This is a genomic window from Variovorax gossypii (assembly GCF_003965815.1).
Classification (GTDB): domain Bacteria; phylum Pseudomonadota; class Gammaproteobacteria; order Burkholderiales; family Burkholderiaceae_C; genus Variovorax; species Variovorax gossypii.
The window spans coordinates 563,243-790,869 of record NZ_RXOE01000002.1; the positions used below are offsets into that span (position 1 = coordinate 563,243).

Annotated in this window: 201 protein-coding genes, 1 tRNA gene and 2 pseudogenes (2 of these 204 running past the window's edge); 145 read left to right on the forward strand and 59 right to left on the reverse strand. The window is 67.1% G+C overall.

The window, feature by feature from the left end; genetic code table 11:
* Both EJP69_RS10285 and EJP69_RS10290 read right to left on the reverse strand, forming a co-directional pair.
* Positions 1-766 carry the 5' portion of a 4-hydroxythreonine-4-phosphate dehydrogenase PdxA gene (locus EJP69_RS10285; RefSeq protein WP_126469871.1) on the reverse strand. It extends 308 nt beyond the left edge of the window, so 766 of the gene's 1,074 nt are visible here — the first part of the coding sequence; its start codon is at positions 764-766; its stop codon lies beyond the left edge, outside the window.
* A 52-nt stretch (positions 767-818) separates the two neighbouring features.
* Positions 819-1,799: a Bug family tripartite tricarboxylate transporter substrate binding protein gene (locus tag EJP69_RS10290; protein WP_126469873.1), complete on the reverse strand. Its 981-nt coding sequence runs from the start codon at positions 1,797-1,799 to the stop codon at positions 819-821.
* A 94-nt stretch (positions 1,800-1,893) separates the two neighbouring features.
* On the opposite strand from EJP69_RS10290, the gene EJP69_RS10295 reads away from it, so the two are divergent.
* The 11 genes from EJP69_RS10295 (at position 1,894) to xylB (ending at position 13,787) form a co-directional block, all read left to right on the forward strand.
* Positions 1,894-2,823 (forward strand): LysR family transcriptional regulator, encoded by a 930-nt coding sequence (locus tag EJP69_RS10295; RefSeq protein ID WP_176947384.1) that lies wholly within the window; start codon positions 1,894-1,896, stop codon positions 2,821-2,823.
* 180 nt (positions 2,824-3,003) lie between these two features.
* On the forward strand, positions 3,004-4,314 hold the full coding sequence (locus tag EJP69_RS10300) for an ABC transporter substrate-binding protein (protein ID WP_093196568.1): 1,311 nt from the start codon (positions 3,004-3,006) through the stop codon (positions 4,312-4,314).
* Between the two features lie 138 nt (positions 4,315-4,452).
* The gene (locus EJP69_RS10305) at positions 4,453-5,310 is read left to right on the forward strand and encodes a carbohydrate ABC transporter permease (RefSeq protein ID WP_093196566.1); all 858 of its coding nucleotides are present in this window, start codon (positions 4,453-4,455) and stop codon (positions 5,308-5,310) included.
* 13 nt (positions 5,311-5,323) lie between these two features.
* The gene (locus EJP69_RS10310; RefSeq protein ID WP_093196564.1) at positions 5,324-6,160 is read left to right on the forward strand and encodes a carbohydrate ABC transporter permease; all 837 of its coding nucleotides are present in this window, start codon (positions 5,324-5,326) and stop codon (positions 6,158-6,160) included.
* A 170-nt stretch (positions 6,161-6,330) separates the two neighbouring features.
* Entirely contained in the window at positions 6,331-7,371 is a 1,041-nt protein-coding gene (locus tag EJP69_RS10315) for an ABC transporter ATP-binding protein (protein WP_093196562.1), read from the forward strand.
* Between the two features lie 79 nt (positions 7,372-7,450).
* A complete protein-coding gene (dalD, locus tag EJP69_RS10320) occupies positions 7,451-8,848 on the forward strand; it encodes a D-arabinitol 4-dehydrogenase (RefSeq protein WP_126471059.1) in 1,398 nt (465 codons plus the stop codon).
* Entirely contained in the window at positions 8,845-9,633 is a 789-nt protein-coding gene (locus tag EJP69_RS10325) for an L-iditol 2-dehydrogenase (protein ID WP_126469875.1), read from the forward strand. Before dalD ends, EJP69_RS10325 begins: the two co-directional genes overlap by 4 nt.
* A 20-nt stretch (positions 9,634-9,653) precedes the next feature.
* Positions 9,654-10,325, forward strand: coding sequence for a transaldolase family protein (locus tag EJP69_RS10330; protein WP_126469877.1), 672 nt, complete (start codon positions 9,654-9,656; stop codon positions 10,323-10,325).
* Between the two features lie 21 nt (positions 10,326-10,346).
* Positions 10,347-11,321, forward strand: coding sequence for a carbohydrate kinase family protein (locus EJP69_RS10335; protein WP_126469879.1), 975 nt, complete (start codon positions 10,347-10,349; stop codon positions 11,319-11,321).
* A gap of 14 nt (positions 11,322-11,335) precedes the next feature.
* Positions 11,336-12,292 carry an AraC family transcriptional regulator gene (locus tag EJP69_RS10340; protein WP_093196552.1) on the forward strand — a complete coding sequence of 319 codons (957 nt, stop codon included), beginning with the start codon at positions 11,336-11,338 and terminating at the stop codon, positions 12,290-12,292.
* Positions 12,293-12,320: 28 nt separating this feature from the next.
* Positions 12,321-13,787 (forward strand): xylulokinase, encoded by a 1,467-nt coding sequence (gene xylB / locus EJP69_RS10345; RefSeq protein ID WP_126469881.1) that lies wholly within the window; start codon positions 12,321-12,323, stop codon positions 13,785-13,787.
* Between the two features lie 161 nt (positions 13,788-13,948).
* On the opposite strand, the gene groL is transcribed toward xylB, so the two are convergent.
* The 7 genes from groL to EJP69_RS10380 form a co-directional block, all read right to left on the reverse strand.
* Positions 13,949-15,601: a chaperonin GroEL gene (groL, locus tag EJP69_RS10350; RefSeq protein ID WP_093196550.1), complete on the reverse strand. Its 1,653-nt coding sequence runs from the start codon at positions 15,599-15,601 to the stop codon at positions 13,949-13,951.
* A 31-nt stretch (positions 15,602-15,632) separates the two neighbouring features.
* Positions 15,633-15,923: a co-chaperone GroES gene (locus EJP69_RS10355; protein WP_007835162.1), complete on the reverse strand. Its 291-nt coding sequence runs from the start codon at positions 15,921-15,923 to the stop codon at positions 15,633-15,635.
* A gap of 560 nt (positions 15,924-16,483) precedes the next feature.
* Positions 16,484-18,091, reverse strand: a complete 1,608-nt coding sequence (locus tag EJP69_RS10360; RefSeq protein ID WP_126469883.1) for a type I restriction-modification system subunit M — start codon at positions 18,089-18,091, stop codon at positions 16,484-16,486.
* Positions 18,088-19,200: an AAA family ATPase gene (locus EJP69_RS10365; RefSeq protein ID WP_126469885.1), complete on the reverse strand. Its 1,113-nt coding sequence runs from the start codon at positions 19,198-19,200 to the stop codon at positions 18,088-18,090. Before EJP69_RS10365 ends, EJP69_RS10360 begins: the two co-directional genes overlap by 4 nt.
* Positions 19,197-20,453, reverse strand: a complete 1,257-nt coding sequence (locus EJP69_RS10370; protein ID WP_170217085.1) for a restriction endonuclease subunit S — start codon at positions 20,451-20,453, stop codon at positions 19,197-19,199. Before EJP69_RS10370 ends, EJP69_RS10365 begins: the two co-directional genes overlap by 4 nt.
* A 16-nt stretch (positions 20,454-20,469) precedes the next feature.
* Positions 20,470-23,463 (reverse strand): type I restriction endonuclease subunit R, encoded by a 2,994-nt coding sequence (locus EJP69_RS10375; protein WP_126469889.1) that lies wholly within the window; start codon positions 23,461-23,463, stop codon positions 20,470-20,472.
* A 68-nt stretch (positions 23,464-23,531) separates the two neighbouring features.
* Complete coding sequence (locus EJP69_RS10380) at positions 23,532-23,723, reverse strand: hypothetical protein (RefSeq protein WP_126469891.1); 192 nt, start codon at positions 23,721-23,723, stop codon at positions 23,532-23,534.
* Between the two features lie 427 nt (positions 23,724-24,150).
* On the opposite strand from EJP69_RS10380, the gene EJP69_RS10385 reads away from it, so the two are divergent.
* Positions 24,151-25,224: a hypothetical protein gene (locus EJP69_RS10385; RefSeq protein WP_126469893.1), complete on the forward strand. Its 1,074-nt coding sequence runs from the start codon at positions 24,151-24,153 to the stop codon at positions 25,222-25,224.
* A gap of 231 nt (positions 25,225-25,455) precedes the next feature.
* Here the strand turns inward: EJP69_RS10385 and EJP69_RS10390 are convergent, their stop codons facing one another.
* Together EJP69_RS10390 and EJP69_RS10395 are read right to left on the reverse strand one after the other, a co-directional pair.
* The gene (locus tag EJP69_RS10390) at positions 25,456-25,689 is read right to left on the reverse strand and encodes a hypothetical protein (RefSeq protein WP_126469895.1); all 234 of its coding nucleotides are present in this window, start codon (positions 25,687-25,689) and stop codon (positions 25,456-25,458) included.
* A gap of 179 nt (positions 25,690-25,868) precedes the next feature.
* Positions 25,869-26,888 (reverse strand): hypothetical protein, encoded by a 1,020-nt coding sequence (locus EJP69_RS10395; protein ID WP_126469897.1) that lies wholly within the window; start codon positions 26,886-26,888, stop codon positions 25,869-25,871.
* A gap of 246 nt (positions 26,889-27,134) precedes the next feature.
* Between EJP69_RS10395 and EJP69_RS10400 the strand changes: the two genes are divergently transcribed.
* The 6 genes from EJP69_RS10400 (at position 27,135) to EJP69_RS10425 (ending at position 33,386) form a co-directional block, all read left to right on the forward strand.
* Positions 27,135-27,476, forward strand: a complete 342-nt coding sequence (locus EJP69_RS10400; RefSeq protein ID WP_206169311.1) for a hypothetical protein — start codon at positions 27,135-27,137, stop codon at positions 27,474-27,476.
* Positions 27,477-27,802: 326 nt separating this feature from the next.
* Positions 27,803-28,483 carry a TnsA endonuclease N-terminal domain-containing protein gene (locus EJP69_RS10405; RefSeq protein WP_126469899.1) on the forward strand — a complete coding sequence of 227 codons (681 nt, stop codon included), beginning with the start codon at positions 27,803-27,805 and terminating at the stop codon, positions 28,481-28,483.
* Entirely contained in the window at positions 28,443-30,425 is a 1,983-nt protein-coding gene (locus EJP69_RS10410) for a DDE-type integrase/transposase/recombinase (protein WP_170217086.1), read from the forward strand. The genes EJP69_RS10405 and EJP69_RS10410 overlap by 41 nt, the downstream gene beginning before the upstream one ends.
* 2 nt (positions 30,426-30,427) lie before the next feature.
* Entirely contained in the window at positions 30,428-31,327 is a 900-nt protein-coding gene (locus EJP69_RS10415; RefSeq protein WP_240652157.1) for an ATP-binding protein, read from the forward strand.
* Positions 31,324-32,373, forward strand: coding sequence for a TniQ family protein (locus EJP69_RS10420; protein WP_126469905.1), 1,050 nt, complete (start codon positions 31,324-31,326; stop codon positions 32,371-32,373). The genes EJP69_RS10415 and EJP69_RS10420 overlap by 4 nt, the downstream gene beginning before the upstream one ends.
* Positions 32,370-33,386 carry a TniQ family protein gene (locus tag EJP69_RS10425; protein ID WP_126469907.1) on the forward strand — a complete coding sequence of 339 codons (1,017 nt, stop codon included), beginning with the start codon at positions 32,370-32,372 and terminating at the stop codon, positions 33,384-33,386. The genes EJP69_RS10420 and EJP69_RS10425 overlap by 4 nt, the downstream gene beginning before the upstream one ends.
* Before the next feature lie 95 nt (positions 33,387-33,481).
* On the opposite strand, the pseudogene EJP69_RS29815 reads toward EJP69_RS10425, so the two are convergent.
* A pseudogene (locus EJP69_RS29815) lies at positions 33,482-33,632 on the reverse strand (integrase); the annotation flags it as partial.
* Between the two features lie 126 nt (positions 33,633-33,758).
* Here EJP69_RS29815 and EJP69_RS10435 point away from each other — a divergent pair.
* Both EJP69_RS10435 and EJP69_RS10440 read left to right on the forward strand, forming a co-directional pair.
* Positions 33,759-36,992, forward strand: a complete 3,234-nt coding sequence (locus tag EJP69_RS10435) for a hypothetical protein (protein ID WP_126469909.1) — start codon at positions 33,759-33,761, stop codon at positions 36,990-36,992.
* Between the two features lie 12 nt (positions 36,993-37,004).
* Entirely contained in the window at positions 37,005-37,736 is a 732-nt protein-coding gene (locus tag EJP69_RS10440; protein WP_126469911.1) for a hypothetical protein, read from the forward strand.
* 594 nt (positions 37,737-38,330) lie between these two features.
* On the opposite strand, the gene EJP69_RS10445 is transcribed toward EJP69_RS10440, so the two are convergent.
* Positions 38,331-38,774, reverse strand: a complete 444-nt coding sequence (locus EJP69_RS10445) for a universal stress protein (protein WP_126469914.1) — start codon at positions 38,772-38,774, stop codon at positions 38,331-38,333.
* Positions 38,775-38,876: 102 nt separating this feature from the next.
* Here EJP69_RS10445 and EJP69_RS10450 point away from each other — a divergent pair, with 102 nt between their 5' ends.
* The 11 genes from EJP69_RS10450 to EJP69_RS10500 all read left to right on the forward strand — a co-directional run bounded on the left by EJP69_RS10450 (position 38,877) and on the right by EJP69_RS10500 (position 48,748).
* Positions 38,877-41,198: a heavy metal translocating P-type ATPase gene (locus EJP69_RS10450; protein WP_126469916.1), complete on the forward strand. Its 2,322-nt coding sequence runs from the start codon at positions 38,877-38,879 to the stop codon at positions 41,196-41,198.
* Positions 41,198-41,335 (forward strand): cbb3-type cytochrome oxidase assembly protein CcoS, encoded by a 138-nt coding sequence (ccoS, locus tag EJP69_RS10455; RefSeq protein ID WP_093196545.1) that lies wholly within the window; start codon positions 41,198-41,200, stop codon positions 41,333-41,335. Before EJP69_RS10450 ends, ccoS begins: the two co-directional genes overlap by 1 nt.
* Positions 41,336-41,400: 65 nt before the next feature.
* The gene (gene ccoN, locus EJP69_RS10460) at positions 41,401-42,840 is read left to right on the forward strand and encodes a cytochrome-c oxidase, cbb3-type subunit I (protein ID WP_093196543.1); all 1,440 of its coding nucleotides are present in this window, start codon (positions 41,401-41,403) and stop codon (positions 42,838-42,840) included.
* A gap of 9 nt (positions 42,841-42,849) precedes the next feature.
* Complete coding sequence (ccoO, locus tag EJP69_RS10465; protein ID WP_093196541.1) at positions 42,850-43,491, forward strand: cytochrome-c oxidase, cbb3-type subunit II; 642 nt, start codon at positions 42,850-42,852, stop codon at positions 43,489-43,491.
* A 24-nt stretch (positions 43,492-43,515) separates the two neighbouring features.
* Positions 43,516-43,656: a cbb3-type cytochrome oxidase subunit 3 gene (locus tag EJP69_RS10470; RefSeq protein WP_240652107.1), complete on the forward strand. Its 141-nt coding sequence runs from the start codon at positions 43,516-43,518 to the stop codon at positions 43,654-43,656.
* Positions 43,657-43,669: 13 nt separating this feature from the next.
* Positions 43,670-44,590, forward strand: coding sequence for a cytochrome-c oxidase, cbb3-type subunit III (ccoP, locus tag EJP69_RS10475; RefSeq protein WP_126469918.1), 921 nt, complete (start codon positions 43,670-43,672; stop codon positions 44,588-44,590).
* Positions 44,591-44,605: 15 nt separating this feature from the next.
* Positions 44,606-46,033 carry a cytochrome c oxidase accessory protein CcoG gene (gene ccoG / locus EJP69_RS10480; protein ID WP_126469920.1) on the forward strand — a complete coding sequence of 476 codons (1,428 nt, stop codon included), beginning with the start codon at positions 44,606-44,608 and terminating at the stop codon, positions 46,031-46,033.
* A 30-nt stretch (positions 46,034-46,063) separates the two neighbouring features.
* A complete protein-coding gene (locus tag EJP69_RS10485) occupies positions 46,064-46,360 on the forward strand; it encodes a FixH family protein (protein WP_126469922.1) in 297 nt (98 codons plus the stop codon).
* On the forward strand, positions 46,357-46,623 hold the full coding sequence (locus EJP69_RS10490) for a hypothetical protein (RefSeq protein WP_093196533.1): 267 nt from the start codon (positions 46,357-46,359) through the stop codon (positions 46,621-46,623). The genes EJP69_RS10485 and EJP69_RS10490 overlap by 4 nt, the downstream gene beginning before the upstream one ends.
* Positions 46,620-48,044 carry an oxygen-independent coproporphyrinogen III oxidase gene (gene hemN / locus EJP69_RS10495; protein WP_126469924.1) on the forward strand — a complete coding sequence of 475 codons (1,425 nt, stop codon included), beginning with the start codon at positions 46,620-46,622 and terminating at the stop codon, positions 48,042-48,044. Before EJP69_RS10490 ends, hemN begins: the two co-directional genes overlap by 4 nt.
* 2 nt (positions 48,045-48,046) lie before the next feature.
* Positions 48,047-48,748, forward strand: a complete 702-nt coding sequence (locus EJP69_RS10500; RefSeq protein WP_126469926.1) for a sulfite exporter TauE/SafE family protein — start codon at positions 48,047-48,049, stop codon at positions 48,746-48,748.
* A 162-nt stretch (positions 48,749-48,910) separates the two neighbouring features.
* Here EJP69_RS10500 and EJP69_RS10505 read toward each other — a convergent pair whose 3' ends face one another.
* Positions 48,911-49,126, reverse strand: a complete 216-nt coding sequence (locus EJP69_RS10505) for a YgaP family membrane protein (protein ID WP_176947385.1) — start codon at positions 49,124-49,126, stop codon at positions 48,911-48,913.
* Between the two features lie 190 nt (positions 49,127-49,316).
* Here EJP69_RS10505 and EJP69_RS10510 point away from each other — a divergent pair, with 190 nt between their 5' ends.
* Together EJP69_RS10510 and EJP69_RS10515 are read left to right on the forward strand one after the other, a co-directional pair.
* A complete protein-coding gene (locus EJP69_RS10510; RefSeq protein WP_126469928.1) occupies positions 49,317-50,141 on the forward strand; it encodes a universal stress protein in 825 nt (274 codons plus the stop codon).
* 7 nt (positions 50,142-50,148) lie between these two features.
* Entirely contained in the window at positions 50,149-51,501 is a 1,353-nt protein-coding gene (locus EJP69_RS10515) for an MBL fold metallo-hydrolase RNA specificity domain-containing protein (protein ID WP_126469930.1), read from the forward strand.
* Between the two features lie 22 nt (positions 51,502-51,523).
* On the opposite strand, the gene EJP69_RS10520 is transcribed toward EJP69_RS10515, so the two are convergent.
* The 3 genes from EJP69_RS10520 to EJP69_RS10530 form a co-directional block, all read right to left on the reverse strand.
* On the reverse strand, positions 51,524-52,513 hold the full coding sequence (locus EJP69_RS10520; protein WP_126471061.1) for a zinc-dependent alcohol dehydrogenase family protein: 990 nt from the start codon (positions 52,511-52,513) through the stop codon (positions 51,524-51,526).
* Between the two features lie 76 nt (positions 52,514-52,589).
* Entirely contained in the window at positions 52,590-53,243 is a 654-nt protein-coding gene (locus EJP69_RS10525) for a BON domain-containing protein (protein WP_126469932.1), read from the reverse strand.
* Positions 53,244-53,397: 154 nt separating this feature from the next.
* Positions 53,398-53,901, reverse strand: a complete 504-nt coding sequence (locus EJP69_RS10530) for a Rossmann-fold NAD(P)-binding domain-containing protein (protein ID WP_093196499.1) — start codon at positions 53,899-53,901, stop codon at positions 53,398-53,400.
* Positions 53,902-54,136: 235 nt separating this feature from the next.
* On the opposite strand from EJP69_RS10530, the gene EJP69_RS10535 reads away from it, so the two are divergent.
* The gene (locus EJP69_RS10535) at positions 54,137-54,907 is read left to right on the forward strand and encodes a Crp/Fnr family transcriptional regulator (RefSeq protein WP_093196497.1); all 771 of its coding nucleotides are present in this window, start codon (positions 54,137-54,139) and stop codon (positions 54,905-54,907) included.
* A gap of 18 nt (positions 54,908-54,925) precedes the next feature.
* Here the strand turns inward: EJP69_RS10535 and EJP69_RS10540 are convergent, their stop codons facing one another.
* Together EJP69_RS10540 and EJP69_RS10545 are read right to left on the reverse strand one after the other, a co-directional pair.
* The gene (locus tag EJP69_RS10540) at positions 54,926-57,049 is read right to left on the reverse strand and encodes a PAS domain S-box protein (protein ID WP_126469934.1); all 2,124 of its coding nucleotides are present in this window, start codon (positions 57,047-57,049) and stop codon (positions 54,926-54,928) included.
* A complete protein-coding gene (locus tag EJP69_RS10545) occupies positions 57,042-57,773 on the reverse strand; it encodes a winged helix-turn-helix domain-containing protein (protein WP_093196493.1) in 732 nt (243 codons plus the stop codon). Before EJP69_RS10545 ends, EJP69_RS10540 begins: the two co-directional genes overlap by 8 nt.
* Positions 57,774-58,087: 314 nt before the next feature.
* On the opposite strand from EJP69_RS10545, the gene EJP69_RS10550 reads away from it, so the two are divergent.
* Genes EJP69_RS10550 through EJP69_RS10560 form a run of 3 tightly spaced genes read left to right on the forward strand, consistent with a single transcriptional unit; the run spans position 58,088 to position 60,671 of the window.
* On the forward strand, positions 58,088-59,272 hold the full coding sequence (locus tag EJP69_RS10550; protein WP_093196491.1) for a DesA family fatty acid desaturase: 1,185 nt from the start codon (positions 58,088-58,090) through the stop codon (positions 59,270-59,272).
* A 25-nt stretch (positions 59,273-59,297) separates the two neighbouring features.
* On the forward strand, positions 59,298-59,690 hold the full coding sequence (locus EJP69_RS10555; RefSeq protein ID WP_093196489.1) for an RT0821/Lpp0805 family surface protein: 393 nt from the start codon (positions 59,298-59,300) through the stop codon (positions 59,688-59,690).
* A 24-nt stretch (positions 59,691-59,714) separates the two neighbouring features.
* Positions 59,715-60,671: a hypothetical protein gene (locus EJP69_RS10560; protein WP_126469936.1), complete on the forward strand. Its 957-nt coding sequence runs from the start codon at positions 59,715-59,717 to the stop codon at positions 60,669-60,671.
* A 14-nt stretch (positions 60,672-60,685) separates the two neighbouring features.
* Here EJP69_RS10560 and EJP69_RS10565 read toward each other — a convergent pair whose 3' ends face one another.
* Complete coding sequence (locus EJP69_RS10565; RefSeq protein WP_126469938.1) at positions 60,686-61,948, reverse strand: DUF4010 domain-containing protein; 1,263 nt, start codon at positions 61,946-61,948, stop codon at positions 60,686-60,688.
* 102 nt (positions 61,949-62,050) lie between these two features.
* Between EJP69_RS10565 and EJP69_RS10570 the strand changes: the two genes are divergently transcribed.
* The 4 genes from EJP69_RS10570 (at position 62,051) to EJP69_RS10585 (ending at position 65,937) form a co-directional block, all read left to right on the forward strand.
* Positions 62,051-63,088: a zinc-dependent alcohol dehydrogenase family protein gene (locus tag EJP69_RS10570; protein ID WP_126469941.1), complete on the forward strand. Its 1,038-nt coding sequence runs from the start codon at positions 62,051-62,053 to the stop codon at positions 63,086-63,088.
* A gap of 64 nt (positions 63,089-63,152) precedes the next feature.
* A complete protein-coding gene (locus EJP69_RS10575) occupies positions 63,153-63,383 on the forward strand; it encodes a hypothetical protein (protein WP_093196483.1) in 231 nt (76 codons plus the stop codon).
* 90 nt (positions 63,384-63,473) lie between these two features.
* A complete protein-coding gene (locus tag EJP69_RS10580; RefSeq protein WP_126469943.1) occupies positions 63,474-64,313 on the forward strand; it encodes a universal stress protein in 840 nt (279 codons plus the stop codon).
* A 64-nt stretch (positions 64,314-64,377) separates the two neighbouring features.
* A complete protein-coding gene (locus EJP69_RS10585) occupies positions 64,378-65,937 on the forward strand; it encodes a bifunctional aminoglycoside phosphotransferase/ATP-binding protein (protein ID WP_126469945.1) in 1,560 nt (519 codons plus the stop codon).
* Positions 65,938-65,944: 7 nt separating this feature from the next.
* On the opposite strand, the gene EJP69_RS10590 is transcribed toward EJP69_RS10585, so the two are convergent.
* Positions 65,945-66,451 carry a universal stress protein gene (locus EJP69_RS10590; protein WP_126469947.1) on the reverse strand — a complete coding sequence of 169 codons (507 nt, stop codon included), beginning with the start codon at positions 66,449-66,451 and terminating at the stop codon, positions 65,945-65,947.
* Positions 66,452-66,576: 125 nt separating this feature from the next.
* Here EJP69_RS10590 and EJP69_RS10595 point away from each other — a divergent pair, with 125 nt between their 5' ends.
* Complete coding sequence (locus EJP69_RS10595) at positions 66,577-67,161, forward strand: hemerythrin domain-containing protein (RefSeq protein WP_093196475.1); 585 nt, start codon at positions 66,577-66,579, stop codon at positions 67,159-67,161.
* A 40-nt stretch (positions 67,162-67,201) separates the two neighbouring features.
* Here EJP69_RS10595 and EJP69_RS10600 read toward each other — a convergent pair whose 3' ends face one another.
* From EJP69_RS10600 to EJP69_RS10610, 3 genes are read right to left on the reverse strand one after another with little or no spacing between them, the layout of a single operon-like run.
* Positions 67,202-67,576 (reverse strand): TraR/DksA family transcriptional regulator, encoded by a 375-nt coding sequence (locus EJP69_RS10600; protein ID WP_093196473.1) that lies wholly within the window; start codon positions 67,574-67,576, stop codon positions 67,202-67,204.
* A 56-nt stretch (positions 67,577-67,632) separates the two neighbouring features.
* Positions 67,633-69,096 carry a trypsin-like peptidase domain-containing protein gene (locus tag EJP69_RS10605; protein ID WP_126469949.1) on the reverse strand — a complete coding sequence of 488 codons (1,464 nt, stop codon included), beginning with the start codon at positions 69,094-69,096 and terminating at the stop codon, positions 67,633-67,635.
* Positions 69,097-69,148: 52 nt separating this feature from the next.
* The gene (locus EJP69_RS10610) at positions 69,149-69,676 is read right to left on the reverse strand and encodes a flavodoxin family protein (protein ID WP_126469951.1); all 528 of its coding nucleotides are present in this window, start codon (positions 69,674-69,676) and stop codon (positions 69,149-69,151) included.
* Between the two features lie 190 nt (positions 69,677-69,866).
* Between EJP69_RS10610 and EJP69_RS10615 the strand changes: the two genes are divergently transcribed.
* The 4 genes from EJP69_RS10615 (at position 69,867) to EJP69_RS10630 (ending at position 72,781) form a co-directional block, all read left to right on the forward strand.
* Positions 69,867-70,289, forward strand: coding sequence for a universal stress protein (locus EJP69_RS10615; RefSeq protein WP_126469953.1), 423 nt, complete (start codon positions 69,867-69,869; stop codon positions 70,287-70,289).
* Positions 70,290-71,738 carry a trypsin-like peptidase domain-containing protein gene (locus EJP69_RS10620; RefSeq protein WP_126469955.1) on the forward strand — a complete coding sequence of 483 codons (1,449 nt, stop codon included), beginning with the start codon at positions 70,290-70,292 and terminating at the stop codon, positions 71,736-71,738.
* A gap of 10 nt (positions 71,739-71,748) precedes the next feature.
* Positions 71,749-72,285: an NUDIX hydrolase gene (locus EJP69_RS10625; RefSeq protein ID WP_126469957.1), complete on the forward strand. Its 537-nt coding sequence runs from the start codon at positions 71,749-71,751 to the stop codon at positions 72,283-72,285.
* Between the two features lie 190 nt (positions 72,286-72,475).
* The gene (locus EJP69_RS10630) at positions 72,476-72,781 is read left to right on the forward strand and encodes a high-potential iron-sulfur protein (protein WP_176947386.1); all 306 of its coding nucleotides are present in this window, start codon (positions 72,476-72,478) and stop codon (positions 72,779-72,781) included.
* A gap of 245 nt (positions 72,782-73,026) precedes the next feature.
* Here the strand turns inward: EJP69_RS10630 and EJP69_RS10635 are convergent, their stop codons facing one another.
* The 5 genes from EJP69_RS10635 to EJP69_RS10655 form a co-directional block, all read right to left on the reverse strand.
* Positions 73,027-74,031, reverse strand: coding sequence for an alpha/beta hydrolase (locus EJP69_RS10635; protein WP_420824216.1), 1,005 nt, complete (start codon positions 74,029-74,031; stop codon positions 73,027-73,029).
* Positions 74,032-74,182: 151 nt separating this feature from the next.
* The gene (locus tag EJP69_RS10640) at positions 74,183-75,259 is read right to left on the reverse strand and encodes an alpha/beta hydrolase (protein ID WP_206169312.1); all 1,077 of its coding nucleotides are present in this window, start codon (positions 75,257-75,259) and stop codon (positions 74,183-74,185) included.
* Positions 75,256-76,458, reverse strand: a complete 1,203-nt coding sequence (locus EJP69_RS10645; protein WP_206169313.1) for a (R)-mandelonitrile lyase — start codon at positions 76,456-76,458, stop codon at positions 75,256-75,258. Before EJP69_RS10645 ends, EJP69_RS10640 begins: the two co-directional genes overlap by 4 nt.
* Positions 76,455-77,900 (reverse strand): MFS transporter, encoded by a 1,446-nt coding sequence (locus EJP69_RS10650; protein WP_126469961.1) that lies wholly within the window; start codon positions 77,898-77,900, stop codon positions 76,455-76,457. Before EJP69_RS10650 ends, EJP69_RS10645 begins: the two co-directional genes overlap by 4 nt.
* Before the next feature lie 9 nt (positions 77,901-77,909).
* A complete protein-coding gene (locus EJP69_RS10655; protein ID WP_126469963.1) occupies positions 77,910-78,761 on the reverse strand; it encodes an aldo/keto reductase in 852 nt (283 codons plus the stop codon).
* A 125-nt stretch (positions 78,762-78,886) separates the two neighbouring features.
* Here EJP69_RS10655 and EJP69_RS10660 point away from each other — a divergent pair, with 125 nt between their 5' ends.
* Positions 78,887-79,849, forward strand: coding sequence for a LysR family transcriptional regulator (locus tag EJP69_RS10660; protein WP_126469965.1), 963 nt, complete (start codon positions 78,887-78,889; stop codon positions 79,847-79,849).
* Between the two features lie 18 nt (positions 79,850-79,867).
* Here EJP69_RS10660 and EJP69_RS10665 read toward each other — a convergent pair whose 3' ends face one another.
* A complete protein-coding gene (locus EJP69_RS10665) occupies positions 79,868-80,767 on the reverse strand; it encodes a LysR family transcriptional regulator (RefSeq protein ID WP_126469967.1) in 900 nt (299 codons plus the stop codon).
* Positions 80,768-80,893: 126 nt separating this feature from the next.
* Between EJP69_RS10665 and EJP69_RS10670 the strand changes: the two genes are divergently transcribed.
* Positions 80,894-81,763, forward strand: coding sequence for an NmrA/HSCARG family protein (locus EJP69_RS10670; RefSeq protein WP_126469969.1), 870 nt, complete (start codon positions 80,894-80,896; stop codon positions 81,761-81,763).
* The gene (locus EJP69_RS10675) at positions 81,760-82,011 is read left to right on the forward strand and encodes a DUF2798 domain-containing protein (RefSeq protein ID WP_126469971.1); all 252 of its coding nucleotides are present in this window, start codon (positions 81,760-81,762) and stop codon (positions 82,009-82,011) included. Before EJP69_RS10670 ends, EJP69_RS10675 begins: the two co-directional genes overlap by 4 nt.
* Before the next feature lie 57 nt (positions 82,012-82,068).
* On the opposite strand, the gene EJP69_RS10680 is transcribed toward EJP69_RS10675, so the two are convergent.
* The 4 genes from EJP69_RS10680 to EJP69_RS10695 are packed head-to-tail and all read right to left on the reverse strand — an operon-like array spanning position 82,069 to position 85,393.
* Positions 82,069-83,295: an NAD(P)/FAD-dependent oxidoreductase gene (locus EJP69_RS10680; protein ID WP_126469973.1), complete on the reverse strand. Its 1,227-nt coding sequence runs from the start codon at positions 83,293-83,295 to the stop codon at positions 82,069-82,071.
* Between the two features lie 17 nt (positions 83,296-83,312).
* The gene (locus tag EJP69_RS10685; protein WP_126469975.1) at positions 83,313-83,639 is read right to left on the reverse strand and encodes a non-heme iron oxygenase ferredoxin subunit; all 327 of its coding nucleotides are present in this window, start codon (positions 83,637-83,639) and stop codon (positions 83,313-83,315) included.
* Between the two features lie 16 nt (positions 83,640-83,655).
* On the reverse strand, positions 83,656-84,126 hold the full coding sequence (locus EJP69_RS10690) for an aromatic-ring-hydroxylating dioxygenase subunit beta (protein ID WP_126469977.1): 471 nt from the start codon (positions 84,124-84,126) through the stop codon (positions 83,656-83,658).
* 1 nt (position 84,127) lies between these two features.
* Complete coding sequence (locus EJP69_RS10695; RefSeq protein WP_126469979.1) at positions 84,128-85,393, reverse strand: aromatic ring-hydroxylating dioxygenase subunit alpha; 1,266 nt, start codon at positions 85,391-85,393, stop codon at positions 84,128-84,130.
* A 131-nt stretch (positions 85,394-85,524) separates the two neighbouring features.
* Between EJP69_RS10695 and EJP69_RS10700 the strand changes: the two genes are divergently transcribed.
* Complete coding sequence (locus EJP69_RS10700) at positions 85,525-86,442, forward strand: LysR family transcriptional regulator (RefSeq protein WP_126469981.1); 918 nt, start codon at positions 85,525-85,527, stop codon at positions 86,440-86,442.
* Between the two features lie 12 nt (positions 86,443-86,454).
* On the opposite strand, the gene EJP69_RS10705 is transcribed toward EJP69_RS10700, so the two are convergent.
* Positions 86,455-86,823, reverse strand: coding sequence for a hypothetical protein (locus EJP69_RS10705; protein WP_126469983.1), 369 nt, complete (start codon positions 86,821-86,823; stop codon positions 86,455-86,457).
* 301 nt (positions 86,824-87,124) lie between these two features.
* Between EJP69_RS10705 and EJP69_RS10710 the strand changes: the two genes are divergently transcribed.
* The 25 genes from EJP69_RS10710 (at position 87,125) to EJP69_RS10820 (ending at position 125,019) form a co-directional block, all read left to right on the forward strand.
* Entirely contained in the window at positions 87,125-88,783 is a 1,659-nt protein-coding gene (locus EJP69_RS10710) for a ShlB/FhaC/HecB family hemolysin secretion/activation protein (RefSeq protein WP_126469985.1), read from the forward strand.
* Between the two features lie 47 nt (positions 88,784-88,830).
* Positions 88,831-90,633, forward strand: a complete 1,803-nt coding sequence (locus tag EJP69_RS10715; RefSeq protein ID WP_126469987.1) for a DUF2341 domain-containing protein — start codon at positions 88,831-88,833, stop codon at positions 90,631-90,633.
* 15 nt (positions 90,634-90,648) lie between these two features.
* On the forward strand, positions 90,649-91,062 hold the full coding sequence (locus tag EJP69_RS10720) for an ExbD/TolR family protein (protein ID WP_125947447.1): 414 nt from the start codon (positions 90,649-90,651) through the stop codon (positions 91,060-91,062).
* Positions 91,063-91,072: 10 nt separating this feature from the next.
* On the forward strand, positions 91,073-91,807 hold the full coding sequence (locus EJP69_RS10725) for an energy transducer TonB (RefSeq protein ID WP_126469989.1): 735 nt from the start codon (positions 91,073-91,075) through the stop codon (positions 91,805-91,807).
* Positions 91,808-91,860: 53 nt separating this feature from the next.
* Positions 91,861-93,639, forward strand: coding sequence for a putative porin (locus EJP69_RS10730; protein WP_240652109.1), 1,779 nt, complete (start codon positions 91,861-91,863; stop codon positions 93,637-93,639).
* Positions 93,640-93,680: 41 nt separating this feature from the next.
* Positions 93,681-94,418, forward strand: coding sequence for a hypothetical protein (locus tag EJP69_RS10735; protein WP_126469993.1), 738 nt, complete (start codon positions 93,681-93,683; stop codon positions 94,416-94,418).
* The gene (locus EJP69_RS10740) at positions 94,415-95,329 is read left to right on the forward strand and encodes a peptidylprolyl isomerase (RefSeq protein ID WP_126469995.1); all 915 of its coding nucleotides are present in this window, start codon (positions 94,415-94,417) and stop codon (positions 95,327-95,329) included. The genes EJP69_RS10735 and EJP69_RS10740 overlap by 4 nt, the downstream gene beginning before the upstream one ends.
* A 56-nt stretch (positions 95,330-95,385) precedes the next feature.
* Positions 95,386-95,922, forward strand: coding sequence for a YbjN domain-containing protein (locus tag EJP69_RS10745; RefSeq protein ID WP_126469997.1), 537 nt, complete (start codon positions 95,386-95,388; stop codon positions 95,920-95,922).
* A 2-nt stretch (positions 95,923-95,924) separates the two neighbouring features.
* Positions 95,925-96,218 carry a hypothetical protein gene (locus EJP69_RS10750; protein ID WP_126469999.1) on the forward strand — a complete coding sequence of 98 codons (294 nt, stop codon included), beginning with the start codon at positions 95,925-95,927 and terminating at the stop codon, positions 96,216-96,218.
* A gap of 116 nt (positions 96,219-96,334) precedes the next feature.
* Positions 96,335-96,784, forward strand: coding sequence for a type II secretion system major pseudopilin GspG (gene gspG, locus EJP69_RS10755; protein ID WP_126470001.1), 450 nt, complete (start codon positions 96,335-96,337; stop codon positions 96,782-96,784).
* A 21-nt stretch (positions 96,785-96,805) separates the two neighbouring features.
* Entirely contained in the window at positions 96,806-97,810 is a 1,005-nt protein-coding gene (gene gspK / locus EJP69_RS10760; RefSeq protein ID WP_126470003.1) for a type II secretion system minor pseudopilin GspK, read from the forward strand.
* Positions 97,807-98,991 carry a type II secretion system protein GspL gene (gene gspL, locus EJP69_RS10765; RefSeq protein ID WP_126470005.1) on the forward strand — a complete coding sequence of 395 codons (1,185 nt, stop codon included), beginning with the start codon at positions 97,807-97,809 and terminating at the stop codon, positions 98,989-98,991. The genes gspK and gspL overlap by 4 nt, the downstream gene beginning before the upstream one ends.
* The gene (gspM, locus tag EJP69_RS10770; RefSeq protein ID WP_126470007.1) at positions 98,988-99,596 is read left to right on the forward strand and encodes a type II secretion system protein GspM; all 609 of its coding nucleotides are present in this window, start codon (positions 98,988-98,990) and stop codon (positions 99,594-99,596) included. The genes gspL and gspM overlap by 4 nt, the downstream gene beginning before the upstream one ends.
* Complete coding sequence (gspD, locus tag EJP69_RS29820; RefSeq protein ID WP_240652110.1) at positions 99,593-102,229, forward strand: type II secretion system secretin GspD; 2,637 nt, start codon at positions 99,593-99,595, stop codon at positions 102,227-102,229. The genes gspM and gspD overlap by 4 nt, the downstream gene beginning before the upstream one ends.
* Positions 102,226-103,677: a type II secretion system ATPase GspE gene (gspE, locus tag EJP69_RS29825; protein ID WP_240652111.1), complete on the forward strand. Its 1,452-nt coding sequence runs from the start codon at positions 102,226-102,228 to the stop codon at positions 103,675-103,677. Before gspD ends, gspE begins: the two co-directional genes overlap by 4 nt.
* Before the next feature lie 20 nt (positions 103,678-103,697).
* Entirely contained in the window at positions 103,698-104,903 is a 1,206-nt protein-coding gene (gene gspF, locus EJP69_RS10780) for a type II secretion system inner membrane protein GspF (protein ID WP_126470009.1), read from the forward strand.
* Between the two features lie 194 nt (positions 104,904-105,097).
* Positions 105,098-106,333, forward strand: coding sequence for a substrate-binding domain-containing protein (locus EJP69_RS10785; RefSeq protein ID WP_126470011.1), 1,236 nt, complete (start codon positions 105,098-105,100; stop codon positions 106,331-106,333).
* Between the two features lie 139 nt (positions 106,334-106,472).
* On the forward strand, positions 106,473-107,711 hold the full coding sequence (locus EJP69_RS10790; protein WP_126470013.1) for a substrate-binding domain-containing protein: 1,239 nt from the start codon (positions 106,473-106,475) through the stop codon (positions 107,709-107,711).
* 113 nt (positions 107,712-107,824) lie between these two features.
* Positions 107,825-108,580: an STN domain-containing protein gene (locus tag EJP69_RS29450; RefSeq protein ID WP_170217087.1), complete on the forward strand. Its 756-nt coding sequence runs from the start codon at positions 107,825-107,827 to the stop codon at positions 108,578-108,580.
* Positions 108,577-109,125 (forward strand): RNA polymerase sigma factor, encoded by a 549-nt coding sequence (locus tag EJP69_RS29455; RefSeq protein WP_170217088.1) that lies wholly within the window; start codon positions 108,577-108,579, stop codon positions 109,123-109,125. The genes EJP69_RS29450 and EJP69_RS29455 overlap by 4 nt, the downstream gene beginning before the upstream one ends.
* Before the next feature lie 11 nt (positions 109,126-109,136).
* Positions 109,137-110,126 (forward strand): FecR family protein, encoded by a 990-nt coding sequence (locus EJP69_RS10800; RefSeq protein WP_170217089.1) that lies wholly within the window; start codon positions 109,137-109,139, stop codon positions 110,124-110,126.
* 55 nt (positions 110,127-110,181) lie between these two features.
* On the forward strand, positions 110,182-110,553 hold the full coding sequence (locus tag EJP69_RS10805) for a FecR/PupR family sigma factor regulator (RefSeq protein WP_126470019.1): 372 nt from the start codon (positions 110,182-110,184) through the stop codon (positions 110,551-110,553).
* Positions 110,544-123,521 carry a filamentous haemagglutinin family protein gene (locus EJP69_RS10810; RefSeq protein WP_126470021.1) on the forward strand — a complete coding sequence of 4,326 codons (12,978 nt, stop codon included), beginning with the start codon at positions 110,544-110,546 and terminating at the stop codon, positions 123,519-123,521. Before EJP69_RS10805 ends, EJP69_RS10810 begins: the two co-directional genes overlap by 10 nt.
* 103 nt (positions 123,522-123,624) lie before the next feature.
* Positions 123,625-124,278: an RNA polymerase sigma factor gene (locus tag EJP69_RS10815; RefSeq protein WP_126470023.1), complete on the forward strand. Its 654-nt coding sequence runs from the start codon at positions 123,625-123,627 to the stop codon at positions 124,276-124,278.
* Between the two features lie 114 nt (positions 124,279-124,392).
* Positions 124,393-125,019, forward strand: a complete 627-nt coding sequence (locus EJP69_RS10820; protein WP_126470025.1) for a transposase — start codon at positions 124,393-124,395, stop codon at positions 125,017-125,019.
* Between the two features lie 39 nt (positions 125,020-125,058).
* Here the strand turns inward: EJP69_RS10820 and EJP69_RS10825 are convergent, their stop codons facing one another.
* Positions 125,059-125,511: a type II secretion system protein N gene (locus tag EJP69_RS10825; RefSeq protein ID WP_126470027.1), complete on the reverse strand. Its 453-nt coding sequence runs from the start codon at positions 125,509-125,511 to the stop codon at positions 125,059-125,061.
* A gap of 164 nt (positions 125,512-125,675) precedes the next feature.
* On the opposite strand from EJP69_RS10825, the gene EJP69_RS10830 reads away from it, so the two are divergent.
* The 4 genes from EJP69_RS10830 to EJP69_RS10845 all read left to right on the forward strand — a co-directional run bounded on the left by EJP69_RS10830 (position 125,676) and on the right by EJP69_RS10845 (position 128,257).
* Entirely contained in the window at positions 125,676-126,170 is a 495-nt protein-coding gene (locus tag EJP69_RS10830) for a prepilin-type N-terminal cleavage/methylation domain-containing protein (RefSeq protein ID WP_170217091.1), read from the forward strand.
* A gap of 6 nt (positions 126,171-126,176) precedes the next feature.
* Entirely contained in the window at positions 126,177-126,563 is a 387-nt protein-coding gene (gene gspI / locus EJP69_RS10835) for a type II secretion system minor pseudopilin GspI (RefSeq protein ID WP_126470031.1), read from the forward strand.
* Complete coding sequence (locus tag EJP69_RS10840) at positions 126,560-127,192, forward strand: PulJ/GspJ family protein (protein WP_126470033.1); 633 nt, start codon at positions 126,560-126,562, stop codon at positions 127,190-127,192. Before gspI ends, EJP69_RS10840 begins: the two co-directional genes overlap by 4 nt.
* A gap of 243 nt (positions 127,193-127,435) precedes the next feature.
* Positions 127,436-128,257 carry a MipA/OmpV family protein gene (locus EJP69_RS10845; RefSeq protein ID WP_126470034.1) on the forward strand — a complete coding sequence of 274 codons (822 nt, stop codon included), beginning with the start codon at positions 127,436-127,438 and terminating at the stop codon, positions 128,255-128,257.
* Here EJP69_RS10845 and EJP69_RS10850 read toward each other — a convergent pair.
* Both EJP69_RS10850 and EJP69_RS10855 read right to left on the reverse strand, forming a co-directional pair.
* Entirely contained in the window at positions 128,245-129,651 is a 1,407-nt protein-coding gene (locus EJP69_RS10850; protein ID WP_240652112.1) for an ATP-binding protein, read from the reverse strand. The genes EJP69_RS10845 and EJP69_RS10850 overlap by 13 nt on opposite strands.
* On the reverse strand, positions 129,648-130,316 hold the full coding sequence (locus EJP69_RS10855; protein WP_126470036.1) for a response regulator transcription factor: 669 nt from the start codon (positions 130,314-130,316) through the stop codon (positions 129,648-129,650). Before EJP69_RS10855 ends, EJP69_RS10850 begins: the two co-directional genes overlap by 4 nt.
* A gap of 119 nt (positions 130,317-130,435) precedes the next feature.
* On the opposite strand from EJP69_RS10855, the gene EJP69_RS10860 reads away from it, so the two are divergent.
* Together EJP69_RS10860 and EJP69_RS10865 are read left to right on the forward strand one after the other, a co-directional pair.
* Complete coding sequence (locus tag EJP69_RS10860; protein ID WP_206169315.1) at positions 130,436-131,428, forward strand: zinc-binding alcohol dehydrogenase family protein; 993 nt, start codon at positions 130,436-130,438, stop codon at positions 131,426-131,428.
* 142 nt (positions 131,429-131,570) lie between these two features.
* Positions 131,571-132,101: an RBBP9/YdeN family alpha/beta hydrolase gene (locus EJP69_RS10865; protein ID WP_126470038.1), complete on the forward strand. Its 531-nt coding sequence runs from the start codon at positions 131,571-131,573 to the stop codon at positions 132,099-132,101.
* Between the two features lie 13 nt (positions 132,102-132,114).
* Here the strand turns inward: EJP69_RS10865 and EJP69_RS10870 are convergent, their stop codons facing one another.
* Entirely contained in the window at positions 132,115-133,716 is a 1,602-nt protein-coding gene (locus EJP69_RS10870) for a phospholipase D family protein (protein ID WP_126470040.1), read from the reverse strand.
* A gap of 176 nt (positions 133,717-133,892) precedes the next feature.
* Between EJP69_RS10870 and EJP69_RS10875 the strand changes: the two genes are divergently transcribed.
* From EJP69_RS10875 to EJP69_RS10890, 4 genes are all read left to right on the forward strand, one after another.
* Positions 133,893-135,992 carry a TonB-dependent siderophore receptor gene (locus tag EJP69_RS10875; protein ID WP_126470042.1) on the forward strand — a complete coding sequence of 700 codons (2,100 nt, stop codon included), beginning with the start codon at positions 133,893-133,895 and terminating at the stop codon, positions 135,990-135,992.
* A 30-nt stretch (positions 135,993-136,022) separates the two neighbouring features.
* On the forward strand, positions 136,023-137,225 hold the full coding sequence (locus tag EJP69_RS10880) for a PepSY-associated TM helix domain-containing protein (protein ID WP_093196440.1): 1,203 nt from the start codon (positions 136,023-136,025) through the stop codon (positions 137,223-137,225).
* The gene (locus EJP69_RS10885; protein ID WP_093196438.1) at positions 137,222-137,431 is read left to right on the forward strand and encodes a hypothetical protein; all 210 of its coding nucleotides are present in this window, start codon (positions 137,222-137,224) and stop codon (positions 137,429-137,431) included. Before EJP69_RS10880 ends, EJP69_RS10885 begins: the two co-directional genes overlap by 4 nt.
* A gap of 83 nt (positions 137,432-137,514) precedes the next feature.
* Positions 137,515-139,644, forward strand: a complete 2,130-nt coding sequence (locus tag EJP69_RS10890; protein WP_126470044.1) for a TonB-dependent receptor — start codon at positions 137,515-137,517, stop codon at positions 139,642-139,644.
* Positions 139,645-139,669: 25 nt separating this feature from the next.
* Here the strand turns inward: EJP69_RS10890 and metK are convergent, their stop codons facing one another.
* A complete protein-coding gene (metK, locus tag EJP69_RS10895; protein ID WP_126470046.1) occupies positions 139,670-140,854 on the reverse strand; it encodes a methionine adenosyltransferase in 1,185 nt (394 codons plus the stop codon).
* A 220-nt stretch (positions 140,855-141,074) separates the two neighbouring features.
* Here metK and EJP69_RS10900 point away from each other — a divergent pair, with 220 nt between their 5' ends.
* Together EJP69_RS10900 and EJP69_RS10905 are read left to right on the forward strand one after the other, a co-directional pair.
* Positions 141,075-141,965, forward strand: coding sequence for a lysophospholipid acyltransferase family protein (locus tag EJP69_RS10900; protein WP_093196432.1), 891 nt, complete (start codon positions 141,075-141,077; stop codon positions 141,963-141,965).
* The gene (locus EJP69_RS10905) at positions 141,962-142,846 is read left to right on the forward strand and encodes an LpxL/LpxP family acyltransferase (protein WP_126470048.1); all 885 of its coding nucleotides are present in this window, start codon (positions 141,962-141,964) and stop codon (positions 142,844-142,846) included. Before EJP69_RS10900 ends, EJP69_RS10905 begins: the two co-directional genes overlap by 4 nt.
* 21 nt (positions 142,847-142,867) lie before the next feature.
* On the opposite strand, the gene EJP69_RS10910 is transcribed toward EJP69_RS10905, so the two are convergent.
* Positions 142,868-143,782, reverse strand: a complete 915-nt coding sequence (locus EJP69_RS10910) for an alpha/beta fold hydrolase (RefSeq protein ID WP_126470050.1) — start codon at positions 143,780-143,782, stop codon at positions 142,868-142,870.
* Positions 143,783-143,870: 88 nt separating this feature from the next.
* Positions 143,871-144,617 carry a ribosome biogenesis GTP-binding protein YihA/YsxC gene (gene yihA, locus EJP69_RS10915; protein WP_093196426.1) on the reverse strand — a complete coding sequence of 249 codons (747 nt, stop codon included), beginning with the start codon at positions 144,615-144,617 and terminating at the stop codon, positions 143,871-143,873.
* A 72-nt stretch (positions 144,618-144,689) separates the two neighbouring features.
* Between yihA and EJP69_RS10920 the strand changes: the two genes are divergently transcribed.
* The 5 genes from EJP69_RS10920 to EJP69_RS10940 all read left to right on the forward strand — a co-directional run bounded on the left by EJP69_RS10920 (position 144,690) and on the right by EJP69_RS10940 (position 150,819).
* Complete coding sequence (locus tag EJP69_RS10920) at positions 144,690-145,370, forward strand: c-type cytochrome (RefSeq protein WP_126470052.1); 681 nt, start codon at positions 144,690-144,692, stop codon at positions 145,368-145,370.
* Positions 145,371-145,493: 123 nt separating this feature from the next.
* Positions 145,494-147,674, forward strand: a complete 2,181-nt coding sequence (locus EJP69_RS10925) for a cytochrome c biogenesis protein ResB (protein ID WP_126470054.1) — start codon at positions 145,494-145,496, stop codon at positions 147,672-147,674.
* A complete protein-coding gene (gene ccsB, locus EJP69_RS10930; protein WP_126470056.1) occupies positions 147,671-148,987 on the forward strand; it encodes a c-type cytochrome biogenesis protein CcsB in 1,317 nt (438 codons plus the stop codon). The genes EJP69_RS10925 and ccsB overlap by 4 nt, the downstream gene beginning before the upstream one ends.
* A 118-nt stretch (positions 148,988-149,105) precedes the next feature.
* A complete protein-coding gene (gene msrP, locus EJP69_RS10935) occupies positions 149,106-150,131 on the forward strand; it encodes a protein-methionine-sulfoxide reductase catalytic subunit MsrP (RefSeq protein ID WP_126470058.1) in 1,026 nt (341 codons plus the stop codon).
* A 28-nt stretch (positions 150,132-150,159) separates the two neighbouring features.
* Complete coding sequence (locus EJP69_RS10940) at positions 150,160-150,819, forward strand: protein-methionine-sulfoxide reductase heme-binding subunit MsrQ (protein ID WP_126470060.1); 660 nt, start codon at positions 150,160-150,162, stop codon at positions 150,817-150,819.
* Positions 150,820-150,829: 10 nt separating this feature from the next.
* On the opposite strand, the gene lysA is transcribed toward EJP69_RS10940, so the two are convergent.
* On the reverse strand, positions 150,830-152,110 hold the full coding sequence (gene lysA, locus EJP69_RS10945) for a diaminopimelate decarboxylase (protein ID WP_126470062.1): 1,281 nt from the start codon (positions 152,108-152,110) through the stop codon (positions 150,830-150,832).
* Positions 152,107-152,409, reverse strand: a complete 303-nt coding sequence (gene lptM, locus EJP69_RS10950) for an LPS translocon maturation chaperone LptM (RefSeq protein WP_126470064.1) — start codon at positions 152,407-152,409, stop codon at positions 152,107-152,109. The genes lysA and lptM overlap by 4 nt, the downstream gene beginning before the upstream one ends.
* Before the next feature lie 12 nt (positions 152,410-152,421).
* Between lptM and cyaY the strand changes: the two genes are divergently transcribed.
* On the forward strand, positions 152,422-152,754 hold the full coding sequence (gene cyaY, locus EJP69_RS10955) for an iron donor protein CyaY (RefSeq protein WP_093196411.1): 333 nt from the start codon (positions 152,422-152,424) through the stop codon (positions 152,752-152,754).
* Between the two features lie 30 nt (positions 152,755-152,784).
* Here the strand turns inward: cyaY and EJP69_RS10960 are convergent, their stop codons facing one another.
* A complete protein-coding gene (locus tag EJP69_RS10960) occupies positions 152,785-155,193 on the reverse strand; it encodes a penicillin-binding protein 1A (protein WP_093196409.1) in 2,409 nt (802 codons plus the stop codon).
* A 241-nt stretch (positions 155,194-155,434) separates the two neighbouring features.
* Between EJP69_RS10960 and EJP69_RS10965 the strand changes: the two genes are divergently transcribed.
* From EJP69_RS10965 to EJP69_RS11125, 33 genes and pseudogenes are all read left to right on the forward strand, one after another.
* Positions 155,435-156,514: a pilus assembly protein PilM gene (locus tag EJP69_RS10965; protein ID WP_093196407.1), complete on the forward strand. Its 1,080-nt coding sequence runs from the start codon at positions 155,435-155,437 to the stop codon at positions 156,512-156,514.
* Positions 156,511-157,138: pseudogene (locus EJP69_RS10970) on the forward strand (PilN domain-containing protein). The gene EJP69_RS10965 and the pseudogene EJP69_RS10970 overlap by 4 nt, the downstream one beginning before the upstream one ends.
* 6 nt (positions 157,139-157,144) lie before the next feature.
* The gene (locus tag EJP69_RS10975) at positions 157,145-157,822 is read left to right on the forward strand and encodes a type IV pilus inner membrane component PilO (protein ID WP_093196404.1); all 678 of its coding nucleotides are present in this window, start codon (positions 157,145-157,147) and stop codon (positions 157,820-157,822) included.
* The gene (locus EJP69_RS10980; protein ID WP_093196402.1) at positions 157,819-158,358 is read left to right on the forward strand and encodes a pilus assembly protein PilP; all 540 of its coding nucleotides are present in this window, start codon (positions 157,819-157,821) and stop codon (positions 158,356-158,358) included. The genes EJP69_RS10975 and EJP69_RS10980 overlap by 4 nt, the downstream gene beginning before the upstream one ends.
* Positions 158,355-160,505, forward strand: a complete 2,151-nt coding sequence (locus tag EJP69_RS10985; protein WP_126470066.1) for a type IV pilus secretin PilQ — start codon at positions 158,355-158,357, stop codon at positions 160,503-160,505. The genes EJP69_RS10980 and EJP69_RS10985 overlap by 4 nt, the downstream gene beginning before the upstream one ends.
* Positions 160,506-160,528: 23 nt before the next feature.
* Positions 160,529-161,077, forward strand: coding sequence for a shikimate kinase (locus EJP69_RS10990; RefSeq protein ID WP_093196399.1), 549 nt, complete (start codon positions 160,529-160,531; stop codon positions 161,075-161,077).
* A 35-nt stretch (positions 161,078-161,112) separates the two neighbouring features.
* Complete coding sequence (aroB, locus tag EJP69_RS10995; protein WP_206169316.1) at positions 161,113-162,225, forward strand: 3-dehydroquinate synthase; 1,113 nt, start codon at positions 161,113-161,115, stop codon at positions 162,223-162,225.
* Positions 162,225-163,355 carry a deoxyguanosinetriphosphate triphosphohydrolase gene (locus EJP69_RS11000; RefSeq protein WP_126470070.1) on the forward strand — a complete coding sequence of 377 codons (1,131 nt, stop codon included), beginning with the start codon at positions 162,225-162,227 and terminating at the stop codon, positions 163,353-163,355. Before aroB ends, EJP69_RS11000 begins: the two co-directional genes overlap by 1 nt.
* On the forward strand, positions 163,352-164,608 hold the full coding sequence (locus tag EJP69_RS11005) for an MFS transporter (RefSeq protein ID WP_126470072.1): 1,257 nt from the start codon (positions 163,352-163,354) through the stop codon (positions 164,606-164,608). Before EJP69_RS11000 ends, EJP69_RS11005 begins: the two co-directional genes overlap by 4 nt.
* Positions 164,605-165,180: a DUF1415 domain-containing protein gene (locus tag EJP69_RS11010; protein WP_126470074.1), complete on the forward strand. Its 576-nt coding sequence runs from the start codon at positions 164,605-164,607 to the stop codon at positions 165,178-165,180. Before EJP69_RS11005 ends, EJP69_RS11010 begins: the two co-directional genes overlap by 4 nt.
* Positions 165,177-166,055 (forward strand): class I SAM-dependent methyltransferase, encoded by an 879-nt coding sequence (locus EJP69_RS11015; RefSeq protein WP_126470076.1) that lies wholly within the window; start codon positions 165,177-165,179, stop codon positions 166,053-166,055. Before EJP69_RS11010 ends, EJP69_RS11015 begins: the two co-directional genes overlap by 4 nt.
* A gap of 41 nt (positions 166,056-166,096) precedes the next feature.
* Positions 166,097-166,792: a transposase gene (locus tag EJP69_RS11020; protein WP_126470078.1), complete on the forward strand. Its 696-nt coding sequence runs from the start codon at positions 166,097-166,099 to the stop codon at positions 166,790-166,792.
* A 186-nt stretch (positions 166,793-166,978) separates the two neighbouring features.
* A complete protein-coding gene (locus EJP69_RS11025) occupies positions 166,979-171,745 on the forward strand; it encodes a glutamate synthase-related protein (RefSeq protein WP_126470080.1) in 4,767 nt (1,588 codons plus the stop codon).
* Positions 171,746-171,783: 38 nt separating this feature from the next.
* Positions 171,784-173,262, forward strand: a complete 1,479-nt coding sequence (locus EJP69_RS11030) for a glutamate synthase subunit beta (RefSeq protein ID WP_126470082.1) — start codon at positions 171,784-171,786, stop codon at positions 173,260-173,262.
* Positions 173,263-173,421: 159 nt separating this feature from the next.
* Positions 173,422-174,252, forward strand: coding sequence for an ABC transporter ATP-binding protein (locus EJP69_RS11035; RefSeq protein ID WP_093196382.1), 831 nt, complete (start codon positions 173,422-173,424; stop codon positions 174,250-174,252).
* Positions 174,249-175,031 (forward strand): lipid asymmetry maintenance ABC transporter permease subunit MlaE, encoded by a 783-nt coding sequence (gene mlaE, locus EJP69_RS11040; RefSeq protein ID WP_126470084.1) that lies wholly within the window; start codon positions 174,249-174,251, stop codon positions 175,029-175,031. Before EJP69_RS11035 ends, mlaE begins: the two co-directional genes overlap by 4 nt.
* Before the next feature lie 44 nt (positions 175,032-175,075).
* A complete protein-coding gene (gene mlaD, locus EJP69_RS11045; protein WP_093196378.1) occupies positions 175,076-175,564 on the forward strand; it encodes an outer membrane lipid asymmetry maintenance protein MlaD in 489 nt (162 codons plus the stop codon).
* 26 nt (positions 175,565-175,590) lie between these two features.
* Entirely contained in the window at positions 175,591-176,325 is a 735-nt protein-coding gene (locus tag EJP69_RS11050; protein WP_176947390.1) for an MlaA family lipoprotein, read from the forward strand.
* A 166-nt stretch (positions 176,326-176,491) separates the two neighbouring features.
* On the forward strand, positions 176,492-177,148 hold the full coding sequence (locus EJP69_RS11055; RefSeq protein WP_126470087.1) for an MlaC/ttg2D family ABC transporter substrate-binding protein: 657 nt from the start codon (positions 176,492-176,494) through the stop codon (positions 177,146-177,148).
* Between the two features lie 16 nt (positions 177,149-177,164).
* Positions 177,165-177,440, forward strand: coding sequence for an STAS domain-containing protein (locus EJP69_RS11060; protein ID WP_093196373.1), 276 nt, complete (start codon positions 177,165-177,167; stop codon positions 177,438-177,440).
* Positions 177,441-177,473: 33 nt separating this feature from the next.
* Positions 177,474-178,421: an ABC transporter ATP-binding protein gene (locus tag EJP69_RS11065; RefSeq protein ID WP_093196372.1), complete on the forward strand. Its 948-nt coding sequence runs from the start codon at positions 177,474-177,476 to the stop codon at positions 178,419-178,421.
* Positions 178,418-179,182 (forward strand): ABC transporter permease, encoded by a 765-nt coding sequence (locus EJP69_RS11070; RefSeq protein WP_093196370.1) that lies wholly within the window; start codon positions 178,418-178,420, stop codon positions 179,180-179,182. The genes EJP69_RS11065 and EJP69_RS11070 overlap by 4 nt, the downstream gene beginning before the upstream one ends.
* Before the next feature lie 121 nt (positions 179,183-179,303).
* Entirely contained in the window at positions 179,304-179,546 is a 243-nt protein-coding gene (locus EJP69_RS11075; RefSeq protein ID WP_126182676.1) for a BolA family protein, read from the forward strand.
* Positions 179,547-179,588: 42 nt separating this feature from the next.
* Positions 179,589-180,881: a UDP-N-acetylglucosamine 1-carboxyvinyltransferase gene (gene murA / locus EJP69_RS11080; protein ID WP_126470089.1), complete on the forward strand. Its 1,293-nt coding sequence runs from the start codon at positions 179,589-179,591 to the stop codon at positions 180,879-180,881.
* Between the two features lie 28 nt (positions 180,882-180,909).
* Positions 180,910-181,551, forward strand: coding sequence for an ATP phosphoribosyltransferase (gene hisG, locus EJP69_RS11085; RefSeq protein WP_093196366.1), 642 nt, complete (start codon positions 180,910-180,912; stop codon positions 181,549-181,551).
* A gap of 18 nt (positions 181,552-181,569) precedes the next feature.
* Complete coding sequence (gene hisD, locus EJP69_RS11090; RefSeq protein WP_126470091.1) at positions 181,570-182,892, forward strand: histidinol dehydrogenase; 1,323 nt, start codon at positions 181,570-181,572, stop codon at positions 182,890-182,892.
* Between the two features lie 38 nt (positions 182,893-182,930).
* Positions 182,931-183,776: a hypothetical protein gene (locus EJP69_RS11095; RefSeq protein WP_126470093.1), complete on the forward strand. Its 846-nt coding sequence runs from the start codon at positions 182,931-182,933 to the stop codon at positions 183,774-183,776.
* Between the two features lie 5 nt (positions 183,777-183,781).
* Positions 183,782-184,132: a hypothetical protein gene (locus EJP69_RS11100; RefSeq protein ID WP_240652113.1), complete on the forward strand. Its 351-nt coding sequence runs from the start codon at positions 183,782-183,784 to the stop codon at positions 184,130-184,132.
* Positions 184,129-185,226 (forward strand): histidinol-phosphate transaminase, encoded by a 1,098-nt coding sequence (hisC, locus tag EJP69_RS11105; protein WP_093196359.1) that lies wholly within the window; start codon positions 184,129-184,131, stop codon positions 185,224-185,226. Before EJP69_RS11100 ends, hisC begins: the two co-directional genes overlap by 4 nt.
* On the forward strand, positions 185,223-185,840 hold the full coding sequence (gene hisB / locus EJP69_RS11110; RefSeq protein ID WP_126470095.1) for an imidazoleglycerol-phosphate dehydratase HisB: 618 nt from the start codon (positions 185,223-185,225) through the stop codon (positions 185,838-185,840). The genes hisC and hisB overlap by 4 nt, the downstream gene beginning before the upstream one ends.
* Before the next feature lie 19 nt (positions 185,841-185,859).
* Entirely contained in the window at positions 185,860-186,519 is a 660-nt protein-coding gene (gene hisH, locus EJP69_RS11115; RefSeq protein WP_093196355.1) for an imidazole glycerol phosphate synthase subunit HisH, read from the forward strand.
* 64 nt (positions 186,520-186,583) lie between these two features.
* Entirely contained in the window at positions 186,584-187,324 is a 741-nt protein-coding gene (gene hisA, locus EJP69_RS11120; RefSeq protein WP_093299818.1) for a 1-(5-phosphoribosyl)-5-[(5-phosphoribosylamino)methylideneamino]imidazole-4-carboxamide isomerase, read from the forward strand.
* 19 nt (positions 187,325-187,343) lie between these two features.
* Complete coding sequence (locus EJP69_RS11125; RefSeq protein ID WP_126470097.1) at positions 187,344-188,516, forward strand: AAA family ATPase; 1,173 nt, start codon at positions 187,344-187,346, stop codon at positions 188,514-188,516.
* A 22-nt stretch (positions 188,517-188,538) separates the two neighbouring features.
* Here the strand turns inward: EJP69_RS11125 and EJP69_RS11130 are convergent, their stop codons facing one another.
* Positions 188,539-189,456, reverse strand: coding sequence for an amino acid ABC transporter substrate-binding protein (locus tag EJP69_RS11130; protein WP_093196351.1), 918 nt, complete (start codon positions 189,454-189,456; stop codon positions 188,539-188,541).
* 17 nt (positions 189,457-189,473) lie between these two features.
* A complete protein-coding gene (locus EJP69_RS11135; RefSeq protein WP_093196350.1) occupies positions 189,474-190,778 on the reverse strand; it encodes a dicarboxylate/amino acid:cation symporter in 1,305 nt (434 codons plus the stop codon).
* Between the two features lie 169 nt (positions 190,779-190,947).
* Here EJP69_RS11135 and EJP69_RS11140 point away from each other — a divergent pair, with 169 nt between their 5' ends.
* From EJP69_RS11140 to tatC, 9 genes are all read left to right on the forward strand, one after another.
* Positions 190,948-191,781: a D-hexose-6-phosphate mutarotase gene (locus EJP69_RS11140; protein ID WP_126470099.1), complete on the forward strand. Its 834-nt coding sequence runs from the start codon at positions 190,948-190,950 to the stop codon at positions 191,779-191,781.
* A 24-nt stretch (positions 191,782-191,805) separates the two neighbouring features.
* Positions 191,806-192,591 (forward strand): imidazole glycerol phosphate synthase subunit HisF, encoded by a 786-nt coding sequence (gene hisF, locus EJP69_RS11145; RefSeq protein ID WP_093196346.1) that lies wholly within the window; start codon positions 191,806-191,808, stop codon positions 192,589-192,591.
* 57 nt (positions 192,592-192,648) lie between these two features.
* Complete coding sequence (gene hisI, locus EJP69_RS11150) at positions 192,649-193,047, forward strand: phosphoribosyl-AMP cyclohydrolase (protein WP_177213594.1); 399 nt, start codon at positions 192,649-192,651, stop codon at positions 193,045-193,047.
* Positions 193,044-193,442: a phosphoribosyl-ATP diphosphatase gene (locus EJP69_RS11155; protein WP_093196345.1), complete on the forward strand. Its 399-nt coding sequence runs from the start codon at positions 193,044-193,046 to the stop codon at positions 193,440-193,442. Before hisI ends, EJP69_RS11155 begins: the two co-directional genes overlap by 4 nt.
* Before the next feature lie 13 nt (positions 193,443-193,455).
* Positions 193,456-193,845, forward strand: coding sequence for a DUF4870 family protein (locus EJP69_RS11160; RefSeq protein WP_093196343.1), 390 nt, complete (start codon positions 193,456-193,458; stop codon positions 193,843-193,845).
* A complete protein-coding gene (locus tag EJP69_RS11165; protein WP_093196341.1) occupies positions 193,835-194,194 on the forward strand; it encodes a histidine triad nucleotide-binding protein in 360 nt (119 codons plus the stop codon). The genes EJP69_RS11160 and EJP69_RS11165 overlap by 11 nt, the downstream gene beginning before the upstream one ends.
* A gap of 65 nt (positions 194,195-194,259) precedes the next feature.
* Complete coding sequence (tatA, locus tag EJP69_RS11170; protein ID WP_093196339.1) at positions 194,260-194,508, forward strand: Sec-independent protein translocase subunit TatA; 249 nt, start codon at positions 194,260-194,262, stop codon at positions 194,506-194,508.
* Positions 194,509-194,524: 16 nt separating this feature from the next.
* Positions 194,525-194,995 carry a Sec-independent protein translocase protein TatB gene (gene tatB, locus EJP69_RS11175; RefSeq protein WP_093196337.1) on the forward strand — a complete coding sequence of 157 codons (471 nt, stop codon included), beginning with the start codon at positions 194,525-194,527 and terminating at the stop codon, positions 194,993-194,995.
* A gap of 66 nt (positions 194,996-195,061) precedes the next feature.
* Positions 195,062-195,871: a twin-arginine translocase subunit TatC gene (tatC, locus tag EJP69_RS11180; RefSeq protein WP_093299833.1), complete on the forward strand. Its 810-nt coding sequence runs from the start codon at positions 195,062-195,064 to the stop codon at positions 195,869-195,871.
* Between the two features lie 186 nt (positions 195,872-196,057).
* Here tatC and EJP69_RS11185 read toward each other — a convergent pair whose 3' ends face one another.
* A complete protein-coding gene (locus EJP69_RS11185) occupies positions 196,058-197,221 on the reverse strand; it encodes a trypsin-like peptidase domain-containing protein (RefSeq protein WP_093196332.1) in 1,164 nt (387 codons plus the stop codon).
* 297 nt (positions 197,222-197,518) lie between these two features.
* Here EJP69_RS11185 and EJP69_RS11190 point away from each other — a divergent pair, with 297 nt between their 5' ends.
* From EJP69_RS11190 to pdxA, 3 genes are read left to right on the forward strand one after another with little or no spacing between them, the layout of a single operon-like run.
* On the forward strand, positions 197,519-198,871 hold the full coding sequence (locus EJP69_RS11190; RefSeq protein ID WP_093299834.1) for an MFS transporter: 1,353 nt from the start codon (positions 197,519-197,521) through the stop codon (positions 198,869-198,871).
* The gene (locus EJP69_RS11195; protein WP_126470101.1) at positions 198,868-199,641 is read left to right on the forward strand and encodes a Nif3-like dinuclear metal center hexameric protein; all 774 of its coding nucleotides are present in this window, start codon (positions 198,868-198,870) and stop codon (positions 199,639-199,641) included. Before EJP69_RS11190 ends, EJP69_RS11195 begins: the two co-directional genes overlap by 4 nt.
* Positions 199,638-200,672 carry a 4-hydroxythreonine-4-phosphate dehydrogenase PdxA gene (pdxA, locus tag EJP69_RS11200; RefSeq protein ID WP_126470103.1) on the forward strand — a complete coding sequence of 345 codons (1,035 nt, stop codon included), beginning with the start codon at positions 199,638-199,640 and terminating at the stop codon, positions 200,670-200,672. Before EJP69_RS11195 ends, pdxA begins: the two co-directional genes overlap by 4 nt.
* Positions 200,673-200,787: 115 nt before the next feature.
* Here pdxA and mscL read toward each other — a convergent pair whose 3' ends face one another.
* The 3 genes from mscL to EJP69_RS11215 all read right to left on the reverse strand — a co-directional run bounded on the left by mscL (position 200,788) and on the right by EJP69_RS11215 (position 206,436).
* Positions 200,788-201,219 (reverse strand): large conductance mechanosensitive channel protein MscL, encoded by a 432-nt coding sequence (gene mscL, locus EJP69_RS11205; RefSeq protein WP_093196323.1) that lies wholly within the window; start codon positions 201,217-201,219, stop codon positions 200,788-200,790.
* 59 nt (positions 201,220-201,278) lie between these two features.
* Entirely contained in the window at positions 201,279-203,768 is a 2,490-nt protein-coding gene (locus EJP69_RS11210; RefSeq protein WP_126470105.1) for a tetratricopeptide repeat protein, read from the reverse strand.
* Positions 203,769-203,943: 175 nt separating this feature from the next.
* Positions 203,944-206,436 (reverse strand): beta strand repeat-containing protein, encoded by a 2,493-nt coding sequence (locus EJP69_RS11215; RefSeq protein WP_240652114.1) that lies wholly within the window; start codon positions 206,434-206,436, stop codon positions 203,944-203,946.
* Between the two features lie 673 nt (positions 206,437-207,109).
* Here EJP69_RS11215 and EJP69_RS11220 point away from each other — a divergent pair.
* The 7 genes from EJP69_RS11220 to EJP69_RS11250 all read left to right on the forward strand — a co-directional run bounded on the left by EJP69_RS11220 (position 207,110) and on the right by EJP69_RS11250 (position 212,541).
* Positions 207,110-207,916, forward strand: a complete 807-nt coding sequence (locus tag EJP69_RS11220) for a response regulator transcription factor (protein ID WP_126470109.1) — start codon at positions 207,110-207,112, stop codon at positions 207,914-207,916.
* Between the two features lie 170 nt (positions 207,917-208,086).
* Complete coding sequence (gene petA, locus EJP69_RS11225; RefSeq protein ID WP_093196315.1) at positions 208,087-208,704, forward strand: ubiquinol-cytochrome c reductase iron-sulfur subunit; 618 nt, start codon at positions 208,087-208,089, stop codon at positions 208,702-208,704.
* Positions 208,705-208,718: 14 nt separating this feature from the next.
* On the forward strand, positions 208,719-210,155 hold the full coding sequence (locus EJP69_RS11230) for a cytochrome b (protein ID WP_093299839.1): 1,437 nt from the start codon (positions 208,719-208,721) through the stop codon (positions 210,153-210,155).
* Positions 210,156-210,191: 36 nt separating this feature from the next.
* Complete coding sequence (locus EJP69_RS11235; RefSeq protein WP_093196311.1) at positions 210,192-210,968, forward strand: cytochrome c1; 777 nt, start codon at positions 210,192-210,194, stop codon at positions 210,966-210,968.
* A gap of 96 nt (positions 210,969-211,064) precedes the next feature.
* Positions 211,065-211,676, forward strand: coding sequence for a glutathione S-transferase N-terminal domain-containing protein (locus EJP69_RS11240; protein ID WP_007835362.1), 612 nt, complete (start codon positions 211,065-211,067; stop codon positions 211,674-211,676).
* Between the two features lie 157 nt (positions 211,677-211,833).
* The gene (locus EJP69_RS11245) at positions 211,834-212,409 is read left to right on the forward strand and encodes a ClpXP protease specificity-enhancing factor (RefSeq protein WP_093196309.1); all 576 of its coding nucleotides are present in this window, start codon (positions 211,834-211,836) and stop codon (positions 212,407-212,409) included.
* Positions 212,410-212,465: 56 nt separating this feature from the next.
* Positions 212,466-212,541 (forward strand) — tRNA-Thr (locus tag EJP69_RS11250).
* Positions 212,542-212,608: 67 nt separating this feature from the next.
* Here the strand turns inward: EJP69_RS11250 and EJP69_RS11255 are convergent.
* The 8 genes from EJP69_RS11255 to EJP69_RS11295 all read right to left on the reverse strand — a co-directional run.
* Positions 212,609-214,768, reverse strand: coding sequence for an SWIM zinc finger family protein (locus EJP69_RS11255; protein ID WP_126470111.1), 2,160 nt, complete (start codon positions 214,766-214,768; stop codon positions 212,609-212,611).
* Positions 214,765-215,889 (reverse strand): VWA domain-containing protein, encoded by a 1,125-nt coding sequence (locus tag EJP69_RS11260; protein ID WP_093196305.1) that lies wholly within the window; start codon positions 215,887-215,889, stop codon positions 214,765-214,767. Before EJP69_RS11260 ends, EJP69_RS11255 begins: the two co-directional genes overlap by 4 nt.
* On the reverse strand, positions 215,886-218,348 hold the full coding sequence (locus EJP69_RS11265) for a DUF5682 family protein (RefSeq protein WP_126470113.1): 2,463 nt from the start codon (positions 218,346-218,348) through the stop codon (positions 215,886-215,888). The genes EJP69_RS11260 and EJP69_RS11265 overlap by 4 nt, the downstream gene beginning before the upstream one ends.
* A gap of 144 nt (positions 218,349-218,492) precedes the next feature.
* Positions 218,493-219,635 carry an ATP-binding protein gene (locus EJP69_RS11275; protein ID WP_126470115.1) on the reverse strand — a complete coding sequence of 381 codons (1,143 nt, stop codon included), beginning with the start codon at positions 219,633-219,635 and terminating at the stop codon, positions 218,493-218,495.
* Between the two features lie 70 nt (positions 219,636-219,705).
* Positions 219,706-223,884 carry a WGR and DUF4132 domain-containing protein gene (locus EJP69_RS11280; RefSeq protein ID WP_126470117.1) on the reverse strand — a complete coding sequence of 1,393 codons (4,179 nt, stop codon included), beginning with the start codon at positions 223,882-223,884 and terminating at the stop codon, positions 219,706-219,708.
* 208 nt (positions 223,885-224,092) lie between these two features.
* Positions 224,093-225,301: a GGDEF domain-containing protein gene (locus EJP69_RS11285; protein ID WP_126470119.1), complete on the reverse strand. Its 1,209-nt coding sequence runs from the start codon at positions 225,299-225,301 to the stop codon at positions 224,093-224,095.
* Positions 225,302-225,460: 159 nt separating this feature from the next.
* Positions 225,461-227,182, reverse strand: a complete 1,722-nt coding sequence (recJ, locus tag EJP69_RS11290) for a single-stranded-DNA-specific exonuclease RecJ (RefSeq protein ID WP_126470121.1) — start codon at positions 227,180-227,182, stop codon at positions 225,461-225,463.
* Positions 227,179-227,627, reverse strand: partial view of a hypothetical protein gene (locus EJP69_RS11295; RefSeq protein ID WP_126470123.1) — the 3' portion only. It continues 520 nt past the right edge of the window; 449 of the gene's 969 nt are visible here — the last part of the coding sequence; the start codon falls outside the window, past its right edge; the stop codon is at positions 227,179-227,181. Before EJP69_RS11295 ends, recJ begins: the two co-directional genes overlap by 4 nt.

Below are 227,627 nucleotides of genomic sequence, written 5' to 3' on the forward strand. Positions count from 1 at the left end.
GCGCATCGAAGCCCTCGGCGCGCAGCTGCTCGATGGCGGGCGCGATGATCTCGATCTCTTCCATGCCGATGGAGCCGCCGTCGCCCGCGTGCGGGTTGAGCCCCGTCACCGCAATGCGCGGTTGCGCGACGCCCGCGCGGCGCAAGGCACTGGCGATGATCTTCACCGCGTCGCCCACACCCTGCACCGTGATGTGGCTCGCCACGTCCTTCAGCGGAATGTGCGAGGTCACGCGCGAGGTCCACAGCGAGCCGGTGAGATTGAACTCGCAGACGAAGCCCTTCACCGCGAAGCGCTCCTGCATGTAGCGCAGCTCGTCCTCGTGCACCAGTCCGCCCAGGCGCAGCGAGTGCTTGTTGAGCGGCGCGAACAGGATTCCGTCGGCCTGCCCCTGCAGCACAGCTTGCGTGGCCAGCTCCAGGGCCTCGAACGAAGCCCGGCCCGACTGCTCGTTCGATTCGCCCGGCACGGGCTCCTGCCCCGTCATCCAGTCGCATGCGAGCAAGGTGGGGCGGCCGTCCTCGAAGCGCAGCGCGTCGAGGCTGTCGATGCGTAGTGGATCGAGCTTCGCGTCCGCCGCGCGTTCGCCGGCCGCGAGCACCACCGGGTCGGCGATCAGCAGCACGTGCGCGGCGTCGAGGTTGCGCTGGCGCGCCAGCAGCTTCACGGCCATCTCGGGGCCGACGCCGCTCGGGTCGCCGAGCAGCACGGCGATGCGGGGCTTGGCGGAGGTCACGCTCTGGGTCTTGGGGGAAGGGGTGGACATGGTGCCGGTTGGATGCGGTTGGTGAGGAGAAGAGAAGGGACGTCCGGCCGTTTCATTCGGCCTTGATGTTGGCGTCGCGCACGAGCTGGCCGTAGTGGTCGAACTCCTGCTTGTTCATGGCCGCGAAGGGTTCGCCGGTCAGCCCGCCGGGCTCTCCGCCCAGCGCCTTGATGCGCGTCTGCACGTCGGCCAGCTTCAGCGTGCGCGAGAGCTCGGCGCTCAGCCGCTCGACCGCGGGGCGCGGCGTGCCGGCCGTGACATAGAGGCCGTACCAGGTGGAGACGTCGGCGCCCTTGATGCCCTGCTCGGCGAGCGTGGGCACGTCGGGCAGTTCGGGCGAGCGCTGCGGCGCGCTCACCGCCAGCGCGCGGAACTTGCCGGCCTTGATCTGGCCCATGGCCGAGGAGGTGCTGTCGAACATCATGTCGACCTCGCCCGCGATGATGTCGACGTGCGCCTGCGAGCTGCCCTTGTAGGGCACATGGATCGACTTCATGCCTGTGGCCAGGTTGAAGGCCTCGCCGCCCACGTGCTGGGTGCTGCCGATGCCGGAAGAGGCGTACTTGAAGCTGCCCGGCTTCGCGGCCATGGCCGCCACCAGGTCCTTCACCGACCTGTAGGGCGAGCTGGCCGACACCACCAGCACGTTGGGCATCACGGCCACCAGGCCCACGGGCTGCAGGTCCTTCAGCGGGTCGTACTTGAGCTTGAGGATGTGCGGCGCCACCGCCTGCGCGGTGTTGGTGGCCAGCAGCAGCGTGGCGCCGTCGGCCGGCGCGCGGGCCGTGAGCTCGCCCGCGATGGTGTTGGAGGCGCCGGGCCGGTTCTCGACCACCACGGGCTGCTTGAGCGAGGGCGAGAACTTGTCGGCCAGCACGCGCGCCAGGATGTCGGTGCCGCCGCCGGGCGAGGCGCCGACCATGATGCGCATCGGCTTGTCGGGATAGGCCTGCTGCTGTGCGCCGGCCGGCGTCGCCGCCAGCACGGCGACGGCCGCCAGCCCTGCCGCGCGGGCGAGAAAGGAAGTCTTCATCGGGTTTGTCTCCTGCTTGTAGTGGTGCCCAGCGTACGGAGCTTTGCCCGTGCGATCCAATCGAAAAAGCCTGGAGCTCCATATACTTTTGTACATGACTCAAGGCCCTTCCGATGCCTCGCTGATGCTCCTCGTGCGGCCGCGCCAGCTGCTTCTGCTCGCCCGGCTCGACACGCACCGCCACCTCGGCCGGGCGGCCGAGGCCATGAACATCAGCCAGCCGGCGGCCACCAAGCTGCTGCAGCAGCTGGAGGATTCGCTGGGCGAGAAGCTCTTCGAGCGCCTGGCGCGCGGCATGGAGCCCACGCCCTACGGCGAGATCCTGATCCGCTATGCCCGCCGCGTGCTCAGCGACTTCGGCACCGCCCGCGAGGAGATGCTCGCTTTGCGCTCGGGCCTCAGCGGCGCCTTGCGCGTGGGCAGCGTGCCCGGTGCGGTGCCGGGGCTGCTGGCACCGGCACTCGTGGAGTACCACCGCCGCCATCCGCAGGTGGCGGTGTCGGTGGTGGTCGAGACCAGCGACGTGATCCAGGCGCAGCTGGAGCAGGGCGACGTCGATTTCGTGCTGGGCCGCCTCACCGACGGCCATGACGAGGCGAGGTACGCGAGCGTGCCGCTGCTGGGCGAGCTGCAGGTGGTCGTGGTGCGCGCCGCCCACCCGGTGTTCGAGCGAGCCACCGTCACGCTGGCCGAGATGGCGGGCTGGTCGTGGGTGCTGCAGCCGCCGGGCTCGCCGCAGCGCGGGCGCTTCGAGGCGGCGATGCGCGAGGCGGGCATCTCCGAGCGGCTGGACATCATCGAAACGGCATCGCCCATCGCCATCACCGCCTTGCTGGAGAGCTCCGACATGGCGGCCGTGATGCCCGCCTCGCAGGCCGACCACTACGCCCGCCTGGGCGTGCTGCGTGCCGTTCCGATCGAGCTGCCGGTGCGCGTGCCGCCCATCTGCCTCATCACCCGCACCGACCGGGCGCTGTCGCCCGCGGCCGCACAGCTGCGGCGCCAGCTGCTGGGCGGCGCCTGAAGCCTTTGTGCTGCTGTTTTCCATGCTGTATTGCGTTAACTAGGGAATTCACTAGCCAACTGGTGCATGAAAGTACTGGTGGTGGCTGTGGCAGTACCAAAATCGCAGGCACGCTTCTCCAGAATTCGCGGCACGGCGACCCGACAGGACCTGGGCGTCGCTCACCTCTAGGAGACAAACATGAAGCGTTTTCTGAAAGCGGGCCTCGTCCTCGCACTCATCGGTACGGGCGTCGTCTCGCAGGCCGCCACCGAACTCGTGATCGCGACCGTGAACAACGGCCACATGATCGAGATGCAGAAGCTCACCCCCTTCTTCGAGAAGGCCAACCCCGACATCAAGCTCAAGTGGGTCACCCTTGAAGAAGGCACACTGCGCCAGCGCGTGACCACCGACATCGCCACCAAGGGCGGCCAGTTCGACGTGATGACCATCGGCCTGTACGAGACGCCGATCTGGTCGAAGAAGGGCTGGCTCAAGCCCATCGCCACCGACGCCGCCTACGACGTGGACGACCTGCTGCCCGCCATCCGCGACGGCCTGTCGAACGAAGGCAAGCTCTACGCCGCGCCCTTCTACGGCGAGAGCTCCATGCTCATGTACCGCAAGGACCTGGCCGACAAGGTGGGCGTGAAGTTCTCCGAACAGCCCACCTGGGCGCAGGTGAAGGAGTTCGCCGACAAGGCCAACGACCCGAAGGCGGGCGTGTACGGCATGTGCCTGCGCGGCAAGCCGGGCTGGGGCGACAACATGGCCTTCCTGACCACGCTGGTCAACACCAACGGCGGCCAGTGGTTCGACATGCAGTGGAAGCCGCAGATCGACACCAAGGCCTGGAAGGACGCGATCGGCTTCTACGTCGACCTGATGAAGAAGGACGGCCCTCCGGGCGCGTCGGCCAACAGCTTCAACGAGAACCTCGCGCTCTTCAACGAAGGCAAGTGCGCGGCCTGGGTGGACGCGACCATCGCGGCCTCGTTCATCAGCGACCCGAAGCAGTCGAAGGTGGCCGACAAGGTGGCCTTCGCGCAGGCGCCCACCGCCGTCACGCCGAAGGGCGCCAACTGGCTGTGGTCGTGGAACCTCGCCATTCCGGCCAGCTCGACCAAGGACGAGGCGGCGCAGAAGTTCATCAAGTGGGCCACCTCCAAGGACTACATCGCCCTCGTGGCCAAGGAAACCGGCTGGGCCTCGGTGCCGACCGGCACGCGCAAGTCGACCTACGCGAACCCCGAGTTCCAGAAGGTCGCCAAGTTCGCCGCGGCCGAGAAGAAGGCGATCGACAGCGCCAACCTCACCGACAGCACGCTGCCCAAGTCGCCGTACGCCGGCGTGCAGTACGCGGCCATTCCCGAGTTCCAGGCCATCGGCGTGGCGGTGGGCCAGCAGATGAGCGCGGCGCTGTCGGGCAAGGTCACGGTCGACCAGGCGCTGAAGACTTCGCAGACCGCTGCAGAGCGCGAGATGAAGAAGGCCGGCTACTACAAGTAAGCCGCTTCCTTCCCCTCTCCCCTCGGGGAGAGGGCCAGGGTGAGGGGGCAGCGCGTCCACAGCCGGCGACGATTGCCCTCACCCCAACCCTCTCCCGCAAGCGGGAGAGGGGGCAACAGCCTCAGAGAGGAACACACAATGAAAAGACTCCTGCCACGCGCCCTCATGGCGCCCGCCGTGCTCACGCTCTTCGCCTGGATGATCGTGCCGCTGGTGATGACGTTGTACTTCTCGTTCGTGAACTACAACCTCATGCAGCCCGGCGAGCGCACATTCGCGGGCATCGAGAACTTTCACTACTTCATCACCGACCCCGACTTCTGGCCGGCCACCTGGAACACGCTGCTGCTGATCGGCAGCGTGATCGTCATCACCGTGGTGCTCGGCGTGCTGCTCGCGCTGCTGGTGAACGAGCCATTCCCGGGACGCGGCATCGTGCGCGTGCTGCTGATCTCGCCCTTCTTCGTCATGCCCGCGGTCAACGCGCTGCTGTGGAAGCACATGATGATGAACCCCATCTACGGCATCCTGGCCGACGTGTGGCGCGCCTTCGGCGCGGAGCCGGTCGACTGGCTCACCGACGTGCCGCTGCTGTCGGTGATCATCATGGTGGCCTGGCAGTGGCTGCCCTTCGCCTGCCTGATCTTCATCACCTCGCTGCAGTCGCTCGACCGCGAGCAGATGGAGGCGGCGCGCATGGACGGCGCGAGCGCGTTCCAGCGCTTCTTCTATCTCACCGTGCCGCACCTCGCGCGCCCCATGGCGGTGGTGATCATGATCGAGATGATCTTTCTGCTCAGCGTGTTCGCCGAGATCGCCATCACCACCAACGGCGGCCCGGGCAACGAGAGCACCAACATGACCTACATGATCTTCAAGCAGTCGCTCATGAACTTCGACGTGGGCGTGGCGTCGGCGGGTGCCCTCTTCGCGGTGGTGCTGGCCAACATCGTGGCCGTGTTCCTCATCCGCATCATCGGCAAGAACCTGGACTGAGGAGCCGCACGCCATGCAACAGACACAAGCTCCCAGCAACTTCCTGCCGCAACTGCTGCGCACCATTGGCGCGTGGGCCGTCGCGCTGCTGCTGTTCTTTCCGCTCGGCTGGCTGTTCCTCACGGCCTTCAAGACGGAGCTGCAGGCCATCCACGTGCCGCCGCTCTTCATCTTCGAGCCCACGCTCGACAACTTCGGCGAGGTGCAGCGTCGCAGCGACTACCTGCTGTACGCGCGCAACTCGCTCATCACCAGCCTGGGCTCGACCATCCTGGGCCTGCTGATCGCGGCGCCGGCCGCGTACTCGATGGCCTTCTTCCGCACGAAGAAGACGCGCGACATCCTGATGTGGATGCTCTCCACCAAGATGATGCCGGCCGTGGGCGCGCTGGTGCCGATCTACGTGATCGCGCAGACCGCGGGCATGCTGGACTCGCTCACCGCGCTGACCATCGTGTTCACGCTGTCGAACCTGCCGATCATGGTGTGGATGCTCTACAGCGCCTACAAGGACATCCCGCCCGAGATCCTGGAGGCCGCGCGCATGGACGGCGCCAACCTCTGGACCGAGTTCCGCCACGTCGTGATGCCGCTGTCGGTGGGCGGCCTCGCATCCACCGGCCTGCTGTGCCTGGTGCTGAGCTGGAACGAAGCCTTCTGGGCGCTGAACCTCACCTCCGCCAAGGCCGGCACGCTGGCCACGCTCATCGCCTCGTACTCCAGCCCCGAGGGCCTGTTCTGGGCAAAGCTGTCCGCGGCTTCGCTGATGGCCATCGCGCCCATCGTGGTGTTCGGCTGGTTCAGCCAGAAGCAGCTCGTCCAAGGCCTCACCTTCGGCGCCGTGAAATGAACACCACCCCCAGTCTTCGCGCACTGCGTGTCGCTTCGCCAACCCCCTCGAGGGGGCGCTGCCAGCGGCCCGGCAAAGCCGGTTCCGCGGCAGCTCCCGGATTGCGCCGCGCGCTTTCGAACAACGTCGGCGCATCGGTCGCCTGCCGGCAAAACATCAAGGAGTCGTGAATGGCCTACCTCGAACTCAAGAACATCAAGAAGAGCTTTGGTGAAGTCAACATCATCAAGGGCGTCGACCTGCAGATCCAGAAGGGCGAGTTCATCGTCTTCGTCGGGCCTTCGGGCTGCGGCAAGTCGACGCTGCTGCGGCTGATCGCCGGGCTGGAGCCCATCACCAGCGGCAACCTGCTGCTCGACGGCAAGGACATCACCTGGGCGCCCTCGGGCAAGCGCGATCTCGCGATGGTGTTCCAGAGCTACGCGCTCTATCCGCACATGAGCGTGTACGACAACATGTCCTTCGCGCTCAAGCTGGCGGGCGTGTCGAAGAGCGAGATCAAGACCAAGGTCGAGTACGCGGCGAAGACGCTCAACCTCACGCAGTACCTGGACCGCACGCCGAAGGATCTCTCGGGCGGCCAGCGCCAGCGCGTGGCCATCGGGCGCGCCATCGTGCGAGCGCCGAAGGTGTTCCTGTTCGACGAGCCGCTGTCGAACCTCGACGCGGCGCTGCGCGGCAACACGCGCGTGGAGATCCACAAGCTGCACCGCGCGCTGGGCGCAACCACCATCTACGTGACGCACGACCAGGTCGAGGCCATGACGCTGGCCGACCGCGTGGTGGTGCTGAAGGACGGGCTCATCGAGCAGGTCGGCACGCCGCTGGAGCTGTACGACCGCCCGGCCAACCAGTTCGTCGCGCAGTTCATCGGCATGCCGTCGATGAACATGGTGGCGGCGAACGCCATTCCTTCCTTCTCCGCCGCCACCGGTGGCCGGCTACCGTCCGACGGATTCCTGGGCGTGCGACCCGAGGGCCTGCGCGTGCACCCGAAGCAGGGCGCGCCGGTGTCGGACGTGCTGGGGCGCGTGGAGCTGATCGAGGCGCTGGGCGCCGACACGCTCATCCACGTCGACGTGGCCGGCGTGCCGCTGATCGCGCGGCAGAACGAACGCACGCCGCTGCAGGCCGGCGACGACGTGGCCGTGGAGCTCGATCCGTCGGTGCTGCATCTGTTCAACCGCGAGGGCCGTTCGGTCCTGGCGTGATCCCCAACCATCCACCGTCTTTTCAACGGACATCTTCGTGACCATTGCGCAAACTCCACCGGCTCTTTCCGAGTTCACGGTGCTTCACCTCGGCCTCGGCTCGTTCCACCGAGCCCACCAGGCCGTGTACCTGCAGCGGCTGATCGATGCGGGCGACACCCGCTGGTCGCTGTCGGGCGCCAACATCCGGCCGGACATGGCCGACGTCGTCGCGGCGCTCGAGGCACAGGGCGGGCGCTACACACTGGAGACCGTCTCGCCCGCGGGCGAGTACCGCTACGAGGAGATCGGCGCCATCCGCGAGGTGCTGCCCTGGGAGCGCTCGCTGGCCAACGTGATCGCGCGCGGCGCGGCGCCTTCGACGCGCATCGTGTCCTTCACGGTGACCGAGGCGGGCTACTACCTCGACGACAAGGGCCGGCTGGACCTGTCGTTCGCCGACCTGGCAGCCGACGTGGAACGCGCGCGGCGCGGCGAGACCGGCGGCGACGGTGTGACCATCTACGGCGCCGTCTGCGCCATCCTGCGCGCGCGCAAGGCCGCGGACGCGGGCCCGGTCACGCTGCTGAACTGCGACAACCTGCGCCACAACGGCGACCGCTTCCGCGCCGGCCTGCTGGAGTTCATCGAACTGGCGGGCGATGCCGATCTGCTGGCCTGGGTCAACGCGAACACGCGCTGCCCGAACGCGATGGTCGACCGCATCACGCCGCGCCCGCCGCCCGAGCTGCGCGCGCGCGTGAAGGCGGCCACCGGGCGCGACGACGCGGCCGCCATCACCGGCGAGAGCTTCATCCAGTGGGTGATCGAGGACGACTTCATCGCCGGCCGGCCCGACTGGGGCCGCGTGGGAGTGGAGCTGGTCGAGTCGGTGCAGCCCTATGAAGAGGCGAAGATCCGCATCCTCAACGCCACGCACAGCTGCATCGCCTGGGCGGGCACGCTGGTGGGGCTCGGCTTCATCCACGAAGGCACGCACGACGCGGCCATCCGCAAGATGGCCTTCGACTACGTTACCGACGATGTCATTCCCTGCCTGAGCCCCAGTCCCATCGACCTCGCGGCGTATCGCGACGTGGTGCTCGACCGCTTCGGCAACCCCGCCATCCGCGACACCAACCAGCGCGTGGCGGCGGACGGCTTCTCGAAGATTCCGGGCTTCATCGCGCCGACGGTGCGCGAGCGCCTCGCCGCCGGCCAGCCCATCGAGAGCGTGGCGATGCTGCCGGCGCTGTTCCTGGCCTTCCTGCAGCGCTGGCACAAGGGCGCGCTGCCCTATGCCTACCAGGACCAGGGCATGGACGAAGCGGTGGCGCACGCCATCTGCGATGCGGCCGACCCGGTCGTCGCGCTGTGTTCCGACGCGGGGCTGTGGGGCAATCTCGCGGGCGATGCCACCCTGATCGACACCGTGCGCCGGGCCGGCGGACGCGTCGCGCGCTTCGTGCAGAAGGCGACGGGGGAGCGCAAGCCATGAGCGACCGCCTGCAGGACCGGCACGTGCTGCTGACCGGCGCGGGCGGCGGCATCGGCCTGGCCGTGGCCGCGGCCTGCATCGCCGAAGGCGCGCGCTGCACGGTGATCGACCGCGCGGCGGCTGCGCCCGAAGCCGTGCGCGCGCTGCAGCAGCGTCATCCCGACAGGCTGGCCTACATCGCGGCCGACGTGACCGACACCAAGGCCATCGCCCACATGCTGGCCGAGGCGCAGGTCGCCTTCGGGCCGATCCACACGCTGTTCAACAACGCGGCGGTGTTCGACCTCGCGCCGCTGCTAGACAGCGACGAGGCTTCGTTCGATCGCCTCTTCGCGGTCAACGTGAAGGGCATGTTCTTCGTGATGCAGGCTGTGCTGCGCCACATGGTGGAGGCCGGCACGCAGGGCGCGTCGGTCATCAACATGGCCTCGCAGGCGGGGCGGCGCGGCGAGGCGCTGGTGTCGCACTACTGCGCGACCAAGGCGGCCGTCATCAGCTACACGCAGAGCGCGGCGCTGGCCATGGCGCCGCACGGCATCCGCGTCAACGGCATCGCTCCCGGTGTGGTCGACACGCCGATGTGGGACCATGTCGACAGCCTGTTCGCCAGGGCCGAGGGGCTGCCGCCCGGAGAGAAGAAGCGGCAGGTCGGCCTGGCGGTGCCGCTCGGACGCATGGGCGTGCCGGACGACATCGCGGGGGCGGCGGTGTTCCTCGCCAGCGACGAGGCGCGCTACATCACGGCGCAGACCCTCAATGTCGATGGCGGCAATGTCATGAGCTGAAGATTCCTTTCCTGCGTGCGATGAACGAAGACTTCCACCTGTACCTCGACAGCGCGGACCTGTCCGAGCTGAAGACCTGCCTGCCGCACCCCGTGGTGCACGGCGTGACGACCAACCCCACGCTGCTCAAGCGCGCCGGCATCGGCCGCGGCGAACTGCCCCGCCTGCTTCAGCGCTGCATCGAGCTGGGTGCGCGGCAGGTGCAGGCGCAGGTTTATTCGGAGGACGCCGACGGCATGCTGGAGGACGCGCGGGAGCTGTTGTCGCACTTCGAGCCCGGCCAGCTGGTCGTGAAGATTCCCGCCACGCGCCAGGGGCTCGCCGCCGGCGCTCAGCTCATCGCGCAGGGCGTGCAGGTCACCTGGACGGCCGTGTACGCGCCGGAGCAGGCGCACTTCGCGGCGCAGCTTGGCGCGGCCTATGCGGCGCCGTACCTCGGCCGGCTGGAGGATTCCGGCATCGACGGCCTGGCGCTGATCGCGCAGATGCAGGCGCTGGTCGCGCAGCGGCCTTCTTCCGGCACGCGGCTGCTGGTGGCCAGCATCCGCTCGCGCGAGGCCTACCTTTCGCTGCTGAAGCTGGGCGTGGGCGCGATCACCATCCCGCCGCGGCTGTTTTCCGAACTGCTCGATCATCCCGCCACGCTGGCCGCCGAGCGCGGCTTCCTGGCCGACGCGCGCGACCTGCCCTGATCCAGACAGAATCCAGACACCATGCGCATTGCACTCACGGGCGAAGCCCTCATCGATTTCACCGCCAGCGAGGCTGGCACCCTGGCGTTCCTGGGGCACGAGGGCGGCTCGCCGCTCAACACGGCCGTGGCCTGCGCGCGGCTGGGGCAGCCGACCGGTTTTCTCACGCAGCTCTCGACCGACCTGTTCGGCGAGCGGCTGATGGGCTTTTTGCAGCGCAACGGCGTGGACACCAGCTTCATCCTGCGCAGCAACGCACCATCGACGCTGGCCTTCGTCGAGCGCACGCCGCAGACCAACCGCTACGCCTTCTATACAAGCGGCAGTGCCGATGCCACCTGGGCGCCCGAGCCGCTGCCGCAGCTGCCGCCGGAGTGCCGCTTCCTGCACTTCGGCTCGATCTCGCTGCTGCAGGACCCGGCCGCTACGTGCATTGCCGACCTCGTCGCCGCGAACAGGGGCCAGCGCGTGATCGTGTTCGATCCCAACGTGCGGCCCAGCCTGATCTCCGACATGGCCGCCTATCGCGAGCGCGTGAACGGCTGGTTCGGCATGGCCGACCTGGTCAAGCTCAGCGACGAAGACGCGGCGCTGCTCGCGCCCGGCCAGCCGGTCGATGCGCTGGCCGCCGAGTGCCTGAAGGCCGGCGCGCGCGCAGTGATCGTCACGCGCGGCGGCGACGGCGCGACGCTCTGGCGCGCGGGTCATGCGCCGCTGAGCGTGGCCGCGCCGCGCGTCACCGTGGTCGACACCATCGGCGCGGGCGACACCTTCACGGCCGGCCTATCGGTATCGCTGCTTTCGCACGGCGTCGAGCGGCCGGAGCAGCTCGACGGGCTGCGCGACGAAGACTGGAAGGCCGTGATGGGCTTCGCCGCCACTGCCGCCGCCCTCAACTGCACCCGCGAGGGTGCCGATCCACCGACGCTGGAGGCGGTTCACGCCGCGCTGGCGAAGGCACAAAATACCGCTGTTGCTGCTGCTTCCCGGCCTTGAGCCGGGCTGTCATCATGACGACGTCCACCCGCAAGCGTTCGATTCCCCGCCAGCGCCAGCCCGAGCTGGAACGCGACTTCACGCGCTCTCCCTCGCTGGGCTACGAGACCCCCGAAGAGACCGGCCTGGTGCGATGTCTTGCGCACGGCTTTCCGAGCCCGCTGGTGCGCTGGCACTTCCATGAGGACTACGAGCTGCACCTGATCACCGAGACCTCGGGCAAGGCCTTCATCGGCGACTGGATCGGGCCGTTCCAGCCCGGGCACCTGGTGCTGTGCGGGCCACGGCTGCCGCACAACTGGATCTCGCTCGATGTGCCCGAAGGCGGCGCGGCGGGGCGCGACAGGGTGATCCAGTTCCGCCACGAGCCCATCGAGCACGCGGCGGCGCAGATTCCCGAGTTGCGCGAAGTGATGCAGCTGCTGGAGCGCGCGCGCCACGGCATCGAGTTCTTCGGCATGTCGCAGCAGGCGCAGGCGCACTGGGACAGCATCAAGGCCGCGCGCGGCGTGCGCCGCCTGGGCCTGTTCCTCGACTTCATGGCCGACCTGGCGCAATGCACCGACTACCGGCTGCTGTCGAGCGTGCAGATGCAGGGCGCGCAAGGCGCGGACGGCGACGCGCAGGTCGACCAGATCAACGGCATCGTCAACCGCATCACCAACAACATGGCCGACCCGATCTCGATGTCGGACGTGGCGGCCGAGCTGGGCATGAGCGAGAGCCGCTTCAGCCGCTTCTTCAGGCGCTCCACCGGAAACAGCTTCACCGATTTCGTCAACCGCGTGCGCATCAACAGCGCCTGCCACCTGCTGATGCAGACCGACCACTACGTGACCGACATCTGCTACCAGGTGGGCTTCAACAACGTGGCGAACTTCAACCGCCGCTTTCTAGAGATCAAGGGCATGACGCCCAGCGAGTTCCGCAAGCAGGCCGACACGCGATTCGGCAGCGGCATTCCTTCCTAAGCACCGACACAAAACCAGGGGGCTCATCTTGTATCTGGGACTCGACCTCGGCACGTCCGAGCTCAAGGCGCTCTTGCTCGCCGACGATCACCGCATCGTGGGCGTGGCCCGCGCGCCGCTCACCGTCGATAGGCCGCAGCCGTTGTGGTCGGAGCAGGCACCGCAGCAGTGGTGGCAGGCGCTCGAAGAAGTGATGGCGCAGCTGAAGGCATCGCATGGCGAGGCGTTGAAGGCGGTGCGCGCGATCGGCCTGTCGGGCCAGATGCACGGCGCCACGCTGCTCGACGAAGCAGGCGAGGTGCTGCGCCCCGCGATCCTCTGGAACGACGGCCGCAGCGGGCCGCAGTGCGAGGCGCTCGCGCGTGCCGTACCCAGGCTGGGCGAGATCGCGGGCAACCTCGCGATGCCCGGCTTCACCGCGCCCAAGCTGCTGTGGGTACGCGAGCATGAGCCTGAAGTCTTCAGTCGCGTCGCGCGCGTGCTGCTGCCGAAGGACTGGCTGCGCTTCATGCTCAGCGGCGAGGCCGTCAGCGAGATGTCGGACGCGGCGGGCACGCTGTGGCTCGACGTGGGGGCACGCGACTGGTCCGACGAGCTGCTCGCGGCCACGGGGCTCACGCGCGCGCACATGCCGCGGCTGGTCGAGGGCAGCGAGGTTTCGGCGCGGCTCAAGCTCGAACTTGCGGTGCGCTGGGGCCTGCGCGACGACGTGAAGATCGCGGGCGGCGCCGGCGACAACGCAGCGAGTGCGGTCGGCATGGGGCTGGTCGAGCCGGGGCAGGGCTTCGTGTCGCTCGGCACTTCGGGCGTGGTGTTCGTGTCGACCGACCGCTTCCTGCCGAACCCCGCGCAGGCGATGCACGCCTTCTGCCATGCGCTGCCGAAGCGCTGGCACCAGATGTCGGTGATGCTCTCGGCCGCGAGCGCGGTGAGCTGGGCCGCGAAGACATTCAAGTTCGCCGACGAAGCGGCGCTGCTCGAAGCGGCGGCGAGCGTTTCTCCGGCGCAGCGAGAACGCTGCCCGCTGTTCCTGCCGTACCTCTCGGGCGAACGCTCGCCGCACAACAACCCCAACGCACAGGGCGTGCTTTTCGGCCTCACGCACGCGCATGGCCCGGCGGAGATCGCCTACGCCGTGGTCGAGGGCGTGAGCTTCGGCCTGCGCGACGGCTTCGACACCCTGCGGCTGCCTGCCGACATGCCGCTGCGCGAGATGGCGCTTGTAGGCGGCGGTGCGCGCAGCGTGTGGTGGGGGCAGCTGCTGGCCGACATCTTCGGCGTGACGCTCACTCTCTACGCGGGCAGCGAGACGGGCGGGGCGCTGGGGGCGGCGCGGCTGGCATGGCTGGCCGATGGCGGCGAGGTCGCAAAGGTGTGCACGCTGCCGCCGGTGAAGCAGCAGTTGATGCCGTCGACCGAGGGTGCCGATGTCCGCAGGACAAGGCACGCGCGCTTCCAGGCGCTGTACAAGTCACTGCGAGACCAGTTTCAGTAAACGGCACGATTGCCACGACCATGAAAAAAGCCCGTCGGAGACGGGCTTTTTTCATTTCGCGGGACACCGCGGATCCGGCTTCGCCGGTCCGCAGGTGTCGCCCCCGGTAGGGGGTAGGCGTAGCGGACACGAAGTGTCCGCGCAGCCTGGGGGCGAGCCAATTACATGCCCATGCCGCCCATGCCGCCCATGCCACCCATGTCGGGCATGCCGCCGCCGGCAGGAGCGTCGTCCTTCGGAGCGTCAGCCACCATGGCTTCGGTCGTCAGCAGCAGCGAGGACACCGAAGCGGCGTTCTGCAGTGCGGTGCGGGTGACCTTCGTCGGGTCCAGGATGCCCAGCTCGAGCATGTCGCCGTACGTGTCGTTGGCGGCATTGAAGCCGTAGTTGCCCTTGCCGGCCAGAACCGCGTTCACCACCACCGAGGCTTCGCCGCCGGCGTTGTTCACGATTTCGCGCAGGGGAGCTTCGATGGCCTTCAGCACCAGCTTGATGCCGGCGTCCTGGTCGGCGTTGTCGCCCTTGACCTTGTCGCCCACGGCTTGCTTGGCGCGCAGCAGAGCCACGCCGCCGCCGGCAACCACGCCTTCTTCCACTGCAGCGCGGGTGGCGTGCAGGGCGTCTTCGACGCGAGCCTTCTTTTCCTTCATTTCGACTTCGGTGGCAGCGCCGACCTTGATCACCGCAACACCGCCGGCCAGCTTGGCCACGCGCTCTTGCAGCTTTTCACGGTCGTAGTCGCTCGTGGCTTCCTCGATCTGCACGCGCACTTGCTTCACGCGGGCTTCGATGTCGGCAGCAGCGCCGGCGCCGTCGATGATGATGGTGTTTTCCTTGCCCACTTCGATGCGCTTGGCTTGACCCAGGTCGGCCAGCGTCACCTTCTCGAGCGTCAGGCCCACTTCTTCAGCGATGACCTTGCCGCCCGTCAGGATGGCGATGTCTTCCAGCATGGCCTTGCGGCGGTCGCCGAAGCCAGGAGCCTTGACGGCCACGACCTTCAGGATGCCGCGGATCGTGTTCACGACCAGCGTAGCCAGGGCTTCGCCTTCGACTTCTTCGGCAATGATCAGCAGGGGACGGCCAGCCTTGGCGACTTGTTCCAGCGTGGGGAGCAGGTCACGGATGTTGCTGATCTTCTTGTCGAACAGCAGCACGAAGGGGTTGTCGAGCAGCGCCGATTGCTTCTCGGGGTTGTTGATGAAGTAGGGCGACAGGTAGCCGCGGTCGAATTGCATGCCTTCGACGACGTCCAGTTCGCTTTCGAGCGACTTGCCGTCTTCGACAGTGATCACGCCTTCCTTGCCGACCTTGTCCATCGCGTCGGCGATGAGCTTGCCGATGGTTTCGTCGCTGTTGGCCGAGATCGAGCCGACTTGAGCGATTTCCTTCGACGTGGTGGTGGGCTTCGAAGCCTTCTTCAGCTCTTCGACCAGGGCCGACACGGCCTTGTCGATGCCGCGCTTCAGGTCCATCGGGTTGATGCCGGCGGCCACGTACTTGAAGCCTTCGCGAACGATGGCTTGTGCCAGCACGGTCGCGGTGGTGGTGCCGTCACCGGCGTTGTCGCTGGTCTTGGAGGCCACTTCCTTCACGAGCTGGGCGCCCATGTTCTGCAGCTTGTCCTTCAGTTCGATTTCCTTGGCGACCGACACGCCGTCCTTCGTGACGGTGGGGGCGCCGAACGAGCGCTCGAGCACCACGTTGCGGCCCTTGGGGCCCAGGGTCACCTTGACTGCGTTGGCCAGGATGTTCACACCCTCGACCATGCGTGCGCGGGCTTCGCCGCCGAAGACTACGTCTTTTGCTGCCATGTTCTATTACTCCGAATGGGGATCTGTTGAATTACTTCTCGACGACCGCGAACAGGTCGTCTTCCTTCATGACGAGCAGCTCGTCGCCGCCGACCTTGACGGTCTGGCCGCTGTACTTGCCGAACAGGACGCGGTCGCCGACCTTCACGGTCAGTGCGGCCAGTTCGCCCTTGTCGTTGCGCTTGCCCGGGCCCACGGCCAGGACTTCACCCTGATCGGGCTTCTCGGCGGCTGCGTCGGGGATCACGATGCCCGATGCGGTCTTGGTTTCGCTGTCAACACGCTTGACGATCACGCGATCGGCCAAAGGACGAAGTTTCATTGCATCTCCTGGATGTATGGATAAGAAACGGGTTTGTGGTCGGGTGCCGGACCGGAGCCCGGCAGCCCATCGGCTGGAAGCGAGGGCTGTTAGCACTCATCAGCAGCGAGTGCTAATCATAAGGGCAATCGATGACGTTTCAAGGATGCGGGGTGGTTGCGGGCGCCATTGCGGAATGCTGGTGGAGATTAGTGGACACGTCATTTAACTTTCGCTTTATTTTATCCGGGTAAAATAAAAGGAGCTAAAAGTAAGGCGAAGTTACCGTCCACTAGGATGCCGACCGACGGGGCAGACTGTCAGCAGCCAATCTAGGTTTGTCCAAGACGACAGGTCTTGCCACGAGCAGGCGCTCTTGCTGCACCCTTCCCCTGCCGGGTAAGCGCGTGCGACGTGGCTCGATCTAGGCGCGGGGTACTGACTCTTGCCGCCATCCCGACTCAATCAATCAATCATCGTAACGCGCTGGTTGCCAGAGCCTGATAGGTGTGCATCAGTGGCCCGAGGACCGAGGGGCGCCTATGGGGGCAGCTCTTGCTAGGTGTTTGGGGCCTAAAGTATCAGGGCAGCAATGGCAGCCTCAACTGCTTGAGGAACTCGTTGTGCCGCTGTGTGGCGGCCCTGATTTTCTGGTCAAGTGCCATTAGGTCGGCATGCACCGCTCTCAGGTCGATCTCTTCCTCGGCCTCCGCCGTACTCACATAGCGTGATATGTTCAGATTGAAATCGTGCTTCTCGATCTCTTCCATGCTCACGCGGCGCGAGTAGCGCTGCTCTTCTTTGCGAAACTGGTAGGTGTCGATAATCTTGTCGATGTGCTCGGGCAGGAGCTGGTTCTGCAGCTTGCCTTTTTGGAAGTGCTCAGCCGCATTTATAAACAGCACGTCGTCCGGCTTCTTGCACTTCTTTAGCACCAGGATGCACACGGGAATGCCGGTGGAGAAGAACAGGTTGGCAGGCAAGCCAATCACCGTGTCGATGTGCCCATCCTTAAGCAGCTTGGTGCGGATGCGGGCCTCGGCGCCGCCACGGAACAGTACCCCGTGCGGCAGGATAATGGCCATCACCCCGTCCTGTTTCAGAAAATGGAAGCCATGCAATAGGAATGCAAAATCCGCCGCCGACTTTGGTGCCAAGCCGTAGTTTTTAAAGCGCATGTCCTCACTGAGCGATTCGGCTGGCTCCCAGCGATAGCTGAATGGCGGGTTGGCCACCACCGCATCGAACTTCGGTAGCTTGGCCGGATTGGTCTCACGCAGAGCGTCCCAATCGTTGAGCAAGGTGTCCCCGTGGAAGATCTCGAACTCCGAATCCTTTACCCCATGCAGCAGCATGTTCATGCGCGCTAGGTTGTAGGTGGTGATGTTCTTTTCCTGCCCGTAAATTTTGCTAATGCCATGCGGCCCCATCCGATGGCGCACATTAAGCAAAAGCGAGCCCGAGCCGCATGCAAAGTCCAACACGCTCTCCAAATGCGAGCGTTGACCTGTAGCCGGCTCCTGCCCGTCCAGGGTGACGAGGGTGGATAGGATCGTGGAAACCGGCTGAGGTGTATAGAACTCTCCTGCCTTCTTGCCTGAACCTGCTGCGAATTGGCCAATCAGGTACTCGTAGGCATCGCCCAAGGTGTCACTGTCAGTGGAAAACTGACCTAGGCCATCTGCGATTTCCTTAATGATCTTGCATAGACGCGCATTACGTTCGGTATAGCTCTTGCCCAGCTTGTCAGAGGCCAAGTTGATCTCAGAGAACAGACCCCGGAAGGTACTGGCAAAAGACTCTGTCTCGATGTAGCTCAGGCCATCCTGAAGCGTATTTAAGAGCATGGCATCTTGAATGCGCGCCATCTCGACAATGTTGCCCCACAGGAACCGAGGCTCAATTACATAGTGCACCTTGCGGCGCATCTGTTTTTCAAATTCCTTAACGTCACCCGCGTTGGCTTCATACCAAAGTTGCAGCGGCGTGGACGATGAGCTATCAGTCTGTTGCGGATAGTCCTGACCCAACTCCTTCTTGGCTACTGCTTCGTAGTTGTCCGATAGATATCGGAGAAAAAGAAAAGCGAGCATGTAATCGCGAAAGTCATCCGCATTCATTGCCCCGCGAAGTTGGTCAGCAATCGCCCAGAGGATTCTGCCAAGCTGTTGTTTTTCGAAATCGGTCACGGTTTGCCTTCTACTGCCTCAATAACTTGCGGGAACAAATCAGGATTAAACGGATAACGACTCAGAAAATCGTTCAAAATCTTGCGGAAATAGTTTTTATTCTCGTCAAGCATTTGCTGTGGCTCGTAGAGTGAGTAGTTGCCATGGCTCAGAATATTAATCAAGCGGGTATGCAAAATTCCGTCTGGATCGTCATCCTCGAGCTTGATACAAGCCGAGAAATTCTTGTGCCCGTGGAAGCTCGCAGTTTTCTCCAGAATCGTGCGAAGCATGTTGAAATGATGGGTGAAAAGTCGATCTTCTTGGGCAGCCTGATAAAGCTCGGCCAAGGCGGCAACGTGGTGAAAGAACGGCGTGTCCCCATCTTCTGGCCGGAGCAAGTAGCCGCCATTGCTCGCATTTTTATTTAGCACGTATCTGCGGGCATTCTTCATTTCATTGCATAACACATTAAAGAAGAGAGTGTGATGCGTTGAAATCACCGCCTTTAGCTCATTTTCCTGTCGCTTTAGTAATTGGGCGAGGTGATTGGCTACGGCAATCGCATTATGCTCATCCAATGAGGAGATCGGGTCGTCGATATATAGATACCTTACCCACTGGTAGGCTTCGATTTCTTGATCCATTGCTAGCTCAACTACAGCAAGGAAGAAGCACCAGATGAATATGTTTTCCTCGCCGCGAGAAACCTTGATGTTGTCGACGCTTTTCCCATTCACCAATCGGAAAAATCGTACGCCCCACTCATTATCCTGCGTGTCGATTCGGAAGTCGAAATCTGCATAGCGGCGCAATAGTGGGCGGATACGATTATCCATTTCCAGTTCGAATAGGCCCTGGAAAAAGCGAGAATCCTTGTTGAGGAGTAAGCGTCGATTCGTGTCACCTTCCAGATCATTATTCCAATGGAATAGGTCTTCAGTGAAAGCATTGAAATACAGCGTATCGCGGGCTTCGTCCTGCCTTCCAATGTCCTTGAATGCCATGGAAAGCCGCGTCTTGCCCGTGCCGTTGTATGCGTAGAGTAAGATGGTTTTCTTGATTTCCAATTCACTGCGCAAGAAAGTCGCAAGTGTGGAAATTTTTTCGAAAGCTTCCCCTTGCTTCACGTTGGCTTCTCATTTGAGGTCGGAAATAGCTGTTGCACCAAGCCTGCTTTATTTTTCTTGAGAAAATCTATTTTCTGGCCCTGAAGTGCGATCAGGTCGTCGATGGATGAAAGGATTTTTACAATTGCGGTTTGCTCGCTGACATCTTCTGGGATTGCGAGTTCCAGTTTTTCGAATTCCTTTTGCCCCAGTGTTTTGTTTCTGCCCGCCCCGCCAGGAGAGGCTACTCCTAAAAGTTCTTTTCCTTTGGATGTCAGAAAAAGGTACTTGAGAAATCTAACATCAATGCCCTGTTTGGGTATATACATTGGGAATCGGTGAGATGCAATCATTCCTTTGTCTGCCTCCGAAGTGACTGCGATTGCCTGCTCCCAAGCAAAAACAATATTAATTACAAGAGCGTTTTGTTCGACCCAGAAAACTCGCTTTTCTCCAAGATTTATACCGAGAATTGGGTCCTTGTGGAAAATGCCTTTCCCATGAGATCTAATTCCAATCTCTCGATATGTTGTGCTTGTATCGACATCAACAGGCTTAGTCACTTTTTCGAGTAGATTGGAAATAAATTCTCTCCTCCATGGCTTTGAATTTGAAAATTCAGGGAGACGCAAGCGAGGATGGCTTTCTCCCGTGCTAGGGAAGAGTATCTGCAGCAAACTCTTTCTTTTGAGGGAAAGAGTGCGTAATTTCTGACTCTCCGCCACAATCAATTCATCCAGTGACCATAGGCAATCGCCGATAATCATTTGCTCTTCTTGGCGAGGCATGTGCGCCGAAAAAGTGCGAAGAACACCCAGATAGAGTCTTGTCCTAGTGCCGCCTTTTTTCTGCGCCAGTGCAAACCGCTTGAAAGCAATACCTTCGTTTAGAAGGTACTGCAGAAATGTTGGGTCAATTCCTTCGACGGAAAAGACGGGGTACTCTTTGCTAACGGCAATTTTTCCCCCGAGGCGATTGACGTTGAATTTGAATGTTCCGTCATCGCTCATGTGGCGGTAAACAAAGTAACCATCTGGCACGACGCCATAATCGCCGTCGTTTGCAAGCTCTCTATCGTCGTAGTAATCTTTTTGAGGTTGCAGGCCTACTCTTGTTGAGCTATAAACTGGAAGCTCCGTGCTGGATGGAACCTTCTCCGTATATTCGCGCAAAAATGGGCCTAGATCGGTAAGTTTCCAATTGCCAGATTTTGAATAAATTGGGAAGCGCAAATTTGGTGCCAACCCCTGGTTGTTGTTATATCTTTCGCGCATTGCGTTCTCTTCCTTATTATTCATACGCGCTCAGGCCAGAAATTTCTCGCCCTTGTGCCATTTTGTGCAGCAACGGCGTGAGCTCTTCCATCAACGCCAGTTCCTTTTGAGTGCGCGCCTTCCAGCCTAGGCCCAGCGGCGCCATCAGGTCGCTCAGCGCTTCGCCGTCAAATATGCGCCGACGTAGTACGCCATCGACGAAGCCCTGCATCGCATCGACTTCTAGTCCGTGGCGCTGCGCGATCTCGGCCAGTGCACGGCCTTTCTTCGCGGCTCTGAAGTGGTCAAAGCCCGCGCGAATGGCCGCCTCGTCTAGCGCCCGGCCTACGGGCAGGCCGCGGATGTACTCGGCGATGTCTTCGCGGTCGTCGATGAACTTGGCATCGGCCTGGATCAGGCCGATGAGTTGCTCGCGGTTTAAAGTCAGCTTGCCGGGCTTTTGCTGAGTCATGCGCGCAATCAGACCCATGATGTAGTCGTAGTCGATTACGGCCGAGGCGAAGAGCACGAATTCGAAATCGAGTTGCTGCACTTCAGGCGGGGTCTGATCGCGGTCTTGCAGAGCCTTCAAGCGCTTGGCCGTCTCCATGTACATCCCCTTGAAGCCCTGTATCTGGTCTGGCGGAGCAATCTGGTTGATCTGCATTTTCTGTTCGTCTGACAGATCGGTGTACTGGTCCAACTGTGTCTTGAGCCGCTGCACTTCCTTGAACAGGTTGATGAACTGGCTGCGAGCCGCATCGCCCTTCAGGTTGGCAACTTCTTCTGGGGCGTTCGTCAGCTCTTGCGACTGCATGAAATCCGCCAGCTTTTGCGTGGCGGCTTGCAAGGTGCCAATGACCTTGGGCGCAGGGTCCACCAGCCAGATTTCACGCGGGTTGTCGGTCTTCTCGCCCGAGAAGAGCGCGATGGCTTCTTCCACCGGCCTCTGCTGCTGGCGGAAGTCGAGCACGTTGCCGTAAGGCTTGCTGTCGTTCAGCACGCGGTTGGTGCGCGAGAATGCCTGGATCAGACCGTGGTACTTGAGGTTCTTGTCCACGTACAGGGTGTTCAGGTACTTGGAGTCGAACCCGGTGAGCAGCATGTCCACCACGATGGTGATGTCGATCTTCTGGCCGTGCGGCAGATCGGCATTGGCGTACTGTTGGTCCTTGATGCGCTTCTGCACGTCTTGGTAGTACAGGTCGAACTCGCTGGTGCGGTGGTTGGTACCGAAGCGCGCGTTGTAGTCAGTCATGATGCGCGTGAGCGCGGCCTTCTTACCTTCCGGATCTTGCTGGTTGTCTGCCTTCTCCTGCGGCAGGTCTTCCTGAATCTGCTGCACGTCTTTGTTGCCTTCGGCGGGCGGAGAGAAGACGCAGGCGATGTTCAGCGGAAAGAAGCCGTCGTCCTCGGCCCGCTTCCGGTCTTGCAAGTCCTTGAAGGCCTCGAAATACTGGATGGCGTCGTTAATACTGGCGGTCGCCAGCACGGCATTGAACTTGCGGCCATTGGTCGCGGCATCGTGCTTGTCCAAAATGGTCTCGATGACCTTGGCCTTCGGCAGACCCTCGCCAGGCTTGGGCGGCTTCTTGCCTTCCGGCTTGAAGAAGTCGATGTGAAACTTCAGGACGTTCTGATCTTCGATGGCGTGCGTGATCGTGTATTCGTGCAGGCAGCGCTGGAATAGGTCGTCTGTCGTGCGATAGCTTGCCTGCTGGCCCTCGATCTGCACAGAGGTAGCGTTATCCTTAAAGATAGGGGTGCCGGTGAAGCCGAACAACTGGGCCTTCGGGAAGAACTCCTTGATGGCCTTATGGTTCTCGCCGAATTGCGAGCGATGGCACTCGTCGAAGATGAACACCACGCGCTGCTCGCGTAGAGGCTCCAGACGCTGCTTGTAGGTTTCCTTGCCCTGCTTTTCCTTCTGCTTGTTGCGCTTGCTGTTCTCGTCCAGCGCCAGACCCAGCTTTTGAATGGTGGTGACGATGACCTTGTCAGCGTAATCGTCGGACAGCAGGCGGCGCACCAGCGCTTCGGTGTTAGTGTTCTCTTCAACGCAGCCGTCCTGGAAGCGGTTGAACTCCTCGCGCGTCTGGCGATCCAGGTCTTTTCGATCCACTACGAACAAGCACTTATCAATGTCCGGGTTGTCCTTGAGCAGGGTTGAGGCTTTGAACGAAGTCAGCGTCTTGCCCGAGCCGGTCGTATGCCAGATGTAGCCGTTGCCGCAGTTCTGGTGGATGCACTCCACGATGGCTTTGACGGCATAGATTTGGTACGGCCGCATCATCAGCAGCTTCTGCTCGCTGACGACCAGCACCATATAGCGGCTAATAATCTGGCCCAAGGTGCATTTGGCCAAGAACTTGTCAGCGAAGCTGTCGAGCTGGGTTACCTTCTTGTTGTCTTCACTGGCGAACTGGTAGACCGGCAGAAAGCGCTCATCCGCGTTGAAGCTGAAGTGCCGGGCGTTGTTGTTGGCGAAGTACCAAGTGTCGGTGCGGTTGCTGACGATGAAAAGCTGTAGAAAACACAGTAGCGTCTTGCCGTAGCCATTGCCCGGGTGGGTCTTGTAATCGACGATCTGCTGCATGGCGCGACGCGGGCTCACAGCCAGCGTCTTCAGCTCGATCTGTACCACGGGCACACCATTGATGAGCAGCATCACGTCGTAGCGGTGATGGCTGTTATCGGTGTTCATGCGCAGCTGGTTGATGATCTCAAAGTCGTTCTTGCACCAGTCGCGGATGTTTACCAGGGTGTAGTTCAGCGGCGTGCCGTCGTCTCGCTCGAAGGCGTTGATGTTGCGCAGCGTTTGGGATGCGTTGTAGACATCGGGGGTGACGATGCTGTCCAACAGGCGTTGGAATTCGCTGTCCGTCAGGCGCACCCGATTGAGCGCCTCGAACTTGGCGCGGAAGTTAGCTTCCAGTGCCGCGCGGTCGCGGATGTCCGGGCGGTAGGTGTACTTGAGTTCGCCGAGCTTGGCGATCAGGTCCAGCTCGATTTGGTGTTCTGTGGTCGTCATGAATCTATCCCGGCCGTCATGGATGTGTTGGTGTGGCGGGCGCCTTCCTATGGCTGTGCACAGCCATGTCAAGCGCTCGCCTTGGCAGGTCTTCCATTCGGGCGATCCGGTCTCAAGTCATGACTGCGCGCGTATTCCAGGACCAGAATTTCGATCATTGATGCTACCGAGCGGCGCTCGCGATCAGCCGCCAATCGAAGAAGCTGCTTAATCTCGGCGGAGGTGCGGATGGAAAGGGTCTCGTCCTTCAGGCGTGACATGGCGGTATCTCGTCAATTGCGTCACACAAATGTACTGCCTTTGGGCATGCTTTTGCATTGCAAAGTTTTGCCACGCTCGCTGTTCCGTCGGGAGCTGGAAGCAAAGGACGGCAACCGCTGCGCGGCCGCCATCACTGGGCCGCTATCCTCCGCGCTTGGCCTCTGAAACGAAGGCGCTGTGTTCGCCGACACGCCGCCCACCCCGGCTTTGACTTCGTGGCCGTTAAGCTTCGTAAGCTGCGTTGTGTCTTGCGAGAATTCAACGCCATGACCTAGAATTCCGGTCGCGCTTGTCGGCGCATGCTGCCCATCATGGCTCACCTGGTTCGCCGGGACGACAATGATTTCTCGTGAGCATCAGCTTCCACGTTCAGCGGAGCTTGGCAATGGGCACCAAGGTATACCGCTTCAACGTTTGGAGCTTGTCTTGAACCTCATCTTCACTACGTCGACTGCTGCGGAGAAGCTACACCGGCTCGCCAAGCAACGGCGCAAAACCCATCCGACTTCGCTGGCCGTCGCGCTCGACACGATAGCAAGGGAGCACGGCTATCACCACTGGAAGCATGTCAAGGATTGCGTCGAGCAGACAAGATCGCTGCCTGCCGCTTCAAAACCCTTGCCCTCGATCCTCGCCGACTTTCTGGCCGCGGAGAAACACTCCGATCCGATGGTACCTGCATCGCTCGGGGCGCTCGAGTCGGGCTTGGTGATTGCCCTGGACACAAAGCATGCGCAGGATGTCGCATGGCCTGACGACTTTGTCGAATGCGAAGAGGTCAAGTCGATCGCCGCGCAACAAATCTGGGCTTCACTGATTCATCAGACGGACGACCGTGGCGAGTCAATGGCCCAGCGGTTGCAGGGCGAGTTGCTGCTCGATCAAGCGCTCGATCACCTTTCTGATCTGCGCCTCTTCCGATACTCGGGAGACATGACCCTTTTGCCGGTCTCGCTGGCTGAGGTGTTTTCGTTGGTATTGAGCAAAACCTTCTTTCCGCCAACACACGTTTGGTTGCGAGGCCAATTTCACGACATGGCATACCCGCACGACTTGCAAATCGACGGGCGACAGGTTTATGTCTCCAACGGCGCCGGCAGCTCTGCGCTACGCATGTCTGCGGCGGCTGGCAGAGAAGGAGGCCCCTTTGAAGTATTGACGCCCGTGCAAGGGGAGGCTGGCACCAATGCAGTTTCGGCCGTATCTTGGCCCGGCTCCAGTTTCATCCCACGACTCGACGTTTCTAAACTCGAGCCTGGCTTCTATGAGTTCCAAGTGACCTATGACGGAGAGGAGCTCATGATGGATGGCGGCTTCGATTCCATACGAAGTGCCCTCGAATCTGCGGCCGACGTCACCGGTGACATCAAGGGCTTCGAATTCGGGTACCGAGGGATCACGATCGGCACGTATTCGCTTGCTATGTTGCGTCAGCAAGCAGACAAGATTGCAAGGGACGCAGTCGCAACAGTTGCCTCTTTGAGCGAAGATTCGTGGTGATACCCTGCAAGGTAGTAGTCCGGCGGTGACCGTTCTTGATCTACTCACAATGGCGCGTCTGAGAGAACATTGAATGGATGATCACCAGGCTGGCCGCCCAGCGGCATGGCAGCAAATCGGCCCATTGTCGATGCAGACTGCGTGCGCAGTCGTTCGAGCACGACGACAACGGCATGTGCCGGCGGATCGCCAAGCGCGCTTGGAGCGCAGGCGACTCTTCTCTCTTTCTTTCTATCGTCGCGTGATCGGCGACAGTCCCGCACGAACCCGAAGTTCATTGAACTCCGCTAAGACTGTGGCCTCGACCGTGTCCCGCGATGCTGAGCTTGTGTCATAGAAGATCGTGTGCATGATGGCTGGGCGCGCATCAAAAGTAGTCACAGCGTAAACCAGCCAACTCTCATAGCCTTCGGGTGGGCTCAGGTCGAGTTCATCGGGGGTGGGTTCATTGTCGATCTGGTTCATCACGACCTCCTGCAATGAGAATGCACCTCTTGCCATTGTGCAGCGTTCAGTGGGGGCAAGGATGGTTGCTGACAAGGGATGCTTAAGGGGCAGTCACGGTTGGGGCATGGACTCTTGCTCCGGTTTTGAGGCAGCGAGTGCATCAAAGACCGCCAACCGTCAGATGGGACAAGCGAAGGCTACTCGAAGCCGGTAACGGAGCCAGTTCGTTGACTCCGGCTTGCAGTGAGCATCGCAACAGCTTCCTGAGAGAGCATCAGTTCCTCAAGTTCGCTTTGCGACCGGTCACACTGCCTTTGCTCCTGCTCTGTCAAAACATATCCCGGCACCGGAATGCTCTGAGCGGCGTAGACGTTAAATAGATTCGCCCCGAGTGGCCAGTTCAGGATGCGGCGCAATTCAATACTCTCCGCAGCTTTTTCTCCGGCTCCCCTTCTCGATGCCATGCGAGCTTTGAGTACGAAGCGAAGAAGTTCAGCTCTTAGCACGATGTTGCCGCCCAAGCTGAATCGAATACCGCCCAGTTGAGTCGCCGGAAGAACCCATTTCTCGAAGATACTCATGAAAGGAAGTAGCAGTCCTCGGTCGTCCAGATGAAGACTGAGCTGCCATAGCATCTGAACAATTCCGTGCCCGGCCTGATGCGCCAAGTTGTCGTAGCCGAAGCGGTGGGCTTCCTGTACAACGAAGGTCAATAGTGCGAGGGCATCGAGGCCTGGCCGATGGTACAGAAGCCCGAATTCGAGTGAGCGCAGCGCTGGAATCCAGTGGCTCGATTTTTGGCCGGCAAGATGTACCGGCGCCCTCTGGGCCACGGCCTGAATTTCAACGCTCAGGCTCTGTAGCCAACGTCGGCAAGTCTGGGGAGTGGCATCCTGGCCTCGAAGAATCTCCCAAAGCACATGTTCGAACTCGGCCTTTGAGCCCTCCCCGCTGCTATCGGGGTGGCGTATGGCATCGATCTTCTTGACCAGCGATGACCTTGGGGAGCGCTCGCCCTTGTCATACGCGCGATATTTGTTTGAGCGGTATGGCTCGGTCGCAAATTTTCCATGCCACCTCAAGTTCGGTTCCAGCTGGCGAGCAAGTGCATCCAGGCTGGCAGGTCGAAATCGTGCGCGAAGACCAGACATCCAGTATTGCCCGCATAGAGCGGCCGCTTCTTGCAAGCGCTGTTTTCCACTCTCGTTCACCGCCATTACCTATGCGCTCCGAGAACGGCAAAGGGCTTGCTCTGGAGGGCAACTGAGCATGGTGGCTACGGATGCGAAATCGAATGCGAAATTTTTCTGGGCCGCCTATCGTGCCGAAAAACTTGTTCTAAATCAATCAGATACCGGACAGGGTGGCTTCTGCATTCCTATCGAATGATCTCTCAAGTGACCACATTGCCCAGCAGTTTGGCTTGCCATAGCATGCTTCACGTAGAACTACAGAGCGCGACGATGGCTGAAATGCAAATCGACGAGGATTTGGTGAAGGCGTTTGAAGAGCGTCTGACCCAGCGTCATGGCCTGATGCTTCCTTCGGCCGCACTGGCCGCCGCGCTCGGTTATCCGACGATGCGCGCCTATCACCAGGCGGTCTCTCGCCAAACAATCCCTGTTCCACTGTTTCAAATCGAGCATCGTCGGGGGCGATTCGCACTCACGCGGGACGTGGCGCGGTGGCTTGCGCAGCAGTACCAAAGTGCGAAAGGACCATGGCATCTGGCCAGCGGCACTTCTCGGGATGCAGAGCCAGCGTCTTTCCCTTCCACCGTTTTGGTGGAGGAGCGCGGTGTATAGATCCCCTTGCAACGTTCGGCGGTGCGGCAGCCGGCGGCGACCATAGCAAACAGAGCCAAGGGCAGCAGCCGACTGCGCATATCACCGAACGATCGACAGATCGAACGGCTAAGCAATCCAGAAAAAGGAGAAACGAAGCCCCAGAACGAACAAAACGCCAACCACCCTTTCAGATGACTGGCGCTTGCCGACGGTAGTAAAGACCGCCTAGGTTTCGGACCCTTGGCGTTTACTCTACTCCTGTAAATGCGGCTGCGTCAAGCCGCGCCTGCCCGATTTTCACGGGCCGCGGATGTGTTTTTCCATTCGCACCAGGAGTAACTCGCATGAGTCGAAAAGTCGTCACGCGCGCGCCGCACCGAGAGGTCGGCGTGGTCAACGCCGGGTGGTTGCTGAACCACCCCGTCGAGCATGAGTCGCATCTTGAACGCCGATTCGTGATGGTGGCCCTCAGCTGCCCGGTGGTTCGAGACATCGTCCATCAGCCCTTCACGTTCGATGTCGAGGCAGATGATGCAGGCGAGAAGGGAAGTCGAAGTCGCTACACGCCCGATTTCAAGATCATCTTTCGCGATGACACATCTCTCATCGTCGAAGTTAAACCAGAGGTTTTTGCCCTCAAGCACGCAAACCGCCTGCGCTTGATCGAACGTCGCCTGCGTGATGATGGCATGCGCTTTTTCCTCGCTACCGATGAGCTCATTGACGGCAACGGGCTTAGTGCAAGGGCCATGCTCCTGATGCGCTACGGCCGTCTGAGGTTTTCAGACGAAGAGGCGTTGAGCTGCCTGACGGCTTTGCGTGGTGTCTGCGGCGGCAGCGCATCGATCACGAAGCTGATCGAACAGGGCTTGTCTGAACCGCTGGTCTGGAACTTGGTGGCCCGGCACCAATGCCGAGTGCCCGCCGATTTCGATGTTGAGGTCGACCAGGTCGTCACCACCCAAGCCGTACAAGGAGACTGCCATGATTACTTTCTGTCGTGGTTTGGTGCTGCGGGTCGGTGAGCGGCAGCTCGAGTTCGAGCGCGACATAGGTGATGGCCGGGTCCAGTTCAAGTATCTGGACAACTTCGAGGTCAAGACATATCGGCTCTCCAAGCTCTACGGTGAGATCGTTTCGGGCAAATATGTGCCGGTGACGGTGCCTCCCTCGGACGCCAGCGGGGTGCGCGGCTCGGTGGCCTTGCCAGCGCACTGGACGCCCAGACAGGAACAGCTCGTTGACTTTCGCATGCGGTTCGTCAAGGCGGTACTGTGCTCGCCTGCACGAACGCGATCGCGCGATCACTGCGACGCAATAGGGCGGGAAATTTGGGCGCAGCTGAAAGCGGCCGATGGTGCCGGCGTCGATTATTCGGCTTTCTCGTGTCCCTCCGGTGCGACGATCGAATTGTGGATCCGGAAGTATCTTCAGTCGGACCGCAACGCCTATGCGTTGCTTGACCGTCGAGCAATGTCCAGGCGGCCCAAACGATTGGAGCCTCTGATCGATGTGATCGTCGACGGGCAGCTTGCCAAACACTACCTTCGTTTGCGTGGTGTCTCGGTCAAGGAGGCGTACCGGTTGATTTGCCGCGAGATCGCTCGCCACAACGCGCAGCACGGCACCGAGCTGTCACCGCCTTCGGAGCGGACGATCAATCGTCGGGCCAACAGTATTCCGCCGTTCATTCGAGACACGAGACGTCTAGGGCCCGCGTATGCGCGCAACAAATGGCGCTACAGCCTCAAAGGTGACCAGAGCACCCGCATCATGGAACGGGTGGAGATCGACCACACGCCGCTGGACATTTGGGTGCTGGATCCCCGCAGTGGCGTCCCGCTCGGTCGCCCCTGGATCACCGTACTGATCGATCGCAAGTCAGGCTATCTGCTGGGTTTCTACATCAGCTTCTACGGGCCATCCGCTGCCACCGTTGCGCGTGCAGTCAAGGTTTCGATCCTACCCAAAGACGAGTGGCTCGAGGTATTACCCGACGCCGCCCTTCGGTGGAGCGCCCAGGGCACGGCCGAGTTGTATGTGATCGATAACGGTCTGGAATTTCACTCGAGCGCGTTCATGCGTATGGCCATGGAGTTGCGCAGCGACGTGATCTTCAATCCGGTGCATCAGCCCTGGTTGAAGCCCGGGATTGAGCGCGCGATCATGGAATTCAACCGCGCGCTTCCGACAAACGGCAAGGTGTATGCGCCCATCGCCAACGCACGACTACCCGATCCTGAAAAGGGTGCTGCGATCGTCTTTGACGACCTGTGCACATGTCTTCTCGAATGGGCTTCGCAGAAGCACCCCTTGAACATTCATTCCAAGACGCTCTGTCGGCCCTTGGATCTTTGGGAGGAGGGCCTTGAGAGCTGCCCTCCGACCATGCTCCCCACGCAACTCGATGGACTAGACCTCCTGTGTGGGTTAGGGGCTCATCGGCGAGTCGACGGTGACGGCGTATTTTTCCACTACTTGCGGTTCAACTCGGTTGAGCTGCAGGACTATCGCCGCAGCCACGGCGCGGTCTTCAGGACAGAGGTGCGATTCAATCCTGACGACCTGCGGCAGCTGCACGTGTTCCTGCCCAAGAGCAAGTCGTGGCTCAGTGTGCCCCTTCAGCGGCCGCAGCCGTTGGCGGGCCAGTGTTTGTCGTTGGTGCAGTTGCAGATCGCACGCCAAGAGGCAGGAAAGAAGCTCACGCGCGCCAATGCCCATGAGGAACTTGAGCGCGCGATGGTGCGTCTGCGAGACCGCTGGGAGCTGGCCATCCGCCGGGGGCTGCGTCTGCGAAAGGACACGGCGCTGATCCGCATGCAGGGGTTGACCTCCGTGCCCCTCGGATCGGATGCCCCGGTGATCACCCCATCGACGTACGTCGCGCCGCTAGAACTCAGTCCAACCATGCGACAGGTTCTGCCTCAAATCGTGCCGTTCGATACCTTCACACTGGAAGACGAGTGACCATGTCCACTAGTGAATACACAGGACCACTAACACCTGAAGTGCTCCGGGTAGGAGAGCAGGTGCTCAATGTAGTAGTCGACCACGCGGTGTTTCGCCGCATCCGGGAGGCCTCCATGGAGATGGTGCACATCATGCGTTCGCTCAAGCTGCCGCACGGAATCTTGGTGCAGGCCGATTCTGGAATGGGCAAATCTCTGCTGATCGAATTGATTCGGCGTGAATTGGCGCCCCAAGCTTTGCCGAATGGGGCCAACGCCTGCTTGCACATGGCGTTGGATAGTACGGTGGATGCCAACGGTATAGCCGCTGCGATGACGCGGGCCTTGGGATACCCGGCGCTGCCCGCCCGCCGTCAACTGGAATCGATGAACCACATGACGCAAGCGGCGCTCGAGCGCACGCGACCTTTGGCACTTCTTATCGACGAGATGCAACACGTCTGTGAGGGCAACAAGGACATCACGGCGCGATCGGTTACCGACTGGCTGAAGGTGCGCATGGACCGGCACAACTTTCCGGTTATCTGTTTAGGCACACATGCGCTGGAGCGGCTCGCCGTGATCAATCCGCAGTTCACTGGCCGCGCCTCGGCGAGCTTTGTCATTCAGCCTTTTAAATTCGATGAGTCTTGGCGTCAGGTGGTCGCGGGGTTTTCCAGCGCCGTGAACAGCGTTGATCTCAGCATTGCCAACGGTGCAGCGTGTCGACCGCTGCACCAGGCCAGTGTCGGGAACATGCGAATGCTCAAGAGAATCTTGACGTACGCCTGTATGTACGCCTCCACGCAACCCAATCGTGTGGTCGATATGGCCTCGCTCAGCAGTGCGTTCATCGACGCCAAAGGACAGGTCGCCGAGCAGATGAATCCCTTCAGATCCGGGCGGCGGGAGGCTACATGACGAAATCCACCAAGTCGGCATCGCGGGCGCCCACGCCTGAGGCGTTGCTGCTTGCGACGATGCCGCCTTTGTCCGATGAAAGCTGCGGTTCATGGATACAACGCATGGGAGGCGACCATCAGTACAGCATGCACAAGTTGATGCAGATCCTCGGTATTCGTGCGCCGCGCCGCGATTGGGATCTGCCGATTCCGCTCGCAGGCTGGCTCCGAATGTTGGCGATCGCGGGCATCTTCCACCCAGAGTACGAATATTCGTTGCGAGTGCTTTCCGTGCTGGCTACCCGTGTCGAGCCGTCGAAATTCTTGCTGCACAGTGGTGGCCGGCCACGCTATCGCTGGTGCGCCCGATGCCTTGCATCGGATCCGGTTCCCTATCTGCGTTGGCACTGGCGCCTACGTGTCGTCGAGATGTGCCACGTTCATCGGGTCGCGCTGTTGCAGGTCTGTCATTGGTGTTTAACGCCCCTTTGGACGGATTCTTGCCGGCTGGTCGCTTTGGGAACGCATGGACTGGCCTTGGATCTGGCTCATTGCGACCGCTGCGGGATGCCGCTGCATGACGAACGGGAGCAACCGCGTGTGCGAGGTGGGCGGGTGGAAAGGCTCATCTGGGACTCCCTGAAGCTTTTTCGATATCCATGGGCCGAACCTGATGCCGACAGCATCTCCCGCGAGGTTATGCACTTTGTCGACGCCGCTGGCTTGCAAGGCGCGATTCGGCACCGTGCACCGGCCTATCTTGGATTTGGCTCGGATGTAGTGGTGAGTCGATGGTTGACTGGAACGCCCTTTGGCATCGCCGCCGCCTATGCGAGAGCTGCGACGAACGCCGCGCGGCTGCGCAACGCTCGGGATCGAGCCAACAGGTGGACGTTGAATGCGCAGAGCTTCCACGGTGCCGAAGCCCAGGCTGGAGGCTCGAGTTCGCCCGTGATTCGTTGGAGCTGGCGCCTTGACGGTGAAGCGAGATTGGCAGTTGCGCGTGCACTGCATGTGATTCGGGCGGAGAAGAGAAAAAGCGCTGAACAGGAGCGTATCGAATGAGCTCTCAGGAAACATGGATCGAGTCGGCCGAGTTTTCTTTTCCGTTCCAGGATGAAATCCGCATCGGCGAGTCCGGCCAAGGCTATGCAATGCGCATGGCACTCGCCAATGGACTGATCGGATTGCCATGGGTCAAACAGGCGCTGAGCAAAACGCATTCGGCCGTGCTCGATACTGGTGACGCGCCTTTCTTGGCCCGATGGTTCGGTGCAAGTGTGCAACTGGTCGAATTCGCGCTCGAGGGACTGACAAGAGGGCATCGTGAGCAGGGGTTTCGCTATGCGGGGCAGTTGCTCGGTCGGCAATACTTCCTGACCCGATCCTTCCCTCGGGTGTGCCCGAACTGCTTGCGTGAACTAGGCCATTGTCGAATCGCCTGGGATATAGGATTGACGGTTGCATGCGTGCGGCATCGCCGTGTCCTATTGGATCGGTGCCCTTCGTGTTTGCGCGCTCTCTCTTGGAATCGCCCGGGACTTGATGTCTGCTCCTGTGGCTTCGCTTTCGAGATGGAAGATGCGCCTGCGCGGCCTACGTCGAGTGAGTTATTTCTTGCGCGGATGATTGACCAGAGGATGGATGACTTCGAGCCGGAATGCAGTCTCCACTCGGCATGCATCGCCGACGACGAGGCGGTACAGGCGCTTTCCGCGCTCCTAAATAACTTGAGCCTTGATGGGGTCATGCGTATCGTCTATGCGCTGGCGACGGCAGCAATGTACGACTCAGCGGCGGGAATCAAGCGAGAGCGCAGCTCGCTCAGCAAAGCGCGTCAGACGGTTGCGATCGCCTCGGCGTTCAGCGTCAAAGCCGCCCACTTAGACTCCACCGTGCTCCGAACCCGCCGGCCGACGGTTCTCGTCGATCTACTAACCGATGTTGATGGATCGCCCCTCGCGTCAGCGGAGGATCTGAGCTTTGCTCGCTCGATGCTTGTCTGGTTAATGACCAGTGCTTCTAGGTCAAGCTGGAGATCCAAGCACGCTTCGTTCGCTCAGCGAGAGCTCTTCTGAATTGGTAGAAGGTGCTGCCGCTGTGGCATGGTGCTGATTCAGGGAATGTCGACTCCGGGGGGCTTGTATTGATTACCCGTCCAGCTACATTCGACGGGAAAGAGGAAATCATCTGACTTCAAATCAGCTTGCTTGATCCTAGCCTGCAACGCATCTCGGGCCGACTGCCGTGATTTCGAACTGAACCGGGCGCTGGGTCTTGTGCTGCATCGCGGTGGCGCGTGCTGCCAGTTGGTCACCGTGGCAGCAGATCGGAGGGTTTGTTACATTTGATTGTAGATCGGGTGTGGGCGCTTCGGCTACGTCGGAATGTGATTGCATTTCGCGCTGCTTGTTTTGCTCCAATGTAGTCAATTCTGCGAGGCTGGTTTCATGCACATGATTCGCGACAGTGGTGTATCTGATGAGTTGATAAGCGACATCCTTGCCAGGGACTGCGTCCTCTGGCTAACTGCTGATACTTTTCCGAGCGCCGCCGAGCTTGAGCAACTCGTTGAACTGACTTTTGCGCCATGGCGAGGCGTGTTTATAGAAAGCACGGCAGCTGAGCTTGGTGCGATGCTCGGTGCGAGAAGTAGCGCCATTGATTCCGTTGACTCGGCCGGAGCGTTCACCCATTTGATTGCCGCCGATCCAATGGCACTTCAACTGCAGCGGCGCGCGAAGCCAGTTTTCTTCCTCAACGGCCGCGCTGATCGCGAGGGCACAGAGGCGGCCAACATTCCCAGGCGAAGTGCAGATCGGCGCAGGCTAAACATGACTGCCAAGCTCCGAGAGTTGGAGCCAAGGCGTGTTGTAGTCGTCGGGGAGCGGCCCGACGCCGCCGTTGACGAACTTGTCGCCCTCTGGGACGTCGACTTCAGGTCACTGCTAACCGTAGTTACCGACGATGAGTCCTTTGAGCAACGATTGGATTCGCAACTACAAGGCATCGGCGGATTGAACGTCGTTCACTGGGTTGCGGCGCCGCCAAGCCAGTTTGCTGAAGCGCTGGCAGCGCGACTAAAGACGCTAGCGACCCCGTCCAGCATCCTAGCCGCCGTGCAGTTGCCTGGCGGTTCCATTGTCAACGTCGATCTCGCAAGGGCGGAACTTGTCGAGCAGCCAATTGCAGATCTGTGCGAGTTCGTGCGCTTGCAAGACGCGTTGCCGGTCAGCCCTGAAGATCTTCGAGAAGCGGAGTTTAGAGGCTTCTTCACCCGAGGCAAGCACTCCTGGAGGCCGTTTGCAGCCGGTCTCCCGTGGATGCCTGACAAGGCACCGGAGAGGGATCTGCTCAAGGCCTTACGTAGCCAGTTGGCGGACCCGCCTGGCAGCGTGCAGGTACTGTCTGTACTGTCGGAGGCGGGAGCGGGAGGGACCACGCAAGCACGGGCACTCGCACTCGCGGCAGCTCGGGAAGGCTTTCCTGTCCTGCTTGTGAAGCAAGAGGCGGAGATGCCTTCAGCGCTGGAATTGACCGGATTCCTGTTTCGTGCGGTGCAAGAAGCGTCGAGACAAGCTACCGATGTGGGGTTGGTTGACGCGGGTGAGCCCGTCTGGCTGATCGTCTTGGACGTGCAGCACTGTGGTACAGGGGAGGAACTTCAGCGTCTGTGTGTGGAGTTGACTCGGAGCGGTCGCAAGGTGGCAGTCCTCAAGGTCGCACTGGCCACCTCGCCGATCGAACTACCGGATTCCGTTCCGCACCAAGAACTCATCTTCGTCCAGCACGAACTGGACTCGACCGATGTCGAGGACCTAGGCACCCATCTTAATGTGTACCTTCGGCCTCATGGAAAAGCTAAGAGTCGGCAAGAGTGGCAGGGGTTCTGGAGATCGCACCAACCAGATCTCGATGTCGGCATCGCGAGCTTTTGGATTGCATTGGAATTCTGGCTGTCCGGATTCTTGCCCCTTGGCGAGTCTATTCAAGGATGGGTGGTTCAGCAGTTCAAAAACTTGAACGGACAGCCGGAGGTTCAGCGTGGGCTCTTGGAGATTGGCGCGTTGTCCATTGAGCGTAGAGCGACGCCGGAGAGGCTTTTAGCGCTGCTCTCGTCCCCGAGAGTACCGTGGGTCTTAGCCCTTGACTCTAGCCGCGCCAAGTCTCCGGGCCTCGGCCTCGTGTACGGAGAAGCCTTCCCCTATGGGCGCGTTTGGGCAATCGCACACGACATGCTTGCTCGGTACCTTATCAATGGAGTTTGGAACGATCGACTGCTCTGTGGAGAGCTCGGAATCCCACTATTTGAGGACACCGTAGCTTTGCGGCTTTCGTTGATTGCGGAGCTATCGAAGCGCGCAGCATTGGGTGAACCTTTCGCAAAGTCGTTTGCTGTGAGTCTTGCAACTTCGGTCCTAAAGCTGGACGAAAAGTACGGCAACGCTGAGTTCTTCAAGCACTGGCGAAAAGTTCTCGAGATATTGGAGTCCGTGCCGCAGATTGTTCGTCTGACAAGCCGAACGTTCAATCATCACCTAGCCATCTCACGCCGTCGGGTTACTCAGGATGACCTATTTCACCTAGAAAGAGGCGAAAAGCGGTCGATGCTGCTCAAAGCCGTAAAAGAGGTTGAGTTCGCGCTTGACCAGATTGAGCCGAGTCAAGAAGACGAATCCACACTGAACCTCCTGAACACTCTCGCCCTAATCTACCAAGACCTAGCGGACTTGGAACGATTTGGCGGCAGTGCAGCAGACTTAACGATCTTTCTAGCCAAGTCGGACGAGACAACAAATCGAGCATTCAAAGAAAACCCCAACAACTCGTTCGTTCTTGAAACAGCGGCAAAGAATCAGCTTCGGCAGGGGCTGGCCTCTTCGGAGTCATCCGAGCGCATTGAGTCGGCCGCGAAAGCGCTTTCCTTCGTGTTTCAGGCGTCTCAACTCGATACGGCGGCGTCTCGAAAGATGAAGCTTGGCCAACTTGCGGCACAGGCCCTGCGGGTACTTCAAGATGACAAGGCAGTAGCGGTCATCAACCGTCTTTGCGCATCTGGCAGCCCATATGGGTTCATTGCCAAGGCTTGGTTGGAGCTTCCATTGCCAGAAGGCGAGGAGACGACGCTCGCGCTTGAATCCGTGACCCCGACTGCCGCAGGAAGTGCCCTTCGAATTCTGATGGCAGCACCGGAGCGCAACTGGCTCCTTGTCCGACTGTTGTACGACCTCGTCGTCATTGCAGAGCCCGCTGATTTTCAAGGCCAACTCAGACTGCTTGATGAACTCGAGTCAACCAAGGGCTATCAGCTGTCGTTGCAACAGGTTCTAGAGCGCGCAGTGTTGTTGTTCATTGGGGGGCAACACAAATCGGCAGTGGAAGAGTTCAAATGGCTGCGACCGAGAGTTAAAGAGTCGCAAACAGTGGTCTTTGTCCCCGGGCGCCTACGCTGGTTGCCGACCCCCGACCGAACTATGCGCGCTATATGTACCGCACAGGTTGTAGACAGCTCGTCCGAAGGACGGGGCATGGCAAAAGTGAAAGAACTAGGCGGCGCCTGGGCACCTTTTAATCCGCAGGAATTCGGTAAATCGCGCATGGCGCCTAACGAGCAGTTCAAGTGTCAGGTGACATTCGCAGCGATGGGGCCTTTTCTCAAGCCTGTCGATCAGTCCCATCGATAGGGAGGGCGAACCGTGTCAAATCCTGCCGCTCCCAAGGCCGGTTGCGAATGGTACGCGACCATGTGCGGATGGTCGCTGTCCGTTGGTAACGTCATGGTCGAAGGTACATCGGACGTCGCGTACTTCACGTTGGCGGCCCGGCTTCATCTAGCTGACTCCGGCGCCTCGCTACTGGGAACTGATTTGTCGATCTTTGCGGCCGGACTAGAGGAGGAAGGGGGCACATTCGGTATCTCCGAGCGGTTTCCGACACTCTTCAATTTGGCATCCCATGACCTATCCGCTGATGGGCGTCGAAAATTCCAGGTGATCGCGCTTCTCGACGACGATACGATGGGGCGGTCGGCGGTGGGGATTATCGCGGGTGGCCATCGCCAGTTACGTGAGTACGAGTCAATGTTTCGCCTACGTCGCGTGATGCCAAGACGCCTGGAGTCGGCAAAAGCGCTTGGGGCGCAGACCGAATCAGCGAATGCCGCGTTCGGTAGGATCGAGTGCACTATCGAGGACATGCTCTCAGACGATCTATGCGAACGATTCATCGTGGCTAGGCCAGAGGCGGTCAGCCGTCCGGCAGTGACGGCTGCAACAGGAACTCATCGCTACTGGACAATAGCTGGGAAGAAAATGCTCAGAGAGTTCGCAGAGCAGATGGCAACGGTCAACGATGTTCGATGTCTGATAGATGCGTTGAGCGCGCTCCGCAGCTATATCGGGCTCCCACCTGACGGCGTGCGCTTATGACTTGCGTTGTGTGCCGAGGGATGAAACCTGCATCAGAGGTGCCATATTTCATCACCTTTTTGTTTCCCCGTTTTGGCCTAAATATGATCCGCAAGGATTGCGGTGATGATACTAAGCTGCCTACAAGCGGCCAGCCATGAACGACGGCGTGTGCCAGCATTCTGTCCTCTGGGCGCAGAGCCGAAGATCGCGGCTGCTCCAAAGCAGCAGTTCCAGCAATGCTCTGGAAGCATCACACCATTTTGGTCACTTCTCAAGTGACTGCATCCTCGCGAGAGAGACGCGTGCGATCTACTCTCGCCAGATCAAAGGTTTGACCAAAGCACTGCCATCAAGACTCGTACAACATGGACGAATGCCATGTGACGTGGAATTGATGAGGCCGAATGTTTAATGGCGCGCGACTCGAAAGTGATCTGACGCACTCAAGATGCATGTTTTTGAAAAACAGTGAGTTATGTCATGAACGCTGCGAATGTTGAGTGTCGTTCCGCAGCCATTGGGCCGTCCAATCTTGGCTTTAATTTGCCCGGGTAAAATTGGGGCCAGAGGAAAGCCGCCGGCGCTGCGCAGGCCTGCTCCCTTCAGCCAGCCCTACCGCAATACCAGAACCGGCAGCGATGATCGAACGAGAACCTGCTGCGTCTCGCTTCCCAGCAGGAGGCGCTTTAGACCCTTGCGTCCATGGGAGGCCATCACGATCAGGTCGCTCCTGTGCTTCTTCGCCGCGGCGACGATCGATTCGGCGACCAGGTCGGAGCTGGCCTGAGCCGTCCTGATCCGCACGCCGCGTTCCCGCGCGCGGTCCCGAATCTTGTCGAGCATCGCCTGCGCCTTGTCCGCCCACTGCTTCTCGATGCGGCCGATGTCCTCGGCGGAGAAGCTCATCGAACCTTCGAAATAGCTCTTGGGGTAACGGGGAACGACGGTCAATGCGACCAGGTCCGAGTCGTTCTGCACCGCCAGCGCGATGGCGCTGTCGACGGCCTTCTTGGAAAGGGCCGTGCCGTCGGTGGCGACGAGGATGCGTTTGAACATGAGGGGCTCCACGTTGTGTGCGGCCGAGCTTAGGCAGGCACCGCGCCATGCGGCTTGATTCAGATCAAGCGCCTCGCGTGGTGCGCCTCTTAGGCTCGGCCGATGAATGCCACGCTCGCCCCCGACCGCGCCGCGATCCCCGTACTTCCTGCCCCAGCCGGCGACCCGGCCTGGCAGGTGCTGGATGACCCGGCCGAATGGCCCGCGTTCGGCCGCGAGCTGGATGCCGCCGACGGCGGCCGCTGGGAGTCGCAGGTCGTGGTCGAGGGCATGCACTGCGCGGCCTGCGCGTTCACCATCGAGGCCGCGCTGCGCCAGGTGCCGGGTGTGATCGATGCGCAAGTCAACGCGGCGAGTCGGCGCGCCCGCGTTGTCTGGTCGCCTGCGCAGACCCGTCCTTCGCGGTGGTTCGAGGCCTGCGCGAAGGCCGGCCATCCGCTGCTGCCGGGCGGCGACCGTTCCGCCAGGGAGCTGCGCCGGCGCGAATCGCGGCTGGCGCTGTGGCGCTGGCTGGTCTCGGGCTTCTGCATGATGCAGGTGATGATGTACGCCTATCCGGCCTACGTCGCACGGCCCGGCGACATGAACGCCGATTCGGCGCAGCTGCTGCGCTGGGCTTCGTGGGTGCTGACCCTGCCCGTCGTGCTCTTCTCCTGCGGCCCCTTCTTCCGCAGCGCCTGGCGCGACCTGCGCATGGGCCGGGTCGGCATGGATCTTCCGGTGGCCTTCGGCGTGCTCGCGGCTTTCGCGGTCAGCACTGCCGCCACCTTCGATGCCACGGGACCGCTCGGCCACGAGGTCTACTTCGACTCGCTGACGATGTTCGTCTTCTTCCTGCTCACGGGCTGCTGGCTCGAGGCGCGCCTGCGCGAGCGCACCGCCGGCTCCCTCGACGCCTTGATGAACCGACTGCCCGACAGCATCGACCGCCTCGCTCCCGACGGCAGCTGGAGCCGGGTGGCCGTGCGACGGCTGGTGGCGGGCGACGTGGTGCGCGTGCGCCCCGGAGAAGCCTTTCCCGCGGACGGCGTAGTGATCGAGGGCGACACCAGCGCCGACGAGGCGCTGCTGACCGGCGAGTCCCGGCCCGTGCCGCGTCCTCGCGGCGACCGCGTGCTGGCCGGCAGCCACAACCTCTCGGCGCCGGTCCGGATGCGGATCGAGTCGGTGGGCGAGGGCACGCGCTTTGCGCAGATCGTCCGCCTGATGGAGAGCGCCGCCTCGCGCAAGCCTCGGCTCGCGCTGCTTGCCGACCGGGTGGCGCGTCCCTTCCTCGTCGCGGTGCTCGCATCGGCGGCAATGGCGGCGGCGTTCTGGTGGCCGACGGATCCGGGCAAGGCGCTGATGGTCGCCGTGGCGGTGCTCATCGTGACCTGCCCATGCGCGCTCTCGCTCGCGACGCCGGCCGCCATGCTCGCCAGTGCCGGTGCGCTGGCGCGCGGCGGAGTGATGACTTCCAACCTGCAGGCGCTGGAGGCGCTCGCGTCGGTCGACACCGTCGTGTTCGACAAGACGGGAACCCTGACCGGCGACATGCCGCGGCTGGAGCGCATCTACTGCCGTCAGGGCATGCGGCCCGGCGATGCGCTGGAGATGGCTGCCGCGCTCGGCGCGCAGTCGCTGCATCCTGTCGCGCAGGCGCTGGTGAACGCGTGGAACGCGCAATTCCGTTCTGCGCCCGGCTGGACAGCGGACAAGGTCGCCGAGACGGCGGGCCAGGGCATCGAAGGCCGGATGCTGCGCGTGCGCGCGGCTGTCGAAACGAGCCGCCGAGTGCGCCTCGGCTCGCCGGCTTTTTGCGGCGTGGCGCCGCTGGATGTCGATGCCGCGCAGGTCCATCTCGCGGACGAGCAGGGGTGGCTCGCCAGCTTCGTGCTAGTCGAGGAATTGCGCGCCGATGCCGCGGCTGCCGTGGCGTCGCTGCGCGAGCAGGGCCTCACGGTGCGCCTGCTGTCGGGCGACAGGGAGTCGGCCGCGCGGGAGATCGGTGCGCGTTGCGGCATCGACTTCTCGCAGGGCGGCTGCACGCCCGAGGACAAGCTCGACGTGCTGTGGCGGCTGCAGGCCGAGGGGCGCCAGATCGCGATGGTGGGCGACGGCCTCAACGACGGCCCTTCGCTGGCGCGCGCGAACGCCTCGTTCGCCTTCGGCCGCAGCGTGCCGCTGTCGCGCGCACATGCCGACTTCGTCGTGCTGGGCGACAGGCTCGCAACCATCCCGCAGGCCATCGCGCAGGCGCGCAGGACGCTGCGCGTGGTGCGCCAGAACCTCCTGTGGGCGGCGGGCTACAACGCGCTGTGCGTGCCGCTCGCGATCGCCGGCTGGCTGCCGGCATGGCTTGCCGGCCTCGGCATGGCCGCGAGTTCACTCGTGGTGGTCCTCAATGCGACGCGGCTCGCATCCGGTACGGGGGAGGCGCACTGATGGACATCCTCTTCCTTCTCGTTCCGCTGTCCGTGGCGCTGGTCCTCGCGATCCTCGGCGGTCTGTGGTGGGCCATCGAGCGTGGCCAGTTCGACGACGTCGACGCCGAGGGCGAGCGCATCCTGCACGGCGATTGATCTGCATCAACCCACAGGGCAGGGTGCCCACGGAAACTGCCCGCAACTCAATCAAGGGCACCACGATGCAACCACCGAACCCACCCGCCGCGGAATACGACGACGCCGTCGTGCGGCAATTCGCGCTCATGTCCGTGGTCTGGGGCGTGGTCGGCATGCTGGTCGGCGTGGTCATCGCTTCCCAGCTGACGTGGCCCGAGCTCAACCTCGGCATCCCATGGCTCAGCTACGGAAGGCTGCGGCCGCTGCACACCAACGCGGTGATCTTCGCGTTCGGCGGCTGCGCGCTGATGGCGACGAGTTTCCACGTGGTCCAGCGTACCTGCCAGGTGCGCCTTTTCGCGCCGAGGCTCGCGTCCTTCGTCTTCTGGGGCTGGCAGGCGGTGATCGTGGCTGCCGCCATCAGCCTGCCCATGGGCTACACCAGCGGCAAGGAATACGCCGAGCTGGAGTGGCCCATCGACCTGCTGATCGCGGTGGTCTGGGTGGCCTACGCCGTCGTGTTCTTCGGCACCATCGGCATGCGCAAGGTGCGCCACATCTACGTGGCGAACTGGTTCTTCGGCTCCTTCATCATCGCGGTGGCCCTGCTGCACATCGTCAACAGCGCCGAGATCCCGGCGGGCTGGATGAAGAGCTACTCGGCCTACGCCGGCGTGCAGGACGCGATGGTGCAGTGGTGGTACGGCCACAACGCCGTCGGCTTCTTCCTCACGGCGGGTTTCCTCGGGATGATGTACTACTACATCCCCAAGCAGGCGGGCCGGCCGGTGTATTCGTACCGGCTGTCCATCGTTCACTTCTGGGCGCTGATCTTCACCTACATGTGGGCGGGCCCGCACCACCTGCACTACACGGCGCTGCCCGACTGGACGCAGTCGCTGGGCATGGTGTTCTCGCTGATCCTGCTGGCCCCGAGCTGGGGCGGCATGATCAACGGCGTGATGACGCTCTCGGGCGCGTGGCACAAGCTGCGCACCGACCCGATCCTGCGCTTCCTGATCGTGGCGCTGTCGTTCTACGGCATGTCGACCTTCGAGGGGCCGATGATGTCCATCAAGACCGTCAACGCCCTGAGCCACTACACCGACTGGACCGTCGGCCACGTGCACTCCGGCGCGCTCGGCTGGGTGGGCTTCATCACCATGGGCTCGCTCTACTACCTGATCCCGCGCATGTACGGCCGTACCGCCATGTACAGCACGAGGGCCATCGAGGCGCATTTCTGGATCGCCACCATCGGCATCGTGCTGTACATCGCGGCGATGTGGATCGCCGGCGTGATGCAGGGCCTGATGTGGCGCTCCATCAATCCCGACGGCACGCTCACCTACACCTTCGTGGAGAGCGTGAAGGCCACCTTCCCGTTCTACCTGGTGCGCGTGATCGGCGGCCTGCTCTATCTCAGCGGAATGCTGCTGATGGCCTGGAACGTCTGGATGACCGTCATCTCCGGCCGCGCGGTGCGCGCCGAGATTCCGCCCCCCGCCATGGCCCATGCCTGAGGACGCACGATGAACCAGAACACCTCCAGCTCGAGCTCCAGTTCCGGCGGCTTCACGCACGAGAAGATCGAGACAAACAACCTGCTGATGATCGTGCTGATCCTCGTCGTGGTGGCCGTGGGCGGCCTCGTCGAGATCGTGCCGCTGTTCTTCCAGAAGTCGACCACCGAGGCGGTGCAGGGCGTCAAGCCGCTCACGCCGCTGCAGCTCGCCGGGCGCGATGTCTACCTGCGCGAGGGTTGCTACAACTGCCACTCGCAGATGATCCGCCCCTTCCGCTCGGAGACGCTGCGCTACGGCCACTACTCGGTGGCGGGCGAGTTCGTCTACGACCACCCGTTCCAGTGGGGCAGCAAGCGCACCGGTCCGGACCTGCACCGCGTGGGCGGCAAGTACAGCGACGAGTGGCACCGCATCCACCTGAACAACCCGCGCGACGTCGTGCCCGAGTCGAACATGCCGGCCTACACCTGGCTGGAGAAGACCCCGGTCGACGCCGAGGCGCTGCCGGCCCACATGCGCGCGCTGCGCCGAGTCGGCGTGCCATACACCGACGAGCAGATCGCCGCAGCCACGGAAGAAGTCCGGGGCAAGACGGAGATGGAAGCCACGGTCGCCTACCTGCAGTCGCTGGGCCTGGCCCTCAAGTAAGCAAGGCGGCAAAGGAACCAAACCATGATCGACCTCACAACACTGCGCATCGCCGCCACAGTCGTCTGCTTCGCGCTCTTCATCGGCATCGTGATCTGGGCGTACTCGCGCCGCAACGCGTCGCGCTTCCAGGAAGCGGCCCGGCTGCCCTTCGAGCAGGACTGAAGGGAGAAGCACGATGAGCGATTTCATCAACCGTTTCTGGTCGGACTACGTGGCGGTGGTCTCGCTGCTGAGCATCCTCGGCTGCGTGATCCTGCTGTGGCTCACGGCCCGCAAGCGCGTCGCGGCCAGCGCCGACAACACCACCGGCCACGTGTGGGACGAAGACCTGCGCGAGGCCAACAATCCGCTGCCCATGTGGTGGGTCGGCCTGTTCGTGCTGACCATCGTCTTCGGGCTGGGCTACCTCGCGGTCTTTCCGGGCCTGGGGAGCTTTCGCGGGCAGTCCGACTGGACTTCGCGCGGCGAGTACGAGGCGGAAGTCGCCCGGGCCACGCAGGAACTCGCGCCGGTCTACGCGAAGTACGCCGCCATGCCGGTCGAGGAGGTCGCCAGGGACCCGCAGGCCCGGGCCATCGGCGAGCGCCTCTTCATGGGCAACTGCGCCCAGTGCCACGGCTCCGATGCGCGCGGCAGCAAGGGCTTTCCCAACCTGACCGACAAGGACTGGCTGCACGGCGGCACGCCCGAGAAGATCATCGAGACGATCACCAAGGGGCGCGTGGGCGTGATGCCGCCCATGGCAGCCGCCGTCGGCTCGCCCGACGACGTGAAGAACGTCGCCAACTACGTTCTGAGCCTGTCCGGCGAGCCGCACGACTCAGTGCGCGCAGGCCTCGGGAAGTCGAAGTTCACGGCCTGCGCCGCCTGCCACGGCATCGGCGGCGTCGGCAACCAGGCGCTCGGTGCGCCAAACCTCAGCGACAGGATCTGGCTCCACGGCTACGGCGAGGCCGCCATCATCCAGATGATCAACTCGGGCAAGCACAACGAGATGCCCGCGCAGGAAGGCCGCCTCACAGAAGCGCAGATCCGCATGGTCGCGTCGTATGTCTGGGGGCTCTCCAACAACAGCGCGGTCGCGTCCACGCCCTGAAGCCGGCGGCCAGCCATGACCCGGAAGATCATTCCCATTGCAAGCACGAGCGTGAGCGCGGGCGGCGGCGAGGAGGTCGGCCTCTACGAGGCCACGAAGAAGATCTACCCCCGCACCGTGCGCGGCATGTTCGCGCGCTGGCGATGGGCCATGGTCTTTCTCACGCAACTGGTGTTCTACGGCATGCCGTGGATGGAGTGGGGCGGACGCCAGATGGTGCTGTTCGACCTCGCGGCGCGGCGCTTCTACATCTTCGGGCTGGTGCTCTATCCGCAGGACCTGATCTATCTCTCGGGCCTGCTGGTCATCAGCGCGCTGTCGCTCTTCCTGTTCACCGCGGTGGCGGGACGGCTGTGGTGCGGCTATGCCTGCCCGCAGACCGTCTACACCGAAATCTTCATGTGGGTGGAGCACCGGATCGAGGGCAACCGCGTCGCGCGCATGCGGCTGGACGCCGAGCCGATGTCGCTCGAGAAGCTGGTGAAGAAGTGGTTCAAGCACATCGTCTGGATCGGCATCGCGATGTGGACCGGCTTCACCTTCGTGGGCTACTTCACGCCCATCCGCGAGCTGGGCATGGCCTTCCTGCAGACGCAGATGGGTTCGTGGGAAGTCTTCTGGGTCTTCTTCTACGGCTTCGCGACGTACGGCAACGCGGGCTTCATGCGCGAGCAGGTCTGCAAGTACATGTGCCCCTACGCGCGCTTCCAGAGCGCGATGTTCGACCGCGACACGCTGATCGTCAGCTACGACCCGAAGCGCGGGGAGCCTCGCGCTCCGCGCCGCAAGGGCCCGGATCCGCGCACGCTGGCGCTGGGCGACTGCATCGACTGCGGCCTGTGCGTGCAGGTGTGCCCGACCGGCATCGACATCCGCAAGGGTCTTCAATACGAATGCATCGGCTGCGGCCTCTGCGTGGATGCGTGCGACACCGTGATGCAGAAGATGGCCTATCCGCGCCGGCTGATCCGCTACGACACGCAGAACGGCATGGAAGCCGGCTGGTCGCGCCGGCAACTGTTGCGGCGCGTGCTGCGGCCGCGCGTGCTGGTCTACGCGGCGATCCTGGCGGTGCTGGTGGCCGGGCTGCTGGCGAGCCTCGTCGTGCGCACGCCGTTCAAGGTCGACGTGGTGCGCGACCGCGCCTCGCTGGCGCGCATCGCCGAGGGCGGGCGGCTGGAGAACGTCTACCGCCTGCAGATCATGAACGCCACCGAGCAGCCGCAGCGCTACCGCATCGCGGCCACGGGCCTGGAGGGGCTGAGCGTGTCGCCGGACGAGCCGGTGACCGTCGATGCGGCCCAGTCGCGGTGGGTTGCCGTGCGGCTCCAGGTGCCGTATGGCGCGGTTCCTGCCGGTTCTCACGCGGTGCACTTCAGCATCCGCGAAGAGGGCGGCGGAGCGCAGGTTTCCGAAAAGGCGGCCTTCCTTGTGCCGCGCTGAGAGGTCGACATGAATGCAGCAGCAACCACGATGAACGCAAAGGCAAAGGACAGCACGCAAGGGCCGGCAGCCCGGCCCTGGTGGCGCTATCCGCTGTTGTGGATGGTGATCGGCGGCCCGCTGGCCGTGATGGTCGCGAGCTTCGTGACCTTCTGGCTCGCATGGCGCAGCCCGGACGCGCTGGTGTCCGAGGACTACTACCGCGAGGGCGTCGAGATCAACAGGACGCTGGCCGCGAAGAAGCTTCTGCCCGCGCTGGCCGGCCGCAACCACGCGACCACGCCGGCGGACGACGTGCCGCTGCCGGCCCGGAAGGCGGCGCCATGAACGGTTTTCGCCAGTTCGCGGCCGTGTTGTGGCCTTCCTTCCTGGTGGCCTGCGGCATGGAGGTGCTGGTGTTCGCGCTCGTCGATCCCATCAACACGTTCTGCGGCGCCGACGCGCTGCGCATGTCGCGCCAGGGCATCTACACCGGTGCCTTCTTCGTCTTCTGGCTGATGGCGGCGGCGTCGAGCGCATGCACCGCGCTGCTCGCAGGCCCTCTTGCGCCTGAAGGCTCCGAAGCTTCCCTTGGGACGCCCCTGCAATGACTTCCGCCGCTTTCGCTCCTGTTCCCGCCGCCACCGCCGATGCCGGACCGGTTGCGCTGCCCGTCGACCTGCTGCGGCAGTTCGACGTTCCCGGACCGCGCTACACCTCGTACCCCACGGCGGACCGGTTCGTCGAGGCCTTCGGGGCCGACGAATACGCGCAGGCGCTGCGCCGACGGCGCGAGGCGGGCGCGCTGGCGCCGCCGCTGTCGCTGTATGTCCATATCCCGTTCTGCGAGTCGCTGTGCTACTACTGCGCGTGCAACAAGATCGTCACCCGGCACCATGAGCGCGGCCGCCAGTACCTGGCCGACCTGGCGCGCGAGGCGGAACTCCAGGCCGCGCAGTTGGGCCGGGGCGCCACCGTCGGCCATCTGCACCTGGGGGGAGGCTCGCCCACATTCCTGGACGATTCGGAGCTCGGCGAACTCATGGCGCTGCTGCACCGGTCCTTCGCCTTCGTGCCCGGCGGCGAGCGCTCCATCGAGATCGATCCGCGCACGGTGGACGCGAGCCGGCTCTCGAACCTCGCCGCGCTGGGCTTCAACCGCCTGAGCTTCGGCGTGCAGGACTTCGATCCGGCGGTCCAGCAGGCCGTGCATCGCATCCAGCCGGCGCACCAGGTCTTCGCACTGATGGCCGCCGCGCGCGAGCTGGGCTTCGAGTCGATCAACGTCGACCTGATCTACGGCCTGCCGCGCCAGGACGACGCTTCGTTCGAGCGCACGCTGGCGCAGGTCCGCGAGCTGAGGCCCGATCGCATCGCGCTCTACGCCTATGCGCACCTGCCCGAGCGCTTCAAGCCGCAGCGGCGCATTTGCGTCGCGGAGCTGCCGGACGCCGCCGCACGGGTGCGCATGCTCGCAAGCGCGATCGCGCGGCTCACCGAGGCAGGCTATGTCTACATCGGCATGGATCACTTCGCGCTGCCCGACGATCCCCTGGCCGTCGCCAGGAAGGAAGGCCGGCTGCATCGCGACTTCCAGGGTTACGGCACCCGGCCCGACGGCGACCTGATCGCCCTGGGCATCTCGGGCATCGGCCGAGTCGGCGCCACCTACAGCCAGAATGCCAAGAGCCTCGACGAGTACCGCGATCTTCTGGACCAGGGCCGCCTGCCGGTGGTGCGGGGCCTCGCGCTCTCGCGCGACGACCTGCTGCGGCGCGAGGTGATCATGGCGCTGATGTGCCGCGGCCGGATCGACTTCGACGCCATGGGCGAGTCGTTCGCCATCGACTTCCGGCGCTACTTCGCAGTCGAGTTCGCGGCGCTCGGGCCGCTGGTCGCCAATGGCCTGGTGCGGCTGAGCGACCACGACCTCGTCGTCACGCCGCAGGGCTGGTTCCTCGTGCGCGCGGTCGCCATGGTGTTCGACCGGTACTGCCGCGCGAACCGCTCGCGCTTTTCCCGCGTGGTCTGAGCATGCAGCTCGCGCTCGCCGGTGCCGCGCTTCTCATGGGCCTTGCAGGAGGACCGCACTGCGTCGCGATGTGCGGCGCGGCTTCGTCGGCGGTGATCCGGATCGTGCCGCTCGCGCCGGCGGGGCAGGGCGCGGCGACGGCATTCGCGGCGCCCGGGGCGTTCCATCTGGGGCGCATCGCGAGCTACGCGATCGCAGGCGCCATCGCCGCGGCGAGCGTCGACAGCCTGGCGCTGGCCAGCACCCGGGTCGCCGCGCTGCGGCCGCTCTGGGTGCTGCTGCATGTCTTCGTGTTCGCCTGGGGTGCGATGCTGGCCGCCACCGGACGGCAGCCGCTGTGGGCGCAGCGCATCGGCCGTTCGCTCGAATCGCGCCTTCGCCCGCACGCGGGCGGCACCTGGCTGGGCGTGCTCGCGACCGGACTTCTGTGGGTGGCGCTGCCGTGCGGGCTGCTCTATTCGGCGCTGATGCTGGCGGGGCTGGGCAACGGGCCGCTGCAGGGCGCTGCGCTGATGGCGTTGTTCGCGACCGGCAGCGGCATCTCGCTGCTCGCCGGGCCATGGCTCTGGCAGCGCCTGCGCCTGGCCGGCAACGGCACGCGCCAGGGCTGGGGTACCCGGGTGGCCGGCATGCTGCTGGCCGGCGTGGCGGTGCATGCCCTGTGGTCGGATCTCGTCCGGCAGATCGACGCCTGGTGCCGCTGAAGGAGCCTTGCGGTGATTCCTGCCGACGTCAGTCCAGCGTGATCCACCGGATGAACAGCTGCAGCACGAACCACAGGAAGGCCGCGCCCAGCGCGGCGCAGACGGCGGCGAGAAGCACGAGGTAGATGGACATCCGGTTTCCCTCGGTGCGTCGGTGCGGGTTCATTCCCGCCCTCGGCGCCCGTCGCGCGGCCCGGTGCTGAAGCCGAAGAGGGAGTAGACCGGGCAATTGCCGACCACGCCCGTCAGCAACGCCACCACGCCGAAGTAGCCCCAGAACCCGATGATTCCCTTGGCCGCCAGCGCGATCAGCAGCACGCCCGCACCGATGCGCAGCGCGCGGTCGAGGAGTCCGACATTGTTCGACAGGAAGGGCATGGACTTTCTCCTTGGACGGTGTGGAGAACATCTTGCGCGCGCGGGCATCGGGTGATGTTGAGATGGATCAAGCACCGGCATCCGCGCCATCGCCTCGCGGCGTGCGGCGGTTGATGCAGCGCAAGCCCGCGCGGGACACGCGGGCCTAAGGTCGCTCCCATCGCATTCCGCGCATCCAAGGAGAGCCTTCATGCAGACCCCGAAATCCATCCTGCTTCACCTCGACGGCTCGGCCCGCACGGCAGAGCGCATCAGGCTGGCCCGGCAGCTCGCCGAGACTTTCGACGCCGAAGTGACCGCTCAGCCTTGCACCCTGTCGGCGCTCATGCGCTACCCGTACGCCATCGAGGCGGCAGCCGAAGCGGTCGCGATCATGCAGGAGATCGACAAGGAAGCACGCGACAGGATGCATGCCGCATTCATGACGCACGGCGCGGGCTCGCCGCGCCTGCACTGGGCCGAACCTGAGAGCGACGGCCCCTGGGCATTCGCGCGGCGTGCCCTCTATGCCGACCTGCTGGTCCTCGGCCAGCGCGACCGCAACGACCCGATGGACGGCGAGCTGCCCGGCGACTTCCTGCCCAGCGTGCTGGTGGACAGCGGCCGGCCGGCGCTGGTGCTGCCCTATGCGGGTCCGGTCGGTCCCATCGGCCGCACCGTGCTTGTCGCATGGAAGGAAACCCGCGAGTCCGCGCGCGCGGTGACGGCCGCGTTGCCATGGCTGCGCAAGGCGGCCCGCGTGCATGCCGTGGCCTACGGCGAGGGCGCGCAGGCATCGCTCGGGCGCCTGCAGGACTATCTCCGGATGCAGGGCGTTCACGACCTCTCCCTGCATCCCGGCGGCGACAAGGAAGACGATGTCGGCAACAGGCTGCTGTCCTTCGCCTCCGACGTGTCGGCCGACATGCTGGTGATGGGCTGCTACGGCCACAGCCGGGCGCGCGAATGGGTGCTGGGCGGAGCCACGCTGTCCATGCTCCAGTGGATGACGCTGCCCGTGCTGATGTCGCATTGAGGCCGCCGTGCGCATCGACTTTCTCGGCGGCACGGGCACCGTCACCGGCTCGAAGTACCTGCTGACGCACGAGGGCCGGCGGCTGCTGGTCGACTGCGGGTTGTTCCAGGGCCTGAAGCAGCTGCGCCTGCGCAACTGGGACGAGCTGCCGGTCGACCCCGCCGGCATCGACGCCGTGCTGCTTACGCATGCGCACATGGATCACAGCGGCTTCGTGCCGCGGCTGGTCCGGCTCGGCTTCAAGGGCAGGGTGTACTGCAGCGCGGCCACCCGTGAACTCTGCGAACTGCTGCTGCCCGACTCGGGCCGCCTGCAGGAAGAAGACGCCGATTTCGCCAACCGCCACGGCCGCTCGAAGCACAAGCCCGCGCTGCCTCTCTACACGGAAGAGGACGCCCGTGCCGCCCTGAAGCGCTTCGAGCCCGTCGGGTTCGCACAGGAGTGCTCCCCGTGGCCAGGCTGGTCCTGGCAGCTGCGCAGGGCCGGCCACATCCTCGGCGCGGCCAGCCTGCGCATCGGCTGGGAAGGCTCCAGCATCCTGTTCTCGGGCGACCTGGGGCGCAACGACGACCTGCTGATGCGTCCGCCCGAGGCGGCAGCCGCCGCGGACTACGTGGTGGTGGAGTCGACCTACGGCGACCGCAGGCATCCCGCCGCGGACACGCTCTCCGAGCTGGCCGGAGTGATCAACCGCACGGCCGCGCGCGGCGGCATCGTGGTGATACCGGCCTTTGCCGTGGGGCGCGCGCAGACGCTGCTGCATTGCATCCAGCTGCTCAAGCAGGCGCGGCGCATTCCCGACATGCCGGTCTACCTGAACAGCCCGATGGCGGCGGACGCCACACGCATCTACCGCAGGCATCTGGATGAACACCGCCTGAGCGCCGAACAGTGCGCCGCGATGCAGGGAAAGACCATCATCGTCAACACGATCGAGGAGTCCCGCCGGCTGAACAGCCTGGGCTTTCCGTCGATCATCGTCTCGGCCAGCGGCATGGCCACCGGCGGACGGGTGCTGCATCACCTGAAGGCCTATGCGCCCGATGCCCGCAACACGATCCTGTTCGCGGGCTTCCAGGCCGCGGGCACGCGAGGCGCGGCAATGGTGGGCGGCGTCGACGCGATCAAGATCCACGGCGCCTATGTGCCGGTGCGCGCGGAGGTCGCGAACCTCGAGACGCTGTCGGCCCATGCCGACCGCGACGAGCTGCTCGCCTGGCTCGGCACCCAGCGCTCGCCCCGCCGGGTGTTCGTGACCCATGGGGAGCCGGTGGCCTCCGATGCCTTGCGGCTGGCCATCGAGGAACGCCACGGCTGGCCGTGTACCGTGCCCGACTATCGCGAGTCGCGCGAACTCTGAAGCATGCCGCGGCTTTTCCCGGTCAGGGCACCAGGACTGCGGCTCCTTCGATGCGGCCGGCGCGCAGGTCGGCCAGCGCTTCATTGGCCTGCGAGAGCGGATAGGTCCTGACGTGCACCTGCAGCGGATGAGTCTGCGCGAAGTCGAGGAACTCCCTTGCATCGGCGCGCGTGAGGTTCGCCACCGACACCACGCTGCGCTCCTCCCACAGCAGCCGGTAGGGAAAGGCCGGAATGTCGCTCATGTGGATTCCTCCGCACACGACCCGGCCGCCCTTGCGCACCGCGCGCAATGCGGCCGGCACCAGCTCGCCGGCGGGTGCGAAGACGATGGCTGCGTCAAGCGGCTCCGGCGGGCGCTCGTTCGAGCCGCCGGCCCATGCGGCGCCGACGCGGCGCGCGAAGTCCTGGGTCCTCGGGTCTCCCGGGCGGGTGAAAGCGCAGACCGTGCGCCCCTGCGCCACTGCGGCCTGCGTCACCAGGTGCGCCGCAGCGCCGAAACCGAAGATGCCCAGCCGATGCGCGTCTTCGCCCGCCGCCTTCAGGCTGCGCCAGCCGATCAGGCCCGCGCAGAGCAGCGGGGCGATGCGGGCGGCATCGGTTTCATGCATGTCCAGCGGCAGGCAGAACGCGGCCTCGGCGATCACGTGGCTCGCGAAGCCGCCGTCGCGGTGGTAGCCGGTGAATCGCGGCGCGTCGCAGAGGTTCTCGTGGCCGTCCTCGCAGAACGCGCAGCAGCCGCAGCTGTGGCCCAGCCAGGGCACGCCCACGCGGTCGCCCAGCCTGAAGCCCGTTGCGCCGGAACCGATGGCCTCCACCACGCCCACGATCTCGTGGCCCGGAACGATCGGCAGCACCGGCAGCGGCAGTTCGCCGTCGACGATGTGCAGGTCGGTGCGGCAGACCGCGCAGGCCAGCACGCGCAGGCGCAACTCGCCCGGGCCGGGTTCGGGGATATTGCGTCTCTCCATCTCCAGCGGGAGCAGTGCGGCGCTCAGCGTCATGGCGCGCATGGTCGGCACGCTTCGCAAGCCGTGGGCCGGGGCGGCCTGCACGGAGGAGATCGCACGCATGTCGGCTCGCCCGGATTCAGGCGTCCACGAGCAGGTCGTTCACCACCACGGTGACACCCGGGGTGGCCCACGCGGCACCCTGCACCGCGTCGCGTTCGGTCCAGGAGTGCACAGTGCCGCGCAGCGTGACATGCGAGCCGTCGACCAGGATGGAGAGCTTGCGGGCCTCGCGGTCGGCCTGGCGCGAGAGCGCCTCGTGGATCTTCTGCTCGACGTCGGCGGGCGTCACCTTGGGCTTGACCTTCACGAGGTTCGACACGCCGGTCACGCCCATCAGGTTGCGCACTGCGATCTCGGCGGCGCTGCGCTGGTACTCCCACTCGACCTCACCGCTGAGCGTGAGCCAGCCTTTCTCCACCATGGGGCGGATCTTGCCGTCGGGCACGAGCACGTTCCATTCGAGCGCGCGCTCGGCCGCAAGGGCGATGTCGGCGTCGGTGCGCTGGTTGTCGAAGGGCAGCTTCACCGTCAGCTCGACGGCCAGTGCCTTCACGCCGTGCACGCGCTGCGCGGCGCGTTCGACGGCATATTTCTCGGCGTAGCTGGCGAGGTGGCCGGTGAGGGTGGCCACGCCGTCCTTGACGATCACGCCGATGTCGGAGGACTTGACGTCGGGTGCCCAGGTGAGTTCGGCCTGGATGTCGTCGCGCAGTTGGGTATCGGTCTTCATGAAGGTTCCTTGCAATGGATGGATGAAGGGCGGTCGTCGCGCAAGCCGTGGCAACCGTGGAATCCACTGTAGGAAGGGCGCGCCCGGTCCGTCTTGCGCTGGATCAAGGGGCATGGGGGCGGCGAGCGCACGGCGCGGGACGTGCCCGCCGGGCTCAGGCGATGGCGTCCAGCAGCAGCGCCTGCAGCACGAAGCGCCGGTTGTCGGCCAGCGGCATCGCGTCCCCGAGCAGTTCCGCGAGCCGGTCGGCCGGATGGTCCTTCGTGGCGGCTCCGTCGAACACCGGGATTCCCGCATGCAGCCCGATGTGCCGCACGAGCACGGGGTCCAGGCCCTGGCATTCCACCGCCTCGTAGAGGCGGCCGAGCATGCGTGCCGTGTGCTGCACTTCCTGCGGCGTGCTCGCGCGGGACAGGCTCGAGCGCATCACGGCGACGTGGGCGCCCAGTTCCTCGGCGGCCCGGCGGAACAGTGCCTGCGCCTCGTCGGGCTGCGTCTCGCACAACAACCCCAGGTTCTTGCCGCGCAGCAACTGGCGCGTGGTCCCGTCCAGCGCTGCGCGCTGGAGGATGCGCGCGTGGCTGAGCAGGCTCGCCACGTTCAGCGGGGAGAGCTGGAGTTCGGCCTCGGGACTGCAGGCGTTGTTGGATGGGGGCATGTCAATGGTCAATGTGTGACTCGCCGAGGCTAAGCCGGCCGGAGGTCCCGGGCTTGATGCAGGTCAAGGCACGAGACGCGACTGCGTGACTTGCTGCATGTCGCACTCCGTTGATACACACCGGACACATTGCATTCACCGAGCGTTACGCGCCGATTCCGGCCGTTGTCATTGCATTGCCGATGGGTTCCTAGCATTCCTGCATCGAAACGCGAAGACCACCAAGGAGTCCCAGATGCTCAACGCCGCCATCCCCTCGACGAACGCCGCGGTCCCGACCGTGCAGGCCCAGGTCGGCATCGGCCGGGATTGCACGGGACAGCAAAGCACCGCCGACACGCTGAAGCTGCTCTGCGAACAGCTCAGGCCGCAGCGCCGCGTCGTCCACGCGGGCGATACGATCTACCAGGCGGGCGAGCGCTTCGGCAACCTCTACATCCTGAACTCCGGCTTCTTCAAGATCGTGAATCTCTCGGCCGACGGGCGCGAGCAGGTGGTGGGCCTCAAGTTCCGCGGCGACTGGCTCGGCTTCGACGGCATCGCAAGCGGGCGGTACTCGTGCGACGCCGTCGCCATGGACACCGGTGAGATCTGGGTCGTCTCGTACGAGGCCCTGCTGGCGGCCTGCGCCGCGCATCCCGCCTTGCTGCAGGTGCTGCATGCCGCCATGAGCCGCGAGATCGCGCACGACCGGGATTCGCTGATGTCGGTCTGTACGCTGCCGGCGGACGCTCGCGTGGCCGACTTCCTGCGCTACTGGGCGGAGACGCTGGCCGAGCGCGGCATGCGCACCGACGAGATCACGCTGCGCATGACGCGCGCCGAGATCGGCAACTACCTGGGCATGACGCTCGAGAGCGTCAGCCGCGCGCTGTCGCGGCTGGCCCGCGACAACGTCATCGGATTCGCAACGAAGGGGCGGCGCGACGTGCAGATTCCCGACGTGGGCGCCCTGTCGGCCTTCGTGCAGCGCTGCCTGGCGCCCGCGCCGGCCATGCTCCAGTAGAGCCTGTCTCCAGCGCGTTCAGACGCGGCTGGCCAGCACCCTGGCCATGGCCCGCGCTAGTTCGGAGCGCGTATAGGGCTTGCGCAACAGTTCCCAGCTCTGCGGCACTTCGCGGTCGGCGTCCAGCAGTTCCGACGAGAAGCCCGACATCAGCAGCACCGCCAGTTGCGGGAGCCGCTGCTGGACTTCGTAGGCCAGCCGGGTGCCGCGCATGCCGGCGCCCAGCGCGATGTCGCTCAGCAGCAGGTCGAACGGCCCGGTGCCCGCGTCGAGCGCGGACAGCGCCTGCTCGGCCGTGGCGGCAGTGAAGACCTCGCAGCCCAGCGTGGACAGAAACGTGTGCACCACCTTGCGGACTTCCGCGTCGTCCTCGACCAGCATCACGCGCAGTCCGGCCGGCACGGTCTCGTCGGTCGGTTCTTCCGGCGCGGCCGTTGGCCGTGCTTCCTCCTGCTGCGGCAGGTAGAGCGTCACCGTGGTGCCCTGGCCAGCCTTGCTGTCGATCGCGACCGCGCCGCGCGACTGGTTGACGAAGCCGTACACCGTGCTCAGGCCCAGGCCTGTGCCGCGGCCGGCCTCCTTGGTGGTGAAGAAGGGCTCGAACGCGCGCTCCTTCACTGCCTCGGACATGCCCGTGCCGCTGTCGGCAATGGAGATGGCGACGAAGCGCGTGGAGGCATCGCCCTGCGGCTCGTTGCGCTGGCCGCGCAGCGCCGTCGGCAAGGCCCCGCACGGCTCGGTGCGGAAGCGCAGCGTGCCGCCCTCGGGCATGGCGTCGCGCGCATTGATCGCGATGTTGAGCAGCGCCGACTCCAGCTGCCCCGGGTCGGCCACCACGGGTGGACAGCCGGGGGCGGTGTCGATCTCGATGCGGATGCGCTGGTCGAGCGTGCGGCGCAGCATGTCGGCCAGCGAGTGCAGCAGCGCGCGGGTGTCGACTGCGCTCGGCTGCAGCATCTGGCGGCGCGAGAAGGCCAGCAGCTTGCCGGTGAGCTCCGCGCCCCTTCGCGTGGCGCGGGCCGCGGCCGCCAGCAGCTGCTGCGCATAGCCGTCCTGTGCGAGCACGGGCAGCTCTTCCAGCACCTGGAGGTTGCCCTGGATCACGGTCAGGAGGTTGTTGAAGTCATGCGCGATGCCGCCCGTGAGTTGGCCGACGCTTTCGAGCCGCTGCGAATGATTGAGCGCTTCCTCGGTCTGCATGCGCTGCAGGCTGGTGGCGATCAGGCTGGAGAGCGAATCGAGAAAGCGCACCTCTTCGTCTCCGAAGCGCCTGGATTCCTTCGAGCGCACCGACAGCATGCCGATCACGCGCCCCCGGTCGGACAGCGGCACGGCGAGCGCGCTGACCAGCCCGGCCTCGAGATAGGCAGGGGGCACGCTGAAGCGGCTTTCTTGGGCGTAGTCCTGCACCACGACCGGCCGGCCCTGCGAGAACACGAAACCTGGTGGAGTGTCGGGCCGGTTGGCGATGCGCGCGCCGATCTCCTCGCCAGCGACCAGGCCGACGCCGCTGGCCACGCGAAACTCGGGGCGGGTGCTGTCGAGCAGCCACACCATCGCGACCTCGACCTGCAGCGCGGTGGTGATGATGGCCGGCACATGCTCCAGCACCACCTGCAGGTCGCGCGTGTCGACCGCCAGGCGTCCCAGCTGGGCCAGGTGCTCGCTGTAGCGCGCGCGCTGCAGCGCCTGCTTCACGCGCGGGTAGGCGCCGATGTCCCGGATGGCGGCCACCACGAACGGCAGGCCGTGGCTCTGCAGCGGGCTGAGCGCGATCTCGACCATGACCTCGCTGCCGTCCTTGCGCTTGGCCACCAGCTCCATGTGGGTGCCCATCGGGCGAGGGCGGGGTGCGTGTCCATACGCCTCGCGGTACGACGCGTGGCGCGGACGGATGCTGTCGGGCACAAGCACGTCGACGTTCAGGCCCACCAGTTCGTCCGCCGCGTAGCCCAGCAGCGCGGCCGCCGATGGGTTGGCCAGCATGATGCTGCCCGAGCGGTCCACGACCAGCAGCGAGTCGGGGTAGGCGACGAAGAGCGAGCGGAACACGCTGCCTTCGTCGAAGCCCTCGAAGCCCGCCGACGGGCCCTGCATGGGCGCGCCGGGCGGCAGCGACGGCCTGTCCGCGTTGTCAGCCATTGGAGACCGGCGGCACCAGGATGTAGCCTGCGCCCCGTACCGACTTGATGAGCTGCGGATCTTCCGCGTCCGCCTCGATCTTCCTGCGCAGGCGGCCGACCTGCACGTCGATCGTGCGATCGAATGGCGCCGCCTCGCGGCCACGCGTCTGTTCGAGCAGGAAGTCGCGCGAGAGCACGCGACCCGGATGGCGGGCAAAGGCCTGCAGCAGGTCGAACTCTCCGCCGGTGAGGGCCACTTCCTCTCCTTGCGGATTCCTCAGGCTGCGCGCGGCCGTATCGAGCTGCCAGCCGGCGAAGCGCAGCCTGTCGGGAGAGCCCGCCGAGGTTGCGGCGGCGGGTGCCGGCACTTCGGGCGCGATCCGCCGCAGAACTGCCTTCACGCGCGCAACCAGCTCGCGCAGGTCGAAGGGCTTGGTCACGTAGTCGTCGGCACCCACCTCGAGGCCGACCACCTTGTCCACCGCGTCGCCCCTGCCCGTGACGATGACCAGGCCGCAGCGGAAGCTCTCGCGCAGCCGGCGCGCAATCGAGAAGCCGTCTTCGCCCGGCAGGCCGAGATCGAGCAGCACGAGGTCCGCAGGGTCCGAGCTCATCAGCGACATGAGCGATCGTCCATCGTGGACCTGTGTGACGCGGAAACCGTGGCTCTGGAGGTAGTTGGCCAGCAGCAGCGTGATGTCAACCTCGTCGTCGAGCACCGCAATGTGGGAGGCTTGTTTCATGCGATGGCAGGAAGGAAATGGAATTCGGATGTCGTGGGCACCCTGTATCGCCGGGAGCGTAGCACGCACGCCCTGCTGCGGCATCCCCTGCAAGAGCCGTGGAAGGCCGTGTGCCAGGCTGCGGTGTCGGCGGGACCATCGGCAGTTCCAGATCTCCGGCATGTCGCGCCCTCCTGAAACGGGGCCTGCCACCGGCTCCGGCGCGGTGGGCGGGAAGATTCTTCCGCCGCGGTCTCGCACAGGCCTTGCGCCACATCAAGGCCGGTGCCGGGCGCGCTCCGCAGAATCGCGCGCACTCTGTTCACGAGGTACCCATGCATTCATTGCTCTATTCCGGCGTTCTCCATCTTCCATGGTGGGGCACGGTGCTGGCCGCGCTGGCGCTCACGCACGTCACCATCGCTTCGGTCACCATCTTCCTGCATCGCCACCAGGCGCATCGTGCGCTCGAGCTGCATCCGGCGGCGAGCCATTTCTTCCGCTTCTGGCTGTGGCTGACCACCGGCATGGTCACCCGGGAATGGGCCGCCGTGCACCGCAAGCACCACGCGAAGTGCGAGACCCCGGAAGACCCGCACAGCCCCCAGGTGCACGGGCTCAACCGCGTGCTGTGGGGCGGCGTGTTCTTCTACATGCGCGAGGCGAGGCAGGCGCAGACCCTGGAGCGCTACGGCCACGGCACGCCCGACGACTGGCTGGAGCGCAGGCTCTATTCGAAGCACAAGATTCTCGGCATCGTGCTGATGGGCCTTGCGGACATGGCGCTCTTCGGCGTGGTGCCGGGCGGCCTGGTCCTGCTCGTGCAGATCGCTTGGATTCCCTTCTGGGCAGCGGGCGTCGTCAACGGCATCGGCCACTACTGGGGTTACCGCAACTGGCCCGCACGCGACGCCAGCACGAACATCTTTCCGGTGGGCATCCTGATCGGCGGGGAGGAGCTGCACAACAACCACCACGCCTTTCCCGCATCGGCCAAGCTTTCGAACAGGTGGTTCGAGTTCGACATCGGCTGGCTCTACATCCGCGTGCTGCAGGCCCTCGGTCTGGCGAAGGTGAAGCATGTGGCACCCGTGCCGCGCCTCGTCGCGCCGAAGGCGAACATCGACCTCGCCACGGTGCAGGCGGTCATCCGCTGCCACTACGACGTGCTTTCCAACTACACGCGCTCGCTGAAGAAGGCCTGCGTGGCCGAGCTCGACCGCCTGCGCCGCATGTCGCCGGAGGCCGCGCGCGCGCTGAAGACGGTGAAGCCGTGGCTCGGCAAGGACCAGGCGCTGCTCGGTCCGTCCCGCTACAGGCAGGTGGTGCAGGCGTTGAATGCATCGCAGGCGCTGGCTACGATGTATTCGATGCGCGGGGAGCTGACGGCCTTGTGGAGCCGTTCCACCTCCACCGGCGACCAGCTCGCCAGGCAACTGCAGGACTGGTGCCAGCGCGCAGAGGCGAGCGGCATCGTGCCGCTGGTCGACTTTTCGCGCCGCCTGCGTTCCTACGCCTGAGCGAGGCGGCGCCAAGGAGATGCGGATGAAGCTCGTGCCGGCTATTTGCGTTTCGTGTGCCGCGATGGCGATGGCGCTGGCCGGCTGCGCAGGCTTTTCCTCGCAGGCGCCGGCCGGCGGCACGCTCACCGGATCGCTGGCGGGTGCCGCGCCGGGCAGCGTGGCAGCCAGGGCGATGGACGACGGCGACCGCCGCCGCGCCGCGAGCGCACTGGAGACCCTGGCGAACGGCGAGTCGTCGGCCTGGCGCAATCGCGAGACCGGAGACAGCTTCGTGTTCACTCCCACGAGCAGCGTCGAGCGACGCGGCGAACGGTGCCGCGACTTCAGGCTCGAAGTGGTCGCCGGCGGGCGGCCCGACAGCATCGGCGGCAGCGCCTGCCGGCAGCCCGATGGTTCCTGGCGCATCCCGGGCTGAGGCCCGGCAGTCCGGAGTCCGGCCATGATCCGGCGGTTCGACGTCTGCAACGGCGATGCCGACGGGCTTTGCGCCGCGGTGCAATGGCGGCTGCACGATCCCGGCCAGGCCGAGCTGGTGACGGGGCTCAAGCGCGACATCACGCTGCTCGGCCGAGTTCCCGCACGGGTGGGCGACGAGGTCAACGTGTTCGACATCTCGATGCAGCGCAACCGCGCCGACCTGACGCGCCTGCTCGAAGAGGGGGCGTGCGTGCGCTACTTCGACCACCACGCGGCCGGCGAGATGCCCTCGCATCCGCGCCTGGAAGCGCACATCGACGAGGCGAGCGACGTCTGCAGCAGCCTGCTGGTCGATCGCCACCTGGGCGGCGCGCATCGCGCCTGGGCGCTGGTCGGCATCTACGGCGACAACATGGGCGCTGTGGCCGATGGGCTCGCGCTCGGCAGCGGCTTCGAGCCCGGCGACTGCGCAGGCCTGCGGCGGCTGGGCGTGCTGATCAACTACAACGCCTACGGCGACCATGAACGGGACGTCTGCATCGCGCCCAGGCTGCTGTTCCCGCTGATGGCGCGCTATCGGGACCCGCGCGACATGCTGGCGCACGAGAGCATCGTCGACGAGATCGATGCGCTGCGCCATGACGACCTGCGCAAGGCCTCCAGCGCCGCCACGCTCTGGCATGGGCCCCGTGGCAGCGTGCGCGTGCTGCCCGATTCGCCCTGGAGCCGGCGCGTGATGGGCTGCCTTGCCAACGAGCTGGCCAACGCGGAGCCCGAGCTGGCCCATGCGGTGTTGAAGGTGGAGGGCGACGGCTATGTCGCGAGCGTGCGTGCGCCGCTGGTGCTTCCGGGCGGCGCCCACGCGCTGTGCAGCCGCTTCGGCGGCGCCGGCCGTTCGCGCGCCGCCGGCATCGACCGGTTGCCACGCGGGGAGCTGTCGCGCTTCGTCGAGGCGTTCGCCAAGACGTCCTGGGGCTGACGGCGTCTCGCTGCTCAATGCAGCAACCGGAAACCGGCAGCCGCAATCCAGCCGCACGCCAGGCTCGCGGCCAGCGCGGCTGCCACGCGCAGGGCGTAGACCCGGCCACCGGTCGCCAGTGCCACGGCGCAGCGTGTGAGCGTGTTGGTTCCGACCGCCAGCAGCATGCCCCGGACGAAGTGATCCGTCGACAGCGTGCCCGCCGCATGCAGCGAGGCGAGCGAGGCCACGGGTGCATGCGCGTCGGCCAATGCGGCGAGCGCGATGCCGATCCGCAGGCCGGTGTCGCCGAAGTACCGCTGGGCCGAGCCCACCAGCAACGCGACCAGAGCCAGGGCAACGGCGATGGCCAGCGCTTCGCGGGGACGCAGCGCGCTGCGCGTGCCGGCCGGCGCTTCGACGGGCACCGGCGGCGGAGCGGACCGCAGCGGCAGCAGGCCCACGGCCCCTGCGCCCGCCGCACCGGCAAGGGCCACGGGCAATAGCGCGAGACCGGCCCGCGGCGACAGCGCGAAAGTCATCGTCAGGGCCAGTGCCCACGTGGCCACGGCCGACAGGCCCGCGGCGCCGGCCAGCAGGCCCGCGTGCTGCGGCTGCTCGCGTGCACGGTTGCCGAACGAGGCCACGGTGGCCGTGCTCGACACGAACCCGGACGCGAAGCCCAGGCCCAGCAGGCCGCCGCGCGCGCCCAGCCAGCGCACCGCGGCCTGGCCCGCGGCCTGTATCGCCATGATCAGCAGCACCATCGCCGCCAGAGGCCGTGCCGCGATGCCACCGAGCATCTCTATGGGGTGCGCGGGAATCAGCGGCAGCGCGATCAGGGCGAGCGCCGCCAGCAGCACGCCGTCGTGCAGCTCCTGCTCGCTGAGCAGCTCCGTCGCGAAGCGGTGCAGCCGGCGCCTTGCAGCCAGCAGCAGCGCGAGGCCGGTTCCGCAGGCCGCGCCGAGCGACGGCGACATGACGCACAGCACACCGATCAGATAGGTGGCGAACAGGGAGATCTCGGTGGTCATGCCCGGGTCGGGCGAGCGGCTCTTCCAGTGCGACACGGCTGCCAGCGTGGCGACGAGCGCTGCTCCGATGGGAACGAGCGCCGCAACGGGCAAGGTCTGCGCAATCGCACCGGCCAGCGCCACGATGGCGAAAGTGCGCAGGCCGGCGGCCGCGCGGCGGTCGCCGTCGCCCTTGCGGCGCTCGCGCTCGATGCCGACCACCAGCCCGATGCCCAGTGCCACGGCCAGCCCGACGATCGCCGACGAAGGACTGAGGTTGTTCATGCAACCAGTGTCCCCGGCGGCCATGTCGCGTCAAGGCTGTCCCGGGCCGATTCCTTGCGCTAGCTCAAGGGCGGGCAACGCAGGCGCGCATAACGTGTGGGCATGAAAGCACTCGTATACCAGGGCCCCGGTCTCAAGTCGCTCGAGGACCGTCCAATGCCCGAGATCCAGGCGTCGGGCGACGCCATCGTGCGCATCCTGAAGACGACCATCTGCGGCACGGACCTGCACATCCTCAAGGGCGATGTGCCCAGCTGCGCGCCAGGCCGAATCCTGGGGCACGAGGGCGTGGGCGTGGTCGAGAGCGTCGGCGCGGCCGTGAGCGCATTCCGTCCTGGCGATCAAGTGCTGATCTCGTGCATCTCCTCGTGCGGCAAGTGCGAGAGCTGCCGCCGCGGCATGTATTCGCACTGCGCGAGCGGCGGCTGGATCCTGGGCAACACCATCGACGGCACGCAGGCGGAGTACGTACGCATCCCGCATGCGGACACCAGCCTCTACCCGGTGCCGCCCGGCGCGGACGAAGAGGCGCTGGTGATGCTCAGCGACATCCTGCCGACCGGCTTCGAGTGCGGCGTGCTCAACGGCAAGGTCGCGCCCGGCAGTACCGTGGCCATCGTGGGCGCCGGGCCGATCGGCCTGGCCACGCTGCTCACGGCGCAGTTCTATTCGCCGTCGCAGGTCATCCTGATCGACCTGGACGACGGCCGGCTCGAGGTCGCGCGCCGCTTCGGCGCGACGCACACCATCAACAGCACCGACGGACGGGCGGCCGAGGCAGTGCTCGCATTGACCGGCGGCCGGGGCGTCGACGTGTCGATCGAGGCCGTGGGCATACCGGCTACCTTCGTGCTGTGCCAGGACATCGTGGCACCCGGCGGCACCATCGCGAACATCGGTGTCCATGGACACCCGGCAGACCTTCACCTGGAGCGGCTGTGGTCGCAGAACGTCGCGATCACCACGCGCCTGGTCGACACCGTCTCGACGCCTATGCTGCTGAAGACGGTGCAGTCGCGCAAGGTGGACCCGGCACGGCTGATCACGCACCGCTTCAAGCTCGACCGCGTCCTGGACGCCTACGACACCTTCGCGCGCGCGGCGCAGACGCACGCGCTCAAGGTGATCATCGAGGCGTAGGGACGCCGATGAAGAGCACAGGAAGCACACCCCTTGTGGATCCCCGACCCTGGAGACGCTTCGCATGACCAACGATTCCTTCTCGACAATTCCGGCGACACCGGAGCCCCTGGGCGCCCGATACCTTCAGGCGGCGACGAGCTGGCAGATGGCCGTCGCCAGGAGCGTCCTGCTGGCGCAGTTGGGGCAGTGGGAAATCCTCGCAGCTTGGTGGCGCGGAACAGCCGCCGCACAGCACGAGCTGGTGGACCAATGGATCTGCCGCTTCGGCGGCGGCGTGCCGCTGGACGGCTAGGCGGGCGAGCATCCACCCGGCATTCGCCCAACATCCATCCGATCTTGATTCCTGCGCCGGGACGCGGCGCGCCACCCTGCGGGGCCATCCATGAACTTCAGAACCATCCTCGTCCACCTGGACCCATCGACCCGCTGCCCCGAGCGCGCCGCGTTGGCGGCACGGTGGGCGCGTTCGCACGAGAGCCACCTCACCGGGTTGATTCCCACGGGCCTCTACGACGGCGTGATTCCCGCCAGTGCCATCGCCACGGGCATGACCGACTACATCGCCGAGTCCGCCGACTACCTGCGCCGGCGCGCCGAGGGCATCGCGCGGGAGTTCAGGCAGGGCATCGCCGCGTCCGGGCCGCTGTCGTACGAGGTGCAACTGGTCGACGGCCTCACGGTGGACGCCGTTGTGCGCCACGGGCACGCGAGCGACCTGGTGGTGATCGGGCAGAGCGACGGCTCGAACCGTGGGGACACCACCGTGCACGGCCTCGCCGAGCAGGTGCTGATGGACGTGGGCCGGCCGGTGCTGGTCGTTCCGTCCGTGGGCGAGTTCTCCGGCGTGCCGAAGGGCGTCGTCGTGGCCTGGGACGGCTCGCGCGAGGCGGCGGTGGCGATGCATGCGGCATTGCCGGCGTTGCGCGGCGCGCGAGTCACGCTCCTGTCGCTGCGCCATCCGCGCGACGAGGAAGACGCGCAGCGGCGGCTGCTGCCCGACATGATCCAGTTCCTGCTGCGCCACGGCGTGCAGGCGCGCGCGGAGTCGGAAGTGACCGAGACAGGCATCGCCGATGCGCTGCTGTCGAGGGTCGCCGACCTGGGCGCCGAGCTGCTGGTGATGGGCGGCTACGGCCATTCGCGCCTGCGCGAGCGGATACTGGGGGGCGTGACGCAGCAGATCCTTGCGCAGATGACGGTGCCGGTCCTGATCGCGCATTGAGCCGCGCCGGGCGCGGGCGGCGCCAACTCGTCCTTTCGTCGTTTCGCCACTTCCCTGCGCCCTCATGGACACCACGCTCGTCGACGCCTTGCGCAATGAACTCCAGCGAGAAACAGGGCAACCCGTGGCGCTGGTGGAGACGCACATCTCCTGGGTACTGCTGACGCATGCGCTGGCCGTCAAGCTCAAGAAGCCGGTGCGCCTGCCGTTCGTGGACTTCGGCAGCGTCGAGGCCCGCAAGCACTTCTGCGAGGAGGAGCTCCGACTGAACCGGCGCTTTGCCCCATCGCTGTACATCGACGTGGCGCCGGTCTGCGGCACGCGCGAGGCGCCGCGCATCGCAGGCCAGGGAGAGCCGATCGACCATGTGGTGCGCATGCGGCGCTTTGCCGAGTCCTCGCTTCTGCGCAACCTGCTGGTCGCGGACGCGCTGCAGCCGGCACTGCTCGACGGCTTCGCGCAGCGGCTGGCGTCGCTGCACCGGGAGGCGGAGCGGGCAGCACCGCTGTCGGGCTTCGGAAGTCCCGACCTGATCGCTCGCACGGCGACCGACGTGCTGGCCGCGTTGCAGGCGCATGCGCAGGCACGCGAGGGCGACGGCTGCGTCGTCGCCCTCGCCGAGCTGGGCAGATGGATCGGCGAGCAGGGCGATGCGTTGCGCATGGCCTGGATCGCCCGCCAGCAGGGCGGCGCGGTGCGCGAATGCCACGGCGACCTGCACACGGCCAACGTGGTGCTGGTCGACGGCGCGCTCGCGCCCTTCGACTGCATCGAGTTCGATCCGGCGCTGCGCTGGATCGACGTCATGAGCGACGTCGCCTTCCTCACCATGGACCTGAAGGCCCATGGCCGCGGCGACCTCGCGGCGCGCTTCCTGGATGCATGGCTGCAGCACGTCGGCGACTATCCGGGGCTGCAGGTCTTGCGCTTCTACGAGGTCTACAGGGCCCTGGTGCGGGCCATGGCCTCGGGGTTGGGGCCAGCGGCGGCTGCCGCAGAAGGCCCCCGCCCCGACTACCTGGCGTGCGCGACACGGCTGATGGCGCAACCTGAAGGGGGAGCCCGCCTGATGATCGCGCACGGCCTCTCTGGTTCGGGAAAGTCCAGCGTCGCACTGCGGCTGCTGTGCGCCACCGGTGCCGTGCGCGTGCGCTCGGACGTGGAGCGCAAGCGCCTGTACGGCCTGGCCCCGCTGGCGCGCTCGGCCGCACACGGGCTCGACATCTACGGCAGCGATGCCACCAGGAAGACCTTCGAAAGGCTGCATGCGTGCGCCCGCGACGCGCTGCTGGCGGGCTATCCGGTGATCGTGGATGCGGCCTTCCTGCGCGCTGCCGAGCGGCGCAGCTTCGAGGCCCTGGCTACGGAGTTGCGCGTGCCTTTCACGATCCTGGACTGCAGCGCCTCGCCGGCCACGCTGCGCCGCCGCGTAGCCGAAAGGGACGCGACCGGTGCGGATGCATCCGAAGCCGGGCCCGTGGTGCTGGAGCGCCAGCTGGCGTGGCACGAACCGCTGGAGGCCGACGAACGGGCGGCGGCCATCGAGGTCTCCACGGAAGAGCCGGTGGACATGGCCCTGCTCGCAGCCCGCTGGCTCGCAGCGACCGTAGAGGGGCCGCGCTGATTGCCCGTCACTGGCTGGCCAGCTCTCCGCTCGGCAGGGTGAAGCGCTCATGCTCCGTCTTCGCGCTCTCGGGTGCGCGCACCAGCAGCACCGGCACGGGCGACATGCGCAGGATGTGCTCCGCGCTGCTGCCCATGACCCAGCGGCCGATGCCCCTGCGGCCGTGGGTGCCGATGACGATCAGGTCGGCCTTCCAGGCCTGTGCCGCGGCGATGACCTGGTCGTGAACGGTGCCCTTGAGGCTGTCGAGCAGCACGATGTCGGCCTCGACGCCTTCGGCCGAAGCCTTGGAGCGCGCGTCCTCGAGCAGCTTCCTGGCGTTGCCGCGCAGCTCCTCGAGCCAGTTGCCCGCGTAGCCCGCATACGCATCCATCGCCAGGGCGAAAGACAGCTCGTCGATGACATGCGCCACCCGCAGGCACCCGCCCGTGAGCTTCGCGAGCTGGATGGCCTCGGCCAGGCCGCGGGCGGACGTGGAACTGCCGTCGATGGGAACAAGAATTCGCTGGTACATGGCACGACTCCGGTCTGTTGATTGGACCGGTCCAGTATCCGGAGAGGAAGCGCGCGCGGCTTGACATTGATCAAGCCCGCTCGCCATGAAAGAGCGACCCTCGGGGCATGCACAGGAAGACCTACATGCCCCACGCCACCATCCGCATCATCCGCCAGGAGCATGCCGCGCTTGCCGCCATGCTGCGCTCCATCGTCATGCTGCTCGAGCAGCACCGCAAGAAGGGCACGCTGCCCGACTTCGCGACGCTCAGGGCCATGCTCTTCTACGTGGACGAGTTTCCCGAGAAGCGCCATCACCGCAAGGAAACGGAGCTGCTGTTCCCGAAGCTGCGCGCCAGGACGCCGATCTCGCGCGACCTGCTCGACAAGCTCGACGGCGACCATGCCAAGGGCGAGCGCAGGATCCGCAACGTGGAGCACGCGCTGCTCGCGTTCGAGATGCTCGGCGAATCGAGGCGCGAGGACTTCGAGCGCACGGTGGGGGAGTACGTCGACTTCTACCTGGACCACATGGCGCAGGAGGAGCGGGAGATCCTGCCATTGGCCGAGCGCGTGCTGACCGAGGACGACTGGCGAGAACTGGACGAGGCCTTCGCGCAGAACCGCGACCCGATGACCGGGCATGTGCCGGACCTCGAGTACAACGCGCTCTTCACGCGCATCGTCAACATCGTTCCGGCCCCCATCGGGCTGGGGCCGGCCCTGTAGGCCGGCGCGGCTCGGGGGAGGCTTTCCGGCTCCGGTGGCTTCAGCGCCGGTGGTGGGCTTCCATCGCCGTCTGGCAGGCCGCGCACCGGATGGCCGTGGGCTGGGCGAACAGCCGGGTGCGTGGAATCTCCGCGCGGCAGTCTTCGCAGACCCCGTAGCGTCCGTCCGAAAGGCGTGCGAGCGCGAGTTCGATTTCCTCCAGCCTGGTGCGGTCGATCTCGATCTCGGCCAGGTGCACGTCGGCGGCGCGTTCGGTCTCGGCTTCGTCGGCATGCGTGGTGACTTCGCGGTCGGCCCCTGCCGAGAGGAGTTCGGCCGTGGGGGCCGAGGCGCGGAGTTCTTCCAGAACCTGCCGCTTCATCAGTTCGAGCTGCTGGCCGAGTGCGCGGCGGTCTGCGGTGTCGAGGTGTCTCATGGCGTGTTGTCCTTGCGATGGGGAAACTGCTGGTGGGTGTCGTTTTCGCTTGCCGATCAGGAGCGGTCTCGGCGCGAGGCCGGAAGCCGGATTGCCACGTAGGCGAGCCGTTGGTCGCGCATCACCAGCAGCGCCACGGTGTTTCCCGCCGGCACCCGGCCCAGGGCCCGCCTGAAGTCGTCCGCGCGGTACAGCCTGGTGGTGTTCAGGGCAACGACCACGTCGCCTGCACGAATGCCTTCGCTGCGCGCGAGGCCCTCGGCCTCGCGCACCATCAGCCCGCTTTCCATGCGCAGCTGCAGTCGCTGCGCGGGGGAGATGTCGGCCAGGCTCAGGCCCAGGCCGTCCTTCCACTCGGATGGCGCGGCCGAGAAGGTCGTCGCTGCGGAGGCCGGCTGGGCCGCCAGCGTCGCCTGCAGGATGCGCGCGGCGCCTTCACGCCACACCTCGAGCCGCAGGCGGCTGCCGGGAGGGCGTTGCGTGATCTGCCGCGGAAGATCGATGAAGCGCGCGAGCGGCTTGCGGTCCAGGGCCAGCACGGCGTCGCCCTGCGCCAGGCCGGCCGCCTCCGCCGGGCTGCCGGCCTCGACGCGCACGACTAGCGCCCCCGTGGCCGCCGGCAGGCCGAACGACTGTGCCAGCGCGGGTGTCATTTCCTGGAACTCCGCGCCGAGGTAGGACCGTCGCACCGTGCCGTGCGCCTGCAGCTCGTCGGCGATGCGCATCGACAGGTTGATCGGTACCGCGAACGAAAGGCCCATGTAGCCGCCGCTGCCGCTGTAGATCATCGAGTTGATGCCCACGACTTCGCCCCGGCTGTTGAACAGGGGGCTGCCCGAGCTGCCCGGGTTGATGGCGACATCGGTCTGGATGAACGGGATCTCGCCCGCGCCGCCCATCACGCGGTCGATGGCGCTGACCACGCCCGCCGTCACGCTGCCATGGAAGCCGAAGGGCGAGCTGATGGCGGCCACCCAGTCGCCGGGGCCGAGCGTCGAGGAATCGCCGATGACGGCCACCGGCAGGGCCGTCGCGTCGATCTTCAGCAGGCCCACGTCGGTGCGCCTGTCGACGCCCACCACGCGCGCGGTGAAGCGGCGGCCGTCGTCGAGCCGGACCTGGACCTCGTCGATGTTCGTGACCACGTGGGCGCTCGTGAGGATCAGCCCGTCGTCGCGGATGATCACGCCCGAGGCGAGGTCGCGGATCTGGCTGATTCGTGCGCTCGCCGGCAGGGGCCAGGCCAGCCGGTCGGCGAAGTCGCGCTCCGGTGCTATCTCGAGCTCGATGTCCTGTGGGTTCTCGTCGCGCCCGACGCGCAGCGTGGCGATGTCGACCACCGATGCGCCGCGGCTTGCGACCAGCGAAGAAAAGCCAGGCGGTGGCGTCGGCCCTGCACTTCCGGCCGTGACCGGGGGCGCCGGTGTCGGCGTGGACCCCGGCGCGGCGCAGGCGCCGAGCAGGCAAGCGCCGGCGACGAGTGCACAGGCGAAGCGAGCGGTGAGGGCGGTGCGGTGCATCGCGCCAGCCTGGAGCAGAGGAACGGTCACGTCGATCCCGGTTGCGGCGTTCTCAGATCGACTGCGGCGACAGCGTGGCCGGGCGGGCCACTGCCTGCGGGTTCCTGGCGCTTCCGACGGCCGTGCCGAAGGCCTGCAGTCGCGCGGCACAACTGCCGTCGTCGACCTCGCGCATCGTGACGGAGGAACTCAGGATGGGAGCGCGGCCCAGGATGTCGGCGATCTCGGCCGCCGCGTTCGGTGCCCCCTGGCCTCCCATGACCGAGAGCACGGCGATGTCGGGCAGCCTGCCGCGCTGGCGGGCGACGAAGCTGCGCATGGGGCCGGCGAGCCTCAGCATCCAGATCGGCGAGACGAGCACCACTGCGTCGAAGTCGCCGGGAGGAGGGCCGTCGTAGCCGATGGCGGGCTGGCGGCGAAGGATGGAATCGAGCACGCAGCGCAGGCTGCCCATGGCGCCGCTGCGGGGACGCACCTCGGTGACGGTCGCGAGCTGCCAGTTCTGCTGGCTGCACAGGAGTTCCGCGACCCGGCGCGAAGTGCCGGTGTAGGAATAGACGATCACAAGGACGTTGTTCATGGCTGCCTCTGCTGGGTTGATGGCAACCAATGTAGGCAGCGCAGGGCGGCACGGGCTTGCGCTGCATCAAGGGCCGCCCATGGCGTGCCGGCGCGCCGCGGGCCTTCGATCCTTGATGCAGCGCAAGGCCCGGGGCCGGGGGCGCGAGGACCATCGGGGCACCGGGACATATCCCGCCGAAGGAACCATCATGAAAATCCTGCTCGCCGTGGACGGCAGCGACTACACGACCCGCATGCTCTCCTACCTGGCCAGGCACAAGGAGTGGGCGAACGCGGGCCATGCCTTCACGGTCTTCCATGTGGTGCTGCCCGTGCCGCATCGCGCCGCTGCCTTCGCGGGGCCGGAGATCGTGCACGGCTACTACGAGGACGATGCGCGCATCGTGCTCGAACCCGTGCGTGCACTGCTGGCCGGCAGCAGCATCGAGGCGCGCTTCGAGCACCGGATCGGGCACCCCGCGGAGGAGATCGCCGCGTTCGCGCAGAAGGGCCAGTTCGATCTCGTGATCATGGGCTCGCGGGGACATGGCGCCCTGACGAACCTGGTGCTGGGCTCGGTCGCCACCAAGGTGCTGGCTGCGTGCACGGTGCCCGTCCTGCTGGTGCGCTGAATGAGCGCCGCGACCGTCGCGAAAGGCTTGATCGTCGCTGCCGTCGCCGCATTCGTGCTGACGGGCCAGACGAGTGCGTGGTCGCAGGCGCGATCGTGCCTGGAGCGCGGGAGGCCGCAGTCGCAGGCGGTCGATTTCGCGGCGGCCGCGGCGCGGCAGTCGCCCGCGGTGGTGAGCATCATGGTCACGGAAAACGGCGGCGAGCGGCCGGTTGCCGGCGACACGCGGCCCTCGACGCCGTGGGAAAGGGGCTGGGGGCGCGGCTTCGCGTCGGGGTTCATCGTGGACAGAGACGGATACATCCTGACCAGTGCGCATGCGGTGAGCGGCGCCCGGTCGATCTCCATCGCCACCGCCGACCAGCGCCGCTTCGATGCCGAAGTGGTGGGGGCCGACCGTCTCTCCGACGTGGCCCTGCTGAAAGTTGCCGCCACGGGCCTGCCGGTCGTCGTCCTCGGCCGCGGCAGCGAACTGTGCCCGGGCGAGTGGGTCGCAGCGATGGGTGCCCCGTTCGGCTTCGAGCGCAGCGTGACCGCGGGCGTGGTGAGCGCCAATCCGCGCTACGTGCCCGGGGGAAGCGGGGTGCCGCTGATACAGACCGACGTCGCGCTGAATCCAGGCAACTCGGGTGGGCCGCTCTTCGACGAACGGGGTGAGGTGGTGGGCCTGAACTCGATGATCTATTCACCCGGCGGCGGGTACTTCGGCGTGTCGTTCAGCCTGCCCATCGACACGGCGATGCAGGTCGCGGACCAGCTTCGCACGGCCGGGTACGTGAGGCGAGGGCACATCGGCGCGCGCACCCAGCCGCTGACCGCCGAACTGGCGCCGGCCTTCGGCCTCGGCGCCGCGCTGGGCGCGCTGGGCGCGCTGGTGGTGCGGGTCGACGCGGACAGCCCGGCCGCGGAAGCGGGGCTTCGCAGCGGCGACGTGGTGCTGGCCGTCGGGGGCGATGTCGCTATGAGCTACGCCGACATCCAGAATCGCGTGGCGGCAGCGCGCAAGGGCAGCCGGATTGCGCTGAAGATCTGGCGCCACAGGGCTGCGTTGACGGTGCAGGTGGGCGTGGCGGAAAACCAGCCGGACGTCAGGCCTCGGCCGGCCGGGCCTGCCGTCATGCAGGAAACGCGTTTCGGGCTTGAGCTCGCGCAGCGCAAGGGCGTGCTCGGCATCAGCCTGCCGCCGCCCGGGCTCTACGTGCAATCGGTGTCGGGCTCGGCCCAGCTTGCGGGGCTGCGTTACGGCGACATGCTGGTCGCGGTCAACGACGTGGAAGTGGCCGACCTCGCGGACTTCGACGCGGCGATACGGACCGTCCGCGACAGCGACACTGTCGCGCTGCTGGTCGTGCGCGGGTCGGCAAGAAGCTACGTGCCGATCCTTCCGCGCAGCTCGCCGCATGCCCCGATTGCACGGCACGCGAGCGACGGCGCAGTGTCGACCCCCTGAGGCTCTCGCGATGGAAAGATCGATCAGCTGCGGCGTTCTCGTGCTCGATCCGGCGGGCCGACTGCTGCTCTGCCATGCGAGCGACAGCCGGTACTGGGACATCCCCAAGGGCATCCGGGAAGGGCAGGAGCAGGGCGCACAGGCTGCCGTGCGCGAGGCGTTCGAGGAGTGCGGCCTGCGGCTGTTGCCCGCGCAGCTGAGGGAGATCGGACTTCTTCCCTATCGCAGGGGCAAGGATCTCTGGCTCTTTGCGGTGCTGGTGCGTCATTTCGAGGCGAAGTCCTGCGTCTGCTCCAGCTTCTATACGGATCGCCACGGGCGACGGCGTCCCGAGGTGGACGGATTCCGTTGGGCCGCATTCGAACAGTTGCCGCAGCTTTGCGCACCCAGCCTTGTCGCGGTACTGACGCAGGCGCTTTCGCTGGTCGGCATCCACGGGCAGTTGTTGTACGAAGTCGGGCCCGTCGACGCGGCGCCCGGATCACCTCCCGGCCCTTGCGCAATTGATCTTGCGCAAGGCCGCGTACAGCCGCTCATTCAAGAATGACCGCAGGCTCCATCAATTACCTGTCACGAGGCTCCAATGAACATCACGTTGAACACAGCTCTGCAAGTTCTCGGGTTCTGCATCGCGACGCTCCTGGCAACCGGTGTTCTCGTACTGGCAGGTCTGAGCGAGCGCAATGCAGCGCCGGAGAACTCGGCGCCCATCTCACACACACGATGAAAGATCCACGATGAAATCCGATCGTCGCATTTTCATGCTGACGCTTGCAGCGACGGGGGCGGTCGCTTGCGCCTCCAGTTCGTTTGCGCAGGCACTGCTCGATGAAAAGGACCCGCAGGCCGCAGCCCTCGGATATGTCGCAGACTCGGCCAAGGCCGACGCAAGGAAATACCCGAAGCACGACAACGCGCAGCTGTGCAACGGCTGCGCACTCTGGCAATCCAAGCCAACGGAGGCGCAGGGAAATTGCGCGCTGTTCGCGGGGAAACAGGTGAGTGCCAAAGGCTGGTGCAGCGCCTGGGCCAGGAAGGGCTAGCACACGAGCACTCAAGTATGGGCTGCGCACTTGAGCGGGTGCTTCCCTCGGACCGTCGGACTCTCCGAAGCGTTGACTCTTGCTTTCTTCAGCACTTCAAGGCCACAGCGACGAGAAGGGCCGAGCGCCAGCCGAAGAGTTCACCCGGATAAGAAATGCGATCGAAAAGAGTCCGACGGGCCGGCGGAAAGATGGCCCCCTGAAGGTACCAGGGGAGCCATGCGGCCCTCATTCGCCGCCGGTCGTCAGAGGTTCTTGGCGTAGAACGGCGCCAGCTTGCCAACCACGGTGTCCACATACCTGGGAACCCAGTAGGTCTCGATGTGCGTGGCGCCCTCGACCTTGAACAGTTCCTTGCTCTTCGCACCCGTCGCCTTCGCAAACGCTTCCTCGGTCATGTAGAGACTGTCGGCCTTGCTGCCGGCAATCATCAGCAGCGGCTGCTCTATCAGCTCGATCTGGTCGGTCGCGTCCCAACGCATCAGGTCCAGCAGGCTGCTCGTGGTGTACCTGAAGGTGGAGCCGGGATGGGCGTGCGTCCGCCAGTAGTACTCGTAGCCCTGACGGTACATCTCGAAGGGCAGTGCAGCGATCTGCGCATCGGTCATGTCGGCATCGCCTGAGTAAAGAGGCGTTCCCCCTGCCATTTGCCGGGCGCGCGCGTCGGAAGCCTGCCTGAGGCGTTGCTGGATCGTGGCAATTTGCGAATCGGCGAAGCCGTTGCGACGCACACGGCCCGAATTGAACATGCTGAGCGTCGCGACCGACTTGAATCGCTTGTCGGTCTTTGCCGCGGACAGCGAATAGCCGCCACCGCCGCAGATCCCCAGCAGGCCGAGACGTTCGGCATCGACGCCCGGATAGGCGGTGATGAAGTCCGCCATGCCATGGATGTCCTCGATGCGGTTCGCCGGCTTGTCCACCGAACGCGGCTGCCCGCCGCTTCCGCCCTGGTATGCGGCATCGGCGGCAATGGTGACGTAGCCCGACTCCGCCAGCCGCTGCGCATACAGGCCGGCCGTCTGCTCCTTCACGCCGCCGTTCGGGTGCGCGACGACGACAGCGGCGTACTTCTTCTTCGGATCGAAGTTCGCAGGCGTGTAGACGTTGGCGACGATGTCCAGGCCGTCGAGCTTGTACTTCACCGGGTGGATGTTGACCTTGCCGGGTTCGTTGGCCGTGATGGCGCCGTCGTACACCAGCGTGAAGGGATTCTTCCTGTAGTCGGCGGCGACTGCGGAAAGGGGCATGGTCATTGCGGAGACTCCAGCGGTTGCGATCGAGAGGACGAGCGCAGAGGTTCCGAGGAACTCGCGCCTCTTTTCGTCGACGGTTTCGTGATTCATTCAAACTCCAGTTCTTCATGCAGCCTCGCCGCACCGTGCGGCTGGGCAAGAGCAATCAATCCAGCTTCTTCTCGGCCAGAAACTTCGACACCAGTTCGGCAATCTCGACGTTGTTCAGGTCGGACATCAGGAAGTGCGTGTTGCCGCGAACCCCGATCTCCGGGAGATGCACCAGGCGTGCATCGCCACCGTGCCTGTTGACGGCGTCCACCCAGAGCCGTGCCATGGCCAGCCGCACGCGCCAGTTGTCCTGGCCGCGCTCCGGGGTCGGCTCCACGGGGAAGTTGTCGCCGTAGTAGATGACGATGGGAATGCGGGTGAGCTTCTCGAACTCCGCCTGCGACACCGCCTCGGGCGCCAGCGTGCCGGCAGCGCTGGGCATTGCCGGCGGCAATTCGCCCTGCGGAAAGATGAAGCCGCTGCCAGGTTCGAACGCGACGATGGCCTTGACGTTGGGGCTCCTGATCGCCGTCAGCCAGCCTGGCCCACCGCCCTGGGAGTGCGTGAACAGGATCGCCGGGCCGGTCTTCGCGAACAGTGCCGACATGGCGTCGGAAATCACGGCGGCGTCGTAGGGGCCGGTGTTGGGCGTGACCGAGCGGAAGAACTGCTCGAGGGTCTCCGGCTTGCGGTCGAACTGCACGTTGTCGAAGTAGCTCGGCCATTTGCCGATACGGAACTGGTCGAAGAACAGCTGATCGTTGGGCGTCGGCTCGATCGTTGTCGCGATGGTGCTGTTGCCGGCGCGCCCGCGCCGCGGCTGATCGACCAGATACACCGGGAAGCCGCGGCGCAGGAACAAGGTCTGGAATCCCTCGCGGCCGTCCGAGGTGCTCTCCCAGCTGCGTGCCGACTGGAAGGCGCCGTGCAGCATCACGATGGGCAACGCTTTCGGGTTCTGCGGGACTTGATAGAAGGCGTAGAGATGATCGCCGTGGAAGCTCTGGCCCGCGGCAGCCGGCTTGTTGTTGTCGTAGCTGCCGGGAGTCTTCAGGACCGTGCCGCCGACGGCGAAGCTCCCCTGGGCCTGGATCGTCAGCGGGCCCGAGACGTTGCCGCGATGCATGGCACAACCGGTCAGCAGGCACGTCGTGGCGATGCTTGCGCTCAACAGGGTGCGGATGGCGCTCATGTTCCATCCTTCGATGCGGCAGCAAGTGCCTGCACGAGCGCTTCGTTCGCGCGACCGGCGACTTCGGGACCGACCCCGTCGGCCAGCGCTTGTGTCAGTTGCCGCAACTGCGCGGCGCTCAAGCCCACGCGCAGACTCGCCCGCATATGCGAGCGCAACTGCGCCTGCGCGCCCGGAGTTGCAGCGAGCGCGCCGACAGTGGCCAGCTCGCGGCTTTGCCAGTCGAGGTTGTCGCGCTCGAAGATGTCGCCGAACAAGTGAGCTTGCAGGAACTGGTTGATGACGGGCGCGAACTCGAACACGGCGCCCTGAACCGGCCCGCCGGAAATCTCGGTCTGGTTCGCCCGTCCCACCGAGACCAGTTCATTGCCCGCGGCAACCACCCGAGCGGCCTCCCGGCCCTGCGCGTCGTGAATGCCTCGCTGCTTGCGCGTCTCCACGACCTTCAGCAGTTCGCCGAGCGCGTTGAGGCTTCTGGGGAAACCCGCGTAGGCATACAACTGCACCAGAACTTCCTTGGCCTCGCTGAGGGTCAACCCCGCATCCAGGCCGCGATTCAACGCGGCGTTGAGCCTGGGCATGTCGCTGGTTGCAGTGAACGCGGCAATCAGCGGAAGGGCTTGTTGCCTGGCAGACAGCGTTTCGGACCGGGGATATGCACGTGCCGCCGCCCGTGGCGTGTCGCCGGCGGCAGCACCAATACCGGCGCTGGCCAGGGCGGCCCGGTAGTCCTGGTCGGAGACCTTGTCCTGCCAGGTCACCGAGATGCCATCTTCCTTCTCCGCGATGGCGACATGGGTCATCGCGCCGTCGGGGCCGGCACCATGCCAGTGGCGCACATTGGCGGGAATGGTGACGACGTCGCCGGGACGGATGGCCTGGGCGGCTTGCCCCTGCTGCTGCACCATGCCCAGCCCGGCCGTGACGATCAGCGTCTGCCCCAGCGGGTGGGTGTGCCATGCCGTGCGAGACCCCGCCTCGAAGCTCACCGTTGCGCCGCTGGCTCTTCCGGGCGGCAGCGCCTGGAACGGCGAGCTGATGCGCGCGATGCCGGTGAAGTTCTCCGTTGCGCCTGTGGCGACCGGCGAGGACGACGCCCTGCGCACCTCCACGATCGGCGGCGCGACGGCATCGGCGGGAGCCTGCGCTCCGGCGGCAGCTGCCGCGCCGCTGATGGCCATGCAAAGCAGTGATTTCACGAGAGCGCCTCCTGTGGCTGTGGCTGTGATTGAGCGCCGCGGCGCGGCAAGACGATGAAGGCCCAGGACACGAGCAGCGCCAGCCCGAGCAGCAAGGCGCCTGTGTTCATGACCGCTGAAATCCTGTGGGCAAGAGCCGCGGCACTGTCGTGCGCGGCGGGGGGCGCCGCGCTCGCGAAGACGAGCACCAGCAAGCCCAGCCCCAGGGCCCCGCCCAGCTGATGTGCGACGTTGACCATTCCCGATGCCGCACCGGCGTCTTCGGGAGCGACCCCCGCCACGCCTGCAGCGGTCAGCGGTGCCAGCAGCAGGCCCTGGCCCAGGCCGATGAGGAGCATGGGTGGCGCAACGTGCATCCAGTAGCTCGAGTGGGCATCGGCCAGCCCCAGCCACAGCAGGCCAAGGACACCCAGCAGCAAGCCCACGAGAAGCAGCTTCTCGTTGCCGAAGCGCCGGGCCAGCCTGGGAACGGCCATGGCCGAAGCGAAGTTGGGCAGCGTGACGGGCAGGAAAGCGAGGCCTGCCTGCAGGGGCCGCAGGTGCAGCACGCCCTGCAGGAACTGCGTGGAGAAGAACCAGAAGCCGACGGCACCGCCAAGGAAGAGCATGCGGGCGAGATAGGCACCCGCGCGTGCGCGGCTCGCCAGCAGGCGCAGGGGCAGGATCGGCTGGCGGACGCGGCGCTCGATCCACACGAATGCGGCAATCATCAGGACACCGCCGACCAGTGCGGCCTGTGCCCGGGCGTCGGCCCATCCAGCGTCGGCCGCGCGCACCAGCCCGTAGACCAGCGCCGTCATTCCCAGGGTGGAGCTGACCGCTCCGCCCAGGTCGAAACGGCCTGCCTGCCTCGGCGTCTCCGAGATGTGCCGGCAGGCCGCGACGATCAGCAGCAGGCCGATGGGCAGGTTGATGAAGAAGCCGGCGCGCCACGAAACCAGGTCTGCGAACAGGCCTCCCAGCACCAGTCCCAGCGTGGCCCCCACGCCGGCCGCCGCGGCGTACATGGACAGGGCGCGGTTGCGCGCGGGGCCTTCGGCGAAATGCGTCGACAGCAGCGCCAGGGTCGAAGGGGCCAGGACGGCGGCACCGGCGCCCTGGATGGCGCGGGCCGTGAGCAGCCAGGCTGCCGACGGGGCCACGCCGATCGCCAGCGATGCCAGCGTGAACAACGAGAGCCCGACGACGAACATGCGCCGTCGGCCCATGATGTCGCCCGCGCGCGCTCCCAGCAGCAGCAGGCCGCCGAAGGCCAGGGTGTAGGCATTGGTCACCCACGAAAGCTGTGCGGCACTGAAGCCGAGGCTTGCCTGGATGCGAGGCAGGCCCGTGATGACGATGGAGATGTCCACCACGATCATCAGGTAGCTGGCCACGATGATCGCCAGCACGGTGCCGGCCTTCCGGCCCGGCAAAGGGGTGGGGGTGTCGACGACGTTCATGGCCCTTGCTCAGATGTCCAGCTTGCGTTCGGACATCCACTTGACGATGGCCGGATCGCGGTGCGAGAAGAAGCTGCTCGTGTCGGTGTCGAGCGCCCCGATGCGAGCCATGTCGGCGTCGTCGAGCGCGAAGTCGAAGATGGCGATGTTCTCGGCCATGCGTTCCTTGCGCACCGATTTCGCCAGGGCGACGACACCTCTTTGCACCAGCCACCGCAGCACGACCTGCCCGACCGACTTGCCGTACCGCTCGGCGATGGCCAGCAGCGCCTCGTTCTGGAAGAGGCCGTTGCGCCCTTCGGCGAACGGAGCCCAGGCTTCGGCCTGAACGCCGATGTCGTTCATGAAGGGGATGCTTTCCAGCTGCTGCTGGAAAGGGTTCACTTCGATCTGGTTGACTGCCGGCGCGATCTCGTTGAACGCCTTGATGTCCATCAGGCGGTCCGGGTGGAAGTTGCTGACGCCGATGGCGCGCAGCTTGCCGGCACGGCAGGCCTCTTCCATGGCGCGCCATGAACCGTGGACGTCACCGAAGGGCTGGTGGATCAGGTAGAGGTCCAGGTAGTCGAGTTGCAACCGGCGCAGGGACTTCTCGATGGCCTGCCGGGTGCGCTCGTAGCCGGTCTCCTGGACCCAGAGCTTGCTGGTGACGAAGAGCTGTTCGCGCGCGACGCCGCTGGAGCGCAGCCCTTTGCCTACCGCTTCTTCGTTCATGTAGGAGGCGGCGGTGTCGATCAGCCGGTAGCCTGCTTCGATGGCGTCGACGACGCTGCGCTGGCACTCGTCGGCGTCCGCAATCTGGAAGACGCCGTAGCCGACGATGGGCATCCGGAGTCCGTTGTTCAGGGTGACGTGTTGCATGAGTGGCTGCCTTCGATAGTTCGCTGGGTCGAACTTTAGGCAGGCCACTGGCATCTGAATAGTGACATCCGGGTTGATTGATTGGCATCGAAATGATGACAATGCCGCGGAAGAGGAACCCCTTCATGGCGATCAACGAACTTCGGTCCATCACGACCTTCATCAAGGCGGCGGAGCTGGGCAGCCTGCGCAAGGCGGCGCTCGCGCTGGGCATCAGCCCCCAGGCGGCGAGCAAGGCGCTGGCCCAGCTGGAGGCGCATCTGGATGCGCGCCTGTTCCATCGCACGACGCGCGTGATGTCGCTGACCGATGCGGGGCAACGTCTGTTCGAAGACGTGCAGCCCTCGGTGCTGGGAATGCAGCGGGCGCTGCAGACGGCCAGGACCGCGAAGGACGAGTTCGCCGGCCCTCTCCGGATCACGGGGCCGCGCACGACGTTCCAGCCGATTCTCTGGCGTCTGGTGGAGGAGTTCTGCGACCTGCATCCGGGCATACAGCCCGACGTGCTGCTGGAGGACCGGATCGGCAACTGGGTGGAGGACCGTGTCGACGTGGGTTTCCGGCTCGGGCCGTCACCCCATGAAGGGGTCATCGCGCGGCGGCTGTTTCCCGTGCAGTTGCCGATCTGCGGGGCACCGTCGTACTTCCAGCGGCACGGCGTGCCGGACTCCCTGGCTGACCTCGCCTCGCACCGCTGCAGCGCCTATCGGCATCCGAGCACGGGGAAGGTTCTTCCATGGCGCGTGAGGATCGGCGACCAGGCTGTCGACCAGCCCGTCGTGCCGGCGATCTGCAGCAACGACGAGTTGTTCGAACTGCAGGCCGTCCTGGCGGGCAAGGTGCTCGGCCAGCTCGCAGGCGTGACGGCCGCGCCCTATATCCGCTCGGGCCAGCTGGTCCCCGTCCTCGTCGACCACATGCCCAACTACGCCAACTACTTCGTGTACTTCGGCAGCAGGTCTTCGCAGCCGATGCGCGCACGCGCGTTCATCGACCTTGCGGTCCAGCGACTCGGCGATCGCTCGGAGTACGTGCTCACCGAGAGGGAGCTGCAGGCCGGCCGGCGGCGAGCGCGCACCGGCAGGTGATGCCCGAGTTGCATTGCCCTAGGCCGCGAGTCCCAGCGACGGCAGGTTCTCGGCCGCGAAATCCGCGAACAGCTTCGCGCGGGCGAAGCTGCCCCGGGCCGAAGGCCATACCGCGTGAACCGGAGTCTTCGGTGACTCGAACTCCGTCAGCACCAGCTCGACACCGCCGCCGTCGAGCAGATGGCGGATCTGCCACAGCGGCGTGAAGCAGAGTCCCAGGCCGCCGGTGGCCGCCGCATAGAGCGCGGCCGTGTTGTCGGACCTGAAGCGCCCCGACACCTTCACACGCCGCAGCCGGCCTTCGATGGTGAACGGCCAGTTGGCATCGTTGCCGTGCGTCGTGCGCACCAGGCACTGGTGTTCGGCCAGGTCCTCGGGTCGTCGCGGGCGGCCGTGTCGCTCGAAGTAGTCGGTCGCACCGAACACCACGAGCCGCAGCTCGCCGAGCCGCCGCGCCGCCAGTTCGGAGTCGGGCAGTTCGCCGATGCGGATCGCGAGATCGATGTCGCCCTCGATCAGGTCGACGAAGCGGTCGGAGGCGGTGAGCTCCACCTCCATGCCCGGATAGCGCTGCATGAACGCGCCGATCAGCGGCACCACGAAGGCCGGCGCGAACTGCACGGGCGCGGCCACGCGCAGCAGGCCGCGGGGCGCGCTCGACTGGGTGCTCGCATCCTCGGCGGCCGCGTCGAATTCCGCCAGCGCGGCCTGTACGCGCCGGTGGTAGGCCAGGCCTACCTCGGTGGTGGACGACTGCCGCGTGGTCCGCCGGATCAGTTGCACGCCGAGGCTTCGCTCGAGCTCGTTCAGCGAGCGGTTGATGGACTGCACCGAGCGCCCCAGCTGGCGCGCCGCCGCGCTCTGGCTGCCGAGCTCGACGATGGCGACGAAGGCGCGGATGTCCTGAATCTGGTCCATGGATTCTTCCGATCTGGATGAAGGTCTTTGGCGGTGGCCGCGCATTCACGCGCGCCGGGTCCGTTCGTATCTTTGGGACACCGCGGCCCGGTGCCGCTCACTCACTGATTGATCGAGGAATCATCCATGGAAGAACATAGACCCACGGTGCTGGTGGTCGGCGCCACCGGCCGCGTTGCCGGGCTCGTGGTGCCCGAGCTGGCCAGGCGCGGCGCCACGGTGCGCGCACTGGTGCGCGACGAGCGAGGCCGGCAAAAGGCGGTCGACAACGGCGCGGCCGAGGCCGTCGTCGCGGACCTGCGCGATCCGGCGAGCCTGCGTCGCGCGGCTGAAGGCGCGGACGGCGTATTCCACATCGGCCCCGCCTTCCAGCCGGACGAGGCACGGATGGGCTGCAACCTCGTCGCCGCAGCGCAGGAGGCGGGCGTGCGCAAGTTCGTGTTCTCGTCGGTGATCCAGCCGACGCACGGCACGCTCGCGAACCATGCGAGCAAGGTGCCGGTGGAGACCGCGCTGTTCGAATCCGAGCTCGAATACACGCTGCTGCATCCGGCCAACTTCTTCCAGAACCTGCGCGGCGCGTGGCCCGGCATCGTGCGTGACGGCGTCTTCGCCGAGCCCTATCCGGTCGACACGCGGATCGCGCGCGTGGACTACCGCGACGTCGCCGAGGTCGCGGCCATCGCGCTGACCGAAGACCGGCTCGCCTACGGCTCGTTCGAGCTGTGCGCGCCCGGGCGTTTCAACCGCAGGGAGATCGTCGCGATGGCGGGCGAGGCGCTCGGCCGGCCGGTGGCGGCGCGGGAGATCGATTTCGACGACTGGGCCGAGCTGACGCGCCCGCCCTACGACGCGCGCCAGCTGCTGCTGCTGTCGAAGGTGCACGCGCACTATGCGACGCACGGGCTGGGCGGCAACGCCCTCGTGCTCGAGGCCATCCTCGGCCGGCCGCCGCGCACGCTGGCGCAATACATCGGCGAGCTGGCCGCATCATGAGCCGCAACATCGGAAAGCTGCCCGCGCGCTACGCGGCCATCGTCATGCCGCTGCTGCTGTCGATCTTCATGTCGTGCATCGTGGCCGGCATCGCCACGCTCAGGAGCATGGGCTTCGCCGAGGGGCTGCTGCGGATGTGGATGTCGACCTGGGGCGTCTCGTGGCTGGTCGCGTTTCCGTCGCTGCTGGTGGTGCTGCCGGTCGTGCGCCGCATCGTCGCGGCGACGGTGCAGAGCCCGCCGCGTTGAGGAGACGCCGTGAGCCGTGGCGCGTCTTTCGTGCGATCGGCCCGGTCCTTCGACCGTTCAAAGTCTGGAAAGCGGAAGCTCGACGTCGGCGAGCTGCAGCGGGTCGACGCCGGTGCCGCGCTCGATCAGCCGCCGCGCAAAGCGCAGGTCGCGCGCCGAGTTCGGCCCGAGCGCGGCGGCCACCTTGTCGCCGTCGAGGAAGAACATGACGAAGCTGTCGCTCTCCGGGTTGCCGCGCACCACCGTCTGGTGCCGCGGCGCCGGCATGCCGAATATCTGGAGGTTGATGCCGTACTGGTCGGACCAGAACCACGGGAGCGGCTGGTGGTTCACCTCGATGCCGAGGGCGGAGCGCGCGGCCGCCATGCCTTGCTCCTGGGCGTTCTGCCACGATTCCAGCCGCATCCGGCGCCCGGCGCGCTCGCAATGCCAGACAGCCACGTCGCCCGCTGCAAGGATGTCGGGGTCGGAAGACCGGCACCGCGAATCGACCACGATGCCGCCCTCGCACGCGAGGCCCGCTTCTCGCGCCAGCTCGTCGTTGGCGACCAGGCCGATGCCGGCCAGCACCACGTCGCAGGCAAGCGTTCGCCCATCGTTCAGCGTCGCCTTCAGGCTCTCGCCATCCGCTCCTTGCTCCAGCCGCTCGATGCCCGTACCCAGCTCGACGCGAACGCCGTGCGAGGCATGGAGCCGCAGCAGGTAGCCGGAGATTTCCGGCGGCACGGTGCGCTCGCACAGCCGTTCCATGGCCTCCGCAACCGTGACGTCGAGTCCTTTCCCGCGGGCGGTCGCCGCGACTTCCAGGCCGATCCACCCTCCGCCGATGACCAGCAGCCGCTTGCCGGCGACGAGCGCCGCACCCAGCGCGGCGGCATCGTCGATGCTTCGCAGCGTGAACACGCCGGGCAGGTCCGCGCCCGGAATGGCCAGCCGCCGTGCCCGGCCGCCGGTGCACAGGATCAGCTTGTCGTAGCGGACGGGCTCGCCGTGGCTCAGGTGCAGCTGCTTCGTTGTCCGGTCGATGCGCGTCGCGCTCACGCCGGGGCGCCAGTCGACGTTCAGCGCATCGAAGGCTTCGGGCTTCTGCAGGCGCGTGGTCTCGGCAGGGGCTTCTCCGGCGAGCACCGACTTCGACAGAGGAGGGCGTTCGTACGGGCGATGGCTTTCGTCGCCGATCAGCACGATCCTGCCGCCGAAGCCCTCGGCGCGCAGCGTCTGCGCCGCCCATCCGCCGGCCTGGCCGGCGCCGACGATCGCGATCGTGCCGTCTTGCTTGCTCATGGCTTCTCCGCGGCAGCTCAGCCCAGCGAGAGAAACACCCGCCCGCCCTCGATCTTCACGGGGTAGGAGCGGATCGCCTCGGTCACCGGCGCGCAGGTGGACGCGCCGTTGCGCACGTCGAACCTGCCCTGGTGCAGCGGGCACTCGATCTCGTGGCCTTCGAGAAAGCCTTCGCACAGGCGGGCGTGGCCGTGCGTGCAGATGTTGTCGGTCGCGTAGATGCTGCCGTCCACGTTGTAGAGGGCCAGGTCGCGGCCTTCGACGACCAGGCCGATGACGTCGTCGGCGGGCACGTCGTCGAAGTTCGCGGCATCCGTCCAGCCGGTGTTGGATCCATCGCTCATGGTTTTTCTCTTCGCTTCACAGGGGGTAGATGACGGAGTTGGGGATCATCTCGCTGTCGTAGATGACCTGGCGCGAGGCGAACTTCAGGCCCTGTTCGGTGCGCACGACAACGTCGATGTAGCGGCCCACGCTGAACACCGTCGAGAGTTCAGAGAGCTTGGTGCGGAAGACGGCGTAGTTGGCCTCCGACTCGATGCGGCCCGCCTCGACCTTCCGCACCACCGGCGAGCCCACGACGTGGCGCTGGTAGTAGGGGTCGTGGAACAGGGTCTCGCGGATGCCGTAGACGCGGTCCTTCAGCATGCCCTTGCTCTCGAACGAAAGCGTGGCGAGCGGAAAGCCGCGCTCGTGGTTCTCGCGCGGCTGCAGGCGGTAGCTGCAATCCTCGGTGAAGAACTCGGGCCAGAGCTCCCACTGGCTGGAGCTCACCGCATGGGCGTAGCTGGCGTAGAGCTGCGAGAGCTCTAAGTAGTCCTGGAAGTCCATCTCAAGCCTCCATCACCTTGCGCCAGTACTCGTACATGCCGCGGATCAGCGTCTCGGTGACCATGTGGTCCGTGTCGCCGACCTCGCGTCCGCCGAGTTCGGCCAGCGTGCGGTGGAAGGGCTTCTGCTCGAAGCCCTTCTGCGAGAGCTCGATCACCTCGCCGTCGTCGGCCGAGACGAAGCCCGCGGGGCCGAAGAGATTGGCCTGCCGCAGCCGGCGCTGCGTCATGGCCTCGGTGTCGTCCTCGAAGCCGAAGTGCGTCCACACGAAGTCGAAGGCGCCGGGGCCGCTGGGCTGGATGTGGCGCGTCGAGACGCTGTTGACCTGCTGCTGCAGGATCACGCTGGGAAAGAGCGTCATCATCACCGCCGTCGGGCCGCCCCACCAGGGCTCGGGCACGATGTCGAGGAAGCGGTCGTCGTTGAGCTTCATGCTCTCCTTGAAGCTCGACACCTGGGTCACCTGGTCGGCCTTGCCGCTCGCGCCGCGCGTGGAGATCATGGCGGCGTGCCGGTGGTGCCGGTCCATCTTCAGCTCCGACTTGTTGTCCGCGCGCCAGAGCCCGAAGGTCACGAACCAGGTGTGCAGCAGGCCGGGGTGGTACGGGTCCTTGATGTTCTCCTGCATGAGCTTCCAGTTGCCCGGAATGCGCTGGCGGTTGTAGCCGAGGATGGTGAGCTTGCGGCCGTTGAAGAGCCGGTCGAAGTAGCCCAGGATCTCGGGCCCCATGAAGTCCTCGAGCGATTCGACCTCGGGGTCGAAGGAGGCGAAGACCACGCCGCCGCGCCTGGCCACCTTGAGCTTGTTGAGGCCATGGTCGGCGGTCTTGAAGTCGGCGGGCATGCCGCCATTGACCTTGCCGTCCTGCTTCACGCCGCGGCGGAAGGGCACGCCCTGCAGGTCGCCCGTGAGCGTGTAGTTCCACTGGTGATAGGGGCAGGTGAAGCCGCCGTCCTTGCGGTTGCCGTGCCGCTCGCGGCAGAACTGCATGCCGCGATGGGCGCATACGTTCTCGACGACGCTGATGGAGTCTTCCGCGTCGCGCACCATGATCACCGAGCGCTCGCCGACCACGGTCCGCTTGAAGTCGCCGACCTGCGGAATCTCGGCCTCGAGGCCGACGTAGCTCCAGTGCTTGCGGTAGAAGAAGCGCTCCAGCTCCTGGCGGTGCTGGTCGGCCTCTGTGTAGGCCATGAAGGGAATGCGGCTGGTGCCCTGGCTTTCCCAATGGATCTTCCGGGGGAAGACCGCCGATGTGTCGTCCATGTTCTTGTCTCCTGTGCCGCCCGTGGAGGGCTGCGTCTCGTGGGTGCATCGATGATCCCCATTCGAACGCCATCGCTCAATAGAATGTGATCAATAGTTCATATTGATTTCAAGAATGTGAGACGACGCGCATGGAGCTCAAGGACATCGATCTCAACCTGCTGGTCATCTTCCAGCAGCTGCTCGTCGACCGCAGGGTGTCCAAGGTGGCGAGCAGCCTCGGCCTTTCGCAGCCGGGCGTGAGCAACGCGCTGGCGCGCCTGCGCAAGCTCACCGACGATCCGCTCTTCCTGCGCACGCCCAACGGCATGGAGCCCACGCCCTACGCGCAGCAGCTCGCCGAGCCCACGGCGCGCGCGCTGCAGGTGATCCATGCGGCGATCAACAGCAAGGCCTCGTTCGACCCGGCCACATCGAAGCGCGCATTCACCGTCGGCATGACGGACATCGGCGAGATCTACTTCCTGCCCAGGCTGATGAAGGAGATCGCGAGGGTCGCGCCCAACGTATCGCTGAGCACCGTGCGCAACACCGCGGTCAACCTGCAGGACGAGATGGAGGCGGGCCACGTCAACCTGGCGATCGGCCTGCTGCCGCAGCTGAAGGCGGGGTACTTCCAGCGCAGGCTGTTCCGGCAGCACTACGTGTGCATGTTCAGGCGCGACCATCCGCTCGACGGCAGGAAGAAGGTTTCGCTCGACGACTTCTCCGCCGCCGACCACGTCGTGGTGGTCTCGGACGGAACGGGCCACGGCAAGGCCGACGAATTCCTCGACCGCAAGAAGATCATGCGCAAGGTGGTGCTGACCGTGCCGCACTACGTGGCCGTGGGGCACATCCTGCACGACTCCGACCTTGTCGCGACCGTGCCCGAGAGACTCGCGCAGGCACTGGCGAGGCCGTTCGAACTTTCCTATGTGCGCCACCCGGCGAAGCTGCCGGAGATCGCGATCAACCTGTTCTGGCACGGCCGCTTCCACAAGGACCCCGCTATCGCGTGGCTGCGCTCGCTGATCATCGGGATCTACGGCGAGGGCGGCCCGGCCTAGTGGGCCGGTCGGCTACTGCCGGGGAATCAGGGGCGACGAAGGCGCTACCGGCGGCGGGCGCTGCGGATAGACCGAGGTGCCGAAGGTGTTGCCCATGCGATGGCCGGTCGCCGCGCGGTTGAAGAGGCCCAGTTCGTTGGAAGGCCGCTGCACGATCGCCTCCGATGCAAGGCCCGGCTGCACCGCGTCCGGCGCGCGCGCGGATGCGGGAGGACGCAGCTTCTCCGTCAGGCAGTCGTAGGAGGGCGTGCGCTCGCCGTTGACGGTCACTTCCACGCAGGGTCGGGCTTGGGTGGTAGGCGCATCGGTCTCTTGCGCGGATGCGCCCAGACAGCATCCGAGCAGGAGCACGGCGGCGATGCCCGGAAGACGAAAAGCCATGCGTGTATCTCCTGCTTCCAATTCATTGCTCGCGGCGAGCCACGCAGTCTAGGTATCGCACAAGTCGATGGGAAGACCCGTTCTCGGGAACACGGCTTTCATCCTGCGGAGGTCCTTCTTCTTAAGCGCGAAGAAACGGCCGGATCGTTCGCGGTGCCGATTTCTTGATGAAGTTTTTGTGACAAACCGACAGTCGCTGCGCGTGCCGTGCGTCTAGGAAAGGTACGCCGCAGCGACACGAAGGCTCTCTGTTCATGAGCGCGCTGTCTTGTGCGCTTCACCCATGAGAACAGAGCTGCAAATGCACGAAACGAAGAAGAAAGGCCGCCAGAAACATCACCGCCGCAGTTCCGCGTGGCTGGCGGTGTTCGCGATGACTGCGCAAGGCGCTGCCTTCGCCCAGGCATCCGGACCCGCGCCTCAACCTGCACCCGCCGTCGCACCGTCGGCGGAAGCGGCCGAGCCGGCGCGCAAGGTCGACATCAGCGAATACATCGTGCGCGGCAACACCGTGCTCGACGCGCGCGCCATCGAGAAGGCCGTCACGCCCTTCCTCGGTCCGGACCGCACGCTGAAGGACGTGGAAGGCGCGCGCGACGCGCTGCTCGCGGCCTACCAGGCGGCGGGCTATCAATCGGTGTATGTCGACCTGCCCGAACAGCAGGTCACGCAGGGCGTGGTGTTCCTGCGGGTCAACGAGACACGCGTGGGCCGCGTGCGCGTGGTGGGCGCCGAGTACAACTCGCCGCTCGAGGTGCGCGACCAGGTGCCCGCGTTGAAGGAAGGCGGCGTTCCCAACTTCAACCAGGCGCAGTCCGAACTCGCCGCGCTCAACCGCGGACCGAAGCGGCAGGTGATGCCGCTGGTGCGCCAGGGCGCGATGCCGGGCACCATGGACGTCGACCTGAAGGTCGAGGACTCCAGCCCCTGGCGCGCGAGCGCCGGCCTCAACAACGACTACAGCGCCGACACGCGCAAGCTGCGCGCCAGCTTCTCTCTCGGCCACGACAACCTCTGGCAGCTGGGCCACAGCGCCTCCATCAGCTTCTTCGGCGCGCCGCAGGACCTGAGCCAGACGAAGGTGATCTCGGCCAGCTACGCGATGCCGGTACGCGGCACGAACTGGAGCCTCGAGGCCAACGCCTTCTCGTCCGACAGCAACGTGGCCACCGTGGGCGGCACCGACGTGCTCGGCAAGGGCCATTCCTTCGGCGTGAAGGCGACCTACACCGTGCCCAACGCCGGCGACTGGTGGCATGCCTTCAGCATCGGCATCGACTTCAAGAACAACAAGGAAGCGCTGACGCTCAAGGGCAGCGGCGACACGGTGCCGCTCAAGTACGCGCCGATCACGCTCTCTTACTCGGGCTTCCGCCAGTCGGAGAAGAGCCAGTACGGCATCGGCATCTCGCTGGTGGTGGGCACGAGCAGTTCGTTCAAGTACGGCAGCGACTGGGCCGCCTTCGACTACAAGCGTTACAAGTCCTCGCCCAGCTTCATGGTGCTGAAGACCGACCTCAACGGCACGCACACCTTCGACGGCGGCTCGCAGCTCGCCTTCCGCTTCAACGGGCAGATGACCGATTCGCCGCTGGTGTCCAGCGAGCAGATCGCAGGCGGCGGCATGAACTCGGTGCGCGGGTATCTCTCGGCCGAGGCCACCGGCGACTACGGCGTGGTGGGCTCGGTCGAGCTGCGCAGCAAGCCGCTCACCTTCCTCGGCAGCGCGGTCGAGAACTGGCGCGTGTACGCCTTCGCCGATGCGGCCCGCCTGCGCCTGAAGAGCCCGCTGCCCGAGCAGGAAGACCGCTTCTCGCTGTACTCGATCGGCGTGGGCACCACCTTCAAGGTCGGCCAGTACTTCGCGGGGCGCGTCGACATCGGCTACCCGCTCACCGACGGTCCGCGCACGAAGAAGCACGACACGCGCGTGAATTTCAGCCTCACCGCGAACTACTGATCCACGCCGCACCCATTTCTTTTCACGAGTTTCCGGAGAACCCTGTCATGCGACGCATCCTTTTCATCGCGCTCACGCTGGCGAGCACGCTCTTGCCGGGCCTGGCCCATGCCTGGTGGCAGGCCGAGTGGGCCTATCGCAAGCCCATCACCATCGATGCCGGGCCGCAGGCCGGCGCCATCGGCAGCGATGCCGGCCGCATGCCGGTGCTGGTGCGCCTGCACACGGGCAACTTCAAGTTCGAAGGCGTGAGCGAGACGGGGGCCGACCTGCGCTTCGTCGCCGCCGACGACAAGACGGTGCTCAACCACCAGATCGAGCAGTTCGATCCGCTGCTGGGCATGGCGCTGGTCTGGGTCGACGTGCCCAACGTCTCGGCCGGCACGCCGCAGAAGCTGTGGATGTACTACGGCAACCCCAAGGCCCCGGCCTCGGGCAACGGCCAGCGCACCTTCGATCCTGACTACACGCTGGTCTATCACTTCGCCGAAGGCGCGGTGCCGCCGCGCGACACCACCGCCTACGGCAACAACGGCCAGACCGCGGCTGTGCCGGTGGAAGGCACGGTCATCGGCAAGGGCGCGCAGCTCGGCGCCGCCGCGCTGATGCTGCCTGCCACGCCCTCGCTCGCGGTGCAGGCCGGCGGTGCGCTCACTTTCTCCGCATGGATCAGGCCCGACCAGCTCGGCGCGCGCCAGGCGGTCTACACGCGCCGCGACGCGACCGGCGAGCTGGTGGTGGGCATCGACCAGGGCGTGCCCTTCGTGCAGGTCAACGGCCAGCGCAGCGCGCCGGGCCAGCCGGTGCAGGCGGGGCAGTGGTCGCACCTCGCGGTGAAGGCAGAGCGCGAGAGCGTGGCGCTCTTCGTGGGTGGCCGCCGCGCCGCGTCGGTGGCGGCGAAGCTGCCGGCGCTGAATACGGCGGCGGCGCTCGGTGCCGACGCGCCGGCCGTCGCATCCGGCGCACAGAGTGCACAAGCCACCGCCTTTGCGCCCTTCACCGGCGCCATCGACGAGGTACGCCTGTCGAAGGTGGCGCGCGCCGACGCGCTGCTGCTGGCCGACGCGGTCTCGCAGGGCGCCGAGTCGCGCCTCACGGCATTCGGTGCCGACGAGCAGCAGGCCGGCAAGAGCCACTTCGGCTTCATCCTCGCCGCGATGCCGCTGGACGCCTGGGTGGTCGTGGGCGTGCTGGGGCTGATGATGGTGCTGTCGTGGGCCATCATGATCGGCAAGGGCCGCAGCTACGGCGCCACCGAGCGCGCCAACGAGATCTTCATCGAGCACTTCCGCGAGGCCGCGGGCGCGCCGCTCGACCGGCTGGCGGTGAACAACACCGTGCCGCAGGAGGTGCGCGCCGACTCGTCGCTGTGGCGCCTGTACGAGGTGGCCATCGAGGAGATGCGCCGCCGCCATGACCGCGGCTACGACCTGAACGCGGTTTCGAGCGCCACCATCGGCGCCATCCGCGCCGCCATGGACGGCGTGATGGTGCGCGAGACCGAGCGCATGTCCAAGCGCATGAACTGGCTTTCGACCACCATCGAGGGCGCGCCCTACGTGGGCCTCTTCGGCACGGTGATCGGCATCATGCTGGTGTTCGTCGTGGCGGCCATGGCCGGCGCTGTGGACATCAACTCGGTGGCCCCCGGCATGGCGGCAGCGCTGCTGTGTACGGCGGCAGGCCTGGGCGTCGCGATCCCGGCGCTGTTCGGCTACAACTGGCTCGCCTCGCGCTCCGACGCCATCGGCGCCGACATGGCGGTGTTCGTGGACGAGTTCGTCACGCGCCTTGCCGAAGAGCAGGGCGAAGGCCGCGCGGTGGCGCAGGTCGTGGCCCTGCGCGCCTGAGGGAGCCGAGACGCCATGGCAAACCCCGCAGCCAGGTTCGGCGCGCGCAAGCGCACGGGCGGCATCAACATCACGCCCTTCGTGGACGTGCTGCTGGTGGTGCTGGTGATCTTCATCCTCACCAGCAACGCCAGCATTCCGGGCATCAAGGTCGACCTGCCCAAGGCCAGCGCTTCCGTGGCGCTGGAAAAGCCCAAGACCAAGGCCATCACCATCGACAACGCGGGCAACGTGTTCCTCGATGCCTATCCGGTCACGCTGCCGGAGCTCGAGGAGCGCCTGCGCACCGAGAAGGCTCTGTCGCCCGACTTTCCCGTGATCGTGCGCGGCGACGCCAGCGTGCAGTACGCGAAGGTGGTCGACGTGCTCGACCTGCTGCGCCGCATCGAGCTGAACCAGATCGGCCTCGTGACCGGCAAGCAGAAGTGAGGGCCGCAGCGTGAACCCTCGCAACCCGACTTCCGCCGCCGGCGCGCGTCGCACGGGCGGGCAGGCTGGGCTGTGGCGCCGCTGGGGTGGCTGGGTCATCGGCCTGGGGCTTGCTGTCGCGCTCGTGGCGCTGGTGTGGCATCTGCTGAGCGACACCGCGAGCACGAGGCGCGTGGTGGCCGACGCGCCGATGCTGATGCTGCCGCCCCCACCGCCGCCGCCCCCACCGCCCGAGCCCGAGAAGCTGCCCGAGCCCGAGCCGGAAAAGATCAAGCCGGTGGCCGAGCCCGAGCCCAAGCCCGTCGAGCCGCTGGAGCCGCCCAAGGACGACACGCCGCCCAGTCCCTCGAAGGACCTCGGCGACCCCGTGACCATGGACAGCGCCGCGCAGGCCGGCAACGACGCCTTCGGCATCCAGGCCGGCAGCGGCGGCGGCATGAGCGGCACCGGCGCGGGCGGCGGCCTCGGCAGCGGCTCGTATGCGCGCTATGTGTCGAGCCTGCTGCAGCAGGCGCTGTCGCGCGATGCGCGCACGCGCCAACTGGTGTTCGACGACATCCAGATCGACCTGTGGCTCGGCGCCGACGGCTCGACCACGCGGGCGCAGCTGGTGCGCGGCACCGGCACGCCCGACATCGACGAGGCGGTTCTCGCGCTGATCCGCGGCCTGGACCGCGTCGACGAGAAGCCGCCCGCGTCGCTGCGATTCCCGATGCGCGTGTCCATGAGAGGGCGCCGGCCATGAGCGCCCCGACGAGCGCCCCGACTCCTGTCCCATTCAATCCTGCGAACAAAGCGATGAACCAACTTCAACGACACATCCCGATCCTGCGCCGGTGCGCGCTCGCGGCGGCCGTGGCCTCCGCGTTCGCCCTGTCGGCAGGCCATGCCTCGGCACAGGCCGCGGCAGCCGCACCTTCCGAGACCGCCATGGTCAAGCTGATCCGTGGCCTGATCCAGAGCGGCACGCTCGCCAAGGACGTGGGCGAGGCCCTGCTCGCGCAGGCCCAGACCGAGGCCCTGGCCGCGCAGCAGGCGCAGCAGCGCCTGGCGGCGGCCTCCACCGCCGCGTCGGCCAGCGTGGCCGGCGGCGTGCGGCTCGAGGCGGGCGACGTGCGCGTGCCCTATATCTCGCAGACCGTGCGCGACCAGATTCGCGACGAGGTCAAGGCGCAGGTCATGGCACAGGCGAAGGACGAAGGCTGGGCCGCGCCCAACGAAACGCCCGAGTGGAGCAAGCGCATCCGCGTGGAAGGCGACGTGCGCGTGCGCAACGAGTCGCGCGGCTACGCGGGCAACAACAGCAACATCGAGACCAACTGGAGCGAGTTCAACAAGGGCGCGGGCTACGACATCAACCAGAACACCAACCTCGCGCTGCCGCCGCTGCTGAACACCCGCCAGGACCGCCGCAACCTGTTCCGCGCCCGCGCGCGGCTGGGCGTGTTCGCCGACCTCAGCGAGAACACCAAGGCCGGCGTGCGCTTGGCTTCGGGCAGCGACGAGAGCCCGGTCTCGACCACCCAGACGCTGGGCGGCGGCCTCGGCAAGAAGAGCGTGTGGCTCGACCAGATGTGGATCTCGCACAAGCCGGTGGACTGGCTCACGGTGACGGCGGGCCGCTTCGGCAACCCGTTCATGTCGACCGACATACTGTTCTCGAACGACCTGAACTTCGACGGCATCGCCGCGCAGTTCGAGAAGAAGCTGGCCTCCAACCGCGACCTGACGCTCTTCGGCACGCTGGGCCTGATTCCGCTCGAGTACAACTCCGACAACTCGCCCAGCCGCAGCCAGAACAAGATGAAGAGCGAGAACAAGTGGCTGCTCGGCGCGCAGGCCGGCGCCGAGTGGAAGATCGACGAGGACAACCGCCTGCGCGGCGCATTGGCCTACTACAACTTCCGCAACATCACGGGCCAGATCTCGCAGCCCTGCGCGCTGTACTCGGGCGACGACGGCTGCAGCACCGACTGGTCGCGTCCGGCCTTCATGCAGAAGGGCAACACGCTCATGCTGCTGCGCGACATCAAGCTCGACCCGCTCAACCCGGCCGGCACGCCGCAGCCGCAGTACGTGGGTCTGGCCTCGAAGTTCCGCCTGATCGACCTGAACCTGCGCTGGGACACCAAGGTGGCGGGCAACAACCTGCGGCTGGACGCCAACTACGTGCGCAACACCGCCTACAGCGCCACCGACATCTGGAACCGCGCCGGCGTGCGCAGCATGATCGTCAACAACTTCGGCGCCACCGGCGGCACCACCAAGGCCGACTTCAAGAGCGGCGGCAACGCCTACATGCTGCAGGCCACCTACGGCAAGCCGGCGCCGGCCAACCGCGGCGACTGGAACGTGCTGGCGGGCTACAAGCGCATCGAGCCCGACGCCATGCCCGACGGCTACAACGACTCGACCTTCCACGGCGGCGGCACCAACGCGCGCGGCTACTTCCTGGGCGGCTCGTATGCGATCGACAAGAACATGTGGTTCACCGGCCGCTGGATCTCGACCAAGGAGGTCTACGGGCCGCCGCAGTCGATCGACACGCTGCAGCTCGAATTCAATGCGCGCTTCTGATGCGCGTGCCTGACCGGAAGAACGAAGAGAAGGAGCACGCCGTGTCCAGAAAAATCTTCCCGGCGCTGCTGCTGGCCTCGCTGGCCGCCATGGCCGGAACCACCCACGCGCAGCAGCCACCGGGCGGCCAGACCATGGAGGAGCGGCTGCGCGCGCAGCTGCGCGCGACCACCACGCAGCTGCAGCAGGTGCAGAACGAGCTGGCCGCGCTGAAGGCCGGGCAGCAGCCGGCGATGGCGCAAGCCGCGCCCGCGAAGCCCGAGCTCGACGTGCTGAAGAAGGAGCTCTCGCAGACCCAGGCGCAGCTCGCCGCCGAGCGCCAGGCACGCGAGGCAGCCAGCGCCGGCAGCCAGCAGTTGCGCCAGCAGGCGCAGGCGGCATCCGACAAGGCCACCGCGCAGGTCGCGCAATACCGCAACGCCTACGACGAGCTGCTGAAGATGGCGCGCACCTCGGAAGCCGAGCGCCAGCGGCTTGCGACCGAAGCCGCCACGCACCGTACCGCGATCACGCAGTGCGAGGCCAAGAACGCGCAGCTCTACGCGGTGGGGCAGGAGATCCTGGGCGCCTACGAGACGATGGACGTGGGCACCGTGCTCGCCTCGCGCCAGCCCTTCGCGGCGCAGAGCCGCGTCAAGTACGAGCAGATCGCGCAGCAGTACGGCGACAGGCTGTACGAGAGCAAGTTCGACGTGCGCGCCGTCGCGGCACCTGCACCCGCACCCGCTGCTGCCGCCGCCAGCGCACCGGCGGCCGGGGATAAGGAGCGCAGGCAATGAGGAGGCGCCTCAAGTCGTCGTCGGCCGCGCTGGTGCTGCTGGCTTCCTCGGTCGGCATCGCGGGCGCGCAGGCCCCCGTGCCCGCCCCCGTCGTGGCACGCCTTGGAGAAATCACCGTGGGTCAGGACGAAGTCGAGAAGCTGCTGCAGGCCCTGCCCGAGGGCGAGCGCGCCGCCGTCAGGGCCGACCGTGCGACGCTCGACGGTTGGCTGCGCGACCGCCTGCTGGGCGAGGCGGTGCTGCGCGACGCCCGCGCCAAGGGCTGGAGCGAGCGGCCCGAGGTCAAGGCGCAGGTCGATGCCGCCGCGCGCGAGATCGCCGCGCGCATCGTGAGCACGAGCTACCTGGAGTCGGTGAGCCGGGTGCCGGCGGACTATCCGCCGGACGCCGACATGCAGGCCGCCTACGAACAGGGCAAGGCCAACTTCAACCTGCCCGCCGCATACCGCGTGGCGCAGATATTCCTGGCCACGCCCGACCGCGACGTGGCCGCCATCGCCAGGGTGCGCGGCGAGGCCGGCAGGCTGGCCCGCCAGGCGCGCACCGGCGACTTCGCGGCCGTCGCGCGCGCCAGCTCGCAGGACAGGCGCAGCGCGGAGCGCGGGGGCGAAGTCGACACGCTGCCGCTCGCGCGCATCGTGCCGGAGCTGCGCGACACCGTCGCACGGCTGAAGCCCGGGCAGGTCAGCGATCCGGTACAGGCCGAGGCGGGCTTTCACGTCGTGAAGCTGCTCGAAGTGCGGCCCGGGCGCAGCGCCACCTTCGAGGAGATGAAGCCCAGGCTGCGCACCGCGTTGCGCCAGCAGCGGCAGCAGCAGCTCCTGCAGGCCTACCTCGCGCAGATCGCGCCGGGCACGACGCTGAGCATCGACGGTGCCGCGCTCGAAGCGGCGCTGAAGAAGACCAACTGAGCGCCTGCGTGCGCCCGAACGAATCCATTCACCACAAGAGCAAGCAGGGGTCACCCATGAACCAAACAGCGAACAACAACAACGAAACCGCGGACAGTGCGATGGCACCGGGCGCCGATCTGCTGGACGCCGTCACGCCCGAACAGGTGTCGGACGCCATCAAGGCGGCCGGCGGCGCCGTGACCGCCATCGAGCAGGACGGCGTAGTGCGCCTTCACAGCGCGAGCCACGGCATCGGGTTCCAGGTGCTGTGGGGCAACCCCGTCACCACCACCCAGTACACCGACTTCACCCTGAGCTGCCCGCTGCACGTGCAGGGCGGCACCCTGCCCGATGCCGTGCTGGCCTCGTGGCATCGCACCAAGCGCTTCGCGCGCGTGGCCCAGCACGGCGACTTCGTCGTGCTCGAGATGGACGTGGTGGTCGCGGGCGGCGTGAGCCCGGCATACCTCGTGTTCGCCGTGCGGCTGTGGATGCAGATGATGGGCGAGTTCTTCCTGCACCTGCGCAACTACGGCCCCGCCGGGGCGGCGCGCGGCGATGCGGCGAATGCCGCCGCCACCGCAGGCGCGCAGGATCCGGCGGCCGCCTGAGCATGGCCGGCACGCAGCAGCGGCAACAGCAGCGAAGCGGCGCGATGTCGGCAGGCACCACGCGGAACCCGCCGTCCGACCTGCACGATTCGCCGACGGCCCGCGCCATCCGCGCGACGGCCCGCCAGGCGCAACGCACGCACCGTGCCGAGACCGTGCGCGTGCGCCAGCGCGCGGCGCTGCTCGCGCTGCTGGCGAAGACCATGGCCGAGCTGCATATCTCGATGGCCGAGCTCAATGCCGCGCGCCGCGCGCTGTCGCGCTGGAAATCGCCGCAGGAGCCCGACGACTCCTGAGCGGGGAGCCTGCCGCGGCGAGCGAACTCCCGAGAATTTTCAATCGGACTGACACGCACCGCTGCCACGATGAACGGGTTCACCGCCTTCGATGTTTCCTGTTCCTGGAGTGAAAGATGGCCGCACGTTCAACCCCTTGTCGCGCAGGTCGTCGATCCCTGGTGCGGCGCGGCTTCACTCTCATCGAACTGATGGTGGTGCTCGTCATCATCGGCGTGCTCGCCGCGCTCATCGTGCCCAGCCTGATGGACCGCCCCGACCAGGCACGCGCCACCGCGGCCCGGCAGGACGTGGCCGCGATCATGCAGGCGCTGAAGCTCTACCGCCTCGACAACGGCGCCTACCCGAGTTCCACGCAAGGCCTGCGCGCGCTGGTCGAGAAGCCCGCCACCGGCAAGGTGCCCGCCAACTGGCGCACCTACCTCGAGCGCCTGCCGGCCGACCCGTGGGGCAACCCCTACCAGTACCTCAACCCCGGAACCAACGGCGAGATCGACGTGTTCTCCATGGGCGCCGACGGCGAGCCCGGTGGAGAGAAGGCCAATGCCGACATAGGCTCCTGGTAGAGCCGGGTGGCTGGCGTGGCGATGGGCATCGGAGCAGGCAACGGCCGCCGGGCGCGGCAGCGCGGCATGGCGGTGGTCAGCGCGCTGCTGATCGTCGCGGTGATCGCGCTGCTGGCCGCGAGCCTGCTGGGGCGGCAGTCGTCGTTCATCCGGACCACGCAGGGAGACCAGCTGCGCGTGCAGGCGCGCTGGCTGCTGCGAGGGGAAATCGGCGAGGCCCAGCGCGTGCTGCGCGCGGATGCGCTGCGCGAGCCCACCACGCGGCTCGACGGGTTGTGGACACAGCCGTTCTCGCGCGCCGCCTCGGGCCAGGTGGCCGGCGACGGCGGACGCCTCGTCAGCGAAATCGCCGACGAACAGGGCAAGTTCAACCTGCGCAATCTCGTCGACCAGTCGGGCGTGGACCCCGACGAGGCGGAGGTGTTCGCCAGGCTCTGCGCCACTGTAGGCGTGCCGCGGGCGCAGGCCGGCGCCATCATGCGGCGCGTGATCGTCAGCCTGGGCGATGCGCAGCAGCCGGGGACAGGCGCCGTATCCGACGAAGTCCGCGCGCGCGCCAGGCGGCTGGCCGAGAGCCTGGGCCTGCCGCAGGAGCTGCCGCGCAACGCGCAGGCGCCCCGCCTGCGCGCGCTGGAAGACCTGTTGGCCGTACCGGGCGTCGACGCGGCCACGGTCGCGAAGCTCGTACCCTTCGTGACCGTGCTGCCCGAGCGCACCTGGATCAACGCGAACACCGCGCGCGCCGAACTCGTGGCCGCCGGCGTGCCCGGGCTCTCGCTCGACCGCGCGCGGGCGCTGCTCTCCACGCGCGACCACGGTCAGTGGTTCGTCAACAACGGCGACTTCGCCAATCGACTGAAGATGCCCGGACTCGATTCGGCCAACGTGCGAATGGGCGTCACCAGCAACTGGTTTCGCGTGGCGAGCGTGCTGGACACCGCGCGCACGCAGTTCGTGCAGGTGGCGCTGCTGCATGACGACAAGGCTGCAATGCCGCGCGTGGTCTGGCTGAGGGAGGGCGTGTGAAGGCCGAGGTGCTGCGCATTCAGCTGCCTCCGTGGCCGGGCGGCGAGGGCGAGGCTTCGCAGGCCGAAGTGCGCTGCGGCTGGCGCGAGCCCGGCGGTGGCTGGCATGACGGCGGCGCGCGCATGCTCGATGCCGTGGCCCGCGACTTCCAGCCGAAGCGACTGGAGGTGTGCCTGCATCCCGCCGATGCGCCGATCGCCGCCTTCGCCTTGCCGCCGCTGTCCGGCAGGCGCCTGCACGCAGCCGTGCAGGGCGCCATCGAACCCTGTGCCTTGCAGCCGCTGGACGCATTGGTGACGGGCTTCGGTCCACGCGGTGCCGATGGCAGCGTGCCCGCCGCATGGACCGGGCGTGCCGTGATGAATGGCTGGATGGGCGTGCTGCGCCGGCACGGCCTCCCGGTGCGCGAGCTGCGGCTGCCCGTCGCCTTCCTGCCGAACCCCGGGCAGGGGTGGACCGCATGCCTGATCGATGGATGGATCGCCGTTCGCACCGGCCCCGATCAGGGCTTCATGCAATGGCTGCCCGAAGGCGTCGATCCCACGGCGGGCCTCGTGGCGCATGCGGGTGGCGAGGCCGTTCTTCCGGCCGTGCAGTGGGCCGGCAACGACGATGCCCTGGCCCGCTGGTCGGGCGAGGGCTGGAACTGGTCGCTGCAGGCGGACGACCTGGCCGATGGCCATGCAGGCGCCGGCCTGGCATTGGCGAGGCCTGTTGCCGGCTGGGCCGTTCTCGCCATCGCGGTGTGGCTCACGGGGTTGAATGTCTATGCGGCCCGGCTCGCGACGCAGGGCCAGGCGCTGAAGCGGCAGATGGCCGCGCGGGTCAAGGCCGTGTTTCCCGAGGTGCCAGTGGTCGTCAATCCCTTGCAGCAGACGCGCCAGCAGCTGGAGGCGCGCGCGGCGGGCGCGCCGCAGGGGCCGGCCGCCAGCGACTACGCGGGGCTTTCGCGCGCGGCCGTGAGCCTGCTGGCGCAGACACCGCCGGGGCAGGTGCAGGGGGTGCACTACTCGGCGGGGGAACTGCGCGTCCAGTGGCGCGAAGGCGCCGCGCCCAACGCGCAGGCGAAGCAGGCCTTGCAGGCCCAGGCCAGGGAGCAGGGCCTTGCCGTCGCGGACGACGCGGGCGTGCTGCGGGTGACTGCCGCTCCTGCCTCCGAGCCCGGAAAGGACGCGCAGTGATCTCCGCACGCCTTCGTCCGCTGGCCCGACGGCTGGAGCCGCTGCAGCGCGGAATGCAGGAAGGCGCCACGCGCTGGCGCGCGCTGCCGTCGCGCGACCGCCTCGCCATCGGCGCGGCTGCATTGCTGGTGGCGCTGGCTTTCCTATGGCTGGTGCTGACGAAGCCGGCGCTCGATGCCGTCGCCCGCTGGCAGCAGGAGCTGCCGAAGCTGCGCGCGCAGTCGGCCGAGCTCGACCGTCTGCTGGTGGGCGTGCCCGGTGCACGTGGCGGCAGTGCCGCAGGCCCGAGCGAATCGCCGCAGGCCGGTCTGGACCGCGCCGGCCTCCAGGGGCTCTACCGGCTGCAGGTCGTCGTATCCGACGCACCCGCGGCCGCTGGCAGCGCGTCGCCCGCGAAGGCATGGCGCATCGAATTCGACAAGCCCGTCGAGGCGGCGCTGGTCTTTCCATGGCTGACGGCGGTATCCGCGCGCAGCGACATCGAAATCATCGGCGCCGCGCTCGACAGGGCGGACGGCGCCGCCGCCGCGACAGGCAGCCCGCAAGGACTGGTGCGCGGCGTGGTGGACCTGCAGTCCACGCAACACTACAAGGACGGCCCGTGACACGAGAGCGAAAGGGCGCAGCGATGCGCCGATGGACGGTGGCGTGCTGCATCGGGCTGTGCAGCCTCGCGACAGGCGCCGCGACCTCCACGCCGCCGCCAGCCGGTCGCGCGGCACCGGCAACGCCCCCGCAGGCAGCGAGTGCCGGCAGGGACGAGAAGGTGGTGCTCAACTTCGTCGATGCCGACATCACATCCGTGGTCTCGGCGCTGGCCCGCTTTCTGGGCCGCACCTTCCTCTTCGATCCGCGCGTGAAGGGACAGATCACGCTGGTTTCCGAAGGCGAGGTGTCGTCCTCGACGGCCTACGGCATGCTTTCTTCGGCACTGCGCATGCGCGGCTTCGCGATCGTCGACGTGGGCGAGGTGAGCCGCGTCGTGCCGGTGGCCGACGCGAAGCTGCAGGGCGGGTCGGTCAACGCGCGCAACGCCGGCGGCGGCATGGCCACGCGCACCTTCCGCCTGAACTACGAGAACGCCGAGGCCATGGTGCCGGTGCTCAAGCCGCTGGTCGCGGCCGAGAACAGCATCGCGGCCTACCCGGCCAACAACACGCTGGTGGTGACCGACTACATCGAGAACCTCGAGCGCCTGGCCCGCATCATCGAGAGCATCGACACGCCGACCTCGCTCGACTCGGAGGTCATCAAGCTGCGCAACGGCGTTGCCGTGGACATCGCGGGGCTCGCCACCGAGCTGCTCGAGGGCAGCGGCGAGAAGGGCCGGCGCGACATCGTGGTGCTGGCCGATCCGCGCTCCAACAGCATCGTGATCCGCTCCAGCAGCCCGGGGCGCACATCGCTCGCGCGCGAGCTCGTCGCCAAGCTGGAGAACGCGCAGAGCGATCCGGGCAACCTGCACGTGGTCTACCTGCGCAACGCGCAGGCGGCGTATCTCGCGGGCGTGCTGCGCGGCCTGCTGACGGGCGAGTCGCCCGACACGGCGGCCACGGGCGGCGGCTCGGTGCGCGCGGCGCTCGGCTCGGGCGGCATGCTCGGCGGTGCGGGAGCCGCAGGGGGTGCCAACGGAAACAGCGGCACGGGCAGCAACAGTTCGACGAACCGAGGCACCGGCACGGGGTCGGGCACGGGCAGCAATGCAGGCTCCGGCAGCAGCCTGCGCGGCGGCGCGCTCTCGACCGGCGGGACGGGTGGCGGCACAGCGGGCGCCGCCGGCAATGGCAGCGGCACCGCCTTCTCGGCCGGCGGCGTGACAGTGCAGGCCGACGCAACCACCAACACGCTGATCATCGCGGCGCCCGAGCCCATGTACCGCAGCCTGCGCCGCGTGATCGACACGCTCGACCAGCGGCGCGCGCAGGTGCTGGTGGAGAGCCTGATCGTCGAGGTGACCGAGCGCGACGCATCGGAGCTGGGCATCCAGTGGATGGCCGGCGGCGGCAACGGGCGCGGCGTGCGCGGGGGCACCAATTTCGGCGCCGCCACGCTGAACCCGAACGCGCGCAACACCATCGAGGCGATGCCCCGGGGCCTGAACATCGGCATCGTCGACGGCACCGTCAACCTGCCGGGCGTGGGCGAGATCCTCAACCTCAAGCTGCTGGCGCGCGCGCTGCAGGCCAAGGACGGGGCGAACATCCTGTCCACGCCCAACATCCTCACGCTGGACAACGAGGCCGCGTCGATCATGGTGGGCAAGACCGTGCCCTTCGTGAGCGGGCAGTACATCACCAACGGCAACAGCAGCACCAACCCGTTCCAGACGATCCAGCGCGAGGACATTGGGCTGAAGCTCAACATCCGGCCGCAGATCTCCGAGGGCGGCACGGTCAAGCTCGACATCTACCAGGAGGTTTCGTCGATCGACGAGCAGACCTCGGGCGCTGCCGGCATCGTCACCAACAAGCGCGCGCTGGACACCAGCATCCTGGTGGACGACGGGCAGATCATGGTGCTCGGCGGCCTGATGGAAGACAGCGTGACCAACGGCACCGAGGCCGTGCCCGGCCTGGGCTCGGTGCCGGTGCTGGGCAACCTCTTTCGCTACGACAAGAAGCAGCGGGTCAAGACGAACCTGATGGTGTTCCTGCGGCCCTACGTGATCCGCGACGCCGCCGCCGGCCGGGGCCTCACGCTCGACCGCTACAACTTCATGCGCACGCAGCAGGGCCGCGCGCGCCCGGTGCCGCGCGGGTTGCTGCCCGACGTGGGCGGCCCCGCGCTGCCGCCGGCGGATGTGCCGACGGCGGGCCGCGCCGCCGAGGTCGACCTGCGACCGCAGAGCTGGGACCGCACGCGCGAGCAGACGCCTCCGCCCACTGCGTCTGCCAGCGAGCTGCGCCAGGCGCCGGCCGAGCTGGCGCCGCCGCCACCGGTGCTGCGCTCGCAGCTGCCGGCGGGCGTGACGCTGGACTCCGACCCCGCCGCGCTGTTCGGCGGCGCCAACGACAAGGTCGCCGTGGTGCAGATCGCCGACGTGAAGGCCGAGCAGGACGCGGTGAACATCGTCAAGCGGGTGCGCATCAGCGGCATCGGCGCCTACATCGTGGGCGGACCGGGCGGGGAGGGGAACCTGGTGCGGGCCGACGTGCCGCGAGATCCGAAGGCGGTGGACAACGCCATCGCCGTGCTGCGCGAGCTCGGCTACCGGCCGGAGCTGGTGGGGGCGCCGTGACGGCCGCTATCGGCACGGCGCTGCCGCACGCCTGGGCTCGCAGCCAGCGCATCGTCGCGCAGCCGGCGAGCGATGACGGAGCCGAGGCCGCCTGCATCGTCGTGTGCCCGCGCACGCCGGGCTGGGCCGTGGCCGAGGCGCGCCGCATGCTCGGCGGCTTGCCGTTGCGGCAGGTCGACGAGGCCGCAATGGATGCCCTGCTGGCCCGCAGCTACGCCGACACCGGCGACGCCGCCTCGGTGGTCGGCGCCGTCGAGCAGCAGGTCGACCTCGACCGCCTGATGCAGGACATGCCCGCCGTCACCGACCTGCTCGACGCGCAGGACGACGCGCCCGTCATCCGCATGATCAATGCCCTGCTCGCGCAGGCGGCTCGCGACGGCGCGAGCGACATTCACCTCGAGTCCTTCGAGACGCACTCGGTGGTGCGCTTCCGCGTCGACGGCACGCTGCGCGACGTGGTGGCGCCGCGCAGGGCGCTGCATGCAGCGCTGATCTCGCGCATCAAGATCATGTCGCAGCTCGACATCGCCGAGAAGCGGCTGCCGCAGGACGGGCGCATCACGCTGCGCGTGGGCGGGCGGCCGATCGACGTGCGCGTTTCAACCGTGCCCACCGCGCACGGCGAGCGCGCGGTGCTTCGCCTGCTCGAGAAGGACGCGGGCCGCCTGCGGCTCGAACGGCTGGGCATGGCGAGCGATACGCTGGCCGAGCTCACGCGGCTCGTGCGGCAGCCGCACGGCATCGTGCTCGTCACCGGGCCCACCGGCAGCGGCAAGACCACCACGCTGTATGCGGCGCTGGGCCAGCTCGACCTGGGCACCAGCAACATCCTCACGGTGGAAGACCCGGTGGAGTACGACCTGCCCGGCATCGGCCAGATACCGGTGCACGGCAAGATCGGCATGACCTTCGGCGCCGCGTTGCGCGCGGCGCTGCGGCAGGACCCGGACAACATCATGATCGGCGAGATCCGCGATCTCGAGACCGCGCAGATCGCGGTGCAGTCGTCGCTCACCGGGCACGGCGTGCTGGCCTCGCTGCACACCAACGACGCGGTCTCGGCCGTCACGCGCATGAGCGACATGGGCATCGAGCCATTCCTGCTGTCGTCATCGCTGCTCGGCGTGCTGGCGCAGCGGCTCGTGCGCTGCCTTTGCCCGGCATGCAAGCTGCCGCGCGAGCAGCCCGACGGCAGCGTGGTCTATGCGCCGGTGGGCTGCTCAGCATGCGGGCATTCGGGCTTCAAGGGGCGTACCGGCATCCACGAACTGTTCGTGGTGCATGACGACATCCGCAGGCTCATCCACGAAGGAGGCGACGAGCAGGCCATGCGAGCGGCCGCCGTCAGGCACGGCATGCGCTCCATGCGGGAAGACGGCCAGCGCTGGGTGCGCGAGGGCGTGACCACCGCCGAGGAAATCATGCGCGTGACGCGCGACGCCTGAGCACGCGCGGAGGCAACGACATGGCACGCTTCGAGTACGAGGCCGCGAGCGCCAGCGGCGAGCTCCAGCGGGGCAGCACCGAAGGCGAGTCCGCGCGCTCGGTGCGCGCCCAACTGCGCGACCGCGGCCTCACGCCGCTCGACGTCCGCGAGAGGGCCGCGGGTGGTGGCGCGCTCGCGTGGCTCAACCCTCGCCTGGGCGCGGCCGACCTGTGCTGGGCCACGCGCGAGCTCGCGAGCCTGCTCGGTGCTCGGCTCACGCTGGAGGCCGCGCTGGTCGCGACCATCGAGCAGGCCGAGCGCAAGCACGTGGCCGAGTCGCTGAGCGCGGTGTGCGACAGCGTGCGCGCGGGCATGCGGCTGGCCGATGCGCTGGGTGAGCGGCCACGCGACTTTCCGCAGATCTACCGCGCGCTCGTGAGCGCCGGCGAAGACTCGGGCGACCTCGCGCGCGTGATGGAGCGGCTCGCCGACTACCTCGAGAACCGCGACAACCTGCGCGGCAAGGTGCTCACGGCCTTCATCTATCCGGCCATCGTCGGCTTCGTGTCGCTGTGCATCGTCGTCTTCCTGCTGGGCTACGTCGTGCCGCAGGTGGTCGGCGCATTCGCGCAGGCGCGCCAGGAACTGCCGGCCATCACCCGCGCGATGCTGGCTGCGAGCGCCTTCGTGCGCGAATGGGGATGGCTCACCGCGGGCGCGATCGCGGGCGCGTGGACGCTGGGGCGCATCTCGCTGCGCGATGCCGCGCGCAGGCTGCGATGGCACGCGCTGCTCTTGCGCGCACCCTTGATGGGCCGCTTCGCGCTGGGCGTGGACACAGCGCGCTTCGCCTCCACGCTGTCGATACTGATGGATGCGGGCGTACCGCTGCTGCGCGCACTGGAGGCCGCGCGCCAGACGCTGGACAACGAATGGATAAAGCAATGCGTGCTCGAGGCCACGGGTCGCGTGAAGGAGGGCACGCCGCTCGCCGCGGCGCTCAAGGCCCAAAAAATCTTTCCGTCGAACCTCGTTCACCTGGTGGCCAGCGGCGAGAAGACGGGTGCGCTGGCGGCCATGTTCGAGCGTGCGTCGTTAAATCTTTCGCGTGACCTCGAACGCCGCGCGATGCGCCTCACGACCATGCTCGAACCCTTGATGATCCTTGCGATGGGCGGTGTCGTGATGCTCATCGTGCTCGCCGTGCTGATGCCCATCATGGAGATCAACCAGATGGTGCGCTGAGCCCTCCGCGGGCCTCTTGTTCGGGAGTCTTTCCCTCTGTGTTCCCGAGTTTGTTTCGGCCTCCTGTCACCTCCGGAAAAGAAGATCAATGACGTCGCCAGAGGGGCGGCACAGGTAGCGAAGAGGCAGGCGTTTCCGAAGAGACGCAATGCCTTTGGCAGCTCAATTTTTCTGGTTCATTCAAAGGAGTTTCCATGAATGCAAAGTTCAAGATGACCGCTCTGTCGGTCGCGATGGTGGCTGGCCTGGTGGCCGCCGGTTCCGCTTCCGCGCAAATCGCCGTGGGCGGTGGCGCGACGCTGCCGGAACTGCTGTATGACGCGATCCTGCCGAGCGGTGTCGGCCTCACGGACTTCAGCTACACGGGTACCGGCAGCGGCGCCGGCAAGACGGCCTTCTTCACGAACAACGCGACCGCCTTCAAGAACGAATCGGTGGCCGGCACGCCCGCATGGGGCGCTTCGCAGTCCGTGCACTTCGCCGGCAGCGATTCCGCCGTGACCGCCACGGAGCGCGACAACTACAACACCGCTCACGTCACGGGCATCACGGGCCCGGCCGCCTGGAGCCGCATGATCCAGGTTCCCGCCGTCGCCACCTCGGTGCTGATTCCCTACAAGCGCGCCGGCATCGCCGACCTGGACCTGTCGGATGCACAGATGTGCGCCGTCTTCAGCGCCAAGACCGGCGGCCTGACCTGGGGTGAACTGCGTGGCACGACCGACACCACGCCCGTCAACGTCGTCTACCGCCTCGACGGCAGCGGCACGACCGAACTGCTGGCTCGCTACCTCGTGGCTGCCTGCCCCGGCTCGGGCTTCACCGTTTCCAACAGCTTCGCGGCTGTGGTTGCCGGCGCAGTGTCCGGCGGCACCATTCCCGCCAACTGGATCGGTGCCACCGGCAACGGCGGCGTGAAGACCGCGATGGCCGCCGCCGACGCACGCGTCGGCTACGTGAGCCCCGACATCGACTACACGGGCAACAGCAACAGCGTCGTCGCCAAGGTCAACGGCAACCTGCCGGTTGCTTCGTCGATCCAGACCGCACTTGCCGCCGTGTCCCTGCCGGTGGGTGGCGCTTCGCAAGCCAGCAACCCGCTCGCCTGGGTGCCGGCCTACTCGAAGCCGACCCCGGCCAGCGGCGCCGGTTCCAGCTACCCGATCTTCGGCACCACCAACCTGCTGCTGAACCAGTGCTACAAGGACGCCAACGTGCAAGCCAAGGTCAAGGCCTTCCTGACCGGCCTGCTCGGCACGACCTACGACACGCCGATCTCCGATCGCCACTTCGTCGTTCTGCCCAACGGCAGCGTCGGCACGAACAACTGGAAGACCCAGATCTCCAACGTGTTCCTGAACGCCAGCCACCCCCTGGGCATCGGCAACGCCAACGTCTGCGCCAGCATCGGCCGTCCGCTGAGCAACTGATCGGTTGCCGCTGCCCGGAGCCGGCGCGCCCTGGTGCCGCCGGTTGCGGAACTGCCTCGGGGAAAGGTCCGCATTCAGTGCGGCCCGGGCCCCGGGGCTTTTTTGCTGTCCGTGGCGCACGACGCAGAAGGGGACTTCGATGAGCAAAGAGTTCAGGTGGGCGGCGGTGTTGGCCGTGCTGGCGCTGAGCCAGATGGCCATCGGCGCGGCAACCGCGCAGATCGTCGTGGGCGGTGGCGCGACGCTGCCCGAGTTCCTGTACGACGAGATACTGCCGAGCGGTGTCGGCCTTGGCGACTACAGCTACAGCGGTACGGGAAGCGGCATCGGCAAGTCGGCATTTCTCTCCAACATCGCGCCGAGAGAAGGGACGGCAAAGGCCCGGTACTACAACGAATCGCTGGGGTCCGACAACGATGCGTACCTGTGGCCCGCAACGCAGTCGGTGCATTTCGCCGGCAGCGAATCCGCGCTGACGGTCGCGGAACGCGATGCCTACAACGTCGCACATCTGTCGACGTGGGGACGACTGATCCAGATTCCCGTCGTGGCGACCGCAGTGCTCGTTCCCTACAAGCGCACGGGCATCAACAACCTCGACTTGTCCGATGCACAGATGTGCGCTGTCTTCGGCAACAAGCCCGGCGGGCAGACCTGGGGCCAGCTTCGAGGCACAGCGGACACCACGCCGGTCAATGTGGTCTACCGCACCGAGGAAAGCGGCGTCACCGAATTGTTGAGCCGTTATCTCGTGACGGCATGTCCTTCCACAGGCTTCGTCGTCTCGGGCAGCTTCGCGAAGATGGTGGCTGGTGCGGTGGGAAGCGAGTTGCCTGTCAACTGGATTCCGGTTCGCGGCAGCGCGGGCATGTCGAGCGCTTTCGCCAGTGCGGGCGTCGCCGACGGCCGCATCGGCTACCAGAGCCCGGACCCGGCCTACACAGACAGCAGCAACGCGGCCGTTGCGAAGATCAACGGCACCATGCCGGTCGCGGCTTCGATGCGCGCGGTGCTGGCTGCGGTGTCCCTGCCTGTGGGCGGCGTTTCGCAGGCAGGCAACCCGCTCGCATGGCTGCCTGCCTATGTGAAGCCGGTCCCGGCCATCTATCCGATCTTCGGTACGAGCAACCTGCTGGTGAGCCAGTGCTACAGGGACGCCAGGGTGCAAGCCAAGGTCAAGGCCTTCCTGGCGGGGCTGCTCGGCACGGCCTACGACCTTCCCATTGCCAGCCACAACCTCGTCGTCCTCCCCGATGGCCGGGGCGGCATGAACAACTGGAAGGCCCAGATCGCCAATGTGTTCCTGAATGCCAGCCATCCGCTGGGCATCGGCAACGCCAACGTCTGCAACGGCATCGGCCGTCCCATGGGGAACTGATCCCATGTCATGCGAGCGTCACCGCACGGAACTACCGTCGTATCGGTTTGCAAATGTGTCCAGCAGGTTGACCGGACGACGTGGCAAATCAGGAGCATGTGCGCCCACCCGGTATGACAGCGAATTCGGCATCGGCCAGTGCCCTGGCACTGGCTTGCTGCCTGGCTGGTTCGGCCTTGCTGCTTGCCGCGCGCGGCGCGCATGCGCAGGCCGATCCCGGTCCACGGGCGGTGGCCTCCGTGGCGCGGATCGACTTCGACATCGAAGCGCAGCGCCTGGGCGATGCGATCGCCGCGTACAGCAGGGTGACGGGGCTGGACGTGTTGATGGATGGCGAGCATGCGCAGCGCACGGCGAACGGTGTGCGCGGCACGCTCACCGCAATGGAGGCGCTCGAAGCCCTGCTGGAGGGCACGGGCCTGGAGGCGCGCTACGCGAACGCGACGTCGGTGGTGATCCGCGCATCCCGTCCAGCGGGTGCGGGGAGCCGGCCGGCGGTGCCCGCGGGCGTCGAGGAATCGGGATTCAAAGAAGGGGAAGTCGTGCATCAGTCCTATGCCGCCCAGGTCCAGCAGGCCTTGCGCAGCACCTTGTGCGGTTCGCTCGAGACGCGTCCGGGTGGCTACCGTCTCGCGGCACAGTTGCAGCTGGACTCGCGTGGAACGGTGGAGCGTTTCCGACTGTTGAGCACGACCGGCGAACCCGCCCGCGATGCCGCCGTGCTGCGCAGGGTGCGGGGCATGGCCGTCGGCAGCCCGCCGCCCGCCTCGCTGCCCCAGCCACTTGTGATCCTGCTGCTGCCGGAAGGGCCCGGCGCGGAGTCCGACTGCGCATCGCCGGCCTACGGCGAAGCCGCGCGCGTGCCATGAGCGAAGGTCTCGGGTCCACGCTGCGCGCGCGCCTGGTCGCGCGCTACGTCGAACTGCGCGGCAAGCTCGAGCGCATCGTCGGCTCGCGCGACGATGCGGCCGACGCGATGCAGGAAACCTGGCTCAGGCTGACGACGATGAGCGACGGTGGCACGGTGAACAATGCCGATGCCTATCTGCTGCGCATGGCGGCGAACATCGCCACCGACCGCTACCGCCAGGACAATGTGCTGCTGGCGCGCGGGGAGCTGAGCGAACTGGTGCACATCGTCGACGAGGCCGGCGACCCCGAGCGGATTGCGGGCGCGCGCAGCGACGTCGAGGCGTTGAGCCACGTGCTGGCCCGCATGCCGGCGCGGCGCCGGGCGATCCTCGTGGCGGCGCGGGTCCATGGCGAACTCAACAGCGAGATCGCGCAATCGATGGGCGTGTCCCTGAGCACGGTCGAGAAGGAGCTGCGCGCGGCCCTGGAATACTGCAAGAAGCATCTGCCGGAGGTCGAGGCGGCCCAGCGCGGCCACTTCTCCGGTCCGAGAAAATACTGATGAGTTTCGTCATGTCTTCCTTCGAACCCGAATCCGGTGGCCTCGACCGCCAGGCGCAGGCCTGGTGGGTGCGACTGCATTCGGGCCAGGCCACCCGCGCCGATGCGGAGGCGTTCCGGCAATGGGCCACTCGCAGCGCCGCTCATGCGCAGGCCTGGCGCGAGGTCATGCGCGTCTGGTCGGCTCTCGATCCGCTGCTGGCAGAGGAGGCCGCGCGACAGGCTTCGCGCGCGCGGGGCTTTTCCTGGGCAAGCGTGTCGGAGTCCCTGCGTTCTCCCGGGCGCAGGGCTTTTCTCGGCGGCGCGGTCGCGGCTTCGGTGACGGCGGGCGTGCTCGCGGTCGATCCGCCCCTGGGGTTGTGGCCTTCGCTCGGCGACCTGAGCGCGGACTACCGCACCGCGACCGGCGAGCAGCGCCAGGTGTCGCTGGGCCAGAGCGTGAGCGTGCGCATGAACACGCAGACGCGCATCAACCGCATCGGTGGTGATGCAGCCAACCCGCGCGGCATGGAGCTGGTGGCCGGCGAGGCGGAGGTCGTCGCTTCCGGCGCGGGCGATTTCTTCGTGGAAACCGGCGGCGGTCGGTTGCAGGCGCGCACGGCGCGCTTCAACATCCGCCACACCGGCCCGCAGGTCTGCGTGACCTGCATCGACGGCCGCGTGACCGTGTCGGCCGGCGGAGAGCAGCGCGCGATCGAAGCGGGGCGGCAGGTGACGTACGACGGCAATGGCATGCGCGAAGTGGTGCGCGCGGACATGGCCGGCGTCAGCAGCTGGCGCACCGGCACACTGTCCTTCGACAGCACGCCGCTGTCAGAGGTGATCGCCGAGATCAACCGCTATCGCCCGGGCAAGATCTTTCTGCGCAACGAGGAAATGGGCCGCACGCTGGTGCGGATGCAGGTGTCGCTGCGCAGCATCGACAACGCGCCCGTGATGATCCGTGAGCTCTACGGCGCCAGACTGCGCAACCTGCCCGGCGGCATCGTGGTGCTGAGCTGATGCCGCTCGCATCGAAATAATTTACGGGTTGCCTCGCGCAGGCTCGTCATGGGGTATGGAACCGACGCCTCACGACGAACGACCGCGCAAGGCACGCAGTGACGATGCCTGCCTGAGCGAGGCATTCGACTGGATCGTTCGCCTGAACCGCCTTCGCATCAGCGAGACGGAGGTTCTCGCGCTGCAGGGCTGGTGCGCCCGCAGCGCGGCGCACGCCAGGGCCTGGCGCGAGGCGATGGCGCTGTGGCGCCTGCTGCTGCCCGCCGCTCGCGGCATCGCGCAGCGTTCGCGGCGCCGGGGCGCCGCCCGCCATCCCTCGATCGCGCGCGGCGCCGGCGATATCCGTATTTCCGATCGCGGCGCCGCAGCCGGCGCGGCGTCCGACCCCTCTTCATTGCAATTTCGCTCCAGGCAATCATGGTCTTGAATCCGCACGCATCCCGTTCGCGCCGTTCCGCAGCGGGGCGGCGCAGTTCGCCCGGTGGCGGTGAACAACTCCGTCCGACGCCGCTGGCACGCGCCGTGGCTCTGGCGCTCGCGACGACTGGTGTCCTGGGCACCGCGCAGGCTGCGCAAAGCCTCAGTCCCGCGTGGTTCGCGGCCAAGGGCGCGGCTCAGGCCGGCGCCGCGCAGACCGGCCGGCTGCCCAACGGCCAGCCGGCTTCCAGCCTCACGAACCCCGCGCAGCAGCAACAGCAGGCCAACGCGCAGCTGCGGCGTTCGATCGACAACCTGAACATCGCCGCCCAGGCCATTGCCGCGCAGCAGGCGGCACAAGCCGCCGCGCGACAGGCGGCGCTCGCCGATCCGTCATCGGTTCCCGACGGCCTGGCCGAAGGCGGGCTGCGCGTGGACACCAACAGTCTGACCGCGGGCTGGCAGAGCGCCAATGCGCCGGTGCAGACGCCGCAGGCCGACGGTGGCGCGCATGTCGCCATTCGCCAGACCGGCGACCGGGCGATCCTGAACTGGGAGACCTTCAACGTCGGCAAGCGAACCACCGTGGAGTTCCAGCAGCAGGCCGACTGGGCCGTGCTCAACCGGGTGAACGATCCGAAGGCGCGGCCGTCGCAGATCCAGGGAAGCATCAAGGCCGACGGCACGGTGCTCATCGCCAACCGCAACGGCATCGTCTTCAGCGGCAGCAGCCAGGTCGACACGCGAAGCCTGGTGGCGGCCGCGGCCAGCATCGCCGACGAGCAGTTCAGGAACCGGGGCATCCACAGCGCCACGACGAGCAGCGGCTACACGCCCAGCTTCACCGACGCGGCGGGCTCGGTGAAGGTCGAGGCCGGCGCGCAGATATCGACCACCGCCCCCACCACGGTCAAGCAGGGCGGCGGCTACGTGCTGCTGCTGGGCAAGGAAGTGGCGAACGCGGGCACCATCACCACGCCTCGCGGGCAGGTCCAGATGGCCGCCGGCGACTTCTTCATCGTGCGTCCCGGACAGGGCACGGCGGCGAACCAGCACTCCACCACGCGCGGCAACGAAGTGGCGCCAGGCTTCAATGCCGACAGCACGGCCGGCCGCGTGATCAACACCGGCCTGCTGCAGGCGCCCGAGGGCGACGTCACGCTGGCCGGGCGCAAGGTCGTGCAGGACGGCGTGGCGCTGGCCACCACCACTGTCGACAAGCGCGGCACCATCCACCTGCTGGCTTCGGCGAGCGATGCGCAAAGCAGCGTGACCGTCACGCAGCGGGCGCTGAACGCGGTGCTGCTCGACGACCGCAACGGGCGCACGGCGCTCGACAGCCAGCGCGATGCGCTGATCCTCGAGTCCGCGAAGCAGAACGTCGTGCGCAGCCAGCTGGCGCAGGGCGCGTTCGACAACCTCTCGCGCCAGGACGATCGTCAGGACCTTTCGCGCATCGAGATCGTCTCGGGTGGCCGCGTGCTGTTCGAGGGCGATTCCATGACGCTGGCCACCGGCGGGCAACTGGCCGTGAGCGCGGGCCGCACCGCGGGACGCAGCACGGTGGCCGACGGCGCACGCCTCGACGTTTCGGGCGCGATGGGCGTGCAGGTGGCCATGGCCTCCAACAACGTGCAGATCAACATCCAGGGCAACGAGCAGCGCGATGCGCCGCTCAACCGCGACACCTCGATGCTGAACAACGCCAATGTATGGATCGACCGGCGCAAGCTGCTGCGCGTGGCCGCGGGCACCGGCGGCTACGAGGGCGAGCGCTGGTATACGCCGGGCGGCCTGCTCGAGGTCGGCGGCTACCTGGGTCTGCAAGGGCACGGCGTCGGCGAATGGGCTGCGCAGGGCGGCAGCGTGAGCTTCACGGGCGCCGAGCTCGTCACGCAGGCCGGCTCCAGCATCAACCTTTCGGGTGGCACGCTGGCGGTGCAGACCGGCACGATGCGCCAGAGCTGGCTCAAGGGGCCCGACGGCCGGCTGTACGAAGTCTCGAGCGCGCCGGCCGACATTGCCTACACCGGCCTCTACAGGGGCTTCGAGGACGAGCACAAGCGCTGGGGCGAAAAGACCACCGGCTACTTCTACAACCCACTGATCGGGCCGCAGCAGCGGCTGGAGAACGGCTACACGGTAGGACGCGACGCGGGCCGGCTGACGGTGGCCACGGGTACCGCGGTGCTCGAGGGCGGCGTCACCTCCGAAGCCTTCCAAGGGCCGCGCCAGGTCGAGCGCCGGGACGCGAGCCTCGACGGCTACGCCCAGTCGCACAACTCGGCGGCGCAGGCCGCGCAGTTGATCCTCGGCAACTACACGACAGGCTACAACGGCGATGCGAAGGCAGGCCCCGTCGGCATCTTCCACAACCTCGCGCCCGTGGCCAGCCGCATCACCTTCGGCCATTCGCGACCCGATCTCGGAGCAGACCTGACGCCCGACGGCGTGCTGCCCCAGGAACGAAGGGATACGCTGTACGTCGACAGCGAGCGCCTGAATGGCTTCGGCCTCGGCACCATCACCGCGCTGGCCGGCAGGAGCGTGACGGTCGACGGCGAACTCTCGGTGAAGCCCGGCGGCGGCATCGCGCTCCACGCGACCCAGGTCTCGGTCAATGCCGGTCTCACCGCGCGCGGCGGCTCGATCATGCTGGGCAATGTGCTGAACTCGGTGAGCAGCACGGGGGCACCGGTCGAAGGGCCGCTGCCCCTGGCTGCCGACACGCCGGTCGAGGTGGTGATTGCCAAGGGGGCGAAGATCGATGCGCGCGGGCTGTGGAGCAACCTGCAACTCGATCCGGAAAACACTGGCGGCCTGGCGTATCTCGATGGCGGCAGCGTGAACATCCGCGGCTCGGGCTCGGTGAAGCTGGAGAGCGGCACGCTGATCGACGTGTCTTCCGGCGGTGCGGTGCTGGCCAACGGCAAGACGCGTGGCGGCCGGGGTGGTGACGTGACGCTCTGGGCGGACATGCTGCCGCCGGCGGATGCCTCGACGCATGGCTTGCTGACCCTCGACGGCGACGTGCGCGGGTATGGCGTCAATGGCGGCGGCACGCTCAGGATCGCGTCCGGCACCGGTATTGCCGTGGGCGGCAAGGTGCCGGGCATCGGTGGAACGCTGGGTGCTGGCGAGGTGGCGCCAACCGACCTGATCCTGCTGCAGGACTACCAGGTGAGGGCCGGCGACCTCCTGCCGGTGGACTACAGCTACGAGCGTTCGCGAGCCCTGCCCGGAGAGGCCGTGGGCACGCCTCCGCGTTTCGACGCCGGCGCGAATTCCGTCGTTCTCGCGGCGGACTGGAAGCTGCCCTTTGCCGAAGGCGGGCTCCTGACCTACAGCGTGACCGCCATCGTCAATGGCGCCACCAGGACCTTCAGGGCCGACCACAAGGGCGATCCCCGGGGAACGGAGACGGTGCCGGCGGGCGCGAGGGTGATCGGCATCAGCGGCGCTGCAGCCAACAGTTTCCCCATCAGCTACGTCGTGCCGGCGAACGTCTTCCCGAACGGCTTTTCCATCACGCCGGAGACGCTGACGATCGCCGCGGGGAACAAGGCCCCGGCCGATTTCACGATTGCCAGCGGCGCAAGGGTGGCCGCGGGTTCGGCGTTCCGGCAGGCGGTGAGTGTCGGAGCCGGCACCTCGGTCGGCCCGGCTGTTTTCCAGTCGGGCTTTGCCCGCTACGACGTCAATGGCCACATGGGTGTCGTCGTCGCGGACAACGCGAGGCTCGACGTGCGGATGCCGGTCTACCGGTTTCCGGATGCATCGAGGGGTGCAGCCACGGGCAGCGATCCCGCCGGTGCGCTGGAGCTCTGGACACCGCCGCTCTGGACCGAAGACCCGGTGCGGGGAGTGCTTACCCAACGCGGCGGCGCAAGCCTGACGCTGCAATCGGCGGGCACTTCCGGCGCGAACGGACCGATCGATGTCCGCCCGGGTGCGACGATCGCCGTCGATCCCGGCCAGTCGATCGCGCTGCGAGGCCGCAACATCACGGTCGAAGGAGCGCTCAGCGCACCGGGAGGCACGATCGCCATCGCGGGCGAGGGTACCTTCAGCAATCCCGGCCTGGTCTGGATCGGCGACCGTGCCGTGCTCGACGTTTCGGCGCGCGCGGCCACGGCGCGTGACGTGCTCGGCCGGACCTATGGTCGCGTCGCCGACGGCGGCACCATCAGCATCGGCGGTGGGCTGGATTGGGAAGACTCCGGCATGGCCGATACGCCCGACGCATTCGTCGTCGTGCGAGGTGGCGCTTTGCTCGATGCCTCGGGCGCCAGCGCGGCGCTGGACTCCGCGGGACAGGCCACGACGGTGGCGAGCAACGGTGGCTCGATCATCCTCAAGTCCAGCCAGGGCCTGTACCTGGATGGCACGATGCGCGCCGCGGCCGGCGGAACCGGGGCCGCGGGCGGCACGCTCGCGCTGGCTCTCGAGTCGGTCGCCTACCCGAGGGACACCATCAAGGGCGACGTGCTGCGGCATCGCGAACTGGTGCTCGCGCAGGCGCAGGGCGACAGCCCTCTGGCCGCGGCCTCGACCATGGCCGACGCGAAGAAGGCGCTGCTGACCGGCACGGCGCGCATCGGCGTGGACCGGATCGAGGCGGGCGGCTTCGACAATCTCTCCGTGCTCGTCCATGGCCCGCTGAGCTTCGACGGCGACGTGGCGCTGCGCATGGGCCAGAGCCTGCGCCTGTACGCGGGCACCCTCGCGCTCGGCGAGAACGCCGCCGCCGGCACGAAGGTGTCGCTGTCCGCGCCCTATGTGCGCCTGGCCGGCGTGACGCGCACGGCCCCGGACGGAACCATACTGCCGGCAGCCAACTGGGCCGACGGTCCTTCGCGGCAGCCGCGCACGGGTGCTTTATCGGTGGCGGGCGGCCTGGTCGACGTGCGCGACCGCGTCGGGTTCGGCTCCCATGCCGATGTCAATCTGCGCACCTCGAGCTACACGGTGGACCGGCGCGGGTTCGACGCCGTCGACATCGCCAGCCGGGGCGACATCCGTCTCCTGGGAGGAAAGGCAAGCGGCAGCGTCACCGAGCTGGCGGCCCCGGGGAACCTGACCCTCACCGCAGGGCAGATCTACCCGGCCACGGGCGCACGCGCGCAGATCGCGGCGGGTGTCCAGAGGGCTGATCCGCTCACGAGCCAGGGCGGGGAATATGTTCCCGGGACGGTTCTTTCCATCCGTCGCAACGCAGAGGGCGAAGTCGCGATGCCCTATTCGGCCTTCGGCAGCCTCAGCCTGGGCGCCGAGACCATCGAGCAGGGCGGCATCGTGCGGGCACCCCTGGGCCTGCTCGTGCTGGGAGGGGCGGAAAACTCCGCGACGACGACGAACCGGGTCGTGCTGCTTCCGGGCAGCATCACCTCGACGAGCGGCGAGGGGCTCTCCATGCCCTACGGCGGCACCGTCGATGGCCTGAGCTATCTCTACAACGGTTCGCCTGTGACGCTGCAAAGCCTTGCCGCGGCGCTGCGCGGTGTCCAGTTGAAGGCCAGCCACGTGGAAGCCCAGGCCGGCTCGGTGCTCGACCTGTCGGGCGGCGGCACGCTCCTGGGCGCCGGGTTCACGGCCGGGCGCGGCGGCTCTGTCGACGTGCTGCGGACCCCGCTGGCCAACGCCAATCCCGCCAATCGCTACAGCAGCGCCGGCAATGTCGTCTATGCGATCGTGCCCGGGAGCGCGGCGCGCTACGCGCCGGTCGCGCCGGAAGCGGGCTACGGCACGCCGGGGGTCGGCCAGCAGGTCACCGTGCCCGCGGGCGTTCCCGGCCTGCCCGCCGGCACCTACACGCTGATGCCCTCCAGCTATGCCTTGCTGCCCGGTGCGTTCCGGGTGGAGATCGGCACCACCGACCGCGCCGCAGTGCCGGCCTCGGGTGTCGCGAACATCGGCAATGGCTCCTACGTCGCATCCGGCTACCTCGGCGTTGCCGACACCGCGATCCGCGACGCACTGCCGCACCGGCTCGTCGTCACGCCCGGCACAAAGGTGCGCAGCTATTCCGGCTACAACGAGACGGACTACAACGCCTTCGTGCTGTCGGATGCGGCGCGGCGCGGCTTCCTGCGCGCGATGCTCACTTCCGATGCGGGCAAGCTCGACGTCTTCCTGTCCAGGCCTGCGAAATCGGACACGGAACGTACCGCGCTCGAGTTCGACGGTGAACTGCGCATCGCCCCGCAGGCCGGCGCGAAAGGCTTCGGCGGGACAGTGAATGTGCGCAACGTGCGCGAAGTCCTGGCCACCGGGCAGAGCGCGACCGAAGGCCTGCAGGGGGCATCCGTTCATGCGGACGAACTGAACAGACTCAATGCGCCGCGGCTGGTGCTCAACGGCGACATCGGCTTCACCTACGGCGCACGCGGCGGCATCGCCGACATCGCCGGCAGTGGCAGCCTGGTCGTGCGCAGCGGCGCGCATCTGTCGGCAGGGGACCTGATCCTTGCAAGCGGTCCGGCCTTTGCCGGCGACGTATCCATCGTCGTCGAGCCGGGCGCTTCTCTCAGCACGATCGGCCGCGGCGCGCAGGGCTTCGATTCCAGCGCGGGCTACCTCTTCACCGGCAACGGTGTGCTGGCCCTGTCCAACGGCTGGATGAACCTGCAGCTGCGGCCGCAGGCGTCGGCAGCGACACGTCCGGTGACGATCGACGTCGGCAGTTGCGTGAGCGCCGCCTGCAGCAACGGTACCGCGCAACTGGTGTCCGAAGGCACGCTGGCCATCGCCACCGACGGTGCGCTGACCTTGAATCGCAACGTCTCCTACGGCACGCGCAATCTTTCGCTGGCAGTCGCCACGGTCAATCTGGGCGAGGACGCGAGCCTTGCCGCCGCCGGTGCCGCCGGGCGACTGCCGCGCGGCCTGGCGCTCAGCCAGGGCCGGCTCGACGAATTGCTGGCCGGCAACACGGCCACCGGAGCGCCCGCCCTGGAGACCCTGAGCCTCTATGCGCGCGATGCGGTGAACATCCATGGCACGGTCGGCTTCGACGCGTCCAGGCTGAATCGACTGGTGCTCGGTACACCCGCGATCTACGGCTATGGCACGGCAGGCGACGTTGCAACGATCCGCGCAGGCGAATTCGTCTGGACGGGTTCGCAGGCCGTGCCGGGCGCTGCCATGGCCGCGGCGCTGGGCGACGGCACGCTGGACATCGCCGCCAGGCGCATCGTGCTGGGCTACGGTCCCTACACGCAGCCGGACAACACAGCGACCGACGCGCGGCTCGCGCTGGGGTTCGCCGACGTGAAGCTCAGCGCTACCGAACGCGTCACTTCCGCAGGCAAGAGCACGCTGTCGGTGTATCACCGGCAGGGCGAATACCAGCCGGGCGAGGGCTTCGCGCACGAAGGCGGGAACCTGTCGATCGTCACGCCGCTGCTCACAGGGCAGGCAGGCTCGACGACGAAGATCACCGCCGGCGGCGCCATCGCCGTGACTGCGCCCGAAGGCGCCGCAGCGGCAACCCCGGACGACGCGCTCGGAGCGACCCTGGAGCTCAGGGGGCGCAGCATCGGCGTGGACGGCCGCATCGTGCTGCCCTCGGGCCGGCTGGTGCTGGCGGCGACGGACGACGTCGTGCTCGGCGCAGGATCGCGCATCGACCTGGGCGGTCGGAAGGTCTCGCTGTTCGACGTCGACAAGTACAGTTGGGGCGGCGACCTCGTGCTGTCCAGCAGCGCGGGCAACATCACCCAGGCGGCGGGTTCCGTCATCGATGTCTCCGCGCGCAACAACCGGGGCGGCACGGTCGAAGCCACCGCGATCGCAGCGGGTGCCGGCCGCGTCGAACTGGCCGGCGCGTTGCTCGGAAGCAGCAGCGGCAGCTACGACGCCGGCGGCACGGTCGTGCCCTACGACGCAGCCGAACTCACGGTGCGGGCGCAGACCCTGGGCGACTTCGCGGGCCTGAACAGCCGGCTCAACGAAGGTGGTGTGTTCGGTGCCCGCCGCTTCCAGATCAAGCAGGGCGACCTGACCGTGGGCGACGGGGTGAAGGCCCGCGAGGTGGCGATCACGCTCGACGGCGGCAGCCTTACGGTCGACGGTCGCATCGACGCGAGCGGCTACCAGGTCGGCACGATCCGGCTCGCGGCCAGGGGCGACCTGCGCGTCAACGGCATGCTCGACGCGCACGGCACGGGCCTGCGCGTGGACAGCCGCGGCAAGATCATCGACAGCCCGAACCGGGCCGTCGTCGATCTCACCAGCAGCGAAGGCATGCTCACGCTGGGCAGCGGTGCCCGCATCGACCTGCGCGTCGGCACCGACGTGCCCGTGGGCACGAAGCCGGGTCAGAACGACGGCAAGGCGCGCGGCACGCTGGATCTGAATGCTCCGCGTGTCGGCAGCAACGATGTCGCGGTCACCGTCGATGGCGCTCCCGTCATCCAGGGGGCGAAGACCGTCGCGGTCAACGCCTTCCGCCGCTACGACGACGCGCCGCTGGCCGACCTGCCCGATGTGTCGGGCTACCGGCCGCAGCTCGTCACGCAGGGCATGCTCGATCGCATCGACGGCGACAGCGTGGCCTTCGTCAATTCGGCGCTGGGCAACTCGGCCCTGGGCAGCCGGCTCGCGGGCCTGGGCAACTACCACCTGCGCCCCGGCGTGGAGATCGTGAGCAACAGCACGACCAACCCGCACGGCGATCTCACGGTATCCGGCGACCTGGACCTGTCGGGCTATCGCTATGGTCCGAATGCGAACCGCATCGATCCGGCGCGGCGCGGCTTCGGCGAGCCGGGCCGGCTGGTGATCCGCGCCGCGGGCAACCTGAACATCCACGGCAGCATCAACGACGGCTTCGCGCCGCCCGCGGCCACGCCCGACGACAGCGGCTGGGTGTTGACGGAGGCGCGCAGTTCGAGTGGGGGTGCAGGTACGCCATTCGGCGGCGACATCGTGGTGCCCATCGATGGCGTGATGCTCGACACCGGCACCAGCTTCCCGGCCGGATCGACCCTCAACTACAGCGTGCCCGTCGCGGCGATGTCGCTGCCGGCGGGCACCGTGCTGCCGGTGGATGCAGTGCTCACCGGTGCGCTGAGCCTTGCCGCGGGCACCGTGTTGGCAGCCAACATCTACAACGCCGACGGTTCCGTGGCCCATGCCGCCGGCACGGTGCTGTCCTCGGCTGTGACGTTGAGCGCCGGCACGCGGCTCGGCGCCGGCACGACGCTGCGGTCGCAGGCGGGCGTGTCCGCACTTACCTGGCCCAAGGGCGTGGCGCTGCCGGTGGCGATGACCACCACCGGGCGGATCACGCTGGCGCGAGGATCGCTGATTCCTTCGATGACGCTGGTGGAGTTGCCCGACGACAAGCCGGTCGACCTGCGTCCCACGGCCAATGGCGCGCAGGGGCGCAACTGGGCAGTCGCACCCTTGCTGGGCGAGGGAGCCGAGTCCTGGGGCGTGCAGTTGGTGGCGGGGGCCGATCTCGGCTCTGCCGACCGGCGCGCGCTCAAGCCGGGCGCGGGCGGGGCGATAAGGATGGGCGATACGCACTACGTGATGTCGTTCACGACGGGACTTGGTGGGTCGAAGACGGTCTGGGCGGAAGGCAACTTCATGGGATATCCGGCGGGTACACCAGTGGCCCCCGACGAGATCTTCTGGTGTGAGCTCGATCCGAGCCAATGCGTTGTCTCCGGTGGCGAGCCCGTCATCACGGGCAGCAAGCCCGACAGCCCTGCATTCAGCGTAGTGCGCACCGGTACCGGCGATCTGGAGATGCTGGCCGCCGGCGACATCCGCATGGATTCGCTCTATGGCGTCTACACCGCAGGCTCCGCGACGGCGGCCAGTGCCTCGTTCAATCGCCCGCGCGGTGCGCTCGACGACACGGGCACGCTGATCGGCCCGCAGTCCCCGCTGCTCGACTACAACGCCAGCCTGTCGGCCTATCGCGCCTGGTACCCCGACCAGGGCGGCAACGTGCTGATCTCCGCCGGCGGCAACCTCGTGGGCGACATCGCCGCGGGCACCTCCGCGGCGGGCGTGGTGCCGGGCAACTGGCTGTGGCGGCAGGGCTCGGGCACCGCGGCCATCGACTCGCCGATTCCGACCGCCTGGTGGGTCAACTTCGGCACCTATGTTGCGGGTACCGGGTCCGCGAGCGTGGATGGTTTCGTCGCGCCCAGGGTAGTCGGCTTCACGGGTATCGGCGCGCTTGGCGGCGGTGACGTGCGTGTGCGCGTGGGCGGCGAGGCCGGGACCATCGGCCTGCGCGGCTCCCAGGGAGCCGGCCCCAGCCTCGAGGATCGCAGCCAGGGACTTGTGGTCGCGGTGGGCAGCACGGGTCAGGTCGCCGCGGACGGCACGCTCGCGCTCATGGGCGGCGGCGATATCGACATGCGCATCGCCGGCGCCCTCAATTCCAGTCGAAAGCTCAGTCAGGGCGCCGAGAAACTGGCGCTCGCAGGCTCCATCGCGAACCTGCGCGGCGCCACTGAGGTTCGCGCCGCATCGATCGGCAGCGTGGGCCTGAGCTACCAGTCGAGCAACAACACTTTCATCGACCCCAGCGATACGCGCGGCGTCGATCTCTTCACTGCCAGCTATGCGAACGCGCGCGGCGGCATCAACCTCGTGCCTGGCGACACGGCCGTGCGTCTCCAGGCGCTGGGCGACCTGGCGCTCGGCGGCGCGGCCGACCCGGGGCGCAGTGACACGCCCAACAGCTCCGCCTTTTCCGTCAATGGCGCTAGCCCCGGCGGCGGAGGCCAGAGCTGGTTCAGTCTCTGGACCAGCCGCAGCGCGATCGACCTCGTGTCTGCCGGCGGTCACCTGACGCCGACCATGGCAATCAGGGACGACTCCTTGATCAGCACCGTCTCCAAGGACGGATGGATCGTCTATCCGTCGATCTTCAGGGCTGCTGCGCTGACGGGGAATCTCTACTACGGCTATGCGGCGTTGCCGCAGGCCCTGGGCTTCCCTGAAAAGCTGAGCTACGGCCTGACCCTCGCGCCATCGGCCACCGGCGAACTGGAGATGCTTGCGCGCGGATCGATCTACGCGGGCCAGTATTCCGTGGGCATGTCGGGTACGGGCACTCCGCTGCCCACCCCGTTCAATCCCGCCTTCGTGGGCCAGGCCTACGGCGTGGGCGACATCCTTGCGACCAACCTTTCCAGGGACAGCATCGCCATCGATGCCGATGGCTCTTTCCGGGGCGTGCCCACGCTCTTCCCGTTCGGCCTCAACACCGCCGCCGCACGGCTCGACCGCGCGGCGGGCGCGCCTCCGATCCGGTTCTACGCCGCCGGCGGCGACATCGTCGGTCTGAAGACAGGCGAGACCGTGACGCGGGGGGCGGCGGGCTCGGAGACCATCTGGTACAACGCCGCCGCGCCAGTACGGATCAAGGCGGCCCGCGACATCGTGAACACCGGCTCGGCGCCGGGCAGCTCGACTGGAGGGGGCTTCGAGCTTGGCGGCGCAAGGCTTCGCGGCAACCTCATCGTCCACGACAACCCCACCGACGTCTCCATCGTCTCCGCAGGCCGCGACATCCTCTACGCCAACTTCGACGTCGCCGGCCCCGGCACGCTGGAGGTCACGGCGGGGCGCAATCTGCTGCAGGAGGATCGCGGCGGCATCACCTCGATCGGTCCGGTCGTGCCGGGCGACACGCGCCCGGGCGCATCGATCGCGATGATGGCTGGCGTCGGCGCCTCTGCTGTCGCGAATGGCCTGGACATGTCCGCCATCCGCACTCGCTACCTCGACCCCGCGAACCGAGCAGATCCCTCGACATCGCTCGCCGGCCAGCCCGGCAAGGCCGCGAAGACCTACGAGGCTGAGCTTGCGGCATGGCTCAAGGAGCACTACGGCTTCGAAAGCGGCGGCAGCACCGCGCAGGCGCTCGCCTACTTCGACGCACTCGCGCCCGAGCAGCAGCGCATCTTCCTGCGGCAGGTCTACTACGCCGAGCTGCGCGCAGGCGGCCGCGAATACAACGATGCCGCGAGCAGCCGCAAGGGCTCGTACCTGCGCGGCCGCGAGATGATCGCGACGCTCTTCCCCGACCGCGACGCGGCCGGCCGCGAGATCGCGCGCAGCGGCGACATCACGATGTTCGGTGGCTCGGGCGTGCGCACCAATTTCGGCGGCGACATCGAGATGATGGCGCCGGGCGGGCAGATCATCCTGGGCGTGCAGGGCGCGGTGCCGCCGGCCAGTTCGGGCGTGATGACGCAGGGGCAGGGCGACATCCGGCTCTTCAGCGAAGGCAGCCTGCTGCTGGGGCTGTCGCGGATCATGACGACCTTCGGCGGGGGCATCCTCGCCTGGTCGGAGAAGGGCGACATCAACGCGGGCCGGGGCTCGAAGACGACGGTGCTGTTCACGCCGCCGAAGCTGGTCTACGACAACGTGGGCAATGTCGAGATCTCGCCGCAGGCGCCGAGCTCGGGCGCGGGCATCGCGACGCTGGCGCCGATTCCGGAAGTGCCGCCGGGCGACGTCGACCTGATCGCGCCGCTGGGCACCATCGACGCGGGCGAGGCCGGCATCCGGGTGTCGGGCAGCGTCAACGTTGCTGCACTGCAGGTGGTGAACGCGGCCAACATCCAGGTGAAGGGCGAGTCGTCCGGCCTGCCCGCGGTGGCCTCGGTGAACGTGAGCGCGCTCACCAACGCGAGCGCCGCGGCCTCGCAGGCCGGAGCGGCGGCGCAGGAGGCGTTGCAGCGCGATCGGGCGGCGGCGCGGCAGGCGCTGCCCTCGGTGTTCACCGTGCGGGTGCTGGGCTTCGGCAACGAGCCGGCCGCCGGCGACAACACCGGCGGCGGCAACAGCAGTGACGGCGGCAATGCGACCGACGGCAGGAAGGGCGTGCAGGCCAGCTACAACCCGCGCAGCGTGATCCGCGTGCTGGGTGGCGGCGGCCAGCTGCCGCCGTCGGCGAGCCGGCAACTGACGGACGAGGAGCGCGCCAACCTGCAACGTTGACCCGCGCCGCGCGCGCCCGTTCGTTCCCCCTTGTCCCAAGGCTTGGCAGGCCCGCCGCCGGAGATCCCGGCTGCGCCTTGCCAGGCGTTCAGCGAAGCCCATCATGACTCCAGAAACCCAGGCCATTGGCCGCGTGCCGGACCGGTTCTCCATGCTGTTCCAGCCCGGCTGGCAACTGCGCGAACAGTTGCGCGAGCTGCGCGATGACGACGGCGAGTGCGTCGTCATGCCTGCTCCGCAGGTGTGCACGCAGAAGCCGGCCGCAGCGGCTGCGCCGGCGCCCGACCTGCAGGTGCACCTGGCGACGCACTACGCGCAGCTGCACCGGCGCCTGGAGCGGCATCTGGGGTGCGCGGACTTCGCGCGCGAATGCCTGCACGACGCGTGGCTGCGCCTGGGCGAGAAGCAGCCGCAGGAAGCGCCCGCCAACCCCGACGCGTACGTCTACCGCGTGGCCTGCAACCTCGCGATGGACAGCCTGCGTTCGCGCAAGCGCTGGCCGGGAGGCGCGAACGAGGAGGACGCGGATCTCGACGTCATCGCCGACCTGCAGCCGGGCCCGGAACTGATTGCCGAGGCGCGCTCGGAGGTGGCGGCGGTGGACCGCGCCATGCAGCGACTGCCGCGCGGCCACCGCTCGGTGCTGCTGGCGCTGCGCCTGCACGAGATGTCGCGCCAGGAAGTGGCCCGGCGCCACGGCGTCTCGGTGCGCAGGGTGGACACCACGCTCAGGCAGGCCCTTGGCGTCCTGCGCTGAACGGTCGATGAGCCATAGGCGGGTGCGTTGCCTGCCTGCCCCTGCGGAAGCCCCGCTCGCGCAGCCGTCACGCATCCTGTTGCATAGTCATTCGGGAACTGGAGGAGACAGGTGATGAAGTGGACGGCACCCATGCGGGTCACCATGCAGGAGCTGGATGCCAGGCTCTCGAAGATCGTCGAGCATGCGCGGGAGGAGCCGGTGGCGGTCAACCGCTACGGATCGCCATGGGTCTGGATCGTGAGCCACCAGGCCTGGGTCCAGGCCGACAACCTGCGGGCCCTCGTGCCCGAGGGCCATCCGCTGGTGGCGCTGCACGACCTGGTGGAGGACGCGCTGCGCTACGAGCGCCCGCTGCTGGCGGACCTCGAGCTGCAGTACGGCGGCCGCATCGGTGCCTCGACGCTGCTGCGCAGCTTGGTGCTGCAGATCGTGTACTCGCTGGAAGACGGCGAGAAGGTGCACGAGAGCCTCACCTACAACATGCTGTTTCGCTGGTTCGTGGGCTTCGAGAAGTTCGCCGACGAGCTGCCGGGCCGCGTCGAGTTCACGCGAGACCTGAACGCGGTGGGCGCCGATCCGCGCGTGGCGCGCGTGATCACGCGCTGTCTTTCGAACACCTTCCTGCCGGAATCGGGCGATGGCGATTTCCGCGTCAATCGCGGGCTGCTGCATGCGCTGTCGACCTGGGCCTGCGCGGCGGTCGTGCCGGAGGCGCGGCCGCATCAGGCGGCGCGCTGAGGAGAGATGTGGATGCCGGCGCGCCGGCAACATCGGCCTCTATGGCGTCGCAACGGCTGCGGGCGCTGCCTTTGCGATGCCGGGCGTGGCCGGCTGCGGCAGTGCGGGCGCCGCGATGCGTTGCGACGTGCCTGCCTTGTCGATCACCACCGCATCGGCTTCGACGGCGCTCAGAGTGACCGACTTGCCGAGTGCCTCGCCCGTGCGATAGGGGCGTGGCGCCGCATCGTTGACCGAGAGCACGGCCACCCCGTGCTCGCCGGATTTGATCAGTCCCTTGACCGCGATGTTTGCGCGGATCTCGCCGGGCCCGAACCATGCGGCGATGGCGTCGGCCGAAGGATCGGCCTGCGTAGTCCGCACGGGCGGCGGGGGTGCGCTCGGTGCGGGCGCGGACAGCAGGCGCGCCCATGTCGCCACGCCCGCCGCCACGAGCAGCAGGCCAGCGGCATGGACGGCGTATCGAACGGATGGTTTCACGGGCTCGGTCATCGTTGCTTTCCAGGTGGTTGCCGCAGCGGCGGGAGGCGGGTGTCCTGTCTATCACGGCCTCGTTGGGGTTTCGTGTCAGCGGCTTCATTGGGGCATCACACGTGCTGCCTAGCATCGCGCGAGGCTTCTTCGATGGGCGTCGCAGGATGATGAAGATGTTGTGCATGCCGGCGCGAGCACGGCGCGCGGGCGAGAGCGGCTTCTCGCTGATCGAGCTGATGATCGTGATGGTCATCGTCGGCATCGCGACCGCCGCGATCAGCCTCGCCGTCGCGCCCGATCCGGCGCAGGAGCTGCGGCGCGATGCGCGCGAGCTCGCCCTGCGGCTCGCTGTGGCGCAGAACGAAGTGCGCATCGATGGCCGCGTCATCGCATGGCAGGCGGATGCCGATGGCTACCGGTTCGCGCGCGGCACGTGGCAGGCCGTGCCCGGCAGCGCGATACCGACGGTGTCGACGCTCGGTGCTCTCGACACCTTCAACCGCGACGACGAACTGCGTCCGCGCCAGTGGCGCGCGGGGCCGGTGGAGGTGACGCCGGCGCGGCCGATTCTGCTGACCTCCGAGCCGATCGGTGCGGTCTGGCGGCTCGAGCTGCGCCGTGGCGGCGTCACGGTGGCCGTGCTGCGCGATGCCGCCGGCGGCTATGAAGTGAAGTAGCAGTCCATGAACAAGGCGCCGCGCCCGCGCGAGTCGGGCTTCACACTCATCGAGGTGCTGATCGCGCTGGCCATCGTGAGCATCGCGCTGGCGGCGATCGTGCGGGCTTCGAGCCTGACCATCACCAACCTCGGACTGCTGGAGCAGCAGTCGCTGGCGATGCTGTCGGCCGAGAACCGGCTTGCGGAGTTGCGCATGGCGCAGGGGCCGGTGGTGCCGGGCGTAGTGCGCAGCGCCTGTGCGCAGGGCGGCCTGCGCCTGGTCTGCCGCACGGAAGCGGGTGCTGCCGTCGACGGGTTGCGCACCGTGACGGTCGATGTCTATCTCGCCGAAGACGGTGAGCGGCGCCTGGCTTCGCTGCGCACGCGCGTGCCGGATGGAGCCGACAAATGACGACGCGATCGCGCGGGCAGGACGGATTCACGCTGATCGAGGTGATGATCGCCATCGCCCTCATGGCGGTGCTGAGCGTGATGGCATGGCGTGGTCTCGACAGCGTGAGCCGGGCCAACAGCGCGCTGGAGCGCCGCACCGAGGAGGTCGCGCGGCTGCTGCGCGCGCTCGATCAGCTGGAGCGTGATCTTTCTCAACGCGCGACCGCCGAGCTTCCATGGCAGCCATCAGGCAGCGCGGCGGCGAACGCGCTGTTGCCGGCTGCGCTGCAGGTGCGCCGACAGGCCGAGCTCCCTTTCTTCATGGAAATCGTGCGGGCCGCGCCCGCCGCGCCGGGCTACTGGCAGCGGGTGCAGTGGTGGCAGCGCGGCGGCGTGCTCTACCGCGCGGCGGGGCCGGCGGCGGCGTCCTTTCCCTTGCCTCCGCCCGACACGAAAGATCGCGTGGCGCTGCTGGACGACGTGACCACCTTCGAGCTTCGCGCGTGGGAGCCCGGCACGGGCTGGCGCCAGCTGCCTGCGGTTGCGCCTGCGCGCACAGGTGCGACGGGCATGGAACTGGCACTTGGCATGCGGTCGGGCGCGGACCGACAGGTGCAGACCTATCGCCGGGTCTTTGCGCTCGATTGAGCTGGGCAAAGTCGAACGAGATCAAGCGATGGTGGACGGCGCGTGTGCGGTTAATCGAATCTTAAAACCGCTAAAGAGTTATTAAAGCCGCCCCATCAGCATCCGCTCCAGAAGGCGACGACATGGTGTCGCTCGCAAGTCGCTCGTACTGGAGTCCGGATGCTGAATTGCTGCGCGCTCATCGGCGCTGCGTCTGGCCCCGTACAGGCCCGCCCGCCGATTTTTTCAACCCCGAGGATCTTCATGATCGAGCACAGCCGCCTTTCGAGCAAAGGCAGGAAGCGCCTTGCACGCGCACCTTTCAAAGTCATCGCCGCGAGCGCTGCCTGCGCCGCCTGTCTCTCGCCAGCATGGGCGCAGCTCGCGGAAGGCACTTCCAGTTCCAGTGATGCAGCCCCGCAATGGGGAGTCGGCATCGGCGTGAGCATGGAGCGCAAGGCCTATCGCGAGTTCAACGACAAGACCCAGGCCATGCCTATGCTCACCTACGAGAACAAATGGGTCAGCGTCGCGTTCCCAGGCGTCGACGTGAAGCTGCCGTCCGCGGGGCCTGTCTCGTTTCGGCTGCGTGCGCGCTATGCAGGTGACGGCTATGAAGCCGACGATTCGCCCTATCTTGCCGGCATGGACAAGCGCAAGGGCGGCATCTGGCTCGGTGGTGCGGCGATCTGGCGCAACGACATCGCCAACCTGTCGGCCGAGCTGCTGGCCGACGGGTCGGGCAACAGCAAGGGCACGAGGTTCAAGGTGCAGGTGGATCGCCGCTTTTCCGCGGGTGCCTTCGGCTTCACGCCGCGCCTGGCCGCGCAGTGGGCAGACCGCAAGTACGTCGACTACTACTACGGCGTGACGGCGGTCGAGGCCCGGCCTGACCGGGCTGAATATGCCGGCAAGGCCACCACGAACGTCGAAGTGGGCCTGCGCGTGGACTACGCCGTGGCGCCTAGGCAGACGGTCTTCCTGGATGTGAGCGCGACCAGCTTCGGCAGCGGCATCAAGAACAGCCCGCTGGTCGGCCGGTCGAACCAGACCGGCGTGCGCCTTGGGTACGTCTACCGGTTCTGAGAGTCGGACGGGGCCGTTGCTGGCGGAAAGATCACCCGCACGGCGAAGCCCCGCCCCTCCAGTCCATCCCCGGTCTTGATGGTCGCGTGATGCAGCTGGGCGATTCCGGCCACCAGCGACAGGCCGATGCCGCTGCCGCGCGCGGAGGTACCGGCGGCCCGGTGGAAGCGCTCGAAGATCGCCTTGCTTTCCGACAATGGCACGCCGGGGCCGTCGTCCGCCACTTCGAGATAGACCTCGCGGATTTCTTCTGCTTTTTCCTCCCCTCCGGTCGTCGGCTCGAGGCCGCAGCTGACCCGGACTCGCCCGCCCTTGGGGGTGTAGCGCAGTGCGTTGTCGATCAGGTTGCGCAGCAGGATGCCCATCTCGTCGATGTTGCAGCGGATGGCGCATTTGCGTATGTCCAGCAGGATCGAACGCTCCTGCTGCAGGGCATGTGTGTCGAAGTCGCGCGTCACGTGCAGGATGAGATCGCTCAGCTCCGCCAGCGTGTGCTGGGGGGCATTGGCGCTCGCGTTCAGGCGCGCCAGGTCGAGCAGCTGCTCGGACAGCCGCGAGCTGCTCTGCGCGACCCGAAGCAGCTTGATCAGCGCCACGTCCTTGTCGGCAGCGGTGTTCGCGCGCAGTGCGATCTGCGCCTGCGCCTGCAGTGCGGCCAGCGGTGTGCGCAGCTCGTGCGCGGCATCGCCGATGAAGCGGCGCTCGCCCTCGATCGACTCGGAAAGCTGCCCCAGCAGGTGGTTGAACGACGCGACCAGCGGATGGAGCTCGCGCGGCAAGGCGGCAGAGGGCAGCGGTGTGAGGTCGAAGCTGCGCCGGCTTCGCATGGCGGCCTCCAGCGCCACCACCGGCCTGAGCGAACTGCGCACCGCCAGCCACATCAGCGAGCCAATGAGCAGCAGCAGGGCGGTGTTGAGCACCAGGCCGATCAGCGCGTTGTGCTGGAGCTCTGCATCCACCACGCTGTGCAGATTGCCGACCTGCACGTAGACCCGGCCGTCGGAGTCCGACACGGAGTAGACGCGCCAACGCTGTCCCCCGATCTCCGTGCTGGCGGCGCCGTCCTCGAAACTGGGCTGCAAAGGCGAGGTGGGGGCGCCGGGGGAGGTGACCGCCAGCTGCCGGCGGTCGACCCACACCTGGAAGACCAGCCGCTCGCCTTCCGCGAGCCCCGGGTTGCGCAGTTTCAACGGGGGCCTCGTGATGGCCAGCTCGGTGCCGTTGGGGATGGTCGTCAGGATGCGCGTGGCGATGGTCTTGAGCTTGTCGTCCCAGGTGCTGGTCTTGTTGTGCGCGAGATAGGCGAACAGCAGTGCGAACGCCACGATCCAGCACAGGACGATGGTCGCCCCGAGCATCAGGACCATCCGCGCATAGAGCGACTTCGACTTCACGGCGGGGCCGGGCCGACGACATAGCCGTGGCCGTGAACCGTGCGGATCAGGTCGTCGCCGAGCTTGCGGCGAAGCTGGTGGATGAACACGGCGATGGTGTTGCTCTCGACGACGCTGGCCGTTCCGTAGACCACATCCTGCAGCTGGTCGCGCGTGACGACGTGACCGGGGCGCTCGAGCAGGGCGAGCAGCGTTCGGTATTCGTGCGCGCTCAACGGCACTTCGATGCCGGCCCTGGTGACCACGCGGCGGCTGCGGTCGACCGTGACGTCGCCGCGCGAGAAGACGGGTATCACCCGCCCCTGGCTGCGCCGGATGACCGAGCGCACGCGTGCCCAGAGCTCGTCGAACTGGAAAGGCTTGACGAGGTAGTCGTCGGCACCGGCGTCGAGGCCGTGGATGCGCTCGCTCAACTGATCGCGCGCCGTGAGGATCAGGACCGGGGTCGGGTCGTAGCGGCTTCGCATCGAACGCAGCACGGTCAGGCCCGACTGTCCACCCGGCAGGCCCAGGTCCAGCAGCACGGCGGCATAGGCGTGGTCGATCAGGGCGATCCGGGCGGCGGACGCATTGCCGACGCGGTCGATGGACCAGCCGCCCTGCCGCGCCCCGTCGCATACGGCTTCACCCAGCATGTCGTCGTCTTCTACGAGAAGCAGGTGCATGGGCGTGGAATTTCTTGTGGCGGAAGGCAGCAGCCCGGATGATGGCCAGGGATTATTAGTAACTTTTTAAGATGCGCGGCAGCGCGCCGGCGTCCACCCCATCACTGCTGGAGAACACCATGAGCGAATCCGCGAAAAGGACCATGCGGGCCATCGTGCTGGATGCGCCAGGCCCGCCCGAGGCGCTGCGCTATCGCGAACTGCCCGTGCCGGTGCCGCTGGAGGGGCAGGTGCTCATCAAGGTCCGCGCATTCGGGCTCAACCGGTCGGAGCTTCATACGCGGCTGGGGCTGGCGGAGGGCGTGACCTTTCCCCGCGTGCCCGGCATCGAGGCCTGCGGGCAGGTCGCTGCGTGCCCCGGAGGCGAGTTCGAGGTTGGCCAGCAGGTGTTCGCGATGATGGGGAACATGGGGCGCACGTACGACGGCGGCTATGCGGAGTACACCTGCGTGCCCGCGAGCCAGGTGATTCCGTTCAGGAGCGAGCTTCCCTGGAGCACGCTCGGCGCCGTGCCCGAGATGCTGCAGACGGCCTACGGCTCGCTGGTCGGCGCGCTCGATGCGCAGCCCGGCCAGTCGATCCTGGTGCGGGGCGGAACCTCGTCGGTCGGACTCGCCACCGCCATTCTGGCGAAGCAGCGCGGCCTGCTCGTCTTTTCGACAACGCGCAGTCCCGGGAAGCGGGAGGCGCTCACGGCCGCCGGAGTCGACCACGCGATCGTCGACGACGGCGACGTGGCTTCGCAGGTCCGCAGGATCATGCCGGGCGGCGTCGATCTCGCGCTGGAACTGGTCGGTACGCCAGCGCTGCCCGACACCTTGCGCGCGGTCCGGCCCAGGGGCGTTGTCTGCTTCACCGGGATGCTGTCGAACGAGTGGCTGGTGAAGGATTTCTATCCGATCGGCTACCTGAAGAACCTCGTACGGCTTTGCGCATATTCCGGCGATGCTTCCGACCTGCCGGCGCCGGTGCTCCAGGGCTATCTGGACGGCGTGAGCGCAGGCAAGTTCGGCGTGCCCATCGACCATGTGTACGGCTTCGACGAGATCGTCGAGGCTCACAGGAAGATGGAGAGCAACGGCGCGGCGGGCAAGCTGGTGGTGGTCGTGTAGCCGCCGACCGTGCGTTCGAACTTCAGGCTGCCCGGCCGATGACTTGAAGGTTTTCACAGGCGCCTTCGAATGCCTTGCCATTCCGCCCGGGCAGCCCTGCTTCATAGACTGGCTCGCATCGTTCAGAGAGAAAGTCCAGCGAATGGGAAATCCAGCCTTCATCGTGCCGGGGCACGGCAATTCGGGCGCTGCGCACTGGCAGAGCATCTGGCAGTCGACCCGGCCCGAATGGCGTCGGTTGCAGGTCGACGACTGGGAGCTTGCGGTCTGCGACGAATGGGTCTCGGCGCTGGACCGGCAGGCAGGCGCGATGGGCGGCGATCTGGTGGTCGTCGCGCACAGCCTGGGCTGCCTGGCCGTCGCGCACTGGGCGGCGCGGTGTTCGCCGCGCATCGGCGGCGCCTTGCTCGTCGCCGTTCCCGACCCCAGGGCCGCTGCCTATCCCGCGGAGACTTCGCTGGGGTTCGAGCCGTTGCCGTCCGCACGGCTGCCGTTTCCGAGCATCGTGGTCGCCAGCAGCGACGACCCGTACGGTAGCGCGGCCTACGCCAGGGAGCGCGCAAACGCTTGGGGCAGCGAATTCGTCGAGGTGGGTGCGCGCGGGCACATCAACGGCGCGAGCGGACTTGGCGACTGGCCGGAGGGCTACAGGCTCTTGCAGCGGCTGCTCTGAGCCGCCGGGCCGGCTAGAGCTGGTCCGTCGGCACGAACCACGAGAACAGCAGCAGCTGCAGCCGCGTCAGCATGCTCGAATCGGGTTCGCTGTCTAGCACTTCGTTGTTGACGTCGCCGGTGCCTACCCATTGCACGTTCTGGCCGTCGGGCTTGAGCGTGACGCGGTAGACGCCCTCGATGTCGTCGAGCTGGTAGGCGAAGAGCAGCGCCTGCGTCAGGTCGAAGCTGCGCACCTGCACGCCGAACTCGGTGTTCAGCCGCGCGGAGCGCGGGTCGAGGTTCATCGAGCCGAGCAGCACCCACTGCCGGTCGACCAGCGCGAGCTTGGCGTGCAGGCGGCCGCGCGCCTTCTTGAGCAGGGTGCGGAACTGGTCGCTGCGCTTGAGCTGCTGCGTGCTCACTTCGTACAGGTTCACGCCCAGCTTGAGCATATCGACGCGGTAGCGGTTGTAGTTGATGTTGACCAGCGGCTCGTCGCTGTCGGCCAGCGAGTTGGTGATGACGGTGATGTTCACGCCGTGCTCGCGGCCCATCCGGATGCGCTCCATGCCTTCGTCGCCGGGAATGAAGTAGGGCGAGATCACCACCGCGTTCGATTGCGCGGTGGCCAGCATCTGGTGGAAGCGCTGCGCCAGCGACGGCACGGGGTGCGTCATCACGCCCAATGCCTTGTTGGGGCTGTCGGCGGAGGCATGGGCCTCGGCGCGCATCCACTTGGCTTCGTCGATGTCGGCGAGCTGGGTGGCCAGGGGCGGGTCGCCGAGCAGGTCGGTGACGGGCAGCGGGTCGGGCGCGGGCGCGTGGGCGGGGGAGGTCGATTCCTCGAAGTCGTCCTTCAGCGCCTGCGGCGAGCGGCTGGTGCTGGCCACCCGCTGCAGGGGGTAGACCACGTCGCTGTTCCAGTAGGTGTCGAAGATGGCGGCGGACTCGGGCACCACCGGGCCGGCCAGCAGCAGCTCGAAGTCGATGAAGTTCGCGCTTTCGCTGCGCAGGAAGTATTCGTCCGCGAGGTTGCGCCCGCCCGCGATGGCCATGGCGCCGTCGGCCACGAACAGCTTGTTGTGCATGCGGTGGTTGAGGCGCCGGAAGTCGGAGAAGAACTCCAGCCATCGGCCCGAGGAGTGGTCGCGCGCATTCACGAAGGGGTTGAAGAGCCGCACCTCGGCGTTGGGCTCGGCGGCCAGGCCGAGCAGCAGGCGGTCCATGCCGGCCGTGTAGAAGTCGTCGAGCAGCAGCCGCACGCGCACGCCGCGGCGGGCGGCGTTGCGCATTTCGCGCAGTAGCAGGCGGCCGGTCTTGTCGTTGCCCAGCTGATAGGTCTGGATGTCGAGCGACGACCTGGCGCGCCGCATCAGCTCCAGCCGGGCGTCGAGCGCGAAGGAGGCCTCGATCAGCGGGCGCATGCTGGTCAGGCCGTCGGGCGGGGAGTTGAGGCTGATGGCCGCACGGCCGAGCTCGGTGGCCGGCGAGGCCGCGATGGCCAGGGTGGGCGGTTCGGGCGTTCGCGGCGGAAGGCCGGCGCAGCCGGTGAGCGCAGCAGCAGCCAGGAGGGCCATCAGCCGCAAAGCCGGACCGCGAAACGCGGGAAACAGGAGGGCAATGAGCTTGAGCATGAGGGCTGCCAACGCAGGGGGAGCGTGCGGGCGGCATCGTAGCCGGTTCACCTCGGGCGCGAAGACGCAATTTCGCAACGCAACGCCCTTCGGCGAGGGCGGTGATTCGCGGAAGCGGAAATTTGTCACGCCTAAAATGCGAATCGTTCTTATTAATTTCAATGGAGTGGAGCGGGATGAAGAGTTTGGTGGCGCGGCGCAAGGCTGCATCGGTGCTGGCGGGATGCCTGGCGATCTACACGCAGCATCAGGTGCTGGCCCAGACGACGAATGCAGTCTCGCTGCCGGAAGTGCGGGTCGACGCGAATGCCGAGGCCGAGACGGCCACCACTCCGGTGATCGGCTACCGCGCGAAGAACGCGGTCACCGCCACCAAGACCGACACGCCGCTGTCCGAGACGCCCCAGGCCGTGACCGTCATCACGCGCGACCAGATGGTCGACCAGGGCGCCACCAATCTGCAGGACGCGCTCAACTACGCGGCCGGCGTGCGCTCCGACGCCTACGGGCTCGACTCCCGCACCGACTCCGTGCGGATACGAGGCGCCACCCCCGACGTCTACCTCGATGGTCTGCGCCAGGCCTATGGCTACTACACCAGCACGACCCGCACCGAGCCCTACACGCTCGAGCGCCTCGAGGTGCTGCGCGGCCCCTCGGGCATGCTGTTCGGCGCCGGCACGGCCGCCGGCGTGGTCAACATGGTCAGCAAGCGGCCGCTGCAGGAGGCCCAGCGCGAGGTGGGCGTGCAGTTCGGCAGCTTCGGCCGCAAGCAGATCCAGGCCGACCTCACCGGCCCGCTCAATGCCGATGGCTCCCTGTCGTACCGGCTGATCGCCTTGCAGCGCAAGTCCGACACGCAGGTCGACTACGTCCCCGACGACCGCAGCGTGATCGCGCCGTCGCTGATCTGGCGGCCCAACGCCATGACTTCGCTGACGCTTCAGGGTCTGTGGCAGAAGGACAAGAGCGGCAGCAGCTCGCAGTTCCTGCCGTGGCAGGGCACCCTGCTGCCGAACCCGAACGGGCGCCTGCCGAGCAGCCGCTTCATCGGCGAGCCGGGTGACTACTACGACAGCGAGCGCAAGACCTTCGGCTGGCAGTTCGAGCACAAGTTCAACGACAGCTGGACCTTCCGCCAGAACTTCCGCTACGCGCGCAACGAAAACGACAACCGCTATCACTATGGCGCCGCGTTCTCGGGGGCCGAGAGCTGGGACGCCACCGACCCGATCTTCAAGCGCGTGCTGGGCCGCTACTACGACAGCTCGCTCACGCGCAACCGCACGCAGACGCTCGACAACCACGTCGAGGGTCACTTCCAGACCGGAGCCCTCAAGCACACGCTGCTCGTGGGTGCGGATTTCGCGCGCCAGCGCGAGAACGTCTGGGTCGGCACCACCTACGACACCATCGACGTCTACGCGCCGGTATACGGCCATCTCGACGAGCCGGTGCGCGACGCGCGGCCGCGCACTCGCCAACGCCAGACGGGCGTGTATCTGCAGGACCAGATCAAGCTCGACAACTGGATCTTCGTGGCGGGCCTGCGGCACGACAGGGCCGTCTCCAGCGCCGCGGGCAGCGAGTCGGACACGAGCAGCGCCACCACCAAGCGGTTCGGCGTGATGTACGCCTCGCCTTCGGGCTGGTCGCCGTACGTGAGCTACAGCGAGTCGTTCACGCCGCAGTCCGCGCGCGAAGGCCGCATCTTCAAGCCGCTGCGCGGCGAGCAATGGGAAGTGGGCGTGAAGTACGAGCCCAAGGACCGTGCCGTGGCATTCAGCGCCGCCGTGTACGACCTGCGCGAGAAGAACCAGATCGCCGAACCGCAGCCCAAGGTGTTCACGCAGCTCGGCCAGACCAAGACCCGCGGCGTCGAGCTGGAGGCCAAGGGGTCGATCGGCCCGAACCTCGACCTCGTCGCCCACTACAACTACACCGACGCCGACGCGCTGATCGAGGGTCTGCCCAAGCATCAGGCGAGCGTCTGGGCCAAGTACAAGTTCTCGATCGGCGGCGTGAACGGCTTCTCGGCAGGCGCCGGCGTGCGCATGATGAGCTCGTTCCGCGACATGCAGTCGGGCGTGGGCCCGCGCATTCCGGGCGTCGCGCTGGCCGACCTCGTGTTCGCCTACGAGACCGCCGCCTGGCGCTATGCGCTCAACATCAACAACGTGACGGACAAGGTCTACTTCAGCACCTGCCTGTCGCGCGGCGACTGCTGGTACGGCGCGCGCCGCAACATCGTCGCCAGCGCGACCTACCGTTTCTAGAATCTTTTCCTTCGATAGAGCAGCCACGACATGAACAGCCGAAAGATCAAGACCTGGGCCTGGGTGCACAAGTGGAGCAGCCTCGTGTGCACGGTGTTCATGCTGCTGCTGTGCATCACTGGCCTGCCGCTGATCTTCCACCACGAGATCGGCCATCTGCTGGGCACCGAGGTCGAGGCGCCGAAGATGCCGGCGGACACGCCGCGCGTCAGCCTCGACCGCGTGCTGGAAGTGGCGAAGGCCAAGCATCCCGACCGGGTTGTGCAGTTCGCCTCGCAGCCCGAGGACGACGACGGCCTCTGGTTCGTCACGCTCACGCCCACGCCGGAGCCCACGGACGACTTCAAGTCGGTCGCGGTCGACGCGCGCACGGGCGCGGTGCTCGCGCAGCCGAAGTTCGACGAGGGCTTCATGTACGTGATGTTCAAGCTCCACGTCGATCTCTTCGCGGGGCTGCCGGGCAAGCTCTTCCTCGGCTTCATGGGCCTGCTGCTGCTGGTGGCCGTCGTTTCGGGCGTGGTGCTGTATTCGCCCTTCATGCGCAAGCTCGACTTCGGCACGGTGCGGCGCGAGAAGCGGCCACGCCTGAAGTGGCTCGACCTGCACAACCTGCTGGGCATCGTCACGCTGGTGTGGGTGTTCGTGGTGGGGGCCACCGGCATGATCAACACGTGGGCCGACTTGGTCATCAAGTACTGGCAATACGATCAGCTCAGTGCGCTGCTGACGCCGTACAAGAACGAGCCCGTCGTCGCGGTGAACGAGCGCGCCTCCGTGCAGCGTTCGATGGATGTTGCGCTGCAGGCCGCGCCCGGCATGAAGCTGTCTTTCATCGCGTTCCCGGGCACCTCGTTCTCGAGTCCGCACCACACGACCTTCTTCCTGCGCGGCAACGAGCCCTTCACGTCGAAGCTCCTGCAGCCGGTGCTGGTCGACGCCAAGACGGCCGAGGTGACCGCTTCGCCCAAGCTGCCCTGGTACCTCTGGGCGCTGCTGGTGTCGCAGCCGCTGCACTTCGGCGACTACGGCGGCATGCCGATGCAGATCATCTGGGCGCTGCTCGACATCGCGACCATCATCGTGCTGGGCAGCGGCCTGTATCTCTGGCTCAAGCGGGGCAACACCGTGCCGGCTGCCTCGAAGAAGACAGAGGAGCATGAGGTGCCGAAGCACGCCCCCGTCGGCGGCACCGCCCAACCCGAGCCGGCACCGGCCATGAAGGTGCAGGCATGAAGCAGCACCAGCATCACCATCAAGGCTTCTGGCGCATGTGGGGCTGGCCGATCGTGCTGGGCGTGCTCACGACCTTCGGCCTGATCTCCGCGCTCTTCAGCGACGGCGGGCTGGGCGACATCCTGGCCTGGATCGCGCTCGGCATCCCGTGCGTGGTGTGCGTCTGGTACGGCTGGTGGAGGAAGCCGGCCGACAGCAAGGCCTAGCGAGCTCCGGCGAATCGTAGTTTTCCCTGAGAGTCGCGCCACCGCGACACGCCCGGCCGGAGTGCCGAAGCAGAATCTGCGCGATGAACCTCGCGCCTGCTGCTTCCGCCGTCGTCGTCGGCTTCCTGTCGCTGTTCGTCGCTCCGATGGCTGCACGAGCCCAGCAGGAGCCGGCCGGCAGCCTGCGCGAGATCACCGTTTCCACGCCGCGAGGAGAGGTGACGCCTTTCAACGTGCCGGGCTCGGTGGACCGTGTGGACGGCAACGAGATGCGCGACAGCCGCCTGCAGGTCAATCTCTCGGAAGGCCTCGGCGCGGTGCCGGGGCTGCAGGTGCAGAACCGGCTGAACTACGCGCAAGACCTGCAGCTGTCCATTCGCGGCTTCGGCGCGCGCTCCACCTTCGGCGTGCGCGGCGTGCGGCTCTACGTCGACGGCATTCCCGCGACATTGCCCGACGGGCAGGGCCAGACCTCCAACATCGACATCGGCTCGCTCGACCGCATCGAGGTGCTGCGCGGACCGTTCTCCGCGCTCTACGGCAATTCATCCGGCGGCGTGGTGCAGGCCTTCACTGCTTCGGGCGAGGGACCGCCCCGGCTGTCGTATTCGCTCGCGGGCGGCAGCTTCGGAACCTGGCGGCAGTCGCTGCAGGTCAGCGGATCGCAGGGCGCGGTGGACTACCTGCTCGACGCGAGTCGTTTCCATACCGACGGCTGGCGCGAGCACAGCGCCGCGAAGCGCGACATCGCCAACGGCAAGCTCGGCATCGCGCTGGACAACGGCGACAGGCTCACGCTGGTCTTCAACAGCGTGCGCATCGACGCGCAGGACCCGCTGGGCCTCACCGCCGACCAGTACGCGCTGGCGCCGCGCAATGCACCGCTGGCCACGCAGTACGACACCCGCAAGACGGTCGAGCAGACGCAGGTCGGCCTGCTCTATGAACACCGCATCGACGCCACGCAGGGGCTGCGCCTCATGGTCTACGGCGGCCAGCGCAAGACCACGCAGTTCCAGTCGATTCCGCCCTCGGCGCAGCAGAACCCGCTGCACGCGGGTGGGGTGATCGACCTGTCGAGGCAGTACGGCGGCGTGGACCTGCGCTGGAACGGCGCGTTCACGCTGGCCGGCAGGCCCCTCGAGGTGGTGGCGGGCCTGGGTTACGACAGCCTGCGAGAAAAACGCCGCGGCTACGAGAACTACCTGGGCCCGGTCTCCGCCCCGGTGCTCGGCGTGCAGGGGCGGCTGCGGCGCAACGAGCTCAACGAGGCCTGGAATCTCGACCCCTACGCGCAGGCCACCTGGCGCCTTGCCGAGCGCTGGACGCTGGAGGCCGGCGTGCGCCGCAGCAGCGTGCACTTCAATTCGCAGGACCGCTACATCGTCGGGACCAACCGCGACGACAGCGGCAGCGCGCGTTACAGCAAGACCCTGCCGGTGGCTTCGCTGCGCTACCAGGCCACGCCGGACCTGGCGCTGTACGGCTCCATCGGGCGCGGTTTCGAGACGCCGACGCTGAACGAGCTCTCCTACCGGGCCAATGGCGCGAGCGGACTCAACTTCGCGCTGCGGCCTTCGGTGAACGACAGTGTCGAGGTCGGTGCCAAGGCGCGGCTCGCCGGCGGCCTGCTCACGGCGGCGCTGTTCCAGACCCGCACGCGCGACGAGATCGTCACCGATACCAACGTGGGCGGCCGCGCCACTTTCCAGAACGCCGGCCGCACGAAGCGCAACGGCTTCGAGCTGGGCTGGCAGCACGAGACCGCGAACCACTGGCGCACCCAGCTGGCCTACACCTGGCTGGATGCGACCTACCGCGATGCCTTCTGCTCGCCGTTCCCGTGCGCGGCCGCGAACAGGGTGGCTGCGGGCAACCGCATTCCGGGCATCGCGCGGCAATCGCTGTTCGCGTCGTTGGGGTGGGTGCCGCCCGAGGGCTGGCGTGCCGGCATCGAGATGCGCGCGCTGGGTCGCATCCAGGCCAACGACGTCAACACCGCGAGCGCGCCGGGCTATGCCGTCGCGGCGGTGTATGCGGGCTACCTGAAGAAATGGGAGCGCTGGGAGTTCAACGCCTTCGCGCGTGTCGACAACCTGTTCGACCGGCGCTACGTGGGCTCGGTGATCGTCAACGAAGGCAATGCGCGCTATTACGAGCCTGCGCCGGGCCGCAACTGGACGGTGGGGCTGAGCGGCACCTACCGCTTCTGAAGCCCCACCATCTTTTCCTGCTTGCTTACTTGAGGCCGGCTGCTGCGCGCAGTGCGGGGGCCTGCGTGGTCGCTTCCCAGGTGAACTCGGGCTCCTCGCGGCCGAAGTGGCCGTAGGCGGCGGTCTTCTGGTAGATCGGGCGCAGCAGGTCGAGCATCTGGATGATGCCCTTCGGGCGCAGGTCGAAATGCTCGCGCACCAGTTCGGCGATCTTCTCGTCGGGGATCACGCCGGTGCCTTCCGTGTACACGGTGATGTTCATCGGCTGGGCCACGCCGATGGCGTACGCCACCTGGATCTGGCACTGGCGCGCCAGGCCGGCGGCCACGATGTTCTTGGCCACGTAGCGTGCGGCGTAGGCGGCCGAGCGGTCGACCTTCGACGGGTCCTTGCCCGAGAACGCGCCGCCGCCGTGCGGGCAGGCGCCGCCGTAGGTGTCGACGATGATCTTGCGGCCGGTGAGGCCGCAGTCGCCCTGCGGGCCCCCGATGACGAAGCGGCCGGTCGGGTTGATCAGGTAGCGCGTGTCCTTGAGCCACTCCTTGGGCAGCACCGGCTTGATGATCTCCTCGATGATGGCTTCGTTGAACGAAGCCTTCATCTTGGTGGGCGTCTCGCTCTGGTCGGGGCTGTGCTGGGTGGAGAGCACCACGGTGTCGATGCTGTGGGGCTTGCCGTCCACGTAGCGCATCGTGACCTGGCTCTTGGCGTCGGGGCGCAGGAAGGGCAGGCGGCCGTCCTTGCGCAGCTGCGCCTGGCGCTCGACGAGGCGGTGCGCGTAGTAGATCGGCGCGGGCATCAGCTCGGGCGTTTCGTCGCAGGCGTAGCCGAACATCAGGCCCTGGTCGCCGGCGCCGGTGTTCAGGTGGTCGTCCGATGCGTGGTCGACGCCCTGGGCGATGTCGTTGGACTGCTTGTCGTAGCAGACCATCACGGCGCAGCCCTTGTAGTCGATGCCGTATTCGGTGTTGTCGTAGCCGATGCGCTTGATGGTGTCGCGCGCGACCTGGATGTAGTCGACGTGCGCGTTGGTGGTGATTTCGCCGGCTAGCACGACCAGACCGGTGTTGGTCAGCGTCTCGGCGGCCACGCGGCTGCGGGGGTCCTGCTCGAAGATCGCGTCCAGGATGGCATCCGAGATCTGGTCTGCGACCTTGTCGGGGTGGCCTTCGGATACGGATTCGGACGTGAAGAGGAAGTCGTTCGCCATTTGTTCAAAACTCCTTGATTTGACTTGGCGCGTTGCCAACTCTGCGGAGCTCTGGCGAACGCTTTAGCAGATGTCGATTTCTCGACCCGGCACAATCGCACTGCTGCGCTTGTGTTTGTCGCCCTGCAAGTTGTTCCGTAACTCGGCGACAATTTGCATTCTATTCGAGCCGCGCAATACCATGCGCGCGCGTCCGTTTTTTGACCCCCTCCCGTATTCGATGATCACCCTGTTCCGCCTGCTCGCCCGCGTGCCGATGCCGCTGATGCATCGGCTCGGTGCATTGCTGGGCTGGCTGGTCTGGTGGAGCGCGCCCGGCTATCGCCGCCGCTTCAAGGCCAACGCCGAGAGCGCGGGCTTCGGCCCCGACCAATACCGTCCCGCCATCGCCGCCGCCGGCAAGATGGCTTCCGAGCTCCCCTGGCTCTGGCTGCGCCCGCAGGGCCAGACCGTGCTGAACCGCGTGGTGCGCTGGGAGGGCGTCGAGGCCTTCGAGGCGGCCATGCAGGCGAAGAAGGGCGTGATCCTGGTCGCGCCGCACCTCGGCAGCTGGGAGATGTGCGGCCAGGCCATCGGCGAGCGTTTTCTGTCCACCTACGGGCCCATCACCGCGCTGTTCCGTCCGGCGCGCAAGAAATGGATGGCCGACCTGATCGCCGCCGGTTCGCGCGACCGGCCCGGCCTGCAGACGCTGCCTACCAACAACACCGGCGTGCGCGGCCTGATCCGCACGCTGCGCAACGGCGGCTACACCGGCATCCTGCCCGACCAGGTGCCGCCGCTGGGACAGGGCGTTTGGGCGCCTTTCCTGGGCCGCCCGGCCTACACCATGACCCTGCTTCCCCGCCTTGCGCAACAGACCGGCGCGGCCTGCTTTCTCAGCGTGTGCGAACGCCTGCCGAATGCGGCCGGCTACGTGATCCGCTTCGAGCCCATCGTCGGTACGGCGCTGACCGACCCTTCCGCGTCCATCGAGGACGCCGCCGCCGCCATGAACGACGGCATCGGCCGGCTGATCCACAGCCTGCCGGGCCAGTACGTGTGGGACTACGCCCGCTACAAGGAGCCGCGCGCCGAGCGCGTGGTCGCCGCGGCAGGGGAAGCCGCATGAGCCTCGGATCCCGACTCGGCATCGGCTTCATGCGAGTGATCGCGCCGCTGCCGCTGCCCGTGGTGCGCGGTTTCGGTGCGTTCCTCGGCCGCATCCTGCACACCATCGCAGTGCCGCGGCGGCGCGTGGTCGACACCAATCTGGCAGTCTGCTTTCCGGAGAAATCGGAAGCCGAGCGCCGTGCGATCGCGCGCGAGAGCTTCGTCTACGTGGCGCAGTCGTGGCTGGACCGCGGCTGGCTCTGGCACGCGCCCGAGAAGACGGTGGCTAGCCGGCTCAAGATCGTCGGCGCGGCCTCGGAGATCGACGAGATCGCCCACGGCGACGAGCCGATGATCCTTTTTGCGCCGCATTTCTACGGCCTCGATGCGGCTGCGACTGCGCTCACGATGCACACCGCGCGCCCCTCGGCCACCATCTACACGACCCAGCGCGACCCGATGATCGACGCCTGGATCCGCGAGGGCCGCACCCGCTTCGGCGACGTGGCGGCGCTCAACCGGGTGGACGGCATCAAGCCGGTGCTGCAGGGCCTGCGCAAGGGCGGCCTGCTGTACCTGCTGCCCGACATGGACTTCGGCCGCGACCAGACCATCTTCGTGCCGTTCTACGGCGTGCAGGCGGCCACGGTGCCATCGCTGTCGCGCTTCGCGCGGCTGGGCAAGGCCAAGGTGGTGCCGGTGGTGGCGAAGCTCACGCGCGAGGGCTACGAGATCGAAATCCTGCCGACCTGGCAGAACTTTCCGACCGACGACGTCGAGGCCGACACGGCGCTCATGAACGAGCGGCTGCAGGGCTACATCGACACGATGCCGTCCCAGTACTACTGGGTGCATCGCCGCTTCAAGACTCGCCCCGAGGGCGAGCCGCCCATCTACTGATTCGATTGCGGCAGCGTGCCCTCAGGGGGTGCGCTGCAGAAAACCCTCGATCTCGCGCGCGACCAGTTGCGGCTGCTCGTGCACGATCCAGTGGGTCGCGTTCGGCACCTTCTTCAGCTCGAGCTTCGGCACGTAGTCTTCCAGTCCCTCGAGCAGGCCGGGCAGCAGGGCCGCGTCGTCGAGCGCCCAGAACACGAAGGTCGGTACTTCCACCACCAGCCGTTCGCGTGGCAGCACGGGAATGCCGTCGATGGTCTGGCCCGGCAGCGGCGGCTTCATCGGCGTCACGCGGTAGAGATTGCAGGCGCCGGTGAGACCCGCGCTCCAGACCTCGCGGTATTTCTGCTTGACTTCCTCGGTGAGCCAGCCGAAGCCGTCGGGGCCGGCCTTCATCAGCAGGAAGAAGGGCCACATGCGCTTGAAGTCGTCGGCCGCGAGCAGCGCTTCCGCGTCGGGGCGCGCGAGGAAGTTCATGTAGGCGCTTGCCTGCTGCTGCGCCGGGCTGTTGCGCAGCTCCCGGGTGAAGGTGCCCGGGTGCGGCGAATTGATGATGACCAGCCTGCCGACCTGCTGCGGGAAGGCATTCGCATAGCCCCAGCCGAAGGCGCCGCCCCAGTCGTGGGCGACCAGCGCCGCCATGGTGCCGTCGGCGCTCTCGGTGGCGGCGAGCTGCTGGATGTCCTGGATCAGCAGGTGCGCCTTGTAGGCCGCCACGTCGGTCGGCGAGCTGGATTTCTCGAAGCCGCGCAGGTTGGGCGCCACGCAGCGGTAGCCGCCGTGGGCCGGGTCGGAGAAGTACTCGAGCAGTTCGTCCCAGATGAACGCGGCCTCGGGGAACCCGTGGAGGAACACCATCAGCGGCCGGCCCGGCTGGCCGGCGGCGCGGCAACTCAGGGTGGTGCCGTTGGGCAGGCTGCGTTGGAATGTCTCGATCATGCTTCTTGTCTCCTTCGGGTTGACTGTATCGCTATTGTTTTGATAGTGAACTTCGCAGATGGGACGGTCGGTACAGCCTGCTCCTGTGTCAGGCGTCTTCCTGTGGCGGTGGCTCGGGTTCGGCGGCTGGCGCGTCGGCGCCTTCGGGGTGCACCCAGCGCCACAGCAGCTCCGCGGCCTCGCCAACGCCTTGCTTCTTCAGGGCCGAGAACAGTTTCACCTCGCCGCCACCGGCCTGCAGTCGCGTAATGGACAGCACCTTCGCGCCCTCGCTGCGGGTGAGCTTGTCGGCCTTGGTCAGCAGCACGAGGAATTTCAGGCCCTGTTGCACGCGCGGACGGATCACGTCGAGCAGGATCTCGTCGAGCTCGGTCATTCCGTGGCGCGGATCGCACATGAGCACCACGCCGCGCAGGTTTTCGCGCGTCATCAGGTAGTTGCCCATCACCCGCTGCCAGCGCAGCTTGGCTTCGCGCGGCACGGCCGCATAGCCGTAGCCGGGCAGGTCGGCGAGCACCGCGTCATCGACCTTCTGCTTGCCGACGCCGAACAGGTTGATGTGCTGCGTGCGGCCCGGTGTCTTGGAGGCGAAGGCCAGGCGCGTCTGTTGCGTCAGGGTGTTGATGGCGGTCGACTTGCCCGCGTTGGAGCGGCCGACGAAGGCGATCTCGGGCAGGCCCAGGGGAGGCAGGTGCTCCAGCTGGGGGGCGCTGGTGAGGAAGTGGGCGGTGTGCAGCCAGCCCAGCGCCGCGCGTTCGCGCTCGGCGACCTGGGGGGCCGCGGCGGGAGCCGCGCGGGGAGGATAGGCTGCGGGCTTGGCGCGCGGGGAGGGCATCTACGGACTTTCGAAACAGGGCCCACATTGTAGAATCGTGAGGTTTTGCGCCATAAATTCGAAGCCCCCGATATGAAGTTGTTTGCCAATATTGTGCTTGCGGCCCTCGTGGGCATCGCATCCAGCGTGAGTTTTGCAGCCGATGAACACGCGGCCAATCCGGGTGCGGCAGCCGCCGCAGCGGCAAAACCGGCCAAGCCGGACCCCGCCAAGGGGGACACGCTGTTCAACGCAACGCCGGCAAACAGCCAGAGCTGCGCTTCCTGCCACAACGCCGACGGCAACTCCGCCATCGCCGCCAACCCGAAGCTGGCGCAGCAACACCCCGAATACATCCTCAAGCAGCTGCAGGACTTCAAGTCCGGCGCGCGCAAGAGCGCGATCATGAAGCCGCTGGCTTCTGCGCTGTCGGAAGAAGACATGCGCAACATCGCCTGGTTCGTGGGTTCGAAGAAGGTCAAGCCTGGCTTCTCGAAAGACAAGGACACCATCGCGCTGGGCGAGAAGATCTACCGCGGCGGCATCGGCGATCGCCAGATCCCGGCCTGCGCCGGCTGCCACAGCCCCAACGGCGCCGGCATCCCGGCCCAGTACCCGCGCCTGGGCGGCCAGAACGCCGACTACACGGTGGCCCAGCTCACCGCCTTCCGCGACAACGTCCGCCTGAACAGCCTGCCCATGACCGGCGTCGCCGCCAAGCTCAACGACAGGGAAATCAAGGCGGTCGCCGACTACATTGCCGGTTTGCGTTGATGATGGCGCTCCCTGGAGCGTGACCAGCCGCCGATAACAACCCAGACAAAGGGCGGGCCGATCCAGCAGGATGGCCCGCCCTTTTTTGTTTTTTCTCCTTCTCTTTCTTCCTGATTTCGCCCGATGTCCGTCTCCACCCATGGCCTTCGCGTTCATCGCGGCCCGCAGGTGCTTCGCGCCGCGGTGGAGCTGCTGTCGTCGATGCGCTTTGCGATCGCGCTGCTCACCATCATCTGCATCGCGTCGATCATCGGCACGGTGCTCAAGCAGCACGAGCCGATCAACAACTACATCAACCAGTTCGGGCCGTTCTGGGCCGAACTGTTTCGCGCGGCGCGGCTCGACTCGATCTACAGCGCCTGGTGGTTCCTGCTGATCCTGCTGTTCCTGGTGATCAGTACCACGCTGTGCATCGTGCGCAACACGCCGCGCATCGTGGTCGATCTCAAGACCTTCAAGGAAAACATCCGCGTCCAGAGCCTGAAGGCCTTCGGTCAGCGTGCGGAAAACACGCTCGGTGAAGCGCCCGAGGCCGCGGCAAACCGCATCGGGCAGCTGCTCGTGAGCGGCGGGTGGAAGGTCAAGCTGCAGCGGCGCGAGGCCGGCGCCGACGGAAAGACTGCCGAGGGCTGGATGGTCGCGGCGCGCGCCGGCGGGGCCCACAAGCTGGGCTACATCGCGGCCCACGGCGCCATCGTGCTGGTGTGCCTCGGCGGCCTGCTCGACGGCGACCTCGTGGTGCGCGCCCAGACCTGGTTCAACGGCAAGAGCGTGTTCACTGGCGGCGGAATGATCGCCGACGTGCCGCCGCAGCACCGCCTGTCGGCCAGCAACCCGACCTTCCGCGGCAACATCCTCGTGCCCGAGGGAGGGCAGGGCAGCGTGGCCATCCTCAACCAGTCCGACGGAGTGCTGCTGCAGGAACTGCCGTTCTCCATCGAGCTGAAGAAGTTCATCGTCGATTACTACTCGACCGGCATGCCCAAGCTGTTCGCGAGCGAGGTGGTGCTGCACGACCGCGAGACCGGCGAGCAGGTGCCCGCGCGCATCGAGGTCAACCACCCGGCCAGCTACAAGGGCGTGGAAATCTACCAGTCGAGCTTCGACGACGGCGGCTCCAGGGTGAAGCTCAAGGCGGTGCCGATGACTGCCGCGGCCAAGTCTTTCGAGGTGGAAGGCGTCATCGGCGGCCCGAGCACCGAGATCACCAACGGCAAGGACAAGCTCACGCTCGAGTACGCCGCGCTGCGCGTGATCAACGTCGAGAACTTTGCCGACGCGAACGCCATGGGCAGCGGTGCCGACGTGCGCAAGGTCGACCTGCGCCACGGCATCGAATCGCGCCTGGGCGCCGCCAACAAGACCAACAAGCCGAAGGTGCTGCGCAACATCGGCCCGAGCATCGGCTACAAGCTGCGCGACGCCGCTGGCCAGGCGCGCGAATACCAGAACTACATGGTGCCGGTCGACACCGGTGACGGCCAGCCGGTGTTCCTGCTGGGCATGCGCGAGAAGCCCGACGAGCCGTTCCGCTACCTGCGCGTGCCGGCCGACGAGCAGGGCTCCATGGACGGCTTCGTGCGCATGCGCGCGGCGCTTGCCGACCCGGCCACGCGCGAGCGCGCCGTCGAGCGCTACATCGCCAAGGCCACCGATCCCAAGCGCCCCGAGATGGCGGAGCAGCTGCGCGTGTCCGCCACGCGCGCGCTGGCCCTGTTCGCCGGCACCGAGCGCGCCAAGGCCGATGCCACCACCGTGGGCGGCTGGCAGGCCATTGCCGAGTTCATGGAAGTCAACGTGCCCGAGGCCGAGCGCGAGCGCGCTGGCGGGGTGCTGGTGCGCATCCTCAACGACGTGCTGTTCGAGGTGCTCAACCTGAGCCGTGAGGGCGCCGGCCTTGCCGCGCTGGCCAACGACGAGAAATCGCAGGCCTATCTGACGCAGGCCGTGCTGGCCATCAGCGACGCCCATTTCTACCCGGCCCCGGTCGCGATGATGATGACCGACTTCACCCAGGTGCAGGCCAGCGTGTTCCAGGTGGCGCGTGCCCCTGGCAAGAACATCGTCTACCTGGGCTGCCTGTTGCTGATCGTCGGCATTTTTGCCATGCTGTACGTGCGCGAGCGCCGCCTGTGGGTGTGGCTGACGCCCGGCGGCACGGCTGCTTCCGACGGTGATGCAGCCGGTACGGCCGCCACGATGGCGTTCTCGGTCAATCGCAAGACCATCGACAGCGATCGCGAATTCGAGCATCTCAAACGCAAGCTGCTCGCCCTGAACAAAGAAGACCCCGGGACAACATGAACACCACGACCCTCACGCTCAATGAAAGCTGGCTTTCGCGCCGCAACCTGTTCGACTGGGTGTTCGCGGCGCTGGTGGTGGCCGGCGGCCTGTTCGCCTTCGCGCGCCACGCGGGGTCGATGGACTATTACGAGAAGCCGATCCTCGGGGCCGCGATGGTCTCGCTGATCGGCATCTGCTGGTTCTGGCGGCCACTGCGCGTGCTGGCCATCGTGGTTGCTGCCGCCTCGCTGCTGGCCATCGCGTCGTACCAGGGCGACCTGGCTCGCGCCGACAGCGTGTTCTGGCTCAAGTACTTCCTGTCGAGCCAGTCGGCCATCCTCTGGATGAGCGTGCTGTTCTTCATGAGCACGCTGTTCTACTGGCTCGGCTTCTTCGGCGGCAGGCAGTCGGACACCTTCGACACCATCGGTTCCCGCCTCGCGTGGGCGGCGGTGACGATGGCGCTGATCGGCACCATGGTTCGCTGGTACGAAAGCCACCAGCTCGGCCCGGACATCGGCCACATCCCGGTGAGCAACCTGTACGAAGTGTTCGTGCTGTTCTGCTGGCTGACGGCGGCCTTCTATCTGTACTTCGAGGAGCGCTACAACACGCGTGCGCTCGGCGCCTTCGTGATGCTGGTGGTCAGCGCGGCGGTGGGCTTTTTGCTCTGGTACACGATCGTGCGCGAGGCGCACGAGATCCAGCCGCTGGTGCCCGCGTTGCAGAGCTGGTGGATGAAGCTGCATGTGCCGGCCAACTTCATCGGCTACGGCACCTTCGCGCTGGCGGCCATGGTCGCCTTCGCCTACCTCATCAAGGAGCAGGCCAACGAGACGCGCTGGTACAAGCTCACCCCGATCTGGCTGCTGGGCGTGGCGCTGTGCTTCGTGCCGGTGGCGTTCCGCCAGCGCGTGCAGGAAGCCGGCGGCAGCTACTGGGTGATCTACGCGGGCATTTCCGCGCTGATCGCCGCGGGCATCCTGCTCGGGCGCAAGCGCATCGCGGCGCGCCTGCCGGCCAACGAGGTGCTCGACGACGTCATGTACAAGTCGATCACCGTCGGCTTCGCCTTCTTCACCATCGCCACCGTGCTGGGCGCCCTGTGGGCGGCCGACGCCTGGGGCGGCTACTGGAGCTGGGACCCGAAGGAAACCTGGGCGCTGATCGTCTGGCTCAACTACGCGGCCTGGCTGCACATGCGGCTGGTGAAGGGGCTGCGCGGCACCGTGGCGGCCTGGTGGGCGCTGGGCGGGCTGGCTGTCACGACTTTCGCCTTCCTCGGCGTGAACATGTTCCTGAGCGGGTTGCACAGCTACGGCACCCTGTAACTGCAGGCCTGCGGGCTTTCGCGAAGAATTATTGAAACCGCGCGCTGCGGCGGCGCGTAACCAGATCAGGGTCGGCCACGAACTACCCTGAGCACAACGATTCCGCGAAAGGTCCGTCATGTCGTTCCATTCCCGTCCGATCCACCGCAGCAACAACAGCGACGGCAACGGTTTCATCCATCCGCTGTCGAGCGAGATCACGTCCCGGGAGGTCTACGAAGGCCGCCGGGACATGCTGAAGCTCATGGCCGGCGGTGCCGCGGGAGCCGCGCTGGCGGCATTCGCCTCGCGCGAAGCCTTGGCGCAGGCCGAGCGCCCCAACAAGCTCGCGCCGCTGCCCGGCGCCAAGTCGGCGGTGCCCGGTGCCATTTCGATGGAGAAGGTCACCGACTACAAGGACGCCTCCACCTACAACAACTTCTACGAGTTCGGCACCGACAAGGCCGATCCGGCGAAGAACGCCGGCACGCTGAAGACGCGGCCCTGGACCGTGGAGGTGGAAGGGCTGGTCAAGAAGCCGGGCAAGTACGGCATCGAAGACCTGCTGAAGCTCAGTGCGCAGGAAGAGCGCATCTACCGCCTGCGCTGCGTCGAGGGCTGGTCGATGGTGATTCCGTGGGTCGGCTATTCGCTGGCCGAGCTCATCAAGAAGGTCGAGCCGCAGGGCAATGCCAAGTTCGTCGAGTTCGTGACGCTGGCCGATCCCAAGACCATGCCCTTCGTGGGCTCGCGCGTGCTCGACTGGCCCTACACCGAGGGCCTGCGCATGGACGAGGCGATGCATCCGCTCACGCTGCTTGCCTTCGGCATGTACGGCGAGGTGCTGCCCAACCAGAACGGCGCACCGGTGCGGCTGGTGGTGCCATGGAAGTACGGCTTCAAGTCGGCCAAGTCGATCGTGAAGATCCGCTTCGTCGAGAAAGAGCCGAGCACCGCCTGGAACAAGGCCGCGGCCAACGAATACGGCTTCTATTCGAACGTGAACCCCAACGTCGACCATCCGCGCTGGAGCCAGGCTACCGAGCGCCGCATCGGCGACGGCGGCGGCCTGTTCGCCAAGCGGCGCAAGACCGAGCTGTTCAACGGCTACGAAGCGCAGGTCGGCCAGCTCTACGCGGGCATGGACCTCAAGAAGAATTACTGAGCCGGCTTCTGCGCGCGGTCATCGCCCCATGAACAAGCTGCTCATGCATCCGGCGACCAAGCCGGTCGTCTTCCTGCTGTGCCTGCTGCCGTTCGCGCTGCTGGCCTATGGCGCGTTCACGGACGGGCTGGGCGCCAACCCCGCCGAGTTCCTGATCCGCGCCACCGGCGACTGGACGCTGCGCTTCATCTGCATCGTGCTGGCGGTGACGCCGCTGCGCGTGATGAGCAAGTGGAACGCGCTGGCGCGCTACCGCCGCATGCTGGGCCTGTTCGCGTACTTCTATGTGGTGCTGCACCTGCTGTGCTACAGCTGGTTCGACATGGGCTTCGAGTGGGGCGACATCGCGAAGGACATCGCCAAGCGGCCATTCATCCTGGTGGGCTTCTCGGCCTTCGTGCTGCTGACGCCGCTGGCGGCCACCTCGTTCAACCGTGCGATCAAGGCGATGGGCGCGAAGCGCTGGCAGCTGCTGCACCGGCTGGTCTACCTGATCGCTGGGCTGGGCCTGCTGCACTTCTTCTGGATGCGCGCGGGCAAGAACAACTTTGCGGAAGTGTTCGTCTACGCCGCGATCATCGGCGTGCTGCTTGCGTGGCGCGTGTGGAATTTCGCCAGCAAGCGCGGCAAGGCGAAGCCGGCGGCAGGCGCAGTGCGCAACGGCGAGAAGCCGCTGCGTACCGGCTGAAGGACGGCAGTCAGCCGTCGATCTCGCTGCGCAGCTGGTCTTCCATCGTCTCGCGACGACGGATCAGCCTGGCGCTCGCGCCGCTCACCAGCACCTCGGCGGCGCGGCCGCGCGTGTTGTAGTTGCTGGACATGCTCATGCAGTACGCCCCCGCCGACAGCACGGCCAGGAAATCTCCGGCCAGCACGTTGAGTGCGCGGTCACGGCCGAGCCAGTCGCCGCTTTCGCAGACTGGGCCGACCACGTCGTAGGTCGTGGCATTGCCGGCGCGGGCGCGCACCGGCACGATGCGCTGGAAGGCCTGGTACATCGCGGGACGCGGCAGGTCGTTCATGGCTGCGTCGACGATGCAGAAGTTCTTGTCCTCGCCGGGCTTGGTGTAGAGCACTTCGGTCAGGCACACGCCGGCGTTGCCGACCAGCGAACGGCCGGGTTCGATCACCAGCTTGCGCTTGCCGAAGCCGCGCGCGTCGAGCTTGGCGAGCAGCTGCTGCCACAGCGCATCGGCCTTGGGCGGCACTTCGCCGTTGTAGTCGATGCCCAGGCCGCCGCCGAAGTCCAGGTGATGGATCGGCACGCCGGCTGCCTCGATGGCTTCCACCAGGTCGAGCACGCGGTCGCAGGCGTCGAGATAGGGCGACGCTTCGGTGATTTGCGAGCCGATGTGGCAGTCGATGCCCACCACTTCCAGGCCCGGCAGGCGTGCGGCGTGCTTGTAGGCCTCGACAGCGCGGTCGTGCGCGATGCCGAACTTGTTGCCCTTCAGGCCGGTGGAAATGTACGGATGCGTCTTCGGATCGACGTTCGGATTGATGCGGATGCTGATCGGCGCGCGCTTGCCTTCGGCAACCGCCACTTCGTTGAGGACGTCGAGCTCGGCTTCGCTCTCGACGTTGAAGCAGGCGATGCCGGCCGCGAGGGCCTGGCGCATCTCGGCGCGGGTCTTGCCCACGCCCGAGAAGATGATCTTCTTCGGATCGGCGCCGACGGCCAGCACGCGCGCCAGTTCGCCGCCCGAGACGATGTCGAGGCCGCAGCCGGCTTCCGCGAACACGCGCAGCACGCCGAGCGAGGAATTGGCCTTCATCGCATAGCAGATGAGGGCGTCGCGTCCCTCGAAGCCGCGCTGGTACGCCGCCAAGGCGTCCAGCATCCATTGCTGCGAGTAGACGAAGAGGGGCGTGCCATGCTCGCGGGCCAGCGCATCGAGTGCGACGCCTTCGACGTGCAGCGCGCCGTCGCGCTCCGCGATGTGCGGTTGGCCGGGCAGGGAGTTTGCGGTTGCGCTCACTTGCGTTGCTCCGTGCCGGTGTTGTTGCTGTTGCTGCCCGCCGGTGCGCTGGCGGCTGCGGCCGGCGCGGGGGCCGTCTGACTGGAAGACGTAGAGGAGGTGGAGGGCGACGACCTCAGACTATCGGGCGTCATGAGCTCCGGCAGCGTGGCGCGCCCGGCGGCGGCCGGATCGGTCGGCAGGTACAGCGGACCGCGCTGCCCGCAGGCCGCGACAAGCCCGGCGGCGCCCACGGCGAGGCAGACCATGAGCGCAGCGCGGACGCGGGTGCTCACTAGAATTTGGTGAACGTTCAACATGGCGAAATTGTAATGACCGACACCGAGTACATGGATCGCGCCGAGGCTGCCCTTGCAGCGATCGAGCTGGGCTGCGACCGCATCAACGAAGCGACCGACGCGGACATCGACAACCAGAGGGTGGGCGGGATGATCACGATTTCATTCCGCAACGGCAGCCAGCTGATCGTGAACCTGCAGAAGCCCCTCCAGGAAATCTGGCTTGCCGCGCGTTCCGGCGGCTATCACTACCGCCACGACGGCAAGGCCTGGCTCGACACCAAGACCGGCGAGGAGTTCTTCGGCAATCTGTCGCGCGAAGCGACTCTTCAGGCCGGGCAGCCGCTGAGCTTCGCGGCTGCCTGATCTTTCGCGGCCCTTTCGCGTCCGCCGCCTTCAGTTGCGGAACAGGTCGAGGATGCGGTTGCGCTCCTCGGGCGGGGCCGGCGGGCTTACCGGGGCACCGGTAAGGGCCTCCACCGGCGCTGCGGGCGCGGATTCCACGCCAAGGCTTGCAACGCCGCGTCCCGGCGCATAGTCGTCGTAATACCACTCGCCGCCGACGTTCACGATGCCCGAGGGCGGATTGGCCGACAGCTCGGTCACGGGCACGCCCTTGATGGCGGTTTCCATGTAGGTGATCCAGATCGGCAGGCTCAGGCCGCCGCCGGTCTCGCGGTCGCCCAGGTTGCGCGGCGTGTCGTAGCCGATCCACGAGATGGCCGTCATGGTGGGCTGGAAGCCAGCGAACCAGGCGTCGAGCGAGTCGTTGGTGGTGCCGGTCTTGCCGTACAGGTCGGGGCGCTTGAGCATCGCCTGCGCCTTCGCGGCGGTGCCGCCGCGGGCCACGGAATTCAGCAGCGTGTCCATGATGAAGGCGTTGCGCTGCGGGATGACGCGCAGCGATTCGCTCAGCAGGGGCGGCTGCTTGTCGACCAGCACCTTGTCCTTGTGGTCGGTGATGCGGGTCACGAGGTAGGGATTGACGCGGTAGCCGCCGTTGGCGAACACCGAATAGCCCACCGCCATCTGCATCGGCGTGACCGAGCCCGCGCCGAGCGCCATCGGCAGGTAGGCCGGGTGCTTTTCCTTGTCGAAGCCGAAGTTGGTGATCCATTCCTGCGCATAGCGCGTGCCGATGGACTGCAGGATGCGGATCGACACGAGGTTCTTCGACTTCATCAGCGCGGTGCGCATCGACATCGGGCCGTCGTAACCGCCGCCGTAGTTCTTCGGCTCCCAGGGCTGGCCGCCGGTGGTGCCGGCGTCGAAGAAGAGCGGGCCGTCGTTGATGACCGTGGCGGGGGTGAAGCCCTTTTCGAGCGCCGCGGAATAGATGAAAGGCTTGAAGCTCGAACCCGGCTGGCGCCAAGCCTGTGTCACGTGGTTGAACTTGTTCTTGCCGAAGTCGAAGCCGCCGACAAGCGCCTTGATGGCGCCGTCGCGCGGGTCCATGGCGACGAATGCGCCTTCGACTTCGGGCAGCTGCGTGATTTCCCAGGTGTTCTTGGGCGTCTTCACCACGCGGATGACCGCACCGCGACGGATCTTGATGTTCGGCGGAGCCTTGTCGGAGAGTCCGGACTGCGCGGGCTTGAGGCCGTCGCCAGTGATCTGCACGGGGTCGCCGTTGCCGCGGACCGCATCGATCTGCTTGGGCGTGGCCTTCAGCACAACCGCCGCCATCACGTCGCCGTTGTCGGGGTGGTCGGTGAGCGCATCGTCCACGGCCTCGTCGAGTTCCTTGGGATCGTTCGGCAGGTCGACGAACTTCTCGGGGCCGCGATAGATCTGGCGGCGCTCGTAATCCATGATGCCCTTGCGCAGCGCCTTGTAGGCGGCGGCCTGGTCGGCAGCGACCAGCGAGGTGTAGACCTTGAGGCCGCGCGTGTAGGTGCTGTCGCCGTACTGTGCGTACATCAGCTGACGGACCGTTTCTGCGACGTACTCCGCGTGCAGGCGGTTCGGGTCGGCGGCATCGCGCAAATGCAGCTCTTCCTTCTTGGCTTCCGCGGCTTGCTCGGCGGTGATGAAGCCGGCTTCCTGCATACGGTCGATCACGTAGAACTGGCGGCCGCGCGCGCGCTGCGGGTTGTTGACGGGGTTGTTGGCGCCGGGCGCCTTCGGCAGGCCGGCCAGCATGGCGGCCTGCGCGATGGTGAGCTCCTGCAGGGGCTTGCCGAAGTAGGCCTCGGAGGCGGCGGCGAAACCGTAGGCGCGGTTGCCGAGGTAGATCTGGTTCAGGTAGATCTCGAAGATCTGGTCCTTGGTCAGCAGGTGCTCCAGCTTGAAGGTGAGCAGCACCTCGTAGATCTTGCGGGTGAGCGTTTTCTCGGAGCTCAGGTAGACGTTGCGCGCCACCTGCATGGTGATGGTCGACGCGCCCTGGCTCTTTACGCGGTTCATGTTGGCCAGGCCGGCGCGCACCATGCCCTTGTAGTCGACGCCGCCGTGGTCGTAGAAGCGGGCGTCTTCGGCGGCCAGGACGGCATCTTTCACGACCTTCGGAATCGCCGAGATCGGGGTGAGGTTGCGGCGCTCCTCGCCGAACTCGCCGATCAGGATGCCTTCGGCCGAGAACACCCGCAGCGGCAGCTTGGGCCTGTAGTCGGAGAGCTCGCTGATGTCAGGCAGGTTCGGGTAGGCGACCGCGAGGGCCACGGCCACCACGCACAGCACGGCAAGCACGCCGGCCAGCGCGATGCCGAAGCTCCAGAAGAAAAAGCGCAACAGCCATTTCAGCCAGGTCGGGCGCTTGGTGGGAGGGGTCTTGGCTGGCCCTTTGGGGCTGGAAGTTTCTTGCATGAGGGGCCGCACAGAGTCACCCGACATTATAAAAAGCCGCCCCCTCCACACGATCCGATCTTTGAGGGGCTTGCATTGCCCTAATTCAAAAGTTACAAAATGCGGTTTTGACGTCAGGTTTTGACAACGCTTCAGGGTTTTGCCCTGCGGCGTTGCTTGGTTGCCGCTACGCCTGCTGCTAGCATGCAACCGAATTCAATTTTTTCTATTGGTTACAAATACAGGGGAAGAGGAACCTAACTTGGCTGCTCTTGGATCATTGTTTCGTCGTCAGAACGCTCCCCTGCTGGGGCTGGACGTAAGTTCGTCCAGCGTCAAGCTGGTCGAGCTCGGCCGTGAGGCCAGCGGCAAGCTGGTCCTGGAGCGCTGCGCCATCGAGCCCCTCGAGCGCGGCTGGATCACCGACGGCAACGTCGAGAAGTTCGACGAGGTGGCCGAAGCCGTCCGCCGCGTCATCCGCAAGAGCGGCACGCGTACCCGCAACGTGGCGCTCGCGCTGCCGCCTTCGGCCGTCATCACCAAGAAGATCATTCTTCCCGGCGGCATGAGCGAGCAGGAGCTCGAGATTCAGGTCGAATCCGAGGCCAACCAATACATCCCGTTCTCGCTGGACGAGGTCAGCCTCGATTTCTGCGTGACGGGGCCGAGCACAACTTCCGCCGGCGACGTGGAAGTGCTGATCGCCGCATCGCGCAAGGAAAAGGTCCAGGACCGTGAAGGCTTGGCGGAAGCGGCGGGCCTGAAGGCGATGATCCTCGATGTCGAGTCCTATGCATCGCGACTGGCAACGGCCCGCCTGATCGAGCAGCTGCCCGGCAAGGGCGTGGATTCGATCGTGGCCCTCTTCGAGGTGGGTGCCTTCACCACCAGCATGCAGGTGCTGCGTAACCAGGAAGTGCTGTACGACCGCGACCAGGCGTTCGGTGGTGCCCAGCTCACGCAGCTTATCGTGCGCCAGTACGGTTTTTCCGCGGAAGAGGCCGAGGCGAAGAAGCGCAGCGGCGACCTGCCTGACGACTACGGCTCGGGCGTCTTGAAGCCCTTCGTGGAAAGCATCGCTCAGGAAATCGCGCGCGCGCTCCAGTTCTTCTTCACCAGCACGCCGCATAACCGCGTCGATTACGTCCTGCTGGCGGGTGGATCGGCTTCGCTGCCGGGCCTGACAAATGCCGTCACGCGGCAGACGTCGTTCGCCTGCTCGTTGCTCAATCCCTTCGAAGGGATGGAAATCAGCTCGAACGTTCGCGAGAAGAAGGTACGTCGCGAGGCGCCGTCCTATCTGACTTCCTGCGGGCTGGCCATGCGGAGGTTCCTGCAGTGATCCTCATCAATCTGCTTCCGCACCGCGAAGCTGCGCGCAAGCGCAGGCGCGAGGCGTTCTATGGCACCTTGGGCGCCGCGGCGGTTCTGGGTGTCCTGATCGCAGGCCTGGGTTACCTCTGGTTCGAGGCCCAGATTTCGGCCCAGCAATCGAAGAACAGCTTTCTCCAGGCCGAGATCAAGAAGCTCGAAGTCGAGATCAAGGAAATCTCGACCCTGCAGGAAGAAATCGCCGCGCTGCGTGCGCGCCAGCAGGCGGTCGAAGACCTGCAGGGCGACCGCAACCTGCCCGTGCACCGTGCACCTGCTCAACGAACTGGTCCGGCAATTGCCCGATGGCGTCTACCTGACCAACATGAAGCAGGACAACCAGACTGTCACGCTGCAAGGCATGGCGCAGTCGAACGAGCGCGTCTCGGAACTGCTGCGCAATCTCGGCAACAACAGCCCGTGGCTGGTGAAGCCGGAGCTGGTCGAAATCACGTCGGCGAACGTGAACCTGAATCCGCGCGACCAGCGTCGCGTGGCGAACTTCACGATGCGCATTGGCCTGAAACGCCCCACCGATGCTCAGAAGGCCGCCGCCGATAAGGCGCTGGCCGCAACGGCGCAGTCCAAGGGGTAACCGATCATGGCAAGCAATCGCCCCTCCCAGAAAATCGACGTCGCCGCTGCATTGCAGCGCTTCGGCGACCAGTTTCGCGGGCTCAATCCGAACGATCCGTCGGCATGGCCGTCGGTGCCCCGTTATGCGCTCTGCCTGGCGGTCACCGCATTGGTGCTCGTCGCCCTCTGGTTCGCCTGGCTGACCAATTCGAACGACGAGCTCGAGAACGAGCGTTCCAAGGAAGTCGCGCTCAAGGCCGATTACCAGAAGAAGGTGGCCCAGGCAGCCAATCTCGAGTTGCTGAAGAAGCAGCGCGAGCAGGTGCAGCAGTACGTGACCCTGCTCGAGAAGCAGCTGCCCAGCAAGGCCGAAATGGATGCCCTGCTGTCGGACATCAACCAGGCGGGCCTTGGTCGCAGCCTTCAGTTCGAACTGTTCCGTCCGGGGCAGGTGTCGGTCAAGGACTACTACGCCGAGCTTCCGATCGCCGTTCGCGTGACCGGGCGCTACCACGACATGGGAGCTTTCGCCGCCGACGTGGCGGGCCTCTCGCGCATCGTGACGCTGAACAACATCTCCGTCACCCCGCAGAAGGACAAGGACGTGCTGACGATGGATGCCACCGCGCGTACCTACCGTTACCTCGATGACGACGAGCGGGCCGCGCAGAAGCGCGCTTCCGCACCGAAGGCGAAGAAATGAAGATCGTCGCCAAAGTACTGTGGCTGACGCTGGCGGCGTCGGCACTGAGCGCCTGCGATTCGGACCAGGAAGACCTGCAGCGGTGGATGGCCGAGCAACGCGCCCAGGTGAAGCCCTCGGTGCCGCCTATCTCCGAGCCCAAGAAGTTCACCCCGCAGGCGTACACCGAAGCCTCGGCGTTCGAGCCTTTCAACATCCTGAAGCTGACCCAGGCGCTGCGCCGCGAATCGAACCAGCCGAGCACCTCCGAGCTGATCGCGCCCGAACTGGCGCGCCGCAAGGAGGCGCTCGAGGCCTTCCCGCTCGACTCGATGGCCATGGTGGGAAGCATGAATCGCAACGGTCAGCCGGTGGCGCTGGTCCGTGTCGACAAGCTGCTCTACAAGGTGCGCGTCGGCGAATACCTGGGACTCAACTACGGGCGTATCACCCGAATCAACGAAACCGAAGTCGCCCTGCGTGAAATCGTGCAGGACGCCGCCGGTGAATGGATCGAACGCGTCGCGACGCTGCAGCTGCAAGAGAGTGCGAAATGAACCATAAGAAATCAACGATGGCACAGTGGCTGCGCGCTGCCGGCCTGGGTCTGCTGGCTTTCGGCGCATTGGCCGTGGCCCATGCGCAAAATGCCATCGAAGCCGTGACCAGCTCCACGCAGTCCGGCTCGGAAGTGATCCGTATCGATCTTGCGCAACCGCTCGCCGCGGTGCCCGCCGGATTCACCGTGCAGACGCCGGCGCGCATCGCGCTCGACTTCCCGGGCGTCACCAATGCCATCGGCCGTTCCGCCATCGAAGTGAATCAGGGCAACCTGCGCTCGGTGAACGTGGTGCAGGCCGGTGAACGCAGCCGCGTGGTGCTGAACCTGAAGCAGGCGACAGCCTACAAGGCCGAGATTCAGGGCAAGTCGCTGCTGGTCGTTCTTGAGCCGGTGGCTGGTGCGGCACTCGTTTCGTCGGCCGCTACGACCTTTGCGGAAAACCGCAATCGGGACACGCTGCCCCTGAAGGACGTCGATTTCCGTCTTGGCACCGACAGTACGGGCCGGGTCATCGTCGATCTTCCGAACAATCAGGTGGGCGTCGACGTCAAGCAGCAGGGCAAGAGCCTTGTCGTGGAGTTCACCAAGTCGACGCTGCCCGAAGGCCTGCGCCGTCGTCTCGATGTGGCCGACTTCGGAACTCCGGTCCAGTTGATCACTTCGCAGCAATCTGGCGACCGTGTCCGCATGACGATCGACGCCAAGGGCGACTGGGAGCACAGCGCCTACCAGAGCGAGAACCAGTTCGTGGTCGAAGTCCGTGCCCGCAAGGTCGATCCGACCAAGCTGACCCAGGGCGTGGGCTACAACGGCGAGAAGCTGTCGCTGAACTTCCAGAACATCGAGATCCGCTCGCTGCTGCAGGTGATCGCCGACTTCACGAACTTCAACATCGTGACCTCGGATTCGGTGAGCGGCGCCCTGACGCTGCGGCTGAAGGACGTGCCTTGGGACCAGGCCCTCGACATCATCATGCAGGCGAAGAACCTGGGCATGCGCAAGAACGGCAGCGTGCTGTGGATCGCGCCCAAGGATGAGATCAACGCCAAGGAAAAGCTCGAGTTCGAGGCCAAGGCCGCGATCGAGAATCTGGAGCCGTTGCGGACCCAGTCGTTCCAACTCAATTACACGAAGGCGATTGCCATTGCACAGGGCCTGACTGGTACGGGCACATCGTCTGGTGGTGGCGGCGGCGGCGGTGCGGCGACGCGTATCCTGAGCCCGCGCGGCAGTGTCATTGCCGAGTCGCGTACCAATCAGCTCTTCGTTTCGGACATTCCGTCGCGTTTGGCCCAGGTAACCGACTTGATCCAGAAGCTGGACGTGCCGGTTCGTCAGGTGCTGATCGAGGCCCGGATCGTCGAAGCATCCGACACCTTCGGCAAATCGCTGGGTGTTCGACTGGGCGGCGGTATCTCTGGCGAACGTTTCGCTTCGTCCGCTGGCAATCGAGCTTACGGCAACATCGGCGTGATGCCGACCGTCACAGCGGGCACCAACGGCGGTGCCAGCACCGCCACCACCACCTGGACCAACTCCAACTTCATCAACCTCCCCGCAGGCGACGCCGGCGGCACCGGTAACGCTGCAGGCACCTTCGCGATCTCGCTCTTCAATTCGAGCTTCTCGCGCATGCTGAACCTGGAAATCTCGGCGCTCGAGGCCGACGGCAAGGGCAAGCTGGTGTCCAGCCCCCGCGTCATCACGGCCGACCAGACCAAGGCGCTGATCGAGCAGGGCGAGGAAATCCCGTACCAGCAGGCCACGTCCAGCGGCGCGACCTCGATCTCGTTCCGCAAGGCGGTGCTGAAGCTCGAAGTCACGCCCCAGATCACGCCTGAAGGCAACATCATCCTGACGCTGGACGTGAGCAAGGACGCCCGTGGCGTGAACACGTCGGCGGGCCCGGCCATCAACACCAAGCACGTGCAGACCGAGGTGCTGGTCGAGAACGGCGGCACGGTTGTCATCGGTGGTATCTTCGAGCTCACCGAAACCAATGACGAATCGCGCGTGCCGGTGCTGGGTGAAGTGCCCTATCTGGGGGCACTGTTCCGCAAGCGCGAACGCGTTGCCAACAAGACTGAAATGCTCGTCTTTATCACCCCGAAGATGATTACCGACCGCAACGCCGCGCGCTGACGCGCGGGCGTAGCAGCCACCGCGTGGCGGTCGCACTCGTCGGCTTGCCCGGCGCCGGAAAATCCGCAGTGGGCCGGCGCCTGGGGATGCGGCTGGACCTTCCTTTCGTGGACACCGATCACGTGATCGAGCAGCGCATCGGCTGCTCGATCCGTGATTACTTCGAGCGCGAGGGCGAAATCGCCTTCCGGGATCTCGAGCAGACCGTGATCGCCGATCTGGCGGCCAACGCCCAGGGCGTGCTGGCCACCGGAGGCGGCGCGGTGCTGCGGGAAGCCAACCGCAAGCAGTTGCGCGATCACTTCCACGTGATCTACCTGCGCTCCTCCCCCGAAGACCTGTTCCGCCGCCTGCGCCACGACGTGAAGCGCCCCCTGCTGCAGGTGGCTGACCCGCTGGGGCGGTTGCGGGAGTTGCACGATGCGCGCGACCCGTTCTACCGGGAAACCGCCCATGACGTGGTCGATACCGGCCGCCCGACGATCGCCATGCTGGTGAACATCATCGTGATGCAGCTTGAGCTGGCGGGCGTCGTCGAGCCGGGCGCTCATCCGGAAGATCCCCCCGCCTGAGCCTGCCGGCCGCGCAGCGCCTAAACTCGCTGCCCATGTCCCTGTCCGAACTCTCCGCTCCGCCAGAACGCGTCGACATCCAGCTCGGCGACCGCAGCTACCCGATCCTGATCGGCGCCGGCTTGCTGGACGACTCGCGGAGCTTCGCCGCCGTGCCTGCCTCGGCAACGGCCCTGATCGTCAGCAACACGACGGTGGCGCCGCTCTACGCCAAGGCGCTGCAGGCGGCGCTGGCGGGCCGGTTCCGGGCGGTTCATCTGCTCGAGCTGCCCGACGGCGAGGTGCACAAGAATCTCCAGACGCTGAACCTGATCTTCGACGAGCTGCTCGGCCGCGGCAGCGACCGCAAGACCGTGCTTTTCGCGTTGGGCGGCGGCGTGGTGGGCGACATGACCGGCTTCGCGGCCGCCAGCTACATGCGTGGCGTTCCCTTCGTACAGGTGCCGACCACGCTGCTGGCGCAGGTCGATTCCTCGGTGGGCGGCAAGACGGCCATCAACCACCCGCTCGGCAAGAACATGATCGGCGCGTTCTACCAGCCCCAGCTCGTGGTCTGCGACCTGGGCACGCTGCAGACCCTGCCGCCGCGGGAGCTCAGCGCCGGCCTGGCCGAAGTCATCAAGTACGGCCCGATCCACGACATGGCTTTTCTCGACTGGATCGAGGCGAACATCGACGCCCTCGTCGCGAGGGAGCCGGCCGCGCTGGCCTACGCGGTCAAGCGCAGCTGCGAGATCAAGGCGCTGGTGGTCGGGCAGGACGAGCGCGAAAGCGGCCTGCGGGCCATCCTCAACTTCGGCCACACCTTCGGCCACGCCATCGAATCGGGGCTCGGCTATGGCGAGTGGCTGCACGGCGAGGCCGTCGGTTGCGGCATGGTGATGGCGGCACGGCTGTCGCAACGGCTCGGCGGCGTCGACGCCGCCTTCGTCGAACGGCTCACGCGGCTGATCGAACGGGCCGGCCTGCCGATCGTCGGCCCGGCGCTGGGCGCGGATCGCTACCTGGAGCTGATGCGCGTCGACAAGAAATCGGAAGCCGGCGAGATCCGTTTCGTGGTGATCGACCGGCCCGGCTCGGCGGTGGTCCGCAGCGCGCCCGACGCGCTCGTGCGCGAAGTGCTCGCGCAGAGCTGCGCGCAGCAGTAATGAGCCTCGCGGCCTATGCCTGCCTGCCCGCGCGCTCGCGCGGCCGTCGGCATGCGGAGCCGCCCGCGCCCACGCGCGATGCCTTCCAGCGCGACCGCGACCGGATCGTGCATTCCACGGCCTTCCGCCGGCTGGTCTACAAGACGCAGGTCTTCCTGAATCACGAAGGCGATCTGTTCCGCACCCGGCTCACGCATTCGCTCGAAGTGGCCCAGCTCGGCCGTTCGATCGCGCGGGCGCTGCGCATCAACGAGGACCTGGTCGAGGCTATCGCCCTCGCGCACGACCTGGGCCACACGCCCTTCGGCCACGCGGGCCAGGATGCGCTCAACGACTGCATGGCCGGGCACGGCGGCTTCGAGCACAACCTGCAGAGCCTGCGCGTGGTCGACGCGCTGGAGCACCGGTACCCGCAGTACGACGGCCTGAATCTCAGTTTCGAAACCCGCGAGGGCATCCTCAAGCATTGCTCGCGCGCGAATGCCGAGCGCCTGGAGGCGGCGGAGCCCAACGGCGTGGCGCGGCGATTTCTCGACCGCACGCAGCCGGGGCTGGAGGCGCAGCTGTGCAACCTGGCCGACGCCATCGCCTACAACGCCCACGACATCGACGACGGCGTGCGCTCGGGGCTCATCACGGTCGAACAGCTGTCCGACGTCGAGCTGTTCGCGCGCCATCGTCGCGAAGCGCTGGCCGAGCATCCGCAGCTGCAGGGGCGCCGCGTGCTCTACGAGACCATCCGGCGCATGCTGAGCGCGCAGGTCTACGACGTGATCGACGCCACGCGCGCGGCGCTCGAAGCACTGGCACCCGCCGACGCCGACGCGATACGCAAGGCCCCTCCTGTCGTCGCATTCAGCGACACCATGCAGGCCCAGTCGGAAGACCTGAAGCGCTTTCTCTTCCGCAATCTCTACCGGCACCCCCAGGTCACCCAGACCACCGACCAGGCGCGGCAAGTGGTGCGTGAACTGTTCGCGGCGTACCTGGAGCGTAGCGCCGAGATGCCGGCTTCCTACGACGAACGCCAGGACAGGCCCCGCGCGGTCGCCGACTACATCGCCGGCATGACCGACCGCTTCGCCGTGCGCGAGCATGAACGGCTGACCGGCCGGCGGGGCATCGCATGAGCGGGCAGGTCGTGCGACCGCGCGTTCCGGCAGCCGCATTCGCCGTCCTGCTGGGCGGCGTCAGCGGGGCCTTGCACCTGGGCAAGCTGCCGCCTGCCGTGCCGGCGCTGCAGGCATCGCTGGGCATCGGGCTGGTCGAGGCGGGGTTTCTGCTGTCGCTGGTGCAGGTCGCGAGCATGACGCTCGGGCTGCTGGTCGGGCTGGCCGCCGACACCATCGGCCTGCGCCGCAGCATGCTGACCGGGCTCGTGGTGCTCACGGTTGCCAGCCTGCTGGGCGGCCTGGCGGGCACCGAGCTGGGCGGGGCGCATGCCGTGCAATGGCTGCTGGTGCTGCGTGCCGTGGAGGGCGTCGGTTTCCTGCTGGCCGTGATGCCAGGGCCTGGCCTGATCCGTGCCCTCACGCCGCCCGGTGCCGACAAGGCGGCGCTGGGCCTCTGGGGTGCCTACATGCCGCTGGGCGTGGCCCTCGCGCTGCTGCTCGGGCCGGCCCTGATCGCCTGGGGCGGGTGGGCGGACTGGTGGTGGGCGCTCTCGGCCGTGTCCGCCGTGTCGGCGGTCTGGCTCTGGATGGCGGTGCCGACCGACCGGCTCCGTCCCGCGTCGGCGGGGCCGGCTTCCGGCGGCTGGTCGTCCCGGCTGCGCGCCACCGTGGGGGCGCGTGCACCGTGGCTGGTCGCGCTGACCTTCGCCGTGTACTCGTCGCAGTGGATGGCGGTGATCGGCTTCCTGCCCGCCATCTACGCGGGTGCCGGCGTGCCGGCTGCCTGGAACGCGGTGCTCACCGCGCTCGCTGCCGCCATGAACATCGTCGGCAACGTCGCCGGCGGGCGCTGGCTGCAGCGCGGCGTGGCGCCCGAGCGGCTGCTGCAGCTTGGTTTTCTGACTATGGCACTGGGCGGCGTGGCCGCGTTCGCGCAGGCAGGGCAGGGGGCCGACGCCCTGGGCCTGCCGCCGGTGCTGCGCTACATCGCCGTCTGCGCCTTCTCGCTGGGGGGCGGCATGGTGCCCGCCACGCTGTTCCTGCTGGGCGTGCGGCTGGCACCCGGGCCTTCCACCGTGTCGACGACCGTCGGCCTCATGCAGCAGGCCTCCTCGCTCGGCCAGTTCCTGGCGCCGCCAGCGGTGGCCTGGCTGGCGAACCGCGTCGGCGGCTGGCACTGGACCTGGACGGCCACGCTGGCCTGCTCGCTGGTCGGCATGGCGATCGCCCGGCGCCTCGGGCGCATTCGCCCCGCCGCGGAGATGGCATGACGCACCCGGCGACAATCGGAGCCGCCCAGGCCGAGGCCGACACGCGGCGCTGGCTCGAACGCGCGGTGATCGGCCTCAACCTGTGTCCCTTCGCGAAAGCCGTGCACGTGAAGGGGCAGATCCACTACGCCGTGTACGAGCCCGCCGAAGAGCCCGACCTGATGGACGCGCTGCTTGCCCAGGCCGAAGAACTCGTGGCGCTGGACGCTGCCGTGCGCGACACAACCCTTCTGATTGCACCGAACGCCTTGGCCGACTTTCTGGATTTCAACGACTTCACGGCGCGAGCCGAGCGCCGGCTGGCGCGCGCCGGATTCGACGGCGTGCTGCAGTTGGCGAGCTTTCATCCGCAGTTCCAGTTCGCCGGCACCGAAGCCGACGACATCGGCAATGCCACCAACCGCGCGCCGTATCCCACGCTGCATCTGCTTCGCGAAGACAGCGTGAGCCGTGCGGTCGAGGCGTTCCCCGAGGCCGAGGAAATCTTCGAGCGCAACATCGACAGGCTCGAGGCGCTGGGGGCCGAGGGCTGGACCGAACTGGACGTCGGGCCGGGGAGCGCAAGGCCATGAACACGAAGACTGCACCGAAGACGAACAAGGCCGCCAAGGCCGACGCCGAGCTGGCCGAGGCTCTGCGCCCCGGCCAGTCGGTCGAGCTGCTCAAGGAACTGCACATCCTGACCCGCGAGGGCAGGCTCAACCAGGACTCGCGGCGCAAGCTCAAGCAGGTCTACCACCTGTTCCAGTTCATCGAGCAACTGCTGCGCGAACTGCCGGAAGAGGGCGCGGGCGCCACGCTGGCCGACCATGGGGCGGGCAAGTCGTACCTGGGCTTCATCATCTACGACCTGTTCTTCCGGGCCCGGTCGGGCGGCGGCCACGTCTATGGCATCGAGACGCGCGGCGAGCTGGTCGAGCGGTCGCGCGAGTTGGCGAAACGCCTGGGCTTCGAGCGCATGTCGTTCCTGAACCTCACGGTGGCCGAATCGGCCCAGGCGAGCGAACTGCCGATGCAGATCGACGTGGTCACAGCGCTGCACGCCTGCGACACCGCCACCGACGACGCCATCGCCTTCGGCCTGGCCAAGAAGGCTCGTTGCATGGTGCTCGTGCCCTGCTGCCAGGCCGAGGTGGCCGCCTGCCTGCGCGAGACCAAGGCACTCGCCCTGTCGCGCACGCCGCTGGCCGAGCTGTGGCGCCATCCGCTTCACACGCGCGAGATCGGCAGCCAGCTCACCAACGTGCTGCGCTGCCTGTATCTCGAAGCCAACGGCTACAGCGTCACGGTGACCGAGCTGGTCGGCTGGGAGCACAGCATGAAGAACGAGCTGATCCTGGCGCGCTACACCGGCCAGCGCAAAGCGAGCGCGGCTGCGCGGCTGCGCGAACTGCTGGCGCAGTTCGGGCTCGACAAGCTCGGCGACACGCGCTTCCGGCTCGCCTGAGCGCGGGCGCGCAACCCGCGTCTGCCGGATCGGATTCATCCATGGCCCGCCTTCCGCGCCTCACGCTGGCCGACATGCCGCACCACGTGATCCAGCGCGGCAACAACCGCCAGCCGATCTTCACGGACCGCGCCGATCACGAGAAGCTGCTCGCGCTGCTGGCCGAGAACGCCGCGCGCTTCGGCGTCGCGGTGCATGCCTACGGGCTGATGGACAACCACTTCCACCTGCTGGCTACGCCAGACAGCATCACCGGCCTGCCGCAGTTCATGCAATCGGTGGGGCGCAGCTACGTGCGCTACTTCAACGACCGCCACGGCCGCAGCGGCACGCTGTGGGAAGGACGCTACAGGTCGACGCTGATCCAGACCGACCGCTACCTGCTGACCTGCATGGCCTACATCGACCTCAACCCGGTGCGGGCGGGCATGGTGGCCGATGCGCGCGATTTCCCGTGGTCCAGCCACGGCCACTACGCCGGCCTGCGGCACGACCGGCTGCTGACGCCGCACCCGCTGTACTGGGAGCTCGGCAACACGCCGTTCGCGCGGGAGGCGGCGTATGTCGAACTGGTGCGCGCCGGGGTGCGCGCAGCCGATCAGAAGGCCCTGACCGAGGCCACCCTGCGGGGCTGGGCTGCCGGCGACGACGACTTTCTCGAGAGCCTGCAGAAGTCCACCGAGCGCCGCGTGGTCAAGGCAAAGGCCGGACGGCCGCCTTCCAACTCCCAATCCTGATCTGGAGAGCATGCCTCCATGCGTTGCATGGGTTGGCTCCTTTGCTCCTGATTTTGATATGTCCCCAATTTAATTCCTATCGAAAAACTCAACATTTAAATGGAATCTGACCCCTATTAAAGTGTTTGGCATTCTTTGTGCAACGCAATATGCTCCGATTCCCTGCGAAAACTGAAGGAGCGCGCCATGACGACGGCTGCCGAGATCAAGCATCTCCAAGAACACGGTCTGTATTCCGCTGCCGACGAGCACGATGCCTGCGGCGTCGGCTTCGTTGCACACATCAAGGGCGAGAAGAGTCACGCCATCGTGCTGCAGGGCCTGAAGATCCTCGAAAACCTCGACCATCGCGGCGCAGTGGGCGCTGACAAGCTGATGGGCGACGGCGCCGGCATCCTGATTCAGCTGCCCGACCACCTCTACCGCGAGGAAATGGCGAAGCAGGGCGTCACGCTGCCCCCGCCGGGCGAATACGGCGTCGGCATGATCTTCCTGCCGAAGGAACACGCTTCCCGCGAAGCCTGCGAGCAGGAGATGGAACGCGCCATCAAGGCCGAAGGCCAGGTGCTGCTCGGCTGGCGCGACGTGCCGGTCAACCGCGACATGCCCATGTCGCCCACCGTGCGCGAAAAGGAACCGCTGCTGCGCCAGGTCTTCATCGGCCGCGGCAACGATGTCATCGTTCAGGACGCGCTGGAACGCAAGCTCTACGTGATCCGCAAGACCGCCAGCGCCAACATCCAGCGCCTGAAGCTCAAGCACAGCAAGGAATACTACGTTCCCAGCATGTCGAGCCGCACCGTGGTCTACAAGGGCCTGCTGCTGGCCGACCAGGTCGGTACCTACTACCTCGACCTGCAGGACAAGCGCTGCGTCTCGGCCCTGGGCCTGGTGCACCAGCGCTTCTCGACCAACACCTTCCCCGAGTGGCCGCTGGCCCACCCGTACCGCTATGTCGCCCACAACGGCGAAATCAACACGGTCAAGGGCAACTACAACTGGATGAAGGCACGCGAAGGCGTGATGTCGTCGCCCGTGCTGGGCGCCGACCTGCAGAAGCTCTACCCGATCAGCTTCGCCGGCCAGTCCGACACCGCCACCTTCGACAACTGCCTCGAACTGCTGACGATGGCCGGCTACCCCATCAGCCAGGCCGTGATGATGATGATTCCCGAGCCCTGGGAACAGCACGCCACCATGGACCCGCGCCGCCGCGCTTTCTATGAGTACCACGCCGCCATGCTCGAGCCGTGGGACGGCCCTGCCTCCATCGTGTTCACCGACGGCCGCCAGATCGGCGCCACGCTCGACCGCAACGGCCTGCGTCCTTCGCGCTACTGCGTGACCGACGACGACCTGGTCATCATGGCTTCGGAATCGGGCGTGCTGCCCGTGCCCGAGCAGAAGATTGTGCGCAAGTGGCGCCTGCAGCCCGGCAAGATGTTCCTGATCGACCTGGAGCAGGGCCGCCTGATCGACGACGAGGAGGTCAAGGCCAACCTCGCCAACAGCAAGCCCTACAAGCAGTGGATCGAGAACCTGCGCATCAAGCTCGACAGCGTGAAGGCCGAAGCCGCCGAAGCGGTCAAGGCGCCGCTGTCGCAGGTTCCGCTGCTCGACCGCCAGCAGGCCTTCGGCTACACCCAGGAAGACATCAAGTTCCTGATGAGCCCGATGGCACAGGCCGGCGAGGAAGGTATCGGCTCCATGGGCAACGACAGCCCGCTCGCCGTGCTCTCCAGCAAGAACAAGCCGCTGTACAACTACTTCAAGCAGCTGTTCGCGCAGGTCACGAACCCGCCGATCGACCCGATCCGCGAAGCCATCGTGATGTCGCTGGTGTCCTTCATCGGCCCCAAGCCGAACCTGCTGGACATCAACCAGGTCAACCCGCCGATGCGGCTCGAAGTGAGCCAGCCGATCCTCGACTTCGCCGACATGGCGAAGCTGCGCGACATCGGCAAGTACACGCAGGGCAAGTTCAAGAGCTACGTGCTCGACATCACCTACCCGCTCGCGTGGGGCGACGAGGGCGTCGAAGCCAAGCTGGCCTCGCTGTGCGCCGAAGCCGTGGACGCCATCAAGGGCGGCCACAACATCCTGATCGTGAGCGACCGCGGCGTGAGCCCCACGCAGGTGGCCATTCCCGCCGTGTTGGCGCTGTCGGCCGTGCACCAGTACCTGGTGCGCGAGGGCCTGCGCACCACGGCCGGCCTGGTGGTCGAGACCGGCTCGGCGCGCGAAGTGCATCACTTCGGCGTGCTGGCCGGCTACGGTGCGGAAGCCGTGCACCCCTACCTCGCCATGGAGACGCTGGTCGCGATGCACGCCGACCTGCCGGGCGAGCTGAGCGCCGACAAGGCGGTCTACAACTACGTCAAGGCGATCGGCAAGGGTCTGTCGAAGATCATGTCGAAGATGGGTGTCAGCACCTACATGAGCTACTGCGGCGCGCAGCTGTTCGAAGCCATCGGCCTGAACAGCGAGACGGTGAGCAAGTACTTCACCGGCACCGCCAGCCGCGTGGAAGGCATCGGCGTCTTCGAGATCGCCGAGGAAGCCATCCGCATGCACAAGGCCGCCTTCGGTGACGACCCGGTGCTCGCCAACATGCTCGACGCCGGCGGCGAATACGCCTGGCGCACGCGCGGCGAGGAGCACATGTGGACACCCGACGCCATCGCCAAGCTGCAGCACAGCACGCGCTCCAACAACTGGAACACGTACAAGGAATACGCGCAGCTCATCAACGACCAGAACCGTCGCCACCTCACGCTGCGCGGCCTGTTCGAATTCAAGATCGACCCGGCCAAGGCCATTCCGGTCGACGAGGTCGAGGCGGCGGCGGAAATCGTCAAGCGCTTCGCCACCGGCGCGATGTCGCTGGGCTCCATCAGCACCGAGGCGCACTCGGTGCTGGCCGTGGCCATGAACCGCATCGGCGGCAAGAGCAACACCGGCGAAGGCGGCGAAGACCCCGCGCGCTACCGCAACGAGCTCAAGGGCATCCCGATCAAGCAGGGCGACACGCTGCGCAGCATCGTCGGTGCCGAGAACGTCGAGGTCGACCTGCCGCTGAAGGACGGCGACTCGCTGCGCTCGCGCATCAAGCAGGTCGCGTCGGGCCGCTTCGGCGTCACTGCCGAGTACCTGCACTCGGCCGACCAGATCCAGATCAAGATGGCCCAGGGCGCCAAGCCGGGCGAGGGCGGCCAGCTGCCGGGCGGCAAGGTCACGCAGTACATCGGCAAGCAGCGCTATGCGGTGCCGGGCGTGGGCCTCATTTCGCCGCCGCCGCACCACGACATCTACTCGATCGAAGACCTGGCGCAGCTGATCCACGACCTGAAGAACACCGCGCCGCACGCCAGCATCAGCGTGAAGCTGGTGAGCGAGATTGGCGTCGGCACCATCGCCGCGGGCGTTGCCAAGTGCAAGAGCGACCACGTCGTGATCGCCGGCCATGACGGCGGCACGGGCGCCTCGCCCTGGTCGTCGATCAAGCACGCGGGCAGCCCGTGGGAAATCGGCTTGGCCGAGACGCAGCAGACGCTGGTGCTCAACCGCCTGCGCAGCCGCATCCGCGTGCAGGCCGACGGCCAGATGAAGACCGGCCGCGACGTCGCCATCGGCGCACTGCTGGGTGCCGACGAGTTCGGCTTCGCCACCGCGCCGCTGGTGGTCGAGGGCTGCATCATGATGCGCAAGTGCCACCTGAACACCTGCCCGGTGGGCGTGGCCACGCAAGACCCGGTGCTGCGCAAGAAGTTCTCGGGCAAGCCCGAGCACGTCGTCAACTACTTCTTCTTCGTTGCGGAAGAAGTGCGCCAGATCATGGCCCAGCTCGGCATCCGCAAGTTCGACGATCTGATCGGCCGCGCCGACCTGCTCGACATGCGCAAGGGCATCGAGCACTGGAAGGCCGCGGGCCTGGACTTCAGCCGCCTGTTCGCGCTGCCGAACGTGCCGGCCGAAGTGCCGCGCTTCCATGTCGAGAACCAGGACCACGGCCTCGACAAGGCGCTCGACGTCAAGCTCATCGAGAAGTCGCGTCCCGCCATCGACAAGGGCGAGAAGGTGCAGTTCATCGAGGTGGCGCGCAACGTCAACCGCTCGGTGGGCGCGATGCTCTCGGGCGCGCTGACCAAGGTGCATCCGCAGGGCCTGCCCGACGACTCGATCCGCATCCAGCTCGAAGGCACGGGCGGCCAGTCGTTCGGCGCGTTCCTGGCACGCGGCATCACGCTGTACCTGATCGGCGACGCCAACGACTACACCGGCAAGGGCCTCTCGGGCGGCCGCGTGGTGGTGCGTCCCAGCCTCGACTTCCGCGGTGAAGCGGCACGCAACACCATCGTCGGCAACACCGCGCTGTACGGCGCGACCACCGGCGAGGCCTACCTGTGTGGCGTGGCCGGCGAGCGCTTCGCGGTGCGCCTGTCGGGCGCCACGGCGGTCATCGAAGGTACCGGCGACCACGGCTGCGAATACATGACCGGCGGCACGGTGGCCGTGCTCGGCAAGACCGGCCGCAACTTCGCTGCCGGCATGAGCGGCGGCGTCGCCTTCGTCTACGACGAGGACGGCCAGTTCGCTTCGCGCTGCAACCTCTCGATGGTCTCGCTCGACAAGGTGCTGACCTCGGCCGAACAGACCGCCAGCGTGCACCGCAAGATCTGGCACGGCGGCGAGACCGACGAGGCTCAGCTGAAGAAGCTGCTCGAGGAGCACCACCGCTGGACCGGCAGCAAGCGCGCGCGCGAACTGCTCGACAACTGGTCCGTGTCGCGCACCAAGTTCGTGAAGGTGTTCCCGAACGAATACAAGCGCGCGCTGGCCGAGCTGCACGACCGCAAGGTCGAGCTCACGAGCAGCGGCAACAACGCGCACATCGGCCTGGAGCCGCACGCGCTGGCAGCCCCCGCACCGCAGACGGCACCGGCTTCGGTCTGAGCGCCCGCGAGTAAGTACAGAGAACAAAGGAAAGCACGATGGGAAAGATCACCGGCTTCATGGAGCATGAGCGTATCGAAGAGGGCTACAAGCCCGTCGACGAGCGCCTCAAGCACTACAAGGAATTCGTCGTCGGCCTGAACACCGAACAGGCCAAGGTGCAGGGCGCGCGCTGCATGGATTGCGGCACGCCGTTCTGCAACAGCGGCTGCCCGGTCAACAACATCATTCCGGACTTCAACGACCTCGTGTACCGCAACGATTGGCAGAACGCCTTCGCGGTGCTGGACTCGACCAACAACTTCCCCGAGTTCACGGGCCGCATCTGCCCCGCGCCCTGCGAGGCGGCCTGCGTGCTCAACGTGAACGACGACGCGGTCGGCATCAAGTCGCTGGAGCACGCGATCATCGACCGCGCCTGGGACGAAGGCTGGGTGGCGCCGCGCGTCGCCAAGCACAAGACCAGCAAGAAGGTCGCGGTGGTGGGCTCGGGCCCGGCCGGCATGGCGGCCGCGCAGCAGCTCGCGCGCGCCGGCCACGACGTGACGCTGTTCGAGAAGAACGACCGCATCGGCGGCCTGCTGCGCTACGGCATTCCCGACTTCAAGATGGAGAAGTCGCACATCGATCGCCGCGTCGAGCAGATGAAGGCCGAAGGCGTGGTGTTCCGCACCGGCGTGATCGTCGGTGCCGCGAAGGACCCGCTGGGCAAGGGCTCCAAGGTCACGAACCTGGCCAAGGAAACCGTCACGCCCGAGCAGCTGCAGAAAGAGTTCGACGCCGTGCTGCTGACCGGCGGCGCCGAGCAGTCGCGCGACTTGCCGGTGCCCGGCCGCGATCTCGACGGCATCCACTTCGCGATGGAGTTCCTGCCGCAGCAGAACCGCGTCAACGCGGGCGACAAGGTCAAGGGCCAGCTGCGCGCCGACGGCAAGCACGTGATCGTCATCGGCGGTGGCGACACCGGCTCCGACTGCGTGGGCACGAGCAACCGCCACGGCGCGGTCAGCGTCACGCAGTTCGAGCTGATGCCGCAGCCGCCCGAGGAAGAGAACCGCCCGCTGACCTGGCCGTACTGGCCGATCAAGCTGCGCACCAGCTCCAGCCATGAGGAAGGCTGCGAGCGCGAGTTCGCGATCTCGACCAAGGAGTTCATCGGCGAAAAAGGCAAGGTCACCGGCCTGAAGACCGTTCGCGTCGAATGGAAGGACGGCAAGATGCAGGAAGTGGCCGGCAGCGAGCAGGTGCTCAAGGCCGACCTCGTGCTGCTCGCCATGGGCTTCGTGAGCCCCGTGGCCAACGTGCTCGACGCCTTCGGCGTGGAGAAGGACGCGCGCGGCAATGCGAAAGCAACGGTCGACTTCATCGGCGGCTATGCCACCAACGTTCCGAAGGTCTTTGCCGCAGGCGACATCCGCCGCGGACAGTCGCTGGTGGTGTGGGCGATTCGCGAAGGCCGCCAGGCCGCGCGCTCGGTGGACGAATTCCTGATGGGCTTCAGCGACCTGCCTCGCTGATCCGCGCGGATCGCGTTGGTAGCGAGTTCCTGACGAGGGTCTGACGGCCGCCGCGCTGAATTTTGTTTCAATTCGGCGTGGCCGCCCACGGCCCCGTTATCATCCGCGTCAAACCGCATGCCGGGATGCTTGAAAGAGCGCCCCGGCATTTTTATTGAGATGGACCCAGCCACACCACTGCCACATCCCTTCGTAGAGTTTCGCGACGTCAGATTCGGCTATGGCGCACGCGCCATCCTCGATGGCGTTTCGTTCGTCGTGCCGCGCGGCAAGGTGACGGCGCTGATGGGAGCCTCCGGCGGCGGCAAGACAACGGTGCTGCGCCTGATCGGCGGACAGCAGAAGGCGCAGCGCGGCGAGGTGCTCTTCGACGGCAGCGATGTCGGCAAGATGGATGTGAGCGCCCTCTACGCGGCGCGTCGGCGCATGGGCATGCTGTTCCAGTTCGGTGCGCTGTTCACCGACATGAGCGTGTTCGACAACGTCGCGTTCCCGCTGCGCGAGCACACGCAGCTCCCCGAGGCGCTGGTGCGCGACGTGGTGCTCATGAAGCTCGACGCCGTCGGCCTGCGCGGCGCGCGCGACCTGATGCCCAGCGAGGTGTCGGGCGGCATGGCGCGGCGCGTAGCGCTGGCGCGTGCCATCGCGCTCGACCCCGATCTTGTGATGTACGACGAGCCCTTCGCCGGACTCGACCCGATTTCGCTGGGCACGGCCGCGCGGCTGATCCGCCAGCTGAATGACGCGCTGGGGCTCACCAGCATCATCGTGTCGCACGATCTCGAGGAAACCTTCCGCATCGCCGATCACGTGATCATCCTGGCCAACGGCGGCATCGCCGCGCAGGGCACGCCCGCCGAGGTGCGCGAGAGCGCCGATCCGCTGGTTCATCAGTTCGTCAATGCGCTGCCCGACGGGCCGGTGCATTTCCATTACCCGGGCGTCAGCATCGAGGACGACTTCGGCAACGTCGAAGGAGGGCGCTCATGACCTGGTGGAAGCCATCCGACGCCGGCTTTGCCACGCGCCGCCATCTGGCCAACCTGGGCTATGGCGCGAAGCTCTTCATGCGGCTCGTCGGCCCGGGCGCGCAGATCATGCGCCGCTTCGGGCTGGTGCGCGACCAGATCCATTTCCTGGGCAACTACTCGCTGGCGATCATCGGCGTGTCGGGCCTGTTCGTGGGCTTCGTGCTCGGGCTGCAGATGTACTACGCGCTGCAGCGCTACGGATCTTCCGAGGCGCTGGGCCTGCTGGTCGCGCTGAGCCTCGTGCGCGAGCTCGGTCCGGTGGTGGCGGCATTGCTTTTCACCGGGCGCGCCGGCACCTCGCTGACGGCAGAGATCGGCCTCATGAAGGCCGACGAGCAACTGAGCGCCATGGAGATGATGGCGATCGACCCGGTGCAGCGCGTGCTCGCGCCGCGCTTCTGGGCCGGCGTCATCACGATGCCGCTGCTGGCGGCCGTGTTCAGCGCGGTCGGCATCCTGGGCGGCTACGTGGTGGGCGTGATGATGCTGGGCGTGGACCCCGGCGCGTTCTGGGGGCAGATGCAGGGCGGCGTCGACGTGTGGCGCGACGTCGGCAACGGCGTCATCAAGAGCATCGTCTTCGGCTTCACCGTGACCTTCATCGCACTGCTGCAGGGCTACGAGGCCCAGCCCACGCCCGAGGGCGTGTCGCGCGCGACCACGCGGACCGTGGTGTCCGCGTCGTTGGCCGTGCTGGGGCTGGACTTCCTGCTCACCGCCATGATGTTCAGCATCTGAAGAGGCCTGGCCTCCTTCGTTCTAGATAGACAGAGAGTCAAACCATGCAACGTTCCAACAACGACATCTGGGTCGGCCTGTTCGTCCTGATCGGCGCTGCTGCGCTGCTGTTTCTCGCGCTGCAGTCGGCCAACCTGCTGAGCCTGAACTTCCAGAAGACCTATTCGGTCACGGCGCGCTTCGACAACATCGGCGGCCTGAAGCCGCAGACCGCGGTGAAGAGCGCGGGCGTGGTGGTCGGCCGTGTGGAATCCATCTCCTTCAACGACAAGACCTTTCAGGCAGACGTCACGCTGGCTTTGCAAAACCGCTACAGTTTTCCCAAGGACAGTTCGCTCAAGATCCTGACCAGTGGCCTGCTCGGCGAGCAGTACATCGGGATCGAGGCGGGCGCCGAGGACAAGAACTTGCAAGCCGGCGACACCATCACCGCGACCCAGTCGGCCGTGGTGCTGGAAAACCTGATCAGCCAGTTCCTGTACAGCAAGGCGGCGGAGGGAAATTCGACGTCTGGAACAGCCAATAAGAAATGAAAACACGATCTTCTTTGTCTTTTGCTATGAATAACGTAGCAAGCCGAGCCCGCTGGATTGGCGCCGGCGCAGTACTCGCCCTGGCCGCCGGTTGCGCGACCGGCCCCAATGCCAACCCCGCCGATCCCTTCGAGCCGTTCAACCGGGGCGTCTCGCGCTTCAACGACGCCGTCGACGACGCCGTGCTGGTGCCCGCGGCCACGGCCTACCAGAACGTGCTGCCCTCGATGGTGCGCACAGGCGTGAACAACTTCTTCGGCAACATCGGCGACGTCTGGAACCTGGCCAACAACGTGGCCCAGCTGAAGCTGCAGAACAGTGCCGAAACCTTCATGCGCCTGAACGTCAACACCTTCTTCGGTCTCGGCGGCGTGCTGGACGTGGCGACCGAGGCGGGCATTCCCCGCCACGAGGAAGACTTCGGCCAGACCCTGGGCCGCTGGGGCGTGGGCGCCGGCCCTTACGTGGTGCTGCCGCTGCTGGGTTCCTCCACGCTGCGCGATACCGCCGCCAAGCCGCTCGACATGTGGGGCGACCCGTTGGGCCATGTGGAGGACATCCCCTGGCGCAATTCGCTGACGGTGCTGCGCGTTGTCGACACGCGCTCGCAGTACCTGCGCGCGAGCAGGCTGCTCGGCGACGCGGCGCTCGACAAGTATTCGTTCACGCGCGATGCGTTCCTGCAGCGCCGTCGCAGCCAAGTCTACGACGGCAACCCGCCCGACGACGGCGGCGGCATGGACAAGGGCGCCGACAAATAAATAGACAAAGTGACGCGGTGGAGGGAAGGCTGCTTGCATCCGGTTGCAAGGCTTCACCTCCCGGACAGGAACCCGGTCCACCCTGGTGGGCTCGAATCCGTTCCTGTCTCAGCAGCCGGTTTTTCCGGATGCCTGCGGATTTTCAAACTTGAATGAGGGAATCTCCATGAACAACAAGACCCTGCAACGTCGCGATCTCGGCCGCCTGGTGCTGGCCGGCGCCCTGCTGTTCGGTGCCGCCGTCGCCTTCGTCCAGCCCGCGCGTGCCGCCGATGAAGCGCCCGACGCACTGGTCAAGCGCCTGTCGACCGACGTGCTCGAGACGATCAAGGCCGACTCGTCCATCAAGTCGGGCGACGTCAACAAGATCATGGTGCTGGTCGACAGTAAGATCATGCCGAACGTCAACTTCCAGCGCATGACCGCCTCGGCAGTCGGCCCGGCCTGGCGTACCGCCACCCCCGAGCAGCAGAAGCGCCTGCAGGACGAGTTCAAGGCCCTGCTGGTTCGCACCTACGCCGGCGCGCTCGACCAGGTGACAGACCAGACCGTCACCGTGCGTCCGTTCCGCGGTTCGCCCGACGACAAGGACGTGCTGGTGCGCACCGAAGTGAAGGGCCGCGGCGACCCGGTCCAGCTCGACTACCGCCTCGAGAAGACCCCCGGCCAGGGCGCTGGCTGGAAGGTCTACAACCTCAATGTGCTGGGCGTGTGGCTGGTCGATACGTACCGCACCCAGTTCGCGCAGGAAATCAACAAGAGCGGCATCGACGGCCTGATCGCCGCGCTGGCCGCGCGCAACAAGGGCAACGGCAAGGGCTGAAGCGGAGCTGAGCGCGATGCTGGTCCTGCCCGCCCGACTGACCCATGACGAGGCCCCCGCCTGCATGCGCATGCTGCAGCAGGGGCTGAAGGGCCAAGCCGACTCGTCGTCCACCGTGGTCGACGCGACGGCGCTGACCCAGTTCGATTCCTCGGCACTGGCCGTGCTGCTGGAATGCCGGCGTGAATCGAGCGCGCTGGGCCGGGGGTTCTCCGTCAAGGGCCTGTCGCCCCGGCTGCGCGAACTGGCCGCCTTGTACGGCATTGCGGGCCTTTTGCCGGCCGCGCCCTGAAAAAGTAACGGCACCTTAAAATCGCGGGCTCCCATGCCCGCGATCTCATTCCAGTCGGTCTCCAAGACCTATCCCCCTTCCAGACAGCAGAAAGCCCAAGGCAAGCCGGGGTTGAAGGCGGTCGACGAGGTCAGCTTCCAGATCGAGGAGGGCGAGTTCTTCGGCCTGCTCGGCCCGAACGGCGCGGGCAAGACCACCCTGATCAGCATGCTCGCCGGCCTTTCCCGGCCCACGGCGGGCGCCATCAGCGTCCATGGCTTCGACGTGCAGCGCGACTACGCGCAGGCGCGCCGCCAGCTCGGCATCGTGCCGCAGGAGCTGGTGTTCGACCCCTTCTTCAACGTGCGCGAGTCGCTGCGCATCCAGTCGGGCTACTTCGGCATCACCAACAACGAAGCCTGGATCGACGAGCTGCTGCAGAGCCTGGGTCTCGCCGACAAGGCCACGGCCAACATGCGCCAGCTCTCCGGCGGCATGAAGCGCCGCGTGCTGGTGGCGCAGGCGCTGGTGCACAAGCCGCCGGTGATCGTGCTCGACGAGCCCACTGCCGGCGTCGACGTCGAGCTGCGCCAGACGCTGTGGCAGTTCGTCGCCAGGCTCAACAAGCAGGGCAGTACCGTGCTGCTCACCACCCATTACCTCGAAGAAGCCGAGGCGCTGTGCAGCCGCATCGCGATGCTCAAGCTGGGCAAGGTGATCGCACTCGACCGCACCAGCGAGCTGCTGAAGTCGGCCGCGAGCAACGTGCTGCGCTTCAAGACCGACGCCATGCTGCCCTGGGCCATCGCCCAGCATGCGCGCATCACCGGGCGCATCGTGCAGCTGCCCGCGCAGAACGCGCATGAAGTCGAACAACTGCTGGCCGCGATCCGCGAAGCCGGCGTCGCGGTGGAAGACGTGGAAATGCGCAAGGCCGACCTGGAAGACGTTTTCATCGACCTGATGGCCGGTGAACAGACCCCGCTGGAGGTCGCGCGATGATGGCCGTCACGGGCTGGCGCGCGCTGCTCTACAAGGAAACGCTGCGCTTCTGGAAGGTCGGCTTCCAGACCGTGGGCGCGCCGGTGCTCACCGCGCTGCTGTACCTGATGGTGTTCGGCCACGTGCTCGAAGACCACGTGAAGGTCTACGGCACGGTCGGCTACACCGCCTTCCTCATTCCCGGCCTGGTGATGATGAGCGTGCTGCAGAACGCCTTCGCCAACAGCTCGTCGTCGATCATCCAGAGCAAGATCATGGGCAACCTGGTCTTCGTGCTGCTCACGCCGCTGTCGCACTGGGGCTGGTTCTTCGCCTACGTGGGTTCGTCGATCATCCGCGGGCTGGCCGTGGGCGTGGGCGTGTTCGCGGTCACCATCTTCTTCGCGGTGCCGGGCTTCGAGGCGCCTGGGTGGATCCTGGTGTTCGCGCTGCTGGGCTCGGCCATGCTGGGCACGCTGGGCCTCATCGCTGGTCTCTGGGCCGAGAAGTTCGACCAGATGGCGGTGTTCCAGAACTTCCTGATCATGCCCATGACCTTCCTGTCGGGCGTTTTCTATTCGATCGGCTCGCTGCCGCCGTTCTGGCAGAAGGTCAGCCACCTGAACCCGTTCTTCTACATGATCGACGGCTTCCGCTACGGCTTCTTCGGCGTGAGCGACGCCTCGCCCTGGCTCAGCCTGGGCATCGTCGGCACCGCGTGGCTGGTGGTGAGCGCCATCGCCGTCCATCTCCTGCGCACAGGCTACAAAATCCGGGGCTAGACAATGGCTCTCCCCCAGGCTTCGCGCACTTCGTGTCGCTTCGCCAACCCCCTTCCGGGGGCAACACCAGCGGCCCGGCAAAGCCGGTTCCGCGGTGTTCCCCAATGAATACCTGCCTCAAATGACCGCTGCCGAACTCCAAGCCCTGATCCAGTCCCACCTGCCGTGCGAGCACATCTCGCTGGAGGGCGATGGCCGACATTGGTACGCGACCATCGTCTCGGCCGAGTTCGAGGGCAAGCGCTCGATCCAGCGCCACCAGCGGGTCTACGCGACCCTGGGTGCGAAAATGCATACCGACGAGGTGCATGCGCTTTCGATGAAGACATACACGCCGGCCGAATGGGCGGCGGTGGAAAAATAACTCCCCGGCCCCTCGTGGCCCCCTGATTTCGCTGGAACTTCGATGGACAAACTTCTGATTCGCGGCGGGCGAGAGCTCCGCGGCGAAGTACTCATTTCCGGCGCCAAGAACGCGGCATTGCCCGAGCTGTGCGCGGCCCTGCTGACCGACCAGCCCGTGACGCTGCACAACGTGCCGCGCCTGCAGGACGTGTCGACCATGCTCAAGCTGGTGCGCAACATGGGCGTTTCGGCGGAGCGCGACGACAACGGCACGGTGCAGCTCAACGCGGCCGAACTCACCAGGCCGGAAGCGCCCTACGAGCTGGTCAAGACCATGCGCGCTTCCGTGCTGGCCCTGGGCCCGCTGCTGGCGCGCTTCGGCCATGCCAAGGTGTCGTTGCCGGGTGGCTGCGCCATCGGCTCGCGGCCGGTCGACCAGCACATCAAGGGCCTGCAGGCCATGGGCGCCGAGATCGTGGTCGATCACGGCTACATGGTCGCGCGCCTGCCGGCCGGGCGCACGCGACTGAAGGGCGCGCGCATCCTGACCGACATGGTCACCGTCACCGGCACCGAGAACTTCCTCATGGCCGCCGCGCTGGCCGAGGGCGAGACGCTGCTCGAGAACGCCGCGCAGGAGCCGGAGATCGTCGACCTGGCCGAAATGCTGATCCGCATGGGCGCGAAGATCGAAGGCCACGGCACCAGCCACATCCGCATCCAGGGCGTCGAGAAGCTGCACGGTTGCGAGCACGCCGTGGTGGCCGACCGCATCGAGGCCGGCACCTTCATGTGCGCCGTGGCGGCCACGGGCGGCGAGGCCTTCCTGCGCAATGCGCGCGGCGATCACCTCGACGCGGTGATCGACAAGCTGCGCGACGCCGGCTGCAAGGTCGCGTCCGAGAAGGACGGCGTGCGCATCGCCTCCAAGGGCCCGGCCTACGAGCACCTGAAGGCGCAGAGCTTCAGCACCACCGAGTACCCGGGCTTCCCGACCGACATGCAGGCCCAGTTCATGGCCCTGAACGTGATCGCGCGCGGCGCCTCGATGGTCACCGAGACCATCTTCGAGAACCGCTTCATGCACGTGAACGAGATGGTGCGCCTGGGCGCCCACATCCATGTCGAAGGCAAGGTGGCGATGGTCGAGGGCGTGCAGCAGCTCTCGGGCGCCACCGTGATGGCCACCGACCTGCGCGCGTCCGCCAGCCTCGTCATCGCCGGCCTCGTGGCCGAGGGCGAGACGCTGGTCGACCGCATCTACCACCTCGACCGGGGCTACGACCGCATGGAAGCCAAGCTGCGCGGCCTGGGCGCCGACATCGAACGACTGACGGGAGCAGCCGCCGCATGATTACCCTCGCATCACAGGAGTCGCAATCGTGATCACGCTTGCTCTGTCCAAAGGCCGCATCTTCGAAGAGACGATGCCCCTGCTGGCCGCCGCCGGCATCGAGGTCACCGAAGACCCCGAGAAGTCGCGCAAGCTCATCCTCGGCACCACCCGCCCCGACGTGCGCGTGGTGCTGGTGCGCGCCTCCGACGTGCCCACCTACGTGCAGTACGGCGGCGCCGACCTCGGCGTGACCGGTCTCGACGTGCTGCTGGAGCACGGCAACCAGGGCCTCTACCAGCCGCTGGACCTGCGCATCGCCGCTTGCCGCCTGAGCGTGGCCGTGCGCGCCGACTACGACTACGCCTCGGCCGTGAAGCAGGGCTCGCGCCTGCGCGTGGCCACCAAGTACGTGGGCCTCGCGCGTGACTTCTTCGCCAGCAAGGGCGTGCACGTCGACCTGATCAAGCTCTACGGCAGCATGGAGCTGGCGCCGCTCACCGGCCTGGCCGACGCCATCGTCGACCTGGTCTCCACCGGCAACACGCTCAAGGCCAACCACCTCGTCGAGGTGGAGCGCATCATGGACATCAGCGCCCGCCTGGTGGTGAACCAGGCCGCGCTCAAGCTCAAGCGCGAGCCCATCCGCCACATCATCGACGCGTTCGCCTCCGCCATTCCTTCCGCCTGAACCCTTCCGTCCAGTCCCATGACCCTGAAAGCAGCCCCCCTCCGCCTGTCCACGACTTCAGCCAGCTTCGACGCTGAATTCAAGGCGCGGCTGCATTGGTCCGCGGACGCCGACGCGGCCATCGAGAAGGTGGTGGCGGACATCCTCGCCGACGTGCAGACGCGCGGCGACGAGGCGGTGCTCGAGTACACGAACCGTTTCGACAAGCTCGACGCGAAGACGCTGCCCGAGCTGGAGCTGACGCAGGCCGAGCTCAAGGCCGCCTTCGAATCGCTGCCCGCAGCGCAGCGCGACGCGCTCGAAGCTGCCGCGCGCCGCGTGCGCAGCTATCACGAGGCCCAGAAGAAGGCCAGCGGCGAGAGCTGGAGCTACCGCGACACCGACGGCACGCTGCTCGGCCAGAAGGTCACGCCGCTCGACCGCGTCGGCATCTACGTGCCCGGCGGCAAGGCCGCCTATCCGTCGAGCGTGCTGATGAACGCCATTCCGGCGCACGTTGCCGGGGTGGGCGAGATCATCATGGTCGTGCCGACGCCGAAGGGCGAGAAGAACCAGCTGGTGCTGGCAGCGGCCTACGTGGCCGGCGTGACACGCGGCTTCACCATCGGCGGCGCCCAGGCCGTGGCCGCGCTGGCCTACGGCACGGCCACCGTTCCCGCCGTCGACAAGATCACCGGCCCGGGCAACGCCTACGTCGCGGCCGCCAAGCGCCGCGTGTTCGGCACCGTGGGCATCGACATGATCGCGGGCCCCAGCGAGATCCTGGTGCTGGCCGACGGCACCACGCCGCCCGAGTGGGTGGCGATGGACCTGTTCAGCCAGGCCGAGCACGACGAGCTGGCACAGAGCATCCTGCTGTGCCCCGACGCGGCCTACATCGACCGCGTGCAGGCCGAGATCGACCGCCTGCTGCCCGCCATGCCGCGCGCGGAAATCATCGCCGCCTCGCTCAACGGACGCGGCGCGCTGATCCACACGAAGAGCATGGAAGAGGCCTGCGAGATCAGCAACCGCATCGCTCCCGAGCACCTGGAAGTGAGCAGCAGCGAGCCGAACCGCTGGGAGCCGCTGCTGCGCCACGCCGGCGCGATCTTCCTCGGCGCCTTCACCAGCGAGAGCCTGGGCGACTACTGCGCCGGGCCGAACCACGTGCTGCCCACCAGCGGCACGGCGCGCTTTTCGAGCCCGCTGGGCGTGTACGACTTCCAGAAGCGCTCCAGCCTGATCGAGGTCAGCGAGGCCGGCGCGCAGGTGCTGGGTCCGGTCGCCGTGACGCTGGCCGAGGGCGAAGGCCTGCAGGCGCACGCCGAGGCCGCCCGCATGCGGCTGCGTAAGATCTGAATTCCAATAACAACCCGCATGCGGGAGGAGCACGCCTGATGATCGATCGTCTTTTCGGTTTGCGTTTCTTCGGTTCGCGCCTGTTCAGATTCGCCACCACGGCCGTCGCGGGCGCCGCGCTGCTGGCGGCCTGCAGCCAGATGCCGCAGGCGCCGCGCGAGTCGGTAGCCGCCACGGCCACGCCCAGCGCCGCGCCCGCAGCTCCGGCGCCGCAGCTCGGCACGCAGTGGGGCGAGGGCATCGAATCGAAGACCCGCACGGTCGTCACCAAGCGCCTTTCCGACCGGCCGGACGACCTGGCCTCGCTGGGCTACAACGAGGCCTCCGCCGTGCGCCGCGCGGTGGGCGCCAACGCCGAAAGACGCCTGAACCTGCTGCTGGCCGACGGCGACGTCGAGTGGTCGGTGCTCGACGAGGACGGTCGCCCGCTGCCGCTGCAGCGCGCCCGCCGGGGCAGCGGCGGCGACGACATGTTCCGCCTCGCAGGTGTCGAGGGCTCGCGCTACACGCTGCGCTTTCGCAACCTCAGCGAGCGCAGCTACGAGGTGATCGCCACGGTCGACGGCCTCGACGTGCTCAGCGGCAAGCCCGGCAGCCTGCGCAACGGCGGCTACGTGCTGCAGCCGCTGCAGTCGCTGACCATCGAAGGCTTCCGCAAGAGCCAGAACGAGGTGGCCGCCTTCCGCTTTTCCGCGCCCGGCCGCGCCTATGCGGCGAACACCGAGGCCGGCGACGTGCGCAACATCGGCGTGATCGGCGCCGCGCTGTTCGAGCTCGAGCAGCGCGACGTGCCCCGCCGCCAGCGCCGCGACGCCGCGCCGCCGCAGCCCAGCGCATTCCCCGCCGACGGCGCCTACGCGCCGCCGCCGCGCTACCGCAAGTGATGCCCATGAAGCGTGCCGTCTTCCTGCTGCTCGTGCTGGCGGCGGCCGCCGGCGGCGCGCGGGCCATGAGCATCCGCGAGCTGCGCACGCTCGAGGCCGGCGAGAAGGACGGCAAGGCCTACGCCAGCTACTACCTCGTCGGCGTGCTCGAAGGCCTGCGCGAAGGCGTGGAAGCCTCGCAGCGCAACGGGCAGAAGCCCGTGTTCTGCGTCGAGGGCCGCCGCCTCGAGCCCTCCATGGCGCGCTCGCTCTACCAGACCGAGCTGAGCCGCAATTCCGACAGTTACGAAGCCGACATGCCCGTGCAACTGGTCATGATCGGCGCCCTCCGCAACAGCTACCGCTGCACCCGATGACCGCACCTGCCCCCGAATCCGCCCGCCCTTCGCTCGAACGCATCCGCGACGATGTGCGGTCCATGCATGGCTACGCGGTGCAGGACGCGCGCGGCTTCGTCAAGCTCGACGCGATGGAGAACCCCTACGGCCTGCCGCCCGCTCTGCAGGCCGAGCTCGGCGCGCGTCTCGGCGCGCTGGCGCTCAACCGCTACCCGGGAGAGCGCGGCGCCGACCTGCGGCGCGCGCTGGCCGCGCATGCGCGGATGCCCGAGGGCTTCGAGCTGGTGCTGGGCAACGGCTCGGACGAGCTGATCTCGCTGCTGGCCATCGCCTGCGACCTGCCCGGCGCCACGGTGCTGGCGCCCGTGCCCGGCTTCGTGATGTACGCCATGAGCGCGAAGCTGCAGGGCCTGAAGTTCGTCGGCGTGCCGCTCACGGCCGATTTCGAACTCGACGAGGCCGCCATGCTGGCCGCCATCGCGCGGGAGAAGCCCGCCATCGTCTACCTCGCCTACCCGAACAACCCGACCGCCAACCTGTGGGACGACGCGGTCATCGAACGGATCGTCGAGGCCCAGGGCGCGCAGGGCGGCCTGGTGGTGATCGACGAGGCCTACCAGCCCTTCGCCGCCCGCAGCTACATCGACCGGCTCGCGAAGCACGGCCACGTGCTGCTGATGCGCACGCTCAGCAAGTTCGGCCTGGCCGGTATCCGCCTGGGCTACCTGATGGGCCCGGCCGCGCTGGTCGCCGAGATCGACAAGGTGCGCCCGCCCTACAACGTGAGCGTGCTCAACTGCGAGTGCGCGCTGTTCGCGCTGGAGCACGCCGACGTGTTCGAGGCTCAGGCCCGGCAGATCCGCGAGGAGCGCGAGCGCCTGATGATGGGGCTCGGCCGCCTGCCCGGCGTGAAGACCTGGCCGAGCGACGCCAACATGATCCTGCTGCGCGTACCCGATGCCGCCAAGACCTTCGAGGGCATGAAGGCGCACGGGGTTCTGGTGAAGAACGTTTCTAAAATGCACGAACTGCTCGCAAACTGCCTGCGCCTCACCGTCGGAACGGCCGACGAGAATGCGCGGATGCTCGCGGCACTCGAAGCCTCACTATGACCACCCCCACCACCACGGGCAGCACCGATCGCATCGCGACGGTCACCCGCAACACCGCCGAGACGAAGATCACCGTCAGCGTCAACCTCGACGGCACCGGAAAAGCCAAGCTCTCCACCGGCATCGGCTTCTTCGACCACATGCTCGACCAGATCGCCCGCCACGGGCTGATCGACCTCGAGATCGACTGCCAGGGCGACCTGCACATCGACGGCCACCACACGGTGGAAGACGTCGGCATCACGCTGGGCCAGGCCGTGGCCAAGGCCGTGGGCGACAAGAAGGGCATTCGCCGCTACGGCCATGCCTACGTGCCGCTCGACGAGGCCCTGAGCCGCGTCGTGATCGACTTCTCGGGCCGTCCGGGCCTGGTGATGCACGTGCCGTTCACCAGCGGGATGATCGGCACCTTCGACAGCCAGCTCACCTACGAGTTCTTCCAGGGCTTCGTGAACCACGCCTTCGTCACGCTGCACATCGACAACCTCAAGGGCGTCAATGCGCACCACCAGTGCGAGACCGTCTTCAAGGCCTTCGCGCGCGCCATGCGCGGCGCGCTCGAGCTCGATCCCCGCTCGGCGGGGGTGATCCCGTCGACCAAGGGCTCGCTCTGAGGCCGGCGATCGTCAAGCTATGAAATCTGTAGCAGCAAACACCGTCGCGGTCGTCGACTACGGCATGGGCAACCTGCACTCCGTGTCGCAGGCCGTGCGCCACGCGGCCGATCAGGTCGGCGTGGAGGTGTTCGTCACCTCCGATCCCGACGTGGTCCGCAAGGCCACCCGCGTGGTTCTGCCGGGGCAGGGCGCGATGCCCGACTGCATGCGCGAGCTGCGCGACTCCGGCCTGCAGGAATCGGTGCTCGAGGCGGCGGCGAGCAAGCCGCTCTTCGGCGTGTGCGTGGGCATGCAGATGATGCTGTCGCGCAGCGACGAGGGCCCGACCGACGGCCTGGGCCTCATTCCGGGCGAGGTGGTCAAGTTCGACCTGGCCGGCCGCCTGCAGCCCGACGGCAGCCGCTTCAAGGTGCCGCAGATGGGCTGGAACCAGGTGCGGCAGGCCCAGCCCCACGCGGTGTGGGCGGGGGTTCCCGACCTCAGCTACTTCTATTTCGTGCACAGCTTCTATGCCCGCCCGGCCGACCCCAAACACAGTGTGGGTGAAGCGGAATATGGCGCGAGCTTTACCGCGGCCATCGCACGCGATAACATTTTTGCAACCCAGTTCCACCCGGAGAAGAGTGCGGACCACGGGCTGCAGCTATATCGCAATTTCCTCCACTGGAATCCCTGAACCTGTTTTTTCCAGCCGGGCTGAAGCTCCGACAGCCCGGATTTCGCATACTCGCGTCACTTCCATGCTCCTCATTCCCGCCATTGATCTCAAAGACGGCCACTGCGTTCGACTCAAGCAGGGCGACATGGATCAGTCCACCATCTTCAGCGAAGACCCCGCAGCCATGGCCCGCAAGTGGGTCGACGCCGGCGCGCGGCGGCTGCACCTGGTCGACCTGAACGGCGCCTTCGCCGGCAAGCCGCAGAACCACGCGGCGATCAAGGCGATCCTGAAAGAGGTGGGCGACGACATCCCGGTGCAGCTCGGCGGCGGCATCCGCGACCTCGACACCATCGAGCGCTACATCGACGACGGCCTGCGCTACGTGATCATCGGCACCGCCGCGGTCAAGAACCCCGGCTTCCTGAAGGACGCCTGCAGCGCCTTCGGCGGCCACATCATCGTCGGCCTGGACGCCAAGGACGGCAAGGTCGCCACCGACGGCTGGAGCAAGCTCACGGGCCACGAGGTGGCCGACCTGGGCAAGAAGTTCGAGGACTACGGCGTCGAGTCGATCATCTACACCGACATCGGCCGCGACGGCATGCTCTCGGGCATCAACATCGAGGCCACAGTCAAGCTGGCGCAGGCGCTGACCATCCCGGTGATCGCCTCGGGCGGCCTGTCGAACATGGCCGACATCGACCAGCTCTGCGCGGTCGAGTCCGACGGCGTCGAGGGCGTGATCTGCGGCCGCGCCATCTATTCGGGCGACCTCGACTTCGCCGCTGCGCAGGCGCGCGCGGACGAGCTGACGGCCTGACGCTCCCGTCGCGCAGCGCGTGCTCTCCGCGCTCGCCATCGCCAATTACCGGTCGCTGCGGCAGCTGACCGTGCCGCTGGGCCGGCTCACGGTCGTGACCGGGCCCAACGGCAGCGGCAAGTCGAGCGTGTACCGCGCGATGCGCCTGCTGGCCGACATCGCCAACGGTGGCGTGATCCGCTCGCTGGTGCGCGAGGGCGGGCTTTCATCCACCCTGTGGGCCGGGCCCGAGCGCTTCTCGGCCGCCATGCTGCGCGGCGACGTGCCGGTGCAGGGCACGGGCCGCAGCGAACCGGTGGCGCTGAAACTGGGCTTTGCCGGCGTCGAGGCCGAGGACTTCGGCTACGCCATCGACATCGGCCTGCCGCCGCCGATTCCCTCGACCGCGTTCTCGCACGACCCTCAGATCAAGCACGAGGCCATCTGGTGCGGCCCGCTGCTGCGGCCCTCCACGCAGCTGGTCGACCGCAAGGGCGCCGCCCTGCGCCTGCGCGAGGGCAAGGGCTGGCAGGCCGTCGGGCGGCCGATCCCGGCTTTCGCGAGCATGATGACCGAGCATGCCGACCCGCGCGACGCGCCCGAGATGCTCACGCTGCGCGAGCAGATGCGCTCCTGGCGCTTCTACGACCATTTCCGCTCCGACGCCGATGCGCCCGCTCGCCAGCCGCAGCTGGGCACCTACACGCCGGTGCTCGCCAACGACGGCGCCGACCTGGCGGCCGCGCTGCAGACCATCCGCGAGATCGGCGACAACGAGGCGCTCGACCGCGCCGTGGACGACGCCTTCCCGGGCGCCGGCATCGAGATCCGCGTGACCGGCGACCGCTTCGAGACGCTGATGCACCAGCACGGCCTGCTGAGGCCCCTGACAGCCGCCGAACTCTCCGACGGCACGTTGCGCTACCTGTTGTGGATCGCGGCGCTGCTCACGCCGCGGCCGCCCGCGCTGCTGGTGCTCAATGAACCCGAAACCAGCCTGCACCCCGACCTGCTGCCGGCGCTGGGCCGCCTCATCGCGCAGGCCGCGCGGCAGTCGCAGGTGATCGTGGTGTCGCACGCGGCGCGGCTCATTTCCGCGCTGGACGACAGCGACGGCATGCAGCCGGTGGTGCTGGAGAAGCGTTTCGGCGAGACGCGCATCGCGAACCTCGACATGAGCGAGATTCCGCGATGGGAGTGGCTGGCCCGGTAGCAGTGGCCGGTCGGTCGAGGGCTTATTCCGCCTTGACCGACATGGTCTGGATGATCGTCTCCAGCTGCGCGCTCATCGGCAGGTTGATGCTTTCCCCCGACGGCAGCTTGCGCAGGAACCAGCGCTTGTACTGGCGCTCGATCTCGCCGTCCTCCGCGAGCACCTGGAAGGTGTCGATCACCACCTTGTTGAGCTGCGGGTCGCCCTTGCGGTACATGATCCCGTAGGGGTCGTAGGAGAGGAAGTCGCCGACCACCTCGTAGTCGGACTTGGCGGCGTCCTTCGCGATCAGGCCGTAGAGCAGCACGTCGTCGGTGGCGAAGGCGTCGGCCTGGCCGCTCTTCACCAGCCCGAACGACTCCGCATGGTCGCGCGTCACCTGCAGGTTGATGTTCAGCTTGAACTTGTCCGACAGGTCGCGCAGCGTCTTCTCGTTGGTGGTCCCGGCCGTGACGGCCACCTTCCTGCCCGCGAGGTCGCGGAACGACTTGATCGGCGAGCCCTTCTTCACCAGCACCTTGGTGCCCGAGACGAACATCGTGGGCGAGAAGCTCACGCGCTTCTGGCGCTCGAGGTTGTTGGTGGTGGAGCCGCACTCCAGGTCGACCTTGCCGCTCACCACCGCGTCGATGCGCGAATCGGAGGTCACGGGCACCCACTTGATCGTGAGGCTCTTGTTCACCGCGTCCTCGATGGCCGTCACCAGCGCGCGGCAGAGCTCGATCGAATAGCCGATGGGCTCGTTGCGCGCATTGAGGTACGAGAACGGCACTGACGACTCGCGGTAGCCGATGGCGATGGTGCCGGTTTCGCGGGCCTTGGCCAGCGTGCCCGTGAGCTGCTCCTGCGCCCGTGCGGGCCCCGCGGGCAGCGCCGCGAGAACCACGGCCGCCAGCAGCGCGGCGAAGAAAGCGGATGGCAGCTTGCCGATGCGCTTCATGGTGTTTCTTCTTCGGCTCAGGCGTGCGCCGGGTGGGCGAGGGTGGCGTTGGCTTCCTCGTCGAGCGCCTTGGCGTTGATCTCGGCGTCGCTCTCGGAAAGCAGCTCGCCCTCCCACTTGGCGACCACCGCAGTGGCGATGGAGTTGCCGACCGCGTTGGTGGCCGAGCGGCCCATGTCGAGGAAGGTGTCCACGCCCAGGATCAGCAGCAGGCCGGCCTCGGGAATGTCGAAGTGGTTCAGCGTGGCGGCGATCACCACCAGCGAGGCGCGCGGCACGCCGGCCATGCCCTTGGAGGTGAGCATCAGGATCAGCAGCATCGTGATCTGCGTGCTGATCGGCATGTGGATGTTGTAGGCCTGCGCGATGAAGAGCACGGCGAAGGTGCAGTACATCATCGAGCCGTCGAGGTTGAACGAGTAGCCCATCGGCATCACGAAGCTGGAGATCTTGCGCTTCACGCCGAAACGGTCGAGCGCCTGCAGGATCTTCGGATAGGCCGCCTCGGAGCTGGCGGTTGCGAACGACAGCAGGAAGGCTTCCTTGATGAGCACCAGCAGCTTGAGCACGCGCGGGCCGAGGAACAGGAAGCCAGCCAGGATCAGCACGCCCCACAGCACGAACAGGCCCAGGTAGAAGTCGCCCATGAACACCGCGAACTTCAGCAGGATGCCCAGGCCGTTGACGGCCACGGTGGCTGCCATGGCGGCCAGCACGGCGAGCGGCGCGAGCTTCATCACGTAGCCCGTGATCTTGAGCATCGCGTGCGAGAGTTCCTCGATGGCGGCGACCAGCGTCTTGGCCTTGTCGCCCAGCGAGGCCAGCGCCACGCCGAAGAACATCGAGAACACCACGATCTGCAGGATCTCGTTGTTGGCCATGGCTTCCACGAAGGACTTCGGCACCGTGTGGCTCACGAAGTCCTTCAGCGTGAATTTCGAGGTGGCGAGGTTGGCCGAGGCGCCGATGTCGGGCAGCGGCAGGCCGAGGTTCTCGCCGGGCTTGAGCAGGTTGGCCATGACCAGGCCGATGACCAGCGAGATCAGCGAGGCGGTGAGGAACCAGCCGATGGCCTTGCCGAACACGCGGCCGACCGACTTGGCGTCGCCCATGTGCGCGATGCCCACCACCAGCGTGGAGAACACCAGCGGGCCGATCAGCATCTTGATGAGGCGCAGGAAGACGTCCGAGACGATGGAGACGTAGTCCGCGATTTCCTTGGCGGCTTTCTTGTCCGGAAAGCTCGAGAAGATCATGTAGCCGACGATGATGCCCAGCACCATCGCGATCAGGATCCATGCGGCCATCGGCAGCTTCTTCATACGTATCCCCTTTTTGTCGTGTGAGAGTAGTTTTTCGAGCGCTCGGGACCGACTTGCACGTTGTCCCTCGATGCAAGCGATCACAGGGTATCCAAGAAGGCCCCGGGCACGCAATGGCCCTTGATGCCAATTCCGTGCCACGGTATGGGTGCTGCCTACAATTCTCGCCATGAAAATCACCCCGATCGAGTTTCGCGGCCAGCCCGCATTGCGCGCCAGCACCGCCGATGGAAGCACCCTCACGGTGGCCCTGCATGGCGCGCAAGTGCTGTCCTGGACCGCTGCCGACGGGGTGGAAAGGCTCTACCTGAGCCCTTCGGCGGTGTTCGACGGGCAGGCGGCCATCCGCGGCGGGGTGCCCATCTGCTGCCCTCAATTCAACCAGCGCGGCATGTTGCCCAAGCATGGATTCATGCGCAATTTGCCTTGGGTGCATGAGGCTTCGGGCACTCCGGAGACGCTGAGGCTGACGCTTCGCGATTCCGAAGCCACGCGAAAGCTCTGGCCGCACGCTTTTGAGGCGCGGCTGGAGGCCACCCTGTCCACTGGCGGGCTGCGCACCGCGCTCACGCTGGTCAACTGCGGCACGGCGCCCTGGACCTTTGCCGCGGCGCTGCACACCTATCTGCGCGTCGACGACATCTCCGGCGTGCGGCTCGAGGGCCTGCAGGGCTCCAACCGCTGGGATTCGCTGCGCGACGACCGCCATGTGGAAACCTCGGCCGCGTTGCATTTCGATGCAGAGTTCGACAGCGTCTATGCCGCGCCCGCCCGGCCGCTGCGGCTGGTGCAGCCTAGCGGCACGCTCGAGATCTCCCAGAGCGCCAGTTGCAGCGAAACCGTGGTCTGGAACCCCGGCGCCGTGCTCGGTGCGAAACTCGCCGACATGCCCGCCGACGGCTTCCGCCACATGCTCTGCGTGGAAGCGGCCCGCATCGACGAGCCCGTGCTGCTCGCGCCCGGCGCCCAATGGCTCGGCTGGCAACAGCTGCGCGTTCTCTGATTCCTACCGGTTCCTAACCCCACCATGCTTGCCAAACGCATCATTCCCTGCCTCGACGTCACCGGCGGCCGTGTCGTCAAGGGCGTCAACTTCGTCGAACTGCGCGACGCCGGCGATCCGGTCGAGATCGCCGCGCGCTACAACGCGCAGGGGGCCGACGAGCTCACTTTCCTCGACATCACCGCCACCAGCGACGGTCGCGACCTGATCCTGCCGATCATCGAGGCGGTGGCCTCGCAGGTCTTCATTCCCCTGACCGTGGGCGGCGGCGTGCGCACCGTGGCCGACGTGCGGCGGCTGCTCAACGCCGGAGCCGACAAGACCAGCTTCAACTCGGCCGCCATCGCCGATCCGCAGGTGATCAGCGACGCATCGCAGAAGTACGGCTCGCAGTGCATCGTGGTCGCCATCGACGCCAAGCGCCGCAGCCCCGAAGAGGCGGCCACGCGAGGCGCGGGCTGGGACGTCTACAGCCACGGCGGGCGCAAGAACACCGGCCTCGACGCCGTCGAATGGGCCACCGAGATGGCGCGCCGCGGCGCCGGCGAGATCCTGCTGACCAGCATGGACCGCGACGGCACCAAGAGCGGCTTCGACCTGGAGCTGACCCGCGCGGTGAGCAACGCCGTCAGCGTGCCGGTGATCGCCTCGGGCGGCGTGGGCAGCCTCGACGACCTGGCCGACGGCATCCAGACCGGCGGCGCCGACGCGGTGCTGGCCGCGAGCATCTTCCACTACGGCGAGCACACGGTGGGCGAGGCCAAGGCCCGCATGGCCGCGCGGGGCATTCCCGTGCGCATCGACCGCTGAGCGGCCCGCCGGACGGCCGCCAAAAGGCTGTCCAAGGGTCTTTTGCCATCCCCGACAATACTTTCCATGAACTGGCTCGATGAAGTGAAGTGGGACGCGAACGGCCTTGTGCCCGTGATCGCGCAGGAACAAGGCAGCAACGACGTGCTGATGTTCGCCTGGATGAATCGCGAGGCGCTCGAGAAGACCGCCGAGCTGGGCCGCGCGGTGTATTTCAGCCGCTCGCGCAACAAGCTGTGGTTCAAGGGCGAGGAATCGGGCCACGTGCAGACCGTGCACGAGATCCGCCTGGACTGCGACAACGACGTGGTGCTGCTCAAGGTCACCCAGCTCGGCCACGAGCCCGGCATCGCCTGCCATACCGGCCGCCACAGCTGCTTCTTCAGCAAGTACGAGAACGGCGGCTGGACGGTGGTCGAGCCCGTATTGAAAGACCCGGAGTCGATCTACAAATGACGGCCACAGTGAACAACGACGGCAGCACCTCCGACGCTCTCGCGCGCCTGGCCGCGGTCATCGAGAGCCGCCTGCCCGCGCGCGGCGGCGATCCCGAGAAGAGCTATGTCGCGCGCCTGTTGCACAAGGGCCCCGACGCCTTCCTCAAGAAGATCGGCGAGGAAGCCACCGAGGTCGTGATGGCCGCCAAGGACGCCGACCACGGCGGCGACCGCTCGAAAATAGTGAACGAAGTGGCCGATCTGTGGTTCCACACCATGGTGGCGCTGGCGCACTACGGTTTTTCCCCGTCCGACGTCACCGCGGAGCTCGAGCGGCGCGAGGGCACCAGCGGCATCGAGGAAAAGGCGCTGCGCAAGGTGAAGGCGCGGGAATCCGAGGCACCCAACGACTGAAAGGACACCGGTCATGGCCAACGACATCGTGAACGTGGAACCCGACGACTCCCTCAAGACCTGGGGATGGGTCAGCTACATCCTGCACCTGATCGTGGCCATCGGCGCCGTCGTGCCGGGGGCGCAGGCCTCCGTGCTGCTGCTGCTGATCGCGCTGGTGATCGACTTCGTGAAGCGCGACGACGCGGCCGGCACCTGGCAGGCCTCGCACTTCAGCTGGCGCATCCGCTCGGTGCTGTGGGCCGGCCTGCTCTACATCGTCACCTCGTGGCTCTGGCTGCTGCTCTTCATTCCGGGCTGGATTGCCTGGAGCCTGATCTCGCTGTGGTTCCTCTACCGGATCGTGAAGGGCATGATCCGGATGAACGACAGCCGTCCCATGGAACCCAAAGATGTCATCTGATCCGAACTGCGTCTTCTGCAAAATCATCGAGGGCAAGATTCCCTCCCGCAAGGTCTACGAGGACGAGGACCTGTTCGGCTTCCACGACATCGCGCCCTGGGCGCCGGTGCACTTCATGCTGGTGCCCAAGAAGCACATCGCCTCGATGGCCCAGCTGACGCCCGAAGACTCGGCGCTGATGGGCAAGATCATGACCCTGGCGCCCAAGCTGGCGCTGGAGCAGGGCTGTAGGCCCTATCCGGACGGCGGCTACCGGGTCGTGGTCAATACGGGCGCCGAGGGCGGGCAGGAGGTTCACCATCTCCATGTCCATGTCATGGGTGGCCCCCGGCCGTGGCTTCGCGGCTGAGCGGCATTAAGCCAAACTGTCACATTCCGCCCGACTAAAATCGGACACATTCTTAGGAGTTCTCCATGGGTTCTTTTTCCATCTGGCACTGGCTGATCGTGCTGCTCGTAGTGGTCATGATCTTCGGCACCAAGAAGCTGCGGAACATGGGTTCGGACCTTGGCGGCGCCGTCAAGGGCTTCAAGGACGGCATGAAGGACGGCGCGTCGTCCGATGCCCCCGCTGCCTCGTCGGCCCCCGCCCAGCAAGTGACCGGCCAGCCGGCCAACAGCGACAAGTCGGCGATCGACGTCGAAGCGCGTCAGAAGTCCTGAGCGCGGGCAGCAGCACGTGCTCGATCTCGGCATTGAGAAGCTGGCGCTGATCGGCGTCGTGGCGCTGATCGTCATCGGCCCGGAGAAGCTGCCGCGCGTGGCCCGCACCGTCGGCACGCTGCTGGGCAAGGCGCAGCGCTACGTGAACGACGTCAAGGCCGAAGTCAACCGCTCGATGGAGCTCGACGAGCTCCGCAAGATGAAGACCACCGTCGAGGATGCGGCGCGCGACGTCGAGCACAGCATCCACACGGGCGCGAGCGAGTTCGAGAAGCAGTTCAGCGGTTCGGGCGAAACCCTCTCGGCGCTGGCCGAACCCGAGCCGCCACCGCCGCCCGTCTACAGGCACCCCCGCAAGAACTGGCGCCTGAAGCAGGGCGCCACGCCGCAGTGGTACAAGGCGCGCAACGGCGTGCGCACCAAGGCGCTTTCGGGCGCCGCGCGCGTCGCCCGTTTCCGCCCTCACACGATCAACAAGATCGACTAGCGGCTTTCCTTCACCGCGTTCCTCGGGCGCCGCTTGCCGGCCGACGTCACGCTATCTTCTTTTCCAATGGCCGATTCAGACAACAAGAGCAAAGACAAGGAAGACGAGCTCGCGGGCACCGAACAGCCGTTCGTGGCGCACCTGATGGAGCTTCGCGACCGCCTGCTCTATTGCGTCTACGGCCTCGTGGTCGCGGGTGTGCTGCTGGCGATCTGGCCCGGTCCGGCCGGCCTGATCGACCTGATCGCGGTGCCTATCAAGGCGCACATGCCGCACGACGCGAAACTCATCGCCATCGGCGTGTTCTCGCCGTTCTTCGTGCCGCTCAAGGTGCTGATGATGGCGGCCGTGCTGCTGGCGCTGCCCTGGCTCATGTACCAGGCGTGGATGTTCATCGCGCCCGGCCTCTACAGCCACGAAAAGCGCTTCGCACTGCCGCTGATCTTCTTCGGCAGCCTGCTTGCCTATGCGGGCATCGCCTTCGTGCAGTTGTTCGTGCTGGACAAGATGTTCAGCTTCATCCAGCGCTTCGCACCGGCCGCGGTACAGGCGACACCCGACATCTCTTCGTACGTCGAGGCGATCCTGTCGCTCTACATCGCCTTCGGCGTGGCGTTTCAGGTGCCGATCGTCGTCATGCTGCTGGTGCGCTTCGAGATGGTGACCATCGAGAAGCTGAAGTCCTTCCGCGGCTACTTCATCGTGGTCGCGTTCGTCGTCGCCGCAGTGCTCACGCCGCCCGACGTGGTGTCGCAGCTGGCGCTGGCGATACCGATGTGCCTGCTGTACGAGGTGGGGATCGTCGGCGCCAAGTATTTCGCCAGCTCGGGCAAGAAGCCTGAAGACGAACAGAGTGCTGACTCGGCTTCGAGCTGAGCAAGCCGTCAAGACCCACCCCGCGGCAGGATTCGCGCCGGCCTTCAGAGCCGTCCGTCAGCCGTCAAAGCATCCCTGAAAGTTCCAGAAACACCGCGGAACCGGCTTTGCCGGGCCGCTGGTGTTGCCCCCGGAAGGGGGTTGGCGAAGCGACACGAAGTGCGCGAAGCCTGGGGGTGAGCCTTGTCACTCCTGCTGGTTGGGCACCTGCCGGACCGGGCTCTTCGGCCGCAGACCCGGCGTCACGTCCAGCTCCATCTTGTCGCTGCCGCGCTGAAGCGCGAAGCGCGAGGTGCTGCCCGGCTTCAGGCCTGCTACCGCGGTCAGCAGCGCCTGCACGTTGTCGGTCTTCTTCTCGCCAACCGAGGTGATCACGTCGCCCGGGCGGATGCCGGCCTTGGCGGCGGGGCCGTTTTGCAGCACGCCGGTGATGATCACGCCGGAATCGGCCTTCACGCCGAAGGTTTCGGCCAGCTCGGGCGACAGGTCGCTGGGCTCCACGCCGATCCAGCCGCGGCGCACCTGGCCTTCCTTCACGATCCCCTCGAGCACGATCTTGGCCATCGACACGGGAATGGCGAAGCCGATGCCCATGCTGCCGCCCGAGCGCGAGTAGATCGCGGTGTTGATGCCCTGCAGGTTGCCGTTCACGTCGATCAGCGCGCCGCCCGAGTTGCCGGGGTTGATGGCCGCGTCGGTCTGGATGAAGTTCTCGAAGTTGTTGATGCCCAGCTGGTTGCGGCCCAGCGCCGAGACGATGCCGCTGGTCACGGTCTGGCCCACGCCGAAGGGGTTGCCGATGGCCAGCACCTGGTCGCCCACCTGCAGCGCGTCGGAGTCGCCCAGGACGATCACCGGCAGCTTGTCGAGCTCGATCTTCAGCACGGCCAGGTCGGTGTCGGGGTCGGTGCCGATCACCTTGCCGCGCGCGTGGCGGCTGTCGTTGAGCGTCACCTCGATCTCGTCGGCGCCTTCCACCACGTGGTTGTTGGTGAGGATGTAGCCGTCGGGGCTCACGATCACGCCGCTGCCCAGGCCCACCTGGGGCTGGTCGTCCTGGTCGCCGAAGAAGAAGCGGAACCACGGGTCGTTGCTTCGCGGATGGCGCTGCGCGGCCTTGCTGGTGTTGATGCTCACCACCGCCGGCGAGGCCTTCTTGGCCGGCACGCTCAGGCTGCCGGCCGCCGGCACGCCCGGGTTGTTGCCGGCCGGGGCCTCGATGATCGACACCACGCCGCCCAGCGAGGTCGCGCGCTTGTTGAGCCACTCGGGCTTGAGCGTCGCGACGACGAAGTAGGCCGCGAGCAGGACGGTCACGGCTTGGGCGAATAGCAGCCAGGTGCGTTTCATGAAAGATTGGTGAAAAAGACGTTGGAAGCCGCAGTGCAGCGCAGCAATGTTGTCAATTGTCCCTCAACCGCATGGCCCAGAAACCGCTCGCCGAGGTCGAGATTAGGACTTACTGCGTACGTAAACCCGGGTTAACACCTAGCATTGCGGGTCGGACCCATCCGGTCCGGGCTTTTTCGGCCTCCCGCGCTGCCCACCCGGTGGAAGCGGCCAGGCATTCCGCCCGCCAGCGCGCCATTCTTCCGTCTTCTCACCCGGCCTTGCGGCTGGCGCGCGGCCAAGACCTCCCTGCCAGCCATGACTTCAGAAGCAAACTTCCCGGACGGCGCGCAGCCGGCACCGGCGCGCACGCTCGGTACGAGCGACTACAAGACCCTCGGCCTGTCCGCCCTCGGCGGCACCCTGGAGTTCTACGACTTCGTCATCTACGTGTTCTTCGCCACCGTGCTGGGGGCGCTGTTCTTCCCGACGGACATGCCCGACTGGCTGCGGCAGCTGCAGACCTTCGGCATCTTCGCGGCCGGCTACCTGGCGCGCCCGGTGGGCGGCATCGTCATCGCGCATTTCGGCGACATCTTCGGCCGCAAGCGCATGTTCACCCTGTCGATCTTCCTGATGGCGGCGCCCACGCTGGTGATCGGCCTGCTGCCGACCTACGCGAGCATCGGCGTCGCCGCGCCCCTGCTGCTGCTGGCGATGCGCGTGCTGCAGGGCGCGGCCATCGGCGGCGAGATGCCCGGCGCCTGGGTGTTCGTTGGCGAGCACGTGCCGGCCAAACGCTACGGCCTGGGCATCGGCGTGCTGACCTCGGGCATCACCGGCGGCATCCTGCTGGGCTCGCTGATCGCGGTGGCCATCAACCGCCACTATTCGCCCGAGCAGGTGAGCGATTTCGCCTGGCGCATTCCCTTCATCCTGGGTGGCGTGTTCGGTCTGGTGTCGGTGTACCTGCGTCGGTTCCTGCACGAGACGCCGGTGTTCAGGGAGCTGGCCGACCGCCGCAGCGTGGCGCGCGAGCTGCCGCTTCGCACGGTGCTGCGCGAGCATCGCCTGGCCTGCGTCTACGTCGCGCTGCTGACCTGGGTGCTGTCGGCCGCCATCGTGGTCGTGGTGCTCTACACGCCCACCTACCTGCAGAAGGTGCACCACATTCCCGCTGCGATGGCGCTGGAGGCCAATGCGCTTGCCACGCTCACCCTGACGCTGGGCTGCGTGCTGGCCGGCTGGGCCTGCGACCGCATCGGCACGCGCATCGTGATGCTGATCGGCTGGGGCGGCCTCTTCGTCACCGCCTACCTGTTCTACAGCGGCCTGCCCGGCACGCCGGCCACGCTGTTCTGGCACTACGGGCTGGTGGGGCTGTTCGTGGGCACCATCGCCACCGTGCCGATCGCCGGCGTGCGCGCCTTCCCGGCGCCGGTGCGCTTCACCGGGCTCTCGTTCGCCTACAACATGTCGTACGCGGTGTTCGGCGGGCTGACGCCGGTGATCCTCACGCTCTGGCTGCAGCGCGACACGATGGCGCCCGCCCACTACGTGGCGGTGCTGGCCGCGCTGGGCTTCCTGCTGGCCCTGCTGCCCATGGCCGCGCGCGGCCACGCGATGCGCGATGGCGTGGCCCCCGCCCGCGGCGCGACAATGGCGCGATGAGCACCACCCGCCACGAACTGCTTCACGCATTCGACCTGCTGCTGGCCCCCGGGCGCTTCAAGGACTACGGACCCAACGGCCTGCAGGTCGAAGGGCGCACCGTGGTCCGCAAGATCGTCTCGGGCGTGACCGCCAGCCGCGCGCTGATCGAGGCCGCGATCAGCGCCGAGGCCGACGCCATCTTCGTCCACCACGGCCTGTTCTGGCGCGGCCAGGACGGCTGCGTCACCGGCTGGATGAAGCAGCGCCTGGGCCTGCTTTTGGGCGACGACGTCAACCTCTTCGCCTACCACCTGCCGCTCGATGCGCACCCCGAGCTCGGCAACAACGCCCAGCTCGGCCTGAAGCTGGGGCTCGTCGCGCATGCCGGCTCGGCCGGGCGCTTCGGCGAGCAGGAGCTGGGCTTTCTCGGCGCGCAGGAAAGCGGCGAGAGCTTCGGCAGCGCCAAGGCGCTCGCCACGCATGTCGAGGGCGTGCTGAAGCGGTCGGTCACCCTCGTCGACACGGCGAATCGTCCCATCCGGAACGTGGCCTGGTGCACGGGCGGCGCGCAGGGCTACTTCGAGGCGGCCATCGCGGCCGGCGCCGACGCCTTCATCACCGGCGAGATCTCCGAGCCGCAGGCCCACTACGCGCGCGAGATGGGCGTGGCCTTCCTGGCCTGCGGGCACCATGCCACCGAGCGCTACGGCGCGCCTGCGGTGGCGGGGCACGTGGCGGCGCAGCTCGGGCTTAAGCACGAGTTCATCGACATCGACAACCCGGCATGAGCGCCGCGATCGCCATCACGCTGGGCGACCCCGCGGGCATCGGGCCCGAGATCATCGCCAAGGCTTTCCGCGATGCGCCGGAGGCGACCCATGGCGCTTTCGTCGCCGGCGACGTCGGCACGATGCGCAAGGCATCGCAGGCCCTCGCGGCACCGGGCCGGCCCGCATGGCCGGTGGTCGAGATCGAATCGGTCGCCGGGGCAGCGGTGGTGCCGCCGGGCTGCATCCCGGTGCTGCAGGTGATCGCGCCGCCTTCGCACATCGAAACGGGCCGCATCAGCGCCGAGGCGGGCCGCGTGGCAGGCGAATGCGTGGTCTGGGCCGCGCGCGCCGCGCTGCGCGGCGAGATCGCCGCCATCGTGACCGCGCCGCTGCACAAGGAGGCGCTGTCGGCCGCGGGCTTTCCGTATCCCGGCCACACCGAGCTGCTGCAGGCCGAGGCGGCCGCGCATCTGGGCCGCACGGTGGCCGACGTGCCGGTGCGCATGATGCTGGCCAACGACGAGCTGCGCACCGTGCTCGTCAGCATCCACATGTCGCTGCGCCATGCCATCGAGGCGGTCCGCTTCGAAGGCGTGCTCGAAACCCTGCGCATCACGCACCGCGCATTGACGCAAGCGCTGGGCCGCGCGCCGCGCATCGGCGTGGCGGGCCTCAACCCGCATGCGGGCGAGGGCGGCCTCTTCGGGTCGGAGGAGCGCGAGATCATCGCGCCGGCCGTCGAGGCCGCGCGCGCCGAAGGCATCGACGCCAGCGGGCCTCATGCGCCCGACACGGTCTTCATGCGCGCGCGCGCCAAGCACGGCGTGCCGTCCAGCGGCGAGTTCGACGTGGTGGTCGCGATGTACCACGACCAGGGCCTGATCCCGGTCAAGTACCTGGGCGTGGAGAAGGGCGTGAACGTGACGCTGGGGCTGCCGCTGGTGCGCACCAGCCCCGATCACGGTACCGCGTTCGATATCGCGGGTACCGGACTGGCCGATGCCTCGAGCCTTGTCGAGGCGCTGCGCATGGCTCGCACGCTGAGCTGAACGGAGTTTTCCAGAAACACCACGGAACCGGCTTGGCCGGGCCGTCGGTGTTGTCCCCGGCAGGGGGAAGGCGCGCGCGGCACGAAGTGCGCGCAGCCCGGGGCGAGCAGCAAGCTCAGCGTTGCTTGAGGCTGTCGCGGATCTCGCGCAGCAGCACCACGTCTTCGGGCGTTTCGGGGGCGGCGGCGGGTGCCGGCTCTTCGCTGCGCTTCAGGCGGTTGATCTGCTTGACCATCATGAAGATGATGAAGGCGAGGATCACGAAGTTGACCGCGATGGTGATGAAGTTGCCGTACGCCAGCACCGGCACGCCGGCCTTCTTCAGGTCCGCCAGCGTGTTCGCCACGCCGGCCGGCACGGTGCCCAGCACCACGTAGAGGTTGGAGAAATCGAGCTTGCCGAACACCACGCCAACCAGCGGCATGATGATGTCGGCCACGAGCGAATCGACGATCTTGCCGAAGGCGGCGCCGATGATCACGCCGACCGCGAGGTCGATGACGTTGCCCTTGACGGCAAATTCCTTGAATTCACTGAGGATGCTCATGATTCAAAAGGCTGCTGGAGCTCTGCTGTTGAAGGAGAGCCGAGTATGCCTGCGATTGCTCACTTCTCCTGGGGGCGCGGTGCGACGTCGACGTGCGCGGGCGGCAAACCTTCACGACTGCGCGCGGCAATCTGCCGGTAGCCGTCCTCGAGGTGGCGCACGAAGCGCGGGGTGTCGAAGTAGCCGCGGCGCGCGTCCTTGGCCGCGGCGAGTCGATCGCGCAGTTCGGCCAGCTCGTCGGGGTGCGTGGCGTAGTGGACGGCCTTGCGCACGTACTCATCGTGGCCCGCGGCCACCAGCTCCGGCAGCCCGATGGCGCGCAGCAGGCTGCCCGCCATGCGCGACACCATCGTCGTGCCAGTGAGCGCCAGCAGCGGCACGCCCGACCACAGCACGTCGTTCGCGGTCGCGCCGCTGCTGTAGGGGAAGGTGTCGATGAACAGGTCGGCCAGGCCGATGCGCGCCAGGTGCTGGTCGACCGGCATGCGAGGCGACACGATCAGCCGCTCGGCCTCCAGGCCCGCCTTCTCCCACTGCACGCGCAGGTTCTGCTCGAAGCCGTTCGGGCCCTGTGCCAGCCACAGTACCGAGTTCGGAATGCCCTGAACGATGCGCACCCAGGCCTCGAAGGTCTCGGGCTGGATCTTGAAGGACTGCGAGAAGTTGCACAGCACGAAGGCGTCCTCGGGCAGGCCGTGCTCGGCGCGCGTGGGTCGGTGCGGGTTGACCGGGCGCTTGGTGTCGATCACCTGGAAGGTCTCGGGCAGGCGCAGCAGCTTCTCGGAGTAGCAGTCTTCCGTGCCCGGCGGCGAGAGGAAGTTGTCGGACACCAGGTAGTCGTAGCTCGGCGTGCCGCTGGTGCCCATGTAGCCCAGCCACATGAGCTGCGCGGGCGCCGCGTGATAGGCCATCACCTGCGGCTTGGCTCCGCGCGTGTCGCCCGAGAGGTCGACCAGGATGTCGATCTCGTCCTCGCGGATGCGCTCGGCCATCTGCTGGATCGACTGGCCCTGCATGTCGACGAAATGTTCGGCCGTCGCGGCGATGCGCGCCCGCGCGGGATGGCCGTCGTCCGGGCCGTAGGAGTAGACGAAGACTTCGAAGTCCTTGCGGTCGTGCTGGCCGTAGAGCTCGGCCGTCAGGTGCGCGACCGGGTGGTTGCGGAAGTCGAACGAGTAGTAGCCCACGCGGATGCGCGGCGAGGTGCGGCGCGCGCCCGCGTCGGCAAACGGCCTGATGGCCGCGTTGCGGTCGGCCAGCAGGGCGGAGCGCTGCGTCCAGTTCATGAGGCGGCGCGCGTCGTCGTAGTTCGACATCAGGATGAACGACGACACCGTCTGGTCGTTGCTCGGGTTGTCCAGCAGCGCCGCGATCCGCTCGCGCAGCTCGGGCACGCCGTTCCAGTCGGCGATGTGCGCCTTCTCGCCCAGCATCCACACCATGGCGGGCATGAAGTCGGGGTCGTCGCGCAGGCACTGCTCGAACTCGGCGATGGCGGCCTCGGACTGGCCCGCCATCACGTAGGTCACGCCCAGGTTGCAGCGCGCGAGCACCTGGCGCGGATGCACCTCGAGCGCCTTCTTGAGCACCTCGATGGCGGTGTCGAAACGGCCGAGCCGGAAGTTCACCGTGCCCAGGTTGTTCAGCAGCAGCTCGTGCTCCGGCAGGCTCTCGAGCGCGAGCTTGTAGAGCTCGGCCGATTCCGCGAAGCGCATCGACACGCCCTCGAGCGCGCCGCACACGCCGTAGAGCGCGGCCACGCCCTCGGGGTCGGACAGCGCCTTGTGGCGCTCCTCGGCCGGCCAGTTGCGCATGGCGCGCTGCATGGGCTCGATGGCTTCCTCGGTGCGCCCGCAGGCCTGCAGCGCGCGGGAAAGCATGAAGGCGGCCTCGCAGTCCAGCGGATCGGCGGCGGCGTGCGCGTACGAGTCGAGGGCTGCTGCCCAGTCCTTCTGGTGCGCGCGGATCTTGCCGATGTTCTTGTGCGCGGCGCCGTAGTTGCCGTCGAGCGCCAGTGCCTGGCGGAACTGCACGATCGCCTCGTCGAAGCGGTCCTGCTCCATGTCGATCGCGCCGGCGTTGTTCCAGGCCGCGGGAGCCTGCGGTGCGAGCCGCGTGGCCTCGGCGGCGGCTTCGCGCGCCTGCCGGAACTTCTTCTGCTGGCGGTAGACCGCCGACAGGTTCACGTACGCCTCGGGGTAGTTCGGCAGCGCCTTGATCGCGCGGCGAAGGTCCTGCTGCGCTTCGTTCGGCAGGCCCATGTGCATGAAGATCGTCGCGCGGGTGTTGAAGTAGAAGTGGTGCGGCGAACGCGCGATCGCGCGGTTCACGTAGTTCAGCGCCAGCTTCGCCCGGCCCTGGCGGTACAGCGCCTCGCCCGTCAGGTGCAGCGCGTCGGCATGCTCCGGAAAGCGCGACAGCAGCGCCTCGTAGACCTGGATGGCTTCCGCGAAACGACCCACCCGGTGCAGCACCAGCCCCTGTTCCAGGAGACTGCCGGCATCCTCGGCCGGTGCGGAAGGAGCGGGAGCGAGAGAAGGTGAGTTCATGAATCCGTGTGATGGACGGGTCAGAAAAGGGCGGCCGCCTGGGGTACCGGCCCCCCGCGCAAACGGGTGAAAAGGAGGTGAAAAAGGCCGGTCACCCAGTATAGGGGCCGGCCTTTTGTTTCGATCCGCTGGCAATCCCGTGGCGCGCAGGGCGCCGCCGGGATGCCGGGCCGGATTACCAGGACCAGGAGGCGCCGATGCCGCCGCCGACCTTGCCGCTGCTGCCGCTGCCGATGTTCACCTTGATCTGCGCGCCTTCCCCGATGCGGAAGCTGGCGGCAGCCGCGATGGCCGAGCGACCGTCGAAGGAGCCCACGCCCACGCCGATGCCGAAGCTCTTGCCGGCCTCGAGCGCCGGCACCGAGGCGGCGGCCAGCGCGATGGCCGCGCCGGTGCTGCTGGTCTTGCGCATGTCCTGCACTTCGTTGCGGACCTGGTTCAACTGCGACATGTTGGCCGCGTCCGTCGGCAGCACGCCCGGAGCCACGTTCTGCACCCGGCCGTTGGCGACCACGCCGTTGCCCGCCGTGATGGTGCCGCCCGCATTCACGTTGCCGGTGACGTTAACCGTGCCCGCATTCAGCGTCGTGACGTTGCCGGTCACGGCGTTGATCGTGGTGATGTTGCCGGTCTGCGTGTTCAGCACCGTGATGTTGCCGTTGGCGGCCGTGATCGTCTGGAAGTTGCCGGTGGTCGCATTCACCGTGCTGGCGTTCACCGTGTTCGCGTTCACCGTCGTGGCGCTGACCGTGTTGGCCGTCAGTGCATTGATGGTGGCGCTGGCGGCCGACAGGTTGGTGGTGCTGACGTTCGTCGCGCTCAGCGTGTTGATCGTGCCGCGGCTCGCCGTCAGGTTGGTGGTGCTGACATTGGTGGAGCTCAGCGTGTTGATCGTGCCGTTGTTGGCCGTCAGGTCCGTCGTGCTGACGTTGGTCGCGCTCAGCGTGTTGATGGTGCCGGCGTTGGCCGTCAGGTTCGTCGTGCTGACGTTGGTGGCGCTCAACGTGTTGATGGTGCCGTTGTTGGCCGTCAGGTTCGTGGTGCTGACGTTGGTGGCACTCAGCGTGTTGATCGTGCCGTTGTTGGCGGTCAGGTCCGTCGTGCTGACATTGGTTGCGCTCAGCGTGTTGATGGTGCCGTTCGATGCCGTCAGGTTGGTGGTGCTGACGTTGGTCGAGCTCAACGTGTTGATCGTGCCGTTGCTGGCCGTCAGGTTCGTCGCGCTGACATTGGTTGCGCTCAGCGTGTTGATGGTGCCGTTCGTCGCGCTCAGGTTGGTGGTGCTGACGTTGGTCGAGCTCAGCGTGTTGATCGTGCCGTTGCTGGCCGTCACGTTGGTCGTGCTGACGTTGGTGGAGGTCAGCGTCGAGATGCTGCCGGTGTTCGAAGTCAGGTTGGTCGTGACGACGTTGGTGGCATCGACGTTGGTCGCCAGCACGTTCGTCGAGGTGATGCCGGTCGCCATGATGTTGGTCGAGGTCAGCGACTGGATCGTGCCGTTGACCGACGAGATGCTGCCGGTGGTCACGCTGTTTGAGCTCAGCGAGTTGACCGTGCCGTTGGCGGCCGAGACGTTGGTCGAGGTGACGTTCGTTGCGGAAACCGTACCTGCGCTGACGCTGCCGGCGGACACGGTGCCAGCGGTGAGGGTGGCCGTGCTGATGCTGGTGGAGGTCAGGCTGTTGACCGTGCCGCTGTTGGCGGACAGGTTGGTCGAGGTGACGTTCGTTGCGGAGACGGTACCCGCGCTGACGCTGCCGGCGGACACGGTGCCCGCGCTGAGGGTGGCGGCGCTGATGCTGGTGGTGGTCAGGCTGTTGACCGTGCCGCTGTTGGCGGAGAGGTTCGTCGAAGTGACGTCCGTGGCGGAGACCGTACCTGCACTGACGCTGCCGGCGGAGACGGTGCCTGCGGTGAGGGTGCCCGTGCTGATGCTGGTGGAGGTCAGGCTGCTGACAGTGCCGCTGGTGGCCGAGAGGTTGGTCGCGGTGACGTTGGTCGAAGACACGGTGCCGGCAGTGATGCTGCCCGCGGACACGGTGCCAGCGGTGAGCGTGCCCGTGCTGATGCTGGTGGAGGTCAGGCTGCTGACCGTGCCGCTGGTGGCCGAGAGGTTCGTCGTGGTGACGTTGGTCGAAGACACGGTGCCTGCGGTGAGCGTGGCGGTGCTGATGCTCGTGGAGGTCAAGCTGTTGACCGTGCCGCTGCCGGCCGAGAGGTTGGTCGCGGTGATATTCGTGGAGGACACGGTGCCTGCGCTGACGCTGCCTGCGGACACGGTGCCCGCTGTGAGGGTCGCCGTGCTGATGCTGGTCGAGGTCAGGTTGGTTGCCGTTGCCGATGTCGTGCTCAGGCTGGTGGTGGTCACGCGTGTTGCGGTAATGCTGCCTGCCGCGACCGTGCCGGAGGTGATGCTGCCGGAACTCAGGGTGTTGATGGTGCCGTTGTTGGCGGTCACGCTGCCTGCGCTGACGCTCGTTGCCGTGAGCGTCGGGGTGGAAATGCCGTCATCGGAAACGAGCACGCCGTTGTTGTTGCTTGTGGTCCCGCCTGGGCCGGGCGGGTCGACGACCACGGAGTCGCCGCCGATGGTGACCTGCGCGTGAGCGACAGGCAGTGTCAGCACATATCCAGCGCTCAGAAGCACCGAAGCGAGAAGCTGGCTCACGCCAGGACGGCGAACAATGAAAGAGCGAACGCTGGGACGCTGGGATGTAGTCATTTGGACTTTCTTCCTTGGAAAATCAGTTGCCATTTCTGGTCTTCCAGGCGCCCTCGTCGCGTGGAAGCAGGGTTGGGTTTCATCGAGTTACCCAATGCAACCGATGCTAGGAATCGAGGTCTTCGCTGAACATCACCGGGATCCGTAGTTCTGGATGTATGCATGCAGGTCGATGCGGCGTCGACGAATGCATGCATGGCCCGCGAAGCCAATGCACATGCGGCTTCGCGGGCATCGCGCAAATCGCGTGGTGACGTTTCGAAACGCGATCTCGAGCGCGTTTCGTGTGGCGTGGTGCTACGTAACACGCGCGGTAACTCGCACGTAACAACGACGCAAAAACGGCCTTCAAAGGGCCCGCCCGTGTGCCTGTTTTTCAGGCGGTTCGAGGCAATTTCTTCAACGAAATCAAAGTACTACACGCGCCGAAGCATCGCGCGCGCCGTTGTTCGCCCGCGTGGGCATCGTTCCTGCGGTATCTGAAACGAAAGACAACATTTCGATGCTGCCCGCAGGGTAGCCAGATAGCCAGAGGAAGTCGCGTGATCAATTTTTTCTTGGGCATCGACAACGCATGCGGCACGGACGAAGTCCGGTGCGCGAGGGCAGGAGAGCGGACATGGAAATGAACATCCCGTACACCACAGCCTCCGCGAGGCCGGTGCCAACGGCCGCGCAGTTGTATGGCGGCGTCTTCCATGCAGCGCTGATCGTCGCGGACGATTCCGTCTCCGCCGATCGCATGCGGCGCATCCTCTGCGATCTCGCGCCGCATCGCCGCGTGGTGGTCGCCTCGGGCCGCGCCGAAGCATTCAATCTGCTGGCGGCCTTGCCCTACGACCTCGTGCTGGTCGACATGCGGCTGCCGGGCAACGACGGCGTCGCGGTGCTGCAGCATGTGCGCCAGGCCTATCCGCGCATCGAGAGCGTCGGCATGTCGGCAACCGACGACCAGCAACTGGTGAACGCCGCCATCGCCGCCGGCGCCATCGGCTACCTGCTGACGGAGACCGACGATGCGGAGCTCGGCTATCTGCTGCGTTCGATCGAGCGCGGCGGCTCGCCGATGGACTCGCGCATCGCGCGGCGCATCCTCGGTTCGATCGCCGCCTCCGCGAAGGCGCGCACGATCGAGGCCATCCGCGTGCAGGGCCAGGCGCCGCAGCAACAGCAGCCACATCAATATCAACAGCAGCAACATCAGCAGGGGCCGGACTCGCGGCTGCCGCAGGGGCTGCTGTCACCCCGCGAGCTCAAGGTGCTGCGCCTGATCGCGCAGGGCTGGAGCAACAGGCAGATCGCCGAGGCGGTGTACCTGTCGGTCAACACCATCGAGTTCCACGCCAAGAGCATCTACCGCAAGCTCTCCGTCAAGTCGCGGACCCAGGCGGTCCACGAGGCGATGCAGCACGGCCTTCTGAACTGAAGTCCCCGCGGCGACAGGCTCCTGTCGCCCCCGGCGGGCGCCCGCGTACGCGGCGCGCCTTGCCGTCGTTCGCCGGCCACGCGCATGGCGGCCATTGAATATCCCTTTAGCGCCCCGCTACAATCGCGGGTTGACTCCTGCTCCAGCGAAGAAGACAAGAGGATCCCCCCATGAGTGACATGAATTCCGGCTCGACCCGGATCGACACCAGCAAGCGGACTTGGCTGATTGCATCAGGCTGTGCCGGCGTGGCGGGCGGTGTGGCCACCGCCATCCCGTTCGTGAGCACTTTCCAGCCTTCCGAGAAGGCCAAGGCTGCGGGTGCCGCGGTCGAGGTCGACATTTCGGCACTCAAGGTCGGCGAGAAGATCACCGTCGAATGGCGGGGCAAGCCGGTCTGGATCCTCAAGCGCTCCCCCGAGCAGATCGCGGAGCTCCCCAAGCTGGATGGCCAGCTGGCCGACCCCCTCTCCAAGCGTCATCCCGACGAATTCACCCCCAAGTACGCACAGAACGAGCACCGCTCGATCAAGCCAGACGTACTGGTCGTGGTCGGCATCTGCACCCACCTGGGCTGCTCGCCGACCGACCGCTTCCAGGCCGGTCCGCAGCCCTCGCTGCCGAACGACTGGGAAGGCGGCTTCCTCTGCCCCTGCCACGGTTCCACTTTCGACCTGGCCGGCCGGGTCTTCAAGAACAAGCCTGCGCCCGACAACCTGCCGGTGCCGCCGCACATGTACCTGTCGGACACCAAGCTCCTGATCGGTGAAGACTCCAAGAAGGCCTGAGGCGGAAGAAGAACATGGCTGAATTCCACGAGATCTCCCCCAACGCACCCGCCGGCGCCAAGCTGCTGAACTGGGTCGACAACCGTTTCCCGCTGAGCAAGCTGTGGAACGACCAGTGGGGCAAGTACTACGCGCCGAAGAACTTCAACTTCTGGTACATCTTCGGCTCGCTGGCGATGCTGGTCCTGGTGATCCAGATCGTCACCGGCATCTTCCTCGTCATGCACTACAAGCCCGACGCGAACCAGGCGTTCGCATCGGTCGAGTACATCATGCGCGACGTGCCGTGGGGCTGGCTGATCCGCTACATCCACTCGACGGGCGCCTCGGCGTTCTTCATCGTGGTGTACCTGCACATGTTCCGCGGCCTCATGTACGGCAGCTACCGCAAGCCGCGCGAGCTGATCTGGGTGTTCGGCTGCGCGATCTTCCTGTGCCTGATGGCCGAGGCCTTCATGGGCTACCTGCTGCCCTGGGGCCAGATGTCCTACTGGGGCGCCCAGGTGATCGTGAACCTGTTCGCCGCCATCCCCTTCATCGGCCCCGACCTGGCCCTGCTGATCCGCGGCGACTACGTGGTGAGCGACGCCACGCTGAACCGATTCTTCAGCTTCCACGTGATCGCGGTGCCGCTGGTGCTGCTGGGCCTGGTGGTCGCCCACCTGATCGCCCTGCACGAAGTGGGCTCCAACAACCCCGACGGCATCGAGATCAAGGCCAAGCGTGGCCCCGACGGCCATCCGCTGGACGGCATTCCGTCGCATCCGTACTACACCGTGCACGACATCTTCGGCGTGGTGGTGTTCCTCACGATCTTCTCGGCGGTGATCTTCTTCGCCCCCGAAGCCGGCGGCTACTTCCTCGAATACAACAACTTCATCCCGGCCGACTCGCTGAAGACGCCGAACCACATCGCCCCGGTGTGGTACTTCACGCCGTTCTATTCGATGCTGCGCGCGACCACCGACGACATGGTCAACGTGTTCTCGCTGATCATCGCAGCGGCCGCCCTCTGGAATCTCTTCAAGGGCAAGTCGGGCATGGGCCTGAAGATCGCCGGCCTCGTCGTGGCTGCCGTCGTGATCTGCCTGCTCAAGTACTTCGACGCCAAGTTCTGGGGCGTGGTCGTCATGGGCGGCTCGGTCATCATCCTGTTCTTCCTGCCGTGGCTCGACCACAGCGAAGTCAAGTCGATCCGCTACCGTCCGGGCTGGCACAAGTACGTGTACGGCCTCTTCGTGTTCTTCTTCCTGATCCTGGGCTACCTGGGCATCCAGCCTCCCGGCGTGTGGGGCGAACTGGCCATCGGCTCGTTCAAGCTGGACATCGCGCAGACCATCTCGCAGATCGGCACCCTCGTGTACTTCGGCTTCTTCCTCCTGATGCCGTGGTGGAGCCGCAAGGGCGAGTTCAAGACCGTGCCCGAGCGCGTGGTCTTCGCCGCCCATTGAGACAACCAGAAGCGCAAGAGAGCTGAGAGAAACACGATGAAGAAAAGCATTTCCGGCTGGCTCGCGGTCCTGGGGCTCGCTCTGGGCCTGACCTTCTCCGCGGCGGCATCGGCCGAGTCCGAGGGCATCGCGTGGGACAAGGCTCCCAACAAGACGACCGACCTGGCGTCCCTGCAGAACGGGGCCAAGCTGTTCGTCAACTACTGCCTGAACTGCCACTCGGCCGCCTTCATGCGCTACAACCGCCTGCAGGACATCGGCATTACCGAGCAGCAGATCAAGGACAACCTTCTGTTCACGACCGACAAGGTCGGCGAAACCATGAAGGCCAACATCGACGCGCGCCAGGCCAAGGAATGGTTCGGCACCACGCCGCCCGACCTGACGCTGGTCGCCCGTTCGCGCGCCGGTCACGGCGGCACCGGCGCCGACTACCTCTACACGTACCTCCGCACCTACTACCGCGACGGAACCAAGGCCACCGGCTGGAACAATCTCGTGTTCCCGAGCGTCGCCATGCCGAACCCCCTGTGGGAACTGCAAGGCGAACGCCGCCCGGTGTATGCCAAGGTGGAGCAGCACGGCCACGAAGCCGAGGTGTTCACGGGCAAATGGGAGCAAGTCACTCCCGGTACCCTGACACCCGTGCAATACGATGCTGCTGTCGGCGACCTGGTGGGCTACCTGCAATGGATGGCTGAACCGGCACAGAACACCCGCATCCGCATCGGCGTATGGGTGCTCCTGTTCCTGGCCATGTCGGTGGTGTTCGTGTGGCGGCTGAACGCCTCGTACTGGAAAGACGTCAAGTAGTTCCGTCCACGCCGACCGGATACCCTCGGGCATCCGGTCCCGCAGAGTGGGTTGCCAACGCGACCCACTCTTTTTGATTTTTAGGAGTCTCTCGCCATGATGGTCTTGTATTCAGGAACGACTTGCCCCTTTTCCCACCGCTGCCGCTTCGTGTTGTTCGAAAAGGGCATGGACTTCGAGATCCGCGACGTCGATCTCTACAACAAGCCCGAAGACATCAGCGTGATGAACCCGTACGGCCAGGTGCCGATCCTGGTCGAGCGCGACCTGATCCTGTACGAGTCGAACATCATCAACGAGTACATCGACGAGCGCTTCCCGCATCCCCAGCTGATGCCCGGCGACCCGGTCGATCGCGCCCGCGTGCGCCTGTTCCTGCTCAACTTCGAGAAGGAGCTCTTCGTGCACGTCTCGACGCTCGAGAACCGCACCACCAAGGGCAACGAGAAGGCGCTGGAAAAGGCCCGCTCGCACATCCGCGACCGCCTCACGCAGCTGGCACCCGTGTTCCTCAAGAACAAGTACATGCTGGGCGACAACTTCTCGATGCTCGACGTGGCCATCGCGCCGCTGCTGTGGCGCCTCGACTACTACGGCATCGACCTGAGCAAGAACGCAGCACCGCTGCTGAAGTACGCCGAGCGCATCTTCTCGCGCCCGGCCTACATCGAGGCGCTGACCCCGTCCGAAAAGGTCATGCGAAAGTAATTAAGATCGCCCCCAGGCTTCGCGCACTTCGTGTCGCTTCGCCAACCCCCTTCCGGGGGCAACACCAGCGGCCCGGCAAAGCCGGTTCCGCGGTGTTCCGCGAAGAGACAGTGGCCTATTCGAGGCCACGATTTCGCGATTGCACGGTACCAATTTCATGATCAACGCGCTCGAGTCGTCCTCCACCCGCCCGTACCTCATCAGGGCGCTGTACGAATGGTGCACCGACAACGGGTTCACGCCCTACGTCGCGGTGCAGGTCGACGACACCGTCCAGGTTCCGCGCGAGTACGTGAAGAACGGCGAGATCGTGCTCAACATCAGCTTCGACGCGACCAGCTCGCTCAAGCTCGGCAACGACTTCATCGAGTTCAAGGCCCGTTTCGCGGGCACGGCGCGTGAAATCAGCGTGCCGGTGGGACGGGTGATCGCCATCTACGCGCGCGAGAACGGGCAGGGCATGGCGTTTCCCGCGCCCGCGCCTGCCGTTTCGTCCGACAACGACGGCGCCGAGGTATCGGCGCCTTCCGCGCAAGGCGCTTCGCGGGCACCGCTGCGCGATGCATCGCGCGGTGGCGCGGAGGGCGGCGACGCCGGCAAGATCGTCCACCTGGTGACGGGCGACGACGGCAGCGAAGCAGTCGATGCCGGTGCGTCCGCCGACCCGACCGACGAGCCGCCGCGCCCGCCGGCTGGCGGCGGCGCGAGGCCGTCGCTCAAGCGCATCAAGTAGCGGATGCAGCGGGCCGCCGGGCATGCCGGCCGGCACCACTAGAATCACTGGAATTCGCCGCTTTAGCTCAATTGGTAGAGCACCCGCCTTGTAAGCGGAAGGTCGTCAGTTCGATTCCGACAAGCGGCACCACGAAAAAGAACCCCTGAGCCCCGAAACGGCTCAGGGGTTTTTCTTTTTTCGTCCTCCGGCTTCCGGCTCAAGCCGAGGCGGATTGCGCCACGCCCTGCATCAGCAGCCCCAGCATCGCCAGCTGGGCCACCAGCGCCGGCCGTTGCGACGAGCGCATGTTTTCCAGCACGGCAGCCAGCAGCGTCGAGCTCTTGCCCAGTCCCGCCTGCTTCAGCCGCAGCACCTGGGCCTGCGCCCGCGACAGCGCCCCTCCGCTCTGGTGCCGCAGGCCCTGCCTGAGCCAGAGGGACAGCAGTTCCAGCGTGTCACCGGCGAGAGCGTTCAGGGCGGGTGCTTCCTCGGTGTCGCTTTGCAGGCCCAGCGGCTGCGGCGCGGCTGCCTCGACCTGAAGCACCACCGCACGCTGCGCCGTCAGCAGCGCCAGCGGCTGCATGACGGCCCGGTCGCCCTGCAGGTGCACCGTGCCCGCCACGGCGCGCAGCGGGCCGTGCTCGCCGGCGAGCGTGCGGGCCAGTGCATCGACCGCGCCGGGCGAGACCGCGCGATGCGGCAATGCCAGATGCAGGCATTGGTCGTCGTCGTCCGTACCGGCTTCATCCGTTGCGGAGTCCTCCGGCGCAGCCTGCCCGAGCCGGGCGTGCAGCACCTGTGCCGCCGCGTCCCAATGGCACGAGGCCACTTCCATGCGCTCGAAGGCCACCACGTGCAACTGACCCGAAGCACCGGCCGAAGAGCCGCTCGCGGCCTGCCTCGGCCGCACGAAATCCGGCTGGGCCTCGCGCAGGTGAGCCACCAGCGCGGCTACGCTGTCCTGCCGCAGCGGGGCGACTAGGTCGTCCCACGACTTGGGCGACAGCGGCAGCACGCCCGTCTGCCGCGCGCCGGCCGTGATGTCGACCAGCCCGTTGGCGCGCCGCGTCGCGGTCTTGGTGATGACCTGCCCGCTCGCCAGCTGCCGCAGCGGAAAGCCGGCAACGCGCCGGTTCATGAGGTTGGGCGCGGCACCGCCGGCCGCCGCGTCGCCTTCGCGCGACCAATGGCGCTCCAGCACCGTCACGTTCTGCGTGTCGGGGTCGGCGAACAGGATGCTCGCGCCCTCGGCGCTTTCGTCGGACCAGAGTTCGGCCCCGAGCGACACCAGCCGCAGATGGTCGAGCGCGACCTCGCCCTTCACGCCGATGCCGAGGATCTGGCTTGCCGGCAGCGCGGCCCGCGCGGAGCCCGGCTGCTGCGGCCGTCCGGCATGCGTCGCAGCCTGCAGTCGCGCCCACAGCTCGGTGAGCACGCGCAGCAGCCGCAGCGGCTCGAAGCGGCTGCTGCGCGCCTGTTGCGCCTGCAGCAGCTGCCAGAGTTCGTCGAGCGCGTCGTCCACCCAGCTCCAGCCCTGCGCGCGGACCTGGTCCCGTACGGCCTCGAAGCGGGCGGCCAGCGCCATCGCGGGCTGGCTCGATCCGTCCAGCCACAGCGACAGCAGCAGGGCGTCGACCTGCGCGCGCAATGCAAGCGCGGCTTCGCCCTGCATCACGGAAGAAGGCTGCGGCACGGCGTCGCCCGCGTCCCCGTTTGCCGACGCGTTCGGCTGGACCTCGACCATCACCTCCGCCGATCCCGGCGCCAGCGCCCCGGCCTGCCGGAACGCCCATACCGCGATCACGACGTGCGCGCAGCCGCTGCCCTGCTTGCAGTCGCAACGTGCATGAACCAGCGAGCTGCGCGAGAAGAAGCGCACGCTGCACATCGGCAGCCGCGCCACCGGCGGCGCGCTGGCGCTGCGCCAGGCCTGCACGCCGACCACGGGGCGCGCGGCGGCGAGCTTGTTCGCCTGCTCGAGCACCGAGGGCGCGAGGCTCGCGGCCAGCACGGCGTCATCGAACTGCGCGGGGTTCCATGCGCCTTCCGGTTCGGCCGAAGTTTCTTCGGGCGCGGCGGCCGATGCGGCCCGGGCCTGGTAAGCCAGCACCAGCATCACCCGGTGCCGGCACATGCCGCTCGCGGGGCAGCTGCACTGCGCGTCGCGCAGCGTGCGACCCGGCGGCAGGCTGGTGCGCACGCCGTCGTCGAACTGCGCCTGCACCGTGCCGTCGGCGCCGGTCTCCAGCGTCGGCAGCAGCCCGGCCGCCACGTCCTTCTGCGCGCGCTTGACGAAGCCGGCGTTCGCCAGCGCCGTCAGCGCCTCGGGCGTGAGCTCGAGCAGGTCGGCCCGCAATGCCGCGATGTCGCCGCTCATCCCTGCACCTTCTCGGCCAGCCAGCCGGCGAGCTGGCCCGGCGTCATGGCACCGATCTGCGCGCCTTCGCGCACAAGCCGCGCCGCCATCTCGCGGTCGTAGTTGGGCTCGGCATTCGAGTCGAGCGCGGCCAGCCCCAGCACCTTGGCGCCGGACTCCACCAGCGCCTTCACGCGCCGCACCAGCTCGTGCTCGCTGCCGCCTTCGTAGAAGTCGCTCACCAGCACCACGATGCTCTTCGAGGGATTGGCGACGAGCGACTGCGCATAGGCCACCGCCTTCGCGATGTCGGTGCCGCCGCCGAGCTGCACCTTCATCAGCAGCTCGACCGGGTCCGACACGTCGGCGGTCAGGTCGACCACCGCCGTGTCGAAGGCCACCAGCCGCGTGCGCATGCCGGGCAGCTGCCACAGGCAGGCGGCCATCACCGCGCTGTGGATCACCGAGTCGACCATCGAGCCGCTCTGGTCGATCAGCAGGACGATGTCCCACGGCTCCGCATGCCGCTTCGTGCGGCTGATGAAGATCGGCCGCTCCACGTAGAGCTTGCGGCGCTGCGGGTCGTAGCGATGCAGGTTGGCCGCCAGCGTTTGCCTGAAGTCGAAGTTGCGCGCCACCTTCATGCGCGAGCGGCGGCGCCGGTCGCGGCTGCCGCTGAAGGCCTGCCGCACTTCGGTGGCGAGCTTTTCCATGATGCGCCGCACCACCTCGGCCACCAGCTTGCGCGCGGCGGCCAGCACCTCGGGGTTCATCAGGTGCTTGGTGTGGAGCACCGCGCGCAGCAGCGATTCCGAAGGCTCGATGCGCTCCAGCACCTCGAGGTTCGTCACCACCTCGTCGATGCCGTAGCGCTCGACGGCGTCCTGCTCCAGCCTCTCGATCACTTCCTTCGGAAAGAGCGTGTGGATGGTGTTGATCCAGTCCGGCGTGCTCAGCGCCGAAGGCCCCAGGCCCGCGCTGCGTTCGCCGCGGCTCGCGCGGTCGCTGTCGCGCCCGTAGAGCCAGTCGAGCGCTGCATCGGCGGCCTGCGCCTCGGCGCTCAGTCCGCCGCAGGCCGATTCGGCCGGGTCGCCCAGCAGCAGGCGCCAGCGCTGCAGCGGATCGGGAATGTCGAGGCTCATGGACGAGGGGCTTTCTCGGTGTCTTCTTCCAGCGCGACGCCCCAGGCGGCGAGGCGCGCGAGCACCGCGTCTTCCACGCGCCGCGCCTCGGCCAGCTGCTCGGGCGCGGCTTCGCCGGTGCGATGGGCGGTTAGGGCGCGGCGCGAAAGGTGCCTGGCGTCGTGCAGCGTCAGCACCTGGTCGGCGAGCAGTCCGCGCTCCTGCGGCGGCAGCCAGGCGAATGCCGCTCGCAGGCTGGGCATGGCGCGCACGAAGTCGGCGTTGTCCAGCGCCTGCACCGTGCGGTCCATGCCGGCGACGAAGGCGGGTTCGGAGGCGAGCGTCTCGCGCGCCAGCGCGAGCAGCCCGGTGAGCGCGTCGCCGAGCACGGGGGCGGGCAGCGAGTGCAGCAGCTGCATGGCTTCGTCCACGCCGTGGTCGCCGCTGCTCTCATGCCCATCGGCGAGGCGGCCCGCGAGGCTCAGCGTCGCGCCCAGCGCAGCGCCGCGGCTCACGGGGGCGGCGGCAGCGTCGGCGGCCTTGCGCTGCCATACGGCGAGCGCACGGGCCGGCTCCACGTCGAGCAGCGACGGCGCGTGTGCGTCGTGGGCGTTGTCCTGCGCATGGGCCAGCACGTCGGCCACGATCCGGCGCAGTGCCAGATGTCCTTCGAGATGCGCCTGCATGTCGGCCGGCGTGATGGCGGCGGGCGGCTCGAGCAGCCACAGCGCCCGGTCGAAGCCCGACTCGATCACCACGCGCAGCACGGGCGCGTCGGCCATGCCCAGCATCTGGCCGTGGCGCAGCAGCGTGTGAAGCACCGAGAGCGCGGGGCCCAGCGTCTCGAAGCGCGGCTCCGCGGCCATCGCGGCTCGCAGTTCGCGCAGCAGCGTCTCGCTGAGCGCCGACAGTCCCGCCCACGCGGCCTGGTTGAGGCCGTCGGCCAACGGGCCGATCCGGCCCTGGGCCTGCCGCAGGTCGTCTTCGAGCCGGGCGCGTGCCGCGTCGTGCAGGCTGGCGCCCCAGGCGCCCGCCTCGATCAGCGCGGCCTGCTGCTCGAGCGGCTCTGCCAGCGACCACTGCTCGGTGCGCTCACCCGACATCGCGAGCTTCGGCCCCTGCGTGCGGCGCACGCCGGGCAGCCGAAGGATCGCGAGCCGGTGCAGCACGCGGCTCTTCGCGCGATCGGCCTCGACCAGCAGGTCGAGCTTGAGCTGGCCGCGCAGCACGATGCCGTGTGCCGCGAGTTCGGCCTGCACCGCGGCCACGAGAGGCGGCTGCGGCGTTCCGGGCGCGAGGCGGCCGGCGGTGTCGCCGGCCAGCACGTCCATCGCCTGCACCAGCACGGGATCGGTGCCGGGGCGCATCGCGCCGCGATACGTCCAGGGCAGCGGGGCGTCGAGCGCGTCCTTCACCAGCGCGCCGGCCAGCGCGTCGAGCCAGTCGGAGCGCAGCGGCTTGTCGTGCCCGCGCAGCCGCGCGAGCCCCTGCGCGCGCAGGTGCACGGCCATCAGGTCGGCGGTGGAGGCGGGCAGCTTCTTCTCGCGCAGCCGCTGCATCACGTGCTGCAGCGCACGGTGCGCGGCGCCTTCGGGGCCGTGCTCCCACATCCACTGGTAGTAGGCCGGGGAGGGCATGCCCGATGCGTAGCCCGCGAAGGCGTCGAGCCGCTTGAAGGTGTAGGGCACGAGGTAGGAGCTGAAGCGCAGCGGGCCTTCAGGTTCGCCGCTGTCCCCTTCGCTGCCTTCGTCGTCTTCGTTGTCTGATTCGGTGGATGGCTGCGGCGTGTCAGGCAACTCCGCCGGCAGCCCCTGCCAGAGCCGCGCGAGCGCCGGCGCGTGATAGCCGCCGCACACCACCAGCGCCTGCGCCCGGCCCGGTTCACCCGGCTGTGCCATCGCCCAGGCGATCCAGCGCGCCATCATGGCCTCGCGCGCCTGGTTGCCCTGCGAGCCGGGGTCTTGGCCGCGCAGATTGTCGAAGTAGGTGGAAAGGCGCCGCGACAGCTCGGCCTCGTCGCAACCGTCCTCGAACAGGTGGTCCCACAGCGCGTCGCGACCTTGCACCGAGAGCTTTTCTGTCAGCGCGCGCTCGTAGGCTTCGGCGCGCTCCTCGTGCTCGTGGTCGACCACGTCGGCATAGCGGTTCTCCATGCGCGAGAAGGCGTCGTGCCAGGCCGGCAGGTCGATGAAGCGCACGCTGGCGCCCACCTCGCGCGCCACCTGCAGCGCCTGCCACTCGGGCGAATGCTCGGCAAAGGGCGACCACGAACCGCGGTGCGTGCGGTCGCCCGAGAGATAGCTGTAGATCGCCACCGGCAGCCGGTGCGGCAGGTACAGCTCGTCGAGGCGCTCGTTGAAGTCGGCCGGGCCCTCGATGAGCACGTACTTGGGGCGCAGCGTGCGGATGCGCTCGGCCACCAGCCGCGCGCATGCCGGGCTGTGATGGCGCACGCCGACGATGTGGGGTGATTCGCTCATCCTCGTCACCGATGGCGCGCCAAGCGAAGCGAAGGCCCTTCGCGGAACACCGCGGAACCGGCTTGGCCGGGCCGCAGGTGTTGCCCCCTGCAAGGGGGTTGGCGAAGCGACACGAAGTGCGCGAAGCCTGGGGGTTTGCTCATATCAGGGCAGTCGGTGGCGGGCTTCGTAGTAGGCGCGCCAGTGCGTGCCGCTGCGCTTGGCGGCCTTCTGCTCGAAGTAGCGTCGCAGCTTCGCGCGGTCGTCCGCGTTGTCCTTCACCACCGTGCCGGCGATGCAGTCGACCAGGTCGGCCGGCGAGCCTTCGCGCTGTTCGAGGAACCATGCGCGCACGCCCACCGCGTGCGCCACGTTCACGGCCTCGGCGGTGGACATCACGGCGGTGAGGCGGTCCATGGCCGCATCGCTGCCGCCGTTGCCGCCGTCGCCCTTGGCGGGCGCGCCGCGCAGGTCGCGGAAGGTCGACACCAGCAGCTCCAGCACGGGCGCAGGCACCGTCTTCGGAATGCCGCTCTGCGCGAGCAGCCGCGTCGACGATTCCTGCACCAGCGCCAGCTCGCGGTCGAAGTCGAGGATGGGAAACACCGTCTCGAAGTCGAAGCGCCGCTTCAGCGCCGCGCTCATCTCGTTCACGCCGCGGTCGCGCGTGTTGGCGGTGGCGATGATGTTGAAGCCCTCGCGTGCATAGAGCATGCCGTGCTCGCCCGAGAGCTCGGGCACCGCCATCACGCGGTCGGAGAGCATGCCCAGCAGGCAGTCCTGCACTTCCAGCGGCGCGCGCGTGATTTCCTCGAAGCGCACCACCTGGCCCTGCTGCATGCCGAGGTACAGCGGCGCCGGCACCATCGCGCGCGGGCTCGGCCCCTCGTTGATGAGCAGCGCGTAGTTCCAGCCGTACTTGATCTGGTCCTCGGTGATCGATGCACCGCCCTGGATGGTGAGCGTCGAGATGCCGGAGATGGCCGTTGCCAGCAGCTCCGAGAGCATCGACTTCGCCGTGCCCGGCTCGCCCACCAGCATCAGCCCGCGCCCCGTGGCCAGCGTGACCAGCATGCGCTCGATGCTGGCCACCGGCGCGACGATCTTCGGCGCGATGTCGAGCGCCGTGTCGCCGAGGATGAAGGAGCGCGCGGCCTTCAGGCTCAGCACCCAGCCGGGCGGGCGCGGGTCCTTGTCCTGTGCCTGCAGCCGCGCGAGCTGCGCGGCGTAGAGGATCTCGGCCGGCGGGCGCTGGAGTTGCTGCTGCGCCGTCGCGGCAGCGTCTTTGGACTTGTTCGATGTGGCCATCTTTGAAATCGGTCGGGTCAATGTTCGGAAGCACCGCGCGGCCGGCTTGCCCGGCCGCGGGCGACGAGCCTCATGCCGCTCGCAGGCCTTCCATGTCGCGGATGAGTTCGCTGGCGGAAATAGGGTCGAGCAGGTGCAGTTCCTCGGCCTCGCTCATGTCGCCCCAGCCCGAGGGCTTGCCCACCTGCACCTGGCCCAGCGTCTGCTCGGGGTATTCGTCCACCATGCCGACGATGATGCCGGGGTCCAGGCTCAGCTCGATCACGCGGTTGGTGCCCAGCGGCTTGCTGAAGTACCAGATGCAGCCGGCGTCCTGCGCCTGGCCGCGGCGCCAGCCCTTGTTGGCCAGCCCCAGCACGCGGCCGGTGGGCACCTTCACGTCCTTCCAGCGTTCCAGCTTCAGGCTCTTCTTCTCGTCGTCGGTCAGCGTGTAGATGTCGCGGCCGATCTGCGCGAAGGGTTGCAGCAGTTCGTAGTCGGCGAACACCTGGCCGAAGGCCGCGGCGTCGGCGGCCGGAAGGTCGAGCGCGTGCGGTACGCCGATGCGCAGGTTGTCGCCCGTGGGCAGTTCGAAGGCATCGTCTTCCGCCGTGGTGTAGCTGCCGTCCTCCGCCACGCGGAAGCAGGCCTTCAGCGTGCCGCCGTAGCTGCCGCCGCCCGCCACCTCGTACACGCCCCAGATCAGACGCTGCACGATGTGGCGCACCAGCGGATGCTCGACCAGGAAGGTACGGAACACGTCGGGCGTCCAGCGGCGGCGCGCGCACATCGCCACCTCGAGGCGCAGCAGCTGCTGGCTCGCGACGGTGCGCGCGTCCTTCTTCAGCAGCTTGAAGCGCTCGACGGCTTCCTTGCTCAGTTCGGCGTCGTCGGTCTTCTTGGGCTTGGGCAGGTCGGGCAGGCGCGCGCCGTCCACGCCGTCGGCACCGGTCTCGCGCACATACGGCTTGAGCGTCTCGTCGAAGCCCACCTTGAAGGCGCGCGGGCCGAAGTCCAGCCGCATGGTGCCTTGCTCGTCGAGGCCGAGGTCGGGCGCGAGCCGGTCTTCGAGTTCCTCGGTGCTCAGGCCGCGCGCCTCGGCGATGGCGTCGATCTTCTCGCGCGCCTTGTCCTGCAGGCCCTTGAACTTGACCTTCTGCGCGATGCCGTTGAGCAGCATCAGCGCCACGTCGCTGCCGATGCCCGCCAGCACGTCGAGGCCGGTCACCGCGCGCGCGTGCGCCGATTCGCCGGGCCATGCACGGATGAAGGGCGTGAGCTTGCGCGCGGTGTCGTCGTTGCCGAGGAAGCCCAGCGAGGTGAGCGCCCAGCCTTCCTTGCTCGGGCCGCCGGCTTCGAGCCAGGCGGTGAAGGCGTCCCAGGCGAATTCGGCAAGCGAGCCGGCGTCGCAGGCTTCCTTGACCACCGCGATGCCGCCGTAGATTTCCTCGTTGGTCGGAAAGGTCAGCATCTGGCCCAGGTGATCGAGCGCGTCGTCGGGCAGCGCCTTGCCGTTCTTCAGCGTAGGCCGGCGCCAGCCGCGCGGCTGCCAGAACTCGGGCAGCTTCGAGCGGCGGGTGGGGAAGCGGTCGAGCGGGCTTTCCTCGAGCACCGCGCGCAGCGCCTCCACCACCTCTGGCTTGCCGTAGCGGCCGGCCACTTCGAGCAGCAGCGCCTCGTGGCCGTTGGCCTGCAGCAGGCGCAGGGCCGAGCCTGCGCAGTCGCGCGCCTCGCCGGCCTTGCCCAAAGCGGGCGCGATCAGGCCGCAGGCGGTGTGTTCGGGGTACTTCAGCAGCCATTCGCGGCCTTCGGCGCGCAGCGTCTTGAGCTTGGCGAAGGCGCGCGCGGCCGGCATGGCCAGTTCGGCCGCGCCGTAGTACAGCGCGTACGAGAGGTTGTCGGTGGGCTTGGAGCGCACCATCGCCACCAGGCCGGGCAGCACGGCGAGGCCGTGGGTGGCGAGGATGCGGCCGATGTCGTCGCTCTCGGCCTCGCCCGCCACGGCGTTCCAGAACGCGATGCCGATTGGCGCCGGCAGCAGCGGCACGAAGCTCGCGTGGAAGCTGAACCAGTAGTAGCGGTCCTTCTTGCGCTCGGCCACCATCTCGCGCCAGCTCGTGACGAGCCCCTCGGCGTTGCCGGCGGCGATGGCGGCTGCCGCGGTCTTTGCGAACGGCACGAGGCTCTTGCGGCCCTTGTCGAAGCCCAGCTCGTCGAGCAGCGTCTCGACGTTCTTCGCGGCGGCGTCATGCCGGCCGGTCTGCCACGAGTTCAGGCGCAGCGCGCTTTCGCGCTTGCCTTCGGCCCATTGCTCCACCGGCGCCACGGCCAGCGGTTCCAGCACCAGCGCGCCGGCAGCCTTCTTCTGCACCTTGGCGAGCCAGGGCGGCGCGGCCAGCACGCCGGGCAGCTCGCTCGCGTCGGCCACTTCGGTGGGGCCGGCGAGCAGCGAGAGCTGCTTGTCGATCACCGCCTGCGCGCCCGCGTCGAGCCACGGCCGCAGTGCCGGCAGCGCGGCGCCATGCGCGCGCAGCAGGCGCGTGAGGCTGGGCGTGACGAGATTGGCGTCCTTGCCGCCCGCCGCGACCAGCCGCGACAGCGCCGGAATCGCCGCCATCGGCCAGCGATCGACGGCCAGCGCCAGCCGCGCCAGCGCCTGCTTCGAGCTGCCCGCGACGCGCGCCAGCGCCTGCACGGCCTCGGGCGTGCCGATGCAGGCGAGCGCGTCGCCCGCGTGGTCGTTCGCGGCGCCGCGCTCCAGCACCGACACGGCGTCCACGCCGCGCTCCTGCACCATCGTGCTCGTCATGGAGCCGCTGCCCCAGAAGCCGGCCGAATAGCTCAGGCGCACCTTCGCGGCCAGCGCGATGGCATCGGGGTCGGTGGCCGTGAGCTGCAGCCAGTGCATGGTCTCGGGCGCGGACTTGTCGGCGGCCAGCGTGTGCACGAGCGCGTTCGAGATCTCGGGCGCGTCGGGCAGCAGCATGGCGAGCGCTGGCTGGCGCATCGGGTGCACCTTGGGCAGGCCGGCCTCGATGCGGCCGCGGCAGTCCTGCCAGACCTCGGGCGCGGCCAGCGACAGGTGCGCGCGCAGCGCCTGCTCGCCGGCTCCCAGCGGGCCGTAGTAGGAGCTGCCCATCTGGCGCGTGACGGTGGCGGAGAAGCTGTACTGGTGCTTCTTCGTCGCCCGGTCGTAGGCGGACTGCACCTCGATCTGCTGCGCGGCGAGCACCATGTCGACGGTGTCCGGCAGCCCGTATTGCTTGACGAGATAGTTCACCACCACCTCGCCCATCTCGCTCGTGTTGTAGTTGCCGCCGGTGCCCAGCGCGAGCGCCAGCAGCACGGTGTCGGCCTCGGCATCGGGCGCGGGAATGGGCTGTGTGCTGCGGTCGATCATGCGCTGGGCGGCAGCGCGCAGCGCGGCATCGGTGCCCGTCATGTTGACGTTGAGATCCAGCTTGCGGCGCACCGGCAGCCAGGCCGCGCCGGCGCTCGGCACTTCCTCGAAGGGCTTGGCCGGAAAGCGGCGCGAGGGAAAGGCTTCGCGCTGCATCTCGGGCGAAAGCCGCACGGGCGTGCCGGCCGCGAGCCACGGCGGCGTGTCGGCGCTCGCGGCCACGGGCTCGGCGCTGGCCGGTGCAGGCGTGGCGCCTTGCGCCGCGGGCGAGGCGGCGCCCAGCTCCTTCGCGAGGGCCTGCGCGTTCTTGGCGGGCGTGCAGCTGGTGCCCCAGCCGTACAGCAGGCCGGTGTTTCGCAGCCGCTTGAAGGCGAGGGCGGCGCCCTGTTCGCTCACGCCGTGCTGGCGCTTGAGGACTGCCACGGTGATCACCTCCGTGGACGCGATCTGGTCGGCTTCCATCTGTGCGCGCACCGCTTCGAATGCGCGTTCGGCCTGCGCGTCGATGCTCTCGGTGGGGGCCGTGGGAACTGCTGGTGCTGCTGCGGGTGCTGCAGCGGGCTCCTGCGCCGCAGCCGGGGCTGCCGGTGCGGCTGCCTGCGCCTTGGGTGCCGCCTCGGCCTTCGGCTTCGCCTCGGTCTTGCCGATGGCCGTGCCGGCGGCCACGCCGACTTCGCTGTAGCCCTTGCCGGTCTTTTCGGTCACCAGCTTGGTCAGCGCGGTGCCGGCCTTGGCGGCGTCGGCGAAAGATTTGGTCTGGCTCTGGCCGGCAGTGCCGATGCGGCCCCAGCGGATATTGAGTTCGGTGTCTGCCTGCTCGATTTCCCAGAATTTGCTGGCGGTTCCTTCGATCAGTTCAAAACGGCGCATGGAAAAAACGTCCTCCTGTCAATCGATGAAGTGCGGTCGGCGACGACGCTCGCGAGCCCTTGCGATGGGCGCGCGGTTCATTCCTTCCGCTGGGTTCGCCGCCGAGGATAAAGGGCCGGCGTGAAGGCTTGGCCCCTGCGGGGCGCCTGGCGGCAAGAAGATTTCGCTTCGTGCACCGGGCGATGCGAAGCGGTTACGAAGAAATCATTCACGCGGCCGCGCCGCCGGCATGCTGGCGCTGTCCGAGCTCGCCCGCGAAGACATAGGCCGGCCCCATGCGCTGCCGTTTGCAATGCTGCAGCGCGCGGTCGGCCGATTCGAGCAGGCCGGCCAGCGTGTCGCCGTCGGCGGGGTGGCAGGCGATGCCCATGCTGAGCTCGCCGCCCGCGAGCAGCCGGCCCTCGTGGGCCACCGGGCGCGCGCCGGCGGTTTCGATGCGGATGGCCATCTCCGCGAGCTTCTGCCGTGGCGGGTTGCCGACCAGGAGGATCGCGAACGAGCTGTCGTCGCTGTTGTCGTGCGCGCGAACCCCGGCATGCGCACTGCCCTCCAGCCGGGCCACCAGGTCGTCGGCGCGCACCTGCTCGCGCAGGCGCTGCGCGATGGCGGCCAGCACCGCGTTGCTGGCCGCGCGGCCGTGTCGTTCGCTCACCGCCGCGAAGCCGTTCAGGTCGATCAGCATCAGCGAGAACTGCCGGTCCTCGCGCAGCCATTCCTCGCCGCGGCGTTCGAAGCCGGTCCGGCTCGCGGCGCCGGTGAGCGCGTCGATGCCGGGGGCGGCCATGAGCGCATGCGCGCGCATTTCCATTGCCCGCTCGGCCCGCAGGCGCGCGGCGGCGGCCAGCGCAAGCACCGCCAGCTCGGCAATCACCGCGGCCTGCGCCGGGTTCACCCGCCCGGACGCCCACGGCTGTTCGCTCCAGCCGGGGAGGTGCGCGATCGAGATGCCCGCCATCAGCAGCACCGCGCCGGCACAGAACAGCAGGGCGGGCCAGTTCGTCCGGCGCCGCACCGCCAGCGCGCCGGCCGCGAGGATCACGGTGGAGGCGACCACCAGTGCCTGCAGCACGCGCAATATCGAGGGAAGCCGGGTTTCGACCGCGGCATGAAGCGCCGCAAGAGCCAGCGCGGCGAGCAGCACCAGGGCCACCTTGTCGAGGCGCGGCACGAACCGGCTCAGCCCCAGCAGCTGCCGCACGAACTGAAGCCGGCAGGCGGCCCACAGCACCAGCGCGAGCGCCGCCCAGTGCGCGAGCGGGTCATCGGGCGCGAAGCGCTCCAGTCCCGCGAAGGCGGCGAGCGCGAAACCGCAGGCCAGCAGATACCAGCCGTGCAGGCGCGCGCCGGACACCACCAGCAGCACGAGGCCGCAGACCATCAGTCCGGCCAGCAGGCCGTGGCTCACATCGGCCGCCATGTGCTGCGGCGCGTGGCTGGAACGGGGCGGGGGCTGGGCGGCATCCGGTCGGGCAAGAGGCTGGTGCGAAGTGAGCCGCCGATCGTAGCCGCGAAGCAGTGACGGCGAGCCCGTCTCCGTGCCCGATGCGGGTACGGGGTATCCCTCGTACGCGCCCGGCTAGAACTCCGCGCCTTCGACCAGGAAGCGCAGCCGGCGCACGCCCTGCCACTCGTCCGCATCGAGCCGGAACGCGAGCTTCACGCGTGGCGGCAGCGGCTCGGTGTGGCTGAACCACATCGCGTCGATCGGCTGGCCCTGGTGCCGGAGCTTGAGCGACAGGTGCTTCTCGCCCACCAGCCGTTGCGACACCACTTCCACTTCCTCGCTGAAGGTCGGCGGCGCGAAGCCCTGGCCCCACACCTCGCGGTGCAGCGTGTCGACGAGGTCGATGCGCATGTACTCGCGGGCGATGGGCCCGTCGGTCTCGATCTGGCGCGTGAGCGCGGACTCGGCCAGCAGCTCGCGCGCCACCTGCGCGAAGCCCTTCTCGAAGGTCTCGAAGTGCTCGCGCGCGACGGTGCAGCCCGCCGCCATCGCGTGGCCGCCGAAGCGCAGCAGCACGCCGGGGTGGCGCTTGGCCACGAGGTCGAGCGCGTCGCGCAGGTGGAAACCCGGGATCGAGCGGCCCGAGCCTTTCAGCTCCTGCTCCTTGCCGGGCGCCCCGCTCGCAGCGAAGACGAAGGTGGGGCGGTGAAAGCGGTCCTTGATGCGCGAGGCCACGATGCCGACCACGCCTTCGTGGAAGCCCGCGTCGAACACGCTGATGGCGGGCGGCGGCGCTTCGATGCCCTCGCCGTCGGCGGCGAACAGCGACTCGGCCAGCAACAGCGCCTGGTCGCGCATGCCGCCCTCGATGTCGCGCCGCTCGCGGTTGATGCCGTCGAGCATGCGCGCGAGTTCTTCGGCGCGACCCGCGTCGTCGGTCAGCAGGCATTCGATGCCCAGCGTCATGTCCGACAGCCGGCCCGCGGCGTTGATGCGCGGGCCGAGAGCGAAGCCGAAGTCGAAGGTGGTCGCAACGGAAGCATTGCGCCCGGCCGCCTTGAACAGCGCCGCGACGCCGGCCGGCATGCTGCCAGCGCGGATGCGACGCAGGCCCTGCGCTACCAGGCGGCGGTTGTTGGCATCGAGCCGCACGACGTCGGCGACCGTGCCGAGCGCCACCAGCGGCAGCAGCGCATCGAGCTTCGGCTGGCTGGCCGTGTCGAACACGCCGCGCCTGCGCAGCTCCGAACGCAGCGCCAGCAGCACGTAGAACATGACGCCGACGCCGGCGATGCTCTTGCTCTCGAAGCCGCAGCCGGGCTGGTTGGGGTTGACCAGCACGTCGGCCGAGGGCAGCTCGGGTCCCGGCAGATGGTGGTCGGTCACCAGCACCTGCAGGCCGCGCGCCTTGGCGGCGGCCACGCCTTCGACGCTGGCGATGCCGTTGTCGACGGTGATGAGCATGTCGGCGCCGCTCTCGGCCACGCGCTCGGCAATGGGCGGCGTGAGACCGTAGCCGTCGACCACGCGGTCGGGCACGAGGTAGCTCACGTTCTTCGCGCCCAGCAGGCGCAGGCCGCGCACGCCGACCGCGCAGGCGGTGGCACCGTCGCAGTCGTAGTCGGCGACGATGCACAGGCGCCTGTCCTGCGCGATGGCGTCGGCCAGCAGCGCGGCGGCCTCGCGGGTACCGAGCAGCGCGTCGGGCGGCAGCAGCAGCGCGAGGCCGTCGTCGAGTTCTTCCTTGGCGCGCACGCCGCGCGCCGCGAAAAGCCTTGCCAGCAGCGGATGCACGCCGGCCTGTTCCAGCGCCCAGACGGTGCGCGGCGGAATGTCGCGGGCTACGATTTTCATAGCGCCTCCAGCATGGTGGCAGCCTGCTTGCGCTCGAACAGGCTCTTCGCCCAGCGCGCCAGGCCGCGCGGCTGCACGGTGTAGCGCTGCGAGGCGCGGTCGCCGCACAGCGTGAGCGACACGTCGCGCGCGCCGCGCGTGTAGTCGGCCAGCAATGCGGCCAGCGGACCGGCGTCGAGCGCCTGCCAGGCGGCGGCCCAGCCGATGCCGTCGTCGCGCAGCGCGGCGATGCGCAGGGTGTCGTTCACGGTCGGCGCCGTCGCCGGTTCCGCGGCTTCCTTCTTCAGCGCGCCGGTGCCGGCGAGCCAGAAGGAGTTGATCGGCGGCACGCCGCGTGCGGTGCGCTCGTCGTTCACGCGCTGGGTGTACAGCAGCATCTGCATTTCGTTCTGCAGCCGGCGCAGCGGCCGCGCGGCGTCGGCCAGCGGCGACCACTGCGAGACCG

Excerpts from the sequence above, each read along its gene's own strand:
- EJP69_RS10340 (WP_093196552.1), top strand. The coding sequence starts at position 11,336 with ATGACGACGTCCACCCGCAAGCGTTCGATTCCCCGCCAGCGCCAGCCC.
- EJP69_RS11055 (WP_126470087.1), top strand. The coding sequence starts at position 176,492 with ATGAACAACAAGACCCTGCAACGTCGCGATCTCGGCCGCCTGGTGCTG.
- EJP69_RS10560 (WP_126469936.1), top strand. The coding sequence starts at position 59,715 with ATGATCCGGCGGTTCGACGTCTGCAACGGCGATGCCGACGGGCTTTGC.
- EJP69_RS10395 (WP_126469897.1), bottom strand. The coding sequence starts at position 26,888 with ATGGCGGTGAACGAGAGTGGAAAACAGCGCTTGCAAGAAGCGGCCGCT.
- gspK (WP_126470003.1), top strand. The coding sequence starts at position 96,806 with ATGGGCATCGGAGCAGGCAACGGCCGCCGGGCGCGGCAGCGCGGCATG.
- EJP69_RS10960 (WP_093196409.1), bottom strand. The coding sequence starts at position 155,193 with ATGCAAGAAACTTCCAGCCCCAAAGGGCCAGCCAAGACCCCTCCCACC.
- EJP69_RS10330 (WP_126469877.1), top strand. The coding sequence starts at position 9,654 with ATGAACGAAGACTTCCACCTGTACCTCGACAGCGCGGACCTGTCCGAG.
- EJP69_RS29450 (WP_170217087.1), top strand. The coding sequence starts at position 107,825 with ATGACAGCGAATTCGGCATCGGCCAGTGCCCTGGCACTGGCTTGCTGC.
- EJP69_RS10875 (WP_126470042.1), top strand. The coding sequence starts at position 133,893 with ATGAAGAGTTTGGTGGCGCGGCGCAAGGCTGCATCGGTGCTGGCGGGA.
- EJP69_RS10630 (WP_176947386.1), top strand. The coding sequence starts at position 72,476 with ATGAAATCCGATCGTCGCATTTTCATGCTGACGCTTGCAGCGACGGGG.
- EJP69_RS10355 (WP_007835162.1), bottom strand. The coding sequence starts at position 15,923 with ATGAAACTTCGTCCTTTGGCCGATCGCGTGATCGTCAAGCGTGTTGAC.
- EJP69_RS11260 (WP_093196305.1), bottom strand. The coding sequence starts at position 215,889 with ATGAGCCTCGACATTCCCGATCCGCTGCAGCGCTGGCGCCTGCTGCTG.
- EJP69_RS10890 (WP_126470044.1), top strand. The coding sequence starts at position 137,515 with ATGAACCTCGCGCCTGCTGCTTCCGCCGTCGTCGTCGGCTTCCTGTCG.
- EJP69_RS10290 (WP_126469873.1), bottom strand. The coding sequence starts at position 1,799 with ATGAAGACTTCCTTTCTCGCCCGCGCGGCAGGGCTGGCGGCCGTCGCC.
- EJP69_RS10695 (WP_126469979.1), bottom strand. The coding sequence starts at position 85,393 with ATGGACGACACATCGGCGGTCTTCCCCCGGAAGATCCATTGGGAAAGC.
- EJP69_RS10690 (WP_126469977.1), bottom strand. The coding sequence starts at position 84,126 with ATGGACTTCCAGGACTACTTAGAGCTCTCGCAGCTCTACGCCAGCTAC.
- ccoO (WP_093196541.1), top strand. The coding sequence starts at position 42,850 with ATGAACCAGAACACCTCCAGCTCGAGCTCCAGTTCCGGCGGCTTCACG.
- EJP69_RS10620 (WP_126469955.1), top strand. The coding sequence starts at position 70,290 with ATGAGCGCCGCGACCGTCGCGAAAGGCTTGATCGTCGCTGCCGTCGCC.
- mscL (WP_093196323.1), bottom strand. The coding sequence starts at position 201,219 with ATGAGCATCCTCAGTGAATTCAAGGAATTTGCCGTCAAGGGCAACGTC.
- EJP69_RS11050 (WP_176947390.1), top strand. The coding sequence starts at position 175,591 with ATGAATAACGTAGCAAGCCGAGCCCGCTGGATTGGCGCCGGCGCAGTA.
- EJP69_RS10740 (WP_126469995.1), top strand. The coding sequence starts at position 94,415 with ATGAGGAGGCGCCTCAAGTCGTCGTCGGCCGCGCTGGTGCTGCTGGCT.
- EJP69_RS11245 (WP_093196309.1), top strand. The coding sequence starts at position 211,834 with ATGATCAACGCGCTCGAGTCGTCCTCCACCCGCCCGTACCTCATCAGG.
- EJP69_RS10880 (WP_093196440.1), top strand. The coding sequence starts at position 136,023 with ATGAACAGCCGAAAGATCAAGACCTGGGCCTGGGTGCACAAGTGGAGC.
- EJP69_RS10980 (WP_093196402.1), top strand. The coding sequence starts at position 157,819 with ATGAAGATCGTCGCCAAAGTACTGTGGCTGACGCTGGCGGCGTCGGCA.
- EJP69_RS11075 (WP_126182676.1), top strand. The coding sequence starts at position 179,304 with ATGACCGCTGCCGAACTCCAAGCCCTGATCCAGTCCCACCTGCCGTGC.
- EJP69_RS11235 (WP_093196311.1), top strand. The coding sequence starts at position 210,192 with ATGAAGAAAAGCATTTCCGGCTGGCTCGCGGTCCTGGGGCTCGCTCTG.
- aroB (WP_206169316.1), top strand. The coding sequence starts at position 161,113 with ATGTCCCTGTCCGAACTCTCCGCTCCGCCAGAACGCGTCGACATCCAG.
- EJP69_RS10335 (WP_126469879.1), top strand. The coding sequence starts at position 10,347 with ATGCGCATTGCACTCACGGGCGAAGCCCTCATCGATTTCACCGCCAGC.
- EJP69_RS11020 (WP_126470078.1), top strand. The coding sequence starts at position 166,097 with ATGGCCCGCCTTCCGCGCCTCACGCTGGCCGACATGCCGCACCACGTG.
- EJP69_RS10325 (WP_126469875.1), top strand. The coding sequence starts at position 8,845 with ATGAGCGACCGCCTGCAGGACCGGCACGTGCTGCTGACCGGCGCGGGC.
- EJP69_RS10500 (WP_126469926.1), top strand. The coding sequence starts at position 48,047 with ATGCAGCTCGCGCTCGCCGGTGCCGCGCTTCTCATGGGCCTTGCAGGA.
- EJP69_RS10370 (WP_170217085.1), bottom strand. The coding sequence starts at position 20,453 with ATGCGCGAAAGATATAACAACAACCAGGGGTTGGCACCAAATTTGCGC.
- EJP69_RS10715 (WP_126469987.1), top strand. The coding sequence starts at position 88,831 with ATGCGACGCATCCTTTTCATCGCGCTCACGCTGGCGAGCACGCTCTTG.
- EJP69_RS10595 (WP_093196475.1), top strand. The coding sequence starts at position 66,577 with ATGCCCCACGCCACCATCCGCATCATCCGCCAGGAGCATGCCGCGCTT.
- EJP69_RS10575 (WP_093196483.1), top strand. The coding sequence starts at position 63,153 with ATGACCAACGATTCCTTCTCGACAATTCCGGCGACACCGGAGCCCCTG.
- EJP69_RS10300 (WP_093196568.1), top strand. The coding sequence starts at position 3,004 with ATGAAGCGTTTTCTGAAAGCGGGCCTCGTCCTCGCACTCATCGGTACG.
- EJP69_RS11230 (WP_093299839.1), top strand. The coding sequence starts at position 208,719 with ATGGCTGAATTCCACGAGATCTCCCCCAACGCACCCGCCGGCGCCAAG.
- EJP69_RS10750 (WP_126469999.1), top strand. The coding sequence starts at position 95,925 with ATGGCCGGCACGCAGCAGCGGCAACAGCAGCGAAGCGGCGCGATGTCG.
- EJP69_RS10410 (WP_170217086.1), top strand. The coding sequence starts at position 28,443 with ATGATTACTTTCTGTCGTGGTTTGGTGCTGCGGGTCGGTGAGCGGCAG.
- EJP69_RS11160 (WP_093196343.1), top strand. The coding sequence starts at position 193,456 with ATGGCCAACGACATCGTGAACGTGGAACCCGACGACTCCCTCAAGACC.
- EJP69_RS10315 (WP_093196562.1), top strand. The coding sequence starts at position 6,331 with ATGGCCTACCTCGAACTCAAGAACATCAAGAAGAGCTTTGGTGAAGTC.
- hemN (WP_126469924.1), top strand. The coding sequence starts at position 46,620 with ATGACTTCCGCCGCTTTCGCTCCTGTTCCCGCCGCCACCGCCGATGCC.
- EJP69_RS11030 (WP_126470082.1), top strand. The coding sequence starts at position 171,784 with ATGGGAAAGATCACCGGCTTCATGGAGCATGAGCGTATCGAAGAGGGC.
- EJP69_RS11210 (WP_126470105.1), bottom strand. The coding sequence starts at position 203,768 with ATGAACTCACCTTCTCTCGCTCCCGCTCCTTCCGCACCGGCCGAGGAT.
- EJP69_RS10310 (WP_093196564.1), top strand. The coding sequence starts at position 5,324 with ATGCAACAGACACAAGCTCCCAGCAACTTCCTGCCGCAACTGCTGCGC.
- EJP69_RS10665 (WP_126469967.1), bottom strand. The coding sequence starts at position 80,767 with ATGGACCAGATTCAGGACATCCGCGCCTTCGTCGCCATCGTCGAGCTC.
- EJP69_RS10730 (WP_240652109.1), top strand. The coding sequence starts at position 91,861 with ATGAACCAACTTCAACGACACATCCCGATCCTGCGCCGGTGCGCGCTC.
- EJP69_RS10870 (WP_126470040.1), bottom strand. The coding sequence starts at position 133,716 with ATGCTCAAGCTCATTGCCCTCCTGTTTCCCGCGTTTCGCGGTCCGGCT.
- EJP69_RS10600 (WP_093196473.1), bottom strand. The coding sequence starts at position 67,576 with ATGAGACACCTCGACACCGCAGACCGCCGCGCACTCGGCCAGCAGCTC.
- EJP69_RS11220 (WP_126470109.1), top strand. The coding sequence starts at position 207,110 with ATGGAAATGAACATCCCGTACACCACAGCCTCCGCGAGGCCGGTGCCA.
- EJP69_RS11065 (WP_093196372.1), top strand. The coding sequence starts at position 177,474 with ATGCCCGCGATCTCATTCCAGTCGGTCTCCAAGACCTATCCCCCTTCC.
- groL (WP_093196550.1), bottom strand. The coding sequence starts at position 15,601 with ATGGCAGCAAAAGACGTAGTCTTCGGCGGCGAAGCCCGCGCACGCATG.
- EJP69_RS10700 (WP_126469981.1), top strand. The coding sequence starts at position 85,525 with ATGGAGCTCAAGGACATCGATCTCAACCTGCTGGTCATCTTCCAGCAG.
- EJP69_RS10800 (WP_170217089.1), top strand. The coding sequence starts at position 109,137 with ATGTCTTCCTTCGAACCCGAATCCGGTGGCCTCGACCGCCAGGCGCAG.
- hisC (WP_093196359.1), top strand. The coding sequence starts at position 184,129 with ATGACCGCACCTGCCCCCGAATCCGCCCGCCCTTCGCTCGAACGCATC.
- EJP69_RS10805 (WP_126470019.1), top strand. The coding sequence starts at position 110,182 with ATGGAACCGACGCCTCACGACGAACGACCGCGCAAGGCACGCAGTGAC.
- EJP69_RS10615 (WP_126469953.1), top strand. The coding sequence starts at position 69,867 with ATGAAAATCCTGCTCGCCGTGGACGGCAGCGACTACACGACCCGCATG.
- EJP69_RS10400 (WP_206169311.1), top strand. The coding sequence starts at position 27,135 with ATGGCTGAAATGCAAATCGACGAGGATTTGGTGAAGGCGTTTGAAGAG.
- EJP69_RS10845 (WP_126470034.1), top strand. The coding sequence starts at position 127,436 with ATGATCGAGCACAGCCGCCTTTCGAGCAAAGGCAGGAAGCGCCTTGCA.
- cyaY (WP_093196411.1), top strand. The coding sequence starts at position 152,422 with ATGACCGACACCGAGTACATGGATCGCGCCGAGGCTGCCCTTGCAGCG.
- EJP69_RS10485 (WP_126469922.1), top strand. The coding sequence starts at position 46,064 with ATGAACGCAAAGGCAAAGGACAGCACGCAAGGGCCGGCAGCCCGGCCC.
- hisA (WP_093299818.1), top strand. The coding sequence starts at position 186,584 with ATGCTCCTCATTCCCGCCATTGATCTCAAAGACGGCCACTGCGTTCGA.
- EJP69_RS11135 (WP_093196350.1), bottom strand. The coding sequence starts at position 190,778 with ATGAAGAAGCTGCCGATGGCCGCATGGATCCTGATCGCGATGGTGCTG.
- hisF (WP_093196346.1), top strand. The coding sequence starts at position 191,806 with ATGCTTGCCAAACGCATCATTCCCTGCCTCGACGTCACCGGCGGCCGT.
- murA (WP_126470089.1), top strand. The coding sequence starts at position 179,589 with ATGGACAAACTTCTGATTCGCGGCGGGCGAGAGCTCCGCGGCGAAGTA.
- ccoP (WP_126469918.1), top strand. The coding sequence starts at position 43,670 with ATGAGCGATTTCATCAACCGTTTCTGGTCGGACTACGTGGCGGTGGTC.
- EJP69_RS10375 (WP_126469889.1), bottom strand. The coding sequence starts at position 23,463 with ATGACGACCACAGAACACCAAATCGAGCTGGACCTGATCGCCAAGCTC.
- tatA (WP_093196339.1), top strand. The coding sequence starts at position 194,260 with ATGGGTTCTTTTTCCATCTGGCACTGGCTGATCGTGCTGCTCGTAGTG.
- EJP69_RS10925 (WP_126470054.1), top strand. The coding sequence starts at position 145,494 with ATGTCCGTCTCCACCCATGGCCTTCGCGTTCATCGCGGCCCGCAGGTG.
- EJP69_RS10635 (WP_420824216.1), bottom strand. The coding sequence starts at position 74,031 with ATGCCCCTTTCCGCAGTCGCCGCCGACTACAGGAAGAATCCCTTCACG.
- EJP69_RS11000 (WP_126470070.1), top strand. The coding sequence starts at position 162,225 with ATGAGCCTCGCGGCCTATGCCTGCCTGCCCGCGCGCTCGCGCGGCCGT.
- EJP69_RS10920 (WP_126470052.1), top strand. The coding sequence starts at position 144,690 with ATGAAGTTGTTTGCCAATATTGTGCTTGCGGCCCTCGTGGGCATCGCA.
- EJP69_RS11025 (WP_126470080.1), top strand. The coding sequence starts at position 166,979 with ATGACGACGGCTGCCGAGATCAAGCATCTCCAAGAACACGGTCTGTAT.
- EJP69_RS10910 (WP_126470050.1), bottom strand. The coding sequence starts at position 143,782 with ATGATCGAGACATTCCAACGCAGCCTGCCCAACGGCACCACCCTGAGT.
- EJP69_RS10640 (WP_206169312.1), bottom strand. The coding sequence starts at position 75,259 with ATGAGCGCCATCCGCACCCTGTTGAGCGCAAGCATCGCCACGACGTGC.
- EJP69_RS10420 (WP_126469905.1), top strand. The coding sequence starts at position 31,324 with ATGACGAAATCCACCAAGTCGGCATCGCGGGCGCCCACGCCTGAGGCG.
- EJP69_RS11265 (WP_126470113.1), bottom strand. The coding sequence starts at position 218,348 with ATGAGCGAATCACCCCACATCGTCGGCGTGCGCCATCACAGCCCGGCA.
- lptM (WP_126470064.1), bottom strand. The coding sequence starts at position 152,409 with ATGTTGAACGTTCACCAAATTCTAGTGAGCACCCGCGTCCGCGCTGCG.
- EJP69_RS11190 (WP_093299834.1), top strand. The coding sequence starts at position 197,519 with ATGACTTCAGAAGCAAACTTCCCGGACGGCGCGCAGCCGGCACCGGCG.
- EJP69_RS10685 (WP_126469975.1), bottom strand. The coding sequence starts at position 83,639 with ATGAGCGATGGATCCAACACCGGCTGGACGGATGCCGCGAACTTCGAC.
- EJP69_RS10605 (WP_126469949.1), bottom strand. The coding sequence starts at position 69,096 with ATGCACCGCACCGCCCTCACCGCTCGCTTCGCCTGTGCACTCGTCGCC.
- EJP69_RS10670 (WP_126469969.1), top strand. The coding sequence starts at position 80,894 with ATGGAAGAACATAGACCCACGGTGCTGGTGGTCGGCGCCACCGGCCGC.
- EJP69_RS10580 (WP_126469943.1), top strand. The coding sequence starts at position 63,474 with ATGAACTTCAGAACCATCCTCGTCCACCTGGACCCATCGACCCGCTGC.
- EJP69_RS11035 (WP_093196382.1), top strand. The coding sequence starts at position 173,422 with ATGGACCCAGCCACACCACTGCCACATCCCTTCGTAGAGTTTCGCGAC.
- EJP69_RS10590 (WP_126469947.1), bottom strand. The coding sequence starts at position 66,451 with ATGTACCAGCGAATTCTTGTTCCCATCGACGGCAGTTCCACGTCCGCC.
- EJP69_RS10885 (WP_093196438.1), top strand. The coding sequence starts at position 137,222 with ATGAAGCAGCACCAGCATCACCATCAAGGCTTCTGGCGCATGTGGGGC.
- EJP69_RS11185 (WP_093196332.1), bottom strand. The coding sequence starts at position 197,221 with ATGAAACGCACCTGGCTGCTATTCGCCCAAGCCGTGACCGTCCTGCTC.
- EJP69_RS10490 (WP_093196533.1), top strand. The coding sequence starts at position 46,357 with ATGAACGGTTTTCGCCAGTTCGCGGCCGTGTTGTGGCCTTCCTTCCTG.
- EJP69_RS10900 (WP_093196432.1), top strand. The coding sequence starts at position 141,075 with ATGATCACCCTGTTCCGCCTGCTCGCCCGCGTGCCGATGCCGCTGATG.
- EJP69_RS10675 (WP_126469971.1), top strand. The coding sequence starts at position 81,760 with ATGAGCCGCAACATCGGAAAGCTGCCCGCGCGCTACGCGGCCATCGTC.
- EJP69_RS11095 (WP_126470093.1), top strand. The coding sequence starts at position 182,931 with ATGATCGATCGTCTTTTCGGTTTGCGTTTCTTCGGTTCGCGCCTGTTC.
- EJP69_RS11130 (WP_093196351.1), bottom strand. The coding sequence starts at position 189,456 with ATGAAGCGCATCGGCAAGCTGCCATCCGCTTTCTTCGCCGCGCTGCTG.
- EJP69_RS10975 (WP_093196404.1), top strand. The coding sequence starts at position 157,145 with ATGGCAAGCAATCGCCCCTCCCAGAAAATCGACGTCGCCGCTGCATTG.
- EJP69_RS10610 (WP_126469951.1), bottom strand. The coding sequence starts at position 69,676 with ATGAACAACGTCCTTGTGATCGTCTATTCCTACACCGGCACTTCGCGC.
- EJP69_RS11060 (WP_093196373.1), top strand. The coding sequence starts at position 177,165 with ATGCTGGTCCTGCCCGCCCGACTGACCCATGACGAGGCCCCCGCCTGC.
- EJP69_RS11255 (WP_126470111.1), bottom strand. The coding sequence starts at position 214,768 with ATGAGCGGCGACATCGCGGCATTGCGGGCCGACCTGCTCGAGCTCACG.
- EJP69_RS10565 (WP_126469938.1), bottom strand. The coding sequence starts at position 61,948 with ATGAACAACCTCAGTCCTTCGTCGGCGATCGTCGGGCTGGCCGTGGCA.
- yihA (WP_093196426.1), bottom strand. The coding sequence starts at position 144,617 with ATGCCCTCCCCGCGCGCCAAGCCCGCAGCCTATCCTCCCCGCGCGGCT.
- ccoN (WP_093196543.1), top strand. The coding sequence starts at position 41,401 with ATGCAACCACCGAACCCACCCGCCGCGGAATACGACGACGCCGTCGTG.
- EJP69_RS10860 (WP_206169315.1), top strand. The coding sequence starts at position 130,436 with ATGAGCGAATCCGCGAAAAGGACCATGCGGGCCATCGTGCTGGATGCG.
- EJP69_RS10660 (WP_126469965.1), top strand. The coding sequence starts at position 78,887 with ATGGCGATCAACGAACTTCGGTCCATCACGACCTTCATCAAGGCGGCG.
- EJP69_RS10585 (WP_126469945.1), top strand. The coding sequence starts at position 64,378 with ATGGACACCACGCTCGTCGACGCCTTGCGCAATGAACTCCAGCGAGAA.
- EJP69_RS10450 (WP_126469916.1), top strand. The coding sequence starts at position 38,877 with ATGAATGCCACGCTCGCCCCCGACCGCGCCGCGATCCCCGTACTTCCT.
- EJP69_RS11240 (WP_007835362.1), top strand. The coding sequence starts at position 211,065 with ATGATGGTCTTGTATTCAGGAACGACTTGCCCCTTTTCCCACCGCTGC.
- EJP69_RS11010 (WP_126470074.1), top strand. The coding sequence starts at position 164,605 with ATGACGCACCCGGCGACAATCGGAGCCGCCCAGGCCGAGGCCGACACG.
- EJP69_RS10810 (WP_126470021.1), top strand. The coding sequence starts at position 110,544 with ATGGTCTTGAATCCGCACGCATCCCGTTCGCGCCGTTCCGCAGCGGGG.
- EJP69_RS10905 (WP_126470048.1), top strand. The coding sequence starts at position 141,962 with ATGAGCCTCGGATCCCGACTCGGCATCGGCTTCATGCGAGTGATCGCG.
- EJP69_RS10305 (WP_093196566.1), top strand. The coding sequence starts at position 4,453 with ATGAAAAGACTCCTGCCACGCGCCCTCATGGCGCCCGCCGTGCTCACG.
- EJP69_RS11285 (WP_126470119.1), bottom strand. The coding sequence starts at position 225,301 with ATGGCGGCCGATGTGAGCCACGGCCTGCTGGCCGGACTGATGGTCTGC.
- EJP69_RS10625 (WP_126469957.1), top strand. The coding sequence starts at position 71,749 with ATGGAAAGATCGATCAGCTGCGGCGTTCTCGTGCTCGATCCGGCGGGC.
- EJP69_RS29455 (WP_170217088.1), top strand. The coding sequence starts at position 108,577 with ATGAGCGAAGGTCTCGGGTCCACGCTGCGCGCGCGCCTGGTCGCGCGC.
- EJP69_RS10535 (WP_093196497.1), top strand. The coding sequence starts at position 54,137 with ATGCTCAACGCCGCCATCCCCTCGACGAACGCCGCGGTCCCGACCGTG.
- EJP69_RS10825 (WP_126470027.1), bottom strand. The coding sequence starts at position 125,511 with ATGACCGAGCCCGTGAAACCATCCGTTCGATACGCCGTCCATGCCGCT.
- EJP69_RS11070 (WP_093196370.1), top strand. The coding sequence starts at position 178,418 with ATGATGGCCGTCACGGGCTGGCGCGCGCTGCTCTACAAGGAAACGCTG.
- pdxA (WP_126470103.1), top strand. The coding sequence starts at position 199,638 with ATGAGCGCCGCGATCGCCATCACGCTGGGCGACCCCGCGGGCATCGGG.
- metK (WP_126470046.1), bottom strand. The coding sequence starts at position 140,854 with ATGGCGAACGACTTCCTCTTCACGTCCGAATCCGTATCCGAAGGCCAC.
- petA (WP_093196315.1), top strand. The coding sequence starts at position 208,087 with ATGAGTGACATGAATTCCGGCTCGACCCGGATCGACACCAGCAAGCGG.
- EJP69_RS10415 (WP_240652157.1), top strand. The coding sequence starts at position 30,428 with ATGTCCACTAGTGAATACACAGGACCACTAACACCTGAAGTGCTCCGG.
- EJP69_RS10830 (WP_170217091.1), top strand. The coding sequence starts at position 125,676 with ATGCCGGCGCGAGCACGGCGCGCGGGCGAGAGCGGCTTCTCGCTGATC.
- EJP69_RS10380 (WP_126469891.1), bottom strand. The coding sequence starts at position 23,723 with ATGTCACGCCTGAAGGACGAGACCCTTTCCATCCGCACCTCCGCCGAG.
- EJP69_RS10705 (WP_126469983.1), bottom strand. The coding sequence starts at position 86,823 with ATGGCTTTTCGTCTTCCGGGCATCGCCGCCGTGCTCCTGCTCGGATGC.
- ccoS (WP_093196545.1), top strand. The coding sequence starts at position 41,198 with ATGGACATCCTCTTCCTTCTCGTTCCGCTGTCCGTGGCGCTGGTCCTC.
- EJP69_RS10525 (WP_126469932.1), bottom strand. The coding sequence starts at position 53,243 with ATGAAGACCGATACCCAACTGCGCGACGACATCCAGGCCGAACTCACC.
- EJP69_RS10655 (WP_126469963.1), bottom strand. The coding sequence starts at position 78,761 with ATGCAACACGTCACCCTGAACAACGGACTCCGGATGCCCATCGTCGGC.
- EJP69_RS10855 (WP_126470036.1), bottom strand. The coding sequence starts at position 130,316 with ATGCACCTGCTTCTCGTAGAAGACGACGACATGCTGGGTGAAGCCGTA.
- EJP69_RS10295 (WP_176947384.1), top strand. The coding sequence starts at position 1,894 with ATGACTCAAGGCCCTTCCGATGCCTCGCTGATGCTCCTCGTGCGGCCG.
- EJP69_RS10550 (WP_093196491.1), top strand. The coding sequence starts at position 58,088 with ATGCATTCATTGCTCTATTCCGGCGTTCTCCATCTTCCATGGTGGGGC.
- EJP69_RS11015 (WP_126470076.1), top strand. The coding sequence starts at position 165,177 with ATGAACACGAAGACTGCACCGAAGACGAACAAGGCCGCCAAGGCCGAC.
- EJP69_RS10790 (WP_126470013.1), top strand. The coding sequence starts at position 106,473 with ATGAGCAAAGAGTTCAGGTGGGCGGCGGTGTTGGCCGTGCTGGCGCTG.
- EJP69_RS10445 (WP_126469914.1), bottom strand. The coding sequence starts at position 38,774 with ATGTTCAAACGCATCCTCGTCGCCACCGACGGCACGGCCCTTTCCAAG.
- hisH (WP_093196355.1), top strand. The coding sequence starts at position 185,860 with ATGAAATCTGTAGCAGCAAACACCGTCGCGGTCGTCGACTACGGCATG.
- EJP69_RS10570 (WP_126469941.1), top strand. The coding sequence starts at position 62,051 with ATGAAAGCACTCGTATACCAGGGCCCCGGTCTCAAGTCGCTCGAGGAC.
- EJP69_RS10545 (WP_093196493.1), bottom strand. The coding sequence starts at position 57,773 with ATGAAACAAGCCTCCCACATTGCGGTGCTCGACGACGAGGTTGACATC.
- EJP69_RS10985 (WP_126470066.1), top strand. The coding sequence starts at position 158,355 with ATGAACCATAAGAAATCAACGATGGCACAGTGGCTGCGCGCTGCCGGC.
- mlaD (WP_093196378.1), top strand. The coding sequence starts at position 175,076 with ATGCAACGTTCCAACAACGACATCTGGGTCGGCCTGTTCGTCCTGATC.
- ccsB (WP_126470056.1), top strand. The coding sequence starts at position 147,671 with ATGAACACCACGACCCTCACGCTCAATGAAAGCTGGCTTTCGCGCCGC.
- EJP69_RS10425 (WP_126469907.1), top strand. The coding sequence starts at position 32,370 with ATGAGCTCTCAGGAAACATGGATCGAGTCGGCCGAGTTTTCTTTTCCG.
- EJP69_RS10840 (WP_126470033.1), top strand. The coding sequence starts at position 126,560 with ATGACGACGCGATCGCGCGGGCAGGACGGATTCACGCTGATCGAGGTG.
- EJP69_RS10710 (WP_126469985.1), top strand. The coding sequence starts at position 87,125 with ATGCACGAAACGAAGAAGAAAGGCCGCCAGAAACATCACCGCCGCAGT.
- ccoG (WP_126469920.1), top strand. The coding sequence starts at position 44,606 with ATGACCCGGAAGATCATTCCCATTGCAAGCACGAGCGTGAGCGCGGGC.
- EJP69_RS10650 (WP_126469961.1), bottom strand. The coding sequence starts at position 77,900 with ATGAACGTCGTCGACACCCCCACCCCTTTGCCGGGCCGGAAGGCCGGC.
- EJP69_RS11155 (WP_093196345.1), top strand. The coding sequence starts at position 193,044 with ATGACGGCCACAGTGAACAACGACGGCAGCACCTCCGACGCTCTCGCG.
- EJP69_RS10555 (WP_093196489.1), top strand. The coding sequence starts at position 59,298 with ATGAAGCTCGTGCCGGCTATTTGCGTTTCGTGTGCCGCGATGGCGATG.
- EJP69_RS10785 (WP_126470011.1), top strand. The coding sequence starts at position 105,098 with ATGAATGCAAAGTTCAAGATGACCGCTCTGTCGGTCGCGATGGTGGCT.
- EJP69_RS10390 (WP_126469895.1), bottom strand. The coding sequence starts at position 25,689 with ATGAACCAGATCGACAATGAACCCACCCCCGATGAACTCGACCTGAGC.
- msrP (WP_126470058.1), top strand. The coding sequence starts at position 149,106 with ATGTCGTTCCATTCCCGTCCGATCCACCGCAGCAACAACAGCGACGGC.
- gspG (WP_126470001.1), top strand. The coding sequence starts at position 96,335 with ATGGCCGCACGTTCAACCCCTTGTCGCGCAGGTCGTCGATCCCTGGTG.
- EJP69_RS10680 (WP_126469973.1), bottom strand. The coding sequence starts at position 83,295 with ATGAGCAAGCAAGACGGCACGATCGCGATCGTCGGCGCCGGCCAGGCC.
- EJP69_RS10745 (WP_126469997.1), top strand. The coding sequence starts at position 95,386 with ATGAACCAAACAGCGAACAACAACAACGAAACCGCGGACAGTGCGATG.
- hisB (WP_126470095.1), top strand. The coding sequence starts at position 185,223 with ATGACCACCCCCACCACCACGGGCAGCACCGATCGCATCGCGACGGTC.
- EJP69_RS11140 (WP_126470099.1), top strand. The coding sequence starts at position 190,948 with ATGAAAATCACCCCGATCGAGTTTCGCGGCCAGCCCGCATTGCGCGCC.
- EJP69_RS11100 (WP_240652113.1), top strand. The coding sequence starts at position 183,782 with ATGAAGCGTGCCGTCTTCCTGCTGCTCGTGCTGGCGGCGGCCGCCGGC.
- EJP69_RS10815 (WP_126470023.1), top strand. The coding sequence starts at position 123,625 with ATGACTCCAGAAACCCAGGCCATTGGCCGCGTGCCGGACCGGTTCTCC.
- tatC (WP_093299833.1), top strand. The coding sequence starts at position 195,062 with ATGGCCGATTCAGACAACAAGAGCAAAGACAAGGAAGACGAGCTCGCG.
- gspF (WP_126470009.1), top strand. The coding sequence starts at position 103,698 with ATGGCACGCTTCGAGTACGAGGCCGCGAGCGCCAGCGGCGAGCTCCAG.
- EJP69_RS10510 (WP_126469928.1), top strand. The coding sequence starts at position 49,317 with ATGCAGACCCCGAAATCCATCCTGCTTCACCTCGACGGCTCGGCCCGC.
- recJ (WP_126470121.1), bottom strand. The coding sequence starts at position 227,182 with ATGAAAATCGTAGCCCGCGACATTCCGCCGCGCACCGTCTGGGCGCTG.
- hisD (WP_126470091.1), top strand. The coding sequence starts at position 181,570 with ATGACCCTGAAAGCAGCCCCCCTCCGCCTGTCCACGACTTCAGCCAGC.
- EJP69_RS10520 (WP_126471061.1), bottom strand. The coding sequence starts at position 52,513 with ATGCGCGCCATGACGCTGAGCGCCGCACTGCTCCCGCTGGAGATGGAG.
- EJP69_RS10940 (WP_126470060.1), top strand. The coding sequence starts at position 150,160 with ATGAACAAGCTGCTCATGCATCCGGCGACCAAGCCGGTCGTCTTCCTG.
- EJP69_RS10540 (WP_126469934.1), bottom strand. The coding sequence starts at position 57,049 with ATGGCTGACAACGCGGACAGGCCGTCGCTGCCGCCCGGCGCGCCCATG.
- EJP69_RS11165 (WP_093196341.1), top strand. The coding sequence starts at position 193,835 with ATGTCATCTGATCCGAACTGCGTCTTCTGCAAAATCATCGAGGGCAAG.
- mlaE (WP_126470084.1), top strand. The coding sequence starts at position 174,249 with ATGACCTGGTGGAAGCCATCCGACGCCGGCTTTGCCACGCGCCGCCAT.
- EJP69_RS10470 (WP_240652107.1), top strand. The coding sequence starts at position 43,516 with ATGATCGACCTCACAACACTGCGCATCGCCGCCACAGTCGTCTGCTTC.
- EJP69_RS11280 (WP_126470117.1), bottom strand. The coding sequence starts at position 223,884 with ATGCGCCGTTTTGAACTGATCGAAGGAACCGCCAGCAAATTCTGGGAA.
- EJP69_RS10405 (WP_126469899.1), top strand. The coding sequence starts at position 27,803 with ATGAGTCGAAAAGTCGTCACGCGCGCGCCGCACCGAGAGGTCGGCGTG.
- EJP69_RS10720 (WP_125947447.1), top strand. The coding sequence starts at position 90,649 with ATGGCAAACCCCGCAGCCAGGTTCGGCGCGCGCAAGCGCACGGGCGGC.
- EJP69_RS10435 (WP_126469909.1), top strand. The coding sequence starts at position 33,759 with ATGCACATGATTCGCGACAGTGGTGTATCTGATGAGTTGATAAGCGAC.
- EJP69_RS10530 (WP_093196499.1), bottom strand. The coding sequence starts at position 53,901 with ATGCCCCCATCCAACAACGCCTGCAGTCCCGAGGCCGAACTCCAGCTC.
- EJP69_RS11195 (WP_126470101.1), top strand. The coding sequence starts at position 198,868 with ATGAGCACCACCCGCCACGAACTGCTTCACGCATTCGACCTGCTGCTG.
- EJP69_RS11005 (WP_126470072.1), top strand. The coding sequence starts at position 163,352 with ATGAGCGGGCAGGTCGTGCGACCGCGCGTTCCGGCAGCCGCATTCGCC.
- gspI (WP_126470031.1), top strand. The coding sequence starts at position 126,177 with ATGAACAAGGCGCCGCGCCCGCGCGAGTCGGGCTTCACACTCATCGAG.
- EJP69_RS10505 (WP_176947385.1), bottom strand. The coding sequence starts at position 49,126 with ATGCCCTTCCTGTCGAACAATGTCGGACTCCTCGACCGCGCGCTGCGC.
- EJP69_RS11275 (WP_126470115.1), bottom strand. The coding sequence starts at position 219,635 with ATGGCCACATCGAACAAGTCCAAAGACGCTGCCGCGACGGCGCAGCAG.
- EJP69_RS10865 (WP_126470038.1), top strand. The coding sequence starts at position 131,571 with ATGGGAAATCCAGCCTTCATCGTGCCGGGGCACGGCAATTCGGGCGCT.
- EJP69_RS10820 (WP_126470025.1), top strand. The coding sequence starts at position 124,393 with ATGAAGTGGACGGCACCCATGCGGGTCACCATGCAGGAGCTGGATGCC.